Raw genomic sequence first — 229,748 nt, 5'->3', positions numbered from 1 at the left:
CCGCTACCACGTCCTCGACGAACCCAATATCCCGGACGCCGAGTACGACCGGCTGCTGCGCGAACTGGACGAACTGGAAGCGGCGAACCCGGATCTGATTACCCCGGACTCGCCCACCCAGCGGGTCGGCAACGCGCCCTCGGCCCGGTTCGCCGAAGTCCGCCACGCGATCCCGATGCTGTCGCTGGGCAATGCCTTCAGCGACGAGGAAGTGCAGGACTTCGTCCGCCGCATCGCCGAAAAGCTGAAGCGGCCGCACCTGTTGTTCTCGGTCGAGCCCAAGCTCGATGGCCTGGCGATCAGCCTGCGCTACGAGGACGGCGCGTTCGTGCAGGGCGCCACGCGTGGCGACGGCGCCACCGGCGAGGACGTCACCGCCAACCTGCGCACCATCAAGGCCATTCCGATGCGCCTGCGCGGCAAGGGCTGGCCGCGGGTGCTGGAAGTGCGCGGCGAGGTGTACATGCCGCTGGCCGCGTTCCGCGCCTACAACGAGCGCGCGCTGAAGGAGGGCGGCAAGGTGCTGGCCAATCCGCGCAACGGCGCGGCCGGCTCGCTGCGGCAGCTGGATCCGCGCATGACCGCGCAGCGTCCGCTGGCGTTCTACGCCTACGCGGTCGGGCTGGTCGAGGGCGGCGACCTGCCGGCGAGCCATTCGCAGACCCTGGCGCGCCTGCGCGAATGGGGTTTCCCGGTCAGCGCGGAGAACCGCGTGGTCGACGGCGTGGATGGCCTGCTCGACTACTACCGGAGCGTCGGCGACAAGCGCGACGCGCTGCCGTTCGACATCGACGGCGTGGTCTACAAGCTCGACGACTATGAAGGCCAGCGCGAGATGGGTTTCGTCTCGCGCGCGCCGCGCTGGGCGATCGCGCACAAGTTCCCGGCGCAGGAACAGATGACCGTGCTGGAATCGATCGAGGTCAACGTCGGCCGCACCGGCGCGGTCACGCCGTGGGCGCTGATGCAGCCGGTGCAGGTCGGCGGCGTCACCGTCACCCGCGCCACCCTGCACAACGCCGATCAGATCGCCCGCCTGGACGTGCGCAACGGCGACACCGTGATCATCCGCCGCGCCGGCGACGTGATTCCGGAAGTGGTGAGGGTGGTGCTGGAGCGCCGCCCACCCGGTACCCAACCATGGTCCATGCCCACGCGGTGCCCGGTATGCGGTTCGGAAGTGGTGCGCGAGGAAGGCGAGGCGGTCTGGCGCTGTTCCGGCGAACTGACCTGCGCCGCGCAGCGCAAGGAGGCCATCGGCCACTTTGCCTCGCGCCGCGCGATGGACATCGAGGGCCTGGGCGAGCGTTACGTCGAGGTGTTGAGCGATCTGGGCTATGTCACCTCGGTGGCCGACCTGTACCGGCTGACGGTGGATGACCTGCTGGAGATGAAACGCCGCGCCGACGAGCGCGACGGCACCACGCCGGAAACGGTGAAGGCGGGCAAGGTCGCCACCAAGTGGGCGGACAACCTGATCGAGGCGATTGACCACAGCCGCACGACCACGCTGGAGCGCTTCCTGTTCGCGCTGGGCATCCAGCATGTCGGCGAGAGCACCGCCAAGGCGCTGGCGCTGTGGTTCGGCGATCTGGAATTGATCCGGCGCATGCCGTGGCCGCTGTTCAAGCGCGTGCCCGACATCGGCGGCGAAGTCGCGCGCTCGCTGGGCCATTTCTTCGACCAGCCCGGCAACCAGCAGGTCATCGACGATCTGCTGTCGCGCGGCGTCACCCTCACCGACGCGCACCCGCCGCACCCGAAACTGCGCGACGACCTCGGCTTGGCCGCGCTGCTGGTGGATCTGGAAATCCCCAAGGTCACCCGCGTGCGCGCCGAGCAACTGGCCGCCGCGTTCCCGCGCGTGGAGGCGCTGGTGGACGCGCCGGCGCACCAGTTCGTCAGCGCCGGCCTGCCGTCCGAATCGGCCAACGCGCTGGCGGCCTGGCTGGAAGCGCCCGAACACGCCAGGCTGCTGGCACACGCGGGCCAGGTGGTGGAACACCTGCTGTCGATCACGCCCGAAGGCGACACCGGTCCGGCCGGTCCGCTGGAAGGCAAGACCGTCGTGCTGACCGGTGGGCTGGCGGCGATGAGCCGCGACGAGGCCGGCGCGAAACTCGAGGCGCTGGGCGCGAAGGTCGCCGGCAGCGTGTCGAAGAAAACCAGCCTGGTGGTGGCCGGCGAGGCCGCCGGTTCCAAGCTGGCGAAAGCGCAGGAGTTGGGCATCGAAATCTGGGACGAGGCGCAACTGCTGGCTTTCCTGGCGAAGCACGCATGAGCTGGCAGCCCTCGGCGCGGTTCGAGGCCATCCGCCTGCGCGCCCGCTTGAACGCCACCCTGCGGGCGTTCTTCGCCGCGCGCGACGTGATGGAAATAGAGACGCCGGTGATGTCGCAGGCCGGCAACACCGATCCCAACATCGCTTCGTTCTCGCTGGAATTCGGCGGGCATGTCGATGCCGGCCCGCGCCGTCGTTGGCTGCGCACCTCGCCCGAATTTCCGCTCAAGCGACTGCTGGCGGCGGGGCTGGGCGATTGCTACGAACTGGGACGCGTGTTCCGCGACGGTGAAGCCGGCGGCCGGCACAACCCCGAGTTCACCATGCTGGAGTGGTACCGGGTCGGCTGGGATCACCAGCAACTGATCGACGAGTGCGCCGGACTGCTGCGCGAATGCCTAGCGCTGGTGGGCCGCGACCTGCGCCTGCGCCGGGTCGCCTACCGGGATCTCTATCGCGAGTCGCTCGGCATCGACCCGATGCTCGACGACATCGATGTCCTGCGCAATGCGCTGGCGGACGTGCGCATCGAGCCCGAAGGGCTGGACCGCGACGACTGGCTGGATCTGCTGATGACCCATCGCCTGCAGCCGGCGTTTCCCGTCGACCAACTGCTGGCGCTGTACGACTATCCAGCCTCGCAATGCGCGCTGGCGCGCGTGCGCGCTGACGCGGTGCCGGTGGCCGAGCGCTTCGAGATCTACCTGGGGCCGCTGGAAGTGGCCAACGGCTATCACGAACTGGCCGACGGCACCGAACAATCAAGGCGATTCCTTCGCGACGTCGCCGTGCGCCAAGCCCGCGGGCAGGATGCGCCGGCCATCGATACGCGCCTGCTGGCGGCGCTGGATGCCGGCCTTCCGGACTGCGCGGGCGTGGCCCTGGGGGTGGACCGCCTGCTGATGGCGATGCTGGATACGCCGCGCATCGCCGACGTGCTCTGCTTCGATTTCGCGCGAGCCTGAGTGGCGGCCAAACGTCTTCTGGCAGCGCCAAAAACGGAAACGGTTTCTTGGGTTCACATTCATGATGGTCCGGTAGATTCTCCACCAACACCACCCACGGAAGATCGCGCCATGAAGCACGCCACGATCCGCGTCATGCATCGGATGTTGCCGCTGTTGTCCCTGCTGTCCCTGGGCTCCGTGGCCGCGACGGCGACGGCCCAGGATCGCGGCTATGGCTACCCGGGGGATGGCTATGGGCAGGTCGTCCGCTGCGAGTCCCAGGACGCCAAGTACCGCCATTGCCAGGCCGATACCCGCGGCGGCGTCGAACTGATTCGCGGGCTGTCCAAGACCTACTGCACCGAGGGTCGCAACTGGGGCTGGGATCGCTCCGGCATCTGGGTCACCGGCGGCTGCCGCGCCGAATTCCGCACGCGCGGCGGTGGCGGTTGGGGCGGTGGTGGCTGGAATGGCGGAGGCTGGAACGGAAACGGCGGCGACCAGATTGTCCGCTGCGATTCCAACGACGATCGCCACCGCACCTGCGCGATTCCGCGCGGCGGCTACGTGCGCCTGCATCGGCAGATCTCCAAGACCCGTTGCGTCGAGGGCTACAACTGGGGCCGTGAGCGCGATCAGATCTGGGTCTCGCGCGGCTGCCGCGCCGAGTTCGCGGTCGGCGGTCGCGGCGGCGGTGGCTGGAACGGCGGAAATGGCGGCAACTGGGGCGGCAACAACCAGATCGTGCGCTGCGATTCCAACGACAACCGCACCCGCCATTGCGACGCCCATGTCCGGCGCGGCGCCCGGGTGGAGCGGCAGATCTCCAAATCCCCGTGCATCGAAGGACGCAGCTGGGGCTGGGATCGCGGCGGCATCTGGGTCAGCGGCGGCTGCCGCGCCGAGTTCCGGGTCTGGTGACGGCGGACCTCGCAGGAACATATCCACGGGAACATCCCCATGGAAAAGGCCCCGCCATGCGCGGGGCTTTTTTCTGGCCGCTACAATGGCGCGATGAACGACGCCTTCGACTACGCCCGCTACGACCGCATCCGTCCGATCCGCTGGACCGGCGACGCCCTGGAACTGCTGGACCAGCGCAAGCTGCCGTTCGTGGTCGAATACCTGACCTGCGCGACCAGCGACGAGGTCGCCGCGGCCATCCACGCGCTGGCCGTGCGCGGCGCGCCGGCAATCGGTATTTCCGCCGCCTGGGGCGTGGTGCTGGCCGCGCGCGCGGTCGAGGCTGCCGATGGCGCGCAGGCCGCCTCCGCGCTGGAACCGGCGCTGCAACGCCTCAACGCGGCGCGCCCGACCGCGGTCAACCTGGCCTGGGCGCTGGCGCGCATGCGCGCGGCGCTGCATGGAACGGGCGCGGACTGGCGCGCGGTGCTGGAACGCGAGGCACAGGCCATCGCCGACGAGGATCTGGCCGCCAACCGCCACATGGGTGAACTCGGCGCGGCCCTGATCCCGGCGGGCAGCGGCGTGCTGACCCACTGCAATACCGGTTCGCTGGCCACCGCCGGGTTCGGCACCGCGCTTGGCGTGATCCGCGCGGGCGTGGCACAGGGCCGGATTGGCCGCGTGTTCGCCGGCGAGACCCGGCCCTGGCAGCAGGGCGCTCGGCTGACCGCGTGGGAACTGCAGCAGGACGGCATTCCGGCCACCCTCATCGCCGACTCGGCCGCCTCGCACCTGCTGAAGACCGGCGCGGTGCAGTGGGTCGTGGTGGGCGCGGATCGGATCTGCGCCAACGGCGACACCGCCAACAAGATCGGTACCTACCAGCTCGCCATCGCCGCCCGCCACCACGGCGCGCGCTTCATGGTGGTGGCGCCGTCGTCCACGGTCGACATGGCCACGCCGGACGGCGACGCCATCGAAATCGAGGAACGCGATCCCGGCGAATTGCTGGGCATTGGCGGCGTCCGCACGGTGGCCGAGGGCATCGCCGCCTGGAACCCGGTGTTCGACGTGACCCCCGCCAGCCTGATCGACGCCATCGTGACCGAGAAGGGCGTGGTGGAGCAGCCGACGCTGGCGAAGATGCGGGCCGCTTTCGGCTGAACCGGCCGGCCCGGTGGCATTTGCCGGCGTCCGGAGAGGGGGAGCCCCGGGCAGGGACAGGGGCGCTCCGGCGGCCTCGGGCGCGATGCCCTCCGCGAGCCATCGGATGACCGGCTAACTGCTTGTTTCGGGGCTGAAAAACGGGCGAAAAAGTCCCGCCTGTGATACACTCCGCAGGTTGTAAAAACCTGCCTGAAACCCCGCCCGCGCTAGCGTTGCCGGCTCCGTCCCGGCAGGCCGGTTTCGGCTCGAAAAACCTGAGACTACGGAACCCGAATGGCTGATCTCGCCAAGGAAATCATCCCCGTCAACCTCGAAGACGAGATGCGCAAAAGCTACCTCGATTACGCCATGAGCGTGATCGTGGGGCGTGCCCTCCCGGACGTCCGGGACGGCCTGAAGCCGGTGCATCGACGTGTGTTGTACGCGATGAACGAACTGGGCGCGCACAGCAACAAGCCGTACTACAAGTCGGCGCGTATCGTCGGTGACGTGATCGGTAAGTACCATCCGCACGGCGACCAGTCGGTCTACGACACGCTGGTGCGCATGGCCCAGCCGTTCTCGCTGCGCTACCTGCTGGTGGACGGGCAGGGCAACTTCGGTTCGGTCGACGGCGACAGCGCCGCGGCGATGCGTTACACCGAAGCGCGCATGTCGCGCCTGACCCACGAACTGATGGCGGACATCGACAAGGAAACCGTCGATTTCCAGCCCAACTACGACGAGAAGGAACTGGAGCCGACGGTCATGCCGACCCGGTTCCCGAACCTGCTGGTCAACGGCTCGGCCGGCATCGCGGTCGGCATGGCCACCAACATCCCGCCGCACAACCTGTCGGAAGTGATCGACGGCCTGATCGCGCTGATCAACGATCCCGAGATCGACGTCGACGGGCTGATGCAGTACATCCCCGGCCCGGATTTCCCGACCGCGGGCCTGATCAACGGCACCGCCGGCATCATCGCCGGCTACCGCACCGGCCGCGGCCGCGTGCGCATGCGCGCCAAGGCCGACATCGAGGTCGATGATCGCACCGGCCGCGAAGCCATCATCGTCACCGAGATTCCCTACCAGGTGAACAAGGCGCGGCTGATCGAGAAGATCGCCGAGCTGGTCAAGGAAAAGCGGCTGGAGGGCATCAGCGAGTTGCGCGACGAGTCCGACAAGGACGGCATGCGCATCTACATCGAGGTCAAGCGCGGCGAATCGGCCGAGGTCGTGCTGAACAACCTGTATTCGCAGACCCCGATGGAATCGGTGTTCGGCATCAACATGGTGGCGCTGGTGGACGGCCGTCCGCAGCTGCTCAACCTGAAGCAGATGCTGGAAGCGTTCGTGCGCCACCGCCGCGAGGTGGTCACCCGCCGGACCATCTTCGAACTGCGCAAGGCCCGTGCCCGCGCCCACATCCTGGAAGGCCTGACGGTCGCGCTCGCCAACATCGACGAGATGATCGAGCTGATCAAGACCTCGGCCAACCCGCAGGAAGCCAAGGAGCGGATGCTGGCCAAGACCTGGACGCCGGGCCTAGTCGGCGCGCTGCTGTCGGCGGCCGGCGCCGAATCCTCGCGCCCGGAAGATCTGCCCAGGGGCGTGGGCCTGGTCGATGGCGCCTACCAGCTCACCGACGTGCAGGCCACCCAGATCCTGGAGATGCGCCTGCATCGCCTGACCGGCCTGGAACAGGAAAAGCTGACCGAGGAATACAAGGAACTGCTGGAGGTCATCGCCGGCCTGATCCGCATCCTGGAAAACCCCGACGTGCTGCTGCAGGTCATCCGCGACGAGCTGCTGAACGTCAAGGCCGAGTTCGGCGACGCGCGCCGCAGTGAAATCCGCCACAGCGAAGAGGATCTGGACATCCTCGACCTGATCGCCCCGGAAGACGTGGTGGTCACCCTGTCGCATGCCGGCTACGCCAAGCGCCAACCGGTCAGCGCCTACCGCGCCCAGCGCCGCGGCGGCCGTGGCCGCAGCGCGGCGGCGACCAAGGAAGAGGATTTCATCGACCAGCTGTGGCTGGTCAACACCCATGACACCCTGCTGACCTTCACCAGCAGCGGCAAGGTGTTCTGGCTGCCGGTGCACCAGCTGCCGGAAGCCGGCTCCAATGCCCGCGGCCGCCCGATCATCAACTGGATTCCGCTGGAGGAAGGCGAGAAGGTCCAGGCGGTGTTGCCGGTGCGCGCCTACGAGGAAGGCCGTTACGTGTTCTTCGCCACCCGCAGCGGCACGGTCAAGAAGACCCCGCTGACCGAGTTCGCGTTCCGCCTGGCCCGCGGCAAGATCGCCATCAGCCTGGACGAGGGCGACGCGCTGATCGGCGTGGCGCTCACCGATGGCGGCAACGACGTGCTGCTGTTCGCCTCCAACGGCAAGACCGTCCGCTTCGCCGAGGACAAGGTGCGCTCGATGGGCCGCACCGCCGCCGGCGTGCGCGGCATCCGCCTGGCCGAGGGCGAGGAAGTGGTCAGCCTGATCGTCTCCGAGTCCGCCGGTGGCGTGGACGAGGGCGAGGAAGAGGGCGCCGAGGACGTGGTCGAAACCGGCGAGGAGGCGGTGCTGGAAACCGGCGCCGACGACGCCGACGTGGCCTACATCCTGACCGCGACCGAGAACGGCTATGGCAAGCGCACCCCGCTGGCCGAATACCCGCGCAAGGGCCGCGGCACCCAGGGCGTGATCGGCATCCAGACCAGCGAGCGCAATGGCAAGTTGATCGGCGCGGTGCTGCTGCGTGCCGGCGACGAGGTGCTGCTGATCTCCGATGGCGGCACCCTGGTACGCACCCGCGCTTCGGAAATCTCCCGCGTCGGCCGCAACACCCAGGGCGTGACCCTGATGCGGCTGTCCGAGGGCGAGGTGCTGCAGGCGGTTGAGCGCCTGGACGCGTCGCTGGACGAGGACGAGGAAGGCGAAATCGATACCGCCGCCGCCGGCGATGTCGCCGCCGCGCCGCCGCAGGCCTGAGGCCCGTCGGCAACGCGATGAGAACCCCCGGCTTGCCGGGGTTTTTCTTTTCCGGTTCCTGGCTTCGCTGACCCCAAAGCATCGTGTTCCGCGTTCTATACTGCCGCCAAGACCGGATCAGGGACATGCACATGGAATCGTTGGCTCCTTCCTTCCGCAGCGCGCGTTCCTTCGGCCTGCGCGCACTCTTCGTCGGCCTGTTGGCGCTAGGCGCGCTGGCCGGATGCAAGCGCAACGACACCGGGCAACTGCCCGAGGCCAGCGGCGAGGCGGTGCAGGCGCAGCGGCAGGAGGTGGTCGGCTTCGGGCTGGCCAGCGCCTATCCGGATCAGCACGACGGCAGCCTGGCGATCGCGTTGGAGTTCAGCCGACCGCTGGTGAGCTCGCAGGACTTCGACCAGTTGCTGGCGGTGGCCGGCGCCAACGGCGAAACCGTCAAGGGCAGCTGGGTGCTGGACGACAAGGGCAGGATCCTGCGCTTCCCGTCGGTGGAGGCGGCCAAGGACTACGACGTGATCGTGCGCGCGGACCTGCTCGCCGCCGACGGCAGCCGGCTGGGCAAGGAACTCAAGCAGCGCGTGCACACCGGCGAACTGGATCCGGCGGTGGGCTTCGCTTCGCAGGGCAGCGTGCTGCCGGCGCGCGAGAGCCGCGGCCTCCCGGTGGTCTCCATCAACGTCAAGGAAGTCGATGTCGAGTTCCTGCGGGTCAACGAGAAATCGTTGCCGAAGTTCTTCTCCGAATACCAGCGCGGCGGCCGTCGCGGCAGCTGGGATCTGGACAGCGATTACGGCGACAGCACGCCGATCGCGCAGCTGGCCGAGCCGGTCTACGTCAATCGCTTCCTGCTCGGTGGCAAGCCGAACGAGCGCCTGCTGACCTACCTGCCGATCCAGGACATCAAGGAACTGCAGGAGCCGGGCCTGTATTTCGCGGTGATGAAGCGCACCGGCAAGTTCGCCGGCGATTTCGAGACCGCGTTCTTCACCGTCAGCGACCTGGGCCTGCATACGCGTGCCTACAAGGATAAATTGTTCGTCCACACCGCATCGCTGCGCGATGGCGCCGCCGTGGGCGGGGTCGAACTGCGGGTGCTGGACGCCAAGGGCGAGACCTTCCTGACCGGCAAGACCGACAGCAATGGCAATGCCCTGCTGAAGTACACGCTGGATGCGGGCCACGTGCTGATCGCCCGGCGCGGCCAGGACGTATCGATGCTGCCGTTCAACCAGCCGGCGCTGGACCTGTCCGAATTCGCGGTGGCCGGCCGGGAGCAGGCCTGGTTCGACGTGTTCGCCTGGTCCGGCCGCGACCTGTATCGTCCCGGCGAAACCGTGCGCCTTTCGGCCCTGTTGCGCGACTTCGACGGCCGTCCGGTCAAGGCCCAGCCAATCTTCCTGCGGCTGAAACAACCCGACGGCAAGACCTTCCGCGAGACCCGCCTGCAACCGGGCGAGCAAGGCTACTTCAACTTCGAGCAGGTCATCCCGCAGGAAGCGCCGACCGGTCGCTGGCAGGTGGAGTTCCGTACCGATCCGGCCAGCAAGGAAGCGGTGCAGGGCATGACCCTGCGGATCGAGGAATTCCTGCCCGAGCGGATGAAACTGGATCTGGACAGCACCGGGCAGGCCACGCTCAAGCCTGGACAACCGCTGCAACTGCAGGCCACGGCGGCATACCTGTATGGCGCGCCGGCGGCGGGCAACCGCTTCACCGCGCGACTGGCGGTGGCGGTGGAACAGCATCCGGTGGAAGCGCTGCCGGGCTACTTCTTCGGCGACCCCACCGTGGAGTTGCCGAAGGAAGCCAAGGACGTCGTCGATGCCAAATTCGATGACAAGGGCGTCTATCGCGAGGCGATCGCGCTGCCGGCCGAGGTCAAGCCGGTGACGCCGGTCGCGGCGGTGGTTTCGGGCAGTGTCTACGAGACCGGTGGCCGCACGGTGACGCGCACCCTGAAGCGCATCATGTGGCCGGCCAACACGCTGGTCGGCGTGCGTCCGCTGTTCGACGACAAGGACGGCGCCGATGCCAACAGCAACGCCGGCTTCGAGATCATGCGGGTGGATGCCGCCGGCAAGCCGCAGCCCGGCAAGGGCCTGAAGGCGACGCTGGTGCGCGAGCACCGCGACTATCACTGGAACTACGACGAGGATGGCGGCTGGGACTACGATTTCACCCGCCGCTTCGAGAATCTGGAAACCAAGGTGATCGATGCCGGCGCCACCGCCGCGCGCATCGACTATCCGGTGGAGTGGGGCGAGTACCGGCTGGACGTGTTCGATCCGGCGTCCGGCCTGACCACCCGCTATCCATTCCGCGCCGGCTGGAGCTGGGACGATCAGAACCGCGGGCTGGATGCGCGACCGGACAAGGTCAAGCTGGCGCTGGACAAGACCGGCTACAAGGCCGGTGACACCTTGCAGGTGACGCTGACGCCACCGCACCCCGGCAAGGGCCTGCTGATGGTCGAGGCCGATCGCATGCTGTACGTGCAGGAGATCGATGCCAAGCCCGGCAGCCGCTTCTCCATTCCGGTCACCCAGGACTGGGAGCGGCACGACGTCTACATCACCGCGCTGGTGTTCCGCGGCGGATCCGCACCGAGCAAGATCACCCCGGCGCGCGCGGTCGGCGTGGCCCACGTGCCGATGGATCGCAAGGCGCGCCGCGTCGCCGTCGGCCTGGCCGTGCCCAAGCAGATGCGCCCGGAGCAGGAGCTGCCGGTGACGGTCAGCGTGCCCGAACTGGCCGGCAAGGCCGCGCACGTCACCGTCTCGGCGGTGGACGTGGGTATCCTCAACATCACCCGCTTCCCGGTGCCGGACGCGAACGCGCAGTTCTTCGCCCAGCGCCGTCTCGGCGTGGACGCGTACGACATCTACGGGCGCGTGATCGAGAGTTTCGAAGGCGGCAGCGCCAAGATCCGCTTCGGCGGCGACATGGCGCTGACCGCGCTGCCGCAGGCCAAGCGGCCGACCTCGCGGGTGCAGACCGTGGACCTGTTCGCCGGTCCGGTGAAGCTGGACGCCAAGGGCAACGCGCGCATCCGCCTGAAGGTGCCCGACTTCAACGGTACCCTGCGGGTGTCGGCGCTGGTGTATTCGGACGAGCGCTACGGCAACCGCGATCGCGAGACGCTGGTGCGCGCGCCGATCGTGGCCGAAGCCAGCCTGCCGCGCGTGCTGGCGCCGGGCGATCGCAGCATGGTGACCCTGGACGTGCAGAACTTCACCGGCAAGCCGGGTGAATTCAGCGTGCGGGTGGACGGCGAGGGCCCGCTGTCGATCGGCGAATCCGCGCGCAGCGCGAAACTGGCGACCGACGCCAAGACCACCCTGAGCTTCCCGATCACCGCGGGCGAGGGCTACACCACCGCCAAGGTGCGCGTGCGGGTGGACGGCAACGGCTTCAAGGTCGATCGCCGCTACGACCTGCCGGTGCGCGCCGGCTGGCCGGCGGTGCTGCGCTCGCGCACGCTGGTGCTGGACAGCATGGCGCCGGTGGAAATGGGGGCCGGACTGGCCGACGGATTGATGACCGGCTCGGTCAATGCGCGGATGCTGGTCAGCGCGCTGCCGCCGATTCCCTTCGCCAGCGCCCTGCATGGCGCGCTCGAGTATCCCTACGGCTGCGCCGAGCAGACCACCAGCAAGGGCTATGCGGCACTGGAGCTGGATGACGCCACCGCCAAGTCTCTGGGCGTCGGCGGGCTGGATGCGAAGAAGCGGCGCGAACGCATGGAAGGCGCGTTCGGCCGGCTGGCCTCGATGCAGGTCGCCAACGGCCATTTCTCGATGTGGGGCGACGACGGCTACGTCAATCCGGGCCTGACCCCGTACGTGGTCGAGTTCCTGCTGGATGCGCGCGAAGGCGGCTTCGCCGTGCCGGACAACGTCCTGCAGAAGGCGCTCAACCGCCTCAACGAGGATCTGCTGGCCGGCGGCGCGCAGTTCTACGGCTACTCGCAGCGCGATCACCTCAAGTTCGCCAACCAGGCCTATGCCGGCTACGCGCTGGCGCGGGTCAATCGCGCGCCGCTGGGCACGCTGCGCGCGCTGTACGACAATGAGCGCAACAAGAGCCTGACCGGCCTGCCGCTGGTGCACCTGGGCCTGGCGCTGTCGCTGCAGGGCGACAAGGCGCGTGGCGCGAAGGCGATTGCCGAGGGTTTCGCCAAGAACGGTGATCGCCCCGACTACCTGGGCGACTACGGCACCCGCCTGCGCGATGACGCGTTGATGATCGCGCTGGTCCACGAGCGCAAACTGTCCAAGCCGGAGTACGACCGCCGCGCGGTGTCGCTGGGCCGCGAACTGGATGCCCGCCGCAACAGCGGCTGGCTGTGGCTGAGCACGCAGGAGCAGGTCGCGCTGGCGCGCCTGGGCAAGGCATTGATGGTGGATCAGAAGAAGCTGGTGTCCGGTACCTGGACCCTGGGTGGCGAAAGCGAAACCGTCGCGCCGGGCAAGGTGTTCGGCCGCAGCCTGGATCACGCGGCGCTGGCGCGCGGCGCGCGTTTCGTGCCGGAAGGCCAGCCGCCGCTGTACGCCAGCCTGGATGTCAGCGGCATCCCGCGCACGCCGCCGGCCGCCGACGAACGCCAGATCGGCATCGAACGGCGCTACTACACCACCGACGGCAAGGAGTGGAACGGCGGCACGCTGAAGGAGGGCGAGGCGCTGATCGTCCGGGTCAGCATCACCCCGCATGCGAGCATGCCCGACGCGCTGTTCACCGATCTGCTGCCGGCCGGCCTGGAGATTGAGAATTTCAACCTGGGTGACGCCAAGCAATGGGCCGACGTGGTGGTCGACGGCATCAGCGTCAGCGATCGCGGCAGCGCGGCGGACGTGAAGCACGAGGAGTTTCGCGACGATCGCTACGTGGCCGCGCTGAAGCTGGACAGCGGCGACACCGCCAAGGTGTTCTACCTGGTGCGCGCGGTCACGCCCGGTACCTACACCGTGCCGCCGCCGCTGGTCGAGGACATGTACCGGCCGGACATCCGTGGCGTGGGTCGCTCGAAGGTGGGAACAATCACCGTCGTGCAGCCGTAGGGCGGGAGTCGGGAATGGGGAGTCGGGACCGGGGCGTCGGAAATCGAGCGACGCCGGTTCCCTGCTTCCCGGGACGGGAGGAGGGCCGAGACCGTGGATGCGGTGGCAGCCCGCCCATGTGCGGTGCGGATGTGGCCACTGACGTGATACGTGACTGATGGTTGGTTCGAGGATGTCCCGCTGGCAACGCGCTTGGCGGCGCTTGCGCGCTATGCGCTGGCCGGCCGTGCTGCGCTGGGGCGCGGTGGGGGTGCTGTCGTCATTGCTGTTGCTGGACCTGCTGTTTCCGCCGCCACTGCCGAAGGCGCGCGACACCAGCACCCTGGTGGTCGCGCGCGACGGCACGCCGCTGCGCGCGTTCGCCGATCGTGACGGTGTCTGGCGCTATCCGGCCACGCCGGATAGCGTGTCGCCGCTGTACCTGGACGCGCTGCTGAACTACGAGGACCGCTGGTTCTGGAAGCATCCCGGCGTCAATCCCTGGGCGATGCTGCGGGCGGGCGGGCAATGGTTGCGGCGTGGACGGATCGTGTCCGGCGGCTCGACCCTGACCATGCAGGTGGCGCGGATCCTGGATCCGCATTCGCGCACGCCCTGGGGCAAGCTCAAGCAGTTGCTGCGCGCGCTGCAACTGGAAGCGCACCTGTCCAAGCGCGAGATCCTGTCGCTGTACCTGGAGCGTGCGCCGTTCGGCGGCACCATCGAAGGCGTGGAGGCGGCCAGCTGGGCCTACCTCGGCAAGCCGGCCACCCGCCTGTCACAGGCCGAGGCCGCACTGCTGGCGGTGTTGCCGCAATCGCCCAGCCGCCTGCGTCCGGATCGCCACCCCGATGCCGCGCGCGCGGCGCGCGACAAGGTGCTCGCGCGGATGGTGGCGCTGGGCGTGTGGACACCGTCGCAGGTGGAGGAAGCGCGGATCGAACCGGTGGTGGCGCGTTCCCTGCAGCCACCGCTGTCGGCGGCGTTGCTCGCCGAGCGCCTGCGCCAGCGGCAACCGCGCGCGGCGCGCATCGAATCGACCGTGGATGCCGACCTGCAACGCACCCTGGAGGAGCGGGTGGCGGCCTACTTCTCGCAACTGCCGGCACGTACCTCGGCGGCGCTGCTGGTGATCGACAACGCCAGCATGGAAGCGCGCGCCTACGTCGGTTCGGTGACGTTCGGCGACAAGGAACGCCTGGGCCACGTCGACATGGTGCAGGCGTGGCGTTCGCCGGGATCGACCCTCAAGCCGTTCCTGTACGGACTGGCGCTGGATGACGGCCTGATCCATTCCGAAAGCCTGCTGGTCGATGCGCCGCAGTCATTCGGCGGTTATCGGCCCGGCAATTTCGACGCCGCCTTCAACGGTCCGATCGGTGCGGCGGAAGCCCTGCGGCTGTCGCTCAACGTGCCGGCGGTGGATCTGCTGGACCGGGTCGGGCCGGCGCGTTTTTCCGCGCGCCTGGCCAATGCCGGCATCGCCTTGAAGTATCCGCGCGGCGCATCACCGAACCTCGCGCTGATTCTTGGCGGTACCGGTGCGCGCCTGGAAGATCTGGTCGGTGCGTTCGCAGCATTCAACCGCGGCGGCCTGGCGGGGCGGGTGCGCTACACGCCGCTGGATGTGCGCGAGGACCGCCGGCTGGTGTCGCCCGGCGCGGCATGGATCATCCGCGAGATCCTGGAATCGCACCCGCGGCCCGGCTACGGGCAGGGCGCGTTCGACACCGCGATGCGTCCGCGGGTGGCGTGGAAGACCGGCACCAGCTACGGCTTCCGCGATGCGTGGGCGCTGGGCAGCACGCGCCGCCATACCGTCGGCGTGTGGGTCGGCAGGCCGGACGGGACGCCGTTGCCGGGACAATACGGCGCGGTCACCGCGTTGCCGCTGATGTTCGAGATCATCGACAGCCTGCCGCGCGCGCGCGGTGACGCCGCCGCCTCGCCGCCACCGGCGAACGTCGCCGAAACCGAGATCTGCTGGCCGCTGGGCCTGCCGCCGGAAGCCGACGCGCCGGAACTGTGCCAGCGACGGATGAAGGCATGGACGCTCGATGGCGCGACGCCGCCCACCCTGGCCGAGCGCGACGCGCGCCGCTGGAGCGCGGGTACCGAAGTGTTCGAGGTGGACGCGACAACCGGCCTGCGCCTGTCCGCCGAATGCGCGCGCCCGCATGCATCGCAGACCCGACGCATCGCCCGCTGGCCGGCGCTGGCCTCGCCGTGGCTGGGCGCGCAGACCCGCGCGCAATCGCGCCTGCCGGCACTGTCGCCGGATTGCGTGGACGATGGCCGCGAAGCAGCGGAAGAACTGCGCATCGATGGCATCAACGACCGCGCCACCCTGGCGCGCGCGCCGGGCAGCGAGCACGGCGTGCGCCTGCAGTTGCGCGCGCTCGGCACCGAAGCCCGCGTGCAATGGCTGCTGGACGGAAAGTGGATCGCCGAGACCCAGGGCGCACGCCCGTTCGTGCGCGACTTCGAGCAACCGGGCCAGCACACGCTGACGGCGCTGGCCGACAGCGGCGCATGGACGCGGGTGGATTTCAATATCTTGAACTAGCGTCGTCTGGTCATGCCCACCTGGTACAACTTCACCTTTGCTTGATGGCGAATACTTCACCCAGTGTCGTCGAACCGGGGGCGATGGCATGCAAGGCCACGCCCAAGACAAAGGAACACAACAACGCGGTCACAAAAGGCCAACCGGTGTGGCGCAGCGTCGTGTAAAGCCAATCTTCGGCCGGAGTTCGTCTCAGCTTGCGGTACAGCCCAGTGGAGAGAACCGCGTCGACAGCAAGTTCCGACAGCAACATGGGAGAGCTCCAGACCACCCAGACGAGCGCAATCAGCACGCCGGCCAGGATGCCGAGCAGGGGCAGTATCCAGACATGTTCAATATCGAGGCTCGCATCGGGAATGGCCATGTCCACCGCCTCCGCGTCCATGCCGCCTGCGCCCGTCGTCGAGGGAGCCTCGAACCGTGCGCTGGCCCCGGCGCCACCGGAGCTGCCACCGGAACCGGACCAATCCGGAGTGCCATGGCTTTCCCCGTTGGATGAGCCGCTCGGACCCTCGATCCCCGGTACGTCTGCTTCACGCCATCGACGCCAGAGCCGGATTTGCGTCAGGAACACCAGATAGGCGAGCCGACGCAGACGGGATAGCGCAACCACATGGAATCCATGCCGGCTGCGGCAAGGAGCACCGAGGCCAGGAAGCCGGAGAGCGCGGTGATGGCGACCATGACCGCCATCTGCAGGCGTGGCGCGGAAACACGCGCAGCCAACCGCGCGTGCAGCGCCAGCTCCCGCGGACGCATGGAGCCGCTCAGCCGATGTTCGCCAGCACGTGTTCGGCCGAGGACACCTTGTATTCGCCGGGCGCCTCGATGAAGAGGTTGCGGACCACGCCGTCCTCGGCATAGAGCGCGAAGCGGCGCGCGCGAATGCCCATGCCGTAGCTGCTGGCGTCCATCTCCAGGCCGAGCGCCTTGACCAGGTCGGCGTTACCGTCGGCGAGCATCTGCAGGCCGTCGGGCACGTGCTGGGTCTTGCCCCATGCCTGCATGACGAACGGATCGTTGACCGACACGCAGAACACTTCGATGCCGCGCTTGCGGAAATCCTCGAAGTGCTGGACGAAGCTGGGCAGGTGCTTTTCCGAACAGGTCGGGGTGAACGCGCCGGGCACCGCGAACAGCACGGCCTTGCGGCCCTCGAACAGCGCGCGGGTGTCGATGGTCTCGACGCCCTCGCGGATGCGCTTGAGGATGACTTCGGGGATTTGTTCGCCAATCTGGATGGTCATGGTCGGGTCCTGGTGAGGAAGGCTGAATGGAGTTTAGCCCGCCCGGTCGATGGGGACGTTACGTGCCTGAAAAGAGTGTGATGGCCCATGGCGGCCACGGGCAGGCATTCGTGTCCGGAGCCGAAGGCCGCCGGGCCCGGCAAGCGGCGCGACAGCCGCTAGAATTGACGCGTGGCGCCCGCTTCGCGGGCCTCCGTGTCCAGCCGGTGGCCGGCCGGCGCGGTTTTCCAATGGAGACCCGATGCAATTCAAGGATTACTACGCGGTACTGGGCGTTGAACCGACCGCCGGCGACGCCGAGATCAAGACGGCGTACCGGCGGCTGGCGCGCAAGTACCATCCCGACGTCAGCAAGGAAGCCGGCGCGGAAGATCAGTTCAAGGCGGTCAACGAGGCCTACGAGGCGCTGCGGGATCCGCAGAAGCGCGCGGCCTATGACCAGTTGCGCGCGCGCGGCTACCGCCCGGGCGAAGAGTTCCGGCCGCCGCCGGATTTCGGCCAGGGCGGTTATGGCGGGCAGAATTTCGACTTCGACGAGGTTTTCGGCAGCACCGGCGGTGGCGGTGGCTTCAGCGACTTCTTCGAGGGTCTTTTCGGACGGCGTGGACGCGCTGACGGCGCGCAGGCGCGGGGACCGCACGCGCCGCGCGACTCGCGCGCCAAGCTGGCGGTGCCGTTGCAGGCGGTCCACGACGGCGGCAGCGTGCGGGTGAACGTCAATGGCCGTCAGCTCGAGGTCAAGGTGCCCAAGGGCATCAAGCCGGGCCAGGTCATCCGCCTGGCCGGGCAGGGCGGCAGCGGCGGCAATCTGCTGCTGGAAATCGAGTACGCCGCGCACCCGCAATTCGAGGTCGATGGCCGCAACATCATCCATGTGCTGCCGGTGGCGCCCTGGCAGGCGGCGCTGGGCGCCTCGATGACCGTGCCGACCCTGGGCGGCGAGGTCGAATTGAAGATTCCGCCGGACTCGGAAGCCGGGCGCAAGCTGCGCCTGCGCGGCCGTGGACTGCCGGGCAATCCGGCGGGCGATCAAATCGTCGAACTGGAAATCACCGCGCCGCGCGCCACCAGCGAGGAGCAGCAGGAAGCCTATCGCGACCTGGCCCGGGCTTTCGGCGAGAAGCCGTAGCAACCTCTTGTGGGAGCGACGTCAGTCGCGATTCGCGGATTGCCAGTCGGTCGCCTATCGCGACTGACGTCGCTCCCACAAGATGAGACGGATGCGCGCATCCCCCAAATAAAGAAAAGCAGGCCGTGGCCTGCTTTTCTTCATTACGTTTGAATGCGGGCGAATCAGGCCGCGGGCGGTTCCGGCAGTTCGCGCGCGTTGAACACGCGCTCGATGACCTCGGCCAGTTCGTCCTCGGAGAACGGCTTGGTCAGGTAGGCCTTGGCGCCCTGGCGCAGGCCCCACATGCGGTCGGTGTCCTGGTCCTTGGTGGTCACCAGGATCACCGGGATGTGCTTGGTGCTGGCCTCGCGGCTCAGCGTGCGGGTGGCCTGGAACCCGTTGAGGTTCGGCATCACCACGTCCATCAGCACCATGTCCGGCAGCTCGCGCTTGGCCACTTCCACGCCCGCGGCGCCGTCCTCGGCGGTGAGGGACTCGTGCCCCAGTTTTTCGACGATGCGCTGGATGCCCAGCAACTGCGAAGGTGAATCGTCGACGATCAGAATGCGTGCCATGGAGTTCCCCGAGTGTCCCCAAATTATCCCCGCATCGATTGTAGGAGCGGGCCCGGGAGAAAGAAACGGGGGCGTTCCCGGACACGCCGTCGGGCGGACCCCGACGGCCTCAGAAAGTGACCAGGGTACGGCCGAACGACCCCCCGGAAAGCATGTTCCTGAACACATCCGGCAGCCCTTCCAGCGTGGTTTCGCGGGTGCAGATGGCCTCCAGGCGGGCCGGTTTCCAGTCGTCGGCCAAATGCCGCCAGATGTCGTCCCGGATGGCGCGCGCGGTGCCGGCCGAAGCCACGCCGACGAGCGATACGCCCCGGATGATGAACGGCATGACCGTGATGTCCAGTTCGGCGGTCGCGGCCAGGCCCGCGCTGGCGACATTGCCGTAGGGCGCGGTCTGCGCCAGCAGGCTGGCCAGCATCGCTCCGCCCACGTTGTCCAGTCCTCCACCGAAACGCGCCGATTCCATCGGCCGCCGGGTGGCCAGCGCATCGCGTCCCAGTACCTCGGTGGCGCCGAGCGATTTCAGGAAGTCCGCGTGTTCTGGCTTGCCGCTGATGGCGTGCACCTCGTAGCCGGCGCGGCTGAAGATGTTCACCGCCAGCGTGCCCACGCCGCCGGTCGCGCCGGTGACCGCCAGTGGTCCCAGATCCGGCGTCTGCCGGTTGTCCCGCATCCGGTACAGGGCCAGCGCGGCGGTGAAGCCGGCGGTGCCCAGGATCATGCTTTCGCGCAGGCTCAGCCCCTTGGGCAAGGGAATCACCCACTTTGCTTCCAGCCGGGCGTATTCACCGTAGCCACCGTCGCGGGTTTCGCTGAGGCCGCAGCCGGTCACCAGCACCTCGTCGCCCTCATGGAACGCCGGATCGGTGGAGGCCACCACGTGCCCGGCCACGTCGATGCCGCCGACCAGCGGGAACCGCCGCAGGATCTTGCCTTCGCCGGTGCCGGCCAGCGCATCCTTGAAGTTCACCGAGGAGTACGCGGTCTTGATCACCACCTCGCCGGGATTCAGATCGTCCAGCGAAATCGATTCGATGCCGCTGTGGTAGCCGCGATCGTCGTTGTGGATGCGGAAGGCGTTGAACGAGGTGGGCAGAGTCATGTGGGGACGCTCCGGTTCCGGAAATCTGGACGGGTGGATGGGAGGATGTCCGGATACAAATCCCGCCCCCCGGCGTTGGCATCCTCGATGAGCTGGATCTTCCAGATCCGCTTCCAGGCCTTCAATGCCTTTTCGCGCAGGATGGCAGATTCCATCGTGCCGTGGACTTCGTACCAGACCAAAGTATGGACCCGGCAGCGGCGGGTGAAGCCGTCAACCTGAGCGTGTTTGTGCTGCCAGATGCGTCCGGGCAGGTGGGATGTCACGCCGATGTGGAGCGTTCCCCGTGGTCGGCTGGCCGGAAGGCAGACGCAGGGAATCCGTTCCCGGGGGGCGCCTCAGCGCAGCGACTTGCGCCGCTTCTCGTCCATCCATTTCGACGCCTGGGCCGGCTGGTAGGCCTTCATCCAGTCGAACATCGCGCCGAGGTCCTCGCCGTGCCACAGGTCCTCGCGCTGATCCGGGTGCAGGAAGCGCTCTTCGACCATGCGGTCGATCATGCCCATCAGCGGCGCATAGAAGCCATCGACGTCCAGGAAGGCGCAGGGCTTGTCGCCGATGCCGAGCTGGCGCCAGGTCAGCATTTCGAACATCTCGTCCAAGGTGCCGAAGCCGCCGGGCAGGGCGACGAAGGCGTCGGACAGGTCGAACATGCGCTTCTTGCGCTCGTGCATGTTGGCGACCACTTCCAGCCGGGTCACGCCCTTGTGCGCGACTTCCCAGTTGACCAGTTGCTCCGGAATCACGCCAACCACTTCGCCACCACCTGCCAGCACCGCGTCGGCGACGATGCCCATCAGGCCGACGTTGCCGCCGCCATAGACCAGTTGCAGTCCCTCGCGGGCGATGCGATCACCCAGCGCGACCGCGCGTTCGGCGTAGAGGGGCTTGCTGCCGGCGTTGGAGCCGCAATAGACACAGATACTGCGCATGGGATTCGTGATTCGGGATGGGGGATTCGTAAAAAGCAAACGCCGAGCAATGCCCGGCGTCCGCATTGGGATTCGGTCAGGTGAGGGAATGCGCTCGGCGAATCCCTAATCCCCATCCCCGAATCCCGGCTCTCATCAATTGGCCTTGTGGATCGAACGCTTGTCCACCGCCATGGCGGCGTCGTGGATGGCCTCGGACAGGGTCGGATGGGCGTGGCAGATGCGGGCCAGGTCGTCGGCCGAGCCGTTGAACTCCATGGTCAGCACACCTTCGTGCACCAGTTCCGACACGCCGACGCCGACCAGATGCAGGCCCAGCACGCGATCGGTTTCCGCGTGGGCGATGACCTTGACGAAGCCGGCCGGCTCGCCCATCGCGACGGCACGGGCAATCGCGGCGAACGGGAAGCTGCCGGTCTTGTACGGGGTGCCTTCGGCCTTGAGCTGCTGCTCGGTCTTGCCGACCCAGGCGATTTCCGGTTCGGTGTAGATGACCCACGGCACGGTGTCGAAGTTGACGTGGCCGGGCAGGCCGGCGATCAGTTCGGCCACCGCGATGCCTTCCTCGAAACCCTTGTGCGCCAGCATCGGGCCACGCACGCAGTCGCCGATCGCCCAGACGCCATCGACGCCGGTGTGGCAATGCTCGTCGACCTCGATCTGGCCGCGCTCGTTGAGCTTCACGCCGGTACCGTCGGCCAGCACGCCCTTGGTGGCGGCGCGGCGGCCCACGGCCACCAGCAGCTTGTCCACGGTCAGGGTCTTCTCGCCTTCGGCATCGGTGTAGGTGACCACGACTTCCTTGGTCTTGCCCTTGCCGGTGATTTCGGTCTTGCTGACCTTGGCGCCGAGGCGGATATCCAGGCCCTGCTTCTTGAATTCGCGCGCCGCGGTCTTGGCCACTTCGGCATCGGCGACGGCGAGGAAATCGGGGAGGGCTTCCAGGATGGTGACTTCGGCGCCCAGGCGCTTCCACACACTGCCCAGTTCCAGGCCGATCACGCCGGCGCCGATCACGGCCAGGCGCTTGGGCACGGCGGTGAAGTCGAGCGCGCCGACGTTGTCGACGATGTATTCGTTGTCGAACTTGGCGAACGGCAGTTCGATGGAATCCGAACCGGCCGCCAGGATCACGTTGGTGCCCTTGAGCTCGACTTCGCTGCCGTCATGCTGCTTGACCTTGACCACGTTGCCCGGCTGCAGCTGGCCGAAGCCGTAGAACGGGGTGATCTTGTTGGCCTTGAACAGCATCGCGATGCCGCCGGTGAACTGCTTAACGATCTTGTCCTTGCGGCCGACCATCGTGGCGACGTCGATCTTGGCGTCCTTGGTGCTGATGCCGTGCTCGCCGAACAGGTGCTGCAGGTTGTAGAACTGGCGCGAGCTGTCCAGCAGCGCCTTGGAGGGCACGCAGCCCACGCGCAGGCAGGTGCCGCCCAGGGCCGGCTTGCCGTCCTTGCCCAGCGCGGCATCGATGCAGGCGACCTTCATGCCCAGCTGCGCGGCGCGGATGGCGGCGTGATAGCCGGCGGGACCGGCACCGATGACGACGACGTCGAATTGTTCGCTCATTTCATTCGCTCAATGGGATTCGGGATTGGGGAGTGGGGATTCGTCGAAAGCGGAAGCAGGTGCTTGTCGCTCCTGCGAATCCCGAATCACGAATCCCCAATCCCGGCGCTTACATGCCCAGCAGCATGCGGTGCGGATTTTCCAGCTGGTTCTTGATGTCGACCAGGAACAGCACCGCGTCCTTGCCGTCGATGATGCGGTGATCGTAGGACAGCGCGATGTACATCATCGGCGCGGCCACGACCTGGCCGTTCTCGACGATGGCGCGTTCCTTGATCGCGTGCATGCCGAGGATGGCGCTCTGCGGCGGGTTGACGATCGGGGTGGACATCAGCGAACCGAAGGTGCCGCCGTTGGTGATGGTGAAGGTGCCGCCCTGCAGATCCTCCAGGCCCAGCTTGCCGTCACGCGCCTTCTTGGCGTAGTCGGCGATGCCCTTTTCGATGTCGGCGAAGCTCTGGCGCTCGACGTTGCGCAGCACCGGCGTGACCAGGCCCTTGTCGGTGGACACGGCGATCGAGATGTCGGCGTAGCCGTGGTAGATGATGTCGTTGCCGTCGACCGAGGCGTTGACCACCGGATGGCGCTGCAGCGCGTTGGCGGCGGCCTTGGCGAAGAAGCTCATGAAGCCCAGCTTGATGCCGTTGGCCTTCTCGAACGATTCGCCCAGTTCCTTGCGCATCGCCATGACCTTGCCCAGGTTGACCTCGTTGAACGAGGTCAGCATGGCGATGGAGTTCTTGGACTGCATCAGGCGCTCGGCGATGCGGGCGCGGATGCGGGTCATCGGCACGCGCTCTTCCGGACGTGCGCCGCCGGACACGCCGGCGGTCTTGCCGCTGGCGTAGTTGACCAGGTCTTCCTTGGTCACCGCGCCGCGGCGGCCGGTGCCTTCCACCTGCGCCGGATCGATGCCCTGGGTGACGGCGGTGAAGCGGGCGCCGGGCGGCAGGCTTTCGACGCCGGCGGCGGCCGGAGCCGGAGCGGACTTGGCGGCCGGCGCCGGTGCGGCAGCGGGAGCCTCGGCCTTCGGTGCTTCGGCCTTGGGGGCCTCGGCGGCCGGAGCCGGCGCGGCGGCGACCGCGCCTTCCTCGATGATCGCCAGCAACTGCTGGCTGGTCACGGTGTCGCCTTCCTTGAACTTGATTTCCTTGATCACGCCGTCGACCGGGGACGGCACTTCCAGCACGACCTTGTCGGTTTCCAGATCCAGGAGGTTCTCATCGCGCTTGACCGCGTCACCGACCTTCTTGTGCCAGGTGGCGATGGTGGCGTCGGAGACGGATTCGGGGAGAACCGGAACTTTGACTTCAGTGGCCATGGATGGAGGCGTCCTGTTTTTTTTGGTGGCGTGCTTTGAAGGATGGAATGCGGGCGCCGCTTACTCGGCGACCACGTCGTTTTCGAACTTGTTGACCAGCGCGTCGGCGACCAGCTTCAGCTGTTCCTCGACGTGCTCGGCGAAATGACCGGCGGCGGGCGAGGGCGAGCGCGGGCGGCCGGCGTAGTGCAGGCTCTGCTTCTCGCCCAGGCAGGCGTTGAGATGGTGGCGGATCTGGTACCACGCGCCCTGGTTCTGCGGCTCTTCCTGGCACCAGACCACGTCGGTTGCCTTGCCGAAGCGCTTGAGCTCGGCGGCCAGCTGCGGACGCGGGAACGGATACAGCTGTTCGATGCGGACCAGCGCGACGTCGTCCTGGCCACGCTTCTGCTGGTCTTCCAGCAGGTCGTAGTAGACCTTGCCCGAGCACAGCACGACGCGCTTGACCTTCTTCGGGTCGGCGGCCTTGTCCGGGATCAGGTGCTGGAACTCGCCGTTGGCCAGTTCGTCCAGGGTGGAGACGGCCAGCTTGTGGCGCAGCAGCGACTTGGGCGTCATCACCACCAGCGGCTTGCGGGTGGTCATGCGCATCTGCCGGCGCAGCATGTGGTAGGCCTGGGCAGGCGTGGTCGGCACGCAGACCAGCATGTTCTCCAGCGCGCACAACTGCAGGAAGCGCTCCAGGCGGGCCGAGCTGTGCTCCGGACCCTGGCCTTCGTAGCCGTGCGGAAGCAGCAGGGTCAGACCGCTGACGCGCCCCCACTTGGCCTCGCCGGCGGCGATGAACTGGTCGATCACCACCTGCGCGCCGTTGGCGAAGTCGCCGAACTGCGCTTCCCAGATGCACAGGGTGTTGGGATCGGTGGTGGAGAAGCCGTATTCGAATGCCATCACCGCTTCTTCGCTGAGCAGCGAATCGATGATCGTGGCCTGCTCCGGCGATTCCACCAGCTGCCGCAACGGCAGGAAATAGCTGTCGGTCTTCTGGTCGTGCAGGATCGCGTGGCGATGGAAGAAGGTGCCGCGGCCCGCATCCTGGCCGACCAGGCGCAGGCCGTTGCCTTCCGCCAGCAGGGTGGCGTACGCCAGGTTTTCGGCGAAGCCCCAGTCGCCCGGCAGATCGCCGGCGGCCATCTTGGCGCGGTCTTCATAGATCTTGGCCACGCGCGGGTGCAGCGACACGCCCGAGGGAATGGTGTTGATGATCTTGGCCAGCGAATCCAGCGCCTTGCGCTTGACCTTGGTGTCGACCGGATCGCTGAGCTTGCCGGACACGTACTTCGACCAGTCGATCGCCAGTTCGTCGCCCTTCTGCTTGGCCAGCTCGGTGGTGTATTCGCCCGAATCCAGCTTGTTGCGATACTGATCGACCAGCGCCTTGCCGCCTTCGGCGGGGAGCACGCCGGCGCCTTCCAGCTTGGCCGCGTACAGCTCGCGGGTGGTCGGGTGCTTGCGGATGGTCTGGTACATCAGCGGCTGGGTCGCCGCCGGCTCGTCGGCCTCGTTGTGGCCATGGCGGCGATAGCAGACCAGGTCGATGACCACGTCCTTCTTGAACTGCTGGCGGAACTCGTAGGCCAGGTTGGCGCAGAACACCACCGCTTCCGGGTCGTCGCCGTTCACGTGCAGCACCGGTGCGCCGATCATCTTGGCCACGTCGGTGCAGTACAGGGTGGAGCGGGCGTCGTCGCGGGCGCTGGTGGTGAAGCCGATCTGGTTGTTGATCACGACATGCAGGGTGCCGCCGACCGCGAAACCGCGCGCCTGCGACATCTGGAACAGTTCCATCACCACACCCTGGCCGGCGAACGCCGCGTCGCCGTGCATGATGATTGGCAGCACCGCCTGGCGGGAGGTGTCGTTGCGGCGCTCCTGGCGCGAACGCACGCTGCCGGCCACGACCGGATCGACGATTTCCAGGTGCGAGGGGTTGAAGGCCAGCGCCAGGTGGACCGGACCGCCCGGGGTGGCGATGTCGGCCGAGAAGCCCATGTGGTACTTCACGTCGCCGGCATGGGCCAGGCTGTTGTCGTGCTCGAACTTGCCCTCGAACTCGTCGAACAGCTTGCGCGGGCTCTTGCCCAGGGTGTTGACCAGCACGTTGAGGCGGCCGCGGTGGGCCATGCCGACCACGATGTCCTTGACCGAGCCGGCACCGGCGCGGTGGATGAGCGTATCCAGCAGCGGGATCAGCGAATCGCCACCTTCCAGCGAGAAGCGCTTCTGGCCGACGTACTTGGTGTGCAGGTAGCGCTCCAGACCCTCGGCGGCGGTCAGCCGCTCCAGGGTGCGCTGCTTGGCCGCCGCGTCCAGGCCATAGTTGCCGGCGGCCGCTTCCAGCCGCTGGTACAGCCACTGGCGCTGCTCGACCTCGGAGATATGCATGAATTCGGCGCCGATCGAGCCGGTGTAGGCGGCCTTCAGGCGGGTCAGCAGGTCGCGCAGTTTCATGCGCGGCTGGCCGGCCACGTTGCCGGTGCTGAATTCGCTGTCCAGATCCTTGTCGGACAGGTCATGGAAGGCCAGGCCGAGATCCGGCGGATTCATCGGCGGGCTCAGGCCCAGCGGATCCAGGTTGGCGCCCAGGTGGCCGCGCGAACGGTAGGCGGTGATCAGGCGGCCGACATTGCGCTCGCGCTCGTCGCCACCGGCCGGGGCCGCCACATGGCCATTGTTCGCCGCCTGGCGCGAGGCCGCGGCAATCTGCTCGATGACCACCGAGTGGGGCACGTCACCGGCCTCGCGGCCCTTGAAACCGTCGAAGTAGGCCTTCCATTTGGGACCCACACTGTCCGGGTCAACCAGGTATTGCTCGTACAGGTCTTCGACGTAGGAGGCATTGCCTCCGTTGAGTTGCGAGGATTGCGCAAACTGCTTCAGGAGATTGTCCACGATGGCGATGGGGTGCTTGCTGTCGGAATGGTCTTGGAGGGACGGGGTCGGCGGATTCGATGTGGGCCCGCGCGGGCGGAAGACAACCCCAAAATTATACCCGCAAGGCGGGAACGGGGCATAAAGGTATTGGACTAAAGGCGCAGTCTGGGCCACGCGGATGACAAACCGGACACAATCGACGCGATTCCCGCGGATTTCCGCAACCTCGCGAGGAGAAGGCTACAGTCCCAGCGCGCGATACTCGGTGCAGGGGCGTGAGCGTTCCCACACGTGGGCGAATTCCTCGCGCAACTGGCGCGCGTGGCCGGCCGCGTCCAGGTCCGCTTCGCCGTCGAAACGGTGCCCCAGCGGGCGGAAGTAGTAGCCATCGGCGTCGCTGACGACATAGGCCGAGGGATAGTTGCGGTCCACCGGATCGTGCACTTCGCGGAACAGGAACACGCTGGGCAGGCGCTGGGCCAGCGGCAGCAGCGGTGCCTGCCGGCGCTGGGGAGTGCCGGCGTCCTGCAGCAGGATCTGGACTTCCACCGCGCCGGGGCGGGTGGCCAGCCGGCGCAGGGCGTCCAGCACCTCCGGGGCGTCGAACAGGCCCGGCTCCAGGTCCCGGCTGTAGATCCGCAGCTGGCGCCGGCTGCCGCTGGCCAGGGCCAGCAGGGTGGCCCTGGCCCCGGCCAGATCCTCGATGGCGGTGGCGCCGTCCAGGCGCCGGCGCATGGCCTGGTGCTCGATCCCGGCCTCGTGGAACCGTGGACCGTAGGGTACGAACCCGTGCCGGGCGTAGAAGGCTTCGGCACTGACCTGGGCGTTGAGGGTCAGCTCAGGCAGGCGGCGCTTGCGGGCCTCGGCCAGCAGTGCGGCCAGCAGGGCGTCGCCGACGCCGCGCCCGCGCCATTCCCGCAGGACCGCCATCCGGCCGATCCGGTGTTCCGGGGTCAGCCGCCCGGTGCCGATGGGCCGGCCGGCGTCATCGCGCGCCAGTACGTGCCGGCAGAGCGGATCCATGGCGTCGCGTTCCTCTTCCAGCGGCACCCGTTGTTCCTGTACGAACACAATCTCGCGCACCCGCAGCAGATCGTCCCGCTGCAGGGCGTACTCGACCGGCTCGACCCGGAAGCCGGCGGTGTTCAATCCTCTTCCCCGGCCAGCACCAGTTGGTAGTGACCCTGGGCGAGCAGCGCCATCACCGCGTCGCGACCGGTGGCCGACAGGCCGGCGTAGCCGTGGCCGTCAAGCGTCTCCGCCGCGGCCAGGGTGCGCGCGTCCGCCACCGGCATCGGGTAGTCGTGGCCCGAACAGAACAGGGTCGCGCCCTTGCGCGCGCGCCGCCAGGCCAGCCGCGAGAACGGATGGCGGTACAGCCGTGCGCCGTGTTCGAGATCCCATTCGATTTCGATCCGCGAGCGCTGTTCCGGCGCGGGCGCGACATCGCCGGCGGCACGGTAGGTGGTGATGAAACGGCCGAACCAGTCGCCCAGGCGATCCGGATCGTTCATCCGCAGCGCGTTCAGCGCTTCGACCACGCGGGCCATCGCCGCGGCGTCGATTTCGTTGGGATCGCGCGGCGGCGCCAGGTCCTCGTCGTGGTAGCGCAGGCGGTCGTCGGCATCGGCGACCAGGGTGTCGAGGTAGTCGCTGATCAGTTCGGCCGAGGAGGGCGCGCGCATGCCCACGGAGATGGTCAGGCACGGATTCACCGCCACGCCGTGGTGGGGCACGGCCGGCGGCAGGTACAGCATGTCGCCCGGATCCAGCACCCAGTCGTGGGTGGGCGTGAACTCGCGCAGCAGCTTGAGCTCGACGTCGTCGCGGAAGCCGAGCGGCGGATTCTCGCCGGCGTCGATCTGCCAGCGGCGCTGGCCCTGCGCCTGCAGCAGGAACACGTCGTACTGGTCCACGTGCGCGCCGACCGAGCCGCCGGTGGCGGCGAAGCTGATCATGATGTCGTCCAGCCGCCAGCGCGGCAGGAAATCGAAATGCGCCAGCAACGCGCGCACGTCCGGATCCCACTTGTCCACGTCCTGCACCAGCAGGGTCCAGTCGTGGTGCGGCATGCCGGGGAATTCCTCTTCCTGGAACGGGCCGGTGCGCAGGGTCCAGGCGTCGCGTTCGCGATCGTGCATGACGATGCGCGAGAGCGCGCCTTCCTCGCAGGCCAGTCCGGCCAGGTCGTCCGGCTGGATGGGCGACTGGAAATGCGGGAACGCGTTGCGGATCAGCAGCGGCTTCTTCTGCCAGTACTCGCTGAGGAAACGCGCGGCGGGCATGCCGAGGAAATGCTTGGCGGTGGCGTGGACTTCGATCATGGGCGTGGGGAGTTTGCGGGAGCGGGGGCGGCTTCTTCGGCCAGGCGCTTGTCCAGGCGTTCGCGCGCGGACTGCGCGTAGGCGCGGCAGGCGTTGGTGTTCGCGAGCGGTTCGTTGGCGCCGGGGCCGACGCGCGACCACAGACGGCTGGCGGACGGATGCGGCGTCACCAGGATGTCGCAGTCCAGCGCGGCGAGCCGATCCAGGGCCTGCCGGAAGGCGGCGACGTAACCGGGATGGGCCTGCTCGTCGCCGAAGCGGTACTGGTCGGTGGAGAACGCGGAGAGACTGTCGGCATAGACGAACTGGCGGCATTCGCCGCCGTCGCAGGAGCGCCAGGTCCAGGACGCCGCGCCCGGGGTATGGCCCGGCGTGGGGATGGATTTCAGCGACAGCGGGCCGACGGTGACGGTTTCCCCGTCGCCGATGGTGCGTACGTCGGCGACGGGAGTGAAGGATTCGAGTTGCCCGAACTGGGGATCGCTGCGGTCATTGGCGCCGCGTCGCAGCGTGGCGGCGGCCGGTTCGCGCGCCAGTACCGGCGCGCCGGTGGCGCGCTGCAGATCTGCCAGGCCGCCGACATGATCGAAATGCTCGTGCGAGATCACGATGGCGCGCACGTCTTCCGGGCGGAATCCGAGCGTGCGGATGTTGGCCAGCACCTGGCGCCCGCCCGCGGCGGTGCCGCTGTCGATGAGGACATGCCCCTGCGGCGAGGTGATCAGCAACGCGCTGATGCCGCAGGTGCCCACGAACCAGGTATTGCCATGCAGGCGCAGCGGCCTGGCCGGGTCGTCCCAGCGCGGCTCGGCCGGGCAGGCGGGGGCATCGTCCGCCCAGGCCCGGCCGGCGGGCAGGGCGGCCAGCAGCAGGAACGCGGCGGCCGGGATGGATATCCTCGGCGGAAATGGCTTCATGTGGCGATCTCGTCGTAACCGCGGCCAACGAACTGCAACAGGCACCAGCCGTGGCCGAACGGATCGGCCAGGCGCACGATGCGGCCCCAGCGGGCTTCGCGGATGGAGGTTTCGGGTTGGAGGCCGGCCTGGACGGCGGTGGCCAGCGCGGTGTCCAGATCCTCGACCACCACGTCCAGGTGCACCGGCGTCCAATGGCGGCCGTAGTGGCGGCGCGAGCCGGGAGCACCCTCGGTATCGGCGGCGGCGCGGATCAGGTAGATGGGCACCTGCGCGCCCAGCAGTTCCACCACGTCGTCGCCGAAGCGGCGTCCGGTGGTCAGGCCGAACGCCTGCCGGTACAGCGCTTCGGCGGCTTCCAGATCCGGCACGTCGAGATTGATCAGCAGTTGCATGGGAGCGGTCCTGCGGAGTCGGCGTGCGGGATCCGGGCGGCCTCAGATCTTCCGGGCCAGCGTTTCGGCCAGTCCGGTGTAGCTGCCCGGCGTCATGTCGCGCAGGCGCTGCTTGGCGTCGGCGGGCAGTTCCAGCGATTCGATGAAGGCGCGCATTGAGTCGGCGGTGATGCCCTGGCCGCGGGTCAGCGCCTTGAGCTGTTCGTACGGATTGGGCAGGCCGTGGCGGCGCATCACCGTCTGCACGGCTTCGGCCAGCACTTCCCAGGCCGCGTCGAGGTCGGCGTCCAGACGCTGCGGGTTCACTTCCAGCTTGCCCAGGCCCTTGACCAGCGAGTCCAGCGCCACCTGGCTGTGGCCGAAGGCGGTGCCGAGCGCGCGCAGCACGGTGGAATCGGTGAGGTCGCGCTGCCAGCGGCTGATCGGCAGCTTGGCGCTGAAATGCTCGAACAGCGCGTTGGCCAGGCCGAAGTTGCCTTCGGCATTCTCGAAGTCGATTGGATTGACCTTGTGCGGCATGGTCGAGGAGCCGACTTCGCCTTCCTTGAGCTTCTGCTTGAAGTAGCCCAGCGAGATGTAGCCCCAGATGTCGCGGGCCAGGTCGATCAGGATGATGTTGGCGCGGCGTGCGGCGTCGCCGATTTCGGCCACGTTGTCGTGCGGCTCGATCTGGGTGGTGTAGGGATTGAAGACCAGGCCCAGGCTCTCGACGAAACGCTGCGCGAACGCCGGCCAGTCCACGTCCGGATAGCTGGCGACGTGGGCATTGTAGTTGCCGACCGCGCCGTTGATCTTGCCGGTCAGCTCGACCGCCGCGATCTGCCGGCGCTGGCGTTCCAGGCGTGCGACCACGTTGGCGATTTCCTTGCCCAGGGTGGTCGGCGAGGCGGTCTGGCCGTGGGTGCGCGAGAGCATCGGCTGGCCGGCCTGGGCGTGGGCCAGCGCGCGCAGCGAGGCGGCGACGGCGTCCAGCGACGGCAGCAGCACCTCGCGGCGGGCCTGTTCCAGCATCAGGCCGTAGCTGAGGTTGTTGATGTCCTCGCTGGTGCAGGCGAAATGGACGAACTCCAGCGCCGGGGCGAGCTCGGCGTCGTCCTTCAGGCGCTCCTTGATGAAGTACTCCACCGCCTTGACGTCATGGTTGGTGGTGCGCTCGATCTCCTTGACCCGGGCGGCGTCGGCGACCGAAAAACCGTCGGCCAGCGCGCGCAGGCGGATGGCCGCCGCGTCGGAGAAGGCCGGCAGTTCGACGATGCCGGGCTCGGCGGCCAGCGCCAGCAGCCATTCGACCTCCACCTTGATCCGAGCCCGGATCAGCCCGTACTCGGAAAAGATGGGACGCAGGGCGTCGACCTTGCCGGCGTAGCGGCCATCGAGCGGGGACAGGGCGAGCAGGGCGGATTCCGACATGGGGGCGTGGGGCTGAAAAGGAGCGTTCTAGTTTACCGCGAGACGGCCTCCGGCCGGCCTGGCGTATGCTGGCGGCCCTCGCAAGCAGCCGGTTCCACCACCCGGCGCCAGCCGTAGACCATCCCCACAGGAGGCGCTGATGAGCAGGAAAACCAAGGCGGGTGCGGCCCGCGACGAACGGACCCGGGTGGAACGGGACAGCATGGGCGAGCTGCGGGTGCCCGCCGACGCCCTCTGGGGCGCGCAGACCCAGCGCGCGGTGCAGAACTTCCCGATTTCAGGCCGGCCGATGCCGCGCGGCTTCATCCGCGCGCTGGGGCTGATCAAGGCCGCCGCCGCCGAGGTCAACGCCGGCCTGGACCTGTTGCCGCAGGTCACCGCGCGGGCCATCCGTGCCGCCGCGCTGGAAGTGGCCGCCGGCGAGCACGACGCGCACTTCCCGATCGACATCTACCAGACCGGTTCGGGCACCTCGTCGAACATGAATGGCAACGAGGTCATTGCCGCGCTTGCCAACCGTTCCGGCAAGGCCGGGCGCAAGGGTGTGCATCCGAATGATCACGTCAACCTGGGCCAGAGTTCCAACGACGTCATTCCCACCGCCATCCGCGTCTCCGCGCAACTGGCCGTGCTGGAAGACCTGCTGCCGGCGGTGAAACACCTGCGCCGGACCATCGATCGACGTGGCAAGGCGCTCGGCAGGATCGTCAAGACCGGCCGCACCCATCTGATGGACGCGATGCCGCTGACCTTTGCCCAGGAGTTCTCGGCCTGGTCGGCGCAATTGGCCTCGGCCGAGGAGCGCATCGCCGACAGCCTCAAGCGGCTGCGCCGGCTGCCGCTGGGCGGCACCGCGATCGGCACCGGCATCAACGCCGATCCGCGTTTCGGCGCGCGGGTCGCGAAGGCGCTGTCGAAGCAGACCGGCGCGCGGTTCGAGAGCGCCGGCAACAAGTTCGAAGGGCTGGCGGCGCAGGACGACGCGGTCGAACTGTCCGGCCAACTCAACGCACTGGCCGTGGCGCTGACCAAGATCGCCAACGATCTGCGCTGGATGAACGCCGGGCCGCTGGCCGGCCTGGGCGAGATCGAACTGCCGGCCCTGCAGCCGGGCAGCTCGATCATGCCGGGCAAGGTCAATCCGGTGATTCCGGAAGCGACCGTGATGGTGTGCGCGCAGGTGATGGGCCACCACACCGCGATCACGGTGGCCGGGCAGACCGGCAACTTCCAGCTCAACGTGACCCTGCCGCTGATCGCGGCCAACCTGCTGGATTCGATCCAGTTGCTGGCGAATGTGTCGCGCCTGCTCGCCGACACCGCCATCGACGGACTCACGGTGCGTGAGGACAACGTCAGGCGGGCACTGGATCGCAATCCGATCCTGGTGACCGCGCTGAACCCGGTGATCGGCTACGAGAAGGGCGCGGCCATTGCCAAGCAGGCCTACAAGGAGAATCGCGCGGTGCTCGACGTGGCGCGCGAGGTCACCGGCCTGCCGGAGAAAGTGCTGAAGCCGTTGCTGGATCCGGCCGTGCTCGCCAAGGGCGGCATCCACGGCAAACCGGGCGGCGGAGGCGGCTGAGCCGCTCCACCGCGGTGGCGTGATATGGCCGGATCTTCAGACCGGATCATTCAGCCGCGGGAATGAACTCGGCGGCCTTCATCGCGGTGATGGCCGCCCAGTCGTGCGGCTTGCCGTCCAGGCGCGCGGCGACCAGACGGTGACCCACCGAGTAGCCCGCCCACATCGGGATACCGGCCTGCGGATTGCCGAACATCGAGCCCATCAATACCTGCGGCGAGGTCTCGCCCAGGTTGGGACGGAACGCGGCCAGGGTCGCGCTGTATTGGGCGTCGTCCAGGGCGTGGATCCACGGCGCCGGGTGCGCGCCGAACACCTGGTTGGCGTAGTAATCGGCGCGGCCTTCGAACACCAGATAGTCGGCGAGGGTGAACGCGGCATCCGGATGGAACTGCTCCTGCGCCCAGTAGCTGTGATGGAGCTCGTGCGCGAGCACGTACGGCAGCAGCTTCGCCCAGTCGGCCTGTGGATGCAGCTTGACGACGACTTTGCCGCTGCCGGCGGTCAGCGCGATCACGCCCTGCATGCGATCACGCGTGAACGCGTCGTCCGGAGCGGTGAAATCCACGCACAGTGTCAGCCGGCCCTGCGGCAGATCGGTGACCACGCGGTCATAGGTGGATTGGGCGATTTTTTCGAAACGGGCCCGATCGAAGCCCTTCTCGGCCGATTCGCGCTGTTCGCGGGTCAGGCGCGGATCCGGCGCGTAGCCGCGCGCCAGGTCCGCGAACTGGCCGCCTGACGCGCAGCGGGCGAACCAGGCTTCGCCGACGGCCTTGGCATCGGTGGCCGCCAGCACCTGCGGGTTGGTGTAGTGGAAATCGATGGGCTCGCCGGCGATCGCAAAACCGGGCACGAGCAGGGACAGCAGCAGCGGAAGTCGACGTTTCATGGGAAGTCCTGGAAGAGCGGCGCGGGATGCGTCCGGAGATCAGGACGCGCGGGGCTCGCGGGTGTGACCCGGCGCGGGCGAATGGTCATCGGGAGGCAACCTTGGCGGGCAGCGGCCAACCGGTGCAGGGGGGATGCGGTTGCGCATTGGCATCCGGCGCGCGCAATTCAGGATGGTCGTAGGGCAGGTAGCTTTGCCAGTACCAGGGAAAGCAGACCGGTCCCAGCTTGTACTCGATGAGATAGGGGAAAATGCTGTCGGCATTGGAGCTGTTGCTCATCAGCAGCAGGCAGTCACGCCCGTCGCGCACGCACACCGCGATGTTGCGGGTGCCGTCGTCATGCCCGCCCTTGAAGAACGCCCGGCCTTCCTGCGTCCGGTACACGCTCCAGCCGAGCCCGTAGGCCAGTTCGATCGCCGCGTTGTCGGTGGTGGTCTCGGTGGACAGGGTGGGGAACTGCTGGACCGAATCGATGCGCACCTGCGCGCCGAACAATTCGTCGCGTGTCCCGGCGTCCAGCCCCTCGTTGCGCGACAGGCCGGCCAGGAACGCCGCGAAATCGCGCAGGGTGGTATCCATCGAACCGGCGGCCCGCACCGCGCCGCGCTGCTTGTGGCCGAGGGATTCCCCGCCCTCGTCGTAGCCCTGCGCCAGGTTGGCGGCGAACGCGTCGCGCCAGGTCATGCCGCTTCCGCGCATGCCGAAGCGATCGAACACCCGTTCCTGCATCAGCGTACCGACATCGACGCCCAGGCCATGCTCGATCACGAACTGCAGCAGGTTGATGCCCTCGCCGGAGTAGGCGAAACGGCTGCCGGGGTCGAACGCGAAGGCCAGCTTCGCGTGTTCGTCGTAGCCTTGCGGAGTGAAGAACCGGAAATTCGGGAAGCCGGCGGTATGCGCCAGCAGCATGCGCGGGGTAAGTCGCCGCCAGCGTTCGTCGCCGGCCAGATCGGCGTACTTCTCGTATTCCGGCAGCGGGCGGGGCAGGTAGTCGGCGATGGAGCGATCCAGATCCAGCCGCCCGTCCCGCACCAGCCCCATCACCGCGTACGCGAATGCGCCCTTGGTGAGCGAAGCGGCGTACATCGTGGTATCGGGCGTCAGCGGCAGGTTCCGTTCGACGTCGCGCAGGCCGTAGGTCTTCAACTCGGCCACCTTGCCGTCATGAATGACGGCCAGTGCGAGGCCGGTCACGCGGGCCTCCCGCATCAGCGTTTCGACCGGGTCGGGGACGCTTTCCGCGGCCACGCCCGCAACGGGGACGGCGACGGTGCACAGGCACAACAACAGCGACCACATCCCTTTCATGGTTCGGCCTCGCGTCTTGTCGTGGAACCGCCGCGGCAAACCCCTTGCCGCGGCGGGAAAATGACCGGTCCTGCGGAAGGATCAGTCCTTGCCGCAGTCGTCGATGTCTTGCTGATCCAGGTTGGCGTAGGGACGGAATGCCGGCACCTGCGCCGCCAGCGCGTCCTGGGCGGTGCGCAGTCCGGTCAGGCGGGTGCAGATCTTGTTCGCCTCGGCCTCGATCTTCTTGGCCTCGGCGTCCATCCGCGCGTCGATGTCGTCGGTGTTGCCGCTGATCACGCCGCTGATCGCCGCCCCGACCGCCTTGCCGGCCATCTTGGCGCCCTGCTTGCCGACCGCGATGCCGGCCTGGGTGATGCCTTCCAGTTCGCCGTAGTAGGTCGAGACCAGCTTGCGCTGATCCGGCGTCAGCGCCACCGCCTTGCCGTCGATGACCAGGTCGCCGTTGGCGCCGATTTTGGCCTTGGGATAACCATTGGCGTTGATGGTGAGTTCGCCGTCGCCGAAGCGGGCGATCTTGCCGTTGCCATTGTCGATGCTGGCCTGCGGCTTGCAGGCGGCCAGCGAGAGGGCCAGGACCAGGCCGACGCCCAGGCTGGCGGAAAGGGACGGAGTGCGCATGGCGGAATTCCTCAATGGCGACGGGGAAGGGAAACGGTGCCGGCGACGCCGGAATGATCGATCGAGCCGCTGCCGACGGAACGCACGGTCAGGCCGCCGCGGACTTCGCGCGCGCCGACATTGCCGGAACCGACGCTGCCGATGACAACGTCGCCGCCGATGCGGGACAGCTCGGCATCGCCGGAGCCGATGGATTCGATCTCGACCCGGCCCTGGCCATCCTCGAGGTCGAAATCGCCCGAACCGATGGTGCCGATGCTGACCGGCCCGCGGACATGGCGCGCCTGCGCGTCGCCGGAGCCGATGCTGATGCCTTTCAGCGAGCCGGCGCCATCGACTTCGACATCGCCGGACCCGACATCGAAGGCGACCAGCCCGCGGGTTTCGCGGATCACCGCGTCGCCGGAGCCGACGTCGGCGCTGACGATGGCGGCACCGCGTACCTCCGCGTCCCCCGACCCGACCTTGAGCTGGACCGGCATGTCGTCGGGCACGCTGCCGTCGAGTTCCAGGTAGGCGTAGTTCTTGCTGAAGAAAATGCCCTGGCTCCGGCCTTCGCGTCGCAGGAGCACCACCAGCTTGTCGCCCTCGCGGCGCTGGGTGACGGACAACTGCGGCAGCAGCTTGGCGTCGGAGGCGCAGGCCCGGCCCCGCAGCCCGTGGTGGTTGCCGGAGCGGGCCACCAGTTTCAGGTCATGCGAGGCCACGTCGAACACCACGGCCTTGGCATCGCCGATGTCCAGGTCGAGTTGGCGGGGCTCGGTGTGCTTGCAATTGTCTTCGGCGGCGATTGCCGGGGCCGCGATGGCGATGGCAAGGGCCAGGACGGGCAGCGACAGAAAAACACGGTGCATGGGAATCCTCCATACGGAACGCGGGTGGTTGACCGGGTGGGCGGCGGCGTGGCGCCGCCGCCCGGGCCGGATCACTCGCTGTCGCGCCAGCGGCGCAGGTAGATGGCGGCGGCGATCAGGCCGGCGCCGATGACCGCGCCGATCCACAGGTCGGCAGTGCCGAAGACCTGCCAGTTGTTGCCCAGGTTCATCATCCGCACCAGGTCGTCGGGGGTGTTGACGTTCTGGCCGGCCAACTGGTCGTTGGTCAGGTTCAGCGGTGACCAGGTTCCCGGCACCACGCTCAGCAGGCCGCGATAGACCACGGTGTACCAGAGCGGGCCATACGGGATGTCGATGCCCAGGATGCCCAGCATGCTGATGATCACGCAGGCCAGCACCGGAATCAGCACCGCCCACAGGAACGGCTTGCTGCGCGCCCAGGCCGAGCAGAACATCAGCCAGCCCACCGCGGGCAGCGCCCAGAACAGGTAGATCGGCAGGGTCGACAGCACGTTGGCGATGATGCTCAGCGGATGCGAATGGGTGAACATCGCCCAGCCACCCGGTACGCCCATGATGCCCATCGCGCTGGCGGCGATGATCCACAGCGCCACGCCGACCAGCACGCCGATGCCGATGGCCAGCAGCGGTCCCAGGAACAGGGCCCAGGTCGCTTTCGACAGCACCATCTGGGTATCGGTGACGGGCAGCGACTTCCAGAACAGGATGCTGCGATCACGGCGATCGTCGTGCAGGGTGCCCAGGGCGTAGAAGAACACCACGAACGCCAGCACGATCTGGGTCAGGCCCATGCCGCCCATCAGGATGCCGTCGCCGACCTGGCCGATCTGGCGGACGTGATCCAGCATGTCACCATCCACGTTCATGTTGAAGTCCATGTCGTTCTTCACCTGGAAGAACTTGATGACCCCAATCATGGCGGCGATGAAGGACAGCACGGTGATGATGGCGCCGGTGATCACCGGCGCCCACAGGAAGCCGCCGCGGTTTTCCCAGAACTCCCGTTTCAACAGCCACTTGAAGGCGGAGCCCTTGGTGGCATGCACAGTGGTGGCGGTGTTCATGCGTAGGTTCCTTTCATGATGGCGACGAACAGATCGGCCAGGCCGGGATTGCGCGTCTCGCCCAGTTCGGCGAGCCGGCCGCGGTCGATGCCGTCATACAGGAAAACGCTCTTGCCGAACGGCAGGCCGCGTTCGTCGATGGGGTTCAGGGCGCGCGCCTGTTCGACCTTGTCGGAAGAGACCAGCAACTCCGTGTAGCGCTCGGCCACCTCGTCCATCTGCGCGGTCAGCACGATCCGGCCGTCGCGGATGAACATCACGTCGGTGAGGATGTGTTCGATCTCCTCGACCTGGTGGGTGGTGACGATGATGGTCTTCTGCTCGTCGAAGTAGTCCTCCAGCAGGCGCTGGTAGAACTGCTTGCGATAGAGGATGTCCAGGCCGAGGGTCGGCTCGTCCAGCACCAGCAGGCGGGCGTCGATCGCCATCACCAGGGCCAGGTGCAACTGCACGATCATGCCCTTGGACATCTCGCGGACCCGCAGGTCCGGGCGCAACTGGGTGTTGGCCAGGAAACGCTCGCATTTTGCGCGGTCGAAGCGGGGATGCACGCCGGCCACGAAATCGATGGCCTCGCGAACCCGCATCCAGCGCGGCAGCACCGCCACGTCGGCGATGAAGCACACGTCGTTCATCAACTGGCCACGCTGCTTGCGCGGATCCAGGCCCAGTACCTTCAGGTCGCCCTCGAACGGGGTCAGCCCGAGGATGGCCTTCAGCGCGGTGGTCTTGCCGGCGCCGTTGGGGCCAATCAGGCCGATGATCTTGCCGGCCTCGATCTGGAAGCTGGTGTTGTCCAGCGCCAGCTTGCTCCGGTAGGCCTTGCGCAGGCCCTGGGCGGTCACCACGGGATTGGAAATCACGGCGCTCATCACTTGTTCCCCTTGACTTGCAGCAGTTCCTCGATCGACAGCCCCAGGCGTTCGATGCGCTGGGCCACGGCCGGCCATTCATCGTGCAGGAAGCGCTCGCGTTCGCTCTTGAGCAACTTCTTGGAAGCCTCGTCGGTGACGAACATGCCCAGCCCGCGGCGCTTCTCCACCAGCGCCTCGTCGGCCAGTTCCTGGTAGGCGCGCGAGACGGTGATCGGATTGAGCTGGTACTCGGCCGCCACCTGGCGGACGGAGGGGAGGGCGTCGCCCGGTTTCAGAACTCCGTCTAGCATCATGGCGATCACCCGATCCTTCAGTTGGCGGTAGATGGGAGCACCGTCGCTCCACTGGATGTTGACCATGGCTCAACCCCGTGGGCGCAGCGACTGCGCGAATGAGAAATAGGGCATCGACAGCGTGGCGCGGGCGCGGCGGCGCGGGTGGACCTGCGCATCCTCGGCGGCGGCCGCGGCTTCGATGGTGGAATCGACGCCGGCCAAAGGACTGCCTTCCATGGCATTCCGCTGGCGGGTCCCGGTGGTGCCCATCAGCAGACCCAGGGTCAGGAGGGCGCCACTGGCCGCCAGGCCGGACAGCGTATTGAGCAGTTTCGGTTTCATTGCGTCTCCCCCTTCATTGGGTGAGTGGTGTTGTATGTAACTATAACACCAGAACACAGGCCGTCAACTACCCGGGCGCCGTTTCGTAACCCAACTGAAGGCATACTTGTCGCCCCCGACCGGCAGGAACTCCAGATGAAGCGCAAATGGCTGAAAAACATGACTTTAATCGTCGCTTTGGTGGCGGCGGGAAGCGTCTGGGCCGCCGGGCTGCTGGACGTCAGCTATCGGCCGCTGGCCGGCAAGACCCCGGTCCGGCTGAACGAGAAGTACGCCGGGCAGGTCCTGCTGATCGTCAACACCGCCAGCAAATGCGGCTTCACGCCGCAGTACGAGGGCCTGGAAGCGCTGCACCGGAAGTACGCCGGGCACGGATTCGCGGTGCTTGGCTTTCCGTCCAATGATTTCAAGGGCCAGGAACCCGGCAACGAGCAGCAGATCCAGGAGTTCTGCACGCTGACCTACGGAGTCAAGTTCCCGATGTTCGAGAAGGTGCACGTGATCGGCCCGGAAACCACGCCGTTGTATCGCTCGCTCAGCCAGGCCACCGGCGTCGCGCCGGGCTGGAATTTCCACAAGTACCTGGTCGCGCGCGATGGCCGGGTGGTGGCGAATTTCCCCAGCAAGATCAAGCCGGATGACCCGGCTCTGGTGGCCGCCATCGAGCGCGAACTGAAGGCCTCGCGGCGTTGAACCCTGCACGCGGCCGTAGCTTGCGTGCGACAATACGGGATTGGTGCCGCCATCGCGGCAAGTTGCGAGGAGTCGAGGGATGAAGCGGTCGGTGCGCGGTTTCGCCGCGGTTGTGGCAATCACTTTTTCGATGCTGGGAGGCAGCGTGTCTGCACAGGAAAAAACCGCGCTGACGAATGAGCGCGAAAAGGTCAGCTACTCGGTCGGCCTGGATCTGGGCCAGTCGTTCGAACCGATTGCGAAGTTCATTGACCTGGCCGCGTTCGAGCGCGCCATGAAGAACGCGATGGACGGTGGCAAGCCGCTGATCAGCCAGGAAGAGGCGCAGGCCACCGACCAGGCGCTGCGCATCAACCTGGCCGCCAGCCAGGGCCAGCAGATCCCGGGCATGCCGCCGGGCAGCCCGCCGCCGGCCGTGGCCAAGGACAAGGTCGGCCTGATGCTGGGCAGCTACATGGTGGGACCGTCGCTGGCCCCGCTGAAGCAGGATCTGGACATGGCGGTGGTGATGCAGGGCATGCGCACCGCGCTGGACAAGAGCGCCAAGCCGCTGCTGACCGCCGAAGACGCGAAGGCGACGATGGAAGCCTTCATGATCCGCCGGCAGAGCGAGAGCGCGCAGCGCAACCGCAACGAAGGCAGCAAGTTCCTGGCCGAGAACAAGGCCAAGAAGGGCGTGATCACCACGCCGTCGGGCCTGCAGTACATGGTGCTGCGCGAAGGCAACGGCGCGCGTCCGACCCCGAGCAGCCGAGTGCGCGTGAACTATGTCGGCGCGTTGCTGGACGGCACCGTATTCGACAGTTCCTACGATCGTGGCCAGCCGGCTGAGTTTGGCCTGAACCAGGTGATCCCCGGCTGGACCGAGGGCGTTTCGCTGATGCCCGTCGGCGCCAAGTACCGTTTCTGGATTCCCGGCGACCTCGCCTACGGCAAGGAAGGCGCGCCCGGCGGCAAGATCGGGCCGGACGCCACGCTTACTTTTGACGTTGAGTTGATGGGCATCCTGCAATAAAGCCCGTTCTCCCCCACAACGGAATTCCAGCATGCGAGTAGCGATCTTCGGCACCGGTTATGTCGGCCTGGTGACGGGTACCTGTCTGGCCGAGGTCGGCCACGACATCATCTGCGTCGATATCGATGCCGCCAAGGTCGAAGGCCTGAACAACGGTGTCATCCCGATCTACGAGCCCGGGCTGGAGCCGATGGTCAAGGCCAACCATGCAGCCGGCCGCCTGCGTTTCACCACCGACGCGGCCGAAGCGATCGCGCACGGCGAGGTGATCTTCATCGCCGTGGGCACGCCGCCGGACGAGGATGGCAGCGCGGATCTGCAATACGTGCTGGCGGTGGCCCGCACCATCGGCCAGCACATCCATCGGCCGACCGTGGTGGTCGACAAGTCGACGGTGCCGGTCGGCACCGCCGATCGCGTGGGTGACGCGATCCAGGCGGAGCTGCAAAAGCGCGGCGTGGAGATCCCGTTCGATGTGGTCTCCAACCCGGAATTCCTGAAGGAGGGCGACGCGGTCAAGGACTGCATGCGCCCGGACCGCATCGTCATCGGCGCCAACAATCCGGCCGCGGTCGAGAAGCTCAAGCGCCTGTACGCGCCATTCAACCGCAACCACGAGCGCATCGTGGTGATGGACGTGCGTTCGGCGGAACTGACCAAGTACGCGGCCAACGCGATGCTGGCGACCAAGATCAGTTTCATGAACGAGATCGCCAACATCGCCGAGCGTGTCGGCGCCGACGTCGAGCATGTCCGCCAGGGCATCGGCTCGGATCCGCGCATCGGCTGGTATTTCATCTATCCGGGCGCCGGTTATGGCGGTTCCTGCTTCCCCAAGGACGTGCAGGCGCTGGCCCGCACCGCCCAGCAGCATGGCTACACGCCGCGCCTGCTCGACGCCGTGGAAGAGGTCAACGACGCCCAGAAGGGACACCTGTACGAACTGATCCAGCGCCACTACGACCGTGGCGAGGACGAGGGCGTGCGCGGTCGCACCTTCGCGGTGTGGGGACTGGCATTCAAGCCCAACACCGACGACATGCGCGAAGCTTCCAGCCGTCGCCTGCTGGCGCAGTTGTGGGAGGGCGGCGCCAAGGTCCGCGCCTACGATCCGGAAGCCAGCCATGAAGCGCGCCGCATCTTCGGCGAGCGCGATGATCTGGTGCTGTGCGACTCCGCCGCGTCCGCGCTGGACGGTGCCGATGCGCTGGTGGTGGTGACCGAATGGAAGCAGTTCCGCAGCCCGGATTTCTCCCGGCTCAAGAGCCTGCTCAAGGACGCGGTGATTTTCGACGGCCGCAATCTCTACGAGCCGGCCGAAGTCGAACAGGCCGGCCTCGCGTACTACGGCATCGGCCGCGGACGTTCCATCCATGCCGAGTGACCTGTTCGCGCAGGACCGGCTGGAACAGCGCCTGGTCGAACTGGAGACACGCCTGACCTTCCAGGAGCAGGCCATGGCCGAGCTGAGCGAGGCCCTGGCCGACGCCCGCGCCGAGAGCGGGCGCAACACCGAGCTGCTGATGAACCTGTTGTCGGACCTGCGCAAGCTGCGGGGCGAGCTGTACGCCGATCCCGCCGACGAGCCGCCGCCGCCGCATTATTGATACGCTTGGCACCGCGCCCGCCACGGGCGCGCTGTGTTCACCGCCGAATTACCCGCAATGAGCGATTCCCTCCGCGATCAACTCCTCGGCCTGGGCTTCAAGCCCGCGCCGAAACCCGAGCGCAAGCCGCAGGCCGGCCAGCATCCCAACAAGCCCCAGGGCAGGCATCCCGGCAAGCCGGGACAGGCCAACAAGGGGAAGCCGGGCGGCAGGCCCGGCAAGCCGCATCTGCCGGCAGGCCAGGGCAAGGGCGGCAAGCGCGAGGGCGACATCGATCTCGCCAAGGCCTACGCGATCCGCGCGCAGAAGGAAAAGGACGAGCGTATCGAGACCGAACGCCAGAAGCAGGAAGAGGCGCGCCTGCGCCGCGAGGCCAAGGCGCGGCTGGAAACCCTGCTGAAGGATCAGGCGCTGAATGATCCCGCGGCGGAAATCGCGCGGCATTTTCCGTATGGCGGCAAGATCAAGCGAATCTATGTCAACGAAGCCCAGCTCAAGGCGCTCAATGCGGGCGAACTGGGCGTGGTCCAGTTGAATGGCCGCTACCTGCTGGTGAGCGCGGATGTGCTGGCGCAGGCCGAGGCCACGTTCGCGCCTGCGGTCGCGTTGAAGGTCGATCCCGATGCGCCGGCCGAAGCCGATCCCTACGCGGATCCCAAATTCCAGGTACCCGACGATCTGGTCTGGTAAGCCGTCCCGGTGAACACGCGGGCGCCGACGCTGTGCCTGCTGCCCGGCCTGGATGGAACCGGGCACCTTTACCGGAATCTGGTCCGCTGCCTGGACACGGATTTCGAGGTCCGTACGCTGGCCTATGACAGCCGTCGGTTCGACGGCTATTCGCCGTTGGCCGACGCGCTCGCACCGCGGTTGCCCCGGGACCGCGACTTCGTCCTGATCGCCGAATCCTTCGCGGGACCGCTGGCGGCCGAGCTCGCGGGCCGATTCCCGCAGGGACTGCGCGCGCTGGTGCTGGCCGCGAGCTTCGTGTCCTCGCCGTTGCCGGCCAGTCGCCTGTTGGCTGGTGTGCTGGAACATCTGCCGGCGACGCTGCCGCCGGGCCTGTTGCTGGAACGGATGCTCGCCGGCCGCGGCGCGGGGCGCGAACTGAGGGCGGAATTGCCGTCGGTGCTCCGGACCATTCCGATGGAAGTGCTGCGGCGTCGCGCGCTGGCGGCATTGCGCAGCGATGCAGGGAAAACGCTGGCAAGCCTGGAAGTGCCGGTGCTGTATCTGCAAGGGACGCGGGATCGCCTCATCGGCCGGTGGGCCGGGAACCAGGTGCTTCAACTGGCGCGGGATGCCGAGTTGCGCCGGATCGACGCGCCGCATTTCCTGTTCCAGGTCGCCACCGACGCCGCCGTCGCGGCGATTACCGGATTCCTCGAACGGCGAGGGCTTGCCTAGCCCACCGCAGGATGGGCGGTGGCGCGTGGGGGCACCAGCCAGCGCCAGGCGATGAGCGCGGCGAGCAGGGCGAAGCCACCCGCGGCCGCGAACGCCACGGAGCCGCTGAAGCGCCACAACTGACCGGCGATCAGGGCGCCGGCCACGCCGCCAATGCCGGAGGAGAGGCCATAGAACACGCCCTGGCCATGGCCATTGAGCCGACCGGGGAAGAATCGGGCGAGCAGTTGCATCGCGGCGGCGAAGAACCCGCCGAAGTTGAGCGCATGGGTGATTTGCGCCAGTCCCAGTAGCCAGGCGTTGTCCGGCCAGAGCGCGGTCGCCCACCAGCGCAGGGCGGCGCTGAGCATCGCCACCGCCATCACCTTGCCCGCGTCCCAACGCCGGAAAATCCGCGCCGACAGGAAGAACACGCCGATCTCGGCGAGTACGCCGACCGTCCAGAACAGGCCCAGGCGGGAGGCGGAGTAGCCGTGCTCGCTCAAATAGATGGCGAAAAAGGTGTAGTAGGGGCCGAACGAGATCTGGATGAGGAAGGCGGCGACGAAGAACGCGCGCACCGCAGGTTGCTTCAGGCGTGCCCGGAAACCGGCCTGGTCCGGGGAATCCGCTTCCCGCGGCGGATGCTCGTAATGGTTGGCGTAGGCCGAGGCCAGCAGCGCGGCCAGCAGCGGCAGCATCAGCCAGGGCAGGCTGCCGGCACCGAAACGGTCGAGCAGTGGCCCGTACGAGGACACCACCATGATGAAGCCGATCGAACCCCAGACCCGCACCTGGCCGTAGCGATGCGGCTGCGCGGCGAGATGGCCCAGGGTGATCGATTCGAATTGCGGCATCACCGCGTTGTAGGCGAAGCAGAACGCGCACATCACCACGAACAGGCCGGTGAATCCCAGCGGCAGCAGGAAGAGCGCGAACGCCAGCAGGGTCAGCCAGCATCCCAGGTGCAGCCAGCGGATGGGGCGCGGCGAACGTGCCGCCAGCGTGGTCCAGGTGCTGGGCGCGAGTATGCGGGTGGCATACCACAGGCTCATCAGTACGCTGATTGCGCCGACCTGCATGCCACGCGATTGCAGGAACAGGCTCCAGTAGGGCGAGAACGCACCCAGTGCGGCGTAGTACGCGAGATAGAAGCTGGACAGCCGCGCCATCGGAACGGCGGCGGACGGTGTCACAGCAGATCCTGCACGGGGGCAGCCAGCAGTTCGCGGGTGCCGTGCGCCAGCCGGCGCAGGCGCGAGATGCCCAGATCCCGGATCAGCGAATGGCTCTGGTGCGGCAGCGGCGAATCGTAGAGGTCGTGCGGGGCCACGTTCTTGCCCGGCACGCCGGGAACGAATTCCAGTCCGGCGGCGGCATAGCAGTGCTGGACCAGCGCCGAACAGTACAGCGCGCCTTCCTTGGCCAGCAGATTGTCGCGTTGGCGCAGGCGCGTACTGTGCAGGGCGAACAGCGTGCCGACCAGTTCGCCCAGCGAATAGCTGGACAAGCCGGCCAGCAGTTCCAGCCCGGCGACCTGCACCTGCCGGATCTGGGTCTCGTCCAGTCCGAAGTCCAGCACGGCGAGGTTGGGGAACGTCTCCTCGTCGAAATAGCGGGCCAGCCGGTTTTCCTGCACGCCGAGGCGAATCTGGCGGTAGCGCAGATCCAGATCCGACTCCAGCACCCACCAGTGCCCGTCCACGCGCTGTTCCATGAAGATGAATGCGTGCGACCACAAGCTGCGATGGCCATCGCCCGTCAACGGCCCCTGCGCCTTGCGGATCAGCTTGTTGATCCAGTCACGCCCGCCGTAGAGGCCGATGCGCCCGGGCGCGGCATGCTTGAGCAGGAAGGCGGCGTTGGTGCTCTGGGCAGCGTCCATGCGGAGGCGATGCGGTAGGGAACGCGGATCCTAAACGATGCGCGCTGGACGAGCTTGCCGCGGCATGATGCGGCGTGCTTTCCAACCCTGTTGTTCCACAAGGCGCAGGTAGCCCCCTTGACCAGCCATTCGGCTGTTGAAAGCGAAAAAGGGGGCGGGCACCTGCGGAGCAGGTGACGGGGGATTGGCTCTTTGCGCGAAAAGCAAATCCCCCTCAATCCCCCTTTTGCAAAGGGGGAGGCAAAAGCCGAGCCTTTCCCGATTCCCGATTCCCGATTCCCGATTCCCGGCTTTCAACGGCCGCATGGCCGGTCATCCCGAATCCCGGCCCTATTCCGGGTCGTAATCCAGATTCGACGCCAACCAGCGCTCGGCCTGGACCAGGTCCACGCCCTTGCGGCGCGCATAGTCGGCAACCTGCTCCTTGGACAGCCGGCCGACCACGAAGTACTGGCTCTGCGGATGGCTGAAGTAGTACCCCGATACCGCCGCGGTCGGCAGCATGGCGAAGCTTTCGGTCAGGGTCATGCCGGCGTTCGAACCGGCATCGAGCAGCCGGAACAGCGTGGCCTTCTCGCTGTGCTCCGGGCAGGCCGGATACCCGGGCGCGGGACGGATGCCGCGGTAGCCCTCGGCGATCAGCGCGTCGTTGTCCAGTGATTCGTCGGCGGCAAAGCCCCAGAACTCGGTGCGCACGCGCTGGTGCAGGCGCTCGGCGAAGGCTTCGGCCAGGCGGTCGGCCAGCGCCTTGAGCAGGATCGCGTTGTAGTCGTCGTGATCGGCCTCGAAGCGCGCCACGTGCTCGTCGATGCCGATACCGGCGGTGACCGCGAACATGCCGATCCAGTCGGCCTTGCCCGATGCCTGCGGCGCGATGAAATCGGCCAGGCAGAAGTCAGGGCGTTCGACCGGCTTGTCGACCTGCTGGCGCAGGAAATGCAGGGTCTGCGGACCCCCTTCGGTCTGGATGACGACGTCGTCGCCGGTCGACTGCGCCGGCCACAGGCCGAACACGCCGCGCGCGGTCAGCCAGCGCTCGCGGATGATCCGGTCCAGCATCGCGCGCGCATCGCGGTACAACTCGCTGGCCTGCGGGCCAACGACCTCGTCGGTCAGGATGGCCGGATACTTGCCGGCCAGTTCCCAAGCCTGGAAGAACGGCGTCCAGTCGATGTATTCGACCAGTTCGGCCAGCGGATAGTCGTCCAGCGCGGTGATGCCGGGCTGGCGTGGCGCGGGCGGGTCGTAAGTGTCCCAGCCGCCGTCGAACTTCTGCCCGCGCGCCTTCTCCAGCGAAACCAGCCGCTTGGCGTCGCCACGGTTGCGGTGGCGCTGCCGGATCTCGGCATAGTCGGCGTCGTTGGCGGCGACGAAGGCCGCGCGCATGTCGCGCGAAATCAGCGATTGCGCCACGCCGACCGCGCGCGAGGCGTCCTTCACCCAGACGGTCGGTGCGTCGTAGTGCGGATCGATCTTCAGCGCGGTATGCGCGCGCGACGTGGTTGCGCCACCAATCAGCAGCGGCATGGAAAACCCCTGGCGTTGCATCTCGCGGGCGACGTGGGTCATCTCCTCCAGCGAAGGCGTGATCAGGCCGGACAGGCCGATGATGTCCGCGTTCTCGGCACGGGCGGTATCGAGGATTTTCTGCGCCGGCACCATCACGCCCAGATCGACCACGTCGAAGTTGTTGCAGGCCAGGACCACGCCGACGATGTTCTTGCCGATGTCGTGGACGTCGCCCTTGACCGTGGCCATCACGATCTTGCCGTTGGACTTGCCGGCGTCGCCGGTCTTCAGTTTTTCCGCCTCGATGAACGGCAGCAGGTAGGCCACGGCCTTCTTCATGACCCGCGCCGACTTCACCACCTGCGGCAGGAACATCTTGCCGGCGCCGAACAGATCGCCGACCACGTTCATGCCGTCCATCAGCGGACCTTCGATCACGTCCAGCGGCCGTGTCGCCTGCTGCCGCGCTTCCTCGGTGTCTTCCTCGACGAACGCATCGATGCCGTGCACCAGCGCGTGCGCCAGGCGCTCGCGCACCGGCTTGCCGCGCCAGGCCAGATCCTCGGTCTTGCTTTCGCCCTTCTTGCCCTTGTAGCGGTCGGCGATTTCCAGCAACCGCTCGGTCGCGTCGCTGCGGCGGTTGAGGATGACGTCTTCCACTCGCTCGCGCAGTTCCGGGTCCAGGTCGTCATAGATCGGCATCGCGCCGGCGTTGACGATGCCCATGTCCATGCCCGCCTGGATGGCGTGGTACAGGAACACCGAGTGGATGGCCTGGCGCACGGTCTCGTTGCCGCGGAAGGAGAACGAGACGTTGGAGACGCCGCCGGACACATGGCAGTGCGGCAGCGTGCGCTTGATGATGCGGGTGGCCTCGATGAAGTCCACCGCGTAGTTGTCATGCTCCTCGATGCCGGTCGCGACCGCGAAGATGTTGGGATCGAAGATGATGTCTTCCGGCGGGAAGCCGACCTGCTCGGTCAGGATTCGGTAGGCGCGCGTGCAGATCTCCACCTTGCGTTCGCAGGTATCGGCCTGGCCGGTTTCGTCGAACGCCATGACCACGGCGGCCGCGCCATAGCGCAGTACCTTGCGGGCGTGCTCGATGAAGGCTTCCTCGCCTTCCTTCAGCGAGATGGAGTTGACCACGCCCTTGCCCTGCAGGCATTTCAGGCCGGCTTCGATGACGGTCCACTTGGAGGAATCGACCATCACCGGGATGCGGGCGATGTCCGGCTCGGAGGCGATCAGGTTGAGGAAGCGGCTCATCGCCTTCTCGGAATCGATCAGGCCCTCGTCCATGTTGACGTCGAGGATCTGCGCGCCGCTGGCGACCTGCTGGCGGGCGACCTCGACCGCTTCCTCGTAGCGTTCTTCCTTGACCAGCTTGCGGAACTGCGCGCTGCCGGTGACGTTGGTGCGTTCGCCGACGTTGACGAACAGCAGGTCCGGGGTGATGACCAGCGGTTCGAGCCCGGAGAGGCGGGTATAGCGGGGCGGGGATGTGTTGTTGTCCATTACCAGACCTTGTAGACCTGTCCTGTCTGCACGCCTTCGATGCTGCGCTGGAAGGCCAGCGCGGCGCGGGCGGCGGAAACCGGCTCGAAGCCGGGGAAGAAATCGGCGTAGGCGTCCCAGGCTTCGCTGAGCACAGTGGGGCTGACGGCGTTGATGCGCAGTCCGCGCGGCAGTTCGCAGGCGGCGGCGCGGACGAAGCCCTCGACCGCGGCATTGACCGCGGTGGCGTTGGCGCCCTGGCGGATCGGCTGCTCGGCGAGGATGCCGGTGGTCAGCGTAATCGAGCCGCCATCCCGCAGATGATGCTGGCCGATGAGCGCCAGCCGCACCTGGCCGAGCAGCTTGTCCTGCAGGCCGGTGTCGAACTGGGCGGCGGTCATCCCGTCCAGCGGACCGAAATGCACGCTGCCGGCGGCGCTGACGATGGCGTCGAGTTGTCCGGTCGCGGCGAACAGGGCGCCCACGCTGGCGTCATCGCGCAGATCGACGCGATGCTCGCCGCTGTTGCGGCCCGCGGTGAACACCTGGTGACGCTCGCCCAGATGCCGAGCCACCGCGCGTCCCAGGGTGCCGCTGGCCCCCACCACGAGAATCTTCATGCGCGCGCTCAGGCGGCCCGGGCCAGCGGCTGCCTCAGGCGCCGCGGTGGAATTCCCGCCACCGCCTGGGCGATGGCCTGGATGTGCGCGGGCGAGGTGCCGCAGCAGCCGCCCACTAGGTTCAGCAGGCCGGACTGGGCGAATTCCTTCAACGTGGCCGCCATTTCCTCCGGCGTTTCGTCGTATTCGCCGAAGGCGTTGGGCAGGCCGGCGTTGGGGTGGGCACTGACGTAGCCGTCAGCCACGTTGGCCAGGGTTTCCACGTGCTCGCGCAGATCGCGCGCGCCCAACGCGCAGTTCAGGCCGATGGACAGCGGTCGGCTGTGTGCCATGGAGGTGTAGAACGCTTCCGCGGTCTGCCCGGACAGGGTGCGTCCGGACGCGTCTGTGATGGTGCCGGAGATCATGATCGGCAGGCGCGCGCCACGGGCGTCGAAGGCTTCCTCGATGGCGAACAGCGCGGCCTTGGCGTTGAGGGTGTCGAAGATGGTTTCCACCATCAGGCAATCCGCGCCACCGTCGATCAGGCCGTCGATGGCCTCGCGGTAGGTGGCGCGCAGTTCGTCGAAGCTGGTGTTGCGGAAACCCGGATCATTGACGTCGGGGCTGATCGAGGCGGTGCGGCTGGTCGGGCCGAGCACGCCGATGACGAAACGCGGCTTGTCCGGCGTCTTCGCTTCGACCTCATCGCAACACGCGCGCGCGACCTGTGCGCCGGCCTTGTTCAATTCGTAGACCAGGTGTTCCAGGTGGTAGTCGGCCTGGCTGACCGCGGTCGCGTTGAAGGTATTGGTCTCGACCAGATCCGCGCCGGCTTCCAGGTACGCGGTATGCACACCGGCGATGACCTCGGGTTTGGTCAGCAGCAGCAGGTCGTTGTTGCCCTTCAGATCATGGCCGCAACCGGGGCCGTGTCCATGTTCCGGCTGCCGGCTGTCGAAGCCGTCCACGAACCGCTCGCCGCGATAATCGGCTTCCTGCAGGCCGTGGCGCTGGATCATGGTGCCCATCGCGCCGTCGATGATCAGGATGCGTTGCTCGAGGGCGTCGAGCAGCAACCGCACGCGCTGCGGGTGCAGCCAGGGAAGGGTGTTCATGGTTTGACTCCCAGCAGGGAAATGACTTCGAAATGCGGCGGACGGCGTTCGCGGGTGACGGTCTCGGCGCTCACGATCTGCAGCCCGGCCTTTTCGGCGAACTTGCGCAGTTCCTTCTCGGTGAAGCCGAGATTGACGTGGCCGTAGGATTCGACCACGGCGCGATGCTCGTGCTTGCCCAGGCTGCTCAGCAGCAGGCGCCCGCCCTTGCGCAGCACGCGCGCGGCTTCGGCGACCGCCTGGGCCGGCTTGCTGGCATAGGTCAGTGCATGCATCAGCACCACCAGATCGAAACTGCCGTCCTTGAAGGGCAGGGCGTGCATGTCGCCCTCGCGGACTTCCACATTGGGAAAGCGGCGCAACCGCTCGCCGGCGGCGGCGACCACGCGGGCGCTGGTATCGATGCAGACATAGCGGTGCGAATGCGGCGACAGCAGTTCCGCCAGCACGCCATCGCCGGAGGCGATGTCGAGCACGTCGCCGGTTTCCAGCAGGGGCAGGGCGGTTCGCGCCAGTGCCTCCCAGGTGCGGCCGGGGGAATAATGGCGTTCCATGTCGCCGGCCACCGAGTCGGCCCAGTTCTGGTCGGCGGCGCGGCTGGCCAGCACCGCCGGCAGGCGCTCGGCGTCCTGGCGCAGCAGGGGGTCGTCGCTGCCTTCTTTCAGGGCCCGCCACAAGTCCCGCTGGGCCGGGTCCAGTTTGTCCTCGTCGAAGCGATAATAGGCGGACACGCCGGCGCGCCGGTCGCGCACCAGGCCGGCTTCCTTGAGTTTGGCCAGGTGGGTGGACACGCGGGGCTGGGCGAGCTGGGTGATGGCGGAGAGCTCGGCCACGGTCAGTTCCTCGCCGGCCAGCAGGGCCAGCAGGCGCACGCGGGTCGCATCGGCGAAGACCTTGAGTCGGCTCGACCAGGCTTCCAGATCCATAAATATCTTCCTATCGCGATATAGAGATATTTTCCGCCTGACGCCGGGTCCGGTCAAGCGGCACATACGCCAGCGCATGGTGTGGGGTCGCCGGGTTACAATTGGTATTCAAAATATTTTGGAGTGAGGGGTTTTAGCCGTGGATTTCGCATTCACCGAAGAGCAGTTGATGATCCAGGACGTGGCGCGCCGGATTGCCCAGGAAAAGATCGCCCCCAGTGCGGAGCACCACGACAAGACCGGCGAATTCCCGCTGGAGAACATCCGCCTGCTCGGTGAGAACGGCCTGATGGGCATCGAAGTGCCGACCGAGTACGGCGGCGCCGGCATGGACCCGATTGCCTACGTGCTGGCGATGGTCGAGATCGCCGCCGGTGACGCGGCCCACTCGACCATCATGTCGGTGAACAACTCGCTGTTCTGCAACGGCATCCTCAAGTTCGGCACCGAAGCGCAGAAGCAGAAGTACGTGCGCGCGATTGCCGAAGGCAAGGAAATCGGCGCCTTCGCGCTGACCGAGCCGCAGTCCGGTTCCGACGCCACCGCCATGCGCTGCCGCGCGCTCAAGCAGGCCGATGGCAGCTACGTGATCAACGGCAAGAAGAGCTGGATCACCTCCGGACCGGTCGCCAAGTACATCGTGCTGTTCGCGATGAGCGATCCGGACAAGGGCGCGCGCGGCATCACCGCGTTCCTGGTCGATACCGACAAGGCGGGCTTCCACCGCGGCAAGACCGAACCCAAGCTCGGCATCCGCGCTTCGGCCACCTGCGAAATCGAGTTCACCGACTACGTGGTGGCTGCCGAGGATGTGCTGGGCGCCGAAGGCGAGGGCTTCAAGATCGCGATGGGGGTGCTGGACGCCGGACGCATCGGCATCGCCTCGCAGGCGATCGGCGTGGCCCGCGCAGCCTATGAGGCGACGATCGCCTATGTGAAGGAGCGCAAGGCCTTTGGTGCGCCGATTGGCACCTTCCAGATGACCCAGGCCAAGATCGCCGACATGAAGTGCAAGCTGGACGCTGCGCTGCTGTTGACCCTGCGCGCGGCCTGGGTGAAGGGCCAGGACCAGCGTTTCAGCAACGAGGCGGCGATTGCCAAGCTGACCGCCTCCGAGGCGGCGATGTGGATCACCCACCAGGCCGTGCAGATCCACGGCGGCATGGGCTACTCCAAGGAAATGCCGCTGGAGCGCTACTTCCGCGACGCCAAGATCACCGAAATCTACGAAGGCACCAGCGAAATCCAGCGCCTGGTCATCGCCCGCAACGAAACCGGCCTGCGCTGAGCCGGCCGCGCCTTTCCGCTCCCAAGGGACGGAAGGACCCGGATGAGAAACCCCGGCTTGCCGGGGTTTTTTCATGGCCCGGTACTGCCGAACCGCGACGGCAAACCGCCCGATCGTCGATGGAAGGCCGCAATCAATCGGAATCGACAACGAACCGGAATGGATCGGGCGGATCGACGAAGCGGACCGTGCGGAGGCGTCCGGTCTCCACGAAGCGTTCCCCGTCGATGCGATGGTCGATCAGGCGGGCGCCGATAGGCTGCCCGTTTTCATCGCGGACACGGTGGGCGGCGGGGAACGAGAGTTGTCCATCCGGCGTGGCGGTCACGGCCGCGCAGGAGGTAAACAGCCCAGGCAGGCGATACAGTCGGGCCCGCGCCGACAATGGGTCGACGAGCAGGAAGAGCGGAATCTCGGAGACACCGGCATCCTCGTCGCCGGGATGGCTTTCGATGCAGAACAGGGCCGGGCGATCACCGTGGCGCGGTGCCACGTGCAGGTCGGCGTACATCGGGTGATGCGTTGCGGACGTCTCTTCGCCGAATGTCCGTGCGTCGTCGAAACGAAAGCTGCGTTCACCCACCGTGACGCCATCGTACGCAAGCCACACGTCGACGTCCTGGCCATCGATGTACGGCTGGAAGCGCGCACGCGGATCCTCGATTTTCTCCCGGCCGTACTCCTCCTTGCTGACGTGGATATTGCGGACCGAATGCCCCCGTTCCGAGTAGGCCGGCGCGGTGAACACGCGGCCGGGCTGCCCGGCGAACAACTCAGCGTAACCATGGCCGGTGGCGCTGCCGTAAATCGTCCGCGCAATTGCCGTTCCGGGGATGAGTACCGGCAGCATCATGGCCAGCAGCAGAAGCACCCGGCCGGAGACCGACCGGCGGCGCCGGGATTCGTGGGACATGGTGTCGGGTGGAAGCGGTGAAAGGAGATGCCAGCCTGTGCCAGTGCGCCAGCCCACACCATCGGAGGATTCCCAAACCGCCTCGCGATCCAGCGGGTACACAAATGAAAAAGCCCCGGCATGGCCGGGGCTTTTCCTTGCAATCACGACGGATTCGTCGTCTTTCAGTGCCCGGGCGCGGGTTCGCTGGGCAGGGCCGGCGGAGCGGTTTCTCCCGCATGGGCACGTTCACGGGAATGGTCGCGGGCCAGGTACAGGTAGAACGCCGGCAGCACGAACAGGGTGAACATGGTGCCGATGGTCATGCCCGAGGCGATCACAACGCCCATCGAGAACCGCGACGCGGCGCCCGGGCCGGTGGCGATCAGCAGCGGGATCATCGCGAACACCAGCGCGGCGGTGGTCATCAACACCGGGCGCAGGCGGATGGCGGCCGCTTCCTCGATGGCCTCGCGCTTGGACAGGCCACGTTCGAGTTGCAGCTTGTTGGCGAACTCCACGATCAGGATGCCGTGCTTGGAGATCACGCCCACCAGCGTCACCAGGCCCACCTGGGTGTAGATGTTGATGCTCATCCCGGGGAAGGCCTCGATACCCATCATCTGCAGGATCTGCGCGGCCAGCGCCAGCACGTTCAAGGTCAGCAACGCGCCGCAGATCGCCATCGGCACGGTCAGCAGCATGATCAATGCGTCGCGGAAGCTCTCGAACTGTGCCGACAGCACCAGGAAGATCACGATCAGGGCCAGCACCAGGGTCATCAGCATCGCCGAACCCTCCTGCTTGAACTGGCGCGATTCGCCGGCGTAGTCGACCGAGTAGCCCTGCGGCAGCACTTCCTTGGCGGCCTGGTCCAGGATGGCCAGGGCTTCGCCCTTGCTGACGCCGGGACGCGGCGCGAACGTGATCGACACCGCATTGAGCTGCTGGAAGCGCTTGAGCGACTGCGGCTGCGCGCTTTCCTTCAGGGTCACGATGGTCGACAGCGGCACCAGTTCGCCGTCGCGGGTACGGGTGTAGTAGTTCTCGAGATCGCTGGCGTTGAGGCGGTCGTTGCGCTGCACCTGCGGAATCACCAGGTAAGAGCGGTTCTGCATCGCGAAGCGGTTGGTATAGCCACCCGACAGCATTGCCGACATGTCGGCCGCGAGCGTCCGCATGTCGATGCCCAGGCTGGCCGCCTTGTCGCGGTTGATCTCCACCTCGATGCGCGGCTTGTCGATCTTCAGGTCCTTGTCCAGGAAGATGAAGCGCTTGCTGGCCATGGCCTTCTGCAGGATGGTGTCGGCCAGCTCGTTGAGCTGGCTCAGCTCGCCCACGCCGCCGATGATGAACTCGCCACCGCCGTCGCCGCCCGCGCTGGGCAGGGACGGGGGCACCAATGCGAACACGTTCAGGCCGCTGACGCCGCTCATCTTCGGCTGCAGTTCCTGCTCCAGCACCGCCTTGGTCGAACGCTCGCGCTGGCTCCAGGGCTTGAGCACGAAGCCGGCCATGGCGCTGGGGCTGGCGCCGCCACCGCTGCCGCCGAAACCGCCGTTGAACAGGAAGTAGTCCTGGATCTCGGGCACGCCCTTGGCAATCGTGGTGACTTCCTCGGTGTAGCGCTCCACGTAGTCCAGGGTGGAGTAGGGATCGGCGCTGGCGATGGAGAAGATGAAGCCTTCGTCTTCCAGCGGCGCCGGTTCCTGCGGCGCGGAGGTGTACAGGAAGGCGCACGAGGCGAGCACCAGCAGGCCGAAGATGCCGATCACCGCCTTGGTTTCCAGGGTACCGTGCAGGCGGCGCTGGTAGCTGCGGTGCAGGGTCTCGAAGCGGGCGTCCAGCCACTTCTCCAGCTTGCCCTTGCCGCCGGCGCTGTGCGGCTTGAGGATCTTGGCGCACATCATCGGGCTGAGGGTCAGGGCGATCACGCCCGACAGCAGCACCGATCCGGCCAGGGTGAAGGCGAACTCGGTGAACAGCACGCCGGTCAGGCCGCCCTGGAAACCGATCGGCAGATAGACCGCGACCAGGGTGGTGGTCATCGCCACCACCGGCCAGGCCAGTTCGCGCGCGCCCTTGATCGAGGCGTCATAGGGCGACATGCCTTCCTCGATGTGGCGATGGATGTTCTCCAGCACGATGATGGCGTCGTCCACCACGATGCCGATCGCCAGCACCATCGCCAGCAGGGTCAGCAGGTTGATGGTGAAGCCCATCAGCAGCATCAGGAACAGCGCGCCGACCAGCGACAGCGGCACGGTCACCGCCGGAATCAGCACGCTGCGCAGCGAACCCAGGAACAGGAAGATCACCACGATCACGATGATCACCGCTTCCACGATCGTGCTGACCACCTCGTCGATGGCATCCTGGATGGACTCGGTGCTGTCGTAGGGGATCGTCGCCTTGATGCCTTCCGGCAGCTGCGGCACGATTTCACCATCCCACAGCTTGCGCACTTCCTTGATCACGTCCAGCGAGTTGGCGTCCGGGGCGACGAAGATGCCCATGAAGGTCGCCGCTTCGCCGTTGATGCGCACCGAGGTGCCGTAATTCTCCGAGCCCAGGACCACGTCCGCGACGTCGCCCAGGCGGACGATCGCGCCGTTCTCCTCGCGCACGATCAGGCGGCGGAACTCGTCCGCGTTGCGCAGATCGGTGCGTGCGGTCATGTCGATCGCGACCATCTCGCCCTTGGTCGAACCCACCGCCGACAGCACGTTGTTGTTCTGCAGGGCGTTGGCGACATCGCTGGCGGTGACCCGCAGCGCGGTCATCCGGTCGGGCTTCAGCCAGACGCGCATGGCGAAGGTGCCGGCGCCGAGGATGTCGGCGCGCTGCACGCCGGACACGGTCACCAGCTTGGGCTGGACGACGCGGGTCAGGTAGTCGGTGATCTGGTTGTTGTCCAGGGTCTCGGAAGCGAACGACACGTACATCGCCGCGATCTGCTGGCCCTGCTGCAAGTCGATCACCGGGTCCTCGGACTCCGGCGGCAGCTGGCCACGCATCTTGTTGACCTTGGCGGCGATCTGGGTCAGCGCTTCGTTCGGATCCTGATCCAGGCGGATGTAAGCCTGGATCAGGCTGACGCCGGCCGAACTGGTCGAGCTGAGGTACTCGATGCCCTCGGCGCTGGCGACCTCGCGTTCGAGCGGGGTGGTGATGAAGCCCTGGATCAGGTCGGCATCGGCACCGTAGTAGGTGGTGCTGATGTTGACCACCGCGTTGCGCAGTTCCGGATACTGGCGCACGTTCAACTCGGTGAACGAGCGCAGCCCGAACAGCAGGATGAACAGGCTGACGACGACCGCCAGCACCGGTTTGTTGATGAAGATGTCGGTGAATTTCATCGCCGGGTCTCCGTCAACGGTTTTCCGGAGCCGGCGCGGCGTTGGCGCTCGGCTGGACCTTGTTGTTGACCACCACCTCGGCGTCGTTGCGCAGCTTCAGCAGGCCCGTGGTCGCGACCCGTTCGCCGGCCTTGAGGCCCTCGGTGATCGCGATCAGGTCACCACGGGTGGCGCCGGTCTTGACGAAGCGCTGCTTGACGATCAGCTTCTTGCCGGTCAACGGCTTGCCCTGCATGTCGGTCTCGCCCTTGGCGCGGGCGATTTCCTGGATCACGTAGACCGCGTTGCCGTAGGGATTGAAGCTGACCGCGGTCTGCGGCACCACCACCACGTCCTGCGCACTGCCGGTATCGAAGCCGACATGGGCGAAGGTGCCCGGACGCAATGCGCCGTCGGGATTGACCAGGGTCGCCTGGACCTTGAAGTTGCGGGTGGCCACATCGACCAGCGGTTCCACCGCGGTGACCTCGCCCTCGAACACCTGGCCGGGGAGCGCATCGACCGTGGCACGGATCCGGCTGCCGCGGGTCACCTGTCCGACGCGTTGCTCGGGCAGGGTGAAGTCGAGGTAGATCGGATCCAGCGTCTGCAGGGTGACGATCGCGTCGCCCGGACTCAGGTACTGGCCCAGGCTGACCTTGCGGATGCCGAGCACGCCGCTGAACGGCGCGGTGATGGTCTTCTGCGCGATCAGGGCGCGCTGCGCCTCGACCTGGGCCTGCGCGGTCGCGGCCTGGGTGCTGCGCTCCTCGGCGTCGGCCTGCGAGACCAGCTTGTCGCGGGCCAGCGCCTGCCAGCGATCGCGTTGGACGGCGGCCAGCTTGGCGGAAGCTTCCAGCGAACGCAGCACCGCCAGTTCATTGGCCGTATTCAACCGCGCCAGCACCGCGCCTGCCTTGACCGGCTGGCCGACGTTGATCGAAAGCTCGCGCACCACGCCACCGGCCTCGGTGGTCACGTCGGTGCCCTGGATGGCGACGAACGTGCCTACCGCCTGCTGGGCATCGACCCAGCGTTCCCGCTTGGCGGTCCAGTCGGTCACGGTGGAGGCCGGCTGGGGCATGTTGTCGAAGAACTGGTTCATGCCCTGGTTCATGAACGCCTTGATGGCGAACACGCCACCGAAGATCAGGATCACGCCCAGCAGCATCAGGACCATGCGGCGGGTGGTGGAAGGAGGTTTCCGTGCAGTGGCGTTCCGTGTCATGGCGGGCATCGATGGTGGGGGATTCAGGAAGACGACGAACGGGCGGGGCCCGGATCGACATCTTGGATCGCGCGATTATCACGGGATGAGACGGGACGCCGGAAGGGAAGGAAGTCACCTCCCGCGCGTTAAATAATGGCCATTACAAAAATGGCGACTGCACCGCGCATGCGTTGAATCGCATCCGCCAGAAACGGAAAACCCCGGCCAGGCCGGGGTTTCCGTGTGCGTTGGCGCGCCTTGGCGGCGTCAGCGCGAGGTGGGCGCGTCGTGCGCCTCCAGGTACTCGCGGGACGGCTCGTCCATCTTGTCGCCGAGCACGCGCCGCACCGCGACGAAGAACACCGGGATCAGCAGCAGGCCCAGGAACGTCGCCGCCAGCATGCCGCCGATCACGCCGGTACCGATGGCGTGGCGGGCATTGGCGCCGGCGCCGGACGAGATCGCCATCGGCAGCACGCCCATGATGAACGCGAACGAGGTCATCAGGATCGGGCGGAAACGCAGGTGGGCGGCGGTGATCACCGCATCCCGCAGGGTCTTGCCCATCTTGCGCTCCATGACCGCGAACTCGACGATCAGGATGGCGTTCTTGGCGGCCAGGCCGATGATGGTGATCAGGCCGATCTTGAAGAAGATGTCGTTCGACAGGCCGCGCATCATGGTGAAGGCCAGCGCGCCCAGGGCGCCCAGCGGCACCACCAGCAGCACCGCCACCGGAATCGACCAGCTCTCGTACAGGGCGGCCAGGCACAGGAACACCACCACGATCGACAGTACCATCAGCAGCGTGGCGCTGTTGCCGGCCAGGATTTCCTGGTACGACATGCCGCTCCAGTCATAGCCGAAGCCCTGCGGCAGATCGTTGGTCACGATGTTCTCCATCGTGGTCATCGCCTGGCCGGAGGAACTGCCCGGAGCGGCCGCGCCGTTGATGTTGACGGCGGCATAGCCGTTGTAGCGCGACAGCGACGGCGGCACCGAACCCATCTCCGAATGGACCACGGTGGACAGCGGGATCATCGCGCGTCCGCCGCTGGCGTCGGTCTGCAGGCTGCTGGGCGTGTAGATGCGGCCCAGTGACTCGGCGCCCGTGCGGTATGGAGCATCGGCGCGCATGTTCACGCGCTTGATACGGCCCTGGTAGAAGAAGTCGTTGACGTACACCGGGGCCAGCATCAGCTGGATCGAGGTGTAGATGTCGCCGACCGACAGTCCCATCGCCTGGGCCTGCACGCGGTCCACGCTGAGCTGCAGCTGTGGGGCGTTTTCCAGGGTGTTCGGGCGCACGCCGACCAGGGTCTTGTCCTGTGCCGCCTTGCCGAGCAGGGTGTTGCGGGCGGCCAGCAGTGCGGCCTCGCCGGCGCCGCTGCGATCCTGCAGCCACATGTCGAAGCCGCCGAACTGGCCCAGGCCCTGCACGGTGGGCAGGTTGACCACGAAGATCTGCGCCCCCTTGATGCCATACAGCGCGCCATTGGCCTGCTGGATGAAGTCGGTGACCACGACCTCGCGCTCGTCCCATGGCTTGAGCTTGATGAACGCCATGCCGACGTTCTCGCCCTGGCCCAGGAAGCTGAAGCCGGACACCTGCATCATCCCCTCGAAGCCCTCCATCTGGCTGAGGGTGCCGCGGATCTGGGTGAACACCTCATTGGTCTTGCTCATGGTGTTGCCCGGCGGCAACTGCACGATCGCCAGTGCGTAGCCCTGGTCTTCCTCGGGCAGGAAGCTGCTCGGGATGCGGGTGAACAGGAAGCCGCACAGCACGGTCAGCAGCGCGAACACCACCATCCAGCGCGGGGTATGCCGGATTGCCGCGCCGATGTGGCCGACGTAGGTCTTCTCGACCTTGGCGTAGTACTTCTCGAACAGGCGGAAGACGATGTTCTTCTTCTCGTGGCTGTCATGCTCGTGCTGCTTGAGGAAGCTGGCGCACAGCGCCGGAGTGAAGCCCAGCGCGAGGAACGCCGAGAACGCCATCGAGATGGCGATGGTCAGCGCGAACTGCTTGTAGATCTCGCCCGAGGCGCCGCCCTGCAGCGCGGACGGGATGAATACCGCCGCCAGCACCACGGTGATCGCGATGACCGCGCCGGTGATCTGGTCCATCGCCTTGATGGTGGCCTCGCGCGGCGGCAGTTTCTCTTCCGCCATGATGCGCTCGACGTTCTCGATCACCACGATCGCATCGTCCACCACGATGCCGATCGCCAGCACCAGCGCGAACATGGTCAGCTGGTTGATGGTGAAGCCGATGACGCTCAGGCCCCAGAACGTGCCCAGCAGGGCGACCGGGATGACCAGGGTGGGGATGATGGTGGCGCGGAAGTTCTGCAGGAAGATCAGCATCACCAGGAACACCAGCAGGATCGCCTCGAACAGGGTCTTGACGACTTCCTCGATCGAGATGGTCACGAAGGTGGTGGTGTCATACGGCGAGAACCAGGACACGCCCTGCGGGAAGCTGGGCTGCAGCTCGTCCATCTTGGTGCGCACGGCCTCGGCCACGTTCAGCGCGTTGGCGCCCGGCAGCAGCTGGATGGCGAAGGCGCCGACCGGCTTGCCGTTGTACTGGGTGTCGAAGCCGTAGTTCTGGGCGCCGAACTCGACCCGCGCCACGTCCTTCAGGCGCACGGTGGAACCGTCGCTGTTGGCGCGCAGGATGATGTTCTCGAACTGCTCCGGCGAGGTGAACCGGCCCTCGGCCGACACGGTCGCGGTGAACGCCTGGCCCTCGGGCGCCGGATCGGAACCGACCGAACCGGCGGCGAACTGCACGTTCTGGCCCTTGACCGCCGCCAGCACCTCGCTGGAGGACAGGTTGTAGCCCTGCAGCTTGCCCGGATCCAGCCAAAGGTTCATGGCGTACTCGGAACCGAAGTGCTGGGTGCTGCCGACGCCGGGGATGCGCGAGACCTGGTCAAGCACGCGCGAGGCCAGGATGTCGTTGAGGTGGTTGCGATCCACCGCCGGATTGTCCGACTGAAGGCCCACCACCATCAGGAAGCCGGCGTTGGCCTTGGCCACCACCACGCCCTGCGCGGTCACCTCGGACGGCAGGCGCGGGGTCGCCAGCGCGACCTTGTTCTGCACCTGGACCTGGGCGATGTCGGCGTCGGTGCCGGTCTGGAAGGTCAGGGTGACCGTCGCGCGACCGGAAGAGCTCGACGTGGAACTGAAATACAGCAGGTTGTCGATACCGGTGAGCTGTTGTTCGATGACCTGGGTCACCGAGCGCTCGGTGGTCTCGGCGCTGGCGCCGGGATAGCTCGCGCTGACCGTCACCTGCGGCGGGGCGATGGAGGGATAGGACTCCACGCCCAGGTTGAGGATCGAGATCACGCCCGCGAGCGAGATCAGGATCGACACGACCCAGGCGAAGACCGGATGGTTGATGAAAAACTTGGGCATGGGGGCGGATCCTTATTCGGCCTTGCCTTCCGGCTTCGCGCCTTCGGCGGCCGCGGGCTTCTGGCCCGCCGCGGCCCCCGGCTGGGCCGGCTTGGCGCCGGCGGTCACGGGCTTGGCGGGAGCGCCTTCGCGAACCTTCTGCAGTCCGTCCACGACGACCTGGTCACCGGCGGCCAGGCCGCTGGTGATCAGCCAGTTGGCGCCGACGGCCTGCTTGGCATCCACCGGCTTGCGCACGACCTTGCCGTCCTGGCCGACGACCATCGCATAGGCGCCCTGGGTGTCGCGCTGGATCGCGCCCTGCGGGATCAGGAAGGCATTGTTCTGCTGGCCCAGGGTGGCGCGCAGGGTGACGAACGCGCCGGGCAGCAGCTTGCGATCCGGGTTGGGCAGGGTAGCGCGCAGCGAGACGCTGCCGGTGGCGGGATCCACCACCACGCCGGAGAAATCCAGGGTGCCCGGCTGGTCGTAGATCGTACCGTCGGCGAGCTTGACCTGGACCTGGGCGGTGCCGGTGTCGGACAACTGCACATTGCCTCCGCTCTGGGCACTGCGCAGCGCTTCCAGTTCGGCCGCGCTGATCGAGAAGTTGACGTACAGCGGATCGAGCTGATCGACGGTGGTCAGCAGGGTGGCTTCACCCTGGCCGACCAGCGCGCCCTCGGTCACCTGCTGCTTGCCCGCACGGCCGGAAATCGGCGCGGTGACGCTGGCGTAGCCCAGGTTGATGCGTGCGGTCTCGACGTTGGCGCGGGCCTGCTGGACCGCGGCGGCGGCACTGCGTTCGGCGGCCTCGGCGTTGTCCAGGTCGGATTTGGACACGAACTTCTGCGGCGCCAGCTGGCGGGCGCGATCGGCGGAGACCTTGGCGTTGGCGTAGGTCGCCTGCGCCGAGGCCAGGTTGGCCTGCGCCGCGCTAAGCGAAGCGCGCAGCGGCGCCGGATCGATCTGGAACAGCACCTGGCCTTCCTTCACGTCGGTGCCTTCCTGGTACACGCGCTTGACCAGCACGCCGGAGACGCGGGCGCGCACGTCGGAACTGCGGACCGGGGACAACCGGCCGACCAGATCACGCTCCAGCGGCACGGTCTGCGGATTGGCCTTGACCACACCGACTTCGGGTGGCGGCATCTGCGGCTGTTCCTGGTTCTTGCTGCAGGCAGCCAGTGCCAGTGCGAGGGCACAGCAAAGGGCGACGGAACGGACGGGGGCGGTCATCGGTGGAGCTCCGTGTCAGATTTGGAATTCTTGGGGGGTATAGAGGGGGCGTCCGCCGCCGCCGCCCTGCCGATGGCGGGCGGGAAGGCGCGGAGGAACCCGTCGACGGCGAACTCGGCCCAGCGGCGGCGGGCCGCGAGGCTGCGTCGATGCGGTACGGCGAAGCGCTGCCGTTCGAAATCAAGGCCGGTAATCATGCTCAACAGCAACTCGGCCGCCAGGTGCGGATCGTCCTGCTTCAGCAGGCCGCGTTCCATGGCCGAGGCGAGCCAGCGGGCAAGCCGTTCCGTCAGCCGCTCGCAACCGTCCCGGTACAGCGCTTTCGCCTCTTCGGGAAACTGGTGGGCCTCCGCGGTGAGCAACTGGCTGGTTGCGACCACCGAAGGATCGCACAGGTGGGCCAGATGCTCCATCGCGAAGGCGAGCAGGGTCCCGCGGACATCGTTGCCGGTACCGGGACCGTCCTCCAGGCGAACGGTGGTCAGGTCCAGATGCTCGTCGATCATGCTGCGCAGGAGCGCCTGCTTGCTGCCGAACTGGGCATACAGGGTCTGCTTGGAGCAGCCGGCCCGGGCGGCCACCGCGTCCATGCTGATCCGGAATCCCTGCTCGGCCAGCAACTCGCGGACGGCCGCGTGCACGCGTTGCCGTCGCTGGATCGCGGCGAAGGAGGGGAGGACGGACGACATAAGGCGTTGGACTATACCGTCCAGTTTAGAATTTGAACAGGCTTGAAAGGCGGCTTGGCGTGTGTGCAAAGGGCGCCATTCATGCTGGAGGCGCCAGAGGTTCCCCGATGGGGATTCCATCGGCATGCGCATGGCTCCGTCATCGCACCGGGAATCACCGATGAGGCAAATCGCCTAGTCCTTCGTCTAGTGCTTTGCAACCCCTTCTTATGACGCCGCGCAACAAGTTTTGTCATGGCGACGGGGGATACAATGACCATTCGACTACCAATCGTAGAGTCTCCATCTGCATGAACGCTGTGCGCAGCTCCAAGAAAGCCCCGAAGAAACAGAAGCCCAAACCGGCCGCGGCCAAGTCCGCCAAGGCGGTGACGCCGAAGAAGACCCCGACCAAGAAGGTGGCTGCCCGACCGGAGACCGGCGCGGCCAAGGCCGCGGGGGCAGCGGGCAAGGCCGCGGCCAGCAAGACCAGCAAGGCGGTCAAGACCATCCCGGCGGGCAGCGCGGGCAAGGGGCCGGCGGTGTTCTCGCTGGAGCCGATTTACGCGGCCATCCGCAAGCGCGTGCCGGCGGCGCGCCAGGCCGAGGCGCTGGCCTTCACCGAAGCGTTCTACAAGCGGATGGCGGATGACGAGTATCCGCACCACGCACCGGAAATCTGGGCGGCCATCGCCGCCGACATGCTTGAATTCGCGCGGGCGCGCAAGCCCGGCACCGCCAACGTGCGCGTGTTCAACGCCACCGCCCAGGCCAATGGCTGGGAAGCGCCGCACACCGTGCTGCAGATCATCAACGACGACATGCCGTTCCTGGTCGACTCGGTCAGCATGGCGCTGGCGGAGATGGGCGTGGGCGTGCACGTACTGGGCCACCCGCTGGTGCGTTTCACCCGCGACAAGGCCGGCAAGGCGACCGCGGTGGGCGAGGGCAAGCCGGAATCGCTGATGGTGCTGGAGATCGATCGCCAGCAGGCCGGCGACATGCCGCGCATCGAACAGCGCATCCGCCAGGTGCTGGGAGAAGTGCGCGCGATCGTCCGCGACTGGAGCGTGATGCGCGAGAAGATGCTCACGCTGGCCGACGACCTGGCCACCCGCCGCCTGCCGATCAGCGACGCCGGCCGCCACGAGGCACAGGAATTCCTGCGCTGGGCCGCCAATGACCACTTCACCTTCTTCGGCTACCGCGAGTACCGCGTGGAGAAGGGCAATGGCGACGGCATCCTGCGCGCGGTGGAAGACAGCGGCCTGGGCCTGCTGCGGGGCGACGACGCCTCGACGCCGCGCAGCGTCAAGACCCTGGCCGCGCACTACATGCCGCAATCCGGTTCGGTCGATGCATTGATCCTGACCAAGACCAACCGCCGTTCGAACGTGCATCGCCCGGGCAACATGGACTACATCGGCGTGCTGGAATTCGACGCCAAGGGCACCCCGATCGCCGAGCAGCGCTTCATCGGCCTGTACACCTCCAGCGCCTACAACCGCCGCCCGTGGGAAATCCCGCTGGTGCGCGAGCGCCATGAATTCGTGATGCGCAATTCCGGCCTGTCGCCGAGCAGCCACAGCGGCAAGGCGTTGCGCCACATCCTGGAAACCCTGCCGCGCGAGGAACTGTTCCAGTCCAGCGAGGAAGAACTCAACCGCACCGCGATGGGCATCCTCGGCCTGCAGGAGCGCGTGCGCAGCAAGCTGTTCCTGCGCCGTGATCGCTATGGCCGCTTCTTCTCGGCGCTGGTGTACATCCCGCGCGATCGCTTCAACACCGACGTGCGCCTGCGCATCGAGGCGCTGTTGAAACAGGCCCTGCATGGCGAGTACGTCGACACCAACGTGCAACTGGGCGAGTCGCCGCTGGCGCAGCTGCACCTCACCATCCGCCCGAAGGCCGGCGAGCAGATCGACGTCGACACCGCCGCGCTGGAAGCCGACATCGCCCACCTGCTGCGCAACTGGCAGGACGATCTGCGCGAGACGCTGATCGCGCGCCACGGCGAGGGCGAGGGCCTGAAGCTGATGAGCCGTTTCGGCCGCGCGCTGCCGGCCGGCTACATCGAGACGGTGTCGCCGGAATTCGCCGCCAACGACGTGGAGAACCTGGCCGCGCTCGACGGTCCGGACGCGCTGCGCCTGAGCCTGCACCGCTCGCGCCGCGCGCGCGCCGGCGAGGGCCGGTTGCGGCTCAACCTGTATCGCCAGCAGGCCGATATTCCGCTGTCGGACGCGCTGCCGCTGATGGAGAACATGGGCCTGCGGGTCATCTCCGAACACCCGTTCCGGCTGGAGGCGGCCGAGCCGGTCTACATCCAGGAGTTCGAGGTGGAAGCGGTGGGCGGCGCGATCGATACCGATCGCCTGCACGCGCAGTTCGAGGAAGCCTTTGCCCGGATCTGGCACGGCGACGCCGAGAACGACGGCTTCAACCGGCTGGTGCTCGGCGCGAGCCTGGCCTGGCGCCAGATCGCGATGCTGCGTGGTTACTGCAAGTACCTGCTGCAGACCGGCGTGCCGTTCTCGCAGAGCTACGTCGAGGAGACGCTGAACCGTTACCCGCTGCTCGCTCGCCTGCTGGTCGAACTGTTCGAGGCGCGTTTCGATCCGGCGGTCGGCCATGAGAGCAAGGCCGAAATCAAGGCCGGCCAGGAGCGTTTCGCCGCCCAGTTGCGCGCGTTGGCGCAGGGCGACGAAGCCACGCTGACGGCATTGCAACCGGTGCTGGACGCCCGTGGCGGCAAGCGCGAGGAACAGGTCGAGGCGACCCACAAGGCGCTGCTCAAGCTGATGGATCGCGTGTCCAGCCTGGATGAGGACCGCATCCTGCGCGGTTTCATCGGCGCCATCGAGGCGACCCTGCGCACCAGCTACTACCAGATTGGCGTGGATGGCCAGCCGGCCCACACGATCGCCTTCAAGTTCGATTCGGCCAAGGTGCCGGATCTGCCCAAGCCGCGTCCGTATCGCGAGATCTTCGTGTACGGCCCGCGCGTGGAAGGCGTGCACCTGCGGTTCGGCCCGGTCGCCCGCGGCGGCCTGCGCTGGTCGGATCGCCGCGAGGATTTCCGCACCGAGGTGCTGGGCCTGGTCAAGGCGCAGATGGTGAAGAACACCGTGATCGTGCCGGTCGGCGCGAAGGGCGGTTTCTTCGTCAAGCGTCCGCCGGTGGGGGGAGATCGCGACGCGGTGCTGGCCGAAGGCATCGCCTGCTACAAGATGTTCATCCAGGGCCTGCTGGACATCACCGACAACATCGTCGGCGGCAAGATCGTTCCGCCGCTGAACGTGGTCCGCCACGATCAGGACGATCCGTACCTGGTGGTCGCCGCCGACAAGGGCACGGCGACGTTCTCCGACATCGCCAATGGCCTGGCCATCGCCCACAACTTCTGGCTGGGCGACGCGTTCGCCTCCGGCGGTTCGGTCGGCTATGACCACAAGGGCATGGGCATCACCGCGCGCGGCGCCTGGGAATCGGTCAAGCGTCATTTCCGCGCGTTGGGCCGCGATTCGCAGACCCAGGACTTCACCTGCGTGGGCATCGGCGACATGTCCGGCGACGTGTTCGGCAACGGCATGCTGCTGTCGCCGCACATCCGCCTGGTGGCCGCGTTCGATCATCGCCACATCTTCCTGGACCCGTCGCCGGAAGCGGCGCGCAGCTTCCAGGAGCGCCAGCGCCTGTTCAAGCTGCCACGTTCCAGCTGGGCCGATTACGACGCCAAGCTGATCTCCAAGGGCGGCGGCATCCATCCGCGTACCGCCAAGTCGATCGAGATCACTCCGCAGGTGCGCGAGGTGCTGGGCCTGGCTGACGGCGTGAAGTCGCTGTCGCCCAACGAACTGATGAGCGCGATCCTGAAGTCGCCGGTCGACCTGCTGTGGAATGGCGGCATCGGCACCTATGTCAAGGCCAGCAGCGAGACCAACGCCGATGTCGGCGACCGCGCCAACAATGGCCTGCGCGTGGACGGGCGCGACCTGCGCTGCAAGGTGGTCGGCGAGGGCGGCAACCTGGGCCTGACCCAGTTGGGCCGCATCGAGGCCGCCCAGCATGGCGTGCTGCTCAACACCGACTTCATCGACAACTCCGCCGGCGTGGACACCTCCGATCACGAGGTGAACATCAAGATCCTGCTCAACGGCGTGGTGCAGGAGAAGAAGCTGCGCATGGATGCCCGCAACAAGTTGCTGGCGGACATGACCGACGAGGTCGCCCAGTTGGTGCTGTGGGACAACTACCGCCAGAACCAGGCGCTCAGCCTGATGGAGCGGATGAGCGCGGCGCGCCTGGGTTCCAAGCAGCACTTCATCCAGACCCTGGAATCCCAGGGCCTGCTGGATCGCCAGATCGAGTACCTGCCCTCGGATGCGGAACTGGCCGAGCGCAAGGCGCGCGGGCAGGGCATGACCCGGCCGGAACTGGCGGTGCTGCTGTCGTACTCCAAGCTGGTGGCGTTCCAGCAATTGCTGGATTCGGACATCCCGGAAGATCCGTACCTGTCCAAGGAACTGCAGCGCTACTTCCCCAAGCCGCTGCAGAAGAAGTACGCCGCGGACATGGAGAAGCACCGCCTGAAGCGCGAAATCATCGCCACCGCGGTGACCAATACCACCATCAACCGGATGGGCGCGACTTTCCTGCTGCGCATGCAGGAGGACACCGGCCGCAGCCCGGCGGAGGTCGCCAAGGCTTTCACCATCACCCGCGAGACGCTGGACGCGCGTGAGCTGTGGGTGCAGATCGACGCTCTCGACGGCAAGGTGCCGGAGTCGGTGCAGATCGACGCGTTGCAGGTGATCTGGTCGGTGCAGCGTACCTTCACCCGCTGGTTGCTGACCCGCCAGGGTCCGATCCCGGCGATCGCCACCGCGGTGGAGCGCTACTACGACGGCTTCAACGAGATCCGGGCCGCCGACGGCGTGCTGCCGGACTCGCTGCGTCCGGCGTACAACGCCAGCCTGCAGACCTGGAAGGACAAGGGCCTGCCGGCCGGCCTCGCGGGCCAGTTGGCGGCGCTGCCGTACCTGGAACCATCCTGCGACATCATCGAACTGGCGCGTGCCCGCAAGCTCAAGCCGGTCGAGGTGTCGAAGGTCCACTACCGCCTGGGCGAAGCCCTGCACCTGCCGTGGCTGGTGGATCAGGTCGACGCGCTGAAGGTCGACGGGCGGTGGCATGCGGTGGCCCGTGGCGTGCTGCGCGACGAGCTGACCAACCACCAGCGCACGCTGACCTCGCAGGTGCTGTCGATGCCCGGCAACACCGCCGACGCCAAGGTCCAGGCATGGCTGCAGCGCGGTGACGCCGGCCTGCGCTTCACCCTGGCCATGCTCAACGAGCTGGCCGCGCAGAAGACGCTGGACTATCCGACCGCTTCGGTGGCCGTGCAGCGACTGGGCCAGTTGGCCGCGCAGGGCTGATCGCGGCGCTCGTGATGGCGAAAACAGGCCGGGGCAACCCGGCCTGTTTTTTTGCGCGGCCCGGAACGGATGGCATCGCGGTCATCCAATCCCGGGCTTCTGCCGTTATCCTCTCCGGCAAGCCACCAGGAACCCGGGATGAGCCAGACGCCCCGCATCGCCTTTCTCGCCAGTCCGGCCGCCGAAGCGCAGCACGCGCTGGCCGAACTGACCGCCCTGCACGGCAGCCAGGATCCGCAGGAAGCCGACGTGCTGTGCGCGCTCGGCGGCGACGGTTTCATGCTGCAGACCCTGCATCGGCACGGCAGCCTGGGCAAACCGGTGTTCGGCATGAAGCTGGGAACGGTCGGGTTCCTGATGAACCAGTACCGCAGCGAGGATCTGCTGGACCGGATCGCCCAGGCCGAGCCGGCCAAGCTGCGGCCGCTGGAGATGCTGGCGCTGACCGAATCCGGCGCCAGCACCGGCTCGCTGGCCTACAACGAGGTCTCGCTGCTGCGCCAGACCCGCCAGGCCGCGCACATCCGCATCGATCTGAACGGACAGACCCGGCTGGACGAACTGATCTGCGACGGCGTGCTGACCGCCACGCCGGCCGGCAGCACCGCCTACAACTTCTCCGCGCATGGGCCGATCCTGCCGCTGGGTTCGAGCACGATCGCGCTGACCCCGATCGCGCCTTTCCGCCCGCGCCGCTGGCGCGGCGCGATCCTGCGCGCGAACACCGAGGTGCGGTTCCGGGTGCTGGACCCGTACAAGCGGCCGGTCAGCGCCACCGCCGACTCGCACGAAGTCCGCGACGTGGTGGAGGTGACGATCCGCGAATCGCAGGACCGAACCGTGACCCTGTTGTTTGACCCGGAGCACAATCTGGAGGAACGTATCCTCAGCGAACAGTTCGTGGTGTAACGGGCGGTGCGGGGAAGCGGCGTGGGGACGCCGCCATGCAGCAAGCAACGTCAGGGCCGTCCGGCACCGGGAGGAGTGCGGACGGGGTAGTCCGATGCCGAACAGGAGTCAGGGGATGAAACACTGGTGGTTGTGGGGGCTTTGCGCGCTGTTGCCCGCGCAGGGCGTGCAGGCGTGCGGACTGAACACGCACATGGCGCCTTTCGAACTGCAGGCCGGGGCCACGCCCACGGACGCGCCGGAAGACACGCTGCGCGCGCCTGAACTGAAGGTCACCGAGATTACCCGCGGGCTGGGCGGCATGGCCGGCACCTGCGACGGTTCGGGCCTGCTCGGGGTGCGCCTGGACTGGCCGCGCGGCGATTACGGACTGGAAGACATCGGTTTCGAGTTCCGGGTGGTTTCGGCGGACACCAGCTATGCGGTGTTTCCGGCCGAACCGGTACGGGTGATCAGCAACAGCCGCCGCGCCGAACTGCTGTTCCTGTGGCCGGATGACGCGCCCGCGCAGCAGAAGCCGCTGCGCATGGAGGTCGAGGTGCGCGCGGTGACCCGCGATTACCGGCGTGGTCCGCCGGCGCGCTTCATGGTGGATTCGACCGAGGATTGAGCGGCGGCGGGCGGGGCGGGGCCGGCTCGCGGGGAAGCCCCGCGATGGCGGATACTGTGCGCATGGCCGACAACACCCCCCGCCTGTTGACCGTCGCGGTGACATCGCGCGCCCTGTTCGATCTGGAGGACAGCCACGCGCTGTTCGAACGCCAGGGCGTGGATGCCTACAGCGACCACCAGCGCAAGCACGAGGACGACGTGCTCGCGCCGGGCGTCGCGTTCCCGGTGGTGCGCAAGCTGCTGGCGCTGAATGCCGGCGCGCCCGACGACACGCCGCGGGTGGAGGTCATCCTGCTGTCGCGCAATTCCGCCGACACCGGCCTGCGCATCTTCAATTCCATCCAGCACCACGGCCTGGGCATCGTGCGCGCGGTGTTCACCTCCGGCGAGCCGACCTGGCCTTACATCCGGCCGTTCGGGGCGGACCTGTTCCTGTCCGCCAACCCGGATTCGGTGCGGCGTTCGCTGGAGCATGGCATCGCCGCGGCCACCATCCTGCCGGCGCAGGCGCACCGGCAGCGCCACGAGGACCAGTTGCGGATCGCCTTCGATGGCGACGCGGTGATCTTCGGCGACGAGAGCGAGCGGATTTCGCGCGAGCAGGGCGTGGAAGCGTTCGGCCGGCACGAACGCGAGAATGCGCGCGCGCCGCTGTCGGGCGGACCGTTCAAGGGCTTCCTGTCGGCACTGCACCAGTTGCAGGAAATGTTCCCGGCCGGCGAACACTCGCCGATTCGCACCGCGCTGGTTACCGCCCGTTCGGCGCCGGCGCACGAACGGGTCATCCGCACGCTGCGCGAATGGGGCGTGCGCCTGGACGAAGCGCTGTTCCTGGGCGGACGTCACAAGGGGCCATTCCTGGACGCCTTCGGTGCCGACATCTTCTTCGACGATTCCCAGCACAACATCGACAGCGCACGCCCGCACGTGGCCGCCGGCCACGTCCCGCACGGCGTGGCCAACGATCCGGCGCCGTGAACGAAGGCGCCCCCCGGGTCCATCGCGGCTGGTGGTACACCACGCTGCAATTCAATCGCGACGTGACCCAGAGCCGCATGCTGACCTGGTGGCCTGACGTGCTCCAGGTCGGCTACACCCGCACCATGCTGGCCGCGCTGCTGCTGCGCCCGCGGCCGCCACGGCTCGGAATCATCGGACTGGGCGGCGGATCCCAGGCCAAGTTCTGCCATCGGCACCTGCCGGAAGCTTCCATCGAGGCGTTCGAAAGCGATGTCCGCGTGCTGGCGTTGCGCGATGCCTTCCGCGTTCCCGCCAACAGCGGGCGCTTCCAGGCCCGGCTGGGAGACGGCGCGGCGATGCTGCGCCAGCGTCGTGGCGCCTATGATCTGCTGCTCGTGGATGCCTACGAGGCGGAGGGCATCTCGCCCTCGGTCTCGACCCAGGCGTTCTACGACGACTGCCGGGATGCGCTGGCCGAAGGCGGGGCGATGGCGGTCAATCTCTACGCCACCGACGCGCGCCGGCATCTGGTGCGGATGCGGCGCAGCTTTGGCGGACGCGTGCTGGCGCTGGAGGAACCCCGCATGAGCAACCGGATCGCGTTCGCCTGGCAGCCGGGCGGTGTCGTTGCCGATCCCCGCGAGGAGCTGGCGCGCCTGCCGCGCGCGGCGCGTTGGCAACTGGCCGCACGGTTCCTGCGCCTGGCGCGCGCACGCCGGGATTGGCAGCCGCGCGATCGCTGACCCTTGGAGCCGGGCTTGCTTGGCTGGTGGGGCGTTCGGGCACGTTGGACATACGAGGAAGCGGAGCAAGCTCCGCTCTACGCCGGTGTGTAGAGCCGAGCTTGCTCGGCTGGGGATGCTGGGCGTTCGCACGTGCTGGACAGCCGGGAAAGCGGAGCAAGCTCCGCTCTACGCCGGGTTGTAGAGCCGAGCTTGCTCGGCTGGGGGGCCTGGCGTTCGGACGTGTTGGACGGCCGGGAAAGCGGAGCAAGCTCCGCTCTACGGGCCGTCCAGGGGCAGGCGGATGTCGGTGAGCCGCCAGCGCAGGCCCTGGCGGGTGAACACGCAGACGACCGGGCGGCCGTTCTCGTCGTGGATGGTCGCGGTGAAGCGCGAGAGGGATTCGAAGCGGTGCTTGGCGTCCTTCAGCGGATCCGCGGGTACCGGGGGCGCATGGGTATCGCCGCCGACGGTGTCGCCGACCGCCTTCTTCCACATCGAACGGCCCTGCAGGATGGCGCCGATGCCCAGCGGCGTGACCATCGTGTCGACACCGCTGCCTATGACGTTGTTCGCCACCGACAGCGCGAACGCGCCGAGCAGGCTGGACTGGAACCCGGGGCCGGCGCGGCGGGCCAGTTGGTCTTCCACCTGCGCGCGCAGGTTGACCCGCAGGGCGGGGAAGTCCACGTGGCGTTCCAGCTTGGCGGTGTCCTGTTCGGCCAGCGCCTGGCGGATGCCGTGGATCGCCAGGTAGGGGCCCGCGGCGAGGTAGCCGAGCAAACCGGCGATCAGCAGGACGGCCAGGGCGATCCACTTCTTCATGGCTAGAACTCCAGGTCCAGGGCCGCGCACAGGTAGTCTACGAACGGCGCCAGCGCGGCCAGGTCGGCGGCCAGCACCTGGCGCAGTTTCGGTCCGGTCATCACGCTGTCGTCCAGCGAACGCCAGAACACGAAGTTCTTGTGCTTGAGATCGTCGATGAATTCGAACTCGGCCGGAAACCCGCGCGGCGGCCGGGTCAGCATCTCGCTTTCCTCGAAGTCGAAGCGTCGGCGGAACTTCGGCGCGTGCGCGGCGGCTTTCCAGCTGCCGGGATTGTCGAAGATGAACTGGCGCACCCGGCGCTGGGTATCCGGCTCCGGATGCCACAACCCGGCGCCGACGAAGCATTCGCCCGGCTGCAGGTGGATGTAGAACGACGGCGCCGGCACCTGCTTGCGGCGTTCGTGGTACAGGCGTGCGCCCTGCCAGGGTTTGTAGGGCGACTTGTCGGTGGAGAAGCGGGCGTCGCGGTAGATCCGGAACAGCGAACCACCGACCGTCTTCGGATCGGAACGGAAATGTTCGCTGACCTGCGCCAGATCCGGTTGCAGATCGGTCAGCAGGCGCAGGAACGGTTCCTTGACGTGCTCCTCGTACTGCGCCTTGTGCGCGGCGAACCAGGTCTTGTCGTTGTGCCGCGCCAGTCCGCGCAGGAACTTGAAACTGGCGTCGGAAAAATAACTGCTCACAGGCTCTGCTCCAGATCCCGGCCCCAGGCCTGCAACTGGTCGAGCAGGGCCTGCTTCGGGCCGTCGGTGGTGGGGGCCGCGCGCAGCGCGGCGATTTCAGCGTGGAAACTTTCGAAACCGTACTCGGAAAGCCCACTGTCGCCGATCAGGCGCCGGCGGCGGTAATCGTCCCAGCGCAGGCGTTCGTCGGCGGTCAAGGTGGCCGGCCAGTTGCGCGCGCGGTAGCGGAACAGCAGTTCCGGCAGGCGCGGGTCGCGGAAACCGAAGTCGCGCTGTCCCAGCAGTTCCGGCGGGGTGGCGCGCAGATCGGGAAACCGGCGGCGGTCGCCGTCGCCAAGGAAACCGCCATACAGCGAGGCATCGACATCGGGCACGGCGAACTCGCGTTCGCCGGCGAACACGCGGCGCACCTTCTCGGCCAGCGCCGGTCCGGCCGCGCGCAGGCGGATGGCATTGGCCTCGGTGATCAGCAGGTCGATGCGCAGGCGTTCGAAGTCGGCGTCGCGCAGGTGTGCCAGGGCGACCAGCACCGGTGCCTTGTTCAGGTGGATTTCCTTCAGCGGAATGCGCGATTCACCCGGCGGCAGATCCGCCGCGGGCGTGTACAGGCGATCGGCGATGGCTTCCGGTGCCAGGTGCAGCAGCGGATCCGGGTCGGCATCCAGGTCGTACACGATGATGCGGTTGTCGTATTGCGGATGGCGCGCAAGCGGCAGCACCAGCGCCGCGCACATGCGGCTGGCCGGATAGCGCTGGGAGATGTGCAGGACCGGGGTCATCGCCACCGTGTCCAGCAGGCTGGCGGCGAAGCGCTTGTCGCGCAGTTTCAGCGCGTATTCCCACAGGCGGGGTTGCGCCTGGCGCATCCGCCGGGCCATGCCGATGGTCGCGCGCACGTCGGACAGCGCCTCGTGCGCATCGCCCTGGCGGACATCGTTGGCCAGCGCGAGGTGTTCCAGCCGGAACGAGGTGACGCCATCCTCGCGCTGCGGCCAGACGATGCCGTCCGGGCGCAGTGCGTGGGTCAGCCGCATCACGTCCAGCAGATCCCAGCGCGAATTTCCGCCGCGCCATTCGCGCTCGTAGGGGTCGAAGAAGTTGCGGAACAGGCCGTGGCGGACGAACTCGTCATCGAAGCGCAGCGAGTTGTAGCCCAGCGTGCAGGTATCCGGCCGCGACATCTCGTCGGCGATGCGGGCGAACGCCGACGCCTCGTTGACGCCCTGGCGCGCGGCATGCTGCGGGGTGATGCCGGTGATCAGGGTGGCGGTGGGCGAGGGCAGCAGGTCGTCGGCGGGCTGGACGAAGAAATCGATCGGATCCTCGATCGGATTCAGCTCCGCATCGGTGCGCTGGGCGGCGAACTGGGCGATGCGGGTACGGCGCGGATCCGCGCCGAAGGTCTCCAGATCGTAGAACAGGAAGCTGGCGCTCACCGCGCTTCCGCCTCCAGCGGTTGCAGTCGACGGATCACTTCGGCATCCACCCGCACCCAGTCCACCTGATCCAGGCGTTCCAGTCCCCGGGTGGCGGCGACCAGCAGATCGCGCTGGACGATGCTGCGCTCCAGCGCGACCCGATAGGGAATGCGCAGGAAGGTGACCATGGTGTAGTGCGGTACGAAGCGGCCCGGATGGCGCTCCTGCAGGGTCCGTTCCAGCTCGCGCTGGAGCAGGAACGCCGCGTCGTCCACCTTGTCGCGCATTTCCACGTAGTTCTCCAGCGCCATTTCCTGGATCGCGCGCGCATTGGGCTGGCGCTCGCGCTGGAACGCGGCGAACGCCTCGGCGCGTTCCCCGTGGCGCTCCAGTTGCTCGGCCAGCGCCACGCAGTCCTCGAAGGCGCAGTTCATGCCCTGGCCGTGGAACGGCACCATCGCGTGGGCGGCGTCGCCGAGCAGGACCGCGCGGTCGTCGATGTACCAGCGGTCCAGGTACAGGGTGGCCAGCAGGCCGACCGGGTTGCGGTGCCAGTCCTCTTCCAGGTGCGGGATCAGCGGCACCGCATCGGGGAAGTCGCGTTCGAACAGCGCGCGCGCCTGCGCCGGCGTGTGCACGGTGTCGAAACCGGGATCGCCGTGGTTGGGCAGGAACAGGGTGACGGTGAAGGTCTTTTCGTCGTTGGGCAGGGCGATGCACATGTAGTGGCCGCGCGGCCAGATGTGCAGGGCGTTGGGTTCGATCTGGAAGCCGCCGTCGGCCGCCGGCGGGATTTCCAGTTCCTTGTAGGAGTGGTCGAGGAAATCGGTGCGCTCGCCGAGATCGGTGCGCAGCCGCATCGCCGCGCGCAGCGACGAACCGGCGCCGTCGGCGCCGACCAGCGAACGGAAGTCGATGGGATGGCGGCCGCCGTCGCGATCATCGATGAAGGTGGCCACCCGGTCCTGAAAATCCACCGTGTCCAGCTGGCGGTGGAAATGCAGCGAAGCGCCGGCCTGTTCGGCCAGGTCGAGCAGGGTGATGTTGAGATCGCCGCGGTGCACCGACCAGATCACTTCCGAATCGTCGCGACCGTAGCGCTGCAACTGCGGCTGGCCGTCGCGCGGGTGGACCATGCGCCCGCGCATCATCACCGCCTGCTTCATCACCGCCTCGTCGGCGTCGGCCTGGCGCAGCGCGTGGCGGCCGCGCTCGGCCAGGGCCAGGTTGATCGACCGGCCGCCGCCGTAGCCTTTGACGCGCGGGTCGCCGCGTTTTTCGTACACGTCCACCTGCCAGCCCTTGCGGGCCAGCAGGGTCGCCAGCAGCGCGCCGGCCAGGCCGGCGCCGATGATGGTGAGGGAACGGTCGTTGGATGCGTTCAAGGGGTTGCTCCGGTCAGACGCCGCGCCAGGTCTCCACTTCCTCGACGAAGCGGTAGACGTCCATGAAACGGTTGTACAGCGGGGTCGGCGAGATCCGGATCACATCCGGTTCGCGCCAGTCGCCAATCGTGCCGACCGACGCCAGGTATTCGAACAGGTCGCGCCCGCGCTCGCGTCCGCCCACCACCCGCAGCGACAACTGCGCGCCGCGCTGGGCCGGATCGGCGGGCGTAACGATCTGCAGCGCGTCGCCGACGCGGGCGCGGATGAGCGCCTCCAGGAAGCCGGTCAGTTTTTCCGACTTGGCGCGCAGCGCGGCCATGCCGCCGGCCTGCGCGATCAGTTCCAGCGAGGCGCGCAACGGGGCCAGGCCCAGGATCGGAGGATTGCTGAGCTGCCAGCCGTCGGCGCCGGGCGTGGGCACGAACTCGGGTGCCATCCTGAACCGGCTTTCCTTCTGGTGGCCCCACCAGCCGGCGAAGCGCGGGCGGTCCGTGTGCGCGTGCCGCTCATGCACGAAACAGCCGGCGACCGCGCCCGGCCCGGCGTTCATGTACTTGTAGTGGCACCACACCGCGAAGTCGGCGCCACTGGCGTGCAGCTGCACCGGCAGGTTGCCGGCCGCGTGGGCCAGGTCGAACCCGACCAACGCGCCCTGCGCGTGGCCGAGGCGGGTGATTTCCGCCAGGTCGAACGCCTGTCCGGTTCGATACTGGATGCCAGGCCACAGCACCAGGGCCAGGCGATGGCCATGCTCGCCGATGGCGCGCTCGATGGCCTGCATCGACAGCGTGCCGTCGGGTTGATCCGGTTCCAGCTCGATCAGATCGCGCGCCGGGTCGAAGCCATGGAAACGCACCTGCGATTCCAGCGCGTGGCGGTCGGACGGGAACGCGCCGGCTTCCATCAGGATGGCCGGACGCTCGGCGGTGGGCCGGTAGAAGCTGACCATCATCAGGTGCAGATTGGCGGTCAGCGAGTTCATCGCCACGACCTCGGTCGGCTGCGCGCCGACCACTTTCGCCAGCCCGTCGCGGACCAGCTCGTGGTAGGTCATCCACTGCGCCGGCTCGGTGAAGTGACCCTCCACCGCCTGCTCGGCCCACTTGTCCAGTACCTCCTGCACGTACTTGCGCGCGCCGCGCGGTTGCAGGCCCAGCGAGTTGCCGCAGAAATAGAGCTGCTCGTTGTGCTTGTGCTTCGGAATCAGGAACTCGTTGCGCAGGGCGCGCAGCGGGTCGGCGGCATCGAGGGCGATGGCATGGGTACGGGACAGCGCGTCGGTCATGAAGAGGCCGGTGAAGAGATGGGAGGAACGGTGGTCTTGCGGTAGCTGGCTGGAAGTTCGCCGACTTCCGCGCAGATCTGCAGGGCGTGCGGCCCCGCCGGAAGGTGCGTGCGCAGCGCATGCAGCAGCGCCTCGGACAACTGCGCGCGCACGGCCTCGTCACGGCCGGGAAGGATGCGCAGGCGTGCATGGACGAACGCGCGCGCGGCATCGGCGTCGGTGCCGACCAGAAAGTCGGACAGCGCGACGGCGCGGCTCTTGATCGCTTCCTCGTTGAAATGCCCGCTGTCGAGCAGGACCTGGTTGAGCCGCGACAACAGCGCGCGCGCGTCCAGGACGAGGTTGTCGGTGTATTGCAGGGTCAGGTGCGGCATGGGTCAGTCGAACCGTTGCCGGGACAGGCCCAGCCATTCCAGCGCGGTGCCGTGGTAGAGGCGGGCCTGTTCGGCTTCGCCCAGGGCCAGCGCGGCGATGCCGGCGCCGGGCTCCTGCTCACCCAGCGGAAACGGATAGTCGGTGCCCAGCATCACCCGGTCGATGCCGACGGTGTCCAGCAGGTAGCGCAGCGCGCGCGGATCGGCCACCCATGAATCGAAGTAGACCCGATCCAGGTACTCGCGCGGGTTGCGGTGGTTGTCGGTGGCGACCAGATCCGGACGCATGTTGAAGCCGTGTTCGATGCGGCCGATGGTGTAGGGGAAGCTGCCGCCGCCGTGGGCGAAGCAGACCTTGAGGCCGGGCAGGCGTTCCAGCACGCCGCCGAAGATCAGGCAGCAGGCCGCGCGCGACTGCTCGGCCGGCATGCCGACCAGCCAGGGCAGCCAGTACTTGGGCATGGAGGCCGCGCCCATCATGTCCCAGGGATGCACCAGGATGGCCGCGCCCAGTTCGCTGGCGGCCTGGAAGAACTCGAACAGTTCCGGCGCGTCGAGGTTCCAGTCGTTGACGTGGCTGCCGATCTGGACGCCCTGCAGGCCGAGCTGATCCATGCAGCGCTCCAGTTCCTGCACCGCCAGTCGTGGTGACTGCAGCGGCACGGTGCCGATACCGGCGTAGTGGCGCGGGTAGTCACGGCAGGCCGCGGCGGTGTGATCATTGAGCGCCTGGTGCAATTCCAGCGCCTGGTGCGGCTTGGCCCAGTAGCTGAACATCACCGGCACCGTGCTGATCACCTGCACCTGCACGCCGAACTTGGCGTAGTCGGCGATGCGCTCCACCGGATCCCAGGTCTTGGGCCAGATCTCGCGGAAAAAACGCCCGTCCTTGTAGATGCGGTGGCGGCCGTCATCGCCGTGGTGGATGACCGGGAAGCGGTTGTCGCCGTACTTGCCGGCCAGATCGGGCCAGTCGCGCGGCAGGAAGTGGGCGTGGGTGTCGATCTTCAGCATGGAGCGCTCAGGTATCCGCCATCACGTACTTGCCGGGTGCCGGGTTCAGGTGCCCGCACTGCGTGCAGGTCCGGTGCGCTTGCGAGGAATAGAAGCGGTCGAACACCGGTGGGAAATCCGTCTCGATGTTCTTCAGGATGAAGTACTCCTCGTACAGCTTGTGATTGCAGCGCTCGCAGTACCACAGCAGCCCATCTTGTTCGTGCGGCAGCCGCCGGCGTTCGATCACCAGGCCGACCGAGTCGGGCATCCGCTGCGGGGAATGCGGCACGCGCGGCGGCAGCAGGAAGATCTCGCCGGCGCGGATCGGGATATCGCGCACTGCGCCGTCTTCCTGGATCTTCAGCACCATCTCGCCTTCGAGCTGGTAGAACCATTCCGGTCCTTCGTCGTAGTGGAAGTCGGTGCGCTGGTTGGGGCCGCCGACCACCATGACGATGAAGTCACCCGCGTAGATCACCTTGTTGCCGACCGGCGGCTTGAGCAGGTGGCGGTGTTCCTCGATCCAGGCCAGCAGGTTGATCGGTCCGGGCAGCATGTCAGCGTTCCTCGGGCAAGGCGGCGACGCACTTGAGTTCGATGGCGATGGGCGTGGGAAGGGCGGTGATGCCCAGGGTGGTGCGGCAGGGCGCGCGCGCCGTGTCCGGGAAATACTCGGCCCAGACCTGGTTGTAGGCCTTGAAGTCGCGGGCCATGTCGGTGAGGTAGACGGTCACGTCGACCAGATCCTCCCAGCGCGCGCCGCTGGCTTCCAGCACCGCGCGCACGTTGGCGAACACCGCGCGCGCCTGCGCCTGGATGTCGTAGCCGCGCACGCGGCCGTCGGCGAAGTAATCGTTGCCGGGAATCGTGTCGGTGGCCGGATCGCGCGGGCCGATGCCGGACAGGAACAGCAACGGGCCGACCCGGCGCGCGTGCGGATACGCGCCGACCGGCACCGGTGCCGTCGTGGTCCGGATGCCTTCACCCATCGCGACGGTCCCCGCGCGCGGGCATCCGCGCCAGCGCCTGTTCGTAGGTCGGGTGCAGGCGGTCGGCGGCGTCCACGTCCATGCCCAGTTCGCGCACGCGGCCGTCGAACAGGCTGTAGACCCAGCCGTGCACGGTCAGCGGCTGGTTGCGCGCCCAGGCGTCCTGGACCACGGTGGTCTGGCAGACGTTGAACACCTGCTCGATCACGTTCAGTTCGCACAGGCGGGCGTGGCGCAGCGACTCGGTGTCCTCCTCGGCCAGGCGGACGGCATGCTTGGTGGCCACGTCGGCGACGTGGCGCAGCCAGTTGTCGGCCAGGCCGACCCGGGCGCCGGTCATCGCCGCGTGCACGCCGCCGCAGCCGTAATGGCCGACCAGCAGGATGTGCTCGACCTTGAGGATGTCGACCGCGAACTGGATCACCGACAGGCAATTGAGGTCGCCATGCGACATGACGTTGGCGATGTTGCGATGGACGAACACCTCTCCCGGGTCCAGCCCCAGGATCTGGTTGGCGGGCACGCGCGAATCCGAGCAGCCGATCCACAGGTAGCGCGGCGACTGCTGCTGCGACAGGCGTTTGAAGAAGCCGGGATCCTCGTGCTTGATCCGTTCGGCCCATTCACGGTTGTTGCGCAGCAGGTTTTCGAGTTCGCTATCACTCACGGGCGGTTTCCGGTTCTGGCGGGGGAGGGTGGAGCGCTCGGCGGTCCACCGCGTAGTTTGCGCCCATCGCCGGCGATCGTCAGCAGCCGGCCGTGCGCCGGATGGCGGGGAAGCGGGGTTTCAGCCGGTGGCGATGCAGACATTCCGCGCCTCGGTGAAAAACCGCATCGCCTCCATGCCGCCTTCGCGGCCCAACCCGGACCGGCCCATGCCGCCGAACGGGGTGCGCAGATCACGCATCAGCCAGGTGTTGATCCAGACGATGCCGGCACGCAGCCGCGCGGCCATGCGGTGGGCGCGGTCGAGGTCGCGGGTCCAGATCATCGCGGCCAGCCCATAATCGCCCGCGTTGGCCAGCGCCAGCGCCTGCGCGTCGTCATCGAACGCCTGGAGGGTCGCCACCGGCCCGAAGATTTCCTCGCGGTTGCTGGCGCTGTCCGGTCCCAGCCCTTCTATCAGGACGGGTTCCACGAACCAGCCGCCGCGCGCTGACGCCTCGCCTCCCAGCAGGAAGCGGCCGCCTTCGATGCGGGCGCGGGCGATGCAGGCGGTGACCTTGTCGTGATGCGCCTGCGACACCAGCGGGCCGAGATCGGTGGCCTCGTCGGCGGGATCGCCAACCCGCAGCGCGGCGGCGCGGGCGCTGAAGGCCTCGCGGAACTCGTCGTAAATGGCACGCTCCACCAGCAGGCGCGAGCCGCACAGGCAGATCTGCCCGGAGTTCTGGAACGCCGAACGCACCAGCGTGTCCAACTGGTTGCGCCAATCGCTGTCGGCGAACACCAGGGTCGGGTTCTTTCCACCCAGTTCCAGCGAGATCTTCTTCAACTGCGGGCCGGCCAGGGCGGCGATGCGCTGGCCGACTCCGGTGCTGCCGGTGAAGGACACCGCCTTGATCCGTGGATGCAGCACCAGCGGCTCTCCGACCCGCGGACCGGTGCCGTGCACGATGTTCAGCACGCCGGCCGGAAAGCCGATCTCCGCGGCCAGTTCGCCCAGCATCGTCGCGGTCAGCGGCGTGACCTCCGAGGGCTTGGCGACCACGGTGTTGCCGGCGGCCAGCGCGGGCGCGATCTTCCAGGTGAACAGGTACAGCGGCAGGTTCCAGGGCGAGATCGTGGCGACCGCTCCGAGGGGCTGGCGCAGGGTGTAGTTCAGGCCCGCCTCGCCGTGGTGCGCCTCGCTGCCGATCTGGGTGGCCGCGTGGGCGAAGAAACGCAGGTTGGCGATCGCGCGGGGAATCTCGATCTGGCGCGCCAGCCGGATCGGCTTGCCGCCGTCCCGGGACTCGGCCTGGGCGAACGCTTCCAGGCGGGACTCGAGCGCCGATGCCAGGCGTTCCAGCCAGGCCGCGCGTTCGGAACCGCGCAGCGACGACCACGCAGGCCAGGCGCGGGTCGCCGCCTGCACGGCCGCCTCCACGTCGGCCTCGTCGCCATCGGCGAGGCGTGCGTATTCGCGGGTGTCGGCGGGCGCATGCACCGCGCGCCAGCCGCCGTTGCGGGCCGCCTGCGGCTGGCCGTCGATCCAGTGGGTCAGCGATAGCATGGCGCAAGCTTAACCCGGCCCGTGTCGACGGCCTGCTGCATTGCGGTCGGCGCGGGAACCGCCGCCGGAGTCCTCAGATGGATTGCATGCGTCCGCCGTCCACCGCCAGGCTGACGCCGCTGATGTAACCGGCGGCGGGCGAGGCCAGGAAGGCGATGGCCGCGGCGACTTCGACCGGATCGGCGAAGCGGCCGGCCGGCACCGTGGCCAGCATGCCGGCGGCCACGACGGCTTCGTCCTTGCCACTGGCGGCGCTGCGATCGTCCAGGATCTGCTGCAGCCGGCGAGTGCGGGTATAGCCCGGCAGCACGTTGTTGACGGTGATGCCGTCGGCGCCGAGTTCGCGCGACAGGGTCTTGGCCCAGGACGCCACCGCGCCGCGGATGGTGTTGGACACGCCCAGGTTGGGAATGGGCTCCTTCACCGAGGTGGATACCACGTTCACGATGCGGCCCCAGCCGGCGTCCCGCATGCCCGGGACCACCAGGCCGGCCAGCAACTGGTTGGCCAGCAGGTGGCGCTGGAACGCGTCGAGATAGGCACTCGCGTCGGCATCGATGGCGCGTCCGCCCGGCGGACCGCCGGTGTTGTTGACCAGGATGTGCACGGGGGATCGGGCCACCAGCGCCTCGGCGCCCGCGCGCAGCCCGGCGGGATCGGCCAGATCCGCGGCCAGCCAATCATGCGATTGGCCCGAGGCGACCGTCGGCAGGTCCGCCGCGACGTCCGCCAGCACCTCGGCCCGTCGCGCCAACAGGGTGACGCTGGCGCCGAGCAGCGCCAACTCATGCGCCACCGCGCGGCCGATGCCTTCTGAGGCGCCGCAGACCAGCGCGTGACGACCGGACAGGTTCAGATCCATCGACGTTCCTCGATATGCCGAACCCGCAGTCTACCGATTGCCATCCTGTAGGAGCGACGTCAGTCGCGACCGCCGTGCAGGGACGAGCGAAGGCCGAACCGTTGGCGATTCTTCCGGTCGCGACTGACGTCGCTCCTACAGGGAAGAGGGCGGGGTGTGTTCAGTCGGCGCGGCGAGCCAGGCGGTCCAGCATCCGCGTGGCGATTTCGTGGGCGTTCGGGTCGTCCTGTTCGCGCAGGCCGGCGGCGGCGCCGCGCACATTGGCTTCGGGATGGTTCTGGCTCAGTTTGAACTTCAGTTCGATCCGTTCGACCCGGAAGCGGAAACCGATGATGCCGCGCAATTGGCTGGCGTGATCCTGGCGCTCGGGTTCGAACCGCCAGTCCTTGCCCACCCGTGCCTCGTTGGCCTGGCTCAGACGAGCCACGATGCCGGCGAGCGCGGTGGTGTCCTCGGTGGGTTCCAGCGTGCCGTACAGGTGCGCGATCGCGTAGTTCCAGGTCGGCACGCGCGCGGCGGTTTCCTTGTCCGGATACCAGCCGGGCGAAAGATAGGCGTGCGGGCCGTGCACGATCAGCAGGGCAGGGCCGGCGTGCCGCGCCTGCGGGTTGGGCCGCGCCCAATGGCCCTCGATGAGGATGCGTTCGCCGTCGCGCGCGTACAGCACGGGCAGATGGCTGGCGAACGGCGCGCCGTCGGCGTCGGTGGTGATCAGGGTGACGAAGGCGTCGCGCGCGATCAGCCGGTCCAGTTCACCCAGGTCGGTCTCGGCGAAGGCGCGCGGGGTGTACATGCGCGCCCGATCAGGCCCGGCCGCCGAGCTGTTGCACCATCTGCGCGGGCAGCGCGTCGTCGCTGTCGGCACGCGGCGGGCTGACTTCATCCAGCGAGAAACCACGCTGCAGCGCGTCTTCCTCGTCCAGTCCGTCGTAGGCGACGAACTCGGCGTCGAACAGCGCCGCGCGGGCGCTGTCCTCGCTGTCGTAGGTCAGGGTGTTGCCATCGCTGTCCAGCACCTGCGCGGTGCCGGCCTCCAGCACCCGCAGGCGGGCCCAGATCAGGGTCCGGCCGAGCGAGGCGACGTACCAGGCGTCATGGATCGAATCGTTCATTTGAGCACCAGCGAGAACACCGTCAGCAACCCCGACGACACCAGGGCAACGAAGATCACCAGCAGCGAAATGCGCGCCGGCGCGGCCAGGCCGCTGAGCGAACTGTCGCGCAGCGGCAGGTAGCCGCGCGCCAGCAGCCAGCGCAGCGCGATCGGCTTGAGGAAAGCGCCTTCGCCCCACTGGCCGCCGAGCGCGGCATGCCGATCCCGGATATGCACCAGCGTGAGCGGCCAGAAGATCACGAACGCGCAGAAGCCGGCGATGGCGACGCCGACAAAACACAGGGCAAAGAACAGCAGCATCGTTGCAATCCGCTCCGGCTCAGAACTCGGCGCTGCCGGGCGCGCGCGGATAGGGAATGGCGTCGCGGATGTTGGTCAGGCCGCAGACGTAGACCACCAGCCGCTCGAAACCCAGGCCGAAGCCGGCGTGCGGCACCGTGCCATAGCGGCGGAAGTCGCGGTACCAGCCGTAATGGGCCGGATCCAGGCCGAACTGCGCCATGCGCGCGTCCAGCACGTCCAGGCGCTCCTCGCGCTGGCTGCCGCCGATGATCTCGCCGATGCCCGGGGCCAGCACGTCCATAGCCGCGACGGTCTTGCCGTCGTCGTTCAGGCGCATGTAGAAGGCCTTGATGTGTTCGGGGTAGTTCATCACCACCACCGGGCGGCCGACGTGCTGCTCGGTCAGCCAGCGCTCATGCTCGGTCTGCAGGTCCAGGCCCCATTCGACCGGGAAGTCGAACTTCTTGCCGGATTTCTGCAGCAGGCCGATCGCATCGGTGTAGTCGATGCGCTCGAACGGCGCGTTGATGAAGGTTTCCAGGCGGGTGATGGCGTCCGGCTGCACGCGCTCGGCGATGAACGCCATGTCGTCGCCGCGTTCGTCCAGCACCGCGCGGAACAGGTACTTGAGGAAGTCCTCGGCCAGATCGGCGTCGGCGGCCAGATCGGCGAAGGCGATCTCCGGCTCGATCATCCAGAACTCGGCCAGGTGGCGGGTGGTGTTGCTGTTCTCGGCGCGGAAGGTCGGCCCGAAGGTGTAGACCTTGCTCAGCGACAGGCAGTAGGCCTCGACATTGAGCTGGCCGGACACGGTCAGGAAGGTTTCCTTGCCGAAGAAGTCGCGCGAGAAATCCACCGCGCCCTTGCCGTCGCGCGGCAGGTTGGCCATGTCCAGGGTGGACACGCGGAACATCTGGCCGGCGCCCTCGGCGTCGGAGGTGGTGATGATCGGCGTGCTGATCCAGTAGAAGCCGCGCTCGTGGAAGAAGCGGTGCACGGCCTGGGCCAGGCAGTTGCGGATGCGGGTGACCGCGCCGAACAGGTTGGTCCGCGGACGCAGGTGGGCGACCTCGCGCAGGAACTCCAGCGAATGGGCCTTGGGCTGGATCGGATAGGTTTCCGGGTCCTCGACCCAGCCGACCACCTCGATCCGGCTGGCCTGGATCTCGAAGCTCTGGCCTTGGCCCTGCGAGGGCACCAGGGTGCCGGTGGCGACCACCGCGCAGCCGGCGGTCAGGCGCTTGATTTCGGATTCGTAGTTGTCCAGGTCGCTGGGCGACACCACCTGGATGGCGGCGAAGCAGGAGCCGTCGCTGACATTCACGAAGGACAGGCCCGCCTTGGAATCGCGCCGCGTGCGCACCCAGCCGCGTACCGTGACCTCGCCGCCGGCCGGGATCTTGCCCGCCAGCGCATGTTCGACGCTCACCACCGTCATGACTTGAATCCTTCCGTAACAGGACTATTTATGGAACGGTGGAGTTTACCGGAGCGACGGGCCCAGCGGCTCGTCCACGGCCTATAATCGACGTCCCGCCTGGAGGAATGCATGGCCATCACCCTGACCCCCGTCGCCCTGGAGCGCGTGCAGCGTTTCGTCGAGCAGACGCCGGGCGCGCTGGGCCTGCGTTTCGGCGTTGCCCGCACAGGCTGCTCCGGTTGGGGCCATGTCGCCGATCTGGCCCGCGAGGAGCGCGAGGGCGACACCGTGTTCGAGTTCGAGGGCGTGCGCATCTACGTTGACGCGCAGAGCCTGGCGCTGGTGGACGGCACCGAGATCGACTTCGCCAAGCAGGGCCTGGGCGAAACCTTCCTGTTCCGCAATCCCAACGCCACCGCCGAGTGTGGCTGTGGCGAAAGCTTTACGACGGCTGCTGCATAGGGTTCCAAGGTGTCCCATAGGGGATACAGATATATCCGGATATCAAGCACTTATGGAGCCATTATGTCCCATGAGCAGCCTTGACGGCTCGACCTGACGGGGGCAAATATGGGGGCATGCCCCCGGGTTAGGGGCGGTCATGCCCCCACATTCCCGGCGAGGATGCCCCCACGATGGCGACCAACAAACTCACCTCGGCCCGAGTTCGCACGGCGCCTACGGGCAAGCATTTCGATGGCGACGGTCTTTACCTGGAAGTCATGCCCAATGGCTCGCGCCTGTGGCGGCTGAAATATCGCTTTGGCGGGAAGGAGAAGCGCCTTGCGCTGGGTGCTTCGCACGAGGTCGGACTCGCTGAGGCTCGACGCCGACGCGACGAGGCGCGCGCCCACTTGCGCAATGGACGAGACCCTAGCGAAGTGCGGCGCACAGAGCGCGTGGCTGCTGCTGTCAAAGCCGCAAACAGCTTCGAGGCGGTAGCGCGCGAGTGGGTCAGGACCCGTGGCGCGCGCTGGTCGGAGCGTCATCGCAAGAACCTGGTTGCCCAACTTGAGCGAGATGCGTTCCCGCGTATCGGTGGCCGCCCCGTGTCGGACCTGTCCGCGGCCGAGGTCCTGGCAGTCCTGCGCGAGGTCGAGCGCCGCGGATCACTGGATAGCGCCGGCCGCCTGCTTCAGAGGATCCGGGGCGTCCTGAATTTCGCGGTGGCCACCGCGCGCGCTGAATCGAACCCGGCCCGTGACCTGGAAGGTGCCCTAACGCCGCCGACGCGCCGGAACTTCGCCGCGCTGCCACTGGCCCGCGTGGGCGCGTTCCTTGCCGCCCTGGACGACTACCCCGGGCAGCCCGAGACGCGCATCGCCCTGCACCTGCTGCTCCTCACCTTCGTGCGCTCCGGTGAGCTACGTGGCGCGCGCTGGGGCGAGTTTGACCTAGCCGCCAAGAATGACCAAGGGCAGGCCGCGCCCACCTGGTCGATTCCGGCCGAGCGCATGAAAAACCGCCGGCCACATGTCGTGCCGTTGGCTCCTAAGGTGGTCGAGTTGCTCGGGCAGCTTCGCGAGCTCACTGGTCACGGGGAGTTCCTTTTCCCGCATCGCGTCCACCCGCGCACGCCGATGGGCGACTCGACGCTGCTCGCTGGCCTGCAGCGGATAGGATTCGGCGACGTGACGGCCCATGGATTCCGCGCGCTGGCGTCGACCGAGTTGAACGGTCTCGGGTTCCGTCCGGATGCGATCGAGCGGCAGCTGGCACACGTCGAAGCGAACAAGATCCGCAGCGCCTATCACCGCACGACCTACCTGGACGAGCGCCGGACCATGATGATCGCGTGGGCTGACTTGATTGAGGGGCAGCGCGACGGGGCAGGAAAGGTTGTGCCGTTTCGGCGCGCGGCTGGCTGAGTTTGCGCAGTTGGCCTGCTGACGCGGGTCGAGACCGATCAGATTTCGGGGACTAATTGTGTGTGCCGGGAAGTCGCGTGAAGTCACGGGAACACGCGAAAAAAAGTTGTTGCAAAGTCCGTTCTCGTGGTTAGTTTGGGTAGCACCTTTTGACAACGAGGTGCGCCATGAAGTCCCCAACTCTCACCGCAACAGGTGGAGAAATCCGCGAAGGTGAGCGCCTTCTCCGGTTGCCTCAAGTCCTCGCAATCATTCCTGTCTCCCGAACTGAGTGGTACCGGCGCCTAGCGTCGGGCGAGGCCCCGCAGCCAGTAGAACTGGGCCCTCGGGCTCGCGCCTGGCGCCTATCCGACGTCAACGACTACCTGGTGCGCATCGCTGCACGCGATCGCACGCAGGTCGGGGCTGCCACGAAGTGAACCCTCAGCGTCCCTCAAAACAAGGGTTGCTGAGGGTTGCCTGTCCCGTGATGGTGGTCCGGACCGCGCTCTTTGGTGACGCGCGTCAATGGAAAGTCTCTTTTGTGAGAGAACACGCTGACGGTATGGAAACCTCCTTCGCACTAACGCGCGTTAGTCCCAATGCCCGTGGCCCTATCGGCAAGATTCCCGAATGACCGATATTCGACCACTCGCAGATGATCGCGACGAGGCTCTGGCTGCTGAGTTCAGCGCGCTTGGTGCCGCCGAAACAAGGAAGCGCGGCAGCCACGGTAGCGGACGTAGTCTGCGGCTCGACCCTATCAGTACGGCGCTACAGCCGAAGCCGATCGCCCATCTGATCCGCAATGTGCTGGCACGCGATAGCCTGGCATCGCTAATCGGTGCTGCTGGCACCTACAAGACATTTGTTTCCATCGACTGGATGTGCTGCATCGCAACGGGCACACCCTGGTGTGGGCAGTCCGTGCACCAAGGGCCAGTGCTGCTTTTTCTCGGTGAGGGACGGAGCGGTTTGGCTGTCCGGATCCGCGGATGGAGCATTGGCCATGGCATCGACCTTGCCGGGGCACCGCTGTTCATCTCGAACGAAGCCGCGGCGCTTACCGACGAGACCCGAGCTGCCGAGCTACTGGCCGTGGTCGCTGAGTTCATGCGCCAGCATGGTGCACCGGTTCTGATCGTGTTCGACACGATGAATCGGAACTTCGGGCCGGCCGACGAGAACAGCAGTCTGGACATGACGCGAGGCGTGGCCGTCCTGGACGAGCTACGCACGATGACCGGTGCCTGCATCCTGCTGTTGCATCACACCGGCCACATGGACAAATCCCGGGCCCGCGGCTCGTCCGTGCTGATCGGCGCCATCGACAGTGAATGGCGCACGGGTCGCGACGAGGACGGCACGGTCCGTCTCGACAACACCAAGATGAAGGAAGGCCCTGAGCACGAGGGTCTGGCCTTCCGTGTCTCGCCCGTCGAGACTGGAATTACCGATGACGACGGCGTGCCAGTCACCTCTGTGGTGCTACGCCCGACCGCCTATGCGCCGCCGCCCGCCCAAGGCAAGGCCGGCCGAGGCAAATGGCAGACCACTGCGATGCGCATCTTGCACGACACCTTCGACCACCACCGGGCAAACGTTGCCAAGGATGGGCGCGACCCGGGCACCGCGCGTGTCTCTTTCTCTGAGTGGCGCGACAAGTGCAAAGACGCAGGCATGCCGGCCAACCGATTCCATGACGTGACCGAGAGCCTGATAAACGCCGGGAAGATCCGACGCAACGCTGGGTTCGTTGAGCTTGGGGAGGGTTGGGCATGAGCCGCTTCTCGGCATCCGCTTTTAATCCGGTTTGCATCCGGTTTGTTCCGCTTTCATCCGGAATGCCGGTATCCGGTTTTCCGGTTTCCTTAGGGAACCGGAACAAACCGGATGAATCGGAAGCCGGATCGACCAAGCAAGGAAAGACCGCATGACCATCGACACAGATAGCCACTTCCGTCACCTAGGCCCAAAGCGATGACCGACTACCATGCCGACGCCGCCGACCTCGACGCCGCCTTTCACGCCCTGGCCCGTATCGGCCGCCGCCGTGGTCGGCTTGATCCCACAGCAGGGACGCTCGACCGCGCGCTGATCCAGACGCTGGAGGGTCTGCAGGAAGTGCGCAGTCACCTCGACCGCGAAACCGTGGCTGCGGGCCTCGCTTCTCCATACATTGCACGCCATCTGCGGCCGACCAGCGCGACACGCGTCGCCGCTGCTCAGGCACAACAGGAACAGCGCGCCCACGAACTGGCCGCCCAGGTCGAGCGCGAGTACCGGAACGCCGTGAGCGGTCGCCGAGGTTGGGCCGCGCGGCAGGAGCGTAAGGCGTGATAGCGGGCCTGCTGGGTACCCCACCGGTGTCGCGGGTCCTCCCTGAGAGGGAGGGGGCTACGGGGGACGGCGACTGCCCGGCCTCACCACAGGAAGCCCCGCACGAAATTACCCCGGTTCCGCCGCCATCGGCTGCACAGCCCACACCAGGCACCCAGGACGGCAGGGCCACGTCGGAATGACCGACGAGCACAGCAGCCCGCTGAAGCGGCTGTGAGCGGTATAGCCGGATTCCCGCCGCGCACCGGCCGCGGCTAAGCGAAGGAGAACAGCATAACCAGCACCATCACCGCCGGCCACTTTCAAGCCGGCCACTCACTCGACCAAGCGACCTTAGCCTTGCAACGCGCGCGAACGATTCTCAACCACCGCGACGCCGATGCTGCTCCGGCATTGGCGCTGGAACTGGTCGCCACCGGTATGCCCACCGATGCAGCGTTGACCGCGCTGGGAAAGGCGTTGTCGCCCACCGACCTGATCGCAACCGCCAAGGCCATGGGCCTGGCCTGACTCGAGGAACACGAAATGACGAACAATCGAACCGCCGGCGCTGCCGGCCAGATGCAGGCCGGCGAGCCGTTCGCCGATGCCAGCAATGATCTGCTGACCCTGCTGGACTTCCACGCGGTCGCCGATGGCGTGAAGGTGGGTGACCTGCTGCGGGAGCGGCTGGGGTCTGCCCAGACTGCTGTCGCCTCGCACGCTGCCAGCGAGCGGGCAGCAATTCTAGCTGGGGAGGAAGCGCAGCAGCGGCACGAAGCCGAGGCCGCTCGCTTGAACCGACAGGTCGATCGCTTGGCGTTGGCCATCCAAACGGCGGACGAGCGCTTGGCCCTTGTCGCCGCCGAAGAGCGCCGGGCCGAGGGTGAGGCCGCTGCAGTGCGTGCGGTGAAGGCGGCCGTCGCGATGGAGAAGCAGGTCGCCGAGTATGTCGGCGCCGCCCGAACTGTGGCGACGCTGCTCGAGAAGATTGAGGCAGCCGCCGCCGAGCTGATCCGAGACCGTGACCTTGCGCGCTCCGCTGGCGTCGAGTGCGCGGCGCAGCTGCCGGATGAACGCCGGTTCCGACCGGAGCGCTCTGAGGAGCGGCAGGTTGTCGATCGTCACGGCGGCCCGACCGTCACGGACGCCACCGGGCGATCGCTGGATTCCAAGCCCGTCACCTACACCGAGACCAGGCGGACCGAACGCATCATCACCCAGCAGCGCCACGCGCCGCCGAGCATCTTGACCCAGCGTGCCGTGCTGCCGGATCCCGACGGCGGCAATATTCTTGACCGCAACGCAGACGCCGTCCGGCGCCACTACTGACGGTGGCTACGCTGTCGCCCTGGCCTGCAACCTGCAGCGCCGCCGAGCTGGCGGCGTTGCTGGACGTGTCTGCCCGGAGGGTCCGTGAACTCGCGCAGGAAGGTGTTGTTCCTCGCGCACCCGGAGGCCGGTACGAAATTCAGGCCGGCGTGCGCGGCTATATCGCCAGTCTGCGCGCAGCGGCGAAGGCCAAACCGACTGCCGTCGACCCACAGGTAGCTGCCGCCGCGATAGACGGCCGCCAGCAGCGTGCGCGACTGGCTCGATTGCAGGCCGATCGCGTGCAGCTCGATCTCGAACGTGAGCGCGGTCGGTTGGTAGATGCCGAGGTCATTCGGGGGAGCTACGTCACCCTGCTAACTCAGGTGCGAAATCGATTGCTGGGTGTACCGAGTGCCGCGAAGGGCGATATCCCGCATCTGACCGTCGACGAGCTCGAGATTCTCGAGGGACTGATCGTCACAGCACTCGAGGAAGTTGCCGATGGCGACGACGAAGACAGCGAGGAAGAAAATGAAGCCTGAAATCGATACTGGCGAGCCCACAGCGGCATCGCCACAGCGGGCACGCCGCTTGTTCAGGAATGCTCGGCACGCTCTTGCTGCCGCGGTGCTGGCTGGCGACCACCGTGCCACCGTGGCTGCCGCCTGGCGCGTCCTGCGAGCAGGCGACCGTCTGCGGTCAGTGGTCGACCACCCGACCGCCCGGGACCGGCGCACACGTATCCGTTGGCGGCGGTGGGCGTTGGCGGCACTCCGGCGCGATCCACCGGACTACGCCCTCTTGCGCCGCGCGATGGCGCTGCACGGCCTTCACGACAACCCTGGCGCCCCCGGTGCCTTGAAGGAGGAAGCATGATCACCATCACTGACGTCACCGGCAAGGACCGGCTGTATTTCAGCCAGCAGCGCGCGCTGATAACGGCCGTCCATCACGCTTGGGCCTGTACCACCACCTACTCGGTGGAGCTACGCCAGCGCCTCGACCACCTTGACGAATTGCATGAATCCGTCGATTTGGAGCAAGCGGGCTGCAATGTCCAGCACCGGTTTTCCGGGGAACCCGTGCCGTGGATGCAACAGCAGTTCGGCCCGGCCGTCGGAGCCGTGGCCGCAGCGACCGAGCGCCTGCAGTTCGCCGCCGTTGACCTTGAGTCGGCGGCCAACGATGCCGGCAACATGCATCGGCTGGCGCACATCGCTCGCGGGCACCTGGCCTTGGTGGCTGAGGCTCAACGCGTGGTCGAGAGCTTCCGGCCTGGCCGCGAGCGTGCACAGGTCGACTGGACGCGCGTCGACGCCGTGGTCACTGGTATTCGGCGCCTGGAGGATTTGGCCGACGCCGAACTGCGCGACGAGCTACGGCACGAACTGCGAGCCTACGACGAGCGGCCGGCCGATCTACGTGCGGCTGGGCATGGCGACATGGCCGACGTGATGGCCACCGACCCGGTGCTGCAGCGCGCGCTGCGGACGATGCGGGAGTACAGGGCGTAGGGCGCGCCGCGCAGGCGTCTGCCGGAGGCGTGCACCGGCATACGGTTACCGTCGTCGAGGACGCACGGTCGCCGTTTCTTGGGCGAATGAGCTAAATGAGTCATTCCTGCCTACCGTTGTGCTCCGTTGGCAGCGACACCGGAAGCAAGGAAGTCTCCGAAATGGGCCAACTACACGAGCCCAGCATGCGCCGTCTGGTGAAGCGGAGCAGCTCGCTTCCATCTGGAGGCCCAGGCCTTTTCAATATGACGTTGCAGCTCTCGATGGCTCATGCGGCTTTGAACTTGGCGCAGTGAGGGCAGGGCTGCCAGGAAGACTTCCCAGGCGTCGGCGTTGAAATGTTCGCGTCGCATGGCCGGACTATACGCCCGGCGAGTTTGGCTTTTCGACAAGTCACATCCGGTGCGACGACACGGCGTAGCATGGCGTTGTCCTTCCCGATGGCTACCACTTCGAGTCCTATATCGACGGCCCAGCCCTAATGCTGGGAGATGTCGTCGCGGCCAGCGCTTCGCCCGCGAACCGCGACCCCGAGCCACCCTGGCGACCCTGCTTCCAGGCGGGCGGGGTTCGGTATCACTTCACAGCTACCGAGGCTGGGGCGCGCCGCTACATGGCCGCATGGGCCCCGAATGGGACGGGCAGATCGCCAGAATCTTCGGGACAGGGGTGCCCGCAACGACTATGCGCCGATCACTGGAAGCCGGCCGCCCCCAACAAGGACAAGGCGGTCGCGCCGGTCGGGCCCGCGGTTAGGCTAGCCCGTTGTCCGCAAGATGGCGCCGTTCGTCGGCGCCAGCCGATCACGTTGTGGAGCGTGCTGGCCTCTGGTAAAACGCGAACACTAGATGTAGGGGAAACCGGCCGAGCTCATCCGGACTGGTTGAAAAACGGGAGCCGGCGTCCTTGAGATTCGTGAACCGTGGCCGATAGTCATTGTTGACAGCGTTAATTCATATGTTAACAATGGACGCATCGGCCCGGCACGGGCGACGGCGGCAGGTCAGGAGACCATGATTGGCAAACCGCATCGAATATGCCGGACGGAAGCTCACCATCGAACTGTTGTGCGATGACGATGGTCAATGCCCGGCTGCTGAATTTTTAGACGGTCTTGATGAAGGGGAGCGGCGGAAGGTCGACGTCCTCTTCGAAATGCTTGGTGAAAATGGACGAATTCCGAATCGAGAGAAGTTCAAGAAGCTGGAGGGTTCCTCCGGAGTTTTCGAGTTTAAGTCCTTTCAAGTGCGTTTGCTTTGCTTCTTCACGCCCACAGGTCGCGTGGTAATAACTCACGGAGTGCGGAAGCAGAAGAATAAGCATGACGCGCACGACATCACCTACGCCGAGCGGCGGAGAAAGAAGTTTCTAGGAGAATGAACATGGTCCCGAACCAAGAATGGATTGCGCGACAGGAACGCAGCGAAGAAGCTCGTCGAGAGTATGAAATTGAGCGTTTCATTGCCTGGACCTTGGACGGAGTTGCTGCACGCATGGAATCTCTCGGTCTGACCAAGGCTGATGTTGCGAGAAAGCTTGGGAAGAGCCGATCGCATGTCACCCAGGTTCTGTCCGGATCTCGGAACGCCACTTTGAGCACTGTCGCTGAGCTGGCTTGGGCGTGCGGGCTTCGTGCGGCTGTTGGTTTCGAACCTCTGCGAAGCGGGCAGTTTATTTCCCAGCCCGCGGCGTTGGTTTCGCCTAAGGCCAACGTGGTGCAATTCTCGCGGCGAGTACCGACCGCAGAAGAGCCTCGTCAACTCGAGGCGAAGTGCGGGTGAGCGTGATCACGAACTTATCGTTGGCGAAGCAGGTCGCGCCGCATGTCGACCTCCAAACGGTCGTGGTGCGGCAAGCTACGCTTGAAGCGGACTTTGATCCGCTGGATCTGCCTGCTGAACTGACGCTCGAAACGAGCTATCGCTCGACCTATGCTGTTCGAAGTGATCGTGATGGTCAGAAGCGTATCGCGGTAACTATTGAGTTCAGATTCAATAGCCGGTCTCTGGCCGAAGGCGAGCCCTCCGGAAGTGCCCTGAAGATCGATGCGACGTTTCTGCTCCTTTACACCATCGCGCAAGACAAGGATTTCGAGCCTCGCTGCTTCGAGTACTTTGCCCAAGTAAACGGTGCCTACAACGCATGGCCTTACTGGCGCGAGTTCGTTCAGTCAGCAACGGGCCGTGCGGGATTGCCGGGCGTAGTTGTCCCTGTTTTTCGAGTTGTACCTGAGAAGGTGGAAGACATGAATGATTGCTCTAGCGGTGCGGATCCGACTCTTTTAGGAACGACGCCGACAGCGCCCTAGAAGCGTCTCGAGCTCGTCCTTGCCTAGCGCGCCAGTAAGCCGCTCACCCGCGCTCCTCGTCATGAGGCATTGAGGCATACAGCAAGGGCGGTCGAAGTACCGCGCCCGAGGAGGGCGCAAGCAATGGCTGACAATCCGAAGAAGACGGGAGAACCCGATCGCAGCTTGATCGCGCTTGGGCAGGACTACGAAGTGCGCTACTGGACCCAGCGCTTTGGCGTTTCCGAATCGAAGCTGCGGCAGGCGGTCGCTGCCGTTGGCAACTCGGTTTCGCGTGTTGAGCAGTGGCTGAAAACGCACTGAGGCAAATCGGTCGGCACCGCTCGCGGTGCCGACCCTCTCTCGCGTTCTAGTCTGGCTTCTCCCAAATTCAGTTGCTGCGCCTGGCGACGCTTCGGGCTTGAGTCGCAGCGCGCGCAAATCCACCAAATGCCACGACAGCGCTGCGGCCACAATCGCAGTAGCCAGCGTCAGCCCAAGGAGTTGTTCGAACTTTAGTGCCCGTCCGCAAGCTGCGACCAATACCTGCTGAGTCGGCCATGCGTAAATATAGATTCCGTAGGACAGGTCGCCCAGTATCCGGCGTGTGAAAGCAGGGGCCACCGAGCCCGCCCGATCGCGATAGTTTCTGGCGTAAGGGCTAGGGCCAGCGATGCGTAGTCGTTCAACGGAGAGCTTGCGACTACAGCGAGTAAGGGAAGGGCCATGGCGATCGGCATCTGCATGCCCCGATTGTGCGGCATCGCTGCTCCTGCTAGGAAGAAGCCGGCGAATATCGTGAGCGCGGATGTAGTGGCAGTGTGACCACAGCGTCTGCTCATACCAGCCCGGCGACCAGTACAGGATGCCTGACGAAAATGGCCGCGGCTGCCCGTGGCTGCGTAGGCGACAACAGTCTGCCCCTCTACCGAGACGATGGTGGCTGTACCGCTGCGGTTGATCACGCTACGGTACGGCGATGCGCGAGGGCGACGACACATCCGACATCAGGATTGGCACACGCGGCCTACTTACACGTCGCGAGGCCGAAGCAGTGCTCTGGATCGCCCTGGGCAAGACGTCTTGGGAGGCCGGCCGCATCCTCGGTGTTGCCGAGGGCACGATGAACGTGCACGTCGCCAATGCGTCGGCGAAGCTTGGGCTTCCAACAGGGCGCACCTTGTCACGCGTGCTTTTGCAGAGGGTATTCTGGCGCGCGGAAGACAGCATTAGGTTGGGGCATGTGAGGGGGCATGGCGGCAAAGGTGAGCGCGAATGACACATGTATATCAGTCGCTTAGCGCGCAAATGCGGCTGCGGCGAAAGCTTCACCACCCAGGCCGACGCCGCCTGATCGACGCCGCTTGATCCGGGTTCCCGCCGCGGCACTGCCGGTGGAGCGGGGCAGACGTTAAGCTTGCCGGCTTTCGCACAGGAAGCCGTCGATGTTCCGTTCACTGATGCTGGCCGCGCTGGCGGCCGTCACCGTGGCCGCGCCGCTGCGCGCGCAACCCGCGACCGACAAGCACGCGGCGCTGGAGGCGCTGTTCGCCGCCGAGTGGGAACGCGGCCTGCGCGAAAGCCCCGAGAACGCCAGCTACAACGGCGACAACCGCTACAACGACCGCTGGAGCGACCGCAGCCTGGACGCCATCGCCCGCATCGAGGCCAACGATCGGGCCGCGCTGGAAAAACTGCACGCCATCGGCCGCGAGGGCCTGTCGCCGGCTGACCAGCTCAACTACGACACTTTCGAATGGAACCTGCAGCAGGCGGTCTCCCGCCAGCGCTTCAAGGAATACCTGCAACCGATTGGCCACCAGGGCGGGGTGCAACTGGCCGACGGCATGGCCGAGGTGGTGCCGTTCGCCAGCACGCAGGACTATCGCAACTGGATCACGCGCCTGGCCGGCCTGGACACCCTGATCGACCAGACCCTGGCGCTGATGCAGCAGGGCGTGGCCGAAGGCTACATGCCGCCCAAGGTGCTGATGCAACGCGTGCCGGCGCAGATCGCCGCGCAGATCGTCGACGACCCGTCGAAGAGCCCGTTCTACCGCCCGTTCCTGAAGTTCGCCGACAGCGTGCCCGAGGCCGATCGCGCCGGCCTGCAGCGCGAAGCCCGGCAGGTCATCAGCGCCGAGGTGGTGCCGGCCTACCGCAAGCTGCAGGCGTATTTCAACCAGACCTACCTGCCGGCCAGCCGCGCCAGCATCGCCGCCACCGACCTGCCGGACGGGCAGGACTTCTATGCCGCCATGGCGGCGTATTACACGACCACGCCGCTGACGCCGCGGCAGATCCACGACGTGGGCCTGAAGGAGGTCGCGCGCATCCGTGCCGAGATGGAGAAAATCAAGGCGCAGGTCGGCTTCAAGGGGGACCTGCACGCCTTCTTCGACCACCTGCGCAGCGACCCGAAATACTTCTACAAGACTCCCGCCGAACTGCTGGAGGCCTACCAAGCGCTGTCCAAGCGGATCGACCCGGAACTGGTGAAGGCGTTCCACACCATTCCCCGGTTGCCCTACGGCGTGCGGCCCATCCCGGACAACGCCGCGCCCGACACGACCACCGCCTACTACCAGCCCGGCGCCGCCGACGGCAGCCGCGCCGGCTATTACTACGTCAACCTGTACAAGCCCGAGACCCGGCCGAAGTGGGAAATGATGGCGCTGTCGCTGCACGAGGCGGTGCCCGGCCACCATTTCCAGATGGCGCGCGGCATCGAACTGCCGGACCTGCCGATGTTCCGCAAGACCGCCTATTTCGTCGCCTACGGCGAGGGCTGGGGCCTGTACGCCGAACGCCTGGGCTACGACATGGGCCTGTACGACGATCCCTACGACCGCTTCGGCCAGCTGACCTACGACATGTGGCGGGCGGTGCGGCTGGTGGTGGACACCGGCATGCACTCGATGGGCTGGAGCCGTGAGAAGGCCATCGCCTATTTCAAGGACAACGCCGCCAAGACCGACCAGGACATCGTCAACGAGATCGACCGCTACATCGCCTGGCCGGGCCAGGCGCTGGCCTACAAGATCGGCCAGTTGAAGATCTCCGAACTGCGCGAGCGCTCGGCCAGGGCACTGGGCCCGAAGTTCGACCTGCGCGACTTCAACGACGAGGTCCTCAACACCGGCTCGGTACCGCTGGCGGCGCTGGAGAAGCGCATCGACGCATGGATCCAGGAGCAGAAGGGGCGCTGAAGCCCCGTCGTCCCGGCGAACGCTGGAACCCATTTTCGCGACCACGCAATACCCTTTTAATGCAGTGTAAAACATAACAAAATCAAAGATTAGCTGGATATTCCTCGAGTATTTTCACGGATTATCGATGCGATCGCGGATGCCGCGTTCCAACGCCGAGGGCTTCCCGCTTATCGCCGCCGGCCTCTCCATTTGCCTGCAAGTCATTGACCTGCCATAATTTCCAGCTCCCTGACGCCCATGCGGGCAACGGGGTCCTTGCTCCACCGCGCCCATCCGGGCGACGGGGGGCTGTCCCGCCCGGCGCCGCGAGGCCGCCGGGCCCACATCCGAAAGGTAAAAACGATGCGTCACTATGAAGTCGTATTCCTGGTCCACCCGGACCAGAGCGAGCAGGTGCCCGCGATGATCGAGCGCTACAAGGGCTTGATCGAGAACGGCAACGGCAAGATCCACCGTCTGGAAGACTGGGGCCGCCGCCAGCTGGCCTACCCGATCCAGAACCTGGTGAAGGCCCACTATGTCCTGCTCAACATCGAGGCCGACCAGGCCGTGCTGAACGAGCTGGTGGAAACCTTCCGCTTCAACGACGCGATCCTGCGTCACCTGGTGATCAAGCGCGATGGCGCCGACACCGAGCAGTCCCTGATCATGAAGAACAAGGACGAGAAGGGTGAGAAGTCGGAGCGTGGCGAGCGTCGCCGTCGCGATGACGACGAAGGCGAGAGCAACGAAGCCGCCGCCGAATCCTCCGACAACGCTGAAGCCGCTTAAGGAGCACCCCCATGTCCAAGTTCTTCCGTCGCCGCAAGTTCTGCAAGTTCACGGCCGAAGGCGTGAAAGAGATCGACTACAAGGATCTCAACACTCTGCGCCAGTACCTGACCGAGACCGGCAAGATCGTCCCGAGCCGCGTCACCGGCACCAAGTCCCGCTACCAGCGCCAGCTGGCCACGGCGGTCAAGCGCGCGCGTTTCCTGGCGCTGATCCCGTACACGGACAACCACGACGTGTAAGCGTCGATGGCCGGGCGCCCAGGCGCCCGGCGGTGGAGCCTCCCTCGCAAGGGAGGTTCCTTTCTTCACTGTCATTCGGACAGCCCACGCTGCGGGCAAACCCCGCTAACGAATACGGAGCAATACGATGGAACTGATTCTTCTGCAGAAAGTCACCAACCTCGGCGTCCTCGGCGACAAGGTCAACGTGAAGCCCGGCTACGGCCGCAACTACCTGGTCCCGCAGGGCAAGGCCGTGCCGGCGACCGCCGCCAACCTGGCCGAGTTCGAAGCCAAGCGCGCCGAGTACGAAGCCAAGGCCAAGTCCGTGCACGATGAGGCCGAAGGCCGCCGCGCCAAGCTGGAAGGCGCCAGCGTGACCATCAAGGCCAACGCTTCGACCGAAGGCAAGCTGTTCGGTTCGGTCGGCCCGCGCGACATCGCCGACGCGTTCACCGCCGCCGGCCTGCCGCTGGAAAAGAGCGAAGTGGTGATGGGCGAAGGCCCGATCCGCAACATCGGCGAGTTCGAAGTCATCGCCAAGCTGCATGCCGACGTCGAAACCCCCATCAAGGTGGTCGTCGAAGCCGAAGCCTGATAACCCGGGCCATGCGGTACCGGAACGGGCGCCTCGCGGCGCCCGTTTCCATTTGTATTCCGACGTGTTATCTCCAGACACGTCTCGTCGAACGGGGCGCGCGGGCATCACGTTGCCGTCCGTCGGCGCACTGCTTCCTTCACCGGCCGGGTCTCAGCTGCTGAGATTCCCACCGGTTATCCACATGGTTATCTGCAACCACCCTGCGGTGGAGCGACTACCATGACCAGTCCCGTTCCGTTCGTCCCGCACCGGTCACAGGAGTCCGTCACCCCCATGTCCGCCCGCCAAGGTTTCCGCAACGACCCGCAGGATGCGCGTATCGAACAGTTGCGGGTGCCGCCGCACTCCATCGAGGCGGAACAGGCGGTGCTGGGCGGCCTGATGCTGGCGCCGGAAGCCTATGACCGGATCAACGACAAGCTCACCGACAACGATTTCTACCGGCGCGATCACCAGCTGATCTACCGCGCCATCAGCGAACTGGCCGAACGCAATCGTCCCTACGATGCGGTGACCCTGGGCGAATGGTTCGAATCGCAGGGACACCTGGAGCAGGTCGCCGGCGGCGCCTACCTGGTGGAACTGGCCAGCTCCACGCCATCCGCCGCCAACATCGTGGCCTATGCGGAAATCGTCCGCGACAAGGCGGTGATGCGCCAGCTCATCGACGTCGGCACCGGCATCGTCAACGACGCCTTCCTGCCCGAGGGCCGCGAGAGCGCCGAACTGCTGGCCGTGGCCGAGCAGAAGGTGTTCGCCATCGCCGAGGCCGGCGCGCGCGGACGCACCGATTTCGTCGGCATGAATTCGGCGTTGAAGGACGCCTTCGAGGTCCTGCAGCACCGCTTCGAGAACGGCGGCAACGTCACCGGCCTGCCGACCGGCTACACCGACTTCGATCAGATGACCGCCGGCCTGCAGCCGACCGACCTGATCATCCTGGCCGCGCGTCCGGCCATGGGCAAGACCACCTTCGCCCTGAACATCGCCGAGTTCGCCGCCATCAAGTCGAAAAAGGCGGTGGCGGTGTTCTCGATGGAAATGTCCGCGGCCCAGCTGGCGCTGCGCCTGATTTCCTCCAACGGCCGCATCAACGCGACCCGCCTGCGCACCGGCCAACTGGAAGACGAGGACTGGAGCCGCGTCACCAGCGCGATCCGGATGCTCAAGGAAACCAAGATCTTCATCGACGACACGCCCGGCCTGTCGCCGGAGGTGCTGCGCTCCAAATCGCGCCGGCTCAAGCGCGAGCACGACCTGGGCCTGGTGGTCATCGACTACCTGCAGCTGATGTCCGTGCCCGGCAACAGCGAGAACCGCGCGACCGAGATTTCCGAGATTTCGCGCTCGCTCAAGGGCCTGGCCAAGGAACTGAACGTGCCGGTGATCGCGCTGTCCCAGCTCAACCGCTCGCTGGAAACGCGTACCGACAAGCGCCCGGTGATGGCCGACCTGCGCGAATCCGGCGCCATCGAGCAGGACGCGGACATGATCGTGTTCATCTACCGCGACGACTACTACAACAAGGAAAACTCGCCGGACAAGGGCCTGGCCGAAATCATCATCGGCAAGCAGCGTAGCGGCCCGACCGGCTCGTGCAAGCTGAAGTTCTTCGGCGAGTACACCCGCTTCGACAACCTGTCCCACGATTCGATCGGCAGCTTCGAATAAGCGCCACGATGCCGCTCGCCCTGGTCTGGTTCCGCAACGATCTGCGCCTGGACGACAACCCGGCGCTGCGGATGGCGCTGGAGGAGGGCTACACGCCGGTGCCGGTGTACATCCATGCACCGGACGAAGAGGGCGGTTGGCTCCCCGGCGCGGCGTCGGATGCGTGGCGGCATCGTTCGCTGCGCGCACTGGACACCGACCTGCGCACACGTGGCTCCGCGCTGCATCTGCGCGCCGGTCCGTCCGACGCGGCGTTGCAGGCGCTGTTACGCGACAGCGGCGCGCGCGCGGTGTTCTGGAACCGCAAATACGAACCGGCGACCCAGCCGCGCGACGCCGCGCTGAAGAAGCGACTGCGCGGGCAGGGATTGCGGGTGGAAAGCGCCAACGGCAGCCTGCTGTTCGAGCCCTGGGATCTGGCGACCGGGCAGGGCACGCCGTACCGGGTGTTCACGCCGTTTTGGCGCAATGCGCGGGCGCGCTGGGAGGCGCTCGCTCCGCGCTGGCGGGATCGATGGCGCGCACCGGCGCGGTTGCCGGCGCACGACGTGGCGGCCGGTGTGCCGCTGGAAGCGCTGGGACTGGCCCCGGCCATCGGCTGGGATCGGGGATTCTGGGATCAGTGGCAGCCCGGCGAAGCCGGCGCGGCGGAAGCGCTGGAAGTGTTCATCGAGGGCGCCTTGCGCGGCTACCGCGAGGACCGCGATCGGCCGGACCGGGTGGGAACCTCGCGATTGTCGCCGCATCTGCACTTCGGCGAGATCGCGCCGTGGCGCATCGCCGCCGCGCTGGAGCAGGCGCGCACGGCGGCCAACGCCGCCGACGTCGAAGCCTATCTGCGCGAACTGGGCTGGCGAGAATTCGCCTGGCACCTGCTGCATCACTTCCCGCACACCGCCGAACGCAATCTCAATCCGCGCTTCGATGGATTCGATTGGGCCACCCCCGGGGCCGGCGTTCTGGCGGCCTGGCAGCGCGGACGCACCGGCGTGCCCATCGTCGATGCCGGCATGCGCGAGTTGTGGGCCACCGGCTACATGCACAACCGGGTACGGATGATCGTCGCCAGCTTCCTGACCAAGCACCTGCGCCTGCACTGGTTGCATGGCGCGCGCTGGTTCTGGGACACGCTGGTCGATGCCGACCTGGCCAACAACACCCTGGGCTGGCAATGGACCGCCGGCACCGGTGCCGACGCGGCGCCGTATTTCCGCGTGTTCAATCCGGTCGCCCAGGCGCGCCGGTTCGACCCGCACGGGGATTACATCGCCCGCTGGGTGCCGGAACTGCGCGGACTGCCGCCACCGGCCCGCTTCGCACCGTGGGAATCGCCGGCGCTCGCCGCGCGGCTGGCACCGGACTATCCCGCCGCGCCGCTGGTGGACCTGGCCGAAGGCCGCGAAGCCGCGCTGGCCGCGTACCGGGCCAGCGGCGGCTAGCCGCGTTGACGCCTTTCGCCGCCGCGTGCTTCACTCGAACGCAGCGAAGGGAGGGCAGCATGGCGACCAAGAAAGGGCCGGGCAAGCCGCGCCGCGAGGCGATGTCGCGGGTGGATACCGCCTGGCTGCGGATGTGCCGGCCGACCAATCCGATGATGATCACCGGCGTGTTGATGTTCGACGAGCCGATGACGCTGGAGCGGCTCAAGCAGGTGATCCGCAAGCGCTTCCTCGCCTATCCGCGCTTCCTCCAGAAGGCGGTCGACACCGCCGCCGGCGCGGCCTGGGTGGAAGACACGAATTTCGACATCGACTGGCACGTGCGCCTGTCCGCGCTGCCCGGTCGCAGCGATCCGCAATCGGAAAAACGCGCGCTGGAACGTTTCGTCAGCCAGATGGCGTCCACGCCCCTGGACAAGACCAAACCGCTCTGGCAGTTCCACCTGGTCGAGCGTTATCGCGGCGGCTCCGCGCTGGTGGCGCGCATCCACCACAGCTATGCCGACGGCATCGCGCTGGTGCAGGTGCTGCTGTCGCTGACCGACACCACCCGCAAACCGGATCGCGGCAGCGAACTGCGCGCCGCCTGGCTCAAGCAGGATGGCGTGGAAGTGGTGCGCCGGGTCGGCGCGATTGATCGCTACGTCAAGCTCGGCGGCAAGATGCTCGGCAAGGGCATGGAGATGTACCGGGATCCGACCCTGGCGACGATGCTGGCGAAGGAGGGCGGCGAAATCGGCCGCGAGCTGCTGGCGGCACTGGCGCTGTCCGACGATCCGCCCACGCTGCTGCGCGGGCCGTTGGGCGTGAGCAAGCGGGTGGCGTGGGCCGAGCCGCTGGATCTGGAGGAGGTCAAGGCGGTGGGGCGCGCCTGCGACTGCACCGTCAATGACGTGCTGATGGCCACCGCGGCCGGCGCGCTGCGCAGTTACCTGCTCGAACGCGGCGAGAACGTCGATGGCGTGACCCTGCGCGCGACCGTGCCGGTCAACCTGCGGCCGCTGGAACACGCGCGCAAGCTGGGCAACCATTTCGGCCTGGTGTTCCTGGATCTGCCGGTCGGCGAGGCCAATCCGATCCGCCGGGTGGAGCGGGTCGCCAATTGCATGAACAACTTGAAAAACTCTCGCCAAGCCATTGTTGCATTTGGACTTCTTGCGGCACTCGGAATGGCGCCGGCGGCTTTGCAGGGCGTCGCGCTGGAGCTCTTCAGCCGCAAGGCCACCGCGGTGGCCACCAACGTGCCCGGGCCGCAGCAACCGCTCTACATGGGCGGCAGCCGGGTGCGCGACATGATGTTCTGGGTGCCGCAGACCGGTTCCATCGGCATCGGCGTATCCATCCTCAGCTACAACGGCCGCGTGCACTTCGGCCTGATCGCCGACGCGAAGCTGGTCCCGGATCCCGACGCGGTGATCCGCCGTTTCGGGCCGGAGTTCGAGAAGCTGCTGTACCTGGCGCTGATGGGGAACTGGGATTACACCCTCGACGCCGGCGCGGCCGAGTCGATGCTGGAGCAAACCGCGCCAGCAAGCTGAACAGGAAGGTGCATGCTTTTCCGGATCTTCACGGCGCTTTAGCTATCAGACAGAACGGACTCGGTATTTTTCGCCGACGCTGAATGATTTGGCGGGATGCGTTCCCACACGACGAGGAGATGTCCATGAACAAGTACACCGTCAAGACCACGCTGATCGCGCTTGGCGCCGCGGTGGTGTTGAGTTCCTGCGCCAGCTATACCGGCCAGACCAACGATCCCAATGATCCCAACCGCACCCGCACCGGTGCGCTGATCGGTGCCGGCATCGGCGCGGCGGTCGGCCTGCTGAGCGGCAAGGATGCGACCGATCGTCGTCAGCGCGCGCTGATTGGCGCGGGCGTCGGTGGCCTGGCCGGTGGTTCCATCGGTGCCTACCAGGATCGCCAGGAAGCCGAACTGCGCCGCCAGACCGCGGGCACCGGCATCGACGTCAGCCGCGATGGCGACGTGATCAAGCTCAACCTGCCGGACGGCGTGACCTTCGATTTCGGCAAGGCGGACCTGAAGCCGCAGTTCTACCCGGCGCTCAACAACGTTGCCCGCACCCTGTCCGAGTACAACCAGACCATCGTGGAAGTGACCGGGCATACCGACAGCATCGGCAGCGATGCGGTCAACCAGCGGCTGTCCGAACAGCGCGCCGCGTCGGTAGGCAACTACCTGATCGGCCAGGGCGTGATGCGCGAGCGCTTCGAGATCGTCGGCATGGGCAAGCGCTATCCGATTGCCAGCAACGACACCGATTCCGGCCGCGCGCTCAACCGCCGCGTCGAGATCCGGGTGCTGCCGGTGCGTTCCTGAACATCGCGGCATTCGCGGAATGAAAGAGGAAAGGGCCGCGCAAGCGGCCCTTTCTGCTTGCGTCCCGCGTCTTCCGCCGCGATTGCACACGCCCGCGGGAAGATCAGAATCCGCGCCGCCGGCATTCGCCATCCAGTCGCCTGGCATCGACGTTGCGGCTGTAGTTCGCCGCCTCGCTGGCCGGCATGCCTTCGATCAGTGCCTGGTACATGCCGAGCCGCTTGATCCGCCGGCCAAGCGGGCCGTTGACCTTGTTCTCCTCGGCGACCATGCCCGCGTAGAGAATGGTGAACAGCTGATCCACCAACAAGGCGTCCTCGCCATAGGCGGCGGACAGGCCGGTGATCCACGCCAGCACGGCGGGACTGGCCTGCGCGCTGGTGCGGTCGTATACGCGCACGAAATCCTCGTACAGGCGGTAGGCGCCGTGGCGCGCCGCCAGCGCCTGCAATTCGCCGAAATACCAGGCATCGCGTGGGGCGAAGCGCGATGCGCCCGGTGGCGTCAGGTAGACGCACCAGTCGTCGAACTGGCCGCGATCGAATTCGATCAGCGCGCCATCGGAGAGGGTCTTGAAGTGCCGGCGCATGCCGCTCAGGCGAAGCGGTCGGCCAGCGCGTCGGTGGCCTGCACCAGCGCGTCGACGATGGCCGGATCCGCGGCGCTGTGGCCCGCCAGCACCACCCGCAGATCGGCTTCCGGCCACGCCTGCGCCAGATCGTGGGCGCTCTTCATCGGGCAGATGATGTCGTAGCGGCCATGCACGATGGTGGCGGGGATGTGGCGGATGCGGTCGACGCCGCGCAGCAACTGGTCCGGTTCCAGGAACACGTTGTGGCGGAAATAGTGGGCCTCGGCGCGGGCGACGCTGACCGCCACCTTCGGATCCTCGAAGTTGCCGGCTTCGGCGGGATCGTGGAGCAGGGTGGTGCTGCCGCCCTCCCAGTCGCTCCACGCGCGCGCGGCCTCCAGCCGGACCGCCGGATCCGGGCCGTCCAGGCGCCGCCAGTAGGCTTCGACCATCTCGTCGCGCTCAGGCTCGGGGATGTAGGCCAGGTAGCGTTCCCAGCGTTCCGGGAAGATCCAGCGTGCGCCGCCGTCGAGTTCGTTGAACCAGCGCAGTTCGCCCGGCCGGCCAAGGAAGATGCCGCGCAGCACCAGGCCGAGCACGCGATCCGGATGCGCCTGCGCATAGGCCAGCGACAGCGTGGAGCCCCACGAACCGCCGAACACGACCCAGCGATCGATGCCGAAGTGCTCGCGGATCCGCTCGATGTCGGCGACCAGGTGCCAGGTGGTGTTGTCGCGCAGTTCCGCAGACGGGGTGGAACGGCCGGCGCCGCGCTGGTCGAACAGCACGATACGATAGCGCGCCGGATCGAAGAAGCGCCGATGGTAGGCGGACAGGCCGGCGCCGGGACCGCCGTGCAGGAACAGCACCGGCAGGCCGTCCGGATTGCCGCATTCCTCGATGTACAGCGTATGCAGGTCGTCCACGGCCAGCCGCTGGGTGCGGTAGGGCTCGATCTCGGGGTACAGCTCGCGCACGTGCGGGATCCTTTTACGTTTGCGCGAAGGATAGCGCAGGCGCGTCTCCGGCCATGGGCATGAGCTGAATTTACTCGCCTGTCAACCCGTTTCGCGCGCGGTCCGGGGTTGCCACAATCGGCATCCCACCCGACGCCCGGGTCTTTTTCGACGGAAGCAATGCAAGACAAGAATCCGAAGCTGGCCCTGCAGATCGCCCGGACCATCGCCACCGAGATCGGCGCCCAGACCTCGCAGGCACAGGCCGCCATCGCGCTGCTCGACGAAGGCGCCACCGTCCCCTTCATCGCGCGCTACCGCAAGGAAGTCACCGGCGGGCTGGACGACACCCAACTGCGCAATCTGGAAACGCGCCTGACCTACTTGCGCGAGCTGGAGGATCGCCGCGCCGCGGTGCTGGCGAGCATCGAGGAGCAGGGCAAGCTGACCGACGAACTGCGCGCCGACATCGAAGCCGCCGACAGCAAGGCGCGGCTGGAGGATCTGTACCTGCCGTACAAGCCCAAGCGCCGCACCCGCGCCCAGATCGCGCGTGAGGCCGGGCTGGAGCCGTTGGCCGATGGCCTGCTGGCCGATCCCTCGCAGGTGCCGGAAGCCGTCGCCGCCGCCTACGTGGATGCGGAGAAGGGCGTGGCCGACGTCAAGGCGGCGCTGGAAGGCGCCCGCGCGATCCTGATGGAGCGCTGGGGCGAGAACGCCGCACTGGTCGGCGAACTGCGCGACTGGATGCACGAGGTCGGGGTGATCCGCGCGCGCGTGGCCGATGGCAAGGAAAACGAGGGCGCCAAGTACCGCGACTATTTCGACCACGCCGAATCGCTGGCGAAGATTCCCTCGCACCGGCTGCTGGCGCTGTTCCGCGCGCGCCGCGAGGAAATCCTGCTGCTGGATCTGGATCCCGGCAACGAAGCCGAAGCGGGTCACCTGCTGGCCGAGGGGCGGGTGGCCAAGCATGCCGGCGTCGCCGCGCAGGGCCGTCCGGCCGACAAGTGGCTGCTGGACGCGTGCCGGCTGACCTGGCGCGCCAAGCTGCACATGCACTTGCTGCTGGATCTGTTCAACCAGGCACGCGAGAAGGCCGAGGCCGAAGCCATCGCGGTGTTCGGTGACAACCTGAAGGATCTGCTGCTGGCCGCGCCGGCCGGTCCCAAGGCCGTGCTGGGCCTGGACCCGGGCCTGCGCACCGGCGTGAAGGTGGCGGTGGTGGATCGCACCGGCAAGCTGGTCGATACCGCCACCATCTATCCGCACGAACCCAAGCGCCAGTGGGATCAGTCGCTGCACGTGCTGCGCGCGCTGTGCATCAAGCACCAGGTGGAACTGATCTCGATCGGTAACGGCACCGCCAGCCGCGAGACCGACAAGCTGGCCGGCGATCTGATCAAGCTGGCCCCGGAACTGAAGATGCAGAAGATCGTGGTCAGCGAGGCCGGCGCGTCGGTGTATTCGGCTTCCGAGTTCGCTGCCCGCGAATTCCCCGGCCTGGACGTGAGCCTGCGCGGCGCGGTGTCGATCGCCCGTCGCCTGCAGGATCCGCTGGCCGAACTGGTGAAGATCGAGCCCAAGGCGATCGGCGTGGGCCAGTACCAGCACGACGTCGATCAGTTCCGGCTGGCACGCGCGCTGGATGCCAAGGTCGAGGACTGCGTGAACGCGGTCGGCGTGGACGTGAACACGGCCTCGGCGGCGCTGCTGACCCGCGTATCGGGCCTGTCCTCCAGCGTGGCCGACAACATCGTGGTCTACCGCGACGCCAACGGCGCGTTCAAGTCGCGCAAGGAATTGCTGAAGGTGCCGCGCCTGGGCGAGAAGACCTTCGAGCAGTGCGCCGGCTTCCTGCGCATCGCCGACGGCGACCAGCCATTGGACGCGTCCTCGGTGCATCCGGAAGCCTATCCGGTGGTCGAGCGCATCCTGGCCAAATGCGGCCGGAAGGTGAAGCAGATCATCGGAGACGCCGGCTTCCTGCGCGGCGTGCGCGCCGAGGAGTACACCGACGAGAAGTTCGGCGTGCCGACCGTGCGCGACATCCTCAAGGAACTGGAGAAGCCCGGTCGCGATCCGCGTCCCGAGTTCAAGGCCGCGCGCTTCGCCGACGGTGTCGAGGACATCAAGGACCTCAAGCCGGGCATGATCCTGGAAGGGGTGATCAGCAACGTGGCCGCGTTCGGCGCGTTCGTCGACATCGGCGTGCACCAGGACGGCCTGATCCATATCTCCGCGCTGGCCGATCGCTACGTCAAGGATCCGCGCGAAGTGGTCAAGGCCGGTGACATCGTCAAGGTGCGGGTGCTGGAAGTGGACATCCCGCGCAAGCGCATCGCGTTGACCCGGCGCCTGGACGACACGCCGCCGCCTGTGCGCGAGGAGCGTGGTGCGCAAGGTGCGCGTGGGAACAATGGAGGCGAAAGCGGTCCGCGCAACGGCCGCGATGGTGGCGGGCGCGGGCAGGGCGGTGCGCCTCGCACCTCGGCACCTCCCGCCGACAACGCGCTGGCCGCGGCTTTTGCGCGGGCGCGCGGGAAGGATTGATGCCTCGTGCTTGATGGAATTGCCGAAGGCGGGTGAGGGCAAACCGGCAGGGTGGCATCGCGCGAAGAGCGCCCCCATCCGGCGCTTCGCGCCACCTTCCCCCGCAAGCGGGGGAAGGGCATGTTGCGGATGTAACTGACGCTATCCGCTTGCGTCCGCAGCCAGATGGTCTTGCGATCCAGCATTGGATGATCCCTTCCCCCGCAAGCGGGGGAAGGGCGTGTTGCGGATATAACTGACGCGATCCGCTTGCGTCCGCGGTCAGATGGTCTTGNAGATGGTCTTGCGATCCAGCATTGGATGATCCCTTCCCCCGCAAGCGGGGGAAGGGCGTGTTGCGGATATAACTGACGCGATCCGCTTGCGTCCGCGGTCAGATGGTCTTGCGACCCAGCATTGGATGCTCCCTTCCCCCGCTTGCGAGGGAAGGGCATGTTGCGGATATGTAACTGACGCTATCCGCTTGCATCCGCGGTCAGATGGTCTTCCGACCCAGCATTGGATGCTCCCTTCCCCCGCTTGCGGGGGAAGGTGCCGAAGGCGGATGGGGGCAAACCGGCAGGGTGGCATCGCGCGAAGAGCGCCCCATCCGGCGCTTCGCGCCACCTTCCCTCGCAAGCGGGGGAAGGGCATGTTGCGGATATAACTGATGCTATCTGCTTGCGTCCGCAGCCAGATGGTCTTGCGACCCAGTATTGGATGATCCCTTCCCCCGCTTGCGGGGGAAGGTGCCGAAGGCGGATGGGGGCAAGCCGACAGAGCGGCATCGTGCGAAAGGCGTCCTCATCCTACGCTTCGCGCCACCTGCTCCCGCAAGCGGGAGCAGGGCGGTGCCATTCAAGGCCAGCGCATCTCGCCCTTGCTGACCTTGGCGCTCAGTTCCAGCGAGGAAACGCCGCCCAGTTGCGGGTAGCGTGTCTTCATCGCCGCGATCAGCGCGGCGGAATCCTTCGCCTTGGCCGTTTCCTCGTCGTAGGCGCGGATGTAGTCGGCGGTGAAGCGCACCGCGTCCAGGCCCTGCGGCGCGTTTGGTTCGAAGTGGCCCGGGATCACCGTCTCCGGCTTCAGCGCGGCAATCCGATCCAGCATGGCCAGCCAGTCGGCATGCGATTGCGGCGTCTGGGTATCGGCCATCCACACATGTTCACCGGCGATCACCGGGATGCCGCCAACCACCGCGCGGATCGAGGGAATCCAGACGACGCTGCGATCCGGCGTGGGCCCGTCCAGACCGATGATTTGCAGTTCCCGCCCTTCCAGGTCCAGGCGGTCGCCGGCCAGCGGCTCGGGCACGACGATCTGTTTCGGCGCGCCGGCGCCGAGAATCGGACCCCAGTGCGCCAGCTTGCCCGCGCTGGTTTCGCGGATGTGGGCGATGGTCTGCGGCGTGGCCAGGATCTTCGCGTCCGGGAAAGCGGCTTTCAATGTCTCCAGACCGAAGTAGAAATCCGGATCGCCATGGCTGATGTAGATCGTGGTCAGCCGCTTGCCGGATGCCTTGATCCGTTCGACCAGTTTCGCCGCGTCGGCGGTGGAGAACTGCGCGTCGATGAGCACGGCGTCTTCGCGGCCGGTGACCAGCACGGAGGACACCGCGAAGATGCCATCCGGGCCGGGGTTGTAGACCTCCAGCTTCAGCGGTTCGGCGACCGGTTCGGTCGCTTTGGGCGCTTCGACCACGGGCGTGTCGGCGCTCGATGGTGCCTGGCCACCGCAGGCGGCCAGCGACACGGTGAGCGCCAACGCGCCCACGGATTTCAGGACAAGGGGTTTCATGGACATCGTCTCCTGCTCGATGGACGCGTTCAATGGACGCGGGTGAGGGTGGATTCGCCGCTGAAGAAACTGCCGTCGGGACGGGTGATGTGGGTGTACACCCGTTCCCGCGCGAAGTCTTCCAGGTGCACGACCGTGGTCCGGTCCGCTTCCTGCCAGCGCACCAGGTACAGGCCTTCGCGGATCCGCCGGTGATCGAAACGGATGGTTTCCACCTGGCCCCGCGAGGGTGGCTGCAGCTTGGTGAAGGTCATGCTGTGGTCGGAGGTGAAGTCGATGTCGAAGGCGTTGCCGCTGCCGAAATCGACGCGATAGACATGGCCGGTCGCGGGAAAAACATCTGTATCGGCCACGCTGCTTCCGGCATGCGCCGGCAGGTTCTGGCAACCGCTCAGGGCGCCTGACAGCGCCAGCGCGAACAGGAAGATGCTTCGCATGGGAATGCTCCGGTTAGTCGGCGGAATCAGTAGGCCGCGGTGATGATCTGGCGCGGGTGGCGCGCCTGCTCGAGTTCGGCGACGAAAGCCTCGGCATAGTCGGCGTAGCTGATGGCGCTCTTGCCGTCGGCATCGGCCAGCAGCGCGCCGACCTGGGTGCGGAATTGCCCGCGCGCCTCGCCCGGGCCGATTTCCGCGGCCGGCGAGAAGAACGTCCAGGCCAGATCGTCGGCGGCCTGGTAACGCTTGAGCGCGTCCCGGTGCGCCAGTGCGACCGGCTTGTAGGCGGCTGGGAAATCCGGCACGTCGACCAGCTGCACGCCGGGCGCCACTTGCAGGCTGCCGGCACCGCCGACCACCACTACGCGCGGGATGCCGGCTTCGCGGGCGGCGGCGATCAGGGCATCGCTGACGTCGGCGAGGCTGGATTCGGCGCCGGGTTGCGGACCGTAGGCGCTGGCCAGCACGTCATGGCCACGCACGGCGGCGACCAGGGCGTCGGCATCGTCCAGCGGGGCGATGACGATGCGGGCGCCGTCCAGTTCCGGCGGCAGATCGGTGTCGCGGCGGACGATGGCGGTGACGTCATGGCCGCGGGCGATGGCCTGGGCCGCGATCTGGCGGCCGATTTTGCCGGTGGCGGCGGCGAGGGCGATTTTCATGGTGGACTCCGGATGAGGTGGGAAAGTGGAGTCACTGTAGTGGGCTGAAAGCGGACGAAAAACCGCGTATAAGGCACTTGTTTGTTGCATGAATCGAGCAAGTCATGGACCGGATGACCGCAATGGGGGTATTCGTCGAGGTCGCCGAGCGCGGCAGCCTGACCGCCGCCGCCGAGGCGCTGGACATGTCGCGGGCGATGGTCACCCGCTATCTGGCCGAACTGGAGGACTGGCTGGGCGTGCGCCTGTTCCATCGCACCACCCGCCGGATCAGCCTGACCACGCCGGGCGAGCAGGCGCTGGAGCGCTGCCGCAAGCTGCTGGAACTGGGGGCCGACCTGCAGGCGGCGGTCGCCAGCGACACCGACGCGCCGTTGCATGGGCAACTGCGGCTGACCTGCAGCACTTCGTTCGGACAGAGCCAATTGGCCGCGGCGGTGGTCGACTACGTCGGCCGGCATCCGGGCGTGCGCATCGACATGCTGCTGCTGGATCGCACGGTCAACCTGATCGAGGAGCGGGTGGATCTGGCCATCCGCATCAGCCACGAACTGGACCCGAACCTGATTGCCCGCCGGTTGACCACCTGCCGTTCGCTGCTGTGCGCATCGCCGGATTATCTGGCCCGGCGAGGCGCGCCGGTGCGCGCGGAGGATCTGGCCGCGCACGACTGCCTGACCCATCACTTCGTAGGCAAGAGCCTCTGGCACCTGCGCCGCGATGGCCGCGAGGTGGCGGTCGCGGTCGGCGGCGGCATCAGCGCCAACGAGGCCAGCGTGCTGCTGCAGGCGGTGCGCAACGGCGGCGGCATCGCCATGCTGCCGACCTACCAGGCGGCCGGCTACCTGGCGCGCGGCGAACTGGTCGCGGTGCTGCCGGACTACGACATTCCGCCGATGGGCATCTTCGGTGTCTACGCCACCCGCCGGCTGATGCCGCCGCTGGTGCGCTCGTTCCTGGACTTCCTGGCCGGGCGCTTCGGCGAGGAACCGGAGTGGGATCGGGATCTGTTCCCGGCGGGGCCCGGCTGAGGGAAGGCGGCGGGTCCAATTCAGGTTTTCACCATTGGCTTTCACCTGATTAGGTGAAAAGATTCTCGTGTGAGCCTGACCCTGACCCATCGCCAAGCCGCCGTCCTGGAAGCCGTGCGCCAGCACCTGGCCGAGACCGGCAGCGCGCCGACCCTGCAGGAAATCGGCGCCGCGGTCGGCATCGGCCATGTCAGCGCGGTGTTCAAGCACCTCGATGCGCTGGAGAAGAAGGGCTACCTGAGCCGCGATCCCAGCCGGCCGCGCGGCATCCGCCTGATCGAACCGCGACCGGATCGCGACGACGTGATCAGCCTGCCGCTGGTGGGGCGGGTCGCGGCCGGACAACCGATCCTCAACGATGGCGAGACCGAGGCATTCCTGCATGTGGACGCGGCGCTGTTCCGCATGCGTCCGGATTACCTGTTGCGCGTGCAGGGCGACTCGATGCGCGACGACGGCATCCTCGATGGCGATCTGGTCGGCGTGCGCATCACGCCCGACGCGCATCACGGACAGACGGTGGTGGCCCGGCTCGGCGACGCCGGCATCACCATCAAGCGGCTGCACCACACCGCCACCGAACTGCGGCTGCTGCCGCGCAGCGCCGGCCATGCACCGATCGATCCGGATCCCGACGAGGATTTCGCCATCGAGGGGCTGTACTGCGGTTTGATCCGGCGCGACTGATGGGCAGCGTCGTCGCCCTGGAATCCCTGCTGGCCGCGCAGACCCTGTGGCACGCGGGACGCAGCGCCGTCGTTCCGGCCGACAGCGAGAGCACCGGCCATGCCGCGCTGGATCGCCTGCTGCCGCAGGGCGGCTGGCCGCGCGGCGCGCTCACCGAACTGCTGCTGCCGGCCGATGGCGTGGGCGAGATCGAACTGCTGATGCCCACGCTGGCGCGGCTGACCCGCGCGGGGAACGAGGTGGTGCTGATCGCGCCTCCGTATCTGGCCTACGCGCCGGCCTGGCAGGCGGGCGGCGTGGAACTGGCGCACCTGCATCTGGTCGAGGCCGCGCCGCGCGATGCCTTGTGGGCCTTCGAGCAGTGCCTGCGCAGCGGTGCCTGCGCCGCGGTGCTCGGCTGGCCGGCGACCGCCGATGGACGCGCCTTGCGGCGCTTGCAGGTGGCGGCCGACAGTGGCGATTGCCTGGGTTTCGCGCTACGGGATCGCCGGCATGCGCTCAACGCCTCGCCGGCATCGCTGCGGCTGGAATACGCGCGCGAAAGAGGCGGCGCGGCCGGCGCCTGGCACGTGCGCAAATGCCGCGGCGGGCATCCACCCGCGCAGGCGTTCGCCTGGACCGGTTCGTGAGTCGCGCATGCTCTGGGCCTGCATCTTGCTGCCGCAGCTGGCGCTGGACGCCGTCCTTCGCCGTTGCCCCGATCCCGACGCGCCGCTGGCGCTGGTGACCGGACCGGCACAACTGCGCACGCTGCATGCCGTCAATGCCGCGGCCGCGCAGGCGGGCCTGCGGGCGGGCATGCGGCTGACCGCCGCTTACGCGCTGCTGCCGGATCTGGCGCTGGCCGAGTACGAACCGCAGGCCGAAGCGCGCTGGCACCGCTTCCTGGCCGCATGGGCCTATCGCCACAGCTCGCTGGTGAGCGCGCAATGGCCTGGCTGCCTGGTGCTGGAAGTGCGCGCCAGTTTCCGCCTGCTGGGCCCGTGGCCACGGTTCGAGGCACGCCTGCGCGAGGAACTGCACGCGCTCGGCTTCAGCCATCGCATCGCGCTGGCGCCGACGCCACGCGCGGCGCGCGTGTTCGCCGGCCTGCGCGACGGCCTGGCGATGATGCAGGCGCCGGGCATGAACGAGGTGCTGGATCGCGTGCCGATCCGGCGCGCCGTGCTGCCCGACGATGCCGGCGAGCGCCTGCACCGCATGGGCATCCGCGATCTGCGCACCCTGCGCGGCCTGCCGCGCGACAGCCTGCGCCGGCGCTTCGGCCTGGAAGTGCTGGAACATCTGGATCGCCTGTATGGCGAGGCCGACGATCCGCTGGTCCATTACGCGCCGCCGGATTATTTCGACGCGCGGGTGGAACTGGGCTACGAAGTGGAAAGCCACACCGCGCTGCTGTTCCCGCTGCGTCGCCTGATCGGCGATCTGTGCACTTACCTGTCGATCCGCGACGGTGGCGTGCAGCGGTTCCTGCTGCGGCTGGAACACGAGGAGGGCCACACCGACGTGGACGTCGGATTGCTGTCGGTCGAGCGCGAACCGGCGATGCTGTTCGAACTGACCCGCAACCGGCTCGAACGGGTGTCGATTCCCGCGCCGGTGGTGGCGGTGCGCCTGCTGGCGCGCGAGTTGCCGCCGTTCGTGCCGGCCGTCCGGGACCTGTTCGACCTGCGCGCGCAGCAGACGCTGCCCTGGCCGCAATTGCGCGAACGCCTGCGCGCGCGGCTGGGCGACGACGCGGTCCACCAGGTGACGCCCACCGGCGATCCGCGTCCGGAGCGGGCGTGGCGGCGACTGCGTGGCGGCGATCATGTGGACATCACGCCGGCGCCCGCGCGTCCGCCGCGCCCGGCCTGGCTGTTGCCGCAGCCGATACCGCTGCGGGATCCGCGTCCGCGCATCCTGTCCGGACCGGAGCGGCTGGAAAGTGGCTGGTGGGATGGTGAAGACGCCCGGCGCGACTACTACGTGCTGGAAACCTCGCAGGGCCAACGCGCCTGGGCGTTCGCGCCGCCGGGCGAGCGGGAACACTGGATGCTGCACGGGTGGTTCGCATGAGCCGCGAACAGGAACGCGATACCGACTCGCCCGGCGGCCGCCCGCCGCGCGCCTGGGAAGTCGCGCAGCGGCTGGGACTGGCGGCAGCCAACGACGACACCGTCGTCGCCGACGATCTGTCGGCCTATGCCGAACTGCATTGCCTGTCGGATTTCTCCTTCCTGCGCGGCGCGGCCAGCGCGGAGGAATTGTTCGCACGGGCCAAGCTTTGCGGCTACGAGGCGCTGGCGATCACCGACGAATGCTCGCTGGCGGGCATCGTGCGGGCGCTGGAAGCCTCGGAGGCCACCGATTTGAAACTGGTGGTGGGCAGCGAGTTCCGGTTGCTCGACGGCCTGCGGCTGGTGCTGCTGGTGGAAAACCATCGCGGCTACACGCAACTGTGCCGGCTGATCACCGTGGGCCGGCGCGCCACCACCAAGGGACGCTACCGGCTCACCCGTCAGGACGTGGAAAGCGTGCTGTGCGAAGAAGAGTGCAGCCTGTTCGCGCTGTGGCTGCCGGCGCGCGCGCCGGAACCGGAACAGGGAAGGTGGCTGCAACGGGTATTCGGCGAACGCGCGTTCCTGGCGGTGGAACTGCACCGCGACGAGGACGACGATGCCCGCCTGCAACAGCTGCTGGCATTGGCGGTGGAGCAGGGCATGACGCCGGTGGCCGCCGGCGACGTGCACATGGACGTGCGCCGCCGGCGCGTCCTGCAGGACACCATGACCGCGATCCGCCAGGGCCTGCCGCTGGGCGAATGCGGCGAGCATCTGTTCCGCAACGGCGAACGCCACCTGCGCACGCGGCGCGCGCTGGGCAACATCTATCCGGCGGCCTTGCTGGAGGCGGCGGTTCAACTGGCGCGGCGTTGCACCTTCCATCTGGACCAACTGGAATACCGCTATCCCGTTGAACTGGTGCCGGAAGGCCACACGCCGACCACCTGGCTGCGTGAACTGACCGAACGCGGCATGCATGAGCGCTGGCCAGGCGGCGTGCCCGACAAGGTCAGGCGGCAGATCGAGGGCGAACTGGCGCTCATCGAAAAGAAGAAATACGAAGCCTTCTTCCTGACCGTCGAGGACATTGTCCGTTTCGCCAAATCGCAGGACATCCTCTGCCAGGGACGCGGCTCCTCGGCCAATTCGGCGGTCTGCTTCGCGCTGGGCATCACCGTGGTCAATCCCGACGAGACCCGCCTGCTGATGGCGCGATTCCTGTCGGAGAACCGCGACGAGCCGCCGGACATCGACGTGGACTTCGAGCATGCGCGGCGCGAGGAGGTGCTCCAGTACGTCTACAACAAGTATGGTCGCGAGCGCGCGGCCATCGCCGCCACGGTGATCCGCTATCGCGGCAAAAGCGCGGTGCGCGATGTCGCCAAGGTGTTCGGCCTGCCGCCGGATCAGATTGCATTGCTGGCCGACTGCTACGGCTGGGGAAACGGCGAAACGCCGATGGAGCAGCGCCTGCGAGAGGCCGGTTTCGACCCGGACAATCCGCTGATCGCGCGGGTGCTGGCGGTGACCGCGATGCTGCGCGGGCATCCGCGCCATCTTTCCCAGCACGTCGGCGGATTCGTGATCAGCGACGCGCCGCTGTCCACGGTGGTGCCGGTGGAGAACGCGGCCATGGACGACCGCACCATCATCCAGTGGGACAAGGACGATCTGGAAACCATGAAGCTGCTCAAGGTCGACTGCCTGGCGCTGGGCATGCTGACCTGCATCCAGAAGGCGGTGAAACTGATCGAGGAACATCGTGGTCGCGTCATTGACTTGGCCCGGATACCTGGCGATGACGCCGGAACCTACGACCTCATCCAGGCCGCCGACACGGTTGGCGTTTTCCAGATCGAATCGCGCGCGCAGATGAGCATGCTGCCGCGGTTGAAGCCGAAGTGGTTCTACGATCTGGTGATCGAAGTCGCCATCGTTCGCCCGGGTCCGATTCAGGGTGGCATGGTGCATCCCTACCTGCGGCGACGGCAGGGTAAAGACCCGGTGGTCTATCCCTCCGAAGGCATCAAGGAAATTCTCAAAGATACCTTGGGCATTCCGTTGTTCCAGGAACAGGTCATGGAGCTGGTGATTCACGCCGGCTACACGGAAGCCGAAGCCGACGGGCTGCGCCGCTCGATGGCGGCCTGGGGGCGCGGCGGCGACATGGAGCCGCATCGGGCACGCATCCGCGAGCTGATGGAGGGCAAGAACTACTCCTCCGAATTCATCGACCAGATCTTCGAACAGATCAAGGGCTTCGGCTCCTATGGCTTCCCGCAGAGCCACGCGGCCTCGTTCGCCAAGCTGGTCTACATCAGCAGCTGGCTGAAGCGGCACGAGCCGGCCGCCTTCACCTGCGCGCTGCTCAACGCGCAACCGATGGGCTTCTATTCGCCCAGCCAGATCGTGCAGGACGCGCGGCGCGGGCGGGGCGGGCGCCTGCCGGTCGAGGTGCGGCCGGTCGACGTGCTGCACAGCGACTGGGACTGCACGCTGGAAGGCGGGCGTTTCCGCATGGGCGACGAGGATGACGCCGGCCAGCCGGCGATCCGGCTGGGCATGCGCCAGATCAGCGGATTGTCGGAGGCGATGGCGAATGCGATCGTCGCCGCCCGCACGCGCCAGCCGTTCCGCGACGTGCGCGATCTGTGCCTGCGCGCGCGGCTGGATGAAAAGGCCCGGCATGCGCTGGCCGAAGCCGGCGCGCTGGAAGCGCTGGCCGGAAACCGCTACGCCGCGCGCTGGGCGGTGGCCGGCATCGAGCGCCAGCGGCCGCTGCTGCCCGGCAGCCCGGACGAGGACGCCATCGCGCTGCCGGCGCCGCGCACCGGCGAGGACGTGCTGTCGGATTACCGCGCGCTGGGACTGACCCTGCGCACGCATCCGCTGGCGCTGCTGCGTCCACGGTTGCAGGGCGAGCGGGTACTGGATTCGCGCCAGTTGCAGGACATGCCGCACGGGCGTGGCGTGCATGCCGCCGGCATCGTCACCCAGCGGCAGCGGCCGGGCACCGCCAGCGGGGTCATCTTCGTGACCCTGGAAGACGAGCACGGCGTGGTCAACGTGGTGGTCTGGCCGCACCTGGCTGCGCGCCAGCGCAAGGCCCTGCTGGGCGCGCGCCTGCTGTCGGTGCGCGGACGCTGGGAGCACGTGGACGGCGTGCAGCACCTCATCGCCGCCCAGTTGCGCGACATGAGCGACTGGCTGGGCGACCTGGTCACCCCCTCGCGGGACTTCCACTGAGATGGATCTGTTTGCCTGCCCCATGCAGCAATTGGTCGACGATGCCCAGGGCGGCATCCGCTACTGGCCGGATTTCATCGACGAGGCACGGGCGTGGCGGTGGTTCCAGGCCCTGCAGGCGGGTGCCAACTGGACCCACCTGCAACGGCCCATGTACGAGAAGGTGGTGGACGTACCACGCCTGCTCGCCAGCTATGATCTCAACGCCTTGCCCGCGGACCTGCCGCTGGCCGAGATGCTGGCGCGGGTGCAGGCCGTGGTGCCCGCGCCCTACAGCCGGGTGGGCATGAACCTCTACCGCGACGGTCACGACAGCGTCGCCATGCACAGCGATAAGCTGCACATCCTGCGCGAAGGCCATCCGATCACCCTGGTCTCGCTGGGCGCGCCGCGCCGCATGCTGATCAAGCGCAAGGGCGAGGGGCACAAGGCCATCGCCATCGATCTGTTGCCGGGTAGCCTGCTCAGCATGAGCCACGCCTCCCAGCTCACCCACGAACACGGCATTCCCAAGACCCGCCGCCCGCAGGCGCCGCGCATCAGCGCGGTGTTCCGGGTCCGGCCCTAGTCCCTGCGGCGCCTTTCACCAGGGCCGGCATTGCCGGACAATCCGCCGGCATGAGCCGCCGACACGCCCGGATGCCATCCCGAAACTGGAAGCGGACCGCCGTGTACGGCGTGGCGCTGGCGCTGGCGGCGATCGGCCTGCAATGGCTGGATTACCAGCGGCTGGCGCGCACCCATTGGGATGACTTCTACATCGGCCTGATCGCGCTGGCCTTCCTCGCGCTGGGGGTGTTCGTCGGCGCCCGCCTGTTCGCTGGCCGCCATCGCCCGCCGGCCTTCGACGGCAACCCGCGGGCGCAGGACAGCCTGGGCATCAGCGATCGCGAACGGGCGGTGCTGCTGGAACTTGCGGCGGGACGCTCCAACAAGGAAATCGCCCGCGAGCTGCACATCGCGCCCAGCACGGTGAAGACCCACGTGGCCCGGCTGTACGAAAAGCTGGGTGCGCGCCGGCGTACCGAGGCGGTGCGGCGCGCGCGCGAACTGGGGCTGGTTCCCTGAACAGATGGATCGCATGCCATCCTTGGGCGGAAACGGGCCGAATCACCCGTTTGGCCGATTGCCGCACGCCGGGCCGGGCCGCCCAATGACGCCGCCATTCCCGACCCGAGAGGTGTCCCATGCTGCGCAGAATCCTGTCCTATGGCCTGCTCGCCGGCCTGATTGCCGGCGGCGTCCTGTCCCTCATCGTGCTGACCGTGCAGGACGCCATTCCGTCCGGCTACAGCATGGCGATCGGCTACCTGACCATGCTGGTGGCGCTGAGCCTGGTGTTCCTGGCCATCAAGCGCCACCGGGATCGCGAACTGGGTGGGGTGATCCGGTTCTGGCCGGCATTCGGCCTGGGCCTGGGCGTGAGCTTCATCGCCAGCCTGATCTACATGCTGTCCTGGGAGGCGGCGCTGGCGATCAGCGGCCTGGACTTCGCCGACACCTATGCCAGGGCGATGATCGAGGCGCAGAAGGCCAAGGGCGCCAGTCCCGAAGCACTGGCCAGACTGGCCGCCGACATGGAGACGTTCAAGGCGCAGTACGCCAATCCGCTGTTCCGGCTGCCGATGACGTTCATTGAAATTTTCCCGGTCGGCGTGCTGGTCTCGCTGATTTCGGCCGCCATCCTGCGCAACCCGCGCGTCCTGCCGGCGCGGCGGGGATGAGGCTCAGGCCTTGCGCAGGTAGCGCACCAGCAGTGCGGTGACCTCGTCGATGTAGGCGTCCGCGCGATCGCCGGACACCATTTCCGGGCGCAGCACCACCGCCGCGTGGGTCAGTGTTTCCACCGTGGACACGGCGATGAAGGTCGCCGTGTCCAGATCCTGCACGCGCAGTTCCTGCCGGTGGCTTTCCAGGTACAGGCGGATGAGCGCGTAGACCTCGCGATCGATGGCCTCGATGTTCTCCAGCAGTCCCACCCGCGGGGTCTGTTCGACCAGCACCCGGTGCAGGCGGGGATTGATGCGATGCGCGTCGATCATCACCCGCACCAGTTCGCGGGTGGCCAGATCCAATGGCTCATGCGCCACCCGGGCCAATGCGTCGCGGATGCGCTGCATCATTTCCTGCATGTGCTGGCCGATCACGCCTGCGACCAGCGCTTCTTTGCTCGGGTAGTACTGGTACAGCGAACCGATGCTCACGCCGGCCGCCTGGGCGATGCGATTGGTGCTGGCGCGGTCGTAGCCTTCCTTGACCAGAATGCGAGCGGTGGCTTCCAGCAGCGCGTCCACGGTGGCGCGGGAACGTTCCTGGCTGGCGGTTTTGCGTGGTTTCGTGGCGGGTTTGCGGGCCATGGCGGTCGACGGAAAAGCGAGTAGACAAGGCGAGCGATGACTCACATTCTATGCATGCTTTCATCAGGCGCACAAACCATGCTGACGTTTGATCCACAGGAACGCGTGGTCGGTTTCGACGATACCCGCCGCGCGTCCGATATCCCGCTGGCCAGGCTGAGCGAGGCGACATCCGAATGGATGGTGGCGTTGATCGATATCATTGATGAGCCGTCGGTGGACGCGCGGTTCTGGGAACGCCATCCCGGGGGCGACAAGATCCTCTACGTGCTGGAAGGCGGAATCGCGGTGACGCTGGCCCCGGAAGGCGGGGAAGAAACCACGGCCAGGGTGATCGCGCCCGACGCCTGCGTCATACCGAAAGACAACTGGCACCGCCTGCAGGTGCTGTCGCCGGGCCGGATGCTGTGCGTGACGCCGCGGGTGGGGACAGAGGATCGCAGGTACGAGTGAGGTGTCCTCCCGCGCTCAATCCGCTCCCGCCGCCTTCTCCAGGAATTCCGCCGAAGGCACGAAGAACAGCGCGCCGGTCACCGCGGTGCTGAAATCCAGCAGGCGATCGTAGTTGCCGGGCGGGTTGCCGATGAACATGTTCTCCAGCATCTTCTCGATGCGCGAGGGAGAGCAGGCGTAGCCGATGAAGTAGGTGCCGAATTCGCCCTTGGCGGCGTCGCCGAAGGACATGTTGTCGCGCAGGATTTCCAGTTCGCGGCCATCCTCGACCAGCGAGGTCAGCGCGTTGTGGGCGTAGCTGGGCTTGGTCGCGTCGTCCAGTTCGATGTTCGACTGCTTGCTGCGGCCGACGATTTTTTCCTGCTCGGCTTCGGGCACCGCGTTCCAGCCGCGCAGGTCATGCAGGTACTTCTGCACGATGACATAGCTGCCGCCGGCGAAGACGGGATCCTCGGCGCCGACCAGGGTGGCATCCAGCGCCGCCTGGCCGACCGGATTCTCGGTGCCATCGACGAAGCCGATCAGATCCCGGTTGTCGAAATAGGTGAAGCCGTGGACCTCGTCCGCGCCGGTCACCGCGTCGCCCAGCCGCCGCATGATGTGGGTGGCCAGTTCGAAGCACAGATCCTGGCGGGCGGCGCGGATGTGGAACAGCAGGTCGCCGGGCGTGGCGACGGCGTGGTGCCGGCCGTTGATCTCGCGGAACGGATGCAGTTCGCGCGGACGCGGCGCGCCGAACAGTCCGTCCCAGGCGTCCGAGCCGATTCCCAGCACGCATGACAGCGCCGCGTCGGGCACGCGCGAGCCGATGGCGCGTACCAGCCCGCCCAGATCGGCGCACAGGGCGCGGCAGGCCTGCGTCGGCGCGTCTCCGCGCGCCAGGGTGACGACCAGGAAAATCGCGGCGCGGGTCAGCGGCGCGGTGACGGGCTGGGCCAGGATGGGTTGCACGATATCTCCTGCGGAAAGAGAAGGAACAGGCTCACGGCGAGGCCACGAGGCGTTCGGGAAAGGTGTAGAGATTGCAGCCGTCGCCGCGCGCGAAACCGATCAGGCAGACGTTGGCCCCGCGTGCCAGTTCGATCGCCAGCGCCGTGGGCGCGGACACGGCGGCGATGAAGCCGATGCCGGCGCGGGCGGCCTTGGTCACCATCTCGTAGCTGGCGCGGCTGGAGATCACCAACATGCCGGTCGCCGGATCATCGCCGGCGCGCGTCATCGCGCCGATCAGCTTGTCCAGTGCATTGTGCCGGCCGACATCCTCGCGCACCCGCAGGATGTCGCCCCCGGCGCCGGCCCAGGCGGCGGCGTGGGTGGAGCCGGTGGCGGCGTTCATGGGCTGGTGCGCGTCGAGCGCCGCCAGTGCCCGCCGCAACGCCTCGACGGTGAAGCTGGGCGTGTGCGTGATCGGGGCGGCGGGACGCACCACATCCTCCAACTGGCGCGTTCCGCACAGGCCGCAGCCGCCACGGCCGGGCAGCCAGCGTGAATCGCCTTCGTCCAGGGTCGCGGCGGGCGCGCCGTCGGCGACGGTCATTGCCAGCTCGATGCCTTCCAGCTGCCAGTGCGTGCGGACGCCCAGCAGTTGTCCGGGCGCGGTAATCAGGCCCTCGCTCAGCGAGAACCCCAGCGCGAAATCGTCCAGATCGCAGGGCGACGCCATCATCACCGCGAACGGCCGGCCGTTGTAGCGCATGGCCACCGGCATTTCCTCGGCAAGCCGATCCAGCACCGCCTCGGTGGCATCGCCCTGGCGACGCAGGACATGCCGATCCACCCACCCGGAGGTGGCGGAAGGCGGGGCGTCACCGCGTTCGGGCATGGCGTTTCATTTCCGCTGGCTGGCAATTTCCATTTCGTTCGCCGGCCACCGGATGGAACAACCGGCCGCGGACGAACCGTCGCAGCGTAGCTCATCCGTTTCATCGCGGCGAGGTGGAGCGGGACGGCGTAAAGTGCTTAACTGGCCGCGACGGTTCGCATATGGAGGTATCGGGTCATGAGCGCGCAGAAACCTCCCCGCTACAAGCCCTACCACCAGCCGGCGGGCGGCTGGGGCGCGGCCGCCGCGACCGCCAAGGTGCTGCTGGAACAGAGCGTGGTCAGCAAGGGCTCGCGCGCGCTGCTGGCGATGAACCAGCCCGGCGGCTTCAAGTGCCCGAGTTGCGCGTTTCCGGACGCCGACTGCACCAAGAAGCTGGAGTTCTGCGAGAACGGCGTGAAGGCGCTGGCCTTCGAGGCGACCCAGGCGCGGGTGACCCGCGAGTTCTTCGCCCGGCACAGCGTGTCCGAATTGATGGAACAGTCGGACTACTGGCTGGAGATGCAGGGCCGGCTGACCGAGCCCATGCGCTACGACGCCGCCACGGATCACTACGTACCCTGCGACTGGGACACCGCCTTCGAGATCATCGGGCGCCATCTGCGGGGGCTGAAGAGCCCGCACGAAGCCGAGTTCTACACGTCAGGGCGCACGCCGAACGAGGCGGCGTTCCTGTACGCGATCTTCGTCCGCCAGTTTGGCACCAACAATTTTCCCGACTGTTCCAACATGTGCCACGAGCCGACCAGCCGCGGCTTGCCGCCGGCCATCGGGGTGGGCAAGGGCACGGTGGTGCTGGAGGATTTCGAGCACGCCGAGGCGATCTTCGTAATCGGCCAGAACACCGGCACCAACTCGCCGCGGATGATGACCCACCTGGTCGAGGCGCGGAAACGCGGCATTCCCATCGTCGCGGTCAACCCGATGCCCGAGCGCGCCCTGATCCGGTTCACCGAACCGCAGGACGTGGTGCAGATGGCGACGTTCGGATCGACGGAGATCTCCAGCGAGTTCGTGCATGTCCGCATCGGCGGCGACCTGGCGCTGCTCAAGGGCATGATGAAGGTGCTGTTCGAACGCGAGGCGGCGGGCGAGCCGGTGCTGGATCACGAGTTCCTGCGCGAGCACACGACGGGCCTGGAAGCGGTCCGCGAGGAAATCCTGTCCCTGGACTGGGCGGACATCGTGCGGGTGTCCGGCGTGGCGGAGGAACAGATTCGCCGTTGCGCGGAAATCTACATCCGCTCCAACGCCACCATCATCTGCTACGGCATGGGACTCACCCAGCACCAGCAAGGCTCGCGGCTGGTCCAGCAGGTCGCCAACCTGCTGTTCCTGCGCGGCAATTTCGGCCGGCCAGGCGCGGGGATTTCGCCGATTCGCGGCCACTCCAACGTGCAGGGCGATCGCACCGTCGGCATCGATGAGAAGCCATCGGCGGCGTATCTGGACCGGGTGGGCGAGGTGTTCGGTTTCGAACCGCCGCGTGCGCACGGTCACCACACCGTCGAGTCCATCGCCGCGATGATGGACGGTACCGCCAAGGTGTTCATCGGCCTGGGCGGCAACTTCGTGCGTGCCGTGCCCGACACCGAACAGGCGTATGCGGCCATGCGCAAGCTCGACCTCACCGTGGGCATCACCACCAAGTTGAACCGCGGTCATCTGGTGCACGGCAGGGAGGCGCTGATCCTGCCGGTGATCGCGCGCTCGGAACGCATCCAGACCGCCGCCGGCGAGCAGTTCGTCACCATCGAGGACTCGATGTCCAACGTCACCGCCTCGCGCGGGGTGCTGGAACCGGCCAGTCCGCAACTGTTGCCGGAGGTGGAGATCGTCTGCCGGATGGCGATGGCGACGCTGCCGGACAGCCGGATTCCCTGGGCCGACTACGCGGTGGATTACGATCTCGTCCGCGCGCGCATCGCCGATGTCTATCCGGCGTTGTATGCCGGGTTCGTCGAGCGCATCCGCGCCCCGAAGGGCTTCCATCTGGATGTCGCGCCACGCCGGCGGGTCTGGCTCACGCCCAATGGCAAGGCCAACTTCCTGCCGCTGCCGGGGCTGGAAGTGAATGATCCGGTCGCGGATCCGTCGATGCTGCGATTGGCCACCGTGCGTTCGCACGATCAGTTCAACACCACCATCTACAGCTACAACGATCGCTACCGCGGCGTGTACAACGATCGCATGGTCCTGTTCATGAACGAGGAGGATCGCCGCGAGCGCGGGCTGCGGCCGGAACAGCAGGTCGCGCTGGAAACCTTCAGCACCGATGGCCGGCAGCGCCGCGTCGAGGGGCTGACGGTGCTCGACTATCCGATGCCGCGCGGCTCGGTGGCCGGCTACTACCCGGAACTGAATCCGTTGCTGCCGCTGGATTATCACGACCGCATCAGCGGCACGCCGGCGGCCAAGTCGATACCGGTGCGCGTGATCGCGATGGATGCGCCGGCGCCGGCGGCGGCGCAAGCGGAGGCTGGCGCGTGAGCAATCCCTACGAGATCCTGGGCGTCCCGGCGAGCGCTTCGGCCGACGAGATCAAGAAGGCCTACCGGCGACTGGCGCGCAAGCTGCACCCGGACCTCAATCCCGGCGACAAGGCGGCCGAGGAGCGCTTCAAGGACGTCGCCGTCGCCTACCGCCTGCTCGGGGACGCGGAGCAGCGCAAGCGCTACGACGCCGGCGAGATCGACGAAACCGGCGCCGAACGGCCGCAGCATCGCTACTATCGCGACTATGCCGGCGCCGATCACGGCCATGCCTACGGCAACGACACCGACCATGCCGCCTACGCGGATTTCGCCGAAGGCGATGACCCGTTCGCCGAACTGCTCCGGCGCAGCGCGCAGGCGCGCGCGCACCGGCGCGGACAGGACATGCACTACCGCCTGCCGATCAGCCTGGCCGACGCCATCAATGGCACCCGGACCCGGCTGACGCTGCCCACCGGCGATACCCTGGACGTCACCGTGCCGGCCGGGATCGTATCGGGGCAGACTTTGCGGTTGCGCGGCAAGGGCGCGCCCGGCGGCGAGCATGGCCAGCCGGGCGACGCGCTGATCGAACTGGACGTGATGCCGGATCCCCGTTTCAGCCAGGACGGCGAGGATCTTGGCCTGGAAGTGCCCATCTCGTTGCGCGAAGCGGTGCTGGGCGGGCCGATTCGCGTGCCCACTCCCACCGGACACGTGGACCTGAACGTGCCGCCGGGCTCCGACGGCAGCAGCCGGCTGCGGGTGAAGGGCCACGGCATGCCGCGCCGGGGCGGCGGGCGAGGCGACGAGTACGTCCGCCTGCGCATCGTGCTGCCCAAGGGCGGCGATCCCGAACTGAAGGACTTCGTCTCCGGATGGCACGCAGGGCAGGGCCATCATCCCCGCGAGGAACCGCAGGCATGAACATCGATCTGGAAGAATTCCTGAGCCAATCCGGCATCCGCCGCGAAACGCTGACCGTGTGGATCGAGAGGGCCTGGATCACGCCCGCGCGAACCGCCAGCCGCGTCGAACTGACCGAAATCGACGTCGCCCGCGCCTATCTGGTACGCGACCTTTCCGACGATCTGGGCGTGAACGAGGAAGGCATCGACGTGGCCCTGCATCTCATCGACCAGATCCACGGGCTGCGCCGCCTCCTCGCGCAACTGCGCGGGGAGATCAAGGGCGAGTAGGGAAGGTCCGTACATCTGCGCGAATGGACTTACTGCGGACATGGGGACATGGCGCGTCGCGGCTCCGCCTCCGCATGCTGATCAGCACTCCGTCCAATCCCGCATGCCCGCTTTGCCTCCCCCTTCGAAGAAGGGGGACCGAGGGGGATTGGCTCTTCGCGGCAGGGCCCAATACCGATGAACCGCATGCCCGATCCCCAGGGCCCGGTGTGAACCCACCCCACGAACCACAGGAACATCATGTCCACTCGCGAAGAACTCCTGGCACACCTCTGGGCCGAGGTAATCAACATCCAGCTCAGGCCGGATGGTTTGGCCCAGGTGATCGCCCATGCCAAACAGCGACCGGATGATCCGCTGGCCGACAGCGGACCGGCCCTCGAGCGGCTGCTTGCTCTCGGAGCCGATCCCCGGGACATCTGCCTGCTGATGCGGAACACGGCCTACGAGGCGGTGTTTTCGACGCTCTACGCCATCGGCGATCCCGGCGTCGACGGCAACGACGTCTTCATGCTGCACGAGGATCTGCTGTCGGCCGATCCCAGTGGCATGGAGGGAAGACCTGGCTCCACGTCTTGGCCTGCCTGACTGGCAAGGGAAGGCGTGGTTCATCTATGAACAGGCCACTTATCGGCGCTCCCGCGCTCAGGTAGGCTCAGCCGCTCACCCGCGGATGGCGATGAAATGACGCAGCCGAACCTGGAACGAACTTCTTCCCGTGTGTGGCCGGCGCTTGCACGAAACACGGCATGGGCCCTGGCGTGGTTGATGGTCTCACTCGCGGCCTTCGAGTTTCTCTCCATCGCCTACCAGAAGTACACCCAACTGAATGCCGGCAGCTACGGCATGTTCTGGACCCGGCGCGAGTGGCTGTGGACGCATATCGGTGGTGGCGCGCTGACGGTCCTGCTGGGCGCACTGCAGTTCCTGCCGCAACTTCGCCGCACCTGGCCGCGGGTGCATCGCTGGATCGGCCGGACCTTCCTGCTGGGCATGCTGGTCGCCTGCGTGGGCGCGGTGGGACTGATCCTGACCAGCCCTGCGCCGGCCGCGATACGCACCGCATTCGGCGCCACCGCGCTGGCCTGGCTGGTCACCGCCTTCCTGGGCTATCGCGCCATCCGCCGTGGACAGGTGGACGTGCACCGGCGATGGATGATCGGCTGCTACCTGGTGACGCTGGCGCCGATCACCTTCCGGGCGCTGGTCCGGATTCCCGGCATGATGGAACTCGCTTCGCCGATGGTGATGATCCCGACGCTGCTGTGGTTGAGCTGGGCCGCGCCGTTGCTGGTGTACGGAGCGGGCGTGTCCTTGATGCGCGGGATGCAGGCGCCGCGCGGGTTTCCCGGACGCACGCTCCGCAGCAGCCCGGAAGTCGAATCCGCATGATTGCAATCCGGCTTTGGCCCGTGTCCTTCGAGCGCCGGACATGAGCGGAATGCTTCCCCCACAGCACCAGGCGTTTGTCGAAAGGGTACGGGCCGGGGTTTCCCGCGATCCGCGGCTGAAGGCCCTGCTTGCGGGCGGTTCCTATGTCCACGGCGGCTTCGACCGCTATTCGGATCTGGATTTCGTGGTGGTCGTGGAGTCTGGCGGGTATTCCGAGGTCATGGCCACGCGCAGGCAGTTCGCGGAAGGCCTGGGCGACCTGCTGTCAGCTTTCAGTGGAGAGCATGTCGGCGAACCGAGGTTGCTCATCTGTCTTTACGGTCCTCCCTTGCTCCATGTGGATCTCAAATTCATCGTTGCGGAAGATCTGGGCCGGCTCGTAGAACGACCCTCGGTGCTGTTCGCCCGCGACGCCGCCGATATTGAAGGCCGACTCGACGCGGCGGTCATCCATTGGCCGGAGCGCTCCCCGGAATGGTTCGAACAGCGGGCCTGGATCTGGCTGCATTACGGCGCGGCCAAGCTGGGGCGCGGTGAACTGTTCGAGGCCATGGGGATGCTCGCCTTTTTCCGCGATCAGGTATTGGGGCCGATGCTTCATCGCAGGGCCGGGCGCGCGCAGCGGGGCCTGCGGCGAATGGAGACGTGGGATGATGCGGCGATCCAACTGCTGGCACGTACAGTGGCCGTGCATGACGCCGGTTCGGTTCGCGATGCCCTGTCCGCTGCGGCAGAAATCTACCTGGACCTTCGCGACGACGAGCCGCCGGGCGAGGTGACAAGCGGGATGCCCGAACTGCTGTTGGCCTATCTTGAGGGTGGCACCGGCGCATCAAGCCAGGTGCATGCCGGCGGATGAACATATCGATGGGTAAACAAGCCAGGCCCTGGCCTGCCGAATCACTCGCGTCGACCGCCGAACGCATTCTGTTCACTCCATCGGGCTAGCTTGGGACACCTCTCTCCAGGAGGTGTCCGCCATGAGCAAGAAGCAAACCCCCTCCAAGCGGTCGGCTACGGGGAAGAAAGCCCGCCCCCGTACCGATTCCGGCCCGGCCGAGGGACGGTCCGGGGGGCTGGGCGTGCCGCAGGCCGAGGTCGCCCGCCTGGCCGAAGCATGGTCAAGCGAGCGCGAGTACAACGCCGGCAAGGCGGCCGAGCACGGTCTGGAACATGCGCTGGATCCGCCGGAGGGCGAGCATGTTCCAGCGCCCGCGCCGGACGCGGCCGCCAGCACGGTGAGCGAGCGCAACGACACCGGAAAGTCCGGCGAACCGGCGTTGCCGGGCATGGACGCCGGCAGCGGCCCGCTGCTGCGCGTGCGCAACGATGCCGGTGATCGCCGCTTGACCACCAACCAGGGCGTGCCGGTGGCGGACAACCAGAACAGCCTGAAGGCCGGTCTGCGTGGGCCCGCGCTGCTCAAGGATTTCATCCTGCGCGAGAAGATCACCCATTTCGACCACGAACGGATTCCCGAGCGTATCGTGCATGCGCGGGGGTCCGGCGCGCACGGCTATTTCGAAGCCTACGAGAGCCTGTCCGAACTCACCCGTGCCGCCCCGTTCGAAGCCGCCGGCAAGCGCACGCCGGTATTCGTGCGCTTCTCCACCGTGGCTGGCGAGCGGGGCTCCAAGGACACGGCTCGCGATGTGCGCGGTTTCGCGGTGAAGTTCTATACCGACGAGGGCAACTGGGACCTGGTGGGCAACAACATGCCGGTTTTCTTCATCCAGGACGCGATCAAGTTTCCGGATCTGGTGCACGCGGTGAAGCCCGAGCCGCATCATGCGATGCCACAGGCCGCATCCGCCCACGACACCTTCTGGGATTTCGTTTCGCTGATGCCCGAATCCACCCACATGTTGATGTGGCTGATGTCCGATCGCGCCATCCCGCGCAGTTTCCGGATGATGCAGGGCTTTGGCGTGCACACGTTCCGGCTGGTGAATGCGGACGGCGATTCGGTGTTCTGCAAGTTCCACTGGAATCCCGTGCTCGGCACCCATTCGCTGGTGTGGGACGAGGCGGTGAAGATCTCCGGCGCGGATCCCGATTTCCACCGGCGCGATCTCTGGGAGGCAATCGAGGCCGGCGATTATCCCGAATACGAACTGGGCCTGCAGATCTTCACCCCGGAGCAGGCCGAGGCCTTCAGCTTCGACGTGCTGGACGCGACCAAGATCGTGCCGGAGGAACTGGTGCCGTTGCGCGTCGTCGGGCGGCTGGTGCTAAACCGCAATCCGGACAACTTCTTCGCCGAGACCGAGCAGGTGGCGTTCTGCGCCGCGCATGTGATCCCCGGCATCGACTTCACCAACGATCCGTTGCTGGCCGGACGCATCCATTCCTACGTGGATACCCAGATCAGCCGGCTGGGCGGGCCCAACTTCCACGAGATTCCCATCAACGCGCCGCTGGCGCCGGTACACAACAACCAGCGTGACGGAATGCACCGGCAGGCCATCCATCGAGGGCGTGTCTCGTACGAGCCCAATTCGTTGGGCGGCGGTTGCCCGTTCCAGGCGGGTGCGGCCGGTTTCGTCTCGTTTTCCGAGCCGTCCGAAGGCGACGAGGTACGGGCAAAACCCGAGAAATTCGCCGAGCATTTCGCCCAGGCCACCCTGTTCTACGAGAGCCAGACCGCGTTCGAGAAACGCCACATCGCCGCCGGTTTCCGCTTCGAGTTGAGCAAGGTGACGGTGCCGGCCATCCGGCGCCGGGTCGTTTCGATGCTGCGCAATGTCTCCGAGACGCTGGCGGCTGAAGTCGCCGCCGGGCTGGGCATGGCACTGCCACCGGCGATGCCGCGCGCACTGGAACGACCGCCGGCGGCGGAAGTGACCCTGTCGCCTGCGCTGTCGCTGACCGCCAGGCCGGGAGACGGCGGCATCCGCAGCCGGCGGGTGGCGATCCTGGCCACGCGCGGCGTGCGCGCCAAGGATGTGCGTGCGCTGGTGGAAGCGCTGGGCGGTCGGGGCGCGGCCGTGCGCGTGCTGGGTCCACACGTCGGCGCGCTGGAAACCGAGGAGGGGGAAACGCTCGACGCGGACGCCTCGGTCGAGAACGAGCCCAGCGTGCTGTTCGACGCGCTGGTGCTGCCGGCCGGCGAGGAAGCAGTGGCGTTGTGGTCGGCCGACGGCCGGGTACTGGAATTCGTGCGGGATGCCTGGCGCCACGGCAAGGCGATCCTGGCGCTCGGCACGGCCAGCGAAGTGCTGTCGGTCGCCGGCATCGATATCGAATCCAACGCCGACGATGCCCTGGTGATGGCCGAGTTCGCCGGCGAGGAGGCGTTGTCCCGATTCGTCGGCGCGATTGCCGGACATCGCAACCCCGAGCGTGAGACGGATCCGCCCCGGGTCTGAGGCAATCTCCGTGACACAAGGAAAACGCGGGCCCGCGGCCCGCGTTTTCCTTCCTCGCAAGACGACGGAGGAATGACCTGGCGAGTGGTCGCCGCGGCCGCCTTCGGCGGCGATGTTGCGCTGCTTGTCCGGATCCATGCTGGCGAAGCCACGACGGTCCTGGCCCGAGTTCTTGTTGCGGTTCTGGGTTGGCATTGAAAGTCTCCTGTTTGCGGGCAGGGAAGTGCCCGAACGGATCGCCGCAATGCCCACGCCAGCTTTCAACCGGTCGGCATGACGCCTGGTGCACGCCGGGACGGGAAGGCGGAAAATTTTCCAACCCGAGCTCGCGCAGATTCGGCCGACGTGGCGGGTGCTGGTGGAGGCTTCACTTTATTTTTTTCCGGGGTGGGCTAAGCCAAGCCCATCCTCGCAGCAGGGAATCCGCCATGGGTACCGCACGCACGCAACCGCTCTGGACGCCGGTGGACACGGCTACCGCGGACTGGTTTCTCGAAGGCCCGGTCAGCGAAGCACAGGACGTCGTGATCGTCGGCGCGGGCATCGCCGGACTGAGCACGGCACTGTGCCTGTGCCGCGAAGGCAGGAGGGTGCTGGTCATCGATCGCGCCGGCCTTGGCGCGGGCGAAACCCTGCGCACCACCGCGCATCTGGCGTCCGCGCTGGACGATCGCTACTACCGTCTGGCCCGCCAACATGGCGAGGAGGGGGCGCGACTGGCGGCGGCCAGCCATGCGGCCGCCATCGACTGGATCGAGGAACTGGCCCTGGCCTCGGATCCGCCGTGCGGATTCCGCCGGCTGCCCGGCTATCTGTTCTCGCATGACGGGGATACCGACAACCTGCGCCGCGAGGCGGAGGCGGCACGGGCCGCGGGATTGTCGGCCGAACTGGTGGGCGAGGGCGAGGAGGCACCTGCCGCGCTGGGGCCGGTGCTGCGGTTCGATCAGCAGGCGCGGGTGGACATGGGCCTGTACCTGTTGGTGCTCGCCAAGGCCGTGCGTGATGCAGGCGGCGCGTTCCTGCGCGCCGAGGCCAGCGCGGTGGAAGGTGGTGCGCAGCCATGCGTGCGCCTGCGTGAAGGCGAAGTGCGCGCGAACGCGGTGGTGGTCGCCAGCAACGTGCCATTCCACGAGACCGGAGCGACCTATACCAAGCAGGCGCCCTACCGGACCTACGCCGTGGTCGCGGAGGCGCCGCCGGAGACCTTGCCCGACGCGTTGTATTGGGACGACGGCGATCCTTACCACTATGTGCGCCTGCAGATGCCGGGCGACGCGGCCGATCCGGTGCAGGTCATCGTGGGCGGCGAGGATCACAAGACCGGACAGGAGGATGACCCGACCGCCTATGTGCGCCTGCAGGAATGGGCGAAGGCGAGATTCCCGGGAATAGGACGATTCACCCATGCATGGTCGGGCCAGGTGCTCGAGCCGGCGGACAGTCTGGCCTTCATCGGCCGGGATCCCGACAACGAGAATGTTTACCTGGTGACCGGTGACTCCGGCAACGGCATCACCCACGGTACCCTGGCCGGGTTGTTGATCACGGATCTGATCCAGGGGCGCGACAATCCATGGACCGGACTCTACGACCCGGCTCGCAAGCCGGTGCGTGGCGGCGGCGAGTGGCTGCGCGAGAACGCCAATGCAGCACTGCAATACCGCGACTGGATCCGGCCGGGCGAGGTGGCCGACGCCGACGCGATCGCGCGTGGCACCGGCGCGGTGCTGCGCCGCGGCCTGCATCGGGTAGCGTTGTATCGCGGCGCGGATGGACACCTGCATGCCTTCAATGCGCGCTGCCCGCACCTGGGTTGCGTGGTGCGCTGGAGCAGCGAGGAAAAATCCTGGGACTGTCCCTGCCATGGTTCGCGCTTCGATGCGGCCAGCGGCGCCATTCTCAATGGCCCCACGAGCGAACCGTTGTCGCCCTTCCCATGGGAAAAGGCTTCCTGAGCCATGCTCGCCGCCGAATGGGCCTATGCGGGCTATATCCTCTGGCTGTGCGCCGGCCTGGCCGACTTCACCCTGCACTGGCGCGAGGACCTGGCCCATACTTCCGGCTGGGCCGAATCGCGCCTGCACCTGGTGCAACTGGGGCTCATCGGCACCGGCGTGCTGCTGTGGCTGTATCTGCAACCGTCATGGACGGTGCTGCTGGTGTTGGCGGTGCTGGTGACGGTGCATGCGGCGGTAGGCTATCGGGATACCCAGGTCGCCTATCCGCTGCGCCGGATCGGGCCATTGGAGCAGCATGTCCACAGCGTGCTGGACATGGCGCCCTGGTTCGGCCTGATCGCGCTGGCAGCGGCGACCGGAACAAGCCAGGATACGTGGGGCTGGCGGGTCGCGCTGCGCGACCCGATGCCCTCCAACGCGAAGCAGGCGTGGGTGTTGCTGCCCGCGGTGCTGCTGGTGATGTTGCCGGCATTGGCAGAATCGCGGGCCGCCTGGCGCGCGCGCGATGCCTAGCGGCGCGTGTCCCTCCGCCGGTCGGCGAGGTACAGCCCGAGCGCGAAGGTGGCGTAGGTCATCAGCATCCCCGGACGAGCGATGCGGTGTTCGAAGCCCGGGCTCAGCCGCGGAGGCACCACATGGTAGTCCACGACGTAGGCGAGGGCGGCGATCACGGAGGCCTTCGCCAGCGGCCGGCCCGGATGCCGGTGTCGCCAGCCTTCGTACATCAGCGCCCAGAACACCGAACTGGCATGATGCACGCCGTAGCCGATGGCCGTATGCCGCCACGACCAGCCGCGCGCGCGGCGCGCGGAACGATCCCAGACCCACTGGCTGGCGGCATTGGTACCGGCGGGCGTGGCGCCGTCGATGCGCCGGCTCCATCCCATCACCATCAACGTGGAAATGATGCTCGCGACCGAACCCGATACCCATGCACGCCGGAACACGCGCGGCCAGGAGAACGGCTGATGCGCGTGCTCGTTGCCGGCGGCGCTGGACTGCTGGGGGCGGCGCTGGTGCGGCGACTGGCGGCGGCGGGGCATACGGTGATCCTGGCGGGGCGCGCGCACGGCGGCGCGGATGGCGACAGCGCGACGCTGGCACTGGACTACACCGCGCCGCCCGCGCACGCGGCGCTGGTCGAGCGATTGCGCGGCGTGGACACGGTGGTCAACGCGGTGGGCATCTTCCGCGAGAAAGGGAAACAGAGCTTCGATGCAGTGCACGTGAAAGGCCCGCTGGCGCTGTTCCATGCCGCGGTGGAGGCGGGGGTGCCGCGAATCGTGCAGATCTCCGCCCTCGGCGCGGATCCCGGCGCAAACGAGGAATTCCTGGCGTCCAAGGGGCGCGCCGATGCGCAGGCGCTCGCGTTGCCGGTATCGGTGAGGGTGGTGCGGCCTTCATTGGTGTTCGCGCCCGAAGGCGCCAGCACGCGCCAGTTCGCGCGATGGGCGGATTTGCCGCTTACGCCCCTGCCGGGCGACGGACGCCAACGCATCCAGCCGATCCATATCGACGACATCGCGGCGTTGCTGGAATGCCTGGCCGTCGACAACGAAGCGCCGGCGATGACCGCCGCGGTCGGGCCGCGTCCGCTCGAACTGCGGGAGTATCTGGACATGTTCCGGCGGGCATTCGCGCGCCGGTCCGCATTCCTGTCCGTACCGTTGCCGCTGCTGCGCCGCATGCTGTCTTGGGCGGGACGCATGCGGGGCGGACTGGCCAGCGCCGACGCGCTGGCGATGCTGGAACGTGGCAACACCGCCGACCCTTCAGCGTTGCGCGTGTTCCTGCGGCGGCCACTGCGCGATCCCGCCACCTTTTTCGACCGCAGGGCGGCGCACGGACTGGCGATGCACGTCCGCCACTTGCGCTATCTGGTGCTGATGCGCTGGGCACTGGCGGCGATGTGGCTGGGCACGGCCTGGGTCTCGCTGTTCGCCTATCCGCGCGCGGCCAGCCATGCGCTGCTGGCGCGGCTGGGCCTGCACGGTGACTGGGCAGACCTCGCGCTGTGGAGCGGCGCGCTACTGGATGCCGTGCTGGGCCTGGCACTACTGGTCCTGCGCCGGCGCCGCGGCATCTACCGTGCGCAACTGGCGCTGGTGCTCGCCTATACCCTGTTGATCAGCATCGGCCTACCGGAATTCTGGTGGCACCCGTTCGGCCCGCTGCTCAAGAACATTCCGTTGCTGGCGATGATTCTCGTCCTGCACGCATTGGACCGGCCCGATGGATCTGATCCTCGTTAAATACCTGCATATCCTGTCGTCCACGCTGCTGTTCGGCACCGGCATCGGCACGGCGTTCTATCTGTTCTTCACCAGCCGCACCCGCGACGCCAGGCTGGTGGCGGCAGTCGCGCGCCTGGTGGTGATCGCCGACTGGATCTTCACCGCCACCACCATCGTATTCCAGCCCGCCAGCGGGCTGTACCTGGCCCATCGAATGGGCGTTCCGCTGGCGACGCCATGGTTGTTCTGGTCGCTGGTGCTGTTCGTGATCGCCGCGGCCTGCTGGCTACCGGTGGTGTGGCTGCAGATGCGGTTGCGCGACATCGCCAAGGCGGCGGCGGAGCAGGGCACCGAATTGCCGCCGCGTTATGCGGCGCACCTTGGCGCGTGGACCGCGCTGGGGGTGCCAGCACTGCTGTCGTTCCTGGCGATCTTCTACCTGATGGTGGCCAAGCAGGTGCCGTGGCTCGACGGTTGAGCCCGCCTGGAGATTTGCATCCGCTTCACCCGGGCATGGCTCCACGCTAACGGCGCGCGCGCTAGCGTCGATGGCGGTTCCCTCCCTGGAGTCCGTCATGACCGCGACACGTGGCAACCGCGAGCGCCATCATCCACCGGCAGGTCCGGATCGCTCCGACGATCATGCCCGCGTCCTGCGCGCGGGAAAAAAGGGCAGTTCACCCCGCAAGCAGCCGCAGGAGCGTGAAACGCCCACACGCGACAAGGGACGTGATGACCACCGCAGCGGCAGTGACAGCAACCGCCATTGAGCCTACTGGACAGGGATGAGCCATGGATGCCCTGCTGCTCTCGCGCATCCAGTTCGCCTTCGTCATCAGCTTCCATATCCTGTTCCCGGCCTTCACGGTCGGCCTGTCCAGCTGGCTGGGTTTCCTGGAATGGCGCTGGCTGAGCAGTCGCCAGACGGTATGGCGCGACCTTTATTTCTTCTGGCTGAAGATCTTCGCGGTGTCCTTCGGCATGGGCGTGGTGAGCGGCATCGTGATGAGTTTCCAGTTGGGGACCAACTGGGCGGGTCTGAGCCTGCGTGCCGGTGGCATCCTCGGGCCGTTGCTGGGTTACGAGGTGCTCACCGCGTTCTTCCTGGAGGCCAGTTTCCTCGGGGTCATGCTGTTCGGTTGGGGACGGGTGCCCGAGAAGATCCATTTCCTGTCCACGCTGCTGGTCGCGCTGGGCACGTTGTTTTCCACGTTCTGGATACTTTCGGCGAACAGCTGGCTGCACACGCCGGCGGGGTTCAGGCTTGACGACGGCATCTTCCGGCCGATCGACTGGTGGGCGCTGGTGTTCAATCCCTCGTTCCCGTTCCGGCTGGCGCACATGAGCCTGGCCGCGTTCATCACCACGTGCTTCGTCATCGGCGGGGTCGGGGCGTGGTACCTGCGCCGGGAGCTTCATGCGGCCGCCGGTCTGCGGATGCTGCGGCTGGCCATCGCCTTCGCCTGCATCGCGGTTCCGCTGCAGGTGGTGGTGGGTGATCTGCACGGACTCAATACGCTCAAGTACCAGCCCATCAAGATCGCGGCGATGGAAGGGCATTGGCAGGCCGAGCCGGGCAAGGGCCAGCCGCTGGTGCTGTTCGCGTGGCCGGATGAAGCGGCCGAGCGCAACCGGATGGAACTCGCCATACCACGCGCCGGCAGCCTGGTGCTGACGCATAGCTGGGATGGGCAGACGCCGGGCCTGAAGGACGTGGGCGCGGACGAGCGGCCGCCGGTGGTGCCGGTGTTCTTCGCGTTCCGCCTGATGGTCGGCATCGGCGTACTGATGCTGTTGCTGGCGCTGGCGTCGCTCATCGCGTGGCACCGGGGCCGTCTGGCGCAAGCGCACGGCCTGCAGCGCGCATGGATTCTCATGCTGCCTTCGGGTTTCGTGGCGATGCTGGCGGGCTGGCACGTCACGGAACTCGGGCGCCAGCCTTACGTCATCTACGGCTGGCTGCGCACCGCCGAAGCGGTCAGTCCGATCAGTGCGGCCAGCGTGGCGCTGTCGCTGGGTATCTACGCGGTGGCGTATGCCATCGTGTTCGGTTTCGGCCTGACCTATCTGGTCAAGATGATCCGGCGCGGACCGGTGCCTTTCGAACCGCCGCCGCAGACCGAAGGCGGCGAGCACACGCCGGCGCGTCCCTTGTCGGCGGCCGACGAATCGCTGGAGGAAAGGTGAACATGGAAACGATCCTGCCGGTCATCTGGTTCGGCATCATCGGTTTCGCGGTGCTGATGTATGTGCTGCTGGACGGCTTCGTGCTCGGCCTGGGCATCCTGGCGCCGTTCGCCGAGGACGAGACGCAACTGGACCTGATGATGAACACCGCCGCGCCGATCTGGGACGGCAACGAGACCTGGCTGGTACTGGGCGGCGCGAGCCTGCTGGCGGCATTCCCGGCCGCGTACGCCCTGCTGCTGTCGTCACTGTACCTGCCGGTGCTGCTGATGCTGATTGCCCTGGTCTTCCGCGGCGTGGCTTTCGAATTCCGCTTCAAGGCCCGGCGCTCGCGGCGGGTGTGGGGCGCGGCGTTCCTGCTGGGATCGCTGGGCGCCGCGTTCTGGCAGGGCGTGATCCTCGGCGCGCTGGTGGAAGGCCGCGCCGCCGATCCCACGGCCGGGCCGGCCGCGTGGTTCAGTCCCTTCTCCATGCTTACCGGCGCTGCGCTGATTGCGGGTTACGCGTTGCTGGGCAGCACCTGGCTGGTGATGAAGACGGAGGGCGAGGTCCAGCAGATGGCGCGTCTGCTGACCCGGCCTCTGGCCGCGCTGGTGGTGGCGTTCATGGGACTGGTCAGTGCCTGGCTGCCGTTCCTGGACTCGCGGGTGATGGCGCGCTGGTTCGAACAGGACAACTTCTGGTGGTTGTCGCCGGTGCCCGCACTGGCGCTGCTCAATGCGGCCTGGCTGTGGCGCAGCGCGTTCGCGCACGGCCGTGATGCCCGCCCGTTCGTGTTGACCCTGAGCTTCTTCGGGCTCGGTTTCGCCGGCCTGGTGATCGGCCTCTGGCCCTATCTGGCGCCGCCCCGGCTGACCCTGTGGGAAGCGGCGTCGGGCGCGGCTTCACAGGGTTTCCTGCTGGTGGGCGTGGTGCTGTTGTTGCCGGTGATCCTGGGTTACACGGCATGGTCGTATCGCGTATTCCGCGGCAAGGTCCGCGCGGGGCAGGGCTATCACTGAAGAAACGCCATGGTCCGCACTCTCTGCTCACGCCATCCACCCTGGCGTTTCCCAAGGCGCCGGATAGAAATGCCGGCGATGTCGACCAACGGAGGTTGCCATGAAACCGCAAGACGCACGACGCGAGCTGTCGGGCAGTCCGCGCCACGAAGATCCCACCGACCCGCGCGATTTCCATGCCTGGTCGCAGACCCAGGGCCACAACCCCGGCGGGTATTCACAGATCCGTGGCGGGCGTGAACGCTCCGATCTCAGGGGTTACGCCAATTCTTCCGAGCACGAGGAGCGCGCATGGCCGGGTGACGCACGGGCATCCGCGCGGCAACAGCGGGAGCAGGGACGATACGCCCCCTACCGCTCGATGGGTGGCATGGATTGGGACGATGCGGAACTGGAACCCTATCCGGGCGGATACCACTATGAAGACCGGCGCGCCGGGTTGCCGGAACCGCGCAGCTATCGTGGTCGCGGGCCACGCGGCTACAAGCGTTCGGACGAGCGCATAGGCGAGGACATCCACGAACGCCTGACCGACGATCCAATGCTCGACGCAGGCGCCATCACGGTGGAGGTCAACGAAGGCCAGGTGACCCTGAGCGGCCAGGTCGAACAGCGCTGGCTCAAGCACCACGCCGAAGATCTCGTGGACGCATGCAGCGGCGTACGCGGAATCCGCAACGATCTGCGGGTCGCCAGTCCGACCGGAAGCGACGCGATGTCATAGTCGTTCCGGATGATTGCCGCCGGACCTGCATGTGATGGCGGCTGGCTCCCTGCTCAGGTCCCGGTCTGGCGATGCGGCGCGGCCAGGGGCTTGGACTCGGGCGACTTGTCCTGGCGCAGGAAGATCGACAGCACGACGATTGAAAGCACGGCCAGGAATTCGCTCTGCCAGTTCTGGAACGACTCGAACCAGAACTGCGCGCCACCCAAGTGCTCCGCCAGCGAAATGAGTGGCTTGCCCGCCATCCCGCGTTCGTCGTTCTCGTGCTGCCAGCTGCCGCATGCGTGCAGAACGAACGAAAGGACGAACAACACGAGGAACGCGATGGAAAGCGAATGCGCGTACATCCACCGCCACACACCGCCTGCAAGGACCGGCGCAGGCGTGGGGCCGGGATCGACCCGCTCTTCTTCCTCGGCCGGGTCGATGGGGCGTGATTCGGCCGAACCGCGCTGGCGCAGCCAGACGGTGAGCAGGACGTACATTCCCATCTGCAGGAATTCGCTTTCCCAGTTTTCGAAGGTCGCCGAAAGAAAATGGCCGCTGGTCAGGTAAATCGCCAGGGTCTCCGGCGGCAGGTGACCACCCAGCCGGTCTTCATTCCACGCCGCGTAGCCGGCCATGATCTGGCCGAACAGGAACATTGCGAACAGCGCGACCAGCACCAGCGAGAGGCCGTTGCGCTTCCAGAAAGAAGGTGATGGTGGAGCGTTCATGGCGTCCTTGTGTGGAATGGAACAGGCATCCGGCGTTTCGCCGGAAACAGCATGAAGTTCGATCCCGCAGTGGCAAGAACGCGTGAAAGCGGCTGGGCCGATCATGCTGGACCCGCGCGCTTCCAAAACAGCGCGCGTCGCAATGGATTCCAGCCGTCCGTGGGGTCAGGCCGGCACGCGTCCCGGCGCGTCCGTAGCGTGGTCCGCTTGGCATCCTCCGCGGCGCAAAGCGGTGGAAGGGAGTGGATTCGGAGCTTCGCTGCTCCATGGCGTCGGGTTCGGCAGGCTGAGCGAACAGATGGCGGAAGAGGCGCGCACGGGCATATCGGCGCTTCGAAACGAAAGCTACGAGGTCGGCAAGGTGCGGGGCCCCTTTTGGCTGCGCCCGCGATGGCGACCGATGACGGAGTATGGATTTACGAGCCGGGGTCCGCCGTCCGCGGCCTGGGCACTGACGGGCTGCGGGCATCGCTCCGCGCCCTGCTGGAACGTGCGCCTGATCGAGCGCGCGTGACGTCCGGCGACACCGTCCCCGGCGTGCCGGGGACGGTGTCGCATCCGTCATGGAGCGGCTGAGTTGTGCCCGGCTGGCGCCGGATCGGTGTTCCGGCAGGACGTGGCGGCTGCGCAGGACAGCAGCGCGAAGAGTACGAGCAATGCGGTCTTGATCTTCATGGCTTGCCTCGGATGAGTGCCCGATCGGCACTGATCGCAGGGTTCCGCAACCACGGTGGAGAGAACGTTCGCGGACTCGACCGCGGCAATGCCGTGTCCGCTGCATATCCGGACGAGGTCCAGAGCGGGCAACTGGAATGCCTGGTTGCGAACCATTTCCTGCCAATACCCGAAAACCGGCGGGTACCCATGGTTCATCCCGGCCATCCTCCTTCACCACGCGAACATGCGGAAGCGTCCACAGTCCCGCTCCAACCGGACCGGACAAACAGGATTTGGCCATGAACAACAAACTTTCCGCATTTACCCGCCTGGCCAAGCAGGCCTCCACCTTCACCGGTCGCCCCGCATGTTTCGGACTGGCGCTGGCAGTGGTCATCGCCTGGGCGGTCAGTGGCCCCTTGTTCGGATTCAGCGATACCTGGCAACTGGTGATCAACACCGGCACCACCATCATCACCTTCCTGATGGTGTTCCTGATCCAGAACACCCAGAACCGCGACACCCAGGCGATGCAGATCAAGCTGGATGAACTCATCCACGTGACCTCGCGCGCGAACAACGAGCTACTGGATCTGGAAGAACTGGAAGAATCCGAACTGGAACGCCTGCGCGCGCACTACGAAGCGATGGCGCAGAAGGCGAAGGACGCGCGCCAGCGCCGGCGGGAACACGGCCGGACGCAGGCCGATCATTAGGCCGCTTCTGGACGGAAAAGAAAAAGCCCGCCGAAGCGGGCCTTTTCCTGTGAATGGTGGAGGTGGGCGGAATTGAACCGCCGTCCGAAGGCACTCCATCCCCGGTACTACATGCTTATCCCGCCGTTAAGTCTCGTCCTGTGGCAGCACGGTGGGCAAAGCGCACCCCAGGACCAGCCTGTTAGAGGTTGACCGGGAGCTGACAGGCAGCGGCCCCCGGCGATTCCGTGATAATGACCCTACGCTGCGAGCACGGACACAAGCAGTTTCGGGGCTTACGCCTTAAGCGGCGAGAGCGTAGTTGTCGTCGTTGGCAACTAGAGTTTTGCCGCTGGATTAACGAGGAAAGCTGCCCCCTCGGCATGCACCAGGCAACTTCGCAACCCCCGTCGAAGCCAGTGCACCCCCGGGAGCCAGAATGTTTCCTGACCGCGACAGTGTAGGGGCGGGGTGGGGTGGTTACAAGCTCGTGACGGCGCGGCGGTCAACCAGCGGTTAGCGGGGTGAGGGGCGTCGTGCCGCCTCCGTAGGAGCGACGTAAGTCGCGACCGGGATTCCGGGCCGACATGTCCTGACCGGGGCACGATCCGTTCATGAGGTTTGTGGCAGGGGATTCTGTTCGCACGGTCGCGACTTACGTCGCTCCTACGGCAGGAAAAGGGTAATCAGGCGTCGCGGTTGTGCTGGCGCATCACGCGCGATTTTTCGCGGGCCCAGTCGCGTTCCTTGCTGGCGGCGCGCTTGTCGTGGGTCTGCTTGCCCTTGGCCAGGGCGATTTCGGCCTTGACCTTGTTGCCCTTCCAGTAGAGCGAAGTGGGCACCAGGGTGTAGCCGTCGCGCTCGACCTTGCCGATCAGGCGGTCGATTTCGCGCCGGTGCAGCAGCATCTTGCGGGTGCGGCGGTCGTCGGCGACCACGTGGGTGGAGGCCTGGATCAGCGGGGTGATCTGCGAACCGAACAGGAAAATCTCGCCATGGCGGATGGTCGCGTAGGCCTCGGTGATGTTGGCCCGGCCGGCGCGGATGGCCTTGAGCTCCCAGCCCTGCAACGCCAGTCCCGCCTCGAGGCGTTCCTCCAGGTGGTACTCGTGGCGGGCGCGCTTGTTCAACGCGATCGTGCCAGTTGCTTTATTCTTGTCCGGTTTCTTGCCCATCCGTTTATTGTCGCCGAAGGCGGAACCACAAGCGAGTCAAATGCAAACCATCCGCCGCAGCGCCCTGGTCGAACACGCCGCCAGCCGCATGTTCGACCTGGTCAACGATATCCCCGCCTATCCCCGCCGCTTCGACTGGTGCCGCGGCGCCGAAATCATCGAGACCGGCGAGCAGCGGCTGGTGGCCCGGCTGGACCTGGGGCTGGGTTCGCTGAGCACCTGGTTCACCACCGAGAACACCCTGGACCGTCCGCACCGCATCGACATGAAGCTGGTCGACGGGCCGTTCCGCAAGCTGCACGGGCAGTGGGAATTCCACGCGCTGGACGAAAGCGCCTGCAAGGTCAGCCTGACCCTGGAATTCGAACCCTCCAGCCGCCTGCTGCTGCCGGCGCTGACCCTGGGTTTCCAGGGACTGGCCGACCGCATGGTGGACGATTTCGTGCGCGTGGCCGACCGCGGCGAGTGAGATGAAGGTCGAGGTCATCCGCGCCTGGCCGCACCGTTTCGACACGGTAACGGTGGAATTGCCGGATGGCGCGCAGCTGGCCGACGCGGTGCGGCTGGCCGGATTCGCCGGCGACCCGGACATCACCGGCTATGCCATCCACGGCGTGGTGGCGCGGGCCGAGACAGCCCTGCGCGAGGGGGATCGGGTGGAACTGCTGAGGCCCCTGACGGTGGACCCCAAGGAAGCGCGGCGACGCCGCGCCCGCAAGGACTAGCGCCGGACCGGCTCAGCGGCCGCCGCGGCCGCCCTTCTTCTTGTCCTTGGCCAGGTTGGGACCGAACTTGCGCACGTCCGAAGCCAGCTGCAGGTCGTTTTCGGGGAAGTATTCGCCTTCCCAGCTGGCCAGCGAGTCGCCCTGGAAGTGCAGGGTCAGCGTCTTGACCTCGGTGGTGCCGCGGCGGTTGGTGCGCTCGCTGGCCGCGTAGTCCCAGCGCTGGGAGTGGAAGGGATCGGCGATGGACGGGCTGCCGATCAGCGCCTGCACCTGCTGCTTGCTCTGGCCCACCTGCAATTGATCCACCGCGGCCTTGTCCAGCAGGTTGCCCTGGTAGATCGGCTGCTTGTAGAGGATGCCGCAGCCGGCAGTCAGGGAGGCGAGGGCGGCGACCAGCAGGAGTTTGCGCATGGGACGGCTACAGGTGGAAAACATGCCGATGATACACTTCCGGCGACCGCCGCAACCCAGCTTCAGGCAGCCGGCGCTAAACCGGTTATGAACGGAGACGCCGATATGGAATCCCAAGAACTTCGCAAGGTTGGCCTCAAGGTCACCCACCCGCGGATGCGCATCCTGGAACTGCTGGAGCAGAAAACCTCGCAGCACCACCTGAGCGCCGAAGACATCTACCGCCAGTTGCTGGAACACGGCGACGAGATTGGCCTGGCCACGGTGTACCGCGTGCTGACCCAGTTCGAGGCCGCCGGCCTGGTGCTGAAGCACAACTTCGAGGGCGGCCAGGCCGTCTACGAACTGGACCGCGGTGGCCACCACGACCACATGGTGGACGTGGACACCGGCAAGATCATCGAATTCGAAAGCCCGGAAATCGAGAAGCTGCAGCGCGAAATCGCCGCCAAGCACGGTTACCTGCTGGAAGAACACTCGCTGGTCCTGTACGTGCGCAAGAAGCGCTGAACCCCGCAACGCCCTGAAGCCGCAGTGGGTGCGGCCTCCCGGCGGCGAGCCCTTCCCGCCCTTCCACGGGTGTCCCGACCGAAACCGGGACGCCCGAAAAGGGCGTGCGAACGGATTCCTCAGCCCGCGACGTCGGCCAGCAACCGCTTGGCCGCGGCGTGGGCTTCCTTGCTGACCTCGACGCCGCCCAGCATGCGCGCCAGCTCTTCCTCGCGCTGGCGGGCGGTCAGTACTTCGACCGCGCTCTGGGTCATGCCGTCGACCGGGGCCTTGCTGACCCGGTAGTGGGCGTGGCCCTGCGCGGCGACCTGCGGCAGGTGGGTCACGCACAGCACCTGCCGCTGGGCGCCGAGCGCGCGCAGTTTCTTGCCGACGATGTCGGCGACCGCGCCGCCGATACCGGAGTCCACTTCGTCGAACACCATGGTCGGCACCGCGTCCACGCCCAGCGCTGCGACCTCGATCGCCAGCGAGATGCGCGAGAGTTCGCCGCCGGAAGCGACCTTGCGCAGCGGGCGGGGCGGCTGGCCGGCATTGGCGGCGACCAGGAACTCGACCCGCTCGGCACCGGCCGGGTCGGGACGGTCGCCTTCGTTGGGTTCCAACGCGATTTCGAAGCGGCCGCCGCCCATGCCGAGTTCGGCAATCAGCGCGGTGGTGGTCTTGCCGAGTTCGCGGGCGGCGCGCTGGCGGCTGCGGGTGAGCCGGGCGGCGGCCGATTTCCAGCTTTCGCGGGCGGCCTCGATGTCCTTGTTGAGGCTGAGCAGGCGTTCGCCGGCGCCGCGCAGGCTGTCCAGTTCGGTGGCGATGGCGTCGCGCACGCGCGCCAGATCGTCCGGCGTGGTGCGGTGCTTGCGGGCCAGATCGTGGATGCGGCCGAGTCGGCGCTCCAGTTCCTCGAACTGTTCCGGATCCGCGTCGAGATCGTCGCGGACCTGGCCGAGCAGGCCGAGCGCCTCGTCAATCTGGATGTGCGCGCTTTCCAGCATGCCGTCGATTTCGGCCAGGCGCGGCTCGTGCTGCACCAGTCGCGCCAGTTCGCCGCGGGTCTGCTGCAATTGCCGGGACAGGGAAGGCGATTCGTCGTCGCCCAGCCGCGCCAGCGCCGCCTCGCAGGCCTGGATGAGGCCGGCGGCGTGGGCCTGGCGGCGATGTCCGGCGAGCAGGTTCTCGATGCTGGCCGGGGCCAGGTCCTCGCGCGCCAGTTCGCCGAGTTGGTGCTCCAGGTAGTTGATGCGGTCGGACACGTCGCCCTGGCGGGACAGATGCTCGCGTTCCCGCAGCAGTTCGGACCAGCGGTCGGCGGCGGCCGCCACCGCCTGCCGTTCGGTCGCGTTGCGGGCATGGCCGTCCAGCAGGTCGCGCTGGCTGGCCTTGTCCATCAACGCCTGGTGTTCGTGCTGCCCATGGATTTCCACCAGCCGCCCGGCCAGGTCGGACAACTGTCCGAGGGTCACGCTGCGGCCGTTGATCCAGGCGCGCGAACCGCCGTCGGCGCGGATCACCCGGCGCAACTGGCAGGCCAGTTCGTCGTCCAGTTCCTGTTCGCGCAGCCATGCCAGCGCCGGCGCATTGGCCTCGATGGCGAATTCGGCCGACAGTTCGGCGCGCTCGGCGCCGTGGCGGACCACGCCGCTGTCGGCGCGCAGGCCGGACAGGAAACCCAGGGCATCCACCAGCAGCGACTTGCCGGCGCCGGTTTCTCCGGAAATGACGGTCATGCCGGGGCCGAATTCCAGTTCGGTGGCGCGGACGACGGCGAAATCCTTGATCGCGAGGTGTCTGAGCATGTTCGTATTGTAAGGGCCAGCCATGACACGCATGGCACGCGGCGCCAGCATCGGGGCGCGCCGTCGCAGGAACCGCGACGGACTACGCGGGCAGCTTCAGTACCATCGCCGCCAGCGCCATCCAGGCCGGCAGCAGGCTGGCGAGGCCGATGCGGTTCCAGCGGCGCAGCAGCGGCTGGCAATCCTCCCAGCGGGTATCGGCGCGCGCGGCCAGCACCTGCAGGCGGTGCTGCAGCGGCGCCAGCGCGGCGAACACCAGTCCGGACAGCACGAACAGGCCGATGCCCAGACCGAGCCAGCCGGTGCGCAGCAGTGGCCAACCGCCCAACCAGGCGGCCAGGCCGCCGCTGGCGATGATCACCAGCACCGCCGGCACCGTGAACACCCGATCGCTGCGGATGACCCCGGCCATCGCCTCGGCCAGGTGCGGCGGGGAACGGTGACGGGCGGCGTGGCGCACCCAGAACACGCCGGTGGTGACGTTGCCCAGGAACAGCACCACGGCGACGATGTGCAGCAACTTGAACAGCAGATAGGCCATGGCGGCGGGATCGGTCCGTGCGGGAAGGCCATTGACGCGCACCGGCCGGCCGTCGCCAAGGGGCCGGAAGTCACTTCAATGCTTGCGGTCGCCGGGCGATGCGGCTATCTATTCGCCGATGATGTCCGCATCCGCCGACGCTCCGCTGGATCCCCGTGCCCGCCAATTGCTGCGGGCGCTGATCTCCCGTTACATCCGCGACGGCGAGCCGGTCGGTTCGCAGACCCTGGCGCGCTCGGCCGGGCTGGACGTGAGCCCGGCCACCATCCGCAACATCCTGGCGGAGCTGGAGGAAGTGGGCCTGCTGAGCTCGCCGCATACCTCGGCCGGACGGATTCCCACCGCCCAGGGCTACCGCGTGTTCGTGGACAGCCTGGTCCAGGTGAAGTCGCTGGGCGAGGGCGAGATCACCCGCCTGCGCGCCGAACTGCCCGCCGGGGCGGGCACCCAGGCGCTGCTGGGCAATGCCTCGGAACTGCTGTCGGCGATGACCCATTTCGTCGGGGTGGTGAGCGCGCCCCGGCGCGAGCAGTTCGCCTTCCGCTACATCGACTTCGTGCCGCTGGACGGGCGCCGGGTGATGGCAATCCTGGTGTTTGCCGACAACGACGTGCAGAACCGGGTCATCGAGCCGCGCCGGGTCTACGACCGTTCGGAGCTGGAGCGGATCGCCAACTACCTGAACACCCATTTCGCCGGCCGCCCGCTGGCCGACATCCGCGCGACCCTGTTGCGCGAGTTGCGTGACGCCCGCAGCGAGATGGAAGGGCTGCTGGCGCAGGCGGTGGATCTGGCCGAGCAGGCGCTGGCGCCGCCCGGCGACGACGTGGTGCTGGCCGGCCAGACCCGGCTGATGAGCGTGCAGGACCTGTCGGACCTGGAACGCCTGCGCGACCTGTTCGAGACCTTCGCCCGCAAGCGCGAGATCCTGCAGTTGCTGGAGCGCACCCTGCGCGCGCCGGGGGTGCGGATCTTCATCGGCGAGGACACCGGCCTGGCCCGCCACGACAGCGTTTCGGTGGTCACCGCCCCGTACATGGCCGGTGGGCAGGTGCTGGGGGTGCTGGGGGTGATCGGCCCGACCCGGATGGCCTACGACCGGGTGATCCCGGTGGTCCAGGCGGCGGCCGATGCGCTGGGGGCAGCCTTGAATCCCGACAGCCCGTCCCAATAAGTGGCCTGTCATGCGGCAGGAACCGCCGCGACGGGACCCGAGATGAGCCAAAACGAACACGATTCCGAACTGGGCCAGACGCCCGAACCCCAAGAAGCCGACAACCCCCTGATCGCCGAGTTGGAAACCCTCCGCAACGAAGTGGACCAACTGCGGGCCGCCTCGCTGCTGGAGCGGGCCGACCTGGAGAACCAGCGCAAGCGGGTGGCGCGCGACATCGAGATGGCGCGCAAGTTCGCCAACGAACGCCTGTTGGGCGACCTGCTGCCGGTCTTCGACAGCCTGGACGCCGGGCTGGCCGCGGCCGGCGGCGAGGCCAATCCGCTGCGCGAGGGGCTGGAGCTGACCTACCGGCAGTTGTTGAAAGTCGCCGGCGACAACGGCCTGACCGTGCTCGACCCGGTCGGCGCGCCGTTCAATCCCGAACACCACCAGGCCATCAGCCAGGCCGACGCTCCCGGCGCCGCACCCGGCAGCGTGGTGCAGGTGTTCCAGAAGGGCTACCTGCTCAACGACCGCCTGCTGCGCCCCGCGCTGGTGGTGGTGGCCAGGCAGGACTGAATGCCCGGGCCGCCGGCGCTTGAACCGCGCCGGCCGGACCCCACATCCAGACCATCCCCGGCGCAGCGCCGGACCAAGACAGACACTTTTTAGGGAGCGAACCCGACAATGGGCAAGATCATCGGCATCGACCTGGGCACGACCAATTCGTGCGTGGCGATCATGGAAGGCGGCAAGGCACGCGTCATCGAGAATTCCGAAGGCGACCGCACCACCCCCTCCATCGTCGCCTACACCAAGGACGGCGAAGTCCTGGTGGGCGCCTCAGCCAAGCGCCAGGCCGTCACCAACCCCAAGAACACCTTCTTCGCGGTGAAGCGCCTGATCGGCCGCAAGTTCACCGACGCCGAAGTGCAGAAGGACATCGGCCTGGTGCCGTACTCCATCGTCCAGCACGACAACGGCGACGCCTGGGTGGCGACCGCCGACGGCAAGAAGCTGTCCGCGCAGGAAATCTCCGCGCGCATCCTGGAGAAGATGAAGAAGACCGCCGAAGCCTTCCTGGGCGAGACGGTCACCGAGGCGGTCATCACCGTGCCGGCCTACTTCAACGACAGCCAGCGCCAGGCGACCAAGGACGCCGGCAAGATCGCCGGCCTGGACGTCAAGCGCATCATCAACGAGCCGACCGCGGCGGCGCTGGCCTATGGCCTGGACAAGGCCGACGGCACCGATCGCAAGATCGCCGTGTACGATCTGGGCGGCGGCACCTTCGACGTGTCGATCATCGAGATTGCCAACGTCGACGGCGAGAAGCAGTTCGAGGTGCTGGCCACCAACGGCGACACCTTCCTGGGCGGCGAAGACTTCGACAAGCGCGTCATCGACTACCTGGTGGAAGAGTTCCAGAAGGACCAGGGCATCGACCTGCGCAAGGATCCGCTGGCCCTGCAGCGCCTGAAGGACGCCGCAGAGCGCGCCAAGATCGAGCTGTCCAGCTCGCAGCAGACCGAAGTCAACCTGCCGTACATCACCGCCGACGCGTCCGGTCCCAAGCACCTGAACATCAAGCTGACCCGCGCCAAGCTGGAAGCGCTGGTGGAAGACCTGATCAAGAAGAGCATCGAGCCGTGCCGCATCGCGCTGAACGACGCCGGCCTGCGCGCCAGCGAGATCAGCGAGGTGATCCTGGTCGGCGGCCAGACCCGCATGCCGAAGGTGCAGCAGGCGGTGGCCGAGTTCTTCGGCAAGGAACCGCGCAAGGACGTCAATCCCGACGAGGCCGTGGCGCTGGGCGCCGCGATCCAGGGCGGCGTGCTGGCCGGCGACGTCAAGGACGTGCTGCTGCTGGACGTGACCCCGCTGAGCCTGGGCATCGAGACCCTGGGCGGCGTGTTCACCAAGATCATCGAAAAGAACACCACCATCCCGACCAAGGCCTCGCAGACCTTCTCCACGGCCGAGGACAACCAGTCCGCGGTGACCGTGCACGTGCTGCAGGGCGAGCGCGAACAGGCCCGCTTCAACAAGTCGCTGGCCCGCTTCGATCTGGCCGGCATCGATCCCTCGCCGCGCGGCCTGCCGCAGATCGAGGTGTCGTTCGACATCGACGCCAACGGCATCCTGCATGTCTCGGCCAAGGACAAGAAGACCAACAAGGAACAGAAGGTCGAGATCAAGGCCGGTTCGGGCCTGTCCGAGGAAGAGATCCAGCGCATGGTCGCCGATGCCGAAGCGCATCGCGACGAGGACAAGAAGTTCCACGAACTGGTGCAGGCACGCAACCACGCCGACGGCCTGCTGCACGCCACCCGCACCGCCATCACCGAGCATGGCAGCAAGGTGCCGGGCGACGTGATCGGCCGGGTCGAGGGCGCCATCGCCGAGCTGGAAACGGCGATGAAGAGCGATGACAAGGCGCAGATCGAGGCCAAGTCCAAGGCGCTGGAGGAGGCCGGCCAGTCGCTGTACGCGGCCGCCGCTTCCGGCCAGCAGCCCGGCGCCGACGCCGGCGCCGCCCCGGGCGCGCAGACCGCCGGCGACGACGTGGTCGACGCCGAGTTCACCGAAGTCAAGGACGACAAGAAGTAAGTCCGGGAATCGGGAATGGGGATTCGGGATTCGGAAACGGCGTTTCCGGTTTCCGGATCCCCTTCCGGTATCTGAAGTTGCGATGCTGTCCGCCATCCCCAATCCCGAATCTCCAATCCCTGCTTGCCGATGAAACGCGATTACTACGAAGTCCTGGGCGTGGCCCGCACCGCCAGCGATGACGAGCTGAAGAAGGCTTATCGCCGCTGCGCGATGAAGTTCCATCCGGATCGCAATCCCGGCGACAAGGCCGCCGAGGCGTCGTTCAAGGAGTGCAAGGAGGCTTACGAGGTGTTGTCGGACGGCGCCAAGCGCCGCGCCTACGATGCCCACGGCCATGCGGCCTTCGAGCACGGCATGGGCGGTGGTGGTGCCGGCGGGCCGGACATGGGCGACATCTTCGGCGACATCTTCGGCAACATCTTTGGTGGCGGCGGTGCGCGCGCCGCCCGTCGCGGCGCCGATATCGGCTACGTGATGGAGCTTGATCTCGAAGAAGCCGTGGCCGGCATCGAAAAGCGCATCGAGATTCCCACCCTGGTGGCCTGCGAACCCTGCCATGGCTCGGGTTCGGAGGACGGCCAGGTTGAAACCTGCGCCACCTGCGGCGGCCGCGGCAACGTGCGCATGCAGCGCGGCATCTTCGCCATGCAGCAGACCTGTCCGGCCTGCGGCGGCCGTGGCCAGACCATCAAGAATCCCTGCAAGACCTGCCATGGCGCCGGTCGCGTGGAGGAAGAGAAGGTCCTGTCGGTCAAGATTCCGGCCGGCGTGGACAACGGCGATCGCATCCGCCTGACCGGCGAGGGCGAGGCGGGACCGCCGGGCACCCCGCCGGGCGATCTGTACGTGGAAGTGCGCGTGCGCGAGCACGATATTTTCCAGCGCGACGGCGACGATCTGCATTGCGAGGTGCCGATCCGGATTTCGCAGGCGGCGCTGGGCGATACCGTGCGCGTGCCCACGCTCAACGGCGAGGCGGAGATCCGCATTCCCGCCGAAACCCAGACCGGCAAGCTGTTCCGCCTGCGCGGCAAGGGCGTCAAGTCGGTGCGCAGCCGCAGCGAAGGCGATCTGTATTGCCGCGTGGTGGTGGAAACCCCGGTCAACCTGACCAGCGAACAGCGCGAGTTGCTGGAAAAGTTCGAGGCGACCTTCGTCGGCGACGAGGCGCGCAAGCACTCGCCGAAGTCGGCGACCTTCCTGGATGGCGTGAAAGGTTTCTGGGATCGCATGACGTCCTGATCCACGCCGACGCTCTGACCTAGAATGAGGGCTCCCCCAAGGAGCCCTTTTTCGTGTCCCCACCCCTGATCGGCATCGTCGGCAGCGCCGGCGCCTACGGGCGCTGGCTGCGCCGCTTCTTCGAGACCCGGATGGGGCTGGCGGTGATCGGACACGACCCGGCGGATCCCGCTTCGCTGCCGGAAGCCGAACTGGCGCAGCGCGCCGATGTGCTGATTTTCTCCGCGCCGATCCGGCATACCGCCGCGATCATCGGGCGCTACGTGGAGCTGGCCGCCGGCACGGAAGCCGGCAAGCTGTGGTTGGACGTCACTTCGATCAAGGCCGCGCCAATCGCCGCGATGCTGCGATCGCGCGCCGAGGTGGCGGGCTTGCATCCGATGACCGCGCCGCCCAAGGCGCCAACCCTGAAGGGCAGGGTGACGGTGGTGTGCGAAGCGCGGCTGGAGGGCTGGCGTCCCTGGCTGGACGCGCTGCTGCGCGCGCTGGAGGGCGAGTACGTCCACGCCGAACCCGAACAGCATGATCGGATCATGGCGCTGGTGCAGGCGATGGTGCATGCCAGCCACCTGGCCCAGGCTGGCGTGCTGCGCGGACAGGCCCCGGCGGTTGGCGCGCTGGCCGAACTGCTGCCGTTCCGTTCGGCCTCCTTCGAGATGGACGCGGCGATCCTGTCGCGCATCCTGTCGCTGAATCCGGCGATCTACGAGGACATCCAGTTCGGCAATCCGCACGCGCATGAAATCCTCACCGCGCTGCACGCGCAGATTGGCCGGATGGCGGCGCTGGTGGGCGAGGGGAGCGACGCCGCGCGCGCGGCGTTCCGCGAGGAATTCCTGGACGGCAACCGGGAAGCGCTGGGCGCGCGGGCGCTGGCCGACGGCAACTACAGTTACGAGCGCTTGGGCTACCTGCTAGCCGACCTGGCCGGCGCGCAGTCGATGAGCGTGCATCTGCCGGAGGATCGTCCCGGTTCGCTGCGGGCGCTGCTGCACGTGTTCGAACGGCACGGCGTGAGCCTGTCGTCGATCCACTCCTCGCGCACCCCGGAGGGCGAGGTGCATTTCCGTATCGGCTTCGATGCGGACGTGGACGCGGACGGCCTGCGCCGCGCGGCGGCGGAAATCGACGCCAGCGGCATTGGCCGGGTGCTGGCCGCCGGCCGCTGACGCGGTACGGCGGCGTATTGGCGCAGTGCGAAACGGCACGCGCCGATATCCCCGTTACACTGCGCCGATGAACAGCCATTTCACCCTGTCCCGCCGTGCGCAGGCGCTGACCAGCTCGGCGATCCGCGAAATCCTCAAGGTCACCGAACGTCCGGAAGTCATTTCCTTCGCGGGCGGATTGCCGTCGCCGGCCACGTTTCCGATCGCGCGCATGCAGGAGGCCACCGACAAGGTGTTCGCCGAGGCGCCGCAGGCCGCGTTGCAGTACGGACCGACCGAAGGCTTCACTCCGCTGCGCGAATGGGTGGCCGCGCGCCACAGCCGCGATGGCGTGACCGTCCGCCCCGGCCAGGTGCTGATCACCACCGGTTCGCAACAGGGCCTGGATCTGCTGGGCAAGGTGCTGATCGACGAGGGCAGCAAGGTGCTGGTGGAAACGCCCAGCTATCTCGGCGCGCTGCAGGCGTTCTCGCTGTTCCAGCCGGCGTTCTCGTCGATGCGCAGCGACGACGAGGGCATCGTGGTGGATGCGCTGGACGAAGCGCAACTGCGCGGCGGCCGCTTCATGTACTGCCTGCCGAATTTCCAGAACCCGACCGGCCGGCGCCTGCCGCTGGAACGCCGGCGCGCGCTGATCGCGCGAGCCCGCGCCGCCGGTGTGCTGGTGGTCGAGGATGACCCGTACGGCGAGCTGAGTTACCGGGGCGAACAGTTGCCCAGCCTGCTGTCGATGGATCCGGACAACGTGGTCTACATGGGGTCGTTCTCCAAGGTGCTGGCGCCGGGCCTGCGGCTGGGCTATCTGATCGCGCCCGAACCGCTGCACGCCAAGCTGGTGCAGGCCAAGCAGGCCGCGGATCTGCATACCCCGTCGTTCTCGCAGCGGATCGTGTTCGAGGCGGTGCAGGGCGGGTTCCTGGATCGCCACATTCCCGAGATCCGCAAGCTCTACGGCGATCAGTGCGAACTGATGCTGTCCGCGTTGCAGCGCCATTTCCCCGCCGAGGCGAAATGGAACCGCCCGGCCGGCGGCATGTTCATCTGGGTCACGCTGCCGGAAGACGTAGACGCCGGCGCGCTGCTGGCCCGGGCGATCGAACAGAATGTCGCATTCGTGCCGGGCGCGCCGTTCTTCGCGGTCGATCCGCAACCGAACACCCTGCGGCTGTCGTTCGTGACCGTGTCGGCCGAGAAGATCGAGCAGGGCATGGCGCGGCTGGGCACCCTGGTGCGCGAGGAAATCGCTGCCGCGGTGGCGTGAGGCATCCCTGTAGGGCGCCCTGTGGGAGCGACGTGAGTCGCGATACCCAGGAAGTCCTGGCGGCCCGTTCGCGACTCACGTCGCTCCCACAAGGAAAGCAGGCCGCCATCTTCGCCCATGGGGCCGGCTCGGCTACCATGCCGGGCATGGAAACCACGCCCACCCGCATCCTCATCCACGGCGCCTCCGGGCGCATGGGCCAGGCCCTGTTGCGCCTGGCCGCCGAACAGCCTCAGCGGTTGCAGGTGGTCGCGGCGGTGATGCGCAAATCGCCCGCGCAGCGGGTGGTGGAAGGCGTGCCGTATTTCGCCGCCAGTGAGCTGGGCGGCGTGCCGGCGTTCGACGTGGCCATCGATTTCAGCCTGCCCGAGGGTTTCGACCCGGTGCTGACGCTGTGCGTGCAGCGCGGCGCGGCGCTGGTGTCCGGCACCACCGGTCTGGACGAGGCGCAGCGGCAAGCGCTGGCGCAGGCGGCCGGCCGGATCCCGCTGGTGTGGGCCTCCAACTTCAGCCTGGGCGTGGCGGTGCTGACCGAACTTGTCGAACGCGCCGCCGCCGCGCTGGGCGGTTGGGATTGCGACGTGGTCGAGTCACACCACGTCCACAAGAAGGACGCGCCCTCGGGCACCGCGCTCACGCTGGGCGAGGCGGCCGGTTCGGCAGGCGCGCCGGTGCATTACGCCAGCCTGCGTGCCGGCGACATCGTCGGCGAGCATCTGGTGCAGTTCACCGGCCTGGGTGAACGCATCGAACTGGTCCACCGTGCCACCAACCGAGACATCTTCGCGCGCGGCGCCCTGCATGTGGCCGGGCGCCTGGCCGGCCGCGCAGCCGGTCAATATCGCGTCCGCGATCTGCTCGACTGAGCCTTTGCCCGCATGGGCGAGCCATCCGCCTGCGGGGACGGGCGTGGCGCGCGTGGAAACGAAACCGGGAAGCGGAGTCGCTTTCGCATCGCCGACCGCGCGCTCCGCCGCTCGCGGGTGCGATGAACCATGCGCGCCGCTTGCGTCCACGGACGCGGGCGGACGCTGCGATGCGAAGCCGGGACCACCTCGCCGCGGCGGCCGAGGGAATTGCGCCGGAAGGCATCGCTTCTATGCCGAAAGTCATTTGACGGACCATTCAGCCACCGGCAAGAATCCGGCACGCACCCGCCACATCGCAATTCCGCTTCGTCCCGCTTCATTCCGTTCCGTTCCAGCTCCGCGCTGCGGGGCTCATCGCTGGAGAGCAAGCCTTGCGCAGACGTGACTTCCTGGCCTACAGCGGCCTCAGCCTCGGCGGCCTGATGCTGCCGGCCTACTTCGGCAAGGCCATCGCCGCCGAGGAATTGCAGAGCTCCCTCGATGTCGGCCTGAAGAAGCGCCTGGCCGACACCGCCATGACCGCGGCCAAGGAGGCGGGCGCCAGCTACTGCGACGTGCGCATCGGACGCTACCTGCGCCAGTTCGTGATCACCCGCGAGGACAAGGTGCAGAACGTGGTCAACACCGAGTCCACCGGTGTCGGCATCCGCGTGATCGCCAACGGCGCCTGGGGTTTCGCCGCCACCCACGAGCTGACCGCGCAGGGCGTGGCGACGGCCGCGCAGCAGGCCGCCGCGATCGCCAAGGCCAACAGCAAGGTGCAGGGCAAGCCGGTGCAACTGGCGGCCACGCCGGGCGTGGGCGAGGTGGCGTGGAAGACGCCTATCCGCAAGAACGCGATGGCGGTGCCGATCAAGGACAAGGCGGATCTGCTGCTGGGCGTCAACGCCGCCGCGATCAACGCCGGCGCGGATTTCGTCAACTCGATGCTGTTCCTGGTCAACGAACAGAAGTACTTCGCCAGCACCGATGGTTCCTACATCGACCAGGACATCCACCGCATCTGGGTGCCGATGACCGTCACCGCCATCGACAAGGCCAGCGGCAAGTTCCGCACCCGCGACGGTCTGTCCGCGCCGATGGGCATGGGCTTCGAATACCTGGACGGCGACGCCTCCGGCAAGGTGACCTCGCCAAACGGCGTGGTCAACTACGGCCTGTCCTACGACATGAAGGAAGACGCCATCGCCGCGGCCAGGCAGGCGCGCGCCAAGCTCAAGGCGCCTTCGGTGAAGCCCGGCAAGTACGATCTGGTGCTGGATCCCTCGCATACCTGGCTGACCATCCACGAATCGGTCGGCCACCCGCTGGAGCTGGACCGCGTGCTGGGCTACGAGGCCAACTACGCCGGCACCAGCTTCGCCACCCTGGACAAGCGCGAGGCGGCGTTCCAGTACGGCAGCGACAAGGTCACCCTCTTCGCCGACAAGGTCCAGCCCGGCAGCCTGGGCGCGGTGGGCTACGACGACGAAGGAGTGAAGACCAAGCGCTGGAACCTGATCACCGACGGCAAACTGGTGGACTACCAGACCATCCGCGATCAGGCGCACATCCTGGGCAAGACCGAATCGGACGGCTGCTGCTATGCCGACTCCTGGTCGAGCGTGCAGTTCCAGCGCATGGCCAACGTCTCGCTGCAGCCGGGCAAGCAGAAGCTGAGCGTGGCGGACATGATCAAGGATGTCGAGAACGGCATCTACATCATCGGCGACGGTTCGTTCTCCATCGACCAGCAGCGCTACAACGCGCAGTTCGGCGGCCAGCTGTTCTACGAAATCAAGAACGGCAAGATCACCCAGCAGATCGAGGACGTGGCCTACCAGATCCGCACGCCGGAGTTCTGGAACGCCTGCGCGGCGGTGTGCGACGAAAGCGATTACCGCCTGGGCGGTTCGTTCTTCGACGGCAAGGGCCAGCCCGGACAGGTGTCGGCGGTCTCGCACGGTTCCTCCACCGCGCGTTTCAACGGCATCAACGTGATCAATACCGCCCGCAGCCTGGGTTGAGGCGTGGAGCCGGGCTTGCCCGGTTCCGCCGAACCCCGAGGTCCCCGACAGCGAAAGGCAGCGGAGCGCGCTCCGCTCTACGAGAGAATCCCAGAACATGAGCATCCTTACCGAAGCGCAGGCCAAGGCCATCCTGGACAAGGTCATCGCGCTATCCAAGGCCGACGAGTGCACGGCAAGCCTGAGCGGCAGCATCAGCGGCAACATCCGCTTCGCGCTCAACGACGTGTCCACCAGCGGCATCGTCAGCAACGCCGACCTGGCGGTGCAGGTGGCGTTCGGCAAGCGCGTGGGCGTGGCGACCATCAACGAGTTCGACGATGCCGCACTGGAACGCGTGGTCCGCCGTGCCGAGGATCTGGCCCGGCTGGCGCCGGAGAACCCCGAGTTCATGCCGGCCATCGACAAGCAGACCTACCAGGCCAGTCCCACCTTCAGCGAATCCACCGCCGCCATCACCCCGGAGTTCCGTGCCGAGGTGGCCAAGGCGTCCATCGATCCCTGCAAGGCGGAGAAGTTGATCGCCGCCGGTTTCCTTGAGGACGGCCAGAGCTTCGTCGCCTTCGCCAACAGCAAGGGCAACTTCGGCTACCAGCGCGCCACCAGCTTCGACTACACCTGCACCGTGCGCACCGAGGACGGACGCGGGTCCGGCTGGGTCGGCCGCAACCTGAAGGACGCCAATGCGTTCAAGGCCGACAGCGACATTCGCACCGCCATGCGCAAGGCCAGCGAATCGGCCGATGCCAAGGCGCTGGAGCCGGGCAAGTACACCGTGATCCTGGAACCGGCCGCGGCCGCGGGCCTGATCTCCTTCATGATGAATTTCTTCGACGCGCGCCAGGCCGACGAGGGCCGCAGCTTCCTGTCCAAGAAAGGCGGCGGCAACAAGCTGGGCGAGCAGGTCTACGACCCGCGGGTGAACCTGACCGCCGATCCCTGGCATCCGGACGCGCCGGTGCTGCCGTGGGATGGCGAGAACCTGCCGCGCGAGAAGATGGCGATCGTCGAGAACGGCAAGATCGCCAACCTGGACTATTCGCGCTTCTGGGCGCAGAAGCAGGGCAAGCGCGCGGTCGGCTCGCCCGGCAACCTGCTGATGGCCGGCGGCGACAAGTCCACGGCCGAACTGGTGAAGAGCACCCAGAAGGGCATCCTGGTCACCCGCACCTGGTACATCCGCCTGGTCGACCCGCAGACCGTGCTGCTGACCGGACTGACCCGCGACGGCACCTTCTACATCGAGAACGGCGAGATCAAGTACCCGGTGAAGAATTTCCGCTTCAACGAGTCGCCGGTGATCATGCTCAACAACATCGAGGAACTCGGCAAACCGGTGCGCGTGGCCGGCGACGAATCCTCGTTCGTGATGATGATCCCGCCGATGAAGCTGCGCGACTTCACCTTCACCTCGCTGTCCGACGCGGTTTGAACCGTTCGCGTCCTCTCCCGGTGGCGGGAGGGGGCCGCGCGGGCGGGGAGGCGTCTTCCCGCGACAGGCCGGCGTCCGCAATTCCGTATCGTTCCGAGATGCCCGTGCCGTTGATGGATTCCGCCTTGTCCCCGCCGCGCCTTCCGCTTGTGCGTGAAGGCACGGCGGCATGGGCGACGGGGGCGCGGGCATGACCCGTGCCGAGTTCCTGCGCCTGATGGCCGGCGGCCTCGCCGGTGTGCTGCTCGGCGCTTCGCCCCGCGCGGCACGGGCGGCGCCCGTCTACGATTTCTGGTTCACCCGCCTGCGCTACGACTCAGGCGACTGGGACGTGGATCAGCGCATGCCGGCCAACCTGATCACGTCGCTGATCGACTACACCCAATTGCGGGTGGATCCGAAGGAACACGTGCTGGCGCTGTCCGATCCGCGGGTGCTGTCGGCGCCATTCTGTTACCTGGCCGGGCACAAGCTGGTCGAATTCAATCCCGCCGAGCGGCGCAACTTCGAGCGGTACGTGCGCAACGGCGGCTTTGTATTCGTGGACGACTGCAACCACGACATCGATGGCCTGTTCGCCAAGTCGTTCGAGGCGCAAATGGCCTCGATCTTCGGGGCGAAGGCGATGAAGAAGCTGCCGAACCAACATCCCCTGTACCGCAGCTTCTTCACCTTCGATGGTCCCCCGGCCACCGGCTTCGAACTCAATGGCTGGGGCGATGATCTGGTCCACGAGTACCTGCAGGGCATCGAAATCAATGGCCGCCTGGGCGTGCTCTACAGCAACAAGGACTATGGTTGCGAATGGGACTACGACTGGCGCAACAAGCGGTTCCTGGCCGAGGACAACACCAGATTCGCGGTCAATATCGTCATGTACGCGCTGAACTCATGAACCGGACCTTCGCCACCGCGCGGTCGTGGTCCTGCCGCCTCTCTTCTCCACGGGATTTCCGATGAGCGAACTTTCCGAAACCGACATCCGGGCGCAACTGGATCGGCTGGCCTCCCTGCGCGACGCCATCGGCCGCGCCATCGTCGGCCAGGAAGCCGTGGTCGAGCAGCTGTTGATCGGCCTGCTGGCCGGCGGCCACTGCCTGCTGGAAGGCGTGCCGGGATTGGGCAAGACCTTGCTGGTGAGGACCCTGGGGCAGGCGCTGGAACTGCAGTTCCGGCGCGTGCAGTTCACTCCCGATCTGATGCCCAGCGACATCCTCGGCACCGAACTGCTGGAGGAGGAACACGGCACCGGCCATCGTCGCTTCCGTTTCCAGCCCGGTCCGGTGTTCACGAACCTGCTGCTGGCCGACGAACTCAACCGCACCCCGCCCAAGACCCAGGCCGCGCTGCTGGAAGCGATGCAGGAACGCACCGTCAGCTATGCCGGCGTCACCCACGCGCTGCCGACGCCGTTCTTCGTGCTCGCGACCCAGAATCCGCTGGAGCAGGCCGGCACCTATCCGCTGCCCGAAGCGCAGTTGGACCGCTTCCTGCTGCACATCCGGGTGGACTATCCCAGCGAGCAGGAGGAGCACGACATCCTGCTGCAGACCACCGGCAGCCAGTTGGGCGAAGTGCCGCGGGTGATGCAGGGCGCGGACGTGCTGATGCTGCAGCGGTACGTGCGCCAGGTCCACCTGGGCGAGGACCTGCTGCGCTGGATCACCCGGCTGGTGCGCGCGAGCCGCCCCGCCGATGGCGCGCCGGAGGAAGTGCGCAAATACGTCAAATGGGGCGCCGGTCCGCGCGCCGGGCAGTCGCTGGTGCTGGCCGCCAAGGCGCGGGCGCTGCTGCACGGGCGCCTGGCCGCGACCCGCGAGGACGTCGCCGCGCTGGCCGCGCCGGTGATGCGCCATCGCCTGCTGTTGTCGTTCGCCGCCGAAGCCGAGCAGAAGAGCGCCGACGACGTGATTGCCGCGCTGCTGCGTGACGTGCCGCTGGCACGGTCCTGACCGTCCACCTCCGATGTCGTACGACCCGATCCCGCCCGAGGTACGGAGCCGCCTGAAGGATCTGCGGCTGACCTCGCGTCGCGCGATCGGCGGGCAGGGCATCGGCCTGCATCGCAGCCGCAGCCGCGGGGCGGGGTTGGAGTTCGCCCAGTACCGCGCCTATGAGCCGGGCGACGAACCGCGCCAGATCGACTGGAAACTGTACGCGCGTTCGGATCGCTTCTTCGTGCGCGAGGCCGAACGCGAAAGCCCGCTGGCGCTGTGGATCCTGATAGACGCCAGTGCCTCGATGGCGCAGGCGGACGGCGCGAATCCCGGCTGGTCGCGGTTGCATGCGGCCAAGGCGCTGGCGGCCTGCCTGGGCGAACTGGCGCTGCGGCAAGGCGACCGGTTCGGACTGGTGGCCTTGCGTGCGGACGGGCTGCGGCTGGTCGCGCCGGCCACCGGCATCCGCCAGCGCGATCGCCTGCTGCTGGAACTGCACGGCCTGGCCGCGCAGGGGGCGTTTCCCGAGCCGGAACAGCTCACCCCGCTGTGGGAGCGCGTCGGCGCCGGTGATTTGGTGGTGCTGCTGGGCGATTGCTTCGACGAGGCCAGCGTGGCCATCGCCGAGCGCCTGGCGGCGGCGCGGCGCGAGGTGCTGGTGATCACCCTGCTCACCGTGGAGGAGCGCGATTTTCCGTTCACCGGCGGCTACCGTTTCCGGGATCCGGAAACCGGCGAGGAACTGCTGGGCGATGGCGCGGCGATGCGCGCCGACTATCTTGCACGTTTTACCGGAGCCCAGCGCGCGCTCAAGGCGCGCCTGGATGCCAGCGGCATCCGCCATGCCGAGCACTTCCTGGATCAGCCACTGGATCTGCCGCTGCGACGGCTGTTCGGCGCGCGTGACGCGGCGGAATACGCATGAGCCTGGCGTTGCTGCTGCCCGCCGCGCTGGCTGCCCTCGGCGCGCTGCTGCTGCCGCTGCTGGTTCATCTGGCGCGGCGCAGCGAACAGCGTCCGACCGATTTCGCCGCGCTGCGCTGGCTGCGCCAGAAGCCGCGCCCACGCCATCGCATCCGCTTCGACGAACGCGGTTTGCTGCTCCTGCGCCTGCTGCTGCTGGCCCTGCTCGCGCTGTGGCTGGCGCGGCCGGTCCTGCAAGGCATCCATGGCGGAACACCGTGGGTCGTGGTGTCGCCGGAGGTGGACGCGAGCGTCGCGCGCCAGTGGGGCGGAACGGATTCGGAATCGCGTTGGCTGGCGCCGGGATTTCCACCCCTGGATTCGCCCGCGCCGGCTTCGCCGGGGCCCACCGCCAGCCTGCTGCGCGAACTGGATGCGGATCTGCCGCCGGAGGTCGCGCTGACGGTGGGGATGCCCGCCTGGTTCGATGGCGCGGACGGCGAGCGCCCGCGGCTGTCGCGCGCCGTCGACTGGCGCGAGCTGCCGCGTTTGCCGCCATCGGCGTTCCAGCGCGGCGCGACCGAGCCGCCCGTTCTGTCCGTGCGTCATGCGCCAGCTCGGCAGGACGCGCTGCGTTACCTGCGCGCGGCGGTCGAGAGCTGGAGTGGCGGAACCGCGATCCCGACCCGACTCTCGGTGGCGGATACCGGGCAGCCATTGGCCGGCGATGCACGTGCATTGATCTGGCTGGCGCCGGGCGCGGTTCCCCCGGCGATTCGCCGATGGATCGCCGCGGGCGGCACGGCATTGCTGGATGCACAGGCACGGATCGGCGATGTCGGCGCGATGACGCCCTACTGGACCGACGAAACCGGCGCGACGATCGTCGAGGGTGGCGCGCTGGGGCAGGGACGCGTACTGCGCTTCACCCGTCCGTTGCAGCCTTCGGTCATGCCGCAACTGCTGGAACCGGTGTTTCCGGCGCGGCTGCGCGAACTGTTCGCCGAGCCGATGCCGGCGCCTGCGCGGGTGGCCGCGCGTGACTACATACCCCTGTCCGGCGCGGCGGCCTATCCGCAGGCGCCCCGCGATCTGCAGCCCTGGCTGGCGATGTTGATAGCGCTGTTGCTGGTGCTGGAACGTGGCTGGGCGACCTCGCGCAGGCGGAGCGCCGCGCCATGAGTTCAGCCGTGCTGCCAGGTCTGCTGGCCACCGCGCAACGACGCGCGGTCCTCGATACCGCGCTGGCCGGGTTGCCGTGGCTGGCGGTGGCGTTGCTGTCGGGCTGGCGATGCGGTGGCGCCAGCGCGGTGCTGATCGCCGGCGCGGCTGGCGCGGTGTTGCTGGCGACGATGGCCGCCTGGCGCGCGCGCCGGTTCGATGCGCATTGGCTGGTGGAACGGCTGGACGCGCGCGGCGAGATGGAGGACAGCAGCGATCTGCTGTTCGCCGAACCGGCGCGGCTGAATCCGTTGCAGCGCTTGCAGCGCGCGCGCTTGCAACCGCGCCTGGCCGCAGTGCCCGCGTCCGCACTGCGGCCTGCCCGGTCGCGGCGCTGGCTGATCGCGGGCTGGGCCGGTGGCCTGCTGGCGGCCACGCTGCTGCTGGCGTGGCCGACGCCGAAGCCGGCGCCGGCCAGGCTCGCGCCCAGTGACGAACAAGTGCCGGTGATCGCCGGCGTCCCGCGCCTGGTCGGACAGCAGCTGCGCATCGTCCCGCCCGCCTATACGCGGCAAACCGCACGCGACGAAGCCCGCCTGGACACCCGCGCGCCGGCCGGTTCCCGCCTGACCTGGACGCTGCGCTTCGCCCCGCAGCCGGCCGCGGCCGAACTGGTTTTCCATCAGGGCCGGCGCATCGCGCTGACCCGCGACGGCGATCTCTGGACCACCAGCATGACCCTGGACCAGTCGGTGCTGTACCGGGTGTTGCCGCAGGGCGCGCCCGCGCAGCCCGCACCGCGCCTGCATCGCATCGACGCCATTGCCGATCGCCCGCCGCAGATCACGGTGCTGGCGCCGGATCGCGGTCTCAGCCTGCTGGCGCCGGGACAGCGTCGCTGGCCGCTGTCCTTCGAGGTGAAGGACGACCATGGCGTCGCCGCGCAGGCGCAGTTGCGGGTGATTCTGGCGCAGGGCAGCGGCGAGAACATCCAGTTCCGCGAACGCACGCGGGTCGTGGCCGGCAAGGGCGCCGCGACCGCGCGGCGCTTCGACATCGCGCTGGATCTGGCGGAGGCGGGTTTCGCGGTCGGTGACGATCTGATCGTCCAGCTGACGGTGGCGGACAACCGCCAGCCACGGCCGCAGTCCGCGCGCAGTCCCGGCCTGATCCTGCGCTGGCCCGCCGATGCGGGCAACGAGAACGGCGCGCTGGAAGGGATGGTCAAGAAGGTGCTGCCGGCCTACTTCCGCAGCCAGCGCCAGATCATCCTCGACGCCGAGGCCCTGCAGAAGGACAAGCGCCGACTCGCCGCGGATCGCTTCCTGCGGCGTTCGGACGAAATCGGCGTGGACCAGCGCATCCTGCGACTGCGTTACGGCCAGTTCCTGGGCGAGGAGGCCGAAGGCGAGCCCGAGCCGCCGCCGACCAACGACGCCGAAGAAACGCATCACGACGACGACGGCCACGATCATGGCGACACCGCATCCGCATCCGCACCTGCTTCCGCGGAGGCGCCGCAAGGCATGGGCCGGGAACAGGACGTGCTGGCCGAGTACGGCCATACCCACGATCACGCCGAAGCGGCGACCCTGCTGGATCCCGAAACCCGCGCGACGCTGAAGCAGGCGCTGGACCAGATGTGGCAATCGGAGCTGCACCTGCGCCAGGGACGTCCGGATCAGGCGCTGCCGTTCGCCTACAAGGCGCTGGGCTACATCAAGGAAGTGCAGCAGGCCAGCCGCATCTACCTGGCGCGGGTGGGACCGGAACTGCCGCCCATCGACGAAAGCCGCCGGCTCACCGGCAAGCGCGACGGACTGGCGCGCCGCGAACTCGCCATCGCGCCGGCGGCGACGGGCGACGCGGTGCCCGCCGCTGCGTGGAAGGCGCTGGAAGAGGCCGCGGAGGGAACAAAAGGCGCCGCGCCGGATCTCGACGCGCTGCAACGCTGGCTGCGCGACAACGAAACCCGCGTGGCCGATCCGCTGTCGCTGTTCGCCGCCATCGACGCGGTGCGTGGCGATCCGGCCTGCCTGGCCTGCCGCCAGCGCCTGCGCGAACGGTTGTGGCCGGTGCTGGTGCGTCCGCCGGCACAGGTGCAACGCCGTGCCACCGATGCCGCCGGCGAACGCTACCTGGATGCGTTGCGACGGGAGCGGGCGCCATGACCCCGGCCACGCTGCTGGCGGGATTGCTCGCGCTCGCCGCCGTGCTCGCCATCGCGCGCCTGTTCTGGTGGCAGCGGCGTGCGTCCGAACCCGCGCGCCGCTGGCGTCTGCTGGTGCTGTTGCTGGCGCAGCCGGTTTACGCGCTGCTGCTGTACTTCGCGCTGATGCCGCCAACGGTTCCAGGCCAGCGCGGCACCCTGACCGTGCTCACCGCCGGTGCGCAGGCGCCGCGCACCGCGCGCGTTCCGGGCGATGGGGTGATCGCACTCCCTGAAGCGCCCGCCACGCCGGATGCGGAAAGGGTACCGGATCTGGCCACCGCGCTGCGGCGGTATCCGGGCATGCGACAACTCCATGTCGTCGGCGCCGGCCTGGAACCGCGAGATCTCGAAGCCGCACGCGACTACAGCCTGCGCTTCGCCGCCACGCCGTTGCCGCGCGGGCTGGTCCGCCTGGACGCACCGGCGCAGGTTGCGCCCGGCGCCGCATTCGTCGTCACCGGCCGCGTGCACGCGCTGGAGGGCGGGGTGGTGGAACTGCTGGATCCGGCCGGCCGCCGGGTGGATGCGGCGACGCCGTCGGCGACAGGTGACTTCAGCGTTGGCGGCACCGCGCGCGCGCCGGGACAAGTGGGGTTCCGCCTGCGGTTGTCCGATCGATCGCGCGGTGCGGTGGAGACCGTGGAGGTGCCGATCCGGGTGGCGGGCGAACCGCCGCCACGCGTGCTGGTGCTGGCCGCCGCGCCCAATCCCGAACTGAAATACCTGCGTCGCTGGATGGTCGATGCGGGGATGACGCCGCACGTCCAGCTCCAGGTCGGCGCGGGCATGCAACTGGGCGATGCGCCGCTCGCGTTGAACGCCGCCACCTTCGAACGCTTCGACCTGCTGGTGCTCGACGATCGCAGCTGGGCCACGCTGGGTGATGGGTCGCGCACGGCGCTGGTGACCGCCGTGCGCGCAGGATTGGGCGTGCTGCTGCGGGTGGAAGGACCGTTGTCGGACGGCTCCCGCCGGCAACTGCGGGCACTGGGCCTGGCGGTGTCCGGAGGCGGCGACGGCAACGAAGTCCGGCTGGTGGTTCCCGAACGCGATGACGACGGCCTGCGCGCACGCCAGGGCGCCGGCAGCCGGGACACGCCGGTCGATACCGACGCCATCGGCGCGCCGGCATTGAGCCGGCGCAATCTGCGCGATGACAGCGCCGACGCGGTCTCCCTGGTGCGTGACGCCGCGGGAAAATCGCTGGCGAGCTGGCGGGCGGAGGGACGCGGCCGGATCGGCGTGTGGCCCCTGACCGACACCTACCGGTTGACGCTCGCCGGCCGCGACGATCTGCACGCGGAACTGTGGAGCGGAACCTTCGCCACCCTGGCGCGCGCGCGCGGTGGCGCCGCACCGGTGTTCGAACAGGATGCACGCGCCGGTCAGCGCGTGCGCGTGTGCGGCATCACCGGCCAGGCGCGGGTGACCGCGCCCGATGGTGCCGTCGCGACCCTGTTGCCGGATCCCGCCGGTGGTGCGGCGGGCTGTGCCGGCTATTGGCCCACGCGCGGGGGATGGCATCGGCTCCGCATGGGCGAGGCGGAATGGCCGTTCGCGGTCCGCGCGCCCGGCGAGGCGCCTGGTTTGCGGGCGATGGCATTGCGCGAGGCCACCCTGCGGCTGGTCGGTGACCGGCCCGCGCGTGTGGCGGCCACCGGCGGCGTGCCGGAGGGGCGCGGCAGCGCCTGGCCGTGGTGGCTGGGGTGGCTGTGTTTCGCCGGCGTGCTGTGGTGGTTCGAACGTTCGCGCTTGGGGCGTCCGGTGCCGGCCGGGACGTCGCGAGCGGACGGCGCGGAGGCGCCCTGACGCAGGAAACGCGGTCCCCGTGAAAGCGGCCTTTTCCGCGCGCCCGCAGACTGAACAGCGGGCGCGCCGCCGGCGGACGGCGTGTGGATCGGTCAAAAAACTGTAGCGCGGGAGGGGGCTCGCCCGTATAATTCCCGCTCGCCTGTTACCTACCGCCCCGGACCGGAAAAACGCCGAGTCCGCGGTTTCTTGCAGCCGCAAGTCGGAGGGGCAGGGTTCCTCCACCCCAAGGCGAACCCCGTGACTCAACCCGCAATCCTCGTACTCGAAGACGGCACCGTATTCGAGGGCGAATCCGTAGGCGCAGACGGCCTTTCCGTTGGCGAAGTGGTGTTCAACACCGCGATGACCGGTTACCAGGAAATCCTGACCGACCCGTCCTACGCCCGCCAGCTGGTCACCCTGACCTATCCCCACATCGGCAACACCGGCTGCACCGACCAGGACGACGAAGCGCGCCAGGTCTGGGGCGCCGGCCTGATCGTGCGCGACGTACCGCGCCGGCCCAGCAGCTGGCGCAGCCAGGTGGCGCTGCCGGAGTGGCTGATCGCCCGCGGCATCGTCGCCATCGCCGGCATCGACACCCGCAAGCTCACCCGCATCCTGCGCGATCGTGGCGCCCAGAACGGCGCGCTGATGGCCGGCGCGGACGTGGACGTGGACAAGGCGCTGGAAGCGGCGCGCAAGTTCCCCGGCCTGAAGGGCATGGATCTGGCCAAGGTGGTGTCCACCACCGAACGCTATGCCTGGAAGGACGGCCAGCTGGATCTGGATCGCGGCGAGTTCGTCCACGCCGAACCGAAGTTCAAGGTCGTGGCCTATGACTTCGGCGTCAAGCACAACATCCTGCGCATGCTGGCCGAACGCGGCTGCGAGGTGACGGTGGTGCCGGCGCAGACGTCGGCCACCGACGCGCTGGCGCTGAATCCGGGTGGCATTTTCCTGTCCAACGGCCCCGGCGACCCGGAACCCTGCGATTACGCGATTGCCGCCATCCGCGAGTTCGTGGCGAAGAAAATCCCGACTTTCGGCATCTGCCTGGGCCATCAGCTGCTGGCGCTGGCCGCCGGCGCCAAGACCCTCAAGATGGGCCACGGCCACCACGGCGCCAACCATCCGGTGCAGGACCTGGATTCCGGCCGGGTGATGATCACCTCGCAGAACCACGGCTTCGCGGTCGACGAGTCCAGCCTGCCGGCCAACGTGCGGGTCATCCACCGCTCGCTGTTCGATGGCACCAACCAGGGCATCGAATTGACCGACGCGCCGGCGTTTTCCTTCCAGGGCCACCCGGAAGCCTCGCCCGGCCCGCATGACGTCTCGCCGCTGTTCGACCGCTTCGTCGCCAGCATGGAACGCGCGGCGTGAGCCCTGTGCGGCTGCGTCTCCTGCTGGCCGCGGGATTGCTGACCAGCGCCGGCACCGCCGCGGCCGCGCCGGCCACGGTCGATGCCGTGGCCCGCGAGCGGATGACCGAGTATCTGGTCGACATGTTCCCGATCCATCGCATCTTCGCCCAGTTGATGGAAAAGGATCCGAAGGCGCTGGAGGCGGAACTGGATGGCAAGCAGCGCGCCTGCTTCAGCCAGCAAGTCGCCCGGCCGGCGTTCGTGGCCCGCAAGCGGCGCGCCGTCGATGCCTACGCCGACCAGGCGCCGGACGAGTTCCAGGCCGCGCTGAAACTGCTGGACGAGGGCGCCGGCGACGCGATGAAGGAACTGGGTGGATTTTCCATCGACAACGCGCTGGCCGGGGAAGGGCAGGGATTCGACCCGAGCAGCATGCCGCCGGATCGGCTCGTGTCCTTCATGACCTTCGCCTACGGTTCGCAGTACCGCCGCCTGCGCGAGCTGTCCGGCTACGGTGAATTCACCGATCAGGATGAGGACCAGCCCTCGGCCAGCGATGCCCAACTGGCGGCGATGGCCACCGAAATCTCCGATGCCTGCGGCATCCCCCCGAAATTCTTCGAGTAAGCCCATGCCCAAGCGCACCGACATAAAGACCATCCTCATCATCGGCGCCGGCCCGATCGTCATCGGCCAGGCGTGCGAGTTCGACTATTCCGGCGCCCAGGCCTGCAAGGCGCTGCGCGAGGAGGGTTACCGGGTGGTGCTGGTCAACAGCAACCCCGCCACCATCATGACCGACCCGGAAATGGCCGATGCGGTCTACATCGAGCCGATCAACTGGCAGACGGTCGAGAAGATCATCGCCAAGGAAAAGCCCGACGCGCTGCTGCCGACCATGGGCGGGCAGACCGCGCTGAACTGCGCGCTGGACCTGGCCGACCACGGGGTGTTGGAAAAGTACAGCGTCGAACTGATTGGCGCGTCGCGCGAAGCCATCCGCATGGCCGAGGACCGCGAGCTGTTCCGCGTGGCGATGGGTGAAATCGGCCTGGAGTGCCCGCGCGCCGCGGTCGCCCACACCCTGGAAGAAGCGATCGAGATCCAGGCCCGCGTCGGCTACCCGACCATCATCCGCCCCAGCTTCACCCTGGGCGGCAGCGGCGGCGGCATTGCCTACAACCGCGAGGAACTGATCGACATCGTCACCCGTGGCCTGGAACTGTCGCCGACCACCGAAGTGCTGGTCGAGGAATCGGTGCTGGGCTGGAAGGAATTCGAGATGGAAGTGGTCCGCGACACCGCGGACAACTGCATCATCGTCTGCTCCATCGAGAACCTGGATCCGATGGGCGTGCACACGGGTGATTCGATCACCGTGGCGCCGGCGCAGACCCTGACCGACAAGGAATACCAGCGCCTGCGCGATGCCTCCATCGCGGTGCTGCGCAAGATCGGCGTGGACACCGGCGGTTCCAATGTCCAGTTCGGCGTCAATGCGCAGACCGGCCGCGTGGTGGTCATCGAGATGAACCCGCGCGTGTCGCGTTCCTCGGCGCTGGCCTCCAAGGCCACCGGCTTCCCGATCGCCAAGGTCGCGGCCAAGCTGGCGGTCGGCTACACCCTGGACGAACTGAAGAACGAGATCACCGGCGGCAAGACCCCGGCCTCGTTCGAGCCGACGATCGACTACGTCGTCACCAAGATTCCGCGCTTCGCGTTCGAGAAGTTCCCGCAGGCCGATGCCCGCCTGACCACCCAGATGAAGTCGGTGGGCGAGGTGATGGCGATGGGCCGCACGTTCCAGGAATCCTTGCAGAAGGCGCTGCGCGGGCTGGAGACCGGCAAGGTGGGCCTCGACCCGACCGGCCTGGATCTGTCCAGCGAGGACGATCTGGCCCAGCTGCGCCGCGAACTGAAATCGCCGGGCCCGGAACGCCTGTTCCATGTGGCCGACGCGTTCCGTGCCGGCATGAGCGTGGAGCAGGTCCACGCGCTGTCGTTCATCGATCCGTGGTTCCTCGACCAGATCGAGGAAATCATCGCCGACGAGAAGCAGATCGCCGCCGATGGCCTGGGCTCGCTGGACGCGCGCCGCATGCGCCGCCTGAAACGGATGGGCTTCTCCGACGCGCGCCTGGCCCAGCTGGCCGGCACCGACGAGGCTGCCGTGCGCGTGCTGCGCAAGGCACTGGGCGTGAAGCCGGTATACAAGCGGGTCGACTCGTGCGCGGCCGAGTTCGCCACCGGTACCGCCTACCTGTACTCCACCTACGAGGACGAGTGCGAAGCCGAGCCGACCTCGCGCGACAAGATCATGATCCTCGGCGGCGGCCCCAACCGCATCGGCCAGGGCATCGAGTTCGATTACTGCTGCGTGCACGCGGCGCTCGCCCTGCGCGAGGACGGGTACGAGACCATCATGGTCAACTGCAACCCGGAAACCGTCTCGACCGACTATGACACCTCCGACCGCCTGTACTTCGAGCCGCTGACGCTGGAAGACGTGCTGGCCATCGTCGAGCTGGAACAGCCCAAGGGCGTGATCGTCCAGTACGGCGGCCAGACCCCGCTGAAGCTGGCGCGCGCGCTGGAAGCCAACGGCGTACCGGTCATCGGCACCTCGCCCGATTCGATCGACCTGGCCGAGGATCGCGAGCGCTTCCAGCAACTGGTCGAAAAGCTCGGCCTGAAGCAGCCGCCGAACCGCACCGCCCGTACCGACGAGCAGGCGCTGGCGCTGGCCCGCGAGATCGGCTATCCGCTGGTGGTGCGTCCGTCCTACGTGCTGGGCGGACGGGCGATGGAAATCGTCTACGGCGAGTCCGACCTGGCGCGCTACGTGCGCGACGCGGTCAAGGTGTCCAATGACTCGCCGGTGCTGCTGGATCGTTTCCTCGACAACGCGGTCGAAGTGGACGTGGACATCATCGCCGACCGCACCGGCAAGGTGCTGATCGGCGGCGTGATGGAACATATCGAGGAAGCCGGCGTGCATTCGGGCGACTCGTCCTGCTCGCTGCCGCCGTACTCGTTGTCCGCGAAGACCCAGGACGAGCTGCGCCGGCAGGTGGTCGAGCTGGCCAAGGCATTGAACGTGGTCGGCCTGATGAACACCCAGTTCGCCATCCAGTCCAACGACGACGGCGACGACACCGTCTACCTGCTGGAAGTGAACCCGCGCGCCTCGCGCACGGTGCCGTTCGTGTCCAAGGCCACCGGCATGGCGCTGGCCAAGATCGCCGCGCGCTGCATGGCTGGTCGAACCCTGGAAGAGCAGGGCGCCACCGCCGAGATCGTGCCCGACTACTACTCGGTGAAGGAGGCGATCTTCCCGTTCGCCAAGTTCCAGGGCGTGGATCCGATTCTCGGCCCGGAAATGCGCTCCACCGGCGAGGTGATGGGCGTGGGCCGCAGCTTCGGCGCGGCGATGGCGCGCGCGCAGGAAGCCGGCGGCATCAAGGCGCCGCAGCCGGGCAAGGCGTTCGTGTCGGTGCGTGATCCGGACAAGAAGCGCGTGCTGCCGGTCGCCCAGGCGCTGGTCGAGCGCGGCTTCAGCCTGGTCGCCACCCAGGGCACGGCGGCGTGGCTGCGCGAGCACGGCTTCGCCTGCGAGCAGATCAACAAGGTGGTCGAGGGCCGTCCGCATATCGTCGACCTGATCAAGAACGGCGAGATCGTGTATATCGTCAACACCACCGAAGGGCGGCAGGCCATCGCCGACTCCTTCTCCATCCGGCGCGAGGCCCTCCAGCATCGCGTCACCTACTCGACCACGATCGCCGGCGCCCGCGCGCTGGTGCATTCGCTGGAATTCCGCGGTACGGGCCCGGTCTGGGCCCTGCAGGAACTGCACAAGGAGCTGCAAGGGTGAGAGCACCATTGACCATGAAGGGCGCGCAGCGGCTGCGCCAGGAACTGGATCTGCTGAAGACGGTGAAGCGGCCGGAAGTCATCACCGCGATCGCCGAGGCGCGCGCGCACGGTGATCTGAAGGAAAACGCCGAATACCACGCCGCGCGCGAGCAGCAGGGATTCATCGAAGGCCGCATCAAGCAGCTGGAGAGCGAGCTTTCGCACTCGGAGATCATCGACGTCACCAAGCTCAACGCCGGTTCGCGCATCGTGTTCGGCGCGACGGTGACGCTGGCCGACGTGGAGACCGACGAGGAGAAGCGTTACCAGGTCGTGGGCGACCTGGAGGCGGACATCAAGCAGGGCCTGATCGCGATCTCCTCGCCGCTGGCCCGCGCGTTGATCGGCAAGCACGAAGGTGACGCGGTCACCATCGACGCGCCGGCCGGCCAGCGCGAGTACGAAATCGTCGGCGTCAGCTACACCGACTGACCCGGGCGATGGCGACCGCCACCCTGTTGCTGCCCACCCGCGCCCGCCTGGCCGGCCAACGCCTGCCCGACGAGGTGGCGAGGGCACTGGGGCGCGCGGATCGCCAGACGCTGGACGCGGGCGAGCGGGAACAACTGCGCCGGCACTTCCGGCTGGTGCCCGATCACTGGCCGGTGGCGGCGCTGACCCGGCAATTGGATGCCGGCGATGCCGAAGGCGCCACCTGGCTGCGCGCGGATCCCGCGCGCGTGTCGCCGGACATGAATGGCGCGCGCATGCTCGCCTACGGCGAGGCATTGGCGCTGGACGCCGAGGACACCGCGCAGTTGCTGCCGGCATTGAAGCCGCTGTTCGGCGATGCCGGCGTGCTGCTGGATGCACCACAACCTTCGCGCTGGTACCTGCGCCTGCCGCCGGATGCGCGGCTGCCGGCGTTCGCGCCGATCGGCGACGTGCTCGGCGATGACCTGTTCGCGCATCTGCCCGAGGGCGACGACGGCCGCCGCTGGCGCGCGTTGCTGACCGAGGCGCAGATCGTGCTGCACAACCATCCATGGAACGCGCGCCGCGTGGCTGCGGGCAAGGCCCCGGTGAATTCCCTGTGGTTCTGGGGCGGCGGACGCCTGCCGCAGTCGGTGGGTACCCGGTTCCGCCAGGTCAAGGGACAGGACACGCTATTGCGCGCGCTCGCGCTCGCAGCCGGCGTGACCGCCGAAGGCGAGGGCGGCGCGGTCGACGCGCTCATCGATCTGCGCCACCTGCGCCAGCCGGAGGTGTTCGCGCGCGACGCCCTGCAACCCCTGCTGGCCGCGCTGGCGCGCGGCGAACTGCTTGCGCTGGAACTGGACTTCGAGGACGGCGAGCGCTTCACCCTGCGCCGCGATCAACGCTGGCGCTTCTGGCGTCGTCCGTTGACGCGCCTGGACGGCGCGGCCGCCGGGCTGACGGCGTGACCCCTTCGCCCCGGATCCGCCGGCGGGAAGCGGTGGTCGCCGGCGAATGGCCGGCGCAGATCCTGCCCTTGCTGCGACGCGTGTACGCCGGTCGCGGTGTCAGTGCCGCCACCGGGGCGCAGCCGCGCCTGGCGCAACTGCTGCCCCCCGATGCGCTCGGCGGCCTCGATGCCGCCGGTCGCCTGCTGCAGGCGGCCATCGACGAAGGTCGGCACATCGTGGTGGTCGGCGATTTCGATTGCGATGGCGCGACCGCGTGCGCCTTGATGGTGCGAGGTTTGCGCGCGTTGGGCGCGGCGCGGGTCACCGCGACGGTGCCCAACCGGATGGCGCATGGCTACGGCCTGTCGCCCTCGCTGGTGGACGAACTGGCGACGCTGCAACCCGAACTGCTGGTCACTGTCGACCACGGCATCGCCTGCCATGCGGGCATTGCGCGCGCGCGCGCGCAGGGCTGGCAGGTGCTGGTGACCGACCACCATCTGCCCGGCGAGACGCTGCCGCCGGCCGATGCCATCGTCAATCCCAACCTGCGCGAGGACGGCTTCCCCAGCAAGGCGCTGGCCGGCGTGGGCGTGGCCTTCTACGTGCTGCTCGCGCTGCGTCGCCGTTTGCGCGAAAGCGGCCGATGGCCGCAAGGCGAACCGGACCTGACCCCGCTGCTGGATCTGGTCGCGGTCGGCACGGTGGCGGATCTGGTGCCGCTGGACAGCAACAACCGGGCCCTGGTCGGCGCCGGCCTGCGGCGCCTGCGCGGCGGGCAGGGCAGCGCGGGCCTGCACGCCCTGATCGAGGTCGCCGGCCGCGATGCCCGCCATTTGACCGCGTCCGACATCGGTTTCGCGATCGCACCACGGCTCAACGCCGCCGGACGCCTGGAGGACATGTCGCTGGGCATCGAATGCCTGCTCTGCGATGACCCGGAGCAGGCGCGCGGGATGGCCGCCACCCTCAACGAAATCAACGCCGAGCGGCGCGGCGTCCAGCAGCAGATGGTCGACGAGGCGCAGATCGCGCTGGCGAAGCTCGCGGCGGTGGAAGCCGAACCGCCGCTGGCGCTGTGCCTGTTCGATCCCGAGTGGCATCCCGGCGTGGTCGGGCTGGTCGCCTCGCGGATCAAGGATGGCCTGCATCGCCCGGTCATCGCCTTCGCGCCGGCCGAACCTGGCGCGAGCTCATTGCGGGGCTCGGCGCGTTCGATTCCCGGCTTCCATATGCGCGACGCGCTGGCGGCGGTCGATGCGACGCATCCGGGCCTGATCGAGAAATTCGGCGGCCACGCGATGGCCGCCGGCCTGAGCCTGGCGCAGGCGAACCTGGCGGCCTTCGAGATCGCGTTCCGCGACGTCGCCACGCGCTGGCTGGACGATAGCCTGCTGCAGGCCGAATGGCTGAGCGACGGCGAACTGCTGCCGGAAGAGTTCGACCGCGCCCACGCCGAGGCGCTGCGCGACGGCGGGCCCTGGGGACAGGGCTTTCCCGAGCCGCTGTTCGACGGCGAGTTCGAGGTGATCGACTGGCGCGTGGTCGGCGCGAAACACCTGAAGTTCTCGCTGCGCCTGCCCGGGCGCGCGCAGCCGCTGGGCGCCATCCAGTTCGGCGGTTGGCGTGAACAGGCAAGACCGAGGCGCGTCCACGCCGTCTTTCAGCTCGACACCGACGACTACCAGGATCGCCGGGGAATCCAGTTGCTGGTTCGCCACTGGGTGGCGCTGCCGTAGCGGGGCGCACGGGGGCGCACGCACCTACAATGCGCCAATGGCATCTTCCTCCGACACGCTCTACCGCCGTTTCCAGCCTTGGCGCCGCAGCCTTGAAGTCGGCTTCTGGGTAATCGGCATCCTGGTCAACGTGGTCGGCAACAGCATCACCACGGTGATGGATGTCCATCGGGCCGGCTTGCGGATCGCGGACTGGGAACCGGTGGTCTGGGAAAGTTCCAGCGGCATCGTGCTGCTGGCGCTGGTGCCGGCGGTGGTCGCGTTCACCCGCCGTTTCCCGCTGCACTGGGATACCCTGCGACGGCAGTTGCCCTGGTACCTGCTGGCCAGCGTGGTGTACTCGCTGCTGCACGTGGCGGGCATGGTCGCGCTGCGGGTGCTGGCCTATCGCTGGCAGGGCTCGGAGTACGACTTCGGTCCCTGGGCGCGCGAATTCTTCTACGAGTACCTCAAGGACATACGCACGTTCATCTGGGCGGTCGCGACCATCGAGGTCTACCGTTTCCTGCTGCGCCGCTGGCAGGGCGAGGCCAGCCTGCTCGATGTGCCCGACGAAGGCCCGCCGCTGGAGCCGGTGGAACGGCCGGAACGGTTCCTGGTCCGCAAGCTGGGCCGCGAGTTCCTGGTCGCGGCCAGCGACATCGAATGGGCGCAGGCGGCGGGCAACTACGTCAACCTGCGCGTGCGCGGCCACGACTATCCGCTGCGCAGCACCATCGCCGGCATCGAGGCCAAGCTGGACCCGGCGCGCTTTGCCCGCATCCACCGCAGTTATATCGTGAACCTGGATCAGGTGGCTTCCATCGAACCGCTGGATACCGGCGATGCGCGCATTCATCTCAAGGACGCGACCGCGTTGCCGTGCAGCCGGCGCTATCGGGCCGATCTGCGCAGCCGCACCGGAGCGGATCCCGGCTAAGCGCGCGCACCTGTGCGAAAGCAGATGGCTGGCAGGCTTTCGTTTCGCCGCATCGAGCGACGTTCACGAAACGACTGTGTGCTTGGTCAAGATTCAGCCCTGAAATCCCATAGGTTGCGCGCAGGTGTGCGGAAGCGTGCACTTTCTTCATGCATCGCGAACGAACTTTCCGCTACGGTCGATTCGGGATGGCGGGACAGGGGAATCGAAGATGGCCATGACGGCCCCGATGGAGCACGCAATGCCCTCCGTGGCCTTGCTGGAGGACGATGCGCTGTTGCGCGAGCGGATACTGTTGCCGGGATTGGCGGGGTTCGGCTTCGCGGTCACCGGCATGGATTCGGCCGCGGCGCTGCACGTGCATCTGGCGAGGCACCGCTACGACATCGCGGTGCTGGACGTTGGCCTGCCCGATGCCGACGGTTTCACGGTCGCCCGCGAACTGCGCGAAGCGTTTCCGCATATCGGCATCGTCATGTTGACCGGGCGCGCCGAGACCCTGGATCGCGTGCGCGGCCTCAGCCAGGGGGCGGACGCGTACCTGGCCAAACCCGTGGAAGTGGAGTTGCTGGCCGCCACTCTGTACAGCCTGCTGCGGCGCCTGCAGGGTGTGGCGCCGGTGCGGGCGGCCGCGCCGACCGTACGTGGGGCGTGGCAACTGGACGAGGGTGGTTGGTGCCTGCTGTCGCCTGCCGGGGGAACGGTCGCGTTGACCCGCACCGAACGCCGGGTGGTGGAGCGCCTGACCGCCGTGCCGGGCCAACTCGTCACCCGTGATCAACTGGTGGCCGCGCTGACCGACAACGTCTACGATTTCGACCCGCACCGACTGGATTCGCTGATCTATCGATTGCGCCGCAAGGTCGCCAACATCTGCGGTGAACCGCTGCCACTCAACGCCGTGCACGGCGAAGGCTACGTGCTGGTGGCGCACTGAAACCCGCGTGCGGCGCGGTGCGATGCCTCGCCCCGTCCCGCCGACTCAGACCGCGTGGTCGGGGCCGACGCCGGCCCACGGCAACCGGATCGTGAAGGTCGTGCCCAGGCCGGGGGCGCTGTCGACTTCGATGTCGCCGCCGACCGCGTTGACGAGGTCATGCACGATGGATAGGCCCAGGCCGGTTCCGGTGCTGCTGGGCTTGGTGCTGAAGAACGGCTCGAACACGTGCGCGCGGACCTGCGCGGACATGCCCTGGCCGCTGTCGCCGAGATCGATCCTCACCACATCATCCTGGCGGACGGCGGAGATCAGGAAACGCCCGCCCTCGGGCATGGCATCGCGCGCATTGGCGGCGATGTTGAGGATCATCAGCTCGAACTCGCTGCGATCCAGGTGCACGGGCAACGCTTCGCCGCTGGTGGCGAGCTCCAGCCTGATCGAAGCGGGAAACAACTGGCGCAGCATCGGCCGCATGCCGTCAATGGCGTCGCGGACATCGAAAGTCTCGATGCGCAGGCGATCATTGCGACTGAAGCCAAGCAGCTTGCGGGTGACCGCCGTTCCGCGCTCCGCGGCTTCCTCCACGCCTTCCAGCGCCGCTTCCAGGCTCGCGCTGCGGGCGAGGGGATCGGCGAGGTCGAGGGCGCGATGGCGTTGCGCGGCGAAGCCCCGGATCACGCCCAGGACGTTGTTGAAATCGTGCGCGACGCCGCTGGCCAGGCGGCCGCTGGCTTCCATCTTCTGTGCGTGGATGAGCTGGTTCTGCGCACGCTCGCGTCGCGCCATCTCCTCCTGCAGTTCCCGGCCGCGTGCATTGGCGTCGTGCAGGCTTTCGCGCAATGCGGTGACCGCCCGATCCAGGATCGCGGTGATGATCAGGTAGCTGATCACCAGCGAGGGCGCGTTGCGTAGCGCATTGCTGACCCATTGCGGCCCCCTGGCGATGTTCTGCGCGTCGGTGGCGAAGCCGAACGCGAACACCGCCAGCAACAGCGCGAATACGGTCCAGAGCGCGCGCCGGCCCAGCACCAGGCCGGAAATCACCAGGCACAGGATCACCGCGGTCTGATCGATGAGCTGCGCCTGCGCGCCCAGTTTGTGGAAAGCCAGCGCCAGCGAGAACAGCAGCGCGCCGAGGAACAGGGTGATGGCGGGACGGAAATGGCCACGCCGGATCAATCCCACGCACAGCAGGGCCAGCGCCGCGGTGGCGAAGTCCAGCAGCAGGACGATGGCCCAGCCGGGCGGTATCGGCCGCGACGAAAGATGCCAGGCCCAGTTGGCCGGCAACGCGGTGCCGTAGAACATCAGCAGCAACTGCATGGCCGGCGCATTGCGCCGGTCGACGGCATCGGCGACGGGCGCGATGCGCAGCCAGTGCGCGAGGGAACCCCAAAGGGTGTCAGGCGAAACGGCGGGGGTCGACAGGACGGGACTCCTTTGCATGCCTACATGCCCGCAGGCGGGTGTCACCAGCATCCGCTGCCGCCGGTGAGATATCGGTGATTATTCGGCGAGAACGCGAGCGTGACAACGCCGGCGCGCGCAACTTAGTTTCGCGGTCAGCCCGGCGGCGTTGCAGACGACGCGCAGTTCCATCCAGCGGCAAGCCCGGGGCAGGGCGCGCCACCCATCCACACGGCAATGCGATGCGACGGCCGCACGCGGATTTTCCGCATGCCCTGGGCCGACGGGCGTGGCTTGCCTATCGAAATGACAAAGCAGGAGCGGAGATCGAGATGAACAAGATTTTCTGTCGTGTATGGAGCCATGCCAGGCAGGCGCTGGTGGTGACCTCGGAACTGGCTTCGGCACGCGGCAAGCGCGATGCGCGCCGCCGCTCCGGATCCGGTGCGGGGATCGGGCTGATTACATCCGCCTTGCTGATCGCGCTCGGCGCGCCCCCCGCGTTCGCTGACGATACGGACGCGCCGGCGTCCGCCGTGGGCGCCGACGAATGCGCAAACCAGGTCTCCGCGAATGACGGCGGCACGGATGCGCGGCAATGCGATCAGACCGCGACGCCGACGATGGCTGCGGTCGGCGCGGTACCGTCCATCCTCGATCTCTATTTCCTCAAGATCACCGGACCACAGGATCTGCCGTGGACACCCGAGATCGAGGGACCGGTGCAGGCGGTGGCCAACGGCTACAGCGCCATCGCGATGGGATCCGGCGCCAAGGCCGAGGGCGACTACACCATGGCGATGGGCGACAGCAGTTGGGCGGCCAGCAACGCCGCGACCGCGGTCGGCGGGCAAAGCGTCGCCTACGGTATAGGTGCCAGCGCATTCGGCCAGGGCGCGTTCGCCTATGGCGATGCCAGCACCGCGCTGGGACAGAGCTCGCTTGCCGCGGGCTTCGGCAATACCGCGGTGGGCGCGAGCGCCGAAGCCACGGCCGAGCAGGCGGCCACCGCGATTGGCGCGCTGAGCACCGCTGCCGGCATGGGATCGACCGCCATCGGCGGTGCCGCGCAGGCGTATGGCGACGGCAGCCTGGTGGGCGGCTTCAATGCCGGCGCCAATGGCGAAGCGGGTGTCGCGCTCGGCGCCAACTCGCGCGCCGTGGCCGGCGATTTCGGAGTCGCCGTCGGCGGCTACGCCACCGCGGTGGGCGGCGGCAGTGTCGGCATCGGTGGCAACAGCCTGGCCTACGGCGCGCGCGCGGTGGCGGTGGGCAACAATGCCGCCGCCACCGGGGAGGGCACCATCGCCATCGGCGGCAGCGAATGGGTGGATCTGGACGGCGACGGCGAGCCCGATGTCGGCGAGGCCACTTTCGCCGAAGGCCAGAACGCCACCGCCATCGGCAATGCCGCCGGTGCCAGCGGCATCGGCGCGCAGGCCATCGGCGATCACGCCAGTGCGCTGGGCAACAACGCCACCGCCACCGGCGCGCAGAGCATGGCCGCGGGCGAATCGAGCACCGCCACCGGTGCGTACAGCGTGGCCAGCGGCGCCGAGAGCAGTGCCTACGGTTACCAGAGCCAGGCGGCTGGCGACTACAGCACGGCCGCCGGTGGCTCCAGCCTGGCGCTGGGCCAGGGTTCCTCGGCGTTCGGCACCGGCGCGAATGCCATTGGCGATCACAGCGTGGCCAGCGGCTACGGCAGTGTCGCCAATGGCGGTGACGCCGTCGCCCAGGGTCATGGCGCCAATGCGGAAGGCGGCGCCTCGGTGGCCATAGGCAATGCCGCCAGCGCATTGCATGGCAGCGGGGTGGCGATAGGCAACCAGGCATTGGCGCAAGGCCTGGGCGCGATGGCGCTGGGGGGGCAATCGGAAGCCAACGGGCTGTTCGCGACCGCCGCGGGCATGTTCGCCTGGGCCGACGGCCGCGAGAGTTCGGCGTTCGGCGCCGGCGCCGTGGGCAGTGGCTGGAAGGCCACCGCGCTGGGCGCGGGCAGCTGGGCGAACGGCCTGTTCGCCACCGCGCTCGGCGCCGGTGCGCAGGCCGCCGACGTATCCGTCGCGGTCGGCCAGGGCACCATCACCGGCATTGCCGGTACCGGCGTCGGCGTGCAGGCCAAGGCCGGCGAAGGTGGCGTTTCGGTGGGCAACAACACCCTGACCGGCCTCAACGGCGTCGCCCTGGGCCGCGAAAGCTGGTCCACTGGCGAGGAAGCCACTTCGGTCGGCTACAACAGCTACGGCTTTGGCAACGGCGCGGCCGCGCTGGGTTCCAACGCCTGGGCGATGGCGGACAACAGCACCGCGGTGGGTTCGTACACCTCGGCGACCGCGGACAACAGCGTCGCCCTGGGCCACGGTTCCAGCACCGGTGATCGCGCCAACACCGTATCGGTCGGCGCGGCGCAGGCGTGGACGGATCAATACGGCAATACCTTCGCCGCGATCGATCGCCAGATCACCAATGTGGCGGCGGGTACCGAAGCCACCGACGCGGTGAACAAGGCGCAACTGGATGCGGTGGCCGACAGCGTGGGCGATGCCAACCACTACCTGGCCGCCGAGGGCGCGGGCGATGGCAGCGACGCGGCGATCGCCGACGCCGAGCACGCCGCCGCGGTGGGTGCCAACGCCGTGGCGGGCGGCGTGGAAAGCACCGCGATCGGCTACCAGAGCAACGCCGTGGGCGATCACGCGACTGCCGTGGGCGGCTCCAGCCTGGCGCTCGGACAGGGATCCTCGGCTTTCGGTACCGGTGCCAACGCGGTGGGCGACCAGAGCACCGCCAACGGTTATGGCGCGATCGCCAACGGTGCCAACAGTGCGGCGATCGGCAGCAACGCATTGGCCGAGGGCGATGACAGTTTCGCTGCCGGCAACGGCGCGCAGGCCAACGGCGGCGGATCGGTGGCGGTTGGCCCGAGTGCGGTTTCCAACGGCGCGATGGGCGTCTCGGTGGGGGCCGGCGCCCAGAACAACGGCTTCCTGTCCACCGCGGTGGGTGGAAACTCGCTGGCCGACGCGCCGTTCGCCACCGCGCTGGGCGCATTCGCCACCGCGTCGGCGTGGCAGGCCACGGCCGTGGGCGTGGGTGCCTTTGCCGAAGGCTGGAACTCGACCACCGTGGGCGCCGGCGCGACCGCCGGTGGCGGTGGCGTGGCGATCGGCGCGGGAGCCACGTCCGGTTACTGGCAATTCGACGAGGAAACCGGCGAGAACGTCTATGTCTCCACCAACGGCACGGCGGTGGGCGAGAACGCGGCAGCCACGGGTCTGTTCAGTACCGCGTTGGGCGGCTTCTCCGAAGGCTCCTTCAGTTCGGCCGGCGCCACCGGCAAGTACAGCACCGCGCTGGGCGCGGGTGCCTACGCCGGTTCGTACTGGGACAGCGAACTGGTGGGCGACCACACCACGGCCGTCGGCGCGGAGAGCTGGGCCATCGGCGGCTCGGCGACCTCGCTGGGCTTCAACAGCTTCGCCCAGGCCGATCGGGCCACGGTGCTCGGTGCCAACGCCTGGACCACGCCGGACGCGGCCAACTCGGTCGCGTTGGGCGAAGGATCGCTGGCCGATCGCGCCAACAGCGTGTCGGTCGGCGCGGCGCATGACTGGACCGACGCCGGCGGCACCGTGCACGCGGCCATCGATCGCCAGATCACCAACGTGGCGGCCGGCACCGAAGCCACCGATGCGGTGAACAAGGCGCAGCTCGACGCGGTGGCGGATGCCGGCAGCCAGGCCAGCCACTACTTCAAGTCCAGCGGCAACCGGGATGGCAGCGACGATGCCCGGGTCAATGGCCAGGGCGCGCTGGCCGCGGGCGAAGGGGCGGCGGCGGGTGCCAATGGCACCACCGCGGTGGGCGCTGGCAGCCAGGCGGGAAAGATCAGCGCGTCGGCCTTCGGCAACAACGCGCGCGCCACCGCGACCAACGCGACCGCGCTGGGCGCCAATACCCAGGCGATCGCCGCGACCGCGACCGCGGTGGGCTCCAATGCGCAGGCACGCGCGCAGGCCGCCACCGCGCTGGGCTACGACGCGCGGGTGGCCGACAGTGCCCAGGATGGCACCGCGATCGGTGCGCGTGCCCGGGTCACCGCCGCGAATGCGGTGGCATTGGGCGCGGGCTCGATCGCCGATCGCGCCGGCAGCGTTTCGGTGGGCGTGGCGGGCGGCGAGCGCCAGATCACGCACGTCGGGGCGGGCAGTGCCGACACCGATGCGGTCAATGTCGGACAGTTGAACGCCGCGGTGGGCGAAGTCGATGAAGAACTGGCCTCGGCGGTGAAGTACGACGACGAGGACAAGGACTCGCTGACCCTGGCGGGCGCGGAAGGCACCGTCATCGGCAATGTCGCCGACGGCCGCCTGGCGGCCGGCAGCCGCGAAGCCGTCAACGGAGGCCAACTGTTCCAGGTTGGCGATGGCATGGCGCAGGCGCTGGGCGGTGGCGCCTCGATGGGCCCGAACGGCCTGGTCGGACCTGTCTACGGCATCCAGGGCGGGAGCTACTACAACGTCGGCGATGCGCTGGGGGCGCTGGACGGCGCGATCGACGGGCTCAACACCCGGGTGGATCAACTGGAGCAGAAGCCGGGTAACAGCGGCAACGCCGGCAATGGCAACTCGCCCGGCAAGGAGCCTGGCAAGCCAGAGGGCGGCGCTGTCGCGGCGGCGTCTCCCGGCCAGCAAGAAACGGCCGGCGTCGCCAGTGGCAGCGGCGCGTCCACCGCGTCGGCCGCGCCCGTGTCGCCGACGGGGCCCATTGAAACGGCGGCAGGCACCGCCGGATCTCCGCCGGCCGCCGCCGCGCCACCGGTGAGCGCGGCGCCGGACGCCGAAACAGTCGCCAGCGCCAACGCCTACACCGACGCGACCGCGACCAAGACCCTGACCTCGGCCAACGCCTACACCGACAGCCGGGTGAAGGCGCTCAGCGACGAGTTCAGCGGCCTGCGTGGCGAACTCGATCACCGCCTGAACCGGCAGGACGAGCGCATCAATCGCCAGGGAGCGATGAGCGCGGCGATGTTGAACATGGCGATCAACGCGGCCAACAGCCGCAGCCCGCGCGGACGCGTTGCGGTGGGTGCCGGTTGGCAGGACGGCGAAAGCGCGCTGTCGGTGGGCTACTCGCGTCCGTTGGGCGAGCGCGCTTCGCTGAGCATCGGCGGTGCCTTCAGCAGCGATGAATCGTCGGCCGGCATCGGCTTCGGTATCGACCTGTAGGCATCCAGCGACGTTCGCCGTACCGCATCCGCATCACCTGTTTCCTGTCACGGCGCGTCGCCGGCGGGCCAAGCCCCGCCGGCCGCGCCCGGTCCCTGAATCCTTCCGGAGAACGCAATGAAAAAGAGCACCCGCATCATCTGCACCGGCACCCTGGCCACCGCGGTGGTGGCCGCCCTGTCGGCATTCGCATCGGGCTACCTGACCGGTGGCACGCCCTGGCCACCTGCGGGCCTCAGCACGCTGGCCACGACCGCTTCGACCAGCGGCGGCGCCATGCAGGGTCCCGCCGTCCCCGGGGCGTCGACCGCGTCGCGCGGCAAAAGCATGCTGCCCGGGGCGCCCGCGCAATCCGGATTCGATCGCTTCATCGTGCGCCAGCGTGATGGCGCGCGCACCGTCCTCAGCGGCGCTTCCATGCGCGATGCGGTGCAGGCCGCCGCGCGGCGCGCGGGCGTGGGCGGCCCGCGCGCTTCGGCACGAGGTGCCGAAGCGTTGGACGTACAGCATCTTCGCCGGATGGCGAGTGGTGCCGACGTGGTCCGGTTGTCGCGAAAACTCAGCCGCGGCGAGGCCGACGCCCTGCTGGCGGAACTGCGCGCCGATCCGGCGGTGAAGTACGCCCAGCCGGACTACATCAAGCACCGGCTGGATTTCATCCCCGATGACCCGCGCTTCGATCTGCAATGGCACTACACCCATCCCACCGCCGGCATCGGCATGCCCGCGGCCTGGGACCTCAGCCACGGCGACGGCGTGGTGGTGGCGGTGCTCGATACCGGCTACCTGGACCATGCCGACCTCAATGCCAACATCGTGCCGGGCTACGACTTCGTGCATGACCCGGAAGTCGGCGGCGATGGCGACGGCCGCGATCCCGATGCGCACGATCCCGGCGACTGGTACGGCGGCGATCCCAGTTCCTTCCATGGCACCCACGTGGCCGGCACGGTCGCGGCCACCACCAACAATGGTGCGGGCCTGGCGGGCGTGGCGTTCGGTGCCAAGGTCCAGCCGGTGCGCGTGCTGGGCCATGGTGGCGGCTACACCTCGGACATCAGCGACGCCATCGTGTGGGCCTCCGGCGGCCATGTCGACGGCGTGCCCGACAATTCCGATCCCGCGGAAGTGGTCAACCTCAGCCTGGGCGGCAGCGGTTCCTGCAGCCAGGACCCGGCGACCCAGGAGGCGATCGATGGCGCGGTGGCGCGCGGCGTCACCGTGGTGGTGGCCGCCGGCAACGACAACGCCGATGCCGGGTTCTATTCGCCGGCCAGTTGCAAGGGCGTGATCACCGTGGGCGCCAACGGTATCGACGGCGCGCGCTCATGGTTCTCCAACTACGGCGCCTCCGTCACGGTCACCGCGCCGGGCGGCAATGCCACCAGCGGATCGGATCCGGATGATCGCTGGATCTGGTCGCTCGGCAATGCCGGCACCCAGGCGCCGGTGCCGAGTCCGGAGGGCGATCGCCTGATGGGCATGATCGGCACTTCGATGGCCAGTCCGCACGTGGCCGGCGTGGTCGCGCTGATGCAGGCCGCGGCGAACGCCGCCGGTCGTCCGCCGCTCACGCCCGAGCAGGTCAAGCAATTGCTGAAGGGCACCGTGAAGCCCTTCACCGTGCCGCCGCCGGTCAGCAAGCCGCAGGGGCCAGGGATTGTCGACGCCGCCGCCGCGGTGCAGGCGGCGACCCAGGAGATTCCGGAAGACGAGGGTGAACTGCTCAGCAATCGCGTTGCCCTGGCCGCGCAGACCGGCGCGGCGGGCGATTCGCTGCTGTATCGCATCGTGGTGCCGGCGGGTCGGACCAGCCTCAACCTGCGCAGCTACGGCGGCAGCGGCGATGTGTCGATCTACGTGGCGCGCGAGCGGGTACCCACGACGACGCTATACGACCGCAAGTCGGTCAAACCCGGAAACAGCGAAGCGGTACTGATCACCAACCCGGCGCCGGGAACCTACTACCTGCGCGTCGTCGGCGAAACCGCCTTCGGAGGCGTATCGGTGATGGGGCTGTATTGATGGCCGGCGGGCGGGTGGCGCATTGGCGCCATCCGCCCGCATTCCGGCCTCCGGTCGCGAGGGGCTTTGCTCATGCGGCGAGGCCACCGGCGCGAGCGCCGTTCAGAACATCTTGATCGAAAGGACGCGGCCGCGCTTGCGCGCGTAGGGCTGGTAGCCCTGGAGGATGTCGTAGCGTATCGGCGAGCCGTTTCCTTCCGTCTCCACGTAATGGCAATTCGCGCTGAGCTCGCCGTCGAACTCCATCGCCTGGGTAACGCCGTGACCGGCGCTGCCGTCAATCCAGGTGAATTCCAGAGCCTGCGGCTTCGTATACAGCCTCAGATCGCATGCCGCCGGGGCCATGTGCCGAAGCGCATAGGCGGCGTGGGTCAGTTCTCCGCGATAGTGGTACAGGTGGCGGCGCCGGGGTTGGGACAGGTCACCCGCGGGAATGAATTGACCATAGCCGCGGATGGTGATGACACGGCCGCTGACTTCGGTGAACTGGAACGGCGGGGTGTCCTCGTCGGGAACCTGCTGCCGCGCCAGGATGGCGCGGGCCCGCTCTGGCGACAGCAGGGTATCGTCCTCGCGGCCCCCGTGTCCGGTGACGTGGAAATCGTTGATGTCCGACAGCATCTGGCGGAGCAGGGCTTCGTCGGGGGCAGGGTGCCTCCAGCGCACGTTTCCGGCGCAGCCGGCGGCCAGCAGCGCCAACAACGCTGGCGCGAGGATGGGGCGGAACTTCGATTTCATGACGGATCGGGACTCGGAAAAGCGGAGATTCTGGGTCGGGCGGCGGCCCGGCCCCATAGGAATGCTCCCAGAAGCCGCCGCTCCACGCTTCGGGCGGGCGAGGTCGGCGGCGGCTTGTTACAATCCCCGGTTCCTCTGTGTGCCCCCCACCTCCCGCCATGATCGAACTGAACCCCATCCGCCAGCGCATCGCCGACCTGCAGAGCCGGCTGGTTTCGCTACGGGGGTATCTTTGACTACGATTCCAAGCGCGAACGCCTGGAAGAAGTGAACCGGGAGCTGGAAAGCCCCGACATCTGGAACAACCCCGAATACGCCCAGCAACTGGGCCGCGAGCGCTCGCTGCTGGACAAGACCGTCAACGGCATCCGCGAGATCGACGAGGGGCTGATCGGCTCCAGCGAACTGCTGGAACTGGCCGAGAGCGAGAACGACGAGGAAACCGCGCAGGCGGTGGTCGAGGACGTGGAGCGCTTCGCCGGCCGGGTGGACAAGCTGGAATTCCAGCGCATGTTCTCCGGCGAGATGGACAGCGCCAACGCCTTCGTCGACATCCAGGCCGGTGCCGGCGGCACCGAGGCCCAGGACTGGGCCGAAATCCTGCTGCGCATGTACCTGCGCTGGGCCGAGTCGCGCGGCTGGAAGGTCGAACTGATGGAAGCCAGCGATGGTGAAGTGGCCGGCATCAAGTCGGCGACCTTCCGGGTCGAGGGCGACTACGCCTACGGCTGGCTGAAGACCGAGATCGGCGTGCACCGGCTGGTGCGCAAGTCGCCGTTCGATTCGGACAACCGCCGCCACACCAGCTTCACCTCGGTGTTCGTGGCGCCGGAAGTCGACGACAACATCGACATCGAGATCAATCCGGCCGACCTGAAGACCGACGTCTACCGCTCCTCGGGCGCCGGTGGCCAGCACGTCAACAAGACCGAATCGGCCGTGCGCATCACCCACGTGCCCAGCGGCGTGGTAGTGGCCTGCCAGACCGAGCGCAGCCAGCACGCCAACCGCGATCGCGCGATGAAGATGCTGAAGGCCAAGCTGTACGAGATCGAGATCCAGAAGCGCAACGCCGAGAAGAACGCGCTGGAAGCGACCAAGGCCGACATCGGCTGGGGCAGCCAGATCCGCAACTACGTGCTCGATCAGAGCCGGATCAAGGATCTGCGCACCGGCATCGAGCGCACCGACACCCAGAAGGTGCTGGACGGCGACCTGGACGAATTCCTGGAAGCCAGCCTGAAGGCAGGCCTGGAAGCCGGCGCCAAACGCATCGACGCATAATCACCGGGCGGGGCGGCGTCCCGCCCGATCCCGCGGTCCCGGCCGCATCCACCACGTTTCCCCATCCCAATCCCTATCCCGCCATGACCGAACAGACCCCCGTGCCGACGCCCCACGCCGACGAGAACAGCCTCATCGCCGAGCGCCGCGCGAAACTGACGGCGCTGCGCGGGCAGGGCATCGCCTATCCGAACGATTTCCGCCGCGCCGATTACGCCGGCGATCTCCAGGCCCAGTACGCCGATGGCGAGCTGTGGACCGCCGAGAGCCTGGAGGCGGCCAACCGCCGGGTCAGCGTCGCCGGCCGGCTGATGGCCAAGCGGGTGATGGGCAAGGCCAGCTTCGTGCAGATCCAGGACGAATCCGGCCGCCTGCAGCTGTTCCTGCAAGCCAATGCGCTGGGTGACACCTACGACGCCTTCAAGGGCTGGGACATCGGCGACATCGTCGCCGCCGAGGGCGCGCTGACCCGCACCAAGACCGGCGAGCTGTCGGTCAAGGCCGACCAGTTGCGCCTGCTGACCAAGGCGCTGCGCCCGCTGCCGGACAAGTGGCACGGCCTTTCCGACGTCGAGCAGCGCTATCGCCAGCGCTACGTGGACCTGATCGTCACCCCGGAGGCGCGCGACGTCTTCATCAAGCGCTCGCGCATCATCCGCGCGATCCGCGAATGGCTGGACGCGCGCCGCTTCCTGGAAGTGGAAACGCCGATGATGCATTACATCCCCGGTGGCGCCGCGGCCAAGCCGTTCGTGACCCATCACAACGCGCTGGACATGGATCTCTACCTGCGGGTGGCGCCGGAGCTGTACCTCAAGCGGCTGGTGGTCGGCGGCCTGGAACGCGTCTACGAGATCAACCGCAACTTCCGCAACGAGGGCGTCAGTACCCGCCACAATCCCGAATTCACCATGCTGGAACTGTACGAGGCCTATGCCACGTACAACGAGATCATGGATCTGACCGAATCGGTGATCCGCGATGTCGCCCATGAAGTGCTGGGCACGGGTGCGGTGAGCTGGGAAGGGCAGGCCATCGATCTGGAGCCGGCGTTCCGCCGCTGGCGGATGGACGAGGCGGTTCGCCACCACAATCCGGAGATCAGCCTGGCCGACTGCACCGATCGCGAAGCGCTGGCGAGCCATTGCCAGCGCCTGAAGATCGCGGTCAAGCCGTCCTACGGCTGGGGCAAGCTGTTGCTGGAGATCTTCGAGAAGACCGTCGAGCACACCCTGATCCAGCCGACCTTCATCACCGATCATCCGGTCGAGGTCTCGCCGCTGGCCCGCGCCAACGATCGCGACCCGGGCTACACCGATCGCTTCGAACTGTTCATCAACGGCAAGGAGCTGGCCAACGGCTTCTCGGAGCTCAACGATCCGGAAGACCAGGCGGCCCGGTTCCAGGCCCAGGTGGCGGCCAAGGAGGGCGGCGACGACGAGGCCATGCACTACGACGCCGACTACATCCGAGCGCTGGAAGTGGGCCTGCCGCCGACCGGTGGGCTGGGCATCGGCATCGACCGGCTGGTGATGCTGCTGACCGGTTCGGATTCGATCCGCGACGTGTTGCTGTTCCCGTACATGCGTCCGGAACACCACGGCTGACGCGAACGGTCGCGCCGCGACAGGCCAGGTGACGCGCTGGGGCGATTTGCCTGCCCGGAACCCGTCACCCGCCATGTCCGGACCTGGCGTGCGGCTCCCCTCCGGCCGCCGGAACCGCCCATCCGTTTCCCACGAAACGCCCGCCCTGCGGGCGTTTTATGTGACTACTATCCCGATTTTCCGGTTCCGTCGGCGACCTGAACCGCACTGGCACGCTTTCTGCGTCAAAAATCCCACGCTCCGTGGTCCGGCGTCGGGTTCATGACCCCGCCAACGGCCGCGGACCCCGCAGCAGTGGTCAGCGATACACGCAGGAAACGGTTCCCATGCTAGATGCCAGCGCAGCCATCGCCGGAGTATCCTTGCCCGACAGTCACTTCATGTGGCCACAAGGGGCGGGAAGCGCTTTGAATATCGTCATCGTCGATGACCAGACTTCGGCGCGCACGATGCTGCGCCATGTAATCGAGGACATTGCCTCGGAACTGAGCGTGCACGACTTCGGGGATCCCCAGGTCGCGCTGGAATGGTGCGAGAAGAACCGCACCGATCTGCTGCTGCTGGACTACCGCATGCCGGGCATGGACGGACTGGAATTCGCCCGTCGCTTCCGCCGGCTGCCGCTGCACCGCGACATTCCCATCATCCTGATCACCGTGGTCGGCGACGAGCCGATCCGGCAGGCGGCGCTGGAAGCCGGCGTCATCGATTTCCTGGTCAAGCCGGTCCGCCCGCGCGAACTGCGCGCCCGTTGCCGCAACCTGCTGCAACTGCGCCAGCAGTCCGAGAACGTCAAGCAACGGGCCCTGTCGCTGGAACAGCGCCTGCTGTCGAGCATGCACGAGGTCGAAGAGCGCGAACGCGAAACCCTGTCGCGACTGGCCCGCGCCATCGAGTACCGCGACAGCGGCACCAGCGCCTACCTGGAGCGCATGGCCCACGTGGCGGCGCTGATCGCCGACGAACTGGGCCTGCCGGAAGACGAGGTCCGCGCCATCGAGCTGGCCGCGCCGCTGCACGACATGGGCAAGATCGCCATTCCCGATTCGGTGCTGATGAAGCCCGGTCCGCTGACCGAGGACGAGACCGACGTCATGCGCCGGCATCCCAAGATCGGCCACCAGTTGCTGTCGGGCAGCCAGAACCGTTTCATCCAGACCGGCGCGATCATCGCGCTGCGCCACCATGAGCGTTACGACGGCAGCGGCTATCCCGATGGCCTGGTCGGTGACGAGATTCCGTTGGAAGCCAGGATAGTGGCGGTTGCGGACGTGTTCGACGCGCTGATCTCGCCCCGGCCCTACAAGAAGGCCTGGGAGAAGGACGCGGCGCTGGCGTACCTGTACGCCCAGCGCGGCCGCCTGTTCGACCCCTCCTGCGTGGATGCGCTCATCCGCGGGCGGGAACGTCTGGACGACATCTGCGAGCGCTACTCGACGGTGCAGAGCCGTCCAGGGATGGAATGAGTCATGGAACGCAATCTGGTCTCATGGATCAAGCATCGTCTGGCCAACCGGCCGGACAGTGAGCACGGCCAGACGGCGATCCGCGTGATCATCTTCACCGGCGTGATCGTCTACATGGGCGTCGCCGCCCTGTATGGCACGCTGCCGCCGGACGTGTACCGCTGGTCCGCGACCATGAGCGGGGTCGGTGCCGCGATCGGCCTCATGCTGTTCATCGCGATCCTGCTGGAGCCGGGCAAGTCGCACGTCCGCCGGGTCATCGGCATGCTCACCGACTACGGCCTGATGACCGTGGCGATGGTGCTCAAGGGCGAGCCGCTGGCCTGGCTGTACGTGATCCTGATGTGGGTGACGGTCGGCAACGGCCTGCGCTACGGCAACCGCTATCTGCTCGGCGCGGTGGCCTCGGCCTGTATCAGCTTCGGTATCGTGCTGATGGTCAGCCCGTACTGGCAGCAGAACCTCAATCTCGGCCTGGGCCTGTGGGTCGGCCTGATCGCGGTCCCGATGTACCTGTCCGGCCTGCTGCGCGATCTGACCCGCGCCACCGAGGAAGCACGCCGGGCCAACGAGGCCAAGAGCCGCTTCCTGGCCAACATGAGCCATGAATTCCGCACGCCGCTCAATGGCCTGGCCGGCATGTCCGAACTGCTGGCGACCACCCGCCTGGACAGCGAACAGCGCGAATGCCTGTCGACCATCCAGGCTTCCACCCGCAGCCTGCTGGCGCTGGTGGAGGACGTGCTCGACATCTCGGCCATCGAGGCCGGAAAACTCAAGCTCAACGTGGTCGATTTCTCGCCGCGCGAGCTGGTCGAGAGCATCGGCCTGATCCTGCTGCCGCAGGCGCGCGGCAAGCAGCTCAACTACGAAGTGCACTTCGACGACGACGTGCCCGCGGTGCTGCGCGGCGATTCCGGACACCTGCGCCAGGTCCTGCTGAACCTGGCCGGCAACGCGGTCAAGTTCACCGACAAGGGCGAGGTGCGCCTGCAGGTCGCCCTGGCCGGCAGTCCGAACCGGCTGCGCTTCACCGTCACCGATACCGGCATCGGCATTCCCGCCTCGGTCCGCGAACGCCTGTTCGAGGCCTTCGAGCAGGCCGACGTCAGCCTGGCGCGTCGCTATGGCGGTACCGGCCTGGGCACGACCATCGCCAAGGGCCTGACCGAGGCGATGGGCGGCACCATCGGTTTCGAGAGCAGCGAACAGCGTGGCAGCTCGTTCTGGGTGGAATTGCCGTTCGAAGCCGTGCAGCCGCGCGAGGTCACCCCGGCCATCCAGGTGCCGGCGAACTGGCTCGACGACGCCAACGCCAAGCCCGGCGCCGAAAACATCATCGCGTTCTCCGATCCGTTCCTGCGTCATCGCGCGCGGGTGCGCAGCATGCAGATCCTGGTCGCCGACGATCACGAGGCGAACCGGATGGTCGTGCAGCGCCTGCTGCAGAAGGCCGGTCACCGGGTGACCTGCGTCAATGGCGGCGAGGACGTGCTCAACGCCCTGGATTCCTTCGACTACGATGCGGTCATCTGCGATCTGCACATGCCCGATGTCAGCGGCCTGGATCTGTTGAAGCAACTGCGGGTGATGGAAGCCGGCTCCGGCCAGCGCACGCCGGTGGTGATCCTGAGCGCCGACGTCACCCCGGACGCGATCCGCAACTGCGAACGCGCGGGTGCCCGCGCGTTCCTGGCCAAGCCGGTGGTGGCGACCCGCCTGCTGGATACGCTGGCGGAAATCGCCACCAATGGTTCGATCACTTCGCAGGCACAGGCGCAGGCGCCGGTGCCGACCACCGCGATGCGGGCGGGCGACGAGATCCTCGACATGACCGTGCTGGACGAACTCGGCGCGCTGGGCATGGGCGAAGCCTTCGAGCGCGAATTCATCGCGCAGTGCCTCAACGATGCCGACGGTTGCATCGGCGCGATGGCGCACGCGATGGAACATGGCCAGGGCGAACACCTGCGCGATCACGCGCATGCGCTGAAGGGCGTGGCCAGCAACCTGGGCCTGATCAAGCTGGCGGCGGCGGCGAGTGAACTGATGCGCCTGGCCGACTGGCAGATCGCGCGCGAGTGGCGGCAACGTCTGGCGGCGGTGAATTCCTATCTGGCCCAGGGCAGGGCGGCGCTGGAAGCACGCGAACGGTCACGCCATTCGCCCGATCACGGCAGCCACGAGCGCAACTGATCGGCGGTTGCGTGATGGCGGAAAGGGGATGGCTCAGGCGGGCGGCCACGGCCGTCCCGCCATCCGGGGAAGCATCGCGCAGTCCCCGCCCCCTGTAGTTGGCTGCGATTCGATCGTCGATCAGGCGGCCTGCATGGCACGCTTTTCCTGCGCGCGCACGATGCGCTCCATCATCCGCAGTGACTTGTCGCCCAGCGCCAGCGCGGTATCGACCCACACTTCGGTGATGTTCATCAGCTCGTCGTAGCTGACCCGCTGGGCCAGGCCGCGCACCGTGTTCATCGCCAGGTGGGAGTAGGGCGCACGCTGCTGCTGGCGGATCAGATCCTGCACGGCGGCTTCGCCCTGGCCCTTCGGCACCAGGATGTCGACGATGCCCATCTTGTGGAACTCCTCGCTGGAATACATGTTGCCTTCCAGGATGATGCGTTCGGCCAGTTGCGGCGAGACGCGCTTGCACAGGAACGAATAGGCGCCCATGCCCGGGAACAGTCCGAACAGGACTTCCGGCAGGCCCATTTCGACGCCTTCCTCGGCGACGATGGTGTGGCAGGCCAGCGCCATCTCAAGGCCACCGCCCAGCGCGTCGCCCTGCAGCAGCGCGATCGTGCGCACGTCGCCGCCCAGTCCGGTGTGCAGGGTGTACACGCCATCGATGCAACGGCGGGCGTACGACAGCAGGTGTTCGCGGTCGTTGCTGCGGATCAGCTTGGCGAACAGATCCAGGTCGCCGCCGAGGTTGAACGCCGGCGCGGACGAGGCCAGCACGAAATGGCGCAGGCGACCGGACTGGCGCTCGCTCTCGCGCAGGGTGATCGAAGAGGTGAAGCTCCACATTTCATCCAGCAGTTCGCTGCGGAAGCACGGCCGGGAACCCTTGCCAGCGTCGTTGTGCATGTACATCCAATGGCTGTTGCCATCGGGCGCGGACTCCACGCGGATGGTGGAGAAATTGCGGGTGCGCTGAAGTTTTTCGACGTTGTTCATGACGACTCCTGGTGGCCTGTGGCCGATGGTGTGGGGATTGGTATTGGGGACGTGCTGGGCACGGCGCGATGCTACACCTGAACGGATAGTGAAAAGACGACGCACACTGACTGACCGGTCGGGGACAGCATTTATCCCTTCCCATCGTTCATAAATGTGATGAAAATCTCAAATTTAACCCTAAAGTTTTGACGGACAAAAAGAAAGGCCGGCTTGCGCCGGCCTTCCGATTTCAGTGGGTGGCCCCGGTCTGGGGCGGCTCCCGGAGCTCCTTGCGGAGGATTTTCCCGACATTGGTCTTCGGGAGCTCGGTCCGGAATTCGATGTAGCGGGGCTGCTTGTACCCGGTCAGGTTGTCCCGGCAGTACGCCTTGATCTTCTCTTCGGTCAGGGCCGGGTCCTTCTTGACCACGAATACCTTGACCGCCTCGCCCGAGCGTTCGTCCGGCACGCCGATGGCGGCCACTTCCAGCACGCCTTCCAGGCCGGCGATGACGTCCTCCACCTCGTTGGGGTACACGTTGAAGCCGGACACCAGGATCATGTCCTTCTTGCGATCGACGATATAGAAGAAGCCCTCGGCATCCATCTTGGCCATGTCGCCGGTATGCAGCCAGCCCTCGGCGTCGATGACCTTGGCGGTCTCCTCCGGACGCTGCCAGTAGCCACGCATCACCTGCGGCCCCTTGATGCACAGTTCGCCGACCTCGCCGAGCGCGACCAGGTTGCCGTCGTCGTCCTTGAGGCAGGCGTCGGTGGAGGGGATGGGCAGGCCGATGGCGCCGTTGTAGTCCTTCAGATCCATCGGGTTGATGCAGGCCGCCGGTGCGGTTTCGGTCAGGCCATAGGCTTCCACCAGGGTGATCCCGGTGACCTTCTTCCAGCGATCGGCCACGGCGCGCTGCACCGCCATGCCGCCGCCGAGGGTCAGGTGCAGGCGCGAGAAATCGACCTGGTCGAAGCCGGGCGTGTTCAACAGGCCGTTGAACAGCGTGTTGACGCCGGTGATCGCGGTGAACTGGATCTTGCTGATCTCCTTGACGAAGTTCGGCATGTCGCGCGGGTTGGTGATCAGGTGGTTGGCCGCGCCGAATTTCATGAACACCAGGCAGTTCGCGGTGAGCGCGAAGATGTGGTAAAGCGGCAGCGCGGTGACGATCAGTTCGCCGTCGGCCTTGACGTCGCGGCCGATCCAGGCCGAAGCCTGCTGCATGTTGGCGACCATGTTGCGATGGGTCAGCATCGCGCCCTTGGCCACGCCGGTGGTGCCGCCGGTGTATTGCAGGAAGGCGATGTCTTCCGGTGCGATGTCGATATCGGGCAGGGCATGCAGGCGGCCCAGGGTCAGCGTGTCCTTGAAGCGGACCGTGCCGGCGATGTCGTAATCGGGCACCATCTTCTTGACGTACTTGAGCACGAAGTTGATCAGCGGTCCCTTCGGGAAGCCGAGCAGATCGCCCAGGCCGGTGGTGATTACCTGCTTGAGCGAGGCCAGTCCGGGAATGGCTTCCTGCACGGTCTTGCCGAAATTGTCCACGACCAGCAGCACGCTGGCGCCGGAATCGGACAACTGGTGGCGCAGTTCGCGCGGGGTGTACATCGGATTGACGTTGACCACCGTCAGGCCGGCACGCAGCACGCCGAAAATGGCGACCGGGTATTGCAGGCAGTTGGGCATCATGATCGCGACCCGATCACCCTTCTTCAGTTTCAGCTCGCCGAGCAGGTACGCGGCGAACTGCTTGCTGAGGGTGTCGATCTCGCCATAGGTCAGGCTCTTGCCGAAGTTCGAGAACGCCGGACGGTTGCGGTAGCGGTCGATGGCCGTCTCCAGCACCGAGACGATGGAGCGGTATTCATCCAGATCAATCTCGTGCGGAACGCCTTCCGGATAGCTCTTGAACCACGGACGGTCTTGACTCATCTTCTACTCCCTCCCCAGGGCCATGCTTCGGGTATGTTTGCAGTGTCGGCGCCTGCGCGCCGCGTGGGGTCCACGACAGGGAGCATACCGTTCCGGATGGAAAAGGCGAAGGGTGCGAAGGGCGTAATCCCGATGCTGCGGCGGCACGCTGCGTTGCCCGGATGGAGCGGCGCGATGCTGGCGGTGATGCTGGTACTGGCCGGATGCAGCCGGAGCTCGCCGGAACAGCAACTGCGTGATCAGTTCGCGGCCTTGCAGCAGGCGGTCGAAGAGCGCCAGCCGGCCGAGGCGATGGACGGGGTCGCCGAAGATTTCTCCGGCCCGGCGGGCATGGATCGTGCTGCGTTGCACAACCTGCTGCGCGCGCAATTGCTGGCCCGAGACAGTATCGGGGTGACCACGGGGCCGCTGGAGGTCAGCCTGCAGGGCGACACCGCGACGATTCGTTTCGACGCACTGCTGACCGGTTCCGGTCGCGGGCGTTGGCTCCCCGACAGCGCCCAATCGTATCGGGTCACCACCGGTTGGCGCCGGAATGGCGACGACTGGCGGCTTTACTACGCGGAGTGGCAGGCGGGCCCGTGAACCTGCCGGGTCAGCGGCAGCGCAGGTAGGGGGAACCGGCCACCAGCGCACGATTGCGCGGCGACAGCGGCGGGCCACCGGCGTATCCCTCGTCGTGCGGCGTCAAGCTCAGCACCCCCGGCTTTTCGTCCGCGTTGAAGGTCATCAGCACCGGATAGGCGCCCTCGCGGCCGAACGGAAAGAACCACTGGCTGCTGCCTTCGTAGAAGTTGCCGCCGTAGCTGGCCGCGTACTCCAGTCGCGCCACCCGTTCGCTGCGTCCTTCGAGCTCGAAGACCATACCGCTGGCATCGACGGCGATCCGCGGCTGCCGTTGGCAATCGCCCCCCGGCGCGTAACGGCCATGCAGGTTCGGGAAATCCTTCATGCCGGTGATCTCGACAGCGTGCACGGCCGGGATGCAGGCGAGCGCCAGCGGCAGGAACCAGCCGGCCAACGATGGGGTACGCATGATGTTTCCCGGCGGACCGGCGAATCCGGTCCTGTCAACGGATGCCACGCCGAAGCCGCCCGGAACCGGCAACCGCCGGGCGGATCTTCCGTAAGTTGATCCTCACGCAGTACTGGCGGTCACCCGCCTTGCGGGAAAAGATCCTGTCGCTGCAGGAGCGACGTCAGTCGCGACCGGGATGCCCATCCAGCCGTACCCGTCGCGACTCACGTCGCTCCTACAGGGAAGACAGCGGCGTCCGCCCCAGTCACGCTTGCTTGAAACCAGAAACCGCTGTGCGGATGTGTCGGGACACGATAGAAACCCAGGCAGACTGCTGCATCCCACCTTGTAGGAGCGACGTAAGTCGCGATAGCCGGCACGCAAAGCATCGCGACTCACGTCGCTCCCACAGAGAGAGACACCACCCCCGTAGGAGCGACGTAAGTCGCGACCGGAATACCCGCCAGCCTTCGCGACTCACGTCGCTCCTACAGGGAAGAGAATGACGCCCGACGCTCGTGGGAGTATCGGGCGCCGTTTCGTTCAAGCCGCCTTGCGCGCCGCCAGCTGGCGGAGCACGTAGTGCAGCAGGCCACCGTGGCGGGCGAAACCGGCGCGTTTGCGAGCCATGGCTCGCGCGCCGGGAGAGCGCCCCGCGTGCTTCGCGGGGCGGGGCTTTCGCTGTTTCAGCGTCCGATTACGCCGCCTTGCGCGCCGCCAGCTGGCGGAGCACGTAGTGCAGCAGGCCACCGTGGCGGAAGTACTCGACTTCCTTCGGCGTCAGCAGCAGCACCTTGACCTGGAAACGGATCTCCTGTCCGTCGGCGCGGCGCGCGGTGACGGTGGCCACCTTCGACGCGCCGTCCTGCAAACCGGCGATATCGAACACCTCCGAACCGTCCAGTCCCAGGGTCTGCGCGTTCTGCCCGTCGATGAACTGCAGCGGCAGCACGCCCATGCCGACCAGGTTGGAGCGGTGGATGCGCTCGAAACTCTCGGCGAACACCGCCTTCACGCCCAGCAGGTTGGTGCCCTTGGCCGCCCAGTCGCGCGAGGAGCCGGTGCCGTATTCCTTGCCGGCCAGCACCACCAGCGGTACGCCATCGGCCTTGTACTTCATCGCCGCGTCGTAGATCGACAGCTTTTCCGGCGTCCCGCCACCCGGCGGGTGGTACAGGGTGTTGCCGCCTTCCTCGCCGCCGAACATCAGGTTCTTGATGCGGATGTTGGCGAAGGTGCCGCGCACCATCACGTCGTCGTTGCCGCGGCGGCTGCCGTAGCTGTTGAAATCCACCGGCTGCACGCCGCGCGAAATCAGGAAGCGGCCCGCGGGCGAATCCTTCTTGATGTTGCCGGCCGGCGAGATGTGGTCGGTGGTGATGGAATCGCCGAACAGGCCGAGCACGCGCGCGCCATGCACGTCGTCGATGCCGCCGGTCGCCATCGTCATGCCTTCGAAGTACGGCGGATTCTTGATGTAGGTCGAATCCGAATCCCAGGCGTAAAGATCGCCATCGGGCGAAGCGATGGTGTTCCAGCGGGTATCGCCCTTGAACACGTCGGCGTAGTTCTTGGCGAACATCTCCGGCCCAATGGTGCGGGCGATGAAATCGCCGATCTCGCCGTTGCTGGGCCAGATGTCCTTCAGGTAGACCGGCTGGCCATCGCTGCCGGTGCCCAGCGGCTGGGTGGTCAGGTCGATGTCGGTGGTGCCGGCGATGGCGTAGGCGACCACCAGCGGCGGCGAGGCCAGGTAGTTCATCTTCACTTCCGGATGCACGCGGCCTTCGAAGTTGCGGTTGCCCGACAGCACCGACGTCACTACCAGGTCGCCGGTGGCGATGCCCGCGCTGACTTCCACCGGCAACGGGCCGGAGTTGCCGATGCAGGTGGTGCAGCCGTAGCCGACCACGTAGAAGCCCAGCTTCTCCAGGTCATCCAGCACACCGGCCTTTTCCAGGTAGTCGGTGACCACGCGCGAGCCCGGTCCCAACGAGGTCTTGACCCACGGCTTGCGGTTCAGGCCCTTGGCTGCGGCGTTGCGGGCCAGCAGGCCGGCGCCGATCATCACCGCCGGATTGGACGTGTTGGTGCAGGACGTGATCGCGGCGATCACGACGGCGCCGTCCTTCAGCCGGACCTTCTGGCCTTCGGTCTCGATGTCGGCGTAACCGCGGCTCAGCGCCTCGTTGCCCACCGCCGAGCCGCCGCCCTCGGCGACGAAATCGGAGATCGCCTCGCTGCGCTTGTCGCGCGCCTCGGCGAACGGCTGCAGGTTGTCGCGGAAGTTCTGCTTCACGTCTTCCAGCAGCACGCGATCCTGCGGACGCTTGGGACCGGCCAGCGACGGCTTCACGTCGCCCATGTCCAGGTGCAGGGTCGCGCTGTACTGCGCATGCGGGCTGTCGGCGTCGTGCCACAGGCCCTGCGCCTTCGCATAGGCCTCGACCAGCGCGATCTGCGCCTCGCTGCGGCCGGACAGGCGCAGGTAGTTCAGCGACTCGGCGTCGATCGGGAAGATGCCGCAGGTGGCGCCGTACTCGGGCGCCATGTTGCCGATGGTGGCGCGGTCGGCCAGCGGCAGGTGCTGCAGGCCGTCGCCGTAGAACTCGACGAACTTGCCGACCACGCCCAGCTTGCGCAGCATCTGGGTGACGGTCAGCACCAGGTCGGTTGCGGTGGCGCCTTCGGGCAGCTTGCCGGTCAGCTTGAAGCCGACCACCTGCGGGATCAGCATCGAGGAGGGCTGGCCGAGCATGGCCGCCTCGGCCTCGATGCCGCCGACGCCCCAGCCCAGCACGCCGATGCCGTTGATCATCGTGGTGTGCGAGTCGGTGCCGAACACGGTGTCCGGATAGGCGAGGGTCTCGCCGTCCTTCTGCGCGGTCATCACCACCCGGGCGAGGTTCTCCAGGTTCACCTGGTGGACGATGCCGGTGTTGGGTGGCACCACCTTGAAGTTGTCGAACGCCTTCTGGCCCCAGCGCAGGAAGCTGTAGCGTTCCTTGTTGCGATCGAATTCGATCTTGCCATTCAGATCCAGCGCGTCGGGCTTGCCGAACACGTCCACCTGCACCGAGTGGTCGATGACCAGTTCGGAGGGGATCAGCGGGTTGATCTGGTCGGGATTGCCGCCCAGCTTCACCACCGCGTCACGCATCGCGGCCAGATCGACCACGCAGGGCACGCCGGTGAAGTCCTGCAGGACCACGCGCGCCGGCATGAACGCGATTTCGGTGTCCGGCTCGCGGGTGGCATCCCATTTCGCGACCGCCTCGATGTGCTCGGGAGTCACGCTGACCCCGTCCTCGCAGCGCAGCAGGTTCTCCAGCAGGATCTTCATCGAGTAGGGCAGGCGGGCGATGTCGAAGCGCCGGCCCAGCGTGGGAAGGCTGAAGTAGGTATAGGACTGGCCGTTGACGTCGAGACGGCTGCGGGTGGAGAAAGAGTCGCTCATGCGGGGTGCTCCTTTGCGAATGCTGGCGATGGCAACGGCCATGGACCGAATGCTTGCGGGACGCAGGCGCCGGCGTGGGGAACCGCGGGCGGCACATGGCATTGTCCCCCAAATGGTGTTGCAGATGGAATCAGGCAAGGGCCGGCGGTGGATCGCAGTGTTGCTGGAAAGGGCTTGCCACGAGATCCGGGGCCGGAACGGGCCCCGGATGTTCATCCTCCCTTCCAGAGGCGCTTGAGGGTATGCAGGAACTCCTCGGCCACCGGTGACAGCTGCGCGCCGCGGCGACGCACCACGCCGATCGTCCGCGAAACCACCGGATTGGCGAGCGGGCGCGTCACCAGGGTGGCATGTTCGCCGCGCGGCGTGGCCATCTTCGGCAATACCGAGATGCCGACGCCGGCTTCGACCAGCCCGAGCGAGGTGGACAGGTGGGTGACCTCGTAGAACCAGTTCAGCCGCAGGTTCTCGCGCGCCAGCGCGCCATCGAGCAGGGTGCGGTTGCCGCTGGTGCGGTGCACGGTGATGAGCCGGTGCGGCGCCAGGTCGCTCCAGCTCACCTTGCGCTTGCGGGCGAGCGGATGATCGCGCCGGCAGGCCAGCACGAACGGATCCTCCACCAGTGTGTCGAAAATCAGATCCGGATCCGAAGCCCCCATGAAGTTGATGCCGAACTCGACTTCACCGCGTTCCACCGATTGCAGACCCTCGGTGGCGGGAAGATCCAGGATGCGGAAGCGCACCTGCGGATGGTCCTGCTGGAAGCGCGCGATGACGCTGGGCAGGAAGTAGAACGCCGCGGTCGGCAGGCAGGCGATGGTGACCTGCCCGCCACGATGCTGGTCGCTGCCACGCAATGAAAACAGCGAGCCGTCGAACTCTTCGATGAGTCGCCTCACCAGCGGCAGCAGGTCCTGCCCGAGCGCTGTCGGCACGACATGGCGGGTGGTCCGCTCCAGCAAGGGGGCACCGACGTTCTGTTCGAGCTTCTGGATGCGCCGGCTGAGCGCGGGCTGGGAAAGATGCAGGGTTTCCGCGGCGCGATGGAAGCTGCGGGTTTCGCTCACCAACAGGAATGCACGCAGGTCGAGGATTTCGCAATTGATGCTCATGGCCTATCAATAATCGAAAAATTTGCAATTCTCAAATCGGCCGTGCCCATGCCAGTATCGAATCATGTTCTTGAATTAATGTGATTTTTGCATGGATCCGGCCGCCGATTCGAATGACCTGCTCAGCCTGCCTTGCGTGCTCATGCGCGGCGGCACTTCGAAGGGGCCGTTCTTTCTCGCATCGGATCTGCCCACGGAACCGGCGCTGCGCGACCGCATCCTGCTGGCGGTGATGGGGGCCGGTCATCCGCTGCAGATTGACGGCATCGGCGGCGGCAACGCGCTCTCCAGCAAGGTCGCCATTGTCGATCGCGCCAGTCGCCGGGATGCCGACGTCGATTACCTGTTCGCCCAGGTGGTGAATGACCGCCAGATCGTGGATACCAGTCCCAATTGCGGAAACATGCTCGCGGCGGTGGCGCCGTTCGCGATTGAAGCCGGTCTTGTGGCCGCCCGCCATCCCCAGACCCAGGTGTGCATCCACAACGTCAACACCGGCAAGCTGATCCGCGCCACCGTGCAGACCCCGCAGGGCAGGGTGTCCTATCGCGGCGACACCCGCATCGCCGGTGTGCCGGGGCAGGCCGCGCCGATCACGTTGTCGTTCCTGGACGCGGCGGGAACCCGCACCGGCGCGCTGTTGCCCACCGGCACGCCACGCGAACGGATCGACGGCGTGGATGTCAGTTGCGTGGACTGCGCGATTCCGATGGTGCTGATGCAGGCCTCGGACCTTGGCCTGTCGGGCGATGAATCGCCGGCGCGGTTGAATGCCGACGCAGCGCTGTTGCGCCGCCTGGAAGCCATCCGGATCGAGGCAGGTCGGCGGATGGGCATCGCCGACGCCGGCGAACGGGTGATTCCCAAGCCGGTGCTGCTGTCGCGTTCGGACTCCGGCGCCGCGCTGCGGGTGCGCTATTTCATGCCGCATCAATGCCACAGCGCATTGGCCATCACCGGTGGTGTCGGCATCGCGACCGCTACCGTGACCGACGGTACCGTCGCGCATGCGCTGGCGGGACGGAGGGAAACCGTCGGCCCGCTGCTGCTGGAACATCCGGGCGGATGCCTGGAAGTGACGCTGGAGCGCGACGCTCCGGACGCGCCCGTCGTGGCCAGCGTCGTGCGTACGGCGCGACGCCTGTTCGAGGGCCGCGTGTTCGCCAACGAGTCGCGCCGGGACGCGCGGCGCAGCCAGGCGGCCTGAGCCGGCCCGCGACGCGGCCACATTCCGATTCACCAACGCTCCGGGAGGGGAACATGTACAAGACAATGCTGGGTATCGGCGCGACGGCGCTGTTGCTGTTGGGTGGTTGCGGTGGCGCATCCGCGCCGGGAGGCGGGGCGGAAGGCGGCACGCCGGCGCAGGGCGAGCAGGAAGTGCGCATCAGCGTCGGTTCCTACAACCTCAACAACCTGCCGTTCTTCATCGCCGACGCCCAGGGCTACTTCAAGGACGAGGGCCTGAAGGTGCGCACCGAGAACTTCGCCCAGGGCGGCTCCAAGGTGCTGCAGGCGCTGGTGGCCGGTTCCACCGACGTGGCGGTGGGTTTCTACGATCACACCATCCAGATGCAGGCCAAGGGCAAGTCGGTCACGGCCTTCGTATTGCTGTCGCGCAATTCCGGACTGGTGCTGGCCGGCGGCAACGACAGCCGTTTCGATCCGGCCAGGCCGGACACCATCCGTGGCGCGCGCGTGGGCATCACCGCGCCGGGGTCGTCCTCGGATTTCTTCGTCCGCTATTACCTGGAACGGCACGGCATCCCGGTGTCGGAAGTGTCGCTGATCGGCGTGGGTTCCGGCGCGGCGGCGGTGGCCGCGCTGCAGCAGGGCAAGGTCGACCTGCTGGTCAATTACGACCCGGCGGCGACCCTGATCCAGGAGCGCGGCATCGGCCGGATCCTCATCGACGCGCGCAGCGATGCGGGCGCGCGCGAGGTCTACGGCGGCCTCTATCCGACTTCGGTGCTGTACGCGCAGCAATCCTTCATCGATGCGAATCCCGAGGCCATCGGGAAGATCGTCCGCGCCGAACAGCGGGCCCTGAAGTTCATCGCCGAAAGCAGCGCCGACGCCATCGTCGCCGCGCTTCCCGACAGCTACGTCTCCGGCGATCGCGCCACCTATGCCAAGGCGGTGGAAGCGGCCCGCAGCATCTTCTCCGTCGACGGCCGCTTCACGGAAGCCGACATGGCCACGCCACTGGCCGTACTCAGCGAATTCAATCCCGATGTCGCCGCGGCCAAGGTCGATCTGGCGCGTACGTATACCAACCGATTCGTCGAGCAGGACTCGGCGAAACACTGACGATCTTGTCTGGGAGGGCAATGTCATGACAGCAATTGCACCGGCGCGTCCGCACCAGGACGCGCCAGCGGCGGCCATCGCGGTCGCCGAACCACCCCGCACGATGGTCGCGATCGAACGGATGACGATGGCGTTCGGCGACTTCGTCGCCGTGCGCGATGTCGACATCCGGGTCGGCGACGGCGAATTCCTGGCCATCGTCGGCCCCACGGGCTGCGGCAAGAGCACCATCCTCAATGCGGTGGCGGGCTTGCTGGCGCCGGCATCCGGCGGCGTGGCCATCGACGGGCGCGCGGTGGCCGGCGTGCAGGACAGCGTGGGCTACCTGTTCCAGCAGGATGCGCTGCTGCCGTGGAAGACCGCGCTGGAAAACGTTGAACTGGGCCTGCGTTTCCGCGGCGTGCCCGCGGTCGAACGGGGCCGGCGCGCGCGCGATTGGCTGGCCAAGGTCGGACTGTCCGGTTTCGAAAACCGTTACCCGCACCAACTTTCGGGCGGACAGCGCAAGCGCGTGCAGATGGCGCAGGCGCTGATCGTGAAGCCCAAGGTGATCCTGATGGACGAGCCGTTCTCGGCGCTGGACATCCATACCCGCCACCTCATGCAGAACGAACTGCTGCGCCTGTGGCAGGAGGATCGGCGCTCGGTGATCCTGATTACCCATGATCTGGAAGAAGCCATTGCCCTGGGCGATCGGGTGGTGGTGCTGGCGTCGGGGCCCGGCAGCCGGGTGGTGGAGAGTTTCCATGTGCCGCTGGAACGGCCGCGCAACGTGGCCGAGATCAAGCTGGATCCGCGCTTCACCGATCTGTATCGCGACATCTGGGCCTGCCTGCGGGGCGAAGTGGAGAAAAGCTATGCGTACGGGGACTGAGCGGCTGATCCAGGCCGCCCTGGTGGTGGTGGTGTTCGGGGGCTGGCAGGCCGGCGTGGCCACACGGGTCATCGACCCGTTCTTCTTCCCGGCGCCCTGGGACATCGTTGGACAGATGTACGAATGGTTGAGCGACACCGGCTTCTACAAGCACGTGTCGGTGACCCTGACCGAGACCGCGCTGGGCTATGTCATCGGCACCGTGCTGGGCGTGGTCGGCGGCGTCTGGCTGGGATTGAACCGAACCGCGGCGCGGATCCTCGATCCCTTCATCAAGAGCTTCAACGCGATTCCGCGCGTGGTGCTGGCGCCGATCTTCGTGCTGTGGCTGGGCCTGGGCCTGTGGTCGAAGGTGGCGCTGGCGGTGACGCTGGTGTTCTTCATCACCTTCTTCAATGCGATGCAGGGCGTGCGCGAGGTCAATCCCACCGTGCTGGCGAACGCGCGCATCCTCGGGGCCAGCCGGCGTGATCTGTTGCGCCATGTGTACTTTCCGGCCGCCGCGAGCTGGATCCTGTCCTCGCTGCGCACTTCCGTGGGTTTCGCGGTGGTGGGCGCGATCATCGGCGAGTATCTCGGTGCCTCGGCCGGACTGGGTTATCTGATCGCGCAGGCCGAAGGCAACTTCCACGCGGTCGGCGTGTTCGCCGGCATCGTGATCCTGGCGATGTTCGTCCTGGTGATCGATCGCATCCTCGATGTCGCCGAGAACCGGCTCATCACCTGGCGTCCCGACGCGCAGGGCGCGAACCGCTGACGTTTCCCGGCCCGTGCCGGTCCCGGCGCGGGTCTCTCATTCCCACCGTTGCCGGCGGCAGCCATGCCGAGGGTGGCGGCTTGCCTGGAGAAACCGACCATGACGAACCTTGTGGGCAATACCCGCCGGCTGGCGGCCGCGATCACGTTGACCCTGAGTGGAGCGCCATTGCTGGCGTGCGCGCAGGAAGCAGCCCGGCACCCGGGTTCCGCCGATGCATCGACCGCCGGACTGGTCCGCTTGATCGAGCAGCAATCGCAGCGCATCGCGACGCTGGAAGCGCGACTGGCCGCGCTTGAAGACGAGACGGGCGAGGGTACGCCAGCCGGACAGGCACAGGATGCCGGTTCCGTGGAGGCGCGACTGGCCACGCTCGAAGCCGACCAGGCGCGGCAACCGAAAGTGAGCTGGTCCAAGGGCGCTCCCGAATTCGCGAGCGCGGATGGCAAGGCGCGGTTTCGCCCGCGTGGCCGGTTCTTCGTCGATGCCTCGTCCACCGGCGGCTCCGATCACGCAGGGCGGAATCTGTCCGGTGCCGAAATCCGCTCCGCGCGCCTGGGCGTCGAAGGTCGCCATGGCTCGCTGGGCTACGTAGTGGAAGGGGAGTTCGCCGGCAACACGGTGGCGTGGAAGTCGGCGTATGCGGCCTTCGACCATCGCCTGTTCGGCCATGACGCGGAGTTTTCCGTGGGCCATCGCTTGAACGAGCGCGGCCTGGATGGCAGCAGCAGTACGGCCAACACCCCGTTCCAGAGCCGCAATCTGGTCGGTGCGGTGATCATGCCGCAGCGCGGTTCGTTCGGATTGGGAGTGATGCAGAAGATCCACGGCGCGAACTGGCATGCCGCGCTGCAGGTCAGCGGCAACAGCCTGGATAACCCGGGCGACGGCAACGACGGACTGACCTACGCGCTGCGGGCGCACTGGAACCCGGTGCGCACGGACGCCGCCACCCTCCATCTGGGCGGCTGGGCCTTCCACGAGGAGATCCGCGGCACCGCGCGGGTGTTGCGCAGCGCGGCGATCGCCGGCCCCTTCAACGATCAGGTGCGGATCGGCAGCGGGCGCGTGCAGGGGGCCGAGCGCGGCGACGGCCATGGACTGGAACTGGCCGGCTTTTCCGGGCCGTTCTGGGCCTATGCCGAATGGGGCCGGCGCAGCTTGAAGGGACGCGAGGCCAGTGGCGACTACCACCGGCATCACGACGCCCACGCGTTGTCGATGGGCTGGTTCCTGCGGGGCGCCGGTCCGGCGTACTCGGCCAAGGCGGGCACCTGGGGGCGGGTGAAGGTCGCCGATCCGGTCACCGCCGGAGGCGGGGGTGCCTGGGAGCTGAAGGCCCGTTACGAGGCGGCCGACTACCGGGATCTGCCCGGCGGCGGGCAGGGCAGTGGCTGGGCCGTCGGCACCAACTGGTATCTGAACGACTGGAGCCGGGTGATGCTGGACGCGGTGCGCTGGCGCAGCGACAACCGTTCCGGTGCCTGGCCGGGCCTGGATCGGGGCTATACGGTCAATCTGAGGTTCCAACTGGCGTTCTGAGCTCGCGGCGAGGGCCTTGTGACGGACTTCACGGCCCGTTTCCGTTGCCTGGGTCCGCTTGGGTATGCATCCGGAAGTATGTATAATTCGTGCATACTTTCCCGGAGCCGCCCATGGAAGCGACCGTCGCCGAGCGTGGCCAGATCACCCTGCCCAAGGCCGTGCGTGACGCCCTGGGCCTGACCAAGGGCAGCGTGCTCAAGGTCGAACTGGAAGGCAGCCGGATCATCCTGCGCAAGAGCGTGGACGATGCCATCTCGCGCGCCCGCGGCCGGTTCAAGCTGGACGGTTTCGACAGCACCGACGCGGCCATGCGCGCCCTGCGCGGCCACTCGCCCGGCGAGACGCCGGAACAGTGAGGCCGACGCGATGATCGCCCTGGATTCCTCCGTCCTCATCGACCTGCTGGCCGACGGTCCGCAGGCCGACGCCGCCGAGGCCTGCCTGCGGCAATGCCTGAGCGCCGGACCGGTGGTGATCTGCGAGGTCGCGCTGGCCGAAGTGTGCAGCGCGTTGCGCGATGGTTCCGAGGCGCTGGCGGTGCTGGAGGAGATGAGCATCCGTTTCAGCGCGCTGGAAGCCAAGTCGGCGCTGCGCGCCGGCGAGATGCAGCGCCGCCACCGCCAGCGCGACGGTGCCAGCCACCGTGCCGCGCCCGATTTCCTGATCGGCGCCCACGCGCTGCTCCAGTGCAATGGCCTGATCACCCGCGACGATCGGTTCTACCGCGAATACTTCAAGGGACTGAAGTTGATCGTTCCCGCCGCGGAATAAGTCCCACCCGTTGTTTCCCGTCACCTCACCGCATTCCGGAGTCACCATGTTGGAAGCCTATCGCCACCACGTAGCCGAGCGCGCCGCGCTGGGCATCCCGCCGCTGCCGCTGTCGGCCCAGCAGACCGCCGAGGTCATCGAACTGCTGAAGGCGCCGCCGGCCGGCGAGGGCGACTTCCTGCTGGACCTGATCACCCATCGCGTGCCCGCCGGCGTCGACGACGCCGCCAAGGTCAAGGCTTCCTACCTGGCTGCGGTCGCCTTCGGCAGCGAGCAGTGCCCGCTGATCAGCCGCGAGCGCGCCACCGAACTGCTGGGCACCATGCTCGGCGGCTACAACATCCATCCGCTGGTGGAACTGCTGGACGACGCCTTGGTCGGCACCATCGCCGCCAACGCGCTCAAGCACACCCTGCTGATGTTCGACGCGTTCCACGACGTTCAGGAGAAGGCGCAGAAGGGCAACGCCAATGCCCAGTCGGTGCTGCAGAGCTGGGCCGACGCCGAATGGTTCACCAGCCGTCCGGAAGTGCCGCACTCGCTGACCGTCACCGTGTTCAAGGTGCCGGGCGAGACCAACACCGACGACCTGTCGCCGGCGCCGGACGCGACCACCCGGCCGGACATCCCGATGCACGCGCTGGCGATGCTGAAGAACAAGCGCGACGGCGCGCCGTTCACCCCGGAAGAAGACGGCAAGCGCGGCCCGATCGCGTTCATCCAGTCGCTGACCGAAAAGGGCCATCCGGTCGCCTACGTCGGCGACGTGGTCGGCACCGGCTCCAGCCGCAAGTCGGCCACCAACTCGGTGCTGTGGTGGACCGGCGAGGACATCCCGTTCATTCCGAACAAGCGTTTCGGCGGCGTCTGCCTGGGCAGCAAGATCGCCCCGATTTTCTACAACACGATGGAAGACGCCGGCGCGCTGCCGATCGAACTGGACGTGTCGAAGATGGACATGGGCGACGTGGTCGAGCTGCGTCCGTATGAAGGCAAGGCGCTGAAGAACGGCGAGGTGATCGCCGAGTTCCAGGTCAAGAGCGACGTGCTGTTCGACGAGGTACGCGCCGGTGGCCGCATCCCGCTGATCATCGGCCGCGGCCTGACCGCCAAGGCGCGCGAGGCGCTGGGCCTGCCGGCGTCGACCCTGTTCCGTCTGCCGCAGAACCCCGCCGACACCGGCAAGGGCTACACCCTGGCGCAGAAGATGGTCGGCCGCGCCTGCGGCCTGCCCGAAGTCAACGGCGTGCAGCCGGGCATCCGCCCGGGCACCTATTGCGAGCCGAAGATGACCTCGGTGGGTTCGCAGGACACTACCGGCCCGATGACCCGCGACGAACTGAAGGATCTGGCCTGCCTGGGCTTCTCCGCGGATCTGGTGATGCAGTCGTTCTGCCACACCGCCGCCTATCCGAAGCCGGTCGACGTCAAGACCCACCACGAACTGCCGGCCTTCATCAGCAACCGCGGCGGCATCTCGCTGCGTCCGGGCGACGGCGTGATCCATAGCTGGCTCAACCGCATGCTGCTGCCCGACACCGTCGGCACCGGCGGCGACTCGCACACCCGCTTCCCGGTGGGCATCTCGTTCCCGGCTGGCTCCGGCCTGGTCGCCTTCGCCGCCGCCACCGGGGTGATGCCGCTGGACATGCCCGAGTCGGTGCTGGTTCGCTTCAAGGGCCAGATGCAGCCGGGCGTGACCCTGCGCGATCTGGTCAACGCGATTCCGCTGTACGCCATCAAGCAGGGCCTGCTGACGGTCGCCAAGCAGGGCAAGAAGAACATCTTCTCCGGCCGCATCCTGGAAATCGAAGGCCTGCCGGATCTGAAGGTCGAACAGGCGTTCGAACTGTCCGACGCCTCGGCCGAGCGCTCGGCCGCCGGCTGCACGGTGCACCTCAACAAGGAACCGATCATCGAGTACATCAACAGCAACATCACGCTGCTGAAGTGGATGATCGCCGAGGGCTACCAGGATCCGCGCAGCCTGCAGCGCCGCATCAAGGCGATGGAAGCCTGGCTGGCCGACCCGCAACTGCTCAAGGGCGATGCCGACGCCGAGTACGCGGCGGTCATCGAAATCGACCTGGCCGACGTGCACGAGCCGATCGTGGCCTGCCCGAACGATCCGGACGACGTGAAGACCCTGTCGGAAGTGTCCGGCGCGGTCATCGACGAAGTGTTCATCGGTTCGTGCATGACCAACATCGGCCACTTCCGCGCCGCGTCCAAGCTGCTGGAAGGCAAGCGCGACATCCCGACCAAGCTGTGGGTCGCGCCGCCGACCAAGATGGATGCCGCCGAGCTGACCAAGGAAGGCCACTACGGCACTTTCGGCACCGCCGGCGCACGCATGGAAATGCCGGGCTGCTCGCTGTGCATGGGCAACCAGGCGCAGGTGAAGGAGGGCGCCACGGTGTTCTCCACCAGCACCCGCAACTTCCCCAACCGCCTGGGCAAGAACTCGAACGTCTACCTGGGGTCGGCGGAACTGGCGGCGATCTGCTCGCGCCTGGGCCGCATCCCGACCAAGGCCGAGTACATGGCCGACATCGGCGTCATCAACGCCAACGGCGATCAGATCTACCGCTACATGAACTTCGATCAGATCGCCGACTACAAGGACGTGGCGGACACCGTCGCCGCGTAAGCGTCCAGGTGGTGGTTGCCATGCGAAAACCCCGGCGAAAGCCGGGGTTTTTCGTTGCCGGGAAGGCGTCTCCCGCCACTGCGCATCGATGCGCGATCACGAATGGTCGCGCAGCAGCCGCACGAACTCCTCGTCCGCCGCGGTCTGCTCGCCGGGGCGGCGCACCAGCACGTACTCGGCCTTCGGCAATGCCGGCAGGCCCAGTTCGTCGTTGACGATCTTCAGGCCCGGCACCAGTTCGGTTTTCGTCATCACCGCCACGCCCAGCCCGGCCAGCGTCGCCGCGCGCAGGCCCTCGTTGCTGGCCGAGGTGAAGGTGAAATGCCAGGGCTGGGCGGCGCGCTCCAGCGCGGCCAGGCCGATCTGACGGCGCAGGCAGGGAGAGGGCGCGAACGCGAGCGGCAACGAATCGCCGGCGGGCGGCGCGAAGTTGTCCGCGGCGCTCCAGACGAACTGGGTGCTGCGCAACAGCAGATCCTCATCCTGGCCCGGTTCGGCCAGCACCACCGCCATGTCGAGTTCGCCGGCGGCGACCATCGCGCGGAAATCCGGGCTGGAGGAGACATTCACCTCCAGCCGCACGCACGGATGGCTGCGCGCGAACTGGCCCAGCAGGGTGGGCAGGCGCGAACCCAGGTAGGTATCGGCCACGCCGAAGCGGATCACGCCGGACACCGGCGAGAGATGGAAGCGCCGGGTCAGCGCGTCGGACGCATCGAGGATGCGCTGGGCGTGGCTGAGGAATTCCTCGCCGTCCTCGGTCAGGGTCAGGCGACGGGTGGTGCGGTGGAGCAGGGGACGCCCGACCTGTTCCTCCAGCCGGCGGATCTGGTGGCTGATCGCCGACTGGGTCAGGTGCAGGCGCTCGGCGGCGCGGGTGAACCCGCCGGTCTCGGTGACCGCGATGAAGGCGCGCAGCAGGGAGGGGTCGAAGTCCATGGCTGACCAATGACGAAAATTACTGGATGGGAATAAATTAAATCATTTCCCTCATTTAATGGGGTTTCCGACAATGGCTCCACGTCCCGAGTGGCCGCTCCGCCTCCCTTTGTGGAGGCTGCCCGCGGCCCTGTCCACTGGAGCCCCCATGTCCGCTTCCCTGTCTTCCCGGAACAGGACGGCGCTGTTCGCCGTCTGCCTCGCCTCGCTGATGTTCGGCCTGGAAATCTCCAGCGTGCCGGTCATCCTGCCGACCCTGGAGCGGGTGCTGGGAGGCGATTTCCGCCAGATGCAGTGGGTGATGAATGCCTACACCATCGCCAGCACGACGGTACTGATGGCGGCCGGCGCGCTGGCCGATCGGTTCGGCCGCCGGCGGGTGTTCCTGATCAGCGGCCTGTTGTTCGGTGCCAGCTCGGTGATGTGCGGACTGGCGGGCGACGTGACGACGTTGATCGTGGCGCGCGCCCTGCAGGGCATGAGCGGCGGCGTGCTGCTGATCTGCATGCTGGCGATCCTCTCGCACCAGTTCCGTGATGGCCGCGAACGCGGCAAGGCGTTCGCGGCATGGGGCGTGGTATTCGGTTTCGGGCTGGGCTTCGGACCGCTGATCGGTGGCGTGATCGTGGCCGTGTCCGACTGGACCTGGGTGTTCCTGGTGCACGGGCCGATCGCCGCGCTGACCCTGCTGCTGGTGCTGACGAGCGTGGAGGAATCGCGGGATCCGCAGGCACGCCGGCTCGACTGGGCCGGGATGGTTTCGCTGTCGCTGGCGGTGCTGGGCCTGGCGTTCTACCTGACCCAGGGCGGCGAGATGGGATTCGCGCGACCGGCATCGCTGGGCGTGCTGGCGGCGACCGTGTTCTTCCTGGCGATGTTCATCGTGGTGGAGCGGCGGGTGCCGCATCCGATGTTCGACTTCTCGGTGCTGCGCAACCGCGGGTTTTCGGGCGCTCTGCTGGGATCGATGGGCATGAACTTCAGTTTCTGGCCGCTGATGGTGTACCTGCCGCTGTACTTCCATGGCGTGCTCGGCCTGGGCGAACTGGCCTCGGGCGTGGCGCTGCTCGCGTATACCTTGCCCGCGCTGGTGTTCCCGCCGGTGGGCGAGCGCTTGTCGCTGCGTTACCGGCCCGGCCTGGTGATACCGGGCGGATTGTTCACCATCGGTGCCGGCTTCCTGCTGATGCACTGGGGCGTGGGCGCGAGCGAGCCGGGACTGTGGAGCGTGTTGCCGGGCGCACTGGTCGCCGGCATCGGCCTGGGCATCACCAACACGCCGGTCACCAACACCACCACCGGTTCGGTATCGCCGGATCGCGCCGGCATGGCATCGGGCCTGGACATGAGCGCGCGCCTGATCTCGCTGGCGGTCAACATCGCCCTGATGGGCCTGCTGCTGGTGCGCGGCGTGCAGTCGGGCCTGGGAGGGATGCCCACTGACGCGGGCGAGGCGGCGAACCTGCGCGTGCTGGCCGAGCGGATCGCCGCGGGTGACGTGGCCGGGATTGCGGCGGCGCCGGCCGCGCTGGCGCACGGATTCGGCTGGATCACCCTGTATGGCGGGCTGAGCGTGTGCCTGCTCGCGTTCGCCAGCCTGGTGCTGTTCGGCGTGCCGGCCGCGGGACGGAACCGGCGGGCCACCTGCGCCGGTTGAGCCGGCGGCCTGCCCCGTTCAACCAGCCCTCAGTTCAACCAGCCGTCGACGGCCGCGGCCATCGCGCGGCGCGAGAACAGGAAGTCCCAGTAGCTGCCGCCCAGTTGCCGCCACAGCACCGCCGCGCGCACCGCCGCCAGCAGGATCGCGCGGATTTCGGCGACCACGCCGGGCTGGCCGAGGTAATGCGGATTGCCCTGGACCATCACCCGCGGGCGCAACTGGCTGAGGGTTTCGGCGTAGAGGTTGCCGAGCGCGGCGATCACTTCCGGGTGGGTGCTGCCGAGCTGGCCGGATTGCGGGGACAGCTTCTCCACGCCCTGTCCGATCGCATCGATCAGATCGTTGCGGCGGATGAAGCGACGCTCCAGCTGCAGCACCGCCATGCCCAGGCGGGGCAGGGTGTCTTCCTTGTTCTCGCCGGTCAGGTAACCGCGCAGCAGGCGCAGGCCGGGATTCAGTTCGGAGGCGCGGCCAAACACGCCCGCCGTGTCGACGGCGTCCAGGCGGAACACGCTGTCCAGCGCGGTCTGCACCACGGCGGCTTCGGAATGGCCGGTCTCGGCGATGCGGCGGACCTGGTGCAGCGCCTGCGCCAGTCCGGCCAGGGCCAGGACACGTTCGGAAAACTGGTTGCTCAAGCCGCTTGCTCCGCGATTCTTCGTTCCAGGGGGGCGTCGGTGGCGGCGATGACCGCGCCGCCGAGGCAGACGTCGCCGTCATACAGCACCACCGACTGGCCGGGCGTGACCGCACGCTGCGGCCGCGCGAACGCGACCTCCAGCCGGCCATCGTCGGCGACCGTCACCGAGCAGGGCTCGTCGGCCTGGCGGTAGCGTGTCTGCGCGGTGCACTCGAAGCGCGCGGACGGCGCACCGCCGGTGGTCCAGTGGGCCGGCTCGGACCACAGCCGGTTCGATTGCAGGTAGGGACTCAGGGTGTCCTGGTCCACGTACAGGATGTTGTTGGCCACGTCTTTGCCGACCACGTACCAGGGCGCGGCGGGACGCCCGCGCACGCCGCCGATCTGCAGGCCCTCGCGCTGGCCGAGGGTGAAATAGAACACCCCCGGATGCTCGCCGATGCGCTGCCCCTGCGGATCCCGCATCTCGCCGCGGCGGGCGGGCAGGTAGCGGCCGAGGAACTCGCGGAAATCGCGCTCGCCGATGAAGCAGATGCCGGTGGAATCCTTCTTGTCGTGGGTCGGCAGGCCGGCCTCGCGTGCGACCGCGCGCAGATCCTGCTTCTGCATTTCCCCGATCGGGAACAGGGTCGCCGACAACTGTTCCTGGCCCAACTGGTGCAGGAAGTAGCTCTGATCCTTGCCGCGGTCGATGCCGCGCAGCAACTGCCAACGTCCGCCATGGAAACCGATGCGCGCGTAGTGGCCGGTGGCGATCTTCTCGGCGCCCAGTTCGCGCGCGGCATCGAGGAAATGCTTGAACTTGACCTCGCGGTTGCACAGCACATCCGGATTGGGCGTGCGGCCGGCGGCGTATTCGGCGAGGAAATGTTCGAACACGCCCTGCCAGTACTCGGCGGAGAAATCGCGGAAATGAAACGGAATCCCGAGCCGGCCGCACACGGCCACCGCGTCGCGGCGATCATCCTCGGCCCGGCATTCGCCGCTGCCGTCGTCGGCCCAGTTCTGCATGAACAGTCCGGCCACGGATTCACCGGTCTGGACCAGGCGCAGCGCCGCCACCGACGAGTCGACCCCGCCCGAGACCCCGACGATGACGCGCGGCGTGCTCATGCCAGGTGGTGGAGCATGTCCAGCGGGTAGCGGCGGCCGCCCAGGTAATCCTCGACCGCCTGCCACACCAGCGGGCTGCGATGGCGCGCCTGCGCCTGTTGCAGCTCGGCCGGGGTCAGCCAGTGGGTCTGGACGATGCCTTCGTCCAGCGCGCGCTCCGGATCGTGGCGCACCGGCTCGGCGGCGAAGGCGAAGCGCAGGTAGTGGCGGCCGGTTTCGGTGGCCTTCCACTGGTAGGCGCCGACGAACGCGGTCAGGCGCACGTCCCAGCCGGTTTCCTCGCGGGTCTCGCGCAGGGCGGCGTCGAGCAGGGTCTCGTCCGGTTCCAGGTGGCCGGCGGGCTGGTTGAACACCAGCCGGCCCTGGGCGCGTTCCTCGACCATGAGCAGACGGCCGTCACGCACCACGATGGTGGCGACGGTCACGTCGGGTTGCCAGAATCGGCCTTCGCGATAGCTCATGGGCGCATCCCGGAATCAATAGTCGTCGGAAGCCGGATCTTCGGCCAGTTCGACTTCCATCGCGTCGGCCGAAACGGCGGCGGCGGAAATGGCGTCTTCCAGCAGTTCGGTGCTGGCGTCGGCCGGCAGCTTGACCACGTAGACGGCGCTGCGATCCTGCTTGACCCAGGAACCGAGGATCAGCGCGTTGGAAGCATCCAGCAGGCGGTTGGCGACCACCGCCGGCAGCGATTCGCTCGGCGACTGGTAGGCATACGACCACAGCTCGCGGACCCGGTGCTTGCCGTAGGTCTCCACGGTCGAGCGGATATAGACGATCTGGCTGCGCTCGTCGTTGTCGCCGGTGGCCATCAGCAGCTTGTAGTCGCCATCCTCGTCCACCTCGTACTCGTAACCGAGCCCCTTGAGTTGCTTGGCGATGGCCGGATCGGCATCGGCGGCGTGCGCGGCGGGCAGGCCCGCGACGGCGGCGAGGACGAGGGCAAGGGCGGCGTATTTCATCAGCGGGCAGTCCATTGGGGGAAAGGGGTTAATTGTGCGTGCAAGCTCGTTGGGCGTCCAATCCGTATAATTGCCACATGTCCCGCAAGCATGAAAACGAACGCGACCACGCCGTCCTGGTGGAAACCGGAAAACCGGAGGTGGCGCCGCCGCCGCTCTACCAGGTGGTGCTGCTCAATGATGATTACACCCCGATGGATTTCGTCGTGGTGGTCCTGCAACAGTTCTTCGGCATGGACCTGGAAAAGGCCACCCAGATCATGCTGCACGTCCACACCCGGGGCCGCGCCGTCTGCGGGGTCTACACCCGCGAGGTGGCGGAATCCAAGGTGGCCCAGGTCAACGAATTTTCGCGGGTGAACCAGCACCCGCTGCTGTGCACGATGGAGAAGTCCTGAGGTTTTGATGTTTGGGCGCCGCCGGCCCTTGCAAGGCAACGATTCCTGAACACTGAAATCCGGATGGGTGATGGAAATCCACCCCTCAGGCCGCATATTGTCGGCATCGGCCCCGGAGGCGACCATGTTCAGCAAAGATCTCGAGCAAACCATCGGCCAGTGCTACAAGCGCGCCCGCGAAGCACGGCACGAGTTCATGACGGTGGAGCACCTGCTGCTCTCGCTGTTGGAGAACCCGTCCGCGCAGGCGGTGCTGAAGGCGTGTGGCGCCGATTCCGGCCGCCTGCAGCAGGAACTGGAACAGGCCATCGAGGCCTCGGTGTCCCGCCTGGCCGAGGATGACGGCCGCGACACCCAGCCCACCCTGGGCTTCCAGCGGGTGCTCCAGCGCGCGGTCTACCACGTGCAGTCCTCGGGCAAGAAGGAGGTCACCGGCGCCAACGTGCTGGTGGCGATCTTCGGCGAGAAGGACTCGCACGCGGTCTATTTCCTCAACCAGCAGGACGTCACCCGCCTGGACGTGGTGAATTACCTGTCCCACGGCATCGCCAAGCAGGGCGAGGACGGCGAGGCCCAGGGCGCCCACGAGGGCGAGGGCGGCAAGACCGAGGCCGGCGAGGGCGACGGCAAGGGCGATGCCCTGACCGAGTTCGCCAGCAACCTCAACGACCTGGCCCGGCAGGGCAAGATCGATCCGCTGGTCGGGCGCGCCGACGAGATCGAGCGGACCATCCAGGTGCTGTGCCGCCGCCGCAAGAACAATCCGCTCTACGTGGGCGAGGCCGGCGTGGGCAAGACCGCCCTGGCCGAGGGCCTGGCCAAGCGCATCGTGGACGGCGAGGTGCCGGAGGTCCTGCTGGACGCCACCATCTACTCGCTGGACCTGGGCGCACTGGTCGCCGGGACCAAGTACCGCGGTGATTTCGAGAAGCGCCTGAAGGGTGTGTTGGCGGCGATCCGCAAGATTCCCGGCGCAATCCTGTTCATCGACGAGATCCACACGATCATCGGCGCCGGTTCGGCCAGCGGCGGCACCATGGATGCCAGCAACCTGATCAAGCCGGCGCTGGCGTCGGGCGAACTGCGCTGCATCGGTTCGACCACGTTCCAGGAATACCGCGGCATCTTCGAGAAGGATCGCGCATTGGCGCGGCGCTTCCAGAAGATCGACATCGTCGAGCCGACCGTGGGCGAGGCGTTCCAGATCCTGCAGGGCCTGAAGCCCCGCTACGAGGCCCATCATGGCGTCACCTACGCCGACGAGGCGTTGCAGGCCGCGGTGGATTTGTCGGTCAAGCACATCGGCGACCGCCTGCTGCCGGACAAGGCCATCGACGTGATCGACGAGGCCGGCGCCCGCCAGCGGCTGCTGCCGGAAGGCCAACGCAAGGATCTGATCGACATCGAGGAAATCGAGACCATCGTGGCGAAGATGGCGCGCATCCCGGCCAAGCAGGTCACCTCGTCCGACAAGGACGTGCTGCAGCACCTGGAGCGCAACCTGAAGATGGTGATCTTCGGTCAGGATCCGGCCATCGAGACCCTGGCGTCGGCGATCAAGCTGGCCCGTTCGGGGCTGGGCAATCCGGACAAGCCGATCGGCAACTTCCTGTTCTCTGGTCCCACCGGCGTGGGCAAGACCGAGGTGACCAAGCAACTGGCGCTGCAACTGGGCATCGAGCTGGTCCGCTTCGACATGTCCGAGTACATGGAACCGCATTCGGTGAGCCGCCTGATCGGCGCGCCCCCGGGTTATGTCGGTTTCGACCAGGGCGGCCTGCTGACCGAGAAGATCGTCAAGACCCCGCACTGCGTGCTGCTGCTGGACGAGGTTGAGAAGGCGCATCCGGACATCTTCAACATCCTGTTGCAGGTGATGGATCGCGGCGTGCTCACCGACACCAACGGCCGCGAGGCCAACTTCAAGAACGTGATCCTGGTGATGACCACCAACGCCGGCGCGACCCAGGCCTCGCGGCGTTCGATCGGCTTCACCCAGCAGGATCATTCGACCGACGCGATGGAGGTCATCCGCCGCAGCTTCACCCCGGAATTCCGCAACCGCCTCGACGCGGTGGTGCAGTTCCAGGCGCTGGGCTTCGACCACATCCTGCGGGTGGTGGACAAGTTCCTGATCGAACTGGAGATGTTGCTGCAGGAGAAGCACGTCAGCCTGTCGGCGACGCCGGCGGCGCGCGACTGGCTGGCCCAGCACGGTTTCGATCCGCTGATGGGTGCGCGCCCGATGGCGCGCCTGATCCAGGACAAGGTCAAGCGCCCGCTGGCGGACGAGCTGCTGTTCGGCAAGCTGATCAACGGCGGCCGGGTCAGCATCGACGTGCGCGACGGCGAACTGGTGGTGGAAACCCAGGCCGAACCGGAGAAGCTGTTGCCGGTGACGGTCTGAGGCCGGAGTCCGTCCCGGTGACGGGATGGTTCGTTCGAAGCCGGAGCGGCCACGCTCCGGCTTTTTTGTTGCCGGGTGCGGGGCGGGGGACCGGGCCGCCGCCAATGCGCCAGCTGATGCCAAAAACAAAAAGAGCGCCAATGGCGCCCTTTTTAATCAAAAGCTTATCGCAATTACTTCATGCGATACGTGATGCGACCCTTGGTCAGGTCATAGGGGGTCATTTCGACCTTGACCTTGTCGCCGGTCAGGATGCGGATGTAGTTCTTGCGCATGCGACCGGAAATGTGGGCGATGATTTCATGCCCGTTTTCCAGCTTGACCCGGAACATGGTGTTGGGCAGCGTTTCGGTAACGGTGCCTTCAAATTCGATGGAGTCGTCTTTCGACATGCAGACCTGTGCTGTGCGGCCGGAGACGGCCAGGGCGATAAAGTCCGCCATTGTACGCCGCTGAGGCGCCGCGCGCAAAAATACCGTTAATGCCCGGTGGCGTCCGCCAATCGGGCGGCGGGAAACTCGCCAAAGCGAGTGGTCCAGACCGCCGTCGGCTCGGGCTGGTCCACCAGGCCGCGGACCTGGTGCAGGAACCCGGCGCGCGGGAGACGCTCGGCGCCCAGGCTCAACAGGTGCGGGTTCTCCACCTGCGCATCGATCAGCGGCCAGCCCCAGCCGTGCAGGGTATGGGCGAGTGCGGCGATGGCGACCTTGGAACCGCCGCTGTCCGCGCTGAACATGCTCTCGCCGAAGAACATCCGGCCGATGGCCACCCCGTACAGGCCACCGACCAGGCGGGCGCCGTCGAACACCTCGATGGAATGCGCGTGGCCCGCCCGGTGCAGGGCCACGTAGGCGTCCTGCATGGATGGAGTGATCCAGGTGCCGTCCTGGCCCGGACGCGGACGGGTGGCGCACTCGGCGATCACCGACTCGAAGGCGGTATCGGCGCGGACCCGCCAGGTCGAGCGGCGCAAGCCGCGCCGGAACCGCGAGGCGAGATGCAGCCGGTCGGTGCGGAACACCATGCGCGGGTCCGGCGACCACCACAGCAGCGGCTGGCCCTCCGAGAACCAGGGAAAGATGCCGCCGCGGTAGGCGTTGAGCAGCCGCGGCAAAGTCAGGTCGCCGCCGACCGCCAGCAGGCCGTCGGGTTGGCGCAGGGCGAGCTCCGCGGGCGGAAACGGCGCATCGGGTTCGGGCGCGAGCAGGAAGGGACGCTGGCTCATCGCGACATTATCGGCATCGGGCGCGGCATGTCGCCACGTGGTCGGGTTCAGCGCGCGCTGGCCTTGAATGGCGAATGCGCGGCCAGGGTGGCGGCGTAACGGCGCACCGCCAGGGTTTCCTCCTCGCACCAGCGGCCCAGCGCCTCGGCGAACGCGGGATCGGCGATGCGGTGGCGACTGCGCACGAACACCGGCAGGAAGCCGCGCGCGATCTTGTGCTCGCCCTGTGCGCCGGGTTCGAACACCCGCAGGCCCTCGCGCAGGCAGTATTCGATGCCCTGATAGTAGCAGGTCTCGAAATGCAGGCCCGGCAGGTTCTGGCGGCAGCCCCAGTAGCGCCCGTACAGGGTGTCGCCGCCGCGCAGGCACAGCGCACCGGCGATGGCTTCGCCGTCGCGTTCGGCCAGGAACAGCACCAGTTGGCGTGGCAGGGCCCGGGCCAGATGGCGGAAGAACTCGCCGGTCAGCGCGGGCGAATTGCCGTAGTCGTGGAAGGTCTGCAGGTAGAAGCCGAACATGGCGTCCAGCTCGGCGTCATTGGCATCGCCGCCATGGACGGTCCGGAAGGTCACGCCGGCACGCGCGACCCGCGCGCGCTCCTGGCGGATGTTCTTGCGGTGCTTGTGGTCGAAGGCGGCCAGGAAGGCGTCGAAATCCGTCCAGCCGGCGTCGTTGTGCCAGTGGTACTGCACGTCGGTGCGGGACAGCCAGGTCGGGTCGAACGCGGCGTCTTCCGCCTGCGGATGGAAATTGACATGCACCGAGGACAGCCCGTCCTCGTCCGCGCGTTCGGCCAGTGCGTCGATCAATTGCCGGCGCGAGGCGGTGGTGGGCGCCAGCAGGCGCGGGCCGGTCACGGGCGAATAGGGCACCGCGCACAGCCATTTTGGGAAGTAGTCGCGTCCATAGCGCGCGTACGCCTGTGCCCAGGCATGATCGAACACGAACTCGCCGTGCGAATTGTCCTTCAGGTACGCCGGTGCCGCCGCGACCAGCGTGTCGCCTTCCCACAGCGTCGCGTGGCGTGGCGTCCAGCCCCAGTCCGCGCGCACGCAGCCGTACCGTTCCAGGCCGGCCAGAAATGCGTGCGAGACGAACGGATTGCGGCCATCGTGCAGCGCGTCCCACGCGGCGGCGGGAATCGCCGACAGATCCTCGAGCAGGCGGAGACGGGGAGGGGCGGACACGGTTTCAGCCGCCGCGGTAGACGTCCGGATCGTGCTTCTGCATGTGCCGCTCCGGCTGGCTCAGCGCCTCGAATCCGAATCCGGCGTACAGCGGCTGCATGTCGCGGGTGACCAGGTGCAGCCGGCGCAGCCCTTGCAGGCGCGGATCATCCAGCAGCGCGCGCACGATGGCGCGGCCATGACCCTGGCCACGATGGGCCTCGTCGACGAACACGTCGGCGAGGTACGCGAAGGTGGCCTGATCGGTCACCGCGCGCGCGAAGGCGATCTGCGAGCCGTCGAGGAAACCGCAATAGCAGATCGAGTGATCCAGCGCACGGCGCAGGGTGGCGGCGGGAATGCCCGCCGCCCAGTAGGAATCGCGCAGGAACGCGTGGACCCGTTCGAAATCCAGCTCCGCCGGGTCCGCGCTGATGCGCAGCATCAGGCGTCCTTGTCGAGGAACCGCTCGGCGTCCAGCGCGGCCATGCAGCCGAAGCCGGCCGAGGTGATCGCCTGGCGGTAGTGCTGGTCGGCCACGTCGCCGGCGGCGAACACGCCCGGCACGGTGGTGGCGGTGGCGCCGCCGTCCAGCCCCGACTTGATGGTCAGGTAGCCGTTGTTCATCCCCAACTGGCCCTCGAACAGGCTGGTGTTGGGGGTGTGGCCGATCGCCACGAAGAAGCCGTGCACGTCCAGGTCGCGGGTGCTGCCGTCCTGCACCGACTTGACCCGCAGGCCGGTCACGCCGGCCTCGTTGCCCAGCACCTCGTCCACAGTGTGGTGCCAGACCGGCTCAATCTTGCCGGCCTGGATTTTGGCGAACAGCTTGTCCTGCATGATTTTCTCCGCGCGCAGGGTGTCGCGGCGATGCACCAGGTAGACCTTGCGGGCGATGTTGGCCAGGTACAGGGCTTCCTCGACGGCGGTGTTGCCGCCGCCGACCACGGCCACGTCCTGGTCGCGGTAGAAGAAGCCGTCGCAGGTGGCGCAGGCGGACACGCCGCGGCCCTTGAAGGCCTCTTCCGAAGGCAGGCCCAGGTACTTGGCGGTGGCGCCGGTGGCCAGGATGAGCGCGTCGGCGGTGTATTCGCCGTTGTCGCCGATGAGCTTGAACGGACGCTGGCCCAGGTCGGCGGTGTGGATGTGGTCGAAGATGACTTCGGTGTCGAAGCGCTCGGCGTGGGCCTGCATGCGCGCCATCAGGTCAGGACCCATCAGGCCGTGGGCGTCGCCGGGCCAGTTGTCCACCTCGGTGGTGGTCATCAGCTGGCCGCCCTGCTGCAGACCGGTGATGACGACGGGCTTGAGGTTGGCGCGGGCCGCGTAGACGGCGGCGGTCCAGCCGGCCGGGCCGGAGCCCAGGATCAACAGGCGGCAGTGCTTCGAAGTGCTCATGTATACTCGCGGAGAAGGTGGATTGGCCTTGCGATTGCAACGGCTGGCACGCCGTCGCAGGCGACATAGAGTGCGGGTGTGATCAGGTTCGATCAAGGCGCGCGGATGGAATGCGGTGATGCGCAACAACACGCGAGCGGCACGCGGGCCACGGCCCGGCGACAGGCTGGCGATCAGCGACAGGGCGCCACGGTAGCGCCTTTTTTTTCTGCGGGCTTTCCCGGGCCGGACGCCGAGACGGCGTGATTCCGAGGGCTGAAATCTGCCAATGTTTCGTTTATTATCAAAGACTAATGGCATATTCCTAAGGTCTTATCGAAAGGTGGCGAAACCAGCATCCGAAAACGGCAAGGGCAAGGGCGCCAACGCGGCCGCGCGCAAGCAGGCAACCGCGGCGGCGAATCCGCGCCGGCAACGCCTGTGGCGCGATCTCGCGTTGATCGTGATCGCGCCGCTGCTGCTCTATCTCTTCGCCAGCCTGTTCTCGTATTCGCCGGACGATCCCAGCTGGTCGCAGGCGGGCAGCGTCACCGCGCCGATTCAGAACTGGGGCGGCAAGGTCGGCGCATGGCTGTCGGCGCTGCTGCTGTCGTTGTGCGGTTATGTCGCGTTCCTGCTGCCGGTGATCCTCGGCGCGGTCGCCTGGATCGCGTTGTTCGGCATGGACACCGATGGTGACGGCGAAGCGGATCTGGGGCCGGCGCTGCGGCTGGTCGGCATGGTCGGCTTCCTGATTTCCTCCACCGGCCTGCTGTTCCTGCGCGGGGTGCCGGCCCAGCATTTCTCCGACGGGCCGGGCGGCATCCTCGGCACCCTGGTCGGCAAGTCGCTGCTCAGCGGCTTCGGTGGATTGGGCGGCAACCTGTTTCTGCTGGCGCTGTTCCTGGTCTCGGTGACCCTGGCCACCGGCCTGTCCTGGTTCGCGGTGATGGAGCGCATCGGCAAGGGCGTGCTGGCGCTGCCGGGCATGTTCCGCAAGGGCAGCCAGCAGGCCGCCGAATGGCAGCAGACCCGGGTGATGCGCGAAGAACGCGAGGAAGTGCGCCGCGCCGACGCGGTGCTGCGCGCCAAGCGCGAGCCGGTGAAGATCGAACCGCCGCCGGCACCGGTGATCGAGAAGAGCGAGCGGGCCAAGCGCGAGCAGCAGATCCCGCTGTTCCACGGTACGGGCGGGGATGCCTCCGGCTTGCCGCCGTTGTCGCTGCTGGACGATCCCAAGCCGCAGACCAAGGGCTATTCCGAGGAAACCCTGGAAACCCTGTCGCGCCAGATCGAATTCAAGCTCAAGGACTTCCGCATCGACGCGCAGGTGGTCGGCGCCTATCCGGGCCCGGTGATCACCCGCTTCGAGATGGAACCGGCGCCGGGCGTGAAGGTCAGCCAGATCAGTTCGCTGGACAAGGACATCGCTCGCGGCCTGAGCGTGAAGTCGGTACGCGTGGTCGACGTGATTCCGGGCAAGTCGGTGATCGGCCTGGAAATCCCCAACACCAGCCGCGAGATGATCTTCCTCAGCGAGCTGCTGCGTTCGAAGGAATACGACAAGTCCGGCAGCGCGCTGACCCTGGCGCTGGGCAAGGACATCGCCGGCCGCCCGACCGTGGCCGACCTGGCGCGCATGCCGCACCTGCTGGTCGCCGGCACCACCGGCTCGGGCAAGTCGGTGGCGGTCAACGCGATGGTGCTGAGCCTGCTGTACAAGGCCTCGCCGAAAGAACTGCGGATGCTGATGATCGACCCGAAGATGCTGGAACTCAGCGTCTACCAGGGCATCCCGCACCTGCTGGCGCCGGTGGTCACCGACATGAAGGAGGCCGCCAACGGCCTGCGCTGGTGCGTGGCGGAGATGGAGCGCCGCTACAAGCTGATGAGCGCGGTGGGCGTGCGCAACTTGGCCGGCTTCAACAAGAAGGTCAAGGACGCGCAGGACGCCGGCCAGCCGTTGATGGATCCGCTGTTCAAGCCCAATCCGGATCTGGAGGAAGCGCCGCGCCCGCTGGAACCGCTGCCGTTCATCGTCATCTTCATCGACGAATTCGCCGACATGATGATGATCGTCGGCAAGAAGGTCGAGGAACTGATCGCCCGCCTGGCGCAAAAGGCGCGCGCCGCCGGCATCCACTTGATCCTGGCCACCCAGCGTCCGTCGGTGGACGTGATCACCGGCCTGATCAAGGCCAACATCCCGACCCGCATCGCGTTCCAGGTCAGCTCGAAAATCGACTCGCGCACCATCCTGGACCAGTCCGGCGCGGAGACCCTGCTGGGCCACGGCGACATGCTGTACCTGCCGCCGGGCACCGCGATGCCCGAGCGCATCCACGGTGCCTTCGTCAGCGACGACGAGGTGCACCGCGTCGTCGAGCACCTCAAGGCCACCGGCACCGCCGACTACATCGAGGGCGTGCTGGAGGAGATCCAGACGATGGGTGACGGCGTGGTGGTCGGACCGACCGGCCTGCCGGAGACCAGCAGCGGTGGCGGCGACGAGAGCGACCCGCTCTACGACGAGGCGGTGCGCATCGTCACCGAGAGCCGGCGCGCGTCCATCTCCGGCGTGCAGCGCCGGCTGAAGATCGGTTACAACCGCGCCGCCCGCCTGATCGAGGCGATGGAGGCGGCCGGGGTGGTGTCGCCACCGGAACACAACGGCGATCGCCAGGTGCTGGCGCCGCCACCGCCCCGTTGATGCGCCGGGAAACCTTCGCGCGCCGGCAGCCTGAACGCCGGTTCATGGCGTGCGGAATCCTGGCCAACGCGATGCGCCTCATTCAGACTCGCCGGGGCACACTCGGCGCCGAATCCGAACCCCAGACCTTGCAGACGCCATGATTCGAATCGCCCGTCCCGCCGTCCTCATCGCCGCCGCGCTGTTCGCCGGCAACGCCTTCGCCGGCGCCCGCGACCAGCTCAAGGCCTTCACCACCGGACTCAAGGGCCTGGACGGCCAGTTCGTCCAGCAGGTCCATGACGGCGGCGGCAAGCTCAAGGAAACCTCCAATGGCCGCGTCGCGCTGTCCGCGCCGCGCCTGTTCCGCTGGGAATACAACAAGCCCTACGAGCAGTTGATCGTCGCCGACGGCAAGCAGGTGTGGGTCTACGATCCGGATCTGAAGCAGGCCACCGTGCGCGAGCAGGGCATCGAGGAGCAGAACAGCCCGCTGTCGGCGCTGATCGATCCCGGCAAGCTGGACCAGCAGTTCAACGTCAAGGAAACCGGCAACCAGGGCGGCCTGGAATGGCTGACCCTGACCCCCAAGCGCGAAGGCGACGCCAACTTCCAGTCCGCGCGGCTGGGTTTTGATGGGAAGGGCCTGGCGCAGATGGAAGTGATCGACGCGGTCGGCCAGCGCACCACCATCAAGTTCAGTGGCTGGAAGCGCAATCCGTCGTTCCCCGGCGGCACCTTCAAGTACGCGCCGGGTCCGGGCGTGGACGTCGTTGGCGGCTCCTGAGCCGCTACCGCAAGCACGCATCCGCCGGACCATCCAGGACCGGGTTCCCATTGGGAATCCGGTCCTTTCATTTTCACCGGCCGATTCAACGGCGCGAATGCGCCGCGCGGACGGTAGAATCGGCGGGTGGCACGATCCCCGAAAACACGAAATCCGTTCCCGCAGGAAGCGGATCTGCTGAGCGTCGATCGCTCGGCGATGCGGCCGCTGGCCGAACGCATGCGGCCACGCACCCTGGACGAGATGGTCGGGCAGCGCCGGCTGCTCGCGCCCGGCAGCGCGCTGCGCCGCGCGGTCGAGTCCGGGCGCGTGCATTCGATGATCCTGTGGGGACCGCCGGGCTGCGGCAAGACCACCCTGGCGCTGCTGCTGGCGCAGTATGCCGATGCCGAATTCCAGGCCATTTCCGCCGTGCTGTCCGGGTTGCCGGACGTGCGTGCGGTGCTGGCCGAGGCGGCGCAGCGTTTCGCCGAAGGACGGCGCACCGTGCTGTTCGTGGACGAGGTGCACCGCTTCAACAAGGGCCAGCAGGATGCGTTCCTGCCGCACATCGAACGCGGCACCATCCTGTTCGTCGGCGCGACCACCGAGAACCCGTCCTTCGAACTGAACTCGGCATTGCTCTCGCGCTGCCGCGTGCACGTGATGGAGGCGGTCTCGGCCGATGACATCCGCCACGCGCTGCGCCGGGCGGTGGATGACGGGGAACGCGGCCTGGGCGGGCAGGACCTGCAGGCCAGCGATGAGGCGCTGGGTGAAATCGCCGGCGCCGCCGATGGCGACGTGCGCCGCGCGCTGACCCTGCTGGAGATCGCCGCCGAACTGGCGACGGGCGAGGACAACACCATCACCCCGCAGACCCTGCAGCAGGTGCTGGCCGATCGCACGCGCCGTTTCGACAAGGGTGGCGAGCAGTTCTACGACCAGATCTCGGCACTGCACAAATCCATCCGCAGTTCCAATCCGGATGGCGCGCTGTACTGGCTGGCGCGGATGCTGGACGGTGGTTGCGACCCGGTCTATCTGGCGCGGCGGTTGACCCGGATGGCGGTGGAGGACATCGGCCTGGCGGATCCGCGCGCGCTGCAGATGGCGGTGGATGCCTGGGACACCTACGAGCGATTGGGCAGTCCGGAAGGCGATCTGGCGCTGGCGCAGGTGGCGATCTACCTGGCCAGCACGGCCAAATCGAATGCCGGCTACAAGGCCTTCGGGATGGCCAGGCAGGACGTGCGCGAACACGGCACCCAGGAGGTGCCGCTGCACCTGCGCAACGCCCCGACCAAACTGATGAAGCAGCTTGGCTACGGTGGCGGCTACCAGTACGACCACGATGCCGAAGGCGGCATCGCGCTGGACCAGACCGCGTTTCCCGATGCGATGGGGGAGCGCGTGTACTACGAACCGGTCGAACGCGGGCTGGAAATCAAACTCAAGGAAAAACTTGATCGCCTGCGCGAGGCCAGGCGCGAGGCGAGGGCGGGCAAACCCCGCAAGTAAGCGGGCGGGAATGCATTGTCCGAATGTGGGGAATCAACCCGTCAAGCCGCGCAGCAGCCGCACCGTCACCAACCCCAGGCCGGTCATCAGCAACGAACCCAGCACGTGCACGGCGATGAGGGCGAACGCCCAGCCGTACTGCAACCGCAGGATCAGCTGCATGGCTTCGGCGGAAAAACTGGAGAAGGTGGTCAGTCCACCGAGCAGGCCGGTGATCACGAACAGGCGCCATTCCGGCGCCAGCGCCGGATGGTGGGCCAGCCAGCCCATCGCCACGCCGATCGCGTAGCCGCCGATCAGGTTGGCGGCGAGCGTGCCGAGCGGCATCTGCGCATGCTGCGGATTGAGCCAGACGCTCAGGCCCCAACGCGCCCACGCGCCGAGCGCGGCGCCCACTGCAACGGCCAGGAAGGAATGCATCGCCGACTTCTCCAGAAAGGGAGCGATGGCGCATGCCCACCGCCCCGGATTGCGGGTTTCGGTAGGCATCATCAGCCGGCGCGCCGGCGGTTCGGGGAGGCATGCCATCTCCCGGGGCGCACAGCCTAGCATCGCCGCCGAGGTCCGTCGAAGACTTCGGACGATACGCAAGAACGGCGCCTATCGGCTTGATCCGGCAACCGATTGTCGGCGCGCCAGGGGGCGTATTCGGCGGCAGACGAGCGGCATGGCGGTTAACGAAACCCTAACAAACACCCCCCGGCTGACTAACGTTTCCTATGTGAGCGTGACCAACGTCGTTTTTTAGCGCCTCCCCTGGGCGCCAGAACGACTCAGGAGATAAATCATGTGCACGCGTAAGACTCTCATTGCATCTGCAGTGTTACTCGGACTTGGTCTCACGGGACAGGCTTTCGCACAGGCAACCAACACGGAAAACGGACCTGGGGCCGATACGCTCGTCGCGGTGGACTTCGACGCCACCGACAGCAGCACCCACGACGGCGACAATCGCAACAACGACGGCGTGGCGTATGCCGATGGCTACGGCACGGCCGCCGCCAACAATGGCGGGACGGCGACCGCCACTTTCTCCAACGCGTTCAACCACAGCAAGGCGGTGGCCGAAACCAAGCTCATCGGCTCCGTCAGCGGGGTGACCGTGCATGACATCGGCAACGTCGCCAAGAACTGGGGCGATGCCAACGGTGGAAGTGGCGGACGCGGTGGCGCCGGTTACGGTGGTGACGGTTATGGCGGTGAAGGCAACGGCGGACGCGGCGGCAACGGCGGTGCCGGCGGCAGCGGCGGCAGCGGTGGCGATGCCATCAACGGCAGCGCCAGCGCCGGCGATGTCAGCAACGGCGGCGCGTCGGTCGGTGACGCGGTGGCCGGCAATGGCGGCAACGGCGGACGCGCCGATCACAACCGCG

The 229,748-nt window shown here is 67.4% G+C and carries 200 protein-coding genes, 1 other RNA gene, 2 pseudogenes and 1 riboswitch (1 of these 204 running past the window's edge); of the genes and pseudogenes, 118 read left to right on the top strand and 85 right to left on the bottom strand.

What is annotated here, in order from left to right:
- The 7 genes from ligA to pbpC form a co-directional block, all read left to right on the top strand.
- A protein-coding gene (ligA, locus tag IQ458_RS02540; RefSeq protein ID WP_183641855.1) for an NAD-dependent DNA ligase LigA crosses the window boundary here: on the top strand, window positions 1-2,281 show its 3' portion. 65 nt of this gene lie to the left of the window's left edge; the window shows 2,281 of its 2,346 coding nt (coding positions 66-2,346); its start codon lies beyond the left edge, outside the window; its stop codon occupies window positions 2,279-2,281.
- Window positions 2,278-3,246, top strand: a complete 969-nt coding sequence (epmA, locus tag IQ458_RS02535; RefSeq protein WP_203321804.1) for an EF-P lysine aminoacylase EpmA — start codon at window positions 2,278-2,280, stop codon at window positions 3,244-3,246. The genes ligA and epmA overlap by 4 nt, the downstream gene beginning before the upstream one ends.
- Window positions 3,247-3,357: 111 nt before the next feature.
- On the top strand, window positions 3,358-4,149 hold the full coding sequence (locus IQ458_RS02530) for a DUF3011 domain-containing protein (RefSeq protein ID WP_235996586.1): 792 nt from the start codon (window positions 3,358-3,360) through the stop codon (window positions 4,147-4,149).
- 93 nt (window positions 4,150-4,242) lie between these two features.
- Complete coding sequence (gene mtnA, locus IQ458_RS02525; RefSeq protein WP_183641849.1) at window positions 4,243-5,298, top strand: S-methyl-5-thioribose-1-phosphate isomerase; 1,056 nt, start codon at window positions 4,243-4,245, stop codon at window positions 5,296-5,298.
- Window positions 5,299-5,574: 276 nt separating this feature from the next.
- Entirely contained in the window at window positions 5,575-8,271 is a 2,697-nt protein-coding gene (gene gyrA, locus IQ458_RS02520; protein ID WP_203321803.1) for a DNA gyrase subunit A, read from the top strand.
- Window positions 8,272-8,396: 125 nt separating this feature from the next.
- Window positions 8,397-13,331: an alpha-2-macroglobulin family protein gene (locus IQ458_RS02515; RefSeq protein WP_203321802.1), complete on the top strand. Its 4,935-nt coding sequence runs from the start codon at window positions 8,397-8,399 to the stop codon at window positions 13,329-13,331.
- Window positions 13,332-13,488: 157 nt separating this feature from the next.
- Window positions 13,489-15,876 (top strand): penicillin-binding protein 1C, encoded by a 2,388-nt coding sequence (gene pbpC, locus IQ458_RS02510; protein ID WP_203321801.1) that lies wholly within the window; start codon window positions 13,489-13,491, stop codon window positions 15,874-15,876.
- Window positions 15,877-15,907: 31 nt separating this feature from the next.
- Here the strand turns inward: pbpC and IQ458_RS02505 are convergent, their stop codons facing one another.
- The 3 genes from IQ458_RS02505 to IQ458_RS02495 form a co-directional block, all read right to left on the bottom strand.
- The gene (locus IQ458_RS02505; RefSeq protein WP_203321800.1) at window positions 15,908-16,240 is read right to left on the bottom strand and encodes a hypothetical protein; all 333 of its coding nucleotides are present in this window, start codon (window positions 16,238-16,240) and stop codon (window positions 15,908-15,910) included.
- A 200-nt stretch (window positions 16,241-16,440) separates the two neighbouring features.
- A complete protein-coding gene (locus IQ458_RS02500; protein ID WP_203321799.1) occupies window positions 16,441-16,635 on the bottom strand; it encodes a hypothetical protein in 195 nt (64 codons plus the stop codon).
- 8 nt (window positions 16,636-16,643) lie between these two features.
- Window positions 16,644-17,123: a peroxiredoxin gene (locus IQ458_RS02495; protein WP_203321798.1), complete on the bottom strand. Its 480-nt coding sequence runs from the start codon at window positions 17,121-17,123 to the stop codon at window positions 16,644-16,646.
- A gap of 241 nt (window positions 17,124-17,364) precedes the next feature.
- On the opposite strand from IQ458_RS02495, the gene IQ458_RS02490 reads away from it, so the two are divergent.
- Complete coding sequence (locus tag IQ458_RS02490; RefSeq protein ID WP_203321797.1) at window positions 17,365-18,252, top strand: DnaJ C-terminal domain-containing protein; 888 nt, start codon at window positions 17,365-17,367, stop codon at window positions 18,250-18,252.
- Window positions 18,253-18,416: 164 nt separating this feature from the next.
- Here IQ458_RS02490 and pilH read toward each other — a convergent pair whose 3' ends face one another.
- The 12 genes from pilH to purB all read right to left on the bottom strand — a co-directional run bounded on the left by pilH (window position 18,417) and on the right by purB (window position 31,656).
- The gene (gene pilH, locus IQ458_RS02485; RefSeq protein WP_141453090.1) at window positions 18,417-18,809 is read right to left on the bottom strand and encodes a twitching motility response regulator PilH; all 393 of its coding nucleotides are present in this window, start codon (window positions 18,807-18,809) and stop codon (window positions 18,417-18,419) included.
- A gap of 109 nt (window positions 18,810-18,918) precedes the next feature.
- Window positions 18,919-19,911 (bottom strand): YhdH/YhfP family quinone oxidoreductase, encoded by a 993-nt coding sequence (locus IQ458_RS02480; protein WP_203321796.1) that lies wholly within the window; start codon window positions 19,909-19,911, stop codon window positions 18,919-18,921.
- Window positions 19,908-20,183 carry a GIY-YIG nuclease family protein gene (locus IQ458_RS02475; protein ID WP_425504623.1) on the bottom strand — a complete coding sequence of 92 codons (276 nt, stop codon included), beginning with the start codon at window positions 20,181-20,183 and terminating at the stop codon, window positions 19,908-19,910. Before IQ458_RS02475 ends, IQ458_RS02480 begins: the two co-directional genes overlap by 4 nt.
- A 66-nt stretch (window positions 20,184-20,249) precedes the next feature.
- Window positions 20,250-20,843 (bottom strand): LOG family protein, encoded by a 594-nt coding sequence (locus IQ458_RS02470; protein ID WP_183641826.1) that lies wholly within the window; start codon window positions 20,841-20,843, stop codon window positions 20,250-20,252.
- A 135-nt stretch (window positions 20,844-20,978) separates the two neighbouring features.
- A complete protein-coding gene (gene lpdA / locus IQ458_RS02465; RefSeq protein WP_183641823.1) occupies window positions 20,979-22,415 on the bottom strand; it encodes a dihydrolipoyl dehydrogenase in 1,437 nt (478 codons plus the stop codon).
- A 109-nt stretch (window positions 22,416-22,524) separates the two neighbouring features.
- Window positions 22,525-23,736 carry a dihydrolipoyllysine-residue succinyltransferase gene (gene sucB / locus IQ458_RS02460; protein ID WP_203321795.1) on the bottom strand — a complete coding sequence of 404 codons (1,212 nt, stop codon included), beginning with the start codon at window positions 23,734-23,736 and terminating at the stop codon, window positions 22,525-22,527.
- 60 nt (window positions 23,737-23,796) lie between these two features.
- Window positions 23,797-26,628, bottom strand: a complete 2,832-nt coding sequence (locus IQ458_RS02455; protein ID WP_203321794.1) for a 2-oxoglutarate dehydrogenase E1 component — start codon at window positions 26,626-26,628, stop codon at window positions 23,797-23,799.
- Between the two features lie 222 nt (window positions 26,629-26,850).
- On the bottom strand, window positions 26,851-27,759 hold the full coding sequence (locus tag IQ458_RS02450; protein ID WP_203321793.1) for a GNAT family N-acetyltransferase: 909 nt from the start codon (window positions 27,757-27,759) through the stop codon (window positions 26,851-26,853).
- On the bottom strand, window positions 27,756-28,934 hold the full coding sequence (locus IQ458_RS02445) for a ribosomal protein uL16 3-hydroxylase (protein ID WP_183641814.1): 1,179 nt from the start codon (window positions 28,932-28,934) through the stop codon (window positions 27,756-27,758). Before IQ458_RS02445 ends, IQ458_RS02450 begins: the two co-directional genes overlap by 4 nt.
- A complete protein-coding gene (gene bla, locus IQ458_RS02440; RefSeq protein WP_203321792.1) occupies window positions 28,931-29,851 on the bottom strand; it encodes a subclass B3 metallo-beta-lactamase in 921 nt (306 codons plus the stop codon). The genes IQ458_RS02445 and bla overlap by 4 nt, the downstream gene beginning before the upstream one ends.
- Window positions 29,848-30,246 (bottom strand): VOC family protein, encoded by a 399-nt coding sequence (locus IQ458_RS02435; protein ID WP_203321791.1) that lies wholly within the window; start codon window positions 30,244-30,246, stop codon window positions 29,848-29,850. The genes bla and IQ458_RS02435 overlap by 4 nt, the downstream gene beginning before the upstream one ends.
- A gap of 42 nt (window positions 30,247-30,288) precedes the next feature.
- Entirely contained in the window at window positions 30,289-31,656 is a 1,368-nt protein-coding gene (gene purB / locus IQ458_RS02430; RefSeq protein ID WP_203321790.1) for an adenylosuccinate lyase, read from the bottom strand.
- A gap of 139 nt (window positions 31,657-31,795) precedes the next feature.
- Between purB and IQ458_RS02425 the strand changes: the two genes are divergently transcribed.
- Window positions 31,796-33,241 (top strand): class II fumarate hydratase, encoded by a 1,446-nt coding sequence (locus IQ458_RS02425; protein ID WP_203321789.1) that lies wholly within the window; start codon window positions 31,796-31,798, stop codon window positions 33,239-33,241.
- Window positions 33,242-33,287: 46 nt separating this feature from the next.
- Here IQ458_RS02425 and IQ458_RS02420 read toward each other — a convergent pair whose 3' ends face one another.
- The 8 genes from IQ458_RS02420 to IQ458_RS02385 form a co-directional block, all read right to left on the bottom strand.
- Window positions 33,288-34,133, bottom strand: coding sequence for a DUF2268 domain-containing putative Zn-dependent protease (locus tag IQ458_RS02420; protein WP_203321788.1), 846 nt, complete (start codon window positions 34,131-34,133; stop codon window positions 33,288-33,290).
- An 85-nt stretch (window positions 34,134-34,218) separates the two neighbouring features.
- Window positions 34,219-35,445, bottom strand: a complete 1,227-nt coding sequence (locus tag IQ458_RS02415; protein ID WP_235996584.1) for a serine hydrolase domain-containing protein — start codon at window positions 35,443-35,445, stop codon at window positions 34,219-34,221.
- An 81-nt stretch (window positions 35,446-35,526) separates the two neighbouring features.
- Window positions 35,527-36,066: a DUF2884 family protein gene (locus IQ458_RS02410; RefSeq protein ID WP_203321787.1), complete on the bottom strand. Its 540-nt coding sequence runs from the start codon at window positions 36,064-36,066 to the stop codon at window positions 35,527-35,529.
- A gap of 11 nt (window positions 36,067-36,077) precedes the next feature.
- A complete protein-coding gene (locus IQ458_RS02405; protein WP_203321786.1) occupies window positions 36,078-36,920 on the bottom strand; it encodes a hypothetical protein in 843 nt (280 codons plus the stop codon).
- A gap of 71 nt (window positions 36,921-36,991) precedes the next feature.
- Window positions 36,992-37,987, bottom strand: coding sequence for an ABC-2 transporter permease (locus IQ458_RS02400; RefSeq protein ID WP_183641789.1), 996 nt, complete (start codon window positions 37,985-37,987; stop codon window positions 36,992-36,994).
- Window positions 37,984-38,859, bottom strand: a complete 876-nt coding sequence (locus IQ458_RS02395) for an ABC transporter ATP-binding protein (protein WP_183641784.1) — start codon at window positions 38,857-38,859, stop codon at window positions 37,984-37,986. The genes IQ458_RS02400 and IQ458_RS02395 overlap by 4 nt, the downstream gene beginning before the upstream one ends.
- Window positions 38,859-39,221 carry a GntR family transcriptional regulator gene (locus IQ458_RS02390; RefSeq protein ID WP_183641782.1) on the bottom strand — a complete coding sequence of 121 codons (363 nt, stop codon included), beginning with the start codon at window positions 39,219-39,221 and terminating at the stop codon, window positions 38,859-38,861. Before IQ458_RS02390 ends, IQ458_RS02395 begins: the two co-directional genes overlap by 1 nt.
- Before the next feature lie 3 nt (window positions 39,222-39,224).
- Window positions 39,225-39,479 (bottom strand): hypothetical protein, encoded by a 255-nt coding sequence (locus IQ458_RS02385; RefSeq protein WP_192197729.1) that lies wholly within the window; start codon window positions 39,477-39,479, stop codon window positions 39,225-39,227.
- 159 nt (window positions 39,480-39,638) lie between these two features.
- On the opposite strand from IQ458_RS02385, the gene IQ458_RS02380 reads away from it, so the two are divergent.
- The 6 genes from IQ458_RS02380 to IQ458_RS02355 all read left to right on the top strand — a co-directional run bounded on the left by IQ458_RS02380 (window position 39,639) and on the right by IQ458_RS02355 (window position 44,201).
- Complete coding sequence (locus tag IQ458_RS02380; protein ID WP_203321832.1) at window positions 39,639-40,172, top strand: glutathione peroxidase; 534 nt, start codon at window positions 39,639-39,641, stop codon at window positions 40,170-40,172.
- A gap of 79 nt (window positions 40,173-40,251) precedes the next feature.
- Window positions 40,252-41,187: an FKBP-type peptidyl-prolyl cis-trans isomerase N-terminal domain-containing protein gene (locus tag IQ458_RS02375; RefSeq protein ID WP_183641776.1), complete on the top strand. Its 936-nt coding sequence runs from the start codon at window positions 40,252-40,254 to the stop codon at window positions 41,185-41,187.
- Window positions 41,188-41,218: 31 nt separating this feature from the next.
- Window positions 41,219-42,571, top strand: a complete 1,353-nt coding sequence (locus tag IQ458_RS02370) for a UDP-glucose dehydrogenase family protein (RefSeq protein ID WP_203321785.1) — start codon at window positions 41,219-41,221, stop codon at window positions 42,569-42,571.
- Window positions 42,561-42,794, top strand: a complete 234-nt coding sequence (locus tag IQ458_RS02365) for a SlyX family protein (protein WP_141453069.1) — start codon at window positions 42,561-42,563, stop codon at window positions 42,792-42,794. Before IQ458_RS02370 ends, IQ458_RS02365 begins: the two co-directional genes overlap by 11 nt.
- Before the next feature lie 57 nt (window positions 42,795-42,851).
- Entirely contained in the window at window positions 42,852-43,484 is a 633-nt protein-coding gene (locus IQ458_RS02360) for a DUF2058 domain-containing protein (RefSeq protein ID WP_203321784.1), read from the top strand.
- A 9-nt stretch (window positions 43,485-43,493) separates the two neighbouring features.
- On the top strand, window positions 43,494-44,201 hold the full coding sequence (locus IQ458_RS02355) for an alpha/beta fold hydrolase (protein WP_203321783.1): 708 nt from the start codon (window positions 43,494-43,496) through the stop codon (window positions 44,199-44,201).
- On the opposite strand, the gene IQ458_RS02350 is transcribed toward IQ458_RS02355, so the two are convergent.
- The 6 genes from IQ458_RS02350 to IQ458_RS02325 form a co-directional block, all read right to left on the bottom strand.
- The gene (locus tag IQ458_RS02350) at window positions 44,198-45,352 is read right to left on the bottom strand and encodes an MFS transporter (RefSeq protein ID WP_183644677.1); all 1,155 of its coding nucleotides are present in this window, start codon (window positions 45,350-45,352) and stop codon (window positions 44,198-44,200) included. The two genes, IQ458_RS02355 and IQ458_RS02350, sit on opposite strands and share 4 nt — an antisense overlap.
- Window positions 45,353-45,372: 20 nt before the next feature.
- Window positions 45,373-46,065 (bottom strand): hypothetical protein, encoded by a 693-nt coding sequence (locus tag IQ458_RS02345; protein WP_203321782.1) that lies wholly within the window; start codon window positions 46,063-46,065, stop codon window positions 45,373-45,375.
- Between the two features lie 330 nt (window positions 46,066-46,395).
- Window positions 46,396-49,092 carry a methionine synthase gene (gene metH / locus IQ458_RS02340; RefSeq protein WP_203321781.1) on the bottom strand — a complete coding sequence of 899 codons (2,697 nt, stop codon included), beginning with the start codon at window positions 49,090-49,092 and terminating at the stop codon, window positions 46,396-46,398.
- On the bottom strand, window positions 49,092-49,691 hold the full coding sequence (locus IQ458_RS02335; RefSeq protein WP_203321780.1) for a short chain dehydrogenase: 600 nt from the start codon (window positions 49,689-49,691) through the stop codon (window positions 49,092-49,094). Before IQ458_RS02335 ends, metH begins: the two co-directional genes overlap by 1 nt.
- Window positions 49,692-49,699: 8 nt before the next feature.
- Window positions 49,700-50,788, bottom strand: a complete 1,089-nt coding sequence (locus tag IQ458_RS02330; RefSeq protein ID WP_203321779.1) for a homocysteine S-methyltransferase family protein — start codon at window positions 50,786-50,788, stop codon at window positions 49,700-49,702.
- A complete protein-coding gene (locus IQ458_RS02325) occupies window positions 50,785-51,714 on the bottom strand; it encodes an ArsR/SmtB family transcription factor (protein WP_183641752.1) in 930 nt (309 codons plus the stop codon). The genes IQ458_RS02330 and IQ458_RS02325 overlap by 4 nt, the downstream gene beginning before the upstream one ends.
- A gap of 139 nt (window positions 51,715-51,853) precedes the next feature.
- On the opposite strand from IQ458_RS02325, the gene IQ458_RS02320 reads away from it, so the two are divergent.
- Window positions 51,854-53,002 carry an acyl-CoA dehydrogenase family protein gene (locus IQ458_RS02320; RefSeq protein WP_203321778.1) on the top strand — a complete coding sequence of 383 codons (1,149 nt, stop codon included), beginning with the start codon at window positions 51,854-51,856 and terminating at the stop codon, window positions 53,000-53,002.
- A gap of 133 nt (window positions 53,003-53,135) precedes the next feature.
- Here the strand turns inward: IQ458_RS02320 and IQ458_RS02315 are convergent, their stop codons facing one another.
- The 6 genes from IQ458_RS02315 to IQ458_RS02290 form a co-directional block, all read right to left on the bottom strand.
- Entirely contained in the window at window positions 53,136-53,915 is a 780-nt protein-coding gene (locus tag IQ458_RS02315; RefSeq protein WP_203321777.1) for a hypothetical protein, read from the bottom strand.
- A 164-nt stretch (window positions 53,916-54,079) separates the two neighbouring features.
- Window positions 54,080-57,253 (bottom strand): efflux RND transporter permease subunit, encoded by a 3,174-nt coding sequence (locus tag IQ458_RS02310; RefSeq protein WP_183641743.1) that lies wholly within the window; start codon window positions 57,251-57,253, stop codon window positions 54,080-54,082.
- Window positions 57,254-57,266: 13 nt separating this feature from the next.
- Complete coding sequence (locus tag IQ458_RS02305) at window positions 57,267-58,460, bottom strand: efflux RND transporter periplasmic adaptor subunit (protein ID WP_183641740.1); 1,194 nt, start codon at window positions 58,458-58,460, stop codon at window positions 57,267-57,269.
- A gap of 249 nt (window positions 58,461-58,709) precedes the next feature.
- Window positions 58,710-61,874, bottom strand: a complete 3,165-nt coding sequence (locus tag IQ458_RS02300; RefSeq protein ID WP_183641737.1) for a multidrug efflux RND transporter permease subunit — start codon at window positions 61,872-61,874, stop codon at window positions 58,710-58,712.
- Window positions 61,875-61,886: 12 nt separating this feature from the next.
- Complete coding sequence (locus IQ458_RS02295; protein WP_183641734.1) at window positions 61,887-63,092, bottom strand: efflux RND transporter periplasmic adaptor subunit; 1,206 nt, start codon at window positions 63,090-63,092, stop codon at window positions 61,887-61,889.
- The gene (locus IQ458_RS02290; protein ID WP_203321776.1) at window positions 63,089-63,781 is read right to left on the bottom strand and encodes a TetR/AcrR family transcriptional regulator; all 693 of its coding nucleotides are present in this window, start codon (window positions 63,779-63,781) and stop codon (window positions 63,089-63,091) included. The genes IQ458_RS02295 and IQ458_RS02290 overlap by 4 nt, the downstream gene beginning before the upstream one ends.
- A gap of 290 nt (window positions 63,782-64,071) precedes the next feature.
- Between IQ458_RS02290 and IQ458_RS02285 the strand changes: the two genes are divergently transcribed.
- The 5 genes from IQ458_RS02285 to IQ458_RS02265 all read left to right on the top strand — a co-directional run bounded on the left by IQ458_RS02285 (window position 64,072) and on the right by IQ458_RS02265 (window position 72,422).
- Entirely contained in the window at window positions 64,072-69,198 is a 5,127-nt protein-coding gene (locus IQ458_RS02285) for an NAD-glutamate dehydrogenase (RefSeq protein WP_203321775.1), read from the top strand.
- 138 nt (window positions 69,199-69,336) lie between these two features.
- The gene (locus tag IQ458_RS02280; protein WP_203321774.1) at window positions 69,337-70,107 is read left to right on the top strand and encodes an NAD kinase; all 771 of its coding nucleotides are present in this window, start codon (window positions 69,337-69,339) and stop codon (window positions 70,105-70,107) included.
- A 115-nt stretch (window positions 70,108-70,222) separates the two neighbouring features.
- Entirely contained in the window at window positions 70,223-70,717 is a 495-nt protein-coding gene (locus IQ458_RS02275; protein ID WP_183641726.1) for a hypothetical protein, read from the top strand.
- Between the two features lie 62 nt (window positions 70,718-70,779).
- Window positions 70,780-71,697, top strand: coding sequence for a 5'-nucleotidase (locus IQ458_RS02270; RefSeq protein WP_183641724.1), 918 nt, complete (start codon window positions 70,780-70,782; stop codon window positions 71,695-71,697).
- Entirely contained in the window at window positions 71,694-72,422 is a 729-nt protein-coding gene (locus tag IQ458_RS02265) for a class I SAM-dependent methyltransferase (protein ID WP_328805047.1), read from the top strand. Before IQ458_RS02270 ends, IQ458_RS02265 begins: the two co-directional genes overlap by 4 nt.
- Window positions 72,423-72,680: 258 nt before the next feature.
- Here IQ458_RS02265 and IQ458_RS02260 read toward each other — a convergent pair whose 3' ends face one another.
- The 16 genes from IQ458_RS02260 to asnS form a co-directional block, all read right to left on the bottom strand.
- Window positions 72,681-73,226: a DUF2939 domain-containing protein gene (locus tag IQ458_RS02260; protein ID WP_203321773.1), complete on the bottom strand. Its 546-nt coding sequence runs from the start codon at window positions 73,224-73,226 to the stop codon at window positions 72,681-72,683.
- A gap of 2 nt (window positions 73,227-73,228) precedes the next feature.
- The gene (locus tag IQ458_RS02255) at window positions 73,229-73,915 is read right to left on the bottom strand and encodes a DUF2461 domain-containing protein (RefSeq protein WP_183641718.1); all 687 of its coding nucleotides are present in this window, start codon (window positions 73,913-73,915) and stop codon (window positions 73,229-73,231) included.
- Window positions 73,912-75,351 carry an exodeoxyribonuclease I gene (sbcB, locus tag IQ458_RS02250; RefSeq protein ID WP_203321772.1) on the bottom strand — a complete coding sequence of 480 codons (1,440 nt, stop codon included), beginning with the start codon at window positions 75,349-75,351 and terminating at the stop codon, window positions 73,912-73,914. Before sbcB ends, IQ458_RS02255 begins: the two co-directional genes overlap by 4 nt.
- Window positions 75,348-76,718 (bottom strand): FAD-dependent oxidoreductase, encoded by a 1,371-nt coding sequence (locus tag IQ458_RS02245; protein WP_203321771.1) that lies wholly within the window; start codon window positions 76,716-76,718, stop codon window positions 75,348-75,350. Before IQ458_RS02245 ends, sbcB begins: the two co-directional genes overlap by 4 nt.
- A gap of 13 nt (window positions 76,719-76,731) precedes the next feature.
- Entirely contained in the window at window positions 76,732-78,006 is a 1,275-nt protein-coding gene (gene kynU / locus IQ458_RS02240; RefSeq protein ID WP_183641710.1) for a kynureninase, read from the bottom strand.
- Window positions 78,003-78,380, bottom strand: a complete 378-nt coding sequence (locus IQ458_RS02235) for a 5-carboxymethyl-2-hydroxymuconate Delta-isomerase (protein ID WP_192197745.1) — start codon at window positions 78,378-78,380, stop codon at window positions 78,003-78,005. Before IQ458_RS02235 ends, kynU begins: the two co-directional genes overlap by 4 nt.
- A gap of 3 nt (window positions 78,381-78,383) precedes the next feature.
- On the bottom strand, window positions 78,384-79,394 hold the full coding sequence (locus IQ458_RS02230) for an amidohydrolase family protein (RefSeq protein ID WP_183641703.1): 1,011 nt from the start codon (window positions 79,392-79,394) through the stop codon (window positions 78,384-78,386).
- Window positions 79,395-79,401: 7 nt separating this feature from the next.
- Window positions 79,402-79,932: a 3-hydroxyanthranilate 3,4-dioxygenase gene (locus IQ458_RS02225; protein WP_183641700.1), complete on the bottom strand. Its 531-nt coding sequence runs from the start codon at window positions 79,930-79,932 to the stop codon at window positions 79,402-79,404.
- A 1-nt stretch (window position 79,933) separates the two neighbouring features.
- Entirely contained in the window at window positions 79,934-80,365 is a 432-nt protein-coding gene (locus tag IQ458_RS02220; protein ID WP_203321770.1) for a RidA family protein, read from the bottom strand.
- On the bottom strand, window positions 80,358-81,032 hold the full coding sequence (gene can, locus IQ458_RS02215; protein ID WP_192197748.1) for a carbonate dehydratase: 675 nt from the start codon (window positions 81,030-81,032) through the stop codon (window positions 80,358-80,360). Before can ends, IQ458_RS02220 begins: the two co-directional genes overlap by 8 nt.
- Window positions 81,033-81,152: 120 nt before the next feature.
- Entirely contained in the window at window positions 81,153-82,580 is a 1,428-nt protein-coding gene (locus IQ458_RS02210) for an aldehyde dehydrogenase (protein WP_203321769.1), read from the bottom strand.
- Between the two features lie 73 nt (window positions 82,581-82,653).
- Window positions 82,654-83,442: an SDR family oxidoreductase gene (locus IQ458_RS02205; protein WP_183641690.1), complete on the bottom strand. Its 789-nt coding sequence runs from the start codon at window positions 83,440-83,442 to the stop codon at window positions 82,654-82,656.
- 160 nt (window positions 83,443-83,602) lie between these two features.
- Window positions 83,603-84,235, bottom strand: a complete 633-nt coding sequence (locus IQ458_RS02200; RefSeq protein ID WP_183641687.1) for an FMN-binding negative transcriptional regulator — start codon at window positions 84,233-84,235, stop codon at window positions 83,603-83,605.
- 10 nt (window positions 84,236-84,245) lie between these two features.
- On the bottom strand, window positions 84,246-84,554 hold the full coding sequence (locus IQ458_RS02195) for a hypothetical protein (protein ID WP_183641684.1): 309 nt from the start codon (window positions 84,552-84,554) through the stop codon (window positions 84,246-84,248).
- The gene (locus tag IQ458_RS02190; protein WP_183641680.1) at window positions 84,551-84,856 is read right to left on the bottom strand and encodes a hypothetical protein; all 306 of its coding nucleotides are present in this window, start codon (window positions 84,854-84,856) and stop codon (window positions 84,551-84,553) included. Before IQ458_RS02190 ends, IQ458_RS02195 begins: the two co-directional genes overlap by 4 nt.
- 19 nt (window positions 84,857-84,875) lie before the next feature.
- Entirely contained in the window at window positions 84,876-86,276 is a 1,401-nt protein-coding gene (asnS, locus tag IQ458_RS02185) for an asparagine--tRNA ligase (protein ID WP_183641678.1), read from the bottom strand.
- Between the two features lie 111 nt (window positions 86,277-86,387).
- On the opposite strand from asnS, the gene IQ458_RS02180 reads away from it, so the two are divergent.
- The 23 genes from IQ458_RS02180 to IQ458_RS02070 all read left to right on the top strand — a co-directional run bounded on the left by IQ458_RS02180 (window position 86,388) and on the right by IQ458_RS02070 (window position 105,795).
- Entirely contained in the window at window positions 86,388-86,720 is a 333-nt protein-coding gene (locus tag IQ458_RS02180) for a HesB/IscA family protein (RefSeq protein WP_203321768.1), read from the top strand.
- Window positions 86,721-86,893: 173 nt separating this feature from the next.
- Entirely contained in the window at window positions 86,894-88,126 is a 1,233-nt protein-coding gene (locus IQ458_RS02175) for a tyrosine-type recombinase/integrase (protein ID WP_203321767.1), read from the top strand.
- A 167-nt stretch (window positions 88,127-88,293) separates the two neighbouring features.
- On the top strand, window positions 88,294-88,545 hold the full coding sequence (locus IQ458_RS19950) for a helix-turn-helix transcriptional regulator (protein ID WP_203321766.1): 252 nt from the start codon (window positions 88,294-88,296) through the stop codon (window positions 88,543-88,545).
- A gap of 193 nt (window positions 88,546-88,738) precedes the next feature.
- A complete protein-coding gene (locus IQ458_RS02165) occupies window positions 88,739-89,887 on the top strand; it encodes an AAA family ATPase (RefSeq protein WP_203321765.1) in 1,149 nt (382 codons plus the stop codon).
- Window positions 89,884-90,042, top strand: a complete 159-nt coding sequence (locus IQ458_RS02160) for a hypothetical protein (protein ID WP_203321764.1) — start codon at window positions 89,884-89,886, stop codon at window positions 90,040-90,042. The genes IQ458_RS02165 and IQ458_RS02160 overlap by 4 nt, the downstream gene beginning before the upstream one ends.
- Window positions 90,043-90,085: 43 nt before the next feature.
- Entirely contained in the window at window positions 90,086-90,445 is a 360-nt protein-coding gene (locus tag IQ458_RS02155; RefSeq protein WP_203321763.1) for a hypothetical protein, read from the top strand.
- A 339-nt stretch (window positions 90,446-90,784) separates the two neighbouring features.
- Window positions 90,785-90,955 carry a hypothetical protein gene (locus IQ458_RS02150; RefSeq protein WP_203321762.1) on the top strand — a complete coding sequence of 57 codons (171 nt, stop codon included), beginning with the start codon at window positions 90,785-90,787 and terminating at the stop codon, window positions 90,953-90,955.
- A 15-nt stretch (window positions 90,956-90,970) separates the two neighbouring features.
- On the top strand, window positions 90,971-91,756 hold the full coding sequence (locus IQ458_RS02145; RefSeq protein ID WP_203321761.1) for a hypothetical protein: 786 nt from the start codon (window positions 90,971-90,973) through the stop codon (window positions 91,754-91,756).
- A 2-nt stretch (window positions 91,757-91,758) separates the two neighbouring features.
- On the top strand, window positions 91,759-92,280 hold the full coding sequence (locus tag IQ458_RS02140) for a hypothetical protein (RefSeq protein ID WP_203321760.1): 522 nt from the start codon (window positions 91,759-91,761) through the stop codon (window positions 92,278-92,280).
- Window positions 92,281-92,610: 330 nt separating this feature from the next.
- Entirely contained in the window at window positions 92,611-93,252 is a 642-nt protein-coding gene (locus IQ458_RS02135) for a hypothetical protein (RefSeq protein ID WP_203321759.1), read from the top strand.
- Between the two features lie 1,017 nt (window positions 93,253-94,269).
- A complete protein-coding gene (locus IQ458_RS02130; protein WP_203321758.1) occupies window positions 94,270-94,632 on the top strand; it encodes a type II toxin-antitoxin system RelE/ParE family toxin in 363 nt (120 codons plus the stop codon).
- A complete protein-coding gene (locus IQ458_RS19945) occupies window positions 94,629-95,033 on the top strand; it encodes a helix-turn-helix domain-containing protein (protein WP_203321757.1) in 405 nt (134 codons plus the stop codon). The genes IQ458_RS02130 and IQ458_RS19945 overlap by 4 nt, the downstream gene beginning before the upstream one ends.
- On the top strand, window positions 95,030-95,560 hold the full coding sequence (locus IQ458_RS02120) for a hypothetical protein (protein ID WP_203321756.1): 531 nt from the start codon (window positions 95,030-95,032) through the stop codon (window positions 95,558-95,560). Before IQ458_RS19945 ends, IQ458_RS02120 begins: the two co-directional genes overlap by 4 nt.
- A gap of 123 nt (window positions 95,561-95,683) precedes the next feature.
- Window positions 95,684-95,863, top strand: coding sequence for a DUF3606 domain-containing protein (locus IQ458_RS02115; protein WP_203321755.1), 180 nt, complete (start codon window positions 95,684-95,686; stop codon window positions 95,861-95,863).
- Between the two features lie 655 nt (window positions 95,864-96,518).
- The gene (locus IQ458_RS02110) at window positions 96,519-96,818 is read left to right on the top strand and encodes a LuxR C-terminal-related transcriptional regulator (RefSeq protein ID WP_203321754.1); all 300 of its coding nucleotides are present in this window, start codon (window positions 96,519-96,521) and stop codon (window positions 96,816-96,818) included.
- 166 nt (window positions 96,819-96,984) lie between these two features.
- Window positions 96,985-98,748, top strand: coding sequence for a DUF885 domain-containing protein (locus IQ458_RS02105; protein ID WP_203321753.1), 1,764 nt, complete (start codon window positions 96,985-96,987; stop codon window positions 98,746-98,748).
- Between the two features lie 345 nt (window positions 98,749-99,093).
- Entirely contained in the window at window positions 99,094-99,522 is a 429-nt protein-coding gene (rpsF, locus tag IQ458_RS02100) for a 30S ribosomal protein S6 (RefSeq protein WP_141453032.1), read from the top strand.
- 11 nt (window positions 99,523-99,533) lie between these two features.
- Entirely contained in the window at window positions 99,534-99,764 is a 231-nt protein-coding gene (gene rpsR, locus IQ458_RS02095; RefSeq protein WP_079726029.1) for a 30S ribosomal protein S18, read from the top strand.
- 127 nt (window positions 99,765-99,891) lie between these two features.
- Window positions 99,892-100,341, top strand: a complete 450-nt coding sequence (gene rplI, locus IQ458_RS02090) for a 50S ribosomal protein L9 (RefSeq protein WP_183641669.1) — start codon at window positions 99,892-99,894, stop codon at window positions 100,339-100,341.
- A 276-nt stretch (window positions 100,342-100,617) separates the two neighbouring features.
- On the top strand, window positions 100,618-102,015 hold the full coding sequence (locus IQ458_RS02085) for a replicative DNA helicase (protein ID WP_183641666.1): 1,398 nt from the start codon (window positions 100,618-100,620) through the stop codon (window positions 102,013-102,015).
- An 8-nt stretch (window positions 102,016-102,023) separates the two neighbouring features.
- Window positions 102,024-103,454, top strand: coding sequence for a cryptochrome/photolyase family protein (locus IQ458_RS02080; RefSeq protein ID WP_203321752.1), 1,431 nt, complete (start codon window positions 102,024-102,026; stop codon window positions 103,452-103,454).
- 59 nt (window positions 103,455-103,513) lie between these two features.
- The gene (locus tag IQ458_RS02075; RefSeq protein WP_183641661.1) at window positions 103,514-104,992 is read left to right on the top strand and encodes a WS/DGAT/MGAT family O-acyltransferase; all 1,479 of its coding nucleotides are present in this window, start codon (window positions 103,514-103,516) and stop codon (window positions 104,990-104,992) included.
- Window positions 104,993-105,117: 125 nt separating this feature from the next.
- On the top strand, window positions 105,118-105,795 hold the full coding sequence (locus IQ458_RS02070) for a YiaD family glycine zipper/OmpA-like lipoprotein (RefSeq protein WP_183641658.1): 678 nt from the start codon (window positions 105,118-105,120) through the stop codon (window positions 105,793-105,795).
- 103 nt (window positions 105,796-105,898) lie between these two features.
- Here IQ458_RS02070 and IQ458_RS02065 read toward each other — a convergent pair whose 3' ends face one another.
- Entirely contained in the window at window positions 105,899-106,384 is a 486-nt protein-coding gene (locus IQ458_RS02065) for a DUF7004 family protein (protein ID WP_203321751.1), read from the bottom strand.
- Window positions 106,385-106,389: 5 nt separating this feature from the next.
- Window positions 106,390-107,343 carry a prolyl aminopeptidase gene (gene pip / locus IQ458_RS02060; protein ID WP_203321750.1) on the bottom strand — a complete coding sequence of 318 codons (954 nt, stop codon included), beginning with the start codon at window positions 107,341-107,343 and terminating at the stop codon, window positions 106,390-106,392.
- Between the two features lie 159 nt (window positions 107,344-107,502).
- On the opposite strand from pip, the gene IQ458_RS02055 reads away from it, so the two are divergent.
- Window positions 107,503-109,875: a Tex family protein gene (locus IQ458_RS02055; protein ID WP_203321749.1), complete on the top strand. Its 2,373-nt coding sequence runs from the start codon at window positions 107,503-107,505 to the stop codon at window positions 109,873-109,875.
- 837 nt (window positions 109,876-110,712) lie between these two features.
- On the opposite strand, the gene IQ458_RS02050 is transcribed toward IQ458_RS02055, so the two are convergent.
- Genes IQ458_RS02050 through IQ458_RS02040 form a run of 3 tightly spaced genes read right to left on the bottom strand, consistent with a single transcriptional unit; the run spans window position 110,713 to window position 112,750 of the window.
- Entirely contained in the window at window positions 110,713-111,651 is a 939-nt protein-coding gene (locus tag IQ458_RS02050) for an MBL fold metallo-hydrolase (protein WP_203321748.1), read from the bottom strand.
- A 29-nt stretch (window positions 111,652-111,680) separates the two neighbouring features.
- Window positions 111,681-112,088: a MoaF-related domain-containing protein gene (locus IQ458_RS02045; protein WP_192197761.1), complete on the bottom strand. Its 408-nt coding sequence runs from the start codon at window positions 112,086-112,088 to the stop codon at window positions 111,681-111,683.
- A gap of 26 nt (window positions 112,089-112,114) precedes the next feature.
- Window positions 112,115-112,750, bottom strand: coding sequence for an NAD(P)-dependent oxidoreductase (locus IQ458_RS02040; protein ID WP_192197762.1), 636 nt, complete (start codon window positions 112,748-112,750; stop codon window positions 112,115-112,117).
- A gap of 104 nt (window positions 112,751-112,854) precedes the next feature.
- Here IQ458_RS02040 and IQ458_RS02035 point away from each other — a divergent pair, with 104 nt between their 5' ends.
- The 8 genes from IQ458_RS02035 (at window position 112,855) to IQ458_RS02000 (ending at window position 121,483) form a co-directional block, all read left to right on the top strand.
- Window positions 112,855-113,781, top strand: coding sequence for a LysR family transcriptional regulator (locus IQ458_RS02035; RefSeq protein WP_183641640.1), 927 nt, complete (start codon window positions 112,855-112,857; stop codon window positions 113,779-113,781).
- 69 nt (window positions 113,782-113,850) lie between these two features.
- Window positions 113,851-114,468 carry a transcriptional repressor LexA gene (gene lexA / locus IQ458_RS02030; protein ID WP_183641638.1) on the top strand — a complete coding sequence of 206 codons (618 nt, stop codon included), beginning with the start codon at window positions 113,851-113,853 and terminating at the stop codon, window positions 114,466-114,468.
- Window positions 114,444-115,097: a translesion DNA synthesis-associated protein ImuA gene (gene imuA, locus IQ458_RS02025; protein ID WP_203321830.1), complete on the top strand. Its 654-nt coding sequence runs from the start codon at window positions 114,444-114,446 to the stop codon at window positions 115,095-115,097. The genes lexA and imuA overlap by 25 nt, the downstream gene beginning before the upstream one ends.
- Before the next feature lie 7 nt (window positions 115,098-115,104).
- On the top strand, window positions 115,105-116,526 hold the full coding sequence (locus tag IQ458_RS02020) for a Y-family DNA polymerase (RefSeq protein ID WP_203321747.1): 1,422 nt from the start codon (window positions 115,105-115,107) through the stop codon (window positions 116,524-116,526).
- Window positions 116,523-119,759, top strand: coding sequence for an error-prone DNA polymerase (locus IQ458_RS02015; RefSeq protein ID WP_203321746.1), 3,237 nt, complete (start codon window positions 116,523-116,525; stop codon window positions 119,757-119,759). Before IQ458_RS02020 ends, IQ458_RS02015 begins: the two co-directional genes overlap by 4 nt.
- Window position 119,760: 1 nt before the next feature.
- Window positions 119,761-120,327 (top strand): alpha-ketoglutarate-dependent dioxygenase AlkB, encoded by a 567-nt coding sequence (locus tag IQ458_RS02010; protein WP_203321745.1) that lies wholly within the window; start codon window positions 119,761-119,763, stop codon window positions 120,325-120,327.
- Window positions 120,328-120,377: 50 nt separating this feature from the next.
- Window positions 120,378-120,827: a helix-turn-helix transcriptional regulator gene (locus tag IQ458_RS19835; RefSeq protein ID WP_203321744.1), complete on the top strand. Its 450-nt coding sequence runs from the start codon at window positions 120,378-120,380 to the stop codon at window positions 120,825-120,827.
- Window positions 120,828-120,946: 119 nt separating this feature from the next.
- Window positions 120,947-121,483, top strand: coding sequence for a DUF4199 domain-containing protein (locus IQ458_RS02000; RefSeq protein WP_192197767.1), 537 nt, complete (start codon window positions 120,947-120,949; stop codon window positions 121,481-121,483).
- A 3-nt stretch (window positions 121,484-121,486) separates the two neighbouring features.
- Here IQ458_RS02000 and IQ458_RS01995 read toward each other — a convergent pair whose 3' ends face one another.
- Entirely contained in the window at window positions 121,487-122,116 is a 630-nt protein-coding gene (locus IQ458_RS01995) for a TetR/AcrR family transcriptional regulator (RefSeq protein WP_203321743.1), read from the bottom strand.
- Window positions 122,117-122,194: 78 nt separating this feature from the next.
- On the opposite strand from IQ458_RS01995, the gene IQ458_RS01990 reads away from it, so the two are divergent.
- Window positions 122,195-122,569, top strand: coding sequence for a cupin domain-containing protein (locus tag IQ458_RS01990; RefSeq protein ID WP_192197769.1), 375 nt, complete (start codon window positions 122,195-122,197; stop codon window positions 122,567-122,569).
- Between the two features lie 15 nt (window positions 122,570-122,584).
- Here IQ458_RS01990 and IQ458_RS01985 read toward each other — a convergent pair whose 3' ends face one another.
- Both IQ458_RS01985 and fdhD read right to left on the bottom strand, forming a co-directional pair.
- On the bottom strand, window positions 122,585-123,520 hold the full coding sequence (locus IQ458_RS01985; protein ID WP_203321742.1) for a Dyp-type peroxidase: 936 nt from the start codon (window positions 123,518-123,520) through the stop codon (window positions 122,585-122,587).
- Between the two features lie 31 nt (window positions 123,521-123,551).
- Window positions 123,552-124,391, bottom strand: coding sequence for a formate dehydrogenase accessory sulfurtransferase FdhD (gene fdhD / locus IQ458_RS01980; RefSeq protein WP_203321741.1), 840 nt, complete (start codon window positions 124,389-124,391; stop codon window positions 123,552-123,554).
- Between the two features lie 177 nt (window positions 124,392-124,568).
- Between fdhD and IQ458_RS01975 the strand changes: the two genes are divergently transcribed.
- The 7 genes from IQ458_RS01975 to IQ458_RS19825 all read left to right on the top strand — a co-directional run bounded on the left by IQ458_RS01975 (window position 124,569) and on the right by IQ458_RS19825 (window position 132,824).
- Entirely contained in the window at window positions 124,569-126,881 is a 2,313-nt protein-coding gene (locus IQ458_RS01975; RefSeq protein ID WP_203321740.1) for an FdhF/YdeP family oxidoreductase, read from the top strand.
- A complete protein-coding gene (locus tag IQ458_RS19830; protein ID WP_203321739.1) occupies window positions 126,878-127,792 on the top strand; it encodes a DnaJ C-terminal domain-containing protein in 915 nt (304 codons plus the stop codon). The genes IQ458_RS01975 and IQ458_RS19830 overlap by 4 nt, the downstream gene beginning before the upstream one ends.
- Window positions 127,789-128,064, top strand: a complete 276-nt coding sequence (locus tag IQ458_RS01965) for a chaperone modulator CbpM (protein WP_203321738.1) — start codon at window positions 127,789-127,791, stop codon at window positions 128,062-128,064. The genes IQ458_RS19830 and IQ458_RS01965 overlap by 4 nt, the downstream gene beginning before the upstream one ends.
- A 240-nt stretch (window positions 128,065-128,304) precedes the next feature.
- Window positions 128,305-128,652: a hypothetical protein gene (locus IQ458_RS01960; RefSeq protein ID WP_192197771.1), complete on the top strand. Its 348-nt coding sequence runs from the start codon at window positions 128,305-128,307 to the stop codon at window positions 128,650-128,652.
- A 180-nt stretch (window positions 128,653-128,832) separates the two neighbouring features.
- Window positions 128,833-129,456 (top strand): DUF2306 domain-containing protein, encoded by a 624-nt coding sequence (locus tag IQ458_RS01955; protein WP_235996583.1) that lies wholly within the window; start codon window positions 128,833-128,835, stop codon window positions 129,454-129,456.
- A 40-nt stretch (window positions 129,457-129,496) separates the two neighbouring features.
- Window positions 129,497-130,315: a nucleotidyltransferase domain-containing protein gene (locus IQ458_RS01950; RefSeq protein ID WP_203321737.1), complete on the top strand. Its 819-nt coding sequence runs from the start codon at window positions 129,497-129,499 to the stop codon at window positions 130,313-130,315.
- Window positions 130,316-130,745: 430 nt separating this feature from the next.
- Window positions 130,746-132,824, top strand: coding sequence for a catalase (locus tag IQ458_RS19825; protein ID WP_203321828.1), 2,079 nt, complete (start codon window positions 130,746-130,748; stop codon window positions 132,822-132,824).
- A gap of 93 nt (window positions 132,825-132,917) precedes the next feature.
- Here IQ458_RS19825 and IQ458_RS19740 read toward each other — a convergent pair.
- Window positions 132,918-133,019: pseudogene (locus IQ458_RS19740) on the bottom strand (KGG domain-containing protein); the annotation flags it as partial.
- A gap of 233 nt (window positions 133,020-133,252) precedes the next feature.
- Here IQ458_RS19740 and IQ458_RS01935 point away from each other — a divergent pair.
- Together IQ458_RS01935 and IQ458_RS01930 are read left to right on the top strand one after the other, a co-directional pair.
- The gene (locus IQ458_RS01935; RefSeq protein ID WP_203321736.1) at window positions 133,253-134,782 is read left to right on the top strand and encodes an FAD-dependent oxidoreductase; all 1,530 of its coding nucleotides are present in this window, start codon (window positions 133,253-133,255) and stop codon (window positions 134,780-134,782) included.
- 3 nt (window positions 134,783-134,785) lie between these two features.
- Window positions 134,786-135,298: a hypothetical protein gene (locus IQ458_RS01930; RefSeq protein WP_203321735.1), complete on the top strand. Its 513-nt coding sequence runs from the start codon at window positions 134,786-134,788 to the stop codon at window positions 135,296-135,298.
- Here IQ458_RS01930 and IQ458_RS01925 read toward each other — a convergent pair.
- Window positions 135,295-135,828, bottom strand: coding sequence for a hypothetical protein (locus IQ458_RS01925; RefSeq protein ID WP_203321734.1), 534 nt, complete (start codon window positions 135,826-135,828; stop codon window positions 135,295-135,297). The genes IQ458_RS01930 and IQ458_RS01925 overlap by 4 nt on opposite strands.
- Here IQ458_RS01925 and IQ458_RS01920 point away from each other — a divergent pair.
- The 6 genes from IQ458_RS01920 (at window position 135,754) to IQ458_RS01895 (ending at window position 140,931) form a co-directional block, all read left to right on the top strand.
- The gene (locus IQ458_RS01920) at window positions 135,754-137,037 is read left to right on the top strand and encodes an SDR family oxidoreductase (RefSeq protein ID WP_203321733.1); all 1,284 of its coding nucleotides are present in this window, start codon (window positions 135,754-135,756) and stop codon (window positions 137,035-137,037) included. The genes IQ458_RS01925 and IQ458_RS01920 overlap by 75 nt on opposite strands.
- Complete coding sequence (locus IQ458_RS01915; protein WP_203321732.1) at window positions 137,018-137,497, top strand: DUF2269 family protein; 480 nt, start codon at window positions 137,018-137,020, stop codon at window positions 137,495-137,497. The genes IQ458_RS01920 and IQ458_RS01915 overlap by 20 nt, the downstream gene beginning before the upstream one ends.
- 97 nt (window positions 137,498-137,594) lie before the next feature.
- On the top strand, window positions 137,595-137,789 hold the full coding sequence (locus tag IQ458_RS01910; RefSeq protein WP_192197781.1) for a hypothetical protein: 195 nt from the start codon (window positions 137,595-137,597) through the stop codon (window positions 137,787-137,789).
- A gap of 22 nt (window positions 137,790-137,811) precedes the next feature.
- On the top strand, window positions 137,812-139,206 hold the full coding sequence (locus tag IQ458_RS01905; RefSeq protein WP_203321731.1) for a cytochrome ubiquinol oxidase subunit I: 1,395 nt from the start codon (window positions 137,812-137,814) through the stop codon (window positions 139,204-139,206).
- A 2-nt stretch (window positions 139,207-139,208) separates the two neighbouring features.
- Window positions 139,209-140,207, top strand: coding sequence for a cytochrome d ubiquinol oxidase subunit II (cydB, locus tag IQ458_RS01900; protein ID WP_203321730.1), 999 nt, complete (start codon window positions 139,209-139,211; stop codon window positions 140,205-140,207).
- 100 nt (window positions 140,208-140,307) lie between these two features.
- Entirely contained in the window at window positions 140,308-140,931 is a 624-nt protein-coding gene (locus tag IQ458_RS01895; RefSeq protein WP_203321729.1) for a BON domain-containing protein, read from the top strand.
- Between the two features lie 53 nt (window positions 140,932-140,984).
- Here IQ458_RS01895 and IQ458_RS01890 read toward each other — a convergent pair whose 3' ends face one another.
- Entirely contained in the window at window positions 140,985-141,647 is a 663-nt protein-coding gene (locus tag IQ458_RS01890; protein ID WP_203321827.1) for a DUF6766 family protein, read from the bottom strand.
- Window positions 141,648-142,603: 956 nt separating this feature from the next.
- Here IQ458_RS01890 and IQ458_RS01885 point away from each other — a divergent pair.
- Window positions 142,604-143,020, top strand: coding sequence for a low affinity iron permease family protein (locus IQ458_RS01885; protein WP_192197785.1), 417 nt, complete (start codon window positions 142,604-142,606; stop codon window positions 143,018-143,020).
- A gap of 54 nt (window positions 143,021-143,074) precedes the next feature.
- On the opposite strand, the gene ssrA is transcribed toward IQ458_RS01885, so the two are convergent.
- Both ssrA and smpB read right to left on the bottom strand, forming a co-directional pair.
- Window positions 143,075-143,428, bottom strand: a transfer-messenger RNA (tmRNA) gene (gene ssrA / locus IQ458_RS01880).
- 257 nt (window positions 143,429-143,685) lie between these two features.
- A complete protein-coding gene (smpB, locus tag IQ458_RS01875) occupies window positions 143,686-144,174 on the bottom strand; it encodes an SsrA-binding protein SmpB (protein WP_141453002.1) in 489 nt (162 codons plus the stop codon).
- Between the two features lie 40 nt (window positions 144,175-144,214).
- Between smpB and IQ458_RS01870 the strand changes: the two genes are divergently transcribed.
- Together IQ458_RS01870 and IQ458_RS01865 are read left to right on the top strand one after the other, a co-directional pair.
- A complete protein-coding gene (locus IQ458_RS01870) occupies window positions 144,215-144,643 on the top strand; it encodes a type II toxin-antitoxin system RatA family toxin (RefSeq protein WP_141453001.1) in 429 nt (142 codons plus the stop codon).
- Between the two features lies 1 nt (window position 144,644).
- Window positions 144,645-144,899 (top strand): RnfH family protein, encoded by a 255-nt coding sequence (locus tag IQ458_RS01865; protein ID WP_183641605.1) that lies wholly within the window; start codon window positions 144,645-144,647, stop codon window positions 144,897-144,899.
- Between the two features lie 12 nt (window positions 144,900-144,911).
- Here the strand turns inward: IQ458_RS01865 and IQ458_RS01860 are convergent, their stop codons facing one another.
- On the bottom strand, window positions 144,912-145,310 hold the full coding sequence (locus tag IQ458_RS01860) for an outer membrane protein assembly factor BamE (RefSeq protein WP_203321728.1): 399 nt from the start codon (window positions 145,308-145,310) through the stop codon (window positions 144,912-144,914).
- Between the two features lie 105 nt (window positions 145,311-145,415).
- On the opposite strand from IQ458_RS01860, the gene fur reads away from it, so the two are divergent.
- Entirely contained in the window at window positions 145,416-145,820 is a 405-nt protein-coding gene (gene fur / locus IQ458_RS01855) for a ferric iron uptake transcriptional regulator (protein ID WP_181444074.1), read from the top strand.
- Window positions 145,821-145,939: 119 nt separating this feature from the next.
- Here the strand turns inward: fur and recN are convergent, their stop codons facing one another.
- Window positions 145,940-147,610: a DNA repair protein RecN gene (gene recN / locus IQ458_RS01850; protein WP_192197786.1), complete on the bottom strand. Its 1,671-nt coding sequence runs from the start codon at window positions 147,608-147,610 to the stop codon at window positions 145,940-145,942.
- Between the two features lie 82 nt (window positions 147,611-147,692).
- On the bottom strand, window positions 147,693-148,151 hold the full coding sequence (locus tag IQ458_RS01845) for a DUF2269 family protein (RefSeq protein ID WP_203321727.1): 459 nt from the start codon (window positions 148,149-148,151) through the stop codon (window positions 147,693-147,695).
- A 121-nt stretch (window positions 148,152-148,272) separates the two neighbouring features.
- Here IQ458_RS01845 and hrcA point away from each other — a divergent pair, with 121 nt between their 5' ends.
- The 23 genes from hrcA (at window position 148,273) to IQ458_RS01730 (ending at window position 178,147) form a co-directional block, all read left to right on the top strand.
- Window positions 148,273-149,325 (top strand): heat-inducible transcriptional repressor HrcA, encoded by a 1,053-nt coding sequence (gene hrcA / locus IQ458_RS01840; RefSeq protein WP_183641599.1) that lies wholly within the window; start codon window positions 148,273-148,275, stop codon window positions 149,323-149,325.
- A gap of 42 nt (window positions 149,326-149,367) precedes the next feature.
- Entirely contained in the window at window positions 149,368-149,886 is a 519-nt protein-coding gene (grpE, locus tag IQ458_RS01835; RefSeq protein WP_183641597.1) for a nucleotide exchange factor GrpE, read from the top strand.
- A gap of 108 nt (window positions 149,887-149,994) precedes the next feature.
- Window positions 149,995-151,917, top strand: coding sequence for a molecular chaperone DnaK (dnaK, locus tag IQ458_RS01830; RefSeq protein ID WP_203321726.1), 1,923 nt, complete (start codon window positions 149,995-149,997; stop codon window positions 151,915-151,917).
- A 129-nt stretch (window positions 151,918-152,046) separates the two neighbouring features.
- Window positions 152,047-153,162 carry a molecular chaperone DnaJ gene (gene dnaJ / locus IQ458_RS01825; protein ID WP_203321725.1) on the top strand — a complete coding sequence of 372 codons (1,116 nt, stop codon included), beginning with the start codon at window positions 152,047-152,049 and terminating at the stop codon, window positions 153,160-153,162.
- Between the two features lie 53 nt (window positions 153,163-153,215).
- Window positions 153,216-154,331 carry a prephenate dehydrogenase gene (locus IQ458_RS01820; protein WP_203321724.1) on the top strand — a complete coding sequence of 372 codons (1,116 nt, stop codon included), beginning with the start codon at window positions 153,216-153,218 and terminating at the stop codon, window positions 154,329-154,331.
- 67 nt (window positions 154,332-154,398) lie between these two features.
- Window positions 154,399-155,592, top strand: coding sequence for an aminotransferase-like domain-containing protein (locus IQ458_RS01815; protein ID WP_203321723.1), 1,194 nt, complete (start codon window positions 154,399-154,401; stop codon window positions 155,590-155,592).
- Window positions 155,593-155,738: 146 nt separating this feature from the next.
- Window positions 155,739-156,458 carry a 4-hydroxy-tetrahydrodipicolinate reductase gene (gene dapB, locus IQ458_RS01810; RefSeq protein ID WP_203321722.1) on the top strand — a complete coding sequence of 240 codons (720 nt, stop codon included), beginning with the start codon at window positions 155,739-155,741 and terminating at the stop codon, window positions 156,456-156,458.
- Window positions 156,459-156,832: 374 nt separating this feature from the next.
- The gene (locus IQ458_RS01805; protein ID WP_203321721.1) at window positions 156,833-158,467 is read left to right on the top strand and encodes a TldD/PmbA family protein; all 1,635 of its coding nucleotides are present in this window, start codon (window positions 156,833-156,835) and stop codon (window positions 158,465-158,467) included.
- 97 nt (window positions 158,468-158,564) lie between these two features.
- The gene (locus IQ458_RS01800; RefSeq protein WP_192197790.1) at window positions 158,565-159,899 is read left to right on the top strand and encodes a TldD/PmbA family protein; all 1,335 of its coding nucleotides are present in this window, start codon (window positions 158,565-158,567) and stop codon (window positions 159,897-159,899) included.
- A 190-nt stretch (window positions 159,900-160,089) separates the two neighbouring features.
- A complete protein-coding gene (locus IQ458_RS01795) occupies window positions 160,090-160,794 on the top strand; it encodes a DUF4159 domain-containing protein (protein ID WP_203321720.1) in 705 nt (234 codons plus the stop codon).
- Between the two features lie 61 nt (window positions 160,795-160,855).
- A complete protein-coding gene (locus IQ458_RS01790; RefSeq protein ID WP_203321719.1) occupies window positions 160,856-161,851 on the top strand; it encodes an AAA family ATPase in 996 nt (331 codons plus the stop codon).
- Window positions 161,852-161,864: 13 nt separating this feature from the next.
- Window positions 161,865-162,761: a DUF58 domain-containing protein gene (locus IQ458_RS01785; protein WP_203321718.1), complete on the top strand. Its 897-nt coding sequence runs from the start codon at window positions 161,865-161,867 to the stop codon at window positions 162,759-162,761.
- A complete protein-coding gene (locus tag IQ458_RS01780; RefSeq protein ID WP_203321717.1) occupies window positions 162,758-163,921 on the top strand; it encodes a BatA domain-containing protein in 1,164 nt (387 codons plus the stop codon). The genes IQ458_RS01785 and IQ458_RS01780 overlap by 4 nt, the downstream gene beginning before the upstream one ends.
- The gene (locus tag IQ458_RS01775) at window positions 163,918-166,071 is read left to right on the top strand and encodes a hypothetical protein (protein WP_203321716.1); all 2,154 of its coding nucleotides are present in this window, start codon (window positions 163,918-163,920) and stop codon (window positions 166,069-166,071) included. Before IQ458_RS01780 ends, IQ458_RS01775 begins: the two co-directional genes overlap by 4 nt.
- The gene (locus IQ458_RS01770; RefSeq protein ID WP_203321715.1) at window positions 166,068-167,921 is read left to right on the top strand and encodes a carboxypeptidase regulatory-like domain-containing protein; all 1,854 of its coding nucleotides are present in this window, start codon (window positions 166,068-166,070) and stop codon (window positions 167,919-167,921) included. The genes IQ458_RS01775 and IQ458_RS01770 overlap by 4 nt, the downstream gene beginning before the upstream one ends.
- 240 nt (window positions 167,922-168,161) lie before the next feature.
- On the top strand, window positions 168,162-169,289 hold the full coding sequence (gene carA, locus IQ458_RS01765; protein ID WP_203321714.1) for a glutamine-hydrolyzing carbamoyl-phosphate synthase small subunit: 1,128 nt from the start codon (window positions 168,162-168,164) through the stop codon (window positions 169,287-169,289).
- A complete protein-coding gene (locus tag IQ458_RS01760) occupies window positions 169,286-169,897 on the top strand; it encodes a hypothetical protein (protein WP_203321713.1) in 612 nt (203 codons plus the stop codon). Before carA ends, IQ458_RS01760 begins: the two co-directional genes overlap by 4 nt.
- 4 nt (window positions 169,898-169,901) lie before the next feature.
- Window positions 169,902-173,144 (top strand): carbamoyl-phosphate synthase large subunit, encoded by a 3,243-nt coding sequence (carB, locus tag IQ458_RS01755; RefSeq protein ID WP_203321712.1) that lies wholly within the window; start codon window positions 169,902-169,904, stop codon window positions 173,142-173,144.
- 8 nt (window positions 173,145-173,152) lie between these two features.
- Window positions 173,153-173,617: a transcription elongation factor GreA gene (gene greA / locus IQ458_RS01750; RefSeq protein ID WP_181444083.1), complete on the top strand. Its 465-nt coding sequence runs from the start codon at window positions 173,153-173,155 to the stop codon at window positions 173,615-173,617.
- Between the two features lie 8 nt (window positions 173,618-173,625).
- Window positions 173,626-174,570, top strand: a complete 945-nt coding sequence (locus tag IQ458_RS01745) for a phosphoglycerate mutase (RefSeq protein WP_183641549.1) — start codon at window positions 173,626-173,628, stop codon at window positions 174,568-174,570.
- The gene (gene recJ, locus IQ458_RS01740) at window positions 174,567-176,291 is read left to right on the top strand and encodes a single-stranded-DNA-specific exonuclease RecJ (protein WP_203321711.1); all 1,725 of its coding nucleotides are present in this window, start codon (window positions 174,567-174,569) and stop codon (window positions 176,289-176,291) included. Before IQ458_RS01745 ends, recJ begins: the two co-directional genes overlap by 4 nt.
- A gap of 37 nt (window positions 176,292-176,328) precedes the next feature.
- The gene (locus tag IQ458_RS01735) at window positions 176,329-177,210 is read left to right on the top strand and encodes a LytTR family DNA-binding domain-containing protein (RefSeq protein WP_192197795.1); all 882 of its coding nucleotides are present in this window, start codon (window positions 176,329-176,331) and stop codon (window positions 177,208-177,210) included.
- 241 nt (window positions 177,211-177,451) lie between these two features.
- The gene (locus tag IQ458_RS01730) at window positions 177,452-178,147 is read left to right on the top strand and encodes a response regulator transcription factor (RefSeq protein WP_235996581.1); all 696 of its coding nucleotides are present in this window, start codon (window positions 177,452-177,454) and stop codon (window positions 178,145-178,147) included.
- A 45-nt stretch (window positions 178,148-178,192) separates the two neighbouring features.
- On the opposite strand, the gene IQ458_RS01725 is transcribed toward IQ458_RS01730, so the two are convergent.
- A complete protein-coding gene (locus IQ458_RS01725; RefSeq protein WP_203321710.1) occupies window positions 178,193-179,596 on the bottom strand; it encodes a sensor histidine kinase in 1,404 nt (467 codons plus the stop codon).
- 293 nt (window positions 179,597-179,889) lie between these two features.
- Here IQ458_RS01725 and IQ458_RS01720 point away from each other — a divergent pair, with 293 nt between their 5' ends.
- Both IQ458_RS01720 and IQ458_RS01715 read left to right on the top strand, forming a co-directional pair.
- On the top strand, window positions 179,890-184,791 hold the full coding sequence (locus IQ458_RS01720) for an ESPR-type extended signal peptide-containing protein (protein WP_203321709.1): 4,902 nt from the start codon (window positions 179,890-179,892) through the stop codon (window positions 184,789-184,791).
- 117 nt (window positions 184,792-184,908) lie between these two features.
- On the top strand, window positions 184,909-186,816 hold the full coding sequence (locus tag IQ458_RS01715) for a S8 family peptidase (protein ID WP_203321708.1): 1,908 nt from the start codon (window positions 184,909-184,911) through the stop codon (window positions 186,814-186,816).
- A gap of 102 nt (window positions 186,817-186,918) precedes the next feature.
- On the opposite strand, the gene IQ458_RS01710 is transcribed toward IQ458_RS01715, so the two are convergent.
- The gene (locus IQ458_RS01710) at window positions 186,919-187,554 is read right to left on the bottom strand and encodes a hypothetical protein (RefSeq protein ID WP_203321707.1); all 636 of its coding nucleotides are present in this window, start codon (window positions 187,552-187,554) and stop codon (window positions 186,919-186,921) included.
- A gap of 158 nt (window positions 187,555-187,712) precedes the next feature.
- Between IQ458_RS01710 and prfB the strand changes: the two genes are divergently transcribed.
- From prfB to IQ458_RS01690, 4 genes are all read left to right on the top strand, one after another.
- Window positions 187,713-188,838, top strand: a protein-coding gene (gene prfB, locus IQ458_RS01705) for a peptide chain release factor 2 (RefSeq protein WP_183641536.1) whose coding sequence is annotated in 2 segments (ribosomal slippage) — window positions 187,713-187,787 and window positions 187,789-188,838 — 1,125 coding nt in all. Because the reading frame shifts where the segments join, the coding sequence is not laid out codon by codon here.
- Window positions 188,839-188,921: 83 nt separating this feature from the next.
- The gene (gene lysS / locus IQ458_RS01700) at window positions 188,922-190,445 is read left to right on the top strand and encodes a lysine--tRNA ligase (RefSeq protein WP_192197798.1); all 1,524 of its coding nucleotides are present in this window, start codon (window positions 188,922-188,924) and stop codon (window positions 190,443-190,445) included.
- Between the two features lie 380 nt (window positions 190,446-190,825).
- Window positions 190,826-191,911 carry a cyclic di-GMP phosphodiesterase response regulator RpfG gene (gene rpfG / locus IQ458_RS01695; protein ID WP_225562299.1) on the top strand — a complete coding sequence of 362 codons (1,086 nt, stop codon included), beginning with the start codon at window positions 190,826-190,828 and terminating at the stop codon, window positions 191,909-191,911.
- Between the two features lie 3 nt (window positions 191,912-191,914).
- On the top strand, window positions 191,915-194,107 hold the full coding sequence (locus IQ458_RS01690) for an ATP-binding protein (protein ID WP_203321706.1): 2,193 nt from the start codon (window positions 191,915-191,917) through the stop codon (window positions 194,105-194,107).
- Window positions 194,108-194,227: 120 nt separating this feature from the next.
- On the opposite strand, the gene IQ458_RS01685 is transcribed toward IQ458_RS01690, so the two are convergent.
- Together IQ458_RS01685 and IQ458_RS01680 are read right to left on the bottom strand one after the other, a co-directional pair.
- Window positions 194,228-195,094: a crotonase/enoyl-CoA hydratase family protein gene (locus IQ458_RS01685; RefSeq protein ID WP_183641527.1), complete on the bottom strand. Its 867-nt coding sequence runs from the start codon at window positions 195,092-195,094 to the stop codon at window positions 194,228-194,230.
- Window positions 195,095-195,326: 232 nt separating this feature from the next.
- Complete coding sequence (locus tag IQ458_RS01680) at window positions 195,327-197,018, bottom strand: long-chain fatty acid--CoA ligase (protein ID WP_183641525.1); 1,692 nt, start codon at window positions 197,016-197,018, stop codon at window positions 195,327-195,329.
- A gap of 132 nt (window positions 197,019-197,150) precedes the next feature.
- On the opposite strand from IQ458_RS01680, the gene IQ458_RS01675 reads away from it, so the two are divergent.
- A complete protein-coding gene (locus IQ458_RS01675; protein WP_235996580.1) occupies window positions 197,151-197,603 on the top strand; it encodes a nuclear transport factor 2 family protein in 453 nt (150 codons plus the stop codon).
- 10 nt (window positions 197,604-197,613) lie between these two features.
- Here the strand turns inward: IQ458_RS01675 and IQ458_RS01670 are convergent, their stop codons facing one another.
- The 3 genes from IQ458_RS01670 to IQ458_RS01660 all read right to left on the bottom strand — a co-directional run bounded on the left by IQ458_RS01670 (window position 197,614) and on the right by IQ458_RS01660 (window position 202,605).
- The gene (locus tag IQ458_RS01670; RefSeq protein ID WP_183641523.1) at window positions 197,614-198,054 is read right to left on the bottom strand and encodes a hypothetical protein; all 441 of its coding nucleotides are present in this window, start codon (window positions 198,052-198,054) and stop codon (window positions 197,614-197,616) included.
- A gap of 679 nt (window positions 198,055-198,733) precedes the next feature.
- Window positions 198,734-201,493 (bottom strand): aconitate hydratase AcnA, encoded by a 2,760-nt coding sequence (gene acnA, locus IQ458_RS01665; protein ID WP_192197799.1) that lies wholly within the window; start codon window positions 201,491-201,493, stop codon window positions 198,734-198,736.
- 212 nt (window positions 201,494-201,705) lie between these two features.
- Window positions 201,706-202,605 (bottom strand): LysR family transcriptional regulator, encoded by a 900-nt coding sequence (locus tag IQ458_RS01660; RefSeq protein ID WP_183641518.1) that lies wholly within the window; start codon window positions 202,603-202,605, stop codon window positions 201,706-201,708.
- A 91-nt stretch (window positions 202,606-202,696) separates the two neighbouring features.
- Here IQ458_RS01660 and IQ458_RS01655 point away from each other — a divergent pair, with 91 nt between their 5' ends.
- From IQ458_RS01655 to acnB, 8 genes are all read left to right on the top strand, one after another.
- Entirely contained in the window at window positions 202,697-203,812 is a 1,116-nt protein-coding gene (locus IQ458_RS01655) for a 4-oxalomesaconate tautomerase (RefSeq protein ID WP_203321705.1), read from the top strand.
- 53 nt (window positions 203,813-203,865) lie between these two features.
- The gene (locus IQ458_RS01650) at window positions 203,866-204,915 is read left to right on the top strand and encodes an ABC transporter substrate-binding protein (RefSeq protein ID WP_235996579.1); all 1,050 of its coding nucleotides are present in this window, start codon (window positions 203,866-203,868) and stop codon (window positions 204,913-204,915) included.
- A 25-nt stretch (window positions 204,916-204,940) separates the two neighbouring features.
- Window positions 204,941-205,789, top strand: a complete 849-nt coding sequence (locus tag IQ458_RS01645) for an ABC transporter ATP-binding protein (RefSeq protein WP_203321704.1) — start codon at window positions 204,941-204,943, stop codon at window positions 205,787-205,789.
- The gene (locus IQ458_RS01640; protein WP_183641513.1) at window positions 205,773-206,546 is read left to right on the top strand and encodes an ABC transporter permease; all 774 of its coding nucleotides are present in this window, start codon (window positions 205,773-205,775) and stop codon (window positions 206,544-206,546) included. Before IQ458_RS01645 ends, IQ458_RS01640 begins: the two co-directional genes overlap by 17 nt.
- A 99-nt stretch (window positions 206,547-206,645) precedes the next feature.
- Window positions 206,646-208,088, top strand: coding sequence for an OprO/OprP family phosphate-selective porin (locus tag IQ458_RS01635; protein ID WP_203321703.1), 1,443 nt, complete (start codon window positions 206,646-206,648; stop codon window positions 208,086-208,088).
- A gap of 113 nt (window positions 208,089-208,201) precedes the next feature.
- Complete coding sequence (locus tag IQ458_RS01630; protein ID WP_183641508.1) at window positions 208,202-208,447, top strand: AbrB/MazE/SpoVT family DNA-binding domain-containing protein; 246 nt, start codon at window positions 208,202-208,204, stop codon at window positions 208,445-208,447.
- 10 nt (window positions 208,448-208,457) lie between these two features.
- Window positions 208,458-208,862 (top strand): type II toxin-antitoxin system VapC family toxin, encoded by a 405-nt coding sequence (locus IQ458_RS01625; protein ID WP_141452957.1) that lies wholly within the window; start codon window positions 208,458-208,460, stop codon window positions 208,860-208,862.
- A gap of 46 nt (window positions 208,863-208,908) precedes the next feature.
- Window positions 208,909-211,512: a bifunctional aconitate hydratase 2/2-methylisocitrate dehydratase gene (gene acnB, locus IQ458_RS01620; RefSeq protein ID WP_203321702.1), complete on the top strand. Its 2,604-nt coding sequence runs from the start codon at window positions 208,909-208,911 to the stop codon at window positions 211,510-211,512.
- A 96-nt stretch (window positions 211,513-211,608) separates the two neighbouring features.
- Here the strand turns inward: acnB and IQ458_RS01615 are convergent, their stop codons facing one another.
- Complete coding sequence (locus IQ458_RS01615) at window positions 211,609-212,451, bottom strand: LysR family transcriptional regulator (RefSeq protein WP_183641503.1); 843 nt, start codon at window positions 212,449-212,451, stop codon at window positions 211,609-211,611.
- Window positions 212,452-212,599: 148 nt separating this feature from the next.
- Here IQ458_RS01615 and IQ458_RS01610 point away from each other — a divergent pair, with 148 nt between their 5' ends.
- Window positions 212,600-214,108 (top strand): MFS transporter, encoded by a 1,509-nt coding sequence (locus IQ458_RS01610; RefSeq protein ID WP_203321701.1) that lies wholly within the window; start codon window positions 212,600-212,602, stop codon window positions 214,106-214,108.
- 29 nt (window positions 214,109-214,137) lie between these two features.
- Here IQ458_RS01610 and hflD read toward each other — a convergent pair whose 3' ends face one another.
- From hflD to IQ458_RS01590, 4 genes are read right to left on the bottom strand one after another with little or no spacing between them, the layout of a single operon-like run.
- Window positions 214,138-214,749: a high frequency lysogenization protein HflD gene (hflD, locus tag IQ458_RS01605; protein ID WP_183641499.1), complete on the bottom strand. Its 612-nt coding sequence runs from the start codon at window positions 214,747-214,749 to the stop codon at window positions 214,138-214,140.
- Window positions 214,746-215,864: a tRNA 2-thiouridine(34) synthase MnmA gene (mnmA, locus tag IQ458_RS01600; RefSeq protein WP_203321700.1), complete on the bottom strand. Its 1,119-nt coding sequence runs from the start codon at window positions 215,862-215,864 to the stop codon at window positions 214,746-214,748. Before mnmA ends, hflD begins: the two co-directional genes overlap by 4 nt.
- Window positions 215,861-216,325 (bottom strand): NUDIX hydrolase, encoded by a 465-nt coding sequence (locus IQ458_RS01595; protein ID WP_183641496.1) that lies wholly within the window; start codon window positions 216,323-216,325, stop codon window positions 215,861-215,863. The genes mnmA and IQ458_RS01595 overlap by 4 nt, the downstream gene beginning before the upstream one ends.
- A gap of 15 nt (window positions 216,326-216,340) precedes the next feature.
- Window positions 216,341-216,826, bottom strand: coding sequence for a hypothetical protein (locus IQ458_RS01590; RefSeq protein WP_183641493.1), 486 nt, complete (start codon window positions 216,824-216,826; stop codon window positions 216,341-216,343).
- 77 nt (window positions 216,827-216,903) lie between these two features.
- On the opposite strand from IQ458_RS01590, the gene clpS reads away from it, so the two are divergent.
- Both clpS and clpA read left to right on the top strand, forming a co-directional pair.
- Entirely contained in the window at window positions 216,904-217,224 is a 321-nt protein-coding gene (gene clpS / locus IQ458_RS01585; RefSeq protein WP_141452949.1) for an ATP-dependent Clp protease adapter ClpS, read from the top strand.
- 124 nt (window positions 217,225-217,348) lie between these two features.
- A complete protein-coding gene (clpA, locus tag IQ458_RS01580; RefSeq protein ID WP_183641491.1) occupies window positions 217,349-219,631 on the top strand; it encodes an ATP-dependent Clp protease ATP-binding subunit ClpA in 2,283 nt (760 codons plus the stop codon).
- Between the two features lie 173 nt (window positions 219,632-219,804).
- Here the strand turns inward: clpA and infA are convergent, their stop codons facing one another.
- From infA to trxB, 5 genes are all read right to left on the bottom strand, one after another.
- Complete coding sequence (gene infA / locus IQ458_RS01575) at window positions 219,805-220,023, bottom strand: translation initiation factor IF-1 (RefSeq protein WP_079726088.1); 219 nt, start codon at window positions 220,021-220,023, stop codon at window positions 219,805-219,807.
- An 86-nt stretch (window positions 220,024-220,109) separates the two neighbouring features.
- On the bottom strand, window positions 220,110-220,856 hold the full coding sequence (gene aat, locus IQ458_RS01570; protein WP_203321699.1) for a leucyl/phenylalanyl-tRNA--protein transferase: 747 nt from the start codon (window positions 220,854-220,856) through the stop codon (window positions 220,110-220,112).
- Window positions 220,857-220,903: 47 nt separating this feature from the next.
- Window positions 220,904-222,043, bottom strand: a complete 1,140-nt coding sequence (locus IQ458_RS01565) for a GNAT family N-acetyltransferase (protein WP_425504622.1) — start codon at window positions 222,041-222,043, stop codon at window positions 220,904-220,906.
- Between the two features lie 4 nt (window positions 222,044-222,047).
- The gene (locus IQ458_RS01560) at window positions 222,048-222,467 is read right to left on the bottom strand and encodes a GNAT family N-acetyltransferase (RefSeq protein WP_183641485.1); all 420 of its coding nucleotides are present in this window, start codon (window positions 222,465-222,467) and stop codon (window positions 222,048-222,050) included.
- Window positions 222,467-223,420 carry a thioredoxin-disulfide reductase gene (trxB, locus tag IQ458_RS01555; RefSeq protein WP_141452944.1) on the bottom strand — a complete coding sequence of 318 codons (954 nt, stop codon included), beginning with the start codon at window positions 223,418-223,420 and terminating at the stop codon, window positions 222,467-222,469. Before trxB ends, IQ458_RS01560 begins: the two co-directional genes overlap by 1 nt.
- Window positions 223,421-223,742: 322 nt before the next feature.
- On the opposite strand from trxB, the gene IQ458_RS01550 reads away from it, so the two are divergent.
- From IQ458_RS01550 to IQ458_RS01540, 3 genes are all read left to right on the top strand, one after another.
- Window positions 223,743-226,109: a DNA translocase FtsK gene (locus IQ458_RS01550; protein WP_328805030.1), complete on the top strand. Its 2,367-nt coding sequence runs from the start codon at window positions 223,743-223,745 to the stop codon at window positions 226,107-226,109.
- Window positions 226,110-226,248: 139 nt separating this feature from the next.
- Entirely contained in the window at window positions 226,249-226,875 is a 627-nt protein-coding gene (gene lolA, locus IQ458_RS01545) for an outer membrane lipoprotein periplasmic chaperone LolA (protein ID WP_183641475.1), read from the top strand.
- A gap of 198 nt (window positions 226,876-227,073) precedes the next feature.
- Window positions 227,074-228,375, top strand: a complete 1,302-nt coding sequence (locus tag IQ458_RS01540) for a replication-associated recombination protein A (protein ID WP_183644648.1) — start codon at window positions 227,074-227,076, stop codon at window positions 228,373-228,375.
- Window positions 228,376-228,408: 33 nt separating this feature from the next.
- On the opposite strand, the gene crcB is transcribed toward IQ458_RS01540, so the two are convergent.
- The gene (crcB, locus tag IQ458_RS01535) at window positions 228,409-228,795 is read right to left on the bottom strand and encodes a fluoride efflux transporter CrcB (protein WP_183641473.1); all 387 of its coding nucleotides are present in this window, start codon (window positions 228,793-228,795) and stop codon (window positions 228,409-228,411) included.
- 55 nt (window positions 228,796-228,850) lie between these two features.
- Window positions 228,851-228,916, bottom strand: a riboswitch (Fluoride riboswitch).
- A gap of 366 nt (window positions 228,917-229,282) precedes the next feature.
- On the opposite strand from crcB, the pseudogene IQ458_RS01530 reads away from it, so the two are divergent.
- A pseudogene (locus tag IQ458_RS01530) lies at window positions 229,283-229,748 on the top strand (hypothetical protein); the annotation flags it as partial.

Origin of the sequence: Pseudoxanthomonas beigongshangi (assembly GCF_016820515.1) — a bacterium.
Classification (GTDB): Bacteria; Pseudomonadota; Gammaproteobacteria; order Xanthomonadales; family Xanthomonadaceae; genus Pseudoxanthomonas_A; species Pseudoxanthomonas_A beigongshangi.
Note: the sequence above shows the minus strand (reverse complement) of the source record. Positions and strands in the feature narration are given on the sequence as shown.

Coding starts and splice junctions, on each gene's coding strand:
- IQ458_RS01925 (WP_203321734.1), bottom strand. CDS start 135,828: ATGCCCCGCCGCCGCCAGTCGCCGCACCAGCGCCGCCCCCAGCAGTCC.
- IQ458_RS02175 (WP_203321767.1), top strand. CDS start 86,894: ATGGCGACCAACAAACTCACCTCGGCCCGAGTTCGCACGGCGCCTACG.
- IQ458_RS01725 (WP_203321710.1), bottom strand. CDS start 179,596: ATGCAAAGGAGTCCCGTCCTGTCGACCCCCGCCGTTTCGCCTGACACC.
- IQ458_RS02480 (WP_203321796.1), bottom strand. CDS start 19,911: ATGACTCTGCCCACCTCGTTCAACGCCTTCCGCATCCACAACGACGAT.
- IQ458_RS01785 (WP_203321718.1), top strand. CDS start 161,865: ATGTCGTACGACCCGATCCCGCCCGAGGTACGGAGCCGCCTGAAGGAT.
- IQ458_RS01540 (WP_183644648.1), top strand. CDS start 227,074: ATGCGGCCGCTGGCCGAACGCATGCGGCCACGCACCCTGGACGAGATG.
- IQ458_RS01625 (WP_141452957.1), top strand. CDS start 208,458: ATGATCGCCCTGGATTCCTCCGTCCTCATCGACCTGCTGGCCGACGGT.
- IQ458_RS01975 (WP_203321740.1), top strand. CDS start 124,569: ATGAGCGCGCAGAAACCTCCCCGCTACAAGCCCTACCACCAGCCGGCG.
- IQ458_RS01640 (WP_183641513.1), top strand. CDS start 205,773: ATGCGTACGGGGACTGAGCGGCTGATCCAGGCCGCCCTGGTGGTGGTG.
- IQ458_RS01895 (WP_203321729.1), top strand. CDS start 140,308: ATGAAACCGCAAGACGCACGACGCGAGCTGTCGGGCAGTCCGCGCCAC.
- IQ458_RS01890 (WP_203321827.1), bottom strand. CDS start 141,647: ATGAACGCTCCACCATCACCTTCTTTCTGGAAGCGCAACGGCCTCTCG.
- IQ458_RS19945 (WP_203321757.1), top strand. CDS start 94,629: ATGAACATGGTCCCGAACCAAGAATGGATTGCGCGACAGGAACGCAGC.
- IQ458_RS02280 (WP_203321774.1), top strand. CDS start 69,337: ATGAGCCAGACGCCCCGCATCGCCTTTCTCGCCAGTCCGGCCGCCGAA.
- IQ458_RS02220 (WP_203321770.1), bottom strand. CDS start 80,365: ATGGGTGAAGGCATCCGGACCACGACGGCACCGGTGCCGGTCGGCGCG.
- IQ458_RS01795 (WP_203321720.1), top strand. CDS start 160,090: ATGACCCGTGCCGAGTTCCTGCGCCTGATGGCCGGCGGCCTCGCCGGT.
- IQ458_RS02360 (WP_203321784.1), top strand. CDS start 42,852: ATGAGCGATTCCCTCCGCGATCAACTCCTCGGCCTGGGCTTCAAGCCC.
- IQ458_RS02205 (WP_183641690.1), bottom strand. CDS start 83,442: ATGGATCTGAACCTGTCCGGTCGTCACGCGCTGGTCTGCGGCGCCTCA.
- IQ458_RS01860 (WP_203321728.1), bottom strand. CDS start 145,310: ATGCGCAAACTCCTGCTGGTCGCCGCCCTCGCCTCCCTGACTGCCGGC.
- IQ458_RS01630 (WP_183641508.1), top strand. CDS start 208,202: ATGGAAGCGACCGTCGCCGAGCGTGGCCAGATCACCCTGCCCAAGGCC.
- IQ458_RS02470 (WP_183641826.1), bottom strand. CDS start 20,843: ATGCGCAGTATCTGTGTCTATTGCGGCTCCAACGCCGGCAGCAAGCCC.
- IQ458_RS01690 (WP_203321706.1), top strand. CDS start 191,915: ATGGAACGCAATCTGGTCTCATGGATCAAGCATCGTCTGGCCAACCGG.
- IQ458_RS02155 (WP_203321763.1), top strand. CDS start 90,086: ATGACCGACTACCATGCCGACGCCGCCGACCTCGACGCCGCCTTTCAC.
- IQ458_RS02405 (WP_203321786.1), bottom strand. CDS start 36,920: ATGCACCGTGTTTTTCTGTCGCTGCCCGTCCTGGCCCTTGCCATCGCC.
- IQ458_RS02075 (WP_183641661.1), top strand. CDS start 103,514: ATGGCGACCAAGAAAGGGCCGGGCAAGCCGCGCCGCGAGGCGATGTCG.
- IQ458_RS02065 (WP_203321751.1), bottom strand. CDS start 106,384: ATGCGCCGGCACTTCAAGACCCTCTCCGATGGCGCGCTGATCGAATTC.
- IQ458_RS02070 (WP_183641658.1), top strand. CDS start 105,118: ATGAACAAGTACACCGTCAAGACCACGCTGATCGCGCTTGGCGCCGCG.
- cydB (WP_203321730.1), top strand. CDS start 139,209: ATGGAAACGATCCTGCCGGTCATCTGGTTCGGCATCATCGGTTTCGCG.
- IQ458_RS01965 (WP_203321738.1), top strand. CDS start 127,789: ATGAACATCGATCTGGAAGAATTCCTGAGCCAATCCGGCATCCGCCGC.
- dnaK (WP_203321726.1), top strand. CDS start 149,995: ATGGGCAAGATCATCGGCATCGACCTGGGCACGACCAATTCGTGCGTG.
- dapB (WP_203321722.1), top strand. CDS start 155,739: ATGGAAACCACGCCCACCCGCATCCTCATCCACGGCGCCTCCGGGCGC.
- IQ458_RS01560 (WP_183641485.1), bottom strand. CDS start 222,467: ATGCTGCGCATCAGCGCGGACCCGGCGGAGCTGGATTTCGAACGGGTC.
- rpsR (WP_079726029.1), top strand. CDS start 99,534: ATGTCCAAGTTCTTCCGTCGCCGCAAGTTCTGCAAGTTCACGGCCGAA.
- grpE (WP_183641597.1), top strand. CDS start 149,368: ATGAGCCAAAACGAACACGATTCCGAACTGGGCCAGACGCCCGAACCC.
- IQ458_RS02435 (WP_203321791.1), bottom strand. CDS start 30,246: ATGCAACTGCTGATCAATCTCGACGTGCCGGATCTGGAAGCCGCCGAA.
- IQ458_RS02275 (WP_183641726.1), top strand. CDS start 70,223: ATGAAACACTGGTGGTTGTGGGGGCTTTGCGCGCTGTTGCCCGCGCAG.
- IQ458_RS02290 (WP_203321776.1), bottom strand. CDS start 63,781: ATGTCGTCCGTCCTCCCCTCCTTCGCCGCGATCCAGCGACGGCAACGC.
- IQ458_RS01990 (WP_192197769.1), top strand. CDS start 122,195: ATGCTGACGTTTGATCCACAGGAACGCGTGGTCGGTTTCGACGATACC.
- IQ458_RS02445 (WP_183641814.1), bottom strand. CDS start 28,934: ATGATCGAAGTCCACGCCACCGCCAAGCATTTCCTCGGCATGCCCGCC.
- IQ458_RS02055 (WP_203321749.1), top strand. CDS start 107,503: ATGCAAGACAAGAATCCGAAGCTGGCCCTGCAGATCGCCCGGACCATC.
- dnaJ (WP_203321725.1), top strand. CDS start 152,047: ATGAAACGCGATTACTACGAAGTCCTGGGCGTGGCCCGCACCGCCAGC.
- IQ458_RS02380 (WP_203321832.1), top strand. CDS start 39,639: ATGACTTTAATCGTCGCTTTGGTGGCGGCGGGAAGCGTCTGGGCCGCC.
- acnB (WP_203321702.1), top strand. CDS start 208,909: ATGTTGGAAGCCTATCGCCACCACGTAGCCGAGCGCGCCGCGCTGGGC.
- IQ458_RS02165 (WP_203321765.1), top strand. CDS start 88,739: ATGACCGATATTCGACCACTCGCAGATGATCGCGACGAGGCTCTGGCT.
- IQ458_RS01685 (WP_183641527.1), bottom strand. CDS start 195,094: ATGAACAACGTCGAAAAACTTCAGCGCACCCGCAATTTCTCCACCATC.
- IQ458_RS19835 (WP_203321744.1), top strand. CDS start 120,378: ATGAGCCGCCGACACGCCCGGATGCCATCCCGAAACTGGAAGCGGACC.
- IQ458_RS01670 (WP_183641523.1), bottom strand. CDS start 198,054: ATGCGTACCCCATCGTTGGCCGGCTGGTTCCTGCCGCTGGCGCTCGCC.
- IQ458_RS01910 (WP_192197781.1), top strand. CDS start 137,595: ATGACCGCGACACGTGGCAACCGCGAGCGCCATCATCCACCGGCAGGT.
- IQ458_RS02115 (WP_203321755.1), top strand. CDS start 95,684: ATGGCTGACAATCCGAAGAAGACGGGAGAACCCGATCGCAGCTTGATC.
- rpfG (WP_225562299.1), top strand. CDS start 190,826: ATGTGGCCACAAGGGGCGGGAAGCGCTTTGAATATCGTCATCGTCGAT.
- IQ458_RS19950 (WP_203321766.1), top strand. CDS start 88,294: ATGAAGTCCCCAACTCTCACCGCAACAGGTGGAGAAATCCGCGAAGGT.
- trxB (WP_141452944.1), bottom strand. CDS start 223,420: ATGAGCACTTCGAAGCACTGCCGCCTGTTGATCCTGGGCTCCGGCCCG.
- IQ458_RS02085 (WP_183641666.1), top strand. CDS start 100,618: ATGTCCGCCCGCCAAGGTTTCCGCAACGACCCGCAGGATGCGCGTATC.
- IQ458_RS02020 (WP_203321747.1), top strand. CDS start 115,105: ATGCTCTGGGCCTGCATCTTGCTGCCGCAGCTGGCGCTGGACGCCGTC.
- IQ458_RS01635 (WP_203321703.1), top strand. CDS start 206,646: ATGACGAACCTTGTGGGCAATACCCGCCGGCTGGCGGCCGCGATCACG.
- IQ458_RS02190 (WP_183641680.1), bottom strand. CDS start 84,856: ATGCTGCTGTTCTTTGCCCTGTGTTTTGTCGGCGTCGCCATCGCCGGC.
- IQ458_RS01710 (WP_203321707.1), bottom strand. CDS start 187,554: ATGAAATCGAAGTTCCGCCCCATCCTCGCGCCAGCGTTGTTGGCGCTG.
- rpsF (WP_141453032.1), top strand. CDS start 99,094: ATGCGTCACTATGAAGTCGTATTCCTGGTCCACCCGGACCAGAGCGAG.
- IQ458_RS02365 (WP_141453069.1), top strand. CDS start 42,561: ATGCCGAGTGACCTGTTCGCGCAGGACCGGCTGGAACAGCGCCTGGTC.
- IQ458_RS02160 (WP_203321764.1), top strand. CDS start 89,884: ATGAGCCGCTTCTCGGCATCCGCTTTTAATCCGGTTTGCATCCGGTTT.
- IQ458_RS02260 (WP_203321773.1), bottom strand. CDS start 73,226: ATGAAGAAGTGGATCGCCCTGGCCGTCCTGCTGATCGCCGGTTTGCTC.
- IQ458_RS02000 (WP_192197767.1), top strand. CDS start 120,947: ATGCTGCGCAGAATCCTGTCCTATGGCCTGCTCGCCGGCCTGATTGCC.
- mnmA (WP_203321700.1), bottom strand. CDS start 215,864: ATGAGCACGCCGCGCGTCATCGTCGGGGTCTCGGGCGGGGTCGACTCG.
- IQ458_RS01865 (WP_183641605.1), top strand. CDS start 144,645: ATGAAGGTCGAGGTCATCCGCGCCTGGCCGCACCGTTTCGACACGGTA.
- gyrA (WP_203321803.1), top strand. CDS start 5,575: ATGGCTGATCTCGCCAAGGAAATCATCCCCGTCAACCTCGAAGACGAG.
- bla (WP_203321792.1), bottom strand. CDS start 29,851: ATGAAGCCATTTCCGCCGAGGATATCCATCCCGGCCGCCGCGTTCCTG.
- lolA (WP_183641475.1), top strand. CDS start 226,249: ATGATTCGAATCGCCCGTCCCGCCGTCCTCATCGCCGCCGCGCTGTTC.
- IQ458_RS02045 (WP_192197761.1), bottom strand. CDS start 112,088: ATGCGAAGCATCTTCCTGTTCGCGCTGGCGCTGTCAGGCGCCCTGAGC.
- recN (WP_192197786.1), bottom strand. CDS start 147,610: ATGCTCAGACACCTCGCGATCAAGGATTTCGCCGTCGTCCGCGCCACC.
- IQ458_RS02420 (WP_203321788.1), bottom strand. CDS start 34,133: ATGAAACGTCGACTTCCGCTGCTGCTGTCCCTGCTCGTGCCCGGTTTT.
- IQ458_RS02390 (WP_183641782.1), bottom strand. CDS start 39,221: ATGGTCAACATCCAGTGGAGCGACGGTGCTCCCATCTACCGCCAACTG.
- IQ458_RS01960 (WP_192197771.1), top strand. CDS start 128,305: ATGTCCACTCGCGAAGAACTCCTGGCACACCTCTGGGCCGAGGTAATC.
- IQ458_RS02050 (WP_203321748.1), bottom strand. CDS start 111,651: ATGAAACCCCTTGTCCTGAAATCCGTGGGCGCGTTGGCGCTCACCGTG.
- IQ458_RS01845 (WP_203321727.1), bottom strand. CDS start 148,151: ATGGCCTATCTGCTGTTCAAGTTGCTGCACATCGTCGCCGTGGTGCTG.
- IQ458_RS02145 (WP_203321761.1), top strand. CDS start 90,971: ATGACGAACAATCGAACCGCCGGCGCTGCCGGCCAGATGCAGGCCGGC.
- IQ458_RS01595 (WP_183641496.1), bottom strand. CDS start 216,325: ATGAGCTATCGCGAAGGCCGATTCTGGCAACCCGACGTGACCGTCGCC.
- infA (WP_079726088.1), bottom strand. CDS start 220,023: ATGTCGAAAGACGACTCCATCGAATTTGAAGGCACCGTTACCGAAACG.
- IQ458_RS02235 (WP_192197745.1), bottom strand. CDS start 78,380: ATGCCGCACCTGACCCTGCAATACACCGACAACCTCGTCCTGGACGCG.
- sucB (WP_203321795.1), bottom strand. CDS start 23,736: ATGGCCACTGAAGTCAAAGTTCCGGTTCTCCCCGAATCCGTCTCCGAC.
- IQ458_RS19825 (WP_203321828.1), top strand. CDS start 130,746: ATGGACGCCGGCAGCGGCCCGCTGCTGCGCGTGCGCAACGATGCCGGT.
- IQ458_RS01780 (WP_203321717.1), top strand. CDS start 162,758: ATGAGCCTGGCGTTGCTGCTGCCCGCCGCGCTGGCTGCCCTCGGCGCG.
- kynU (WP_183641710.1), bottom strand. CDS start 78,006: ATGACCGACGCGCTGTCCCGTACCCATGCCATCGCCCTCGATGCCGCC.
- IQ458_RS01735 (WP_192197795.1), top strand. CDS start 176,329: ATGGCATCTTCCTCCGACACGCTCTACCGCCGTTTCCAGCCTTGGCGC.
- pilH (WP_141453090.1), bottom strand. CDS start 18,809: ATGGCACGCATTCTGATCGTCGACGATTCACCTTCGCAGTTGCTGGGC.
- IQ458_RS02225 (WP_183641700.1), bottom strand. CDS start 79,932: ATGCTGCCCGGACCGATCAACCTGCTGGCCTGGATCGAGGAACACCGC.
- carB (WP_203321712.1), top strand. CDS start 169,902: ATGCCCAAGCGCACCGACATAAAGACCATCCTCATCATCGGCGCCGGC.
- IQ458_RS01800 (WP_192197790.1), top strand. CDS start 158,565: ATGAGCATCCTTACCGAAGCGCAGGCCAAGGCCATCCTGGACAAGGTC.
- IQ458_RS01650 (WP_235996579.1), top strand. CDS start 203,866: ATGTACAAGACAATGCTGGGTATCGGCGCGACGGCGCTGTTGCTGTTG.
- IQ458_RS02035 (WP_183641640.1), top strand. CDS start 112,855: ATGGACCGGATGACCGCAATGGGGGTATTCGTCGAGGTCGCCGAGCGC.
- IQ458_RS02195 (WP_183641684.1), bottom strand. CDS start 84,554: ATGAACGATTCGATCCATGACGCCTGGTACGTCGCCTCGCTCGGCCGG.
- IQ458_RS01870 (WP_141453001.1), top strand. CDS start 144,215: ATGCAAACCATCCGCCGCAGCGCCCTGGTCGAACACGCCGCCAGCCGC.
- IQ458_RS01905 (WP_203321731.1), top strand. CDS start 137,812: ATGGATGCCCTGCTGCTCTCGCGCATCCAGTTCGCCTTCGTCATCAGC.
- IQ458_RS02500 (WP_203321799.1), bottom strand. CDS start 16,635: ATGCGTCCGCGGGAGCTGGCGCTGCACGCGCGGTTGGCTGCGCGTGTT.
- IQ458_RS02395 (WP_183641784.1), bottom strand. CDS start 38,859: ATGAGCGCCGTGATTTCCAATCCCGTGGTGACCGCCCAGGGCCTGCGC.
- IQ458_RS02505 (WP_203321800.1), bottom strand. CDS start 16,240: ATGGCCATTCCCGATGCGAGCCTCGATATTGAACATGTCTGGATACTG.
- IQ458_RS01815 (WP_203321723.1), top strand. CDS start 154,399: ATGAACAGCCATTTCACCCTGTCCCGCCGTGCGCAGGCGCTGACCAGC.
- IQ458_RS01610 (WP_203321701.1), top strand. CDS start 212,600: ATGTCCGCTTCCCTGTCTTCCCGGAACAGGACGGCGCTGTTCGCCGTC.
- IQ458_RS02515 (WP_203321802.1), top strand. CDS start 8,397: ATGCACATGGAATCGTTGGCTCCTTCCTTCCGCAGCGCGCGTTCCTTC.
- IQ458_RS02200 (WP_183641687.1), bottom strand. CDS start 84,235: ATGTACACCCCGCGCGCCTTCGCCGAGACCGACCTGGGTGAACTGGAC.
- IQ458_RS01915 (WP_203321732.1), top strand. CDS start 137,018: ATGGATCTGATCCTCGTTAAATACCTGCATATCCTGTCGTCCACGCTG.
- aat (WP_203321699.1), bottom strand. CDS start 220,856: ATGAGCCAGCGTCCCTTCCTGCTCGCGCCCGAACCCGATGCGCCGTTT.
- IQ458_RS02425 (WP_203321789.1), top strand. CDS start 31,796: ATGAGCAGGAAAACCAAGGCGGGTGCGGCCCGCGACGAACGGACCCGG.
- IQ458_RS02230 (WP_183641703.1), bottom strand. CDS start 79,394: ATGCTGAAGATCGACACCCACGCCCACTTCCTGCCGCGCGACTGGCCC.
- IQ458_RS02210 (WP_203321769.1), bottom strand. CDS start 82,580: ATGCTATCGCTGACCCACTGGATCGACGGCCAGCCGCAGGCGGCCCGC.
- clpA (WP_183641491.1), top strand. CDS start 217,349: ATGTTCAGCAAAGATCTCGAGCAAACCATCGGCCAGTGCTACAAGCGC.
- IQ458_RS02415 (WP_235996584.1), bottom strand. CDS start 35,445: ATGAAAGGGATGTGGTCGCTGTTGTTGTGCCTGTGCACCGTCGCCGTC.
- IQ458_RS01675 (WP_235996580.1), top strand. CDS start 197,151: ATGCTGCGGCGGCACGCTGCGTTGCCCGGATGGAGCGGCGCGATGCTG.
- IQ458_RS02270 (WP_183641724.1), top strand. CDS start 70,780: ATGGCCGACAACACCCCCCGCCTGTTGACCGTCGCGGTGACATCGCGC.
- lysS (WP_192197798.1), top strand. CDS start 188,922: ATGACCGAACAGACCCCCGTGCCGACGCCCCACGCCGACGAGAACAGC.
- IQ458_RS01930 (WP_203321735.1), top strand. CDS start 134,786: ATGCTCGCCGCCGAATGGGCCTATGCGGGCTATATCCTCTGGCTGTGC.
- IQ458_RS02495 (WP_203321798.1), bottom strand. CDS start 17,123: ATGACCATCCAGATTGGCGAACAAATCCCCGAAGTCATCCTCAAGCGC.
- epmA (WP_203321804.1), top strand. CDS start 2,278: ATGAGCTGGCAGCCCTCGGCGCGGTTCGAGGCCATCCGCCTGCGCGCC.
- IQ458_RS02295 (WP_183641734.1), bottom strand. CDS start 63,092: ATGACCGCCCCCGTCCGTTCCGTCGCCCTTTGCTGTGCCCTCGCACTG.
- IQ458_RS02345 (WP_203321782.1), bottom strand. CDS start 46,065: ATGGACGCTGCCCAGAGCACCAACGCCGCCTTCCTGCTCAAGCATGCC.
- mtnA (WP_183641849.1), top strand. CDS start 4,243: ATGAACGACGCCTTCGACTACGCCCGCTACGACCGCATCCGTCCGATC.
- IQ458_RS01730 (WP_235996581.1), top strand. CDS start 177,452: ATGCCCTCCGTGGCCTTGCTGGAGGACGATGCGCTGTTGCGCGAGCGG.
- fur (WP_181444074.1), top strand. CDS start 145,416: ATGGAATCCCAAGAACTTCGCAAGGTTGGCCTCAAGGTCACCCACCCG.
- IQ458_RS01955 (WP_235996583.1), top strand. CDS start 128,833: ATGGTCTCACTCGCGGCCTTCGAGTTTCTCTCCATCGCCTACCAGAAG.
- smpB (WP_141453002.1), bottom strand. CDS start 144,174: ATGGGCAAGAAACCGGACAAGAATAAAGCAACTGGCACGATCGCGTTG.
- IQ458_RS01790 (WP_203321719.1), top strand. CDS start 160,856: ATGAGCGAACTTTCCGAAACCGACATCCGGGCGCAACTGGATCGGCTG.
- IQ458_RS02010 (WP_203321745.1), top strand. CDS start 119,761: ATGGATCTGTTTGCCTGCCCCATGCAGCAATTGGTCGACGATGCCCAG.
- IQ458_RS02530 (WP_235996586.1), top strand. CDS start 3,358: ATGAAGCACGCCACGATCCGCGTCATGCATCGGATGTTGCCGCTGTTG.
- IQ458_RS02305 (WP_183641740.1), bottom strand. CDS start 58,460: ATGACACGGAACGCCACTGCACGGAAACCTCCTTCCACCACCCGCCGC.
- IQ458_RS01935 (WP_203321736.1), top strand. CDS start 133,253: ATGGGTACCGCACGCACGCAACCGCTCTGGACGCCGGTGGACACGGCT.
- acnA (WP_192197799.1), bottom strand. CDS start 201,493: ATGAGCGACTCTTTCTCCACCCGCAGCCGTCTCGACGTCAACGGCCAG.
- IQ458_RS01995 (WP_203321743.1), bottom strand. CDS start 122,116: ATGGCCCGCAAACCCGCCACGAAACCACGCAAAACCGCCAGCCAGGAA.
- pbpC (WP_203321801.1), top strand. CDS start 13,489: ATGGTTGGTTCGAGGATGTCCCGCTGGCAACGCGCTTGGCGGCGCTTG.
- IQ458_RS01615 (WP_183641503.1), bottom strand. CDS start 212,451: ATGGACTTCGACCCCTCCCTGCTGCGCGCCTTCATCGCGGTCACCGAG.
- IQ458_RS01680 (WP_183641525.1), bottom strand. CDS start 197,018: ATGAGTCAAGACCGTCCGTGGTTCAAGAGCTATCCGGAAGGCGTTCCG.
- IQ458_RS01775 (WP_203321716.1), top strand. CDS start 163,918: ATGAGTTCAGCCGTGCTGCCAGGTCTGCTGGCCACCGCGCAACGACGC.
- clpS (WP_141452949.1), top strand. CDS start 216,904: ATGTCCCGCAAGCATGAAAACGAACGCGACCACGCCGTCCTGGTGGAA.
- IQ458_RS02330 (WP_203321779.1), bottom strand. CDS start 50,788: ATGAACACCCTTCCCTGGCTGCACCCGCAGCGCGTGCGGTTGCTGCTC.
- IQ458_RS01660 (WP_183641518.1), bottom strand. CDS start 202,605: ATGAGCATCAATTGCGAAATCCTCGACCTGCGTGCATTCCTGTTGGTG.
- IQ458_RS02370 (WP_203321785.1), top strand. CDS start 41,219: ATGCGAGTAGCGATCTTCGGCACCGGTTATGTCGGCCTGGTGACGGGT.
- IQ458_RS02110 (WP_203321754.1), top strand. CDS start 96,519: ATGCGCGAGGGCGACGACACATCCGACATCAGGATTGGCACACGCGGC.
- fdhD (WP_203321741.1), bottom strand. CDS start 124,391: ATGCCCGAACGCGGTGACGCCCCGCCTTCCGCCACCTCCGGGTGGGTG.
- IQ458_RS01645 (WP_203321704.1), top strand. CDS start 204,941: ATGACAGCAATTGCACCGGCGCGTCCGCACCAGGACGCGCCAGCGGCG.
- IQ458_RS02285 (WP_203321775.1), top strand. CDS start 64,072: ATGAACGCTGTGCGCAGCTCCAAGAAAGCCCCGAAGAAACAGAAGCCC.
- IQ458_RS02015 (WP_203321746.1), top strand. CDS start 116,523: ATGAGCCGCGAACAGGAACGCGATACCGACTCGCCCGGCGGCCGCCCG.
- IQ458_RS01920 (WP_203321733.1), top strand. CDS start 135,754: ATGCGCGTGCTCGTTGCCGGCGGCGCTGGACTGCTGGGGGCGGCGCTG.
- hrcA (WP_183641599.1), top strand. CDS start 148,273: ATGTCCGCATCCGCCGACGCTCCGCTGGATCCCCGTGCCCGCCAATTG.
- IQ458_RS02375 (WP_183641776.1), top strand. CDS start 40,252: ATGAAGCGGTCGGTGCGCGGTTTCGCCGCGGTTGTGGCAATCACTTTT.
- IQ458_RS02180 (WP_203321768.1), top strand. CDS start 86,388: ATGGCCATCACCCTGACCCCCGTCGCCCTGGAGCGCGTGCAGCGTTTC.
- crcB (WP_183641473.1), bottom strand. CDS start 228,795: ATGCATTCCTTCCTGGCCGTTGCAGTGGGCGCCGCGCTCGGCGCGTGG.
- IQ458_RS01715 (WP_203321708.1), top strand. CDS start 184,909: ATGAAAAAGAGCACCCGCATCATCTGCACCGGCACCCTGGCCACCGCG.
- IQ458_RS02040 (WP_192197762.1), bottom strand. CDS start 112,750: ATGAAAATCGCCCTCGCCGCCGCCACCGGCAAAATCGGCCGCCAGATC.
- asnS (WP_183641678.1), bottom strand. CDS start 86,276: ATGACGGTGGTGAGCGTCGAACATGCGCTGGCGGGCAAGATCCCGGCC.
- rplI (WP_183641669.1), top strand. CDS start 99,892: ATGGAACTGATTCTTCTGCAGAAAGTCACCAACCTCGGCGTCCTCGGC.
- IQ458_RS01770 (WP_203321715.1), top strand. CDS start 166,068: ATGACCCCGGCCACGCTGCTGGCGGGATTGCTCGCGCTCGCCGCCGTG.
- IQ458_RS01745 (WP_183641549.1), top strand. CDS start 173,626: ATGGCGACCGCCACCCTGTTGCTGCCCACCCGCGCCCGCCTGGCCGGC.
- IQ458_RS02135 (WP_203321759.1), top strand. CDS start 92,611: ATGATCACCATCACTGACGTCACCGGCAAGGACCGGCTGTATTTCAGC.
- IQ458_RS02410 (WP_203321787.1), bottom strand. CDS start 36,066: ATGCGCACTCCGTCCCTTTCCGCCAGCCTGGGCGTCGGCCTGGTCCTG.
- IQ458_RS01720 (WP_203321709.1), top strand. CDS start 179,890: ATGAACAAGATTTTCTGTCGTGTATGGAGCCATGCCAGGCAGGCGCTG.
- IQ458_RS02490 (WP_203321797.1), top strand. CDS start 17,365: ATGCAATTCAAGGATTACTACGCGGTACTGGGCGTTGAACCGACCGCC.
- IQ458_RS02350 (WP_183644677.1), bottom strand. CDS start 45,352: ATGGCGCGGCTGTCCAGCTTCTATCTCGCGTACTACGCCGCACTGGGT.
- metH (WP_203321781.1), bottom strand. CDS start 49,092: ATGGACAACAACACATCCCCGCCCCGCTATACCCGCCTCTCCGGGCTC.
- IQ458_RS02335 (WP_203321780.1), bottom strand. CDS start 49,691: ATGAAGATTCTCGTGGTGGGGGCCAGCGGCACCCTGGGACGCGCGGTG.
- IQ458_RS02300 (WP_183641737.1), bottom strand. CDS start 61,874: ATGCCCAAGTTTTTCATCAACCATCCGGTCTTCGCCTGGGTCGTGTCG.
- lpdA (WP_183641823.1), bottom strand. CDS start 22,415: ATGAGCGAACAATTCGACGTCGTCGTCATCGGTGCCGGTCCCGCCGGC.
- IQ458_RS02400 (WP_183641789.1), bottom strand. CDS start 37,987: ATGAACACCGCCACCACTGTGCATGCCACCAAGGGCTCCGCCTTCAAG.
- purB (WP_203321790.1), bottom strand. CDS start 31,656: ATGTCGGAATCCGCCCTGCTCGCCCTGTCCCCGCTCGATGGCCGCTAC.
- IQ458_RS01885 (WP_192197785.1), top strand. CDS start 142,604: ATGAACAACAAACTTTCCGCATTTACCCGCCTGGCCAAGCAGGCCTCC.
- IQ458_RS02315 (WP_203321777.1), bottom strand. CDS start 53,915: ATGTCCCACGAATCCCGGCGCCGCCGGTCGGTCTCCGGCCGGGTGCTT.
- IQ458_RS02325 (WP_183641752.1), bottom strand. CDS start 51,714: ATGGATCTGGAAGCCTGGTCGAGCCGACTCAAGGTCTTCGCCGATGCG.
- IQ458_RS02310 (WP_183641743.1), bottom strand. CDS start 57,253: ATGAAATTCACCGACATCTTCATCAACAAACCGGTGCTGGCGGTCGTC.
- IQ458_RS02080 (WP_203321752.1), top strand. CDS start 102,024: ATGCCGCTCGCCCTGGTCTGGTTCCGCAACGATCTGCGCCTGGACGAC.
- IQ458_RS02105 (WP_203321753.1), top strand. CDS start 96,985: ATGTTCCGTTCACTGATGCTGGCCGCGCTGGCGGCCGTCACCGTGGCC.
- IQ458_RS01655 (WP_203321705.1), top strand. CDS start 202,697: ATGGATCCGGCCGCCGATTCGAATGACCTGCTCAGCCTGCCTTGCGTG.
- IQ458_RS01590 (WP_183641493.1), bottom strand. CDS start 216,826: ATGAAATACGCCGCCCTTGCCCTCGTCCTCGCCGCCGTCGCGGGCCTG.
- IQ458_RS01950 (WP_203321737.1), top strand. CDS start 129,497: ATGAGCGGAATGCTTCCCCCACAGCACCAGGCGTTTGTCGAAAGGGTA.
- IQ458_RS02385 (WP_192197729.1), bottom strand. CDS start 39,479: ATGAAACCGAAACTGCTCAATACGCTGTCCGGCCTGGCGGCCAGTGGC.